Here is a 229,089-nt window from a genome sequence, read left to right as displayed (position 1 = left end):
TCCGGTCGGTGCCTGAACCGGACGGCCCGCCGTGGCACAACGCCGCGCGGATCTTGTGACGGGACGACGACGGGAACGCCGGTGCGTGATTCCGGTTGAGGCGGGGGCATCGGCCCGATCACAGGCCCGTTGGGAGGGGTGGTTTGACTATCCGGGAGGCAGCCAATGGTCTAAGAGAACGGCGCCGATGCGGAGCCCGGCCTTGGGATCGCCGTATTGGTCGTGCTTGAGCGCACCTCATGGCCCCGGGGCCAGCTAACCGGCGACGACACGAGATTCGCCCCAGCCCGGCACGCCTGCCCATCTCCAGCCGAGGGACACAGACAAGTCGATGCTCATCCGGTCGGTCATTTTCGGCGCGCTCGCAGGCTGCCTCCTCGTTACCACCGCCAGCCAGGCCCAGGACACCCGCAATCTGCTGGAGTCCAAGGAGTCGCTCTACAACAACATCTATGTCTATGAGCAGGCGCCCTACCGCAGCATGACCTTCGGTCACAACCGGCGCATCTATACCGAGAGCGTCTACAACACCCGCGACGAGCTCGATCTGCCGGTCGACTATACCCGCTTCATGACCGCGAGCGTGATGTACGCCAAGGACATCCGCTCGGTCCTCGAGATCGGCTTCGGCGGCGGCCGCACCGCTTGGTATCTGCACCGCTCCCTGCCTCAGGTGCAGGTGACGTCGGTCGAGCTCGATCCGACCGTGCTGGAGCTCGCCAAGAAATATTTCGGCATCAAGGAGGAGCCGAACTTCCACGTCGCCAACCGCGACGGCCGGTTGTTCGTGCAGGAATCCAAAGAACGCTACGACATCATCCTGATCGATGCCTATCGCGGGCCGTTCGTGCCGTTCCACCTGCTGACCAAGGAATTCTACCAGCTGGTCAAGGACCATCTCGCCGAAGGCGGCGTGGTGACGCAGAACGTCGAGCCGTCGACCATGCTGTTCGATGCCGCGGTCAAGACCATCCACAGCGTGTTTCCGCAGGTCGACTTCTACGAGGCCGGCGGCAACATCGTCATGGTCGCCTATCCCGGCGACGAGCGGAAGCCCGAGGATCTCGCCGCGACCGCGCAGGAGCGCGACAAGGCGTTCGGCTTCCGCTACAAGCTCGCCGACATGCTGGCGCAGCGCAAGCGCATCGACATCGACGGCGGCCAGGTGATCGACGCCAAGGCCAAGGTGCTGACCGACGATTTCGCGCCGGTCGAGGCGCTGAAGACGATCGAACGCCACAACAGGAAGCTGCCGTGAGCGAGCCGGTCCCCCGCGCAGGCGTGCTGGCGATCTATCTCTGCTCCTTCCTGGTCGGCTGCGTGCTGATGGGCTTCGAGATGCTCGGCAGCCGCTATCTCAATCCCTATTTCGGCAGCGGCATCGGCGCCTGGGCCAGCCTGATCTCGACCGTGCTGTGCGCGCTCGCAATCGGCTATTTCGCCGGCAGCGCCATCGTCGACCGCCAGCCGACGACGCGCACCATCGGCACCATGATCCTGGTTGCCGCGGCCTACATGGCGCTGGTGCCGGCGACGGCCGATGTCGTCATGGCCGACATCCTCGACACCATCGGCGACGGTCCGACGGCCACGCTGATGGCCTCGACCGCGCTGCTGCTGGTGCCGCTGACCTTGCTCGGAACATTCTCGCCGATCGCCGTCAGCCTGTTGACGCGCTCGGCCGACGAGGCGGGCCGTGTCGCCGGGCTCGTTTACGGCGTCTCCACCATCGGCAACGTCGTCGGCACGCTGGTCACGACCTTCGCGCTGATCCCGACCATCGGCTCGCGCGCGATCACCTATTATTTTGCCGTGGCGCTGGCCTGCTGCGCCGGCATCCTGTTCATTCCTGTCGGCAAGAAGACGTCCTGACATTCAATATTGAAGAGCTTGCGGATGACTGAGTTCTGGCCTCGTTGGGCCGCCACCGCGGCAATGGCCGCCCTCCTCGTGGCATTGCCGGCAGCACGGGCCGCGGAGCCCCAGATCGAGCTGTGGGACGGCCAGCGCGCCATGTCCGTCATCGCCGATCTCCTGCGCTTCACGCCGCGCGCGATGGGCGAGCCGGGACATCAGCAGACGATCGACTACATCAAGGCGGCGATGGCCAAGAGCGCCGCCGACGCCGTGATGACGCAGAGCTTCACCGCCAAGGCCGATGACGGCAAGACGATCCCGCTCACCAACATCATCGCCCGCTTCCAGGTGCAGAACCCGCGCCGCGTGATCGTGGCAACGCATTACGACAGCATCATCAAGGCCTATCGCGACGCCAAATCGCCGGACGCGCCGATGCCCGGCGCCAACAATTCGGCCTCCGCCGTCGCGCTGCTGCTGGAGACGGCGCGCGTGCTGTCGCTGTCGCCGAAGCTGGACGTCGGCATCGACATGATCTTCTTCGACGGCGAGGAGGGACCGAGATCGCTCGGCGCCGGCGACCCGACCTGGCGTGCGCTCGGCTCGCCGCATTTCGCCGCGCATCTGAAGGACTATTATCCGACGCGCAAGCCGGAGAAGGCGGTCGATTTCGACATGGTCTGCGACAAGGACCTGAAGCTGCAGCCGGAGCCGTCATCGCTGGCCTCCGCGCTGCCAGAGGTGAAGAAATTCTGGAGCCTCGGCAGCCGCATCGCGCCATCGGCGTTCTCGCCCGAGCCCACGCCCTACCCGATCAGCGACGACCACACGGCCCTGCAGCAGGCCGGCATCCCGAGCTTCCTCGTGATCGACTTCGACTACGAGCCCTATTTCAACACCACGCAGGACACGATCGAGCAGTGCTCGGCGCAGAGCCTCGAGACCGTCGGCCGCACGCTGCTGCGCTATCTCTACGCGCCCTGAGCGGTACGCTGCTGCGAGGCGCAGGCCGCACGGATCGCCGCGGCAAGGCCGTGCGGATCATCGGTGCCGATGCGACGCAGATCGTCGTTCCCGGCGCACAGCTCGACGGCGTCGAGTCCCGACACGGTATAGAAGCGTATCCCCGAGACGATGCCGACACCGAGCCCGTGCCACCAGCGATTGCGCACCACCGCAATCGCCGTGATGGCGTCGAGCGCGACGCGATGACGCCACAGGCCAGGGCCGAAGAACCAGCGCAGCTCGCCATCGCCGACTTCGACCGTCAGCGACGAGAACAGCACCGCGATCACGAGCTCGGTCACGAGCAGCGCGACCGCGACAGCGCCGTGGCCCGCATTCCACAGCAGCACCGCGCCGAGCGCGCCCGATCCGAGGCACGTCGCGATGGCCACGCCACCCCATTGCCTGTGACGGTACCACACGGCCATCTCCCCCAAACCTGACGGAGATGACTATAGCGCGCAGCATGTCACTTTCTCGCGTTTCGCGCGAAAGTCCCGTGGACATCCCGCCCCCGCGCGGCGCGATGCCGAACGGCGCGTTCGTCACGCCATGGCCGGCTCGGGCAGCCGCTGGTCGGCCGGCGCGGCAGATTTGCGCGACAACAGGCCAGGCAGCAGCGCCTCGGCGGCCTCGGCACCGGAAATGACCACGGCCTCCACACCCGCGCCGGCATTGCCGCCACCGGCGATGACGAGATTGGGGACCGGCGCCTTGGCGCCCTTCAGCCGTCCCGCCTGGGCCACGCCATAGATCGCGCCGGCGCTGGCGAGATCGTAGCGGGCATAGGTCACCGGACTGGCGTCGGTCCGGTAGACGATGTGCTGCGACAGACCGGGGATGATGGTCTCGGCGGCCGCGATCATCGCGTCGCCCAGCTGCTGCTTGCGGGCCTCGTAATCCTGCGAGCGCCGCCACGCCTTCCAGTCACCGCCGCCCTGCTGCGGAAACCAGCCCTTTGCGTCGTCGTAGGGAACAATGGTGATGATCGTCATCGTCGAATGGCCGGCGGGCGCAGCCGACGGATCGAGCTTGGACATCACCGCGAGGCCAATCCCCATCGGCGCATCGAGATGGGTCGCCGGCGCGATGTCGGGCACGAAGTCGAGCCCGACATGGACGGAGAAGCAGGAGTTGGCGGGTTCGATCGCGCGGGCGCGCTCACGAAACGATGCCGGCAGATCGGCGGGCTGCAACAGCTCGGTGAAGGTGTGCCCGAGATCGGCATTGGACACCACCGCCTGCGCACGGACCGTGCGGCCATCACCGAGCGCGACGCCGACGGCGCGGCCCTCCTCGACCAGGATGCGCGTGACCTGGGATTTCAAGTGCACCTCGCCACCATCAGCCGTGATCGCAGCGCTGAGCACGTCGGCAAGATGGCCGGAGCCACCGACCGGATAGAAGCCGCCCTTGAAATAGTAGCCGAAGATCGGGACCATCTGGGCGCAGGTCAGCCGCTCGCTGCCGTCGCCGAGATAGCCCGACAGCGCGTTGAGATAGGCGATCGGCTCGGGATCGCTGACATGCGCGGCGACGAGCTCGTCGAACGGGCGGTTCATCCAGCGGAACGCCAGCGGATGCTTTTTCGGAAACGCGAGCATTTCCTCCAGCGATTCCGGCATGCCGGGAATGCCGCTGCGGCCGTGGCCGGTCGCATACATGCTCTCGAAGATCGCGTGGATCGTATCGAACAGCCGGGTCAGCCCGTCCGCGCTGGCGGGAAAGGATTCGCAGAGCAGCCGGACATAGTCGCGCCAGTCCTCGGGCACATCGATGCGCCGGCCGGCGAGACGATAGGAATGGGCGACGCGCTTCCACTGGATCCGGTCGGCGACACCGAGCCGGCGCAGCACGCCGTCGATCGGCCCGCCGGGCCAGACGCCGGAGAAATCATGCGGCCCGGCATCGAAGCGATACAGCACCGGCCTGTTGTCGTGGTGCGCCTTGCGCAGATAGCTGTGGCAGAAGCCGCCGGGCACGACGTGGTGGTCGAACACCTTGACCTTGAGCCCGGATTCGGCGAGCAGCGCGGCGGCAGTGAGGCCGCCGATGCCGGCGCCGATCACGGCGACGTCGCAGTCGAGGTTCGCAGTCGCGGAGAACGCCGGCGCCGGCCAATGGTAGTCCTCGCGCGAGGCCCGCATGCGCTGGATCGCCTGGCGGATGGCAAAGCGCGGACCGAAGATCGAGACCACCACACCGCCGACGACGATCGCGGTCGTGACCCAGGATGCGACGCCGGCCCAGCGGCACAGGCCGAGCACGATGAAAAGGACTCCCCACAGCCCGGTCATCAGCATGTTGATCAGATAGAACTGGGGCGTCGAGGCGGTGTCGGAATAGCTGGCGCGGGAATAATCCGCGGTCCACGGACGGCCGACGACGAGCGAAGCGAAGCTGATGACGCCGAGTGCTGCGGGGCATAGCCACAACGCATTGGCCGCGGTCCAGCTCGGCGCGAGGTCGTTGGCGATCGCCAGCACCACGAACAGCACCAGGCTGCCAAGCTCGAGGATCGCGAGCTCCGATCGGGCGGCGCGCCAGAGATTGGCGGCAAGCGCCAGCGCAAGCGCCGACCACACCGCCCAGGCAGGCTGGTGCCAGGCGAGCAGCGCCCAGAACACGACAAAGGGCAGCAGAGCCAGCTTGACCGTGAGGAATATCTTCATACCAGCCTCCTCCGCGCGCGCAGCGCGACGCAATCTTTCCGTCGTCAAGATTGACCTTAGGGCCGGACCCGGAGTTCCGTCAACGATAATCTTTCCACCGTCAAGATTAGTTTCGTCAACCACGGCGGGATAATGATGGTCGAAGAATGGAGCATATCGTTCCCACGCCACAGCAAGGCGCGATTCAGGCGTGGCGCGGCCTTCGATACCCGCCCGACTGTGGCAACAGAATCACGGAACGGCGGCGCGGGGTAAAGAAAGCCGCAAATTGCGCAGCATTAAGGTAACACCCCGCCGCAAAATGGCGACAATCTCCGGTCATCTGAGGCATGGAGACGCTGAGGATTGCCGTTCGTGTACCCACTCCGCCTGCCAGTACTGGTGTTTGCTGCAATCACCTGCCTGCCCGCCATGCAACCCGGACGCGTGCACGCAGAATGGTGGAGCCGATCTCCGTCCGACTTCGAGGAATGCGCCGACTCCGCCGAGAAGTCGGCCACCAAGGAAGAGAAGACGGCTGCGCTGGCCCAGTGCAACGCGAAATTTGCCGGCAGGCGGAAACCGAACGGCGGCTACGTCTATTACGACTTCATGCAGGACCGCAGTTTCGACATCGCAGGTCCCAATCCGACGCCTGAAGAACAGAAATACATCGATCAGCAGTACACGATGTATCTCGAGCGGCAACGGCACGCCAATGTCAGCTCGACGATGATGACCCGGCCGCAGCCGCAGGAGCTGCAGCAGGCTTCGCTCAAGGACCTGTCCGCACGCGCGGCGCTCGAGCCTGCGAAACCGACGATCCCCGCATTGCCGCAGCGGCCGGCCAAGCCGCCGGCTGTGGCGCCGCAGGCCGGGCCCACCCTGCCGCCCGGCGCGACCACCGAGACGCGCGCCCGCATGAAAGCGGCGCAATGCGCCAAGGACGGCTGGCGACGCGATTCGTTCTCGTGCAACTTCCCGGTCCTCTCGGAGAAGCTCGACGAGCTGAAGCGGATGTTCACTCCAGGCCAGAGCGCTGCGGGCCAGACCGCCGCCGCCCCGCCCGCAGCGAAGACGCCCAAGCGCGCCGAGGCGAAGAACTGAGCCGGCGCGCCGCCGAATTTTCCCCATGATCGCGTTTGCCGTCTCGCGCGCATGACGGTCTTCGTCGCGTTCCTCTCAGCATCGCCACGCCGGCCCGCTTGTAACGATCGGTGCAAGGCCATAGCTTTACGCGCGTGGGGCGCAGGAGGCGGTCATGGGTCTACTCGATATCCTCAACGGCATGCAGAACGGTCCGCACGGGCCCAGTCATCCAAGCACGCAGAAGAACGGCGGCATGTCGCCGATGACCATGGCGATCCTTGCTCTGCTGGCCTGGAAGGCCGTGAAGCATTTCTCGCAAGGTGGTCAGCAGCCGAACGCGGCGCCGGCGCCCGTTCCAGCGCCGCAGCCGACCAGCAATCAAGGCGGTCCCCTCGGCGGAGCACTTGGTGGCGGCCTCGGAGGCGGGCTCGGCAACATCCTGGCCGGTGGCCTCGGCGGGCTGCTCACAGGCGGCGCGGCCGGCAGCGTGCTGTCCGGCGGGCTGGGTGATCTGCTGCATCAGCTCCAGCAGAACGGTCAGGGCGATACCGCCAACTCATGGGTCGGCAAGGGCCAGAACCAGCCGATCTCGCCGGGCGATCTCGCCAACGCGCTCGGTGCCGACCAGATCGATCAGCTCTCGGCGCAGAGCGGCCTGTCGCGTGACGAGCTTCTCAACGGACTGAGCCAGTACCTGCCGAAGGTGATCGATCAGCTGACGCCGGAGGGGCGGCTGCCGACCGAGCATGAACTGGCGGGACGGGTCTGACGATCCGCGATGACGCGACAGGAAGGACGAGACTCATGTTGCACATTCTGATCGTCGGGCTGGTCGCCGGCTTCCTCGCACGGCTGCTATCGCCAGGGCCCAACAATCCCTCCGGCTTCATCCTGACCATCGTGCTCGGCATCATCGGCGCGTTTCTCGCCACCGCCATCGGGCAGGCCATCGGGCACTACAGCCCTGACGAAGGCGCCGGCTACGTGACCGCGACCATCGGCGCGCTCCTGGTGCTGTTCGTGTGGAACAGGCTGGTCGCCAGCGGCACCATCCGCGATTTCAACCGGTAGCGGCCGCCTCGCACGTCATTGCGAGGAGCCGAAGGCGACGACGCAATCCAGACTCTTCGCCAGACTATTTGCCAAACTATTCGTTTGAGCCTGGATTGCTTCCACCTGCGCCCTTCGGGCTTCGGCGGATACGTCGCTTCGCTCGCAATGACGACGATCTCACCCGAGCAGATGCATGCCCGCATCCATGCGGACGAGCTCGCCGGTCATGTGAGCCGACGCGGGGCTTGCCAGGAACGTGACCAGCTGGGCGATGTCCTCCGCCGATGACGCGGCACGCAGCGGCACCCGCGCCACCACGGTATCCCGCACCTGCTTGGCACCGGCCTCGCCGCGTCCCTTGGTGAACCAGGGCGTATCGATATAGCCGGGACAGACCGTGTTGACGCGGATCGCGGGCGCGAGCGCGCGCGAAAGCGACAATGTCATCGTGTTCAACGCGCCCTTGCTCGCAGCATAGGCCACCGAGGAACCGCCGCCGCTGATGCCCGCCACCGACGACACGTTGACCACTGCCGAGGCGCGCAGGGTCTCCTTGGCCGCGGCTTCGAGCAGCGGCCGCGCGGCGCGGATCATCTGGAACGGACCGATCGTGTTGACCGCGAAGATGCGCTGAAAGTCCTCGGCCGACAATCCGTCAAGCTGATCATGCGGCACGTGCTTGGTGGTGCCGGCATTGTTGACCAGCACGTCCAGCCGGCCCCAGGGCGCAGCGGCGGCGACGATTTTCCGGCAATCCTCGTCGCGCGAGACGTCGCCCTGCACGACGACGACCTCAGAGCCTTCCTTAGCGCAGAGATCCGCGGTCTGCTCGGCTTCCGTCTTGCTGTTGGAATAGTTGACGACGATGCGCATGCCGGCCTTGGCCAGCAGCAACGCGGTCGCAGCCCCGAGACCGGACGCCGAACCCGTCACGATCGCGCAAAGACCCTTCGTCGGCATTCCGCTTCTCCCTATGTCTGACGTTGCAGCCTTCTTAGCCAAGTTCGCGAGCGGTGCAAATCGCACCAATCTCCGCGCCGCCAATCTCCGCACCACGGAAATCACCGCCCCCATGCGGCGGACGGACGTGGCGTTGCGACGCCGGCGCTTGTCATGACCTGCGCTTGCGCCCATCATGACGCCCAACTGTCCGCCGGCGCGCCGCATTCGCGATGAGACGGACGAGCATCAGGACGAGGAACGCTGTGGCGGACGCTGATAACATCGTGGTTGCGACCGCGGAGAAGATCTTCGCCGATCTCGCCGACCCGCAGACGATCAATCACGACAATGACGGACGCTGGAAAGCGCCGCTGTGGCAGGCGCTGAGCGAAGCCGGCCTGCCGCTCGCCTGGGTCGCCGAGGAATTCGGCGGGGCCGGTGCCGATCTCGCCGACGGCTTTGCCGTCATCAATGCGGCCGGCCGCTTTGCACTGTCGGTGCCGCTCGCCGAGACGCTGCTCGCCGGCTGGCTGCTGCAGCAGGCCAGCATCGCTTCGCCCGAGGGCGCCATGACGGTCGCACCCGCCAGCCCGAAGGACCGGATCACGCTGAATGCCGACGGCACGCTGTCGGGCCGCGCCCGGGGTATCCCATTCGCCGGGAGCGCGAAGCATATTGCCGTGGTCGCGCACGGCGCGGACTCGGTTGCGATCGCGCTGGTCGAGACGGCGCGGCTGCGCATCGATGCGGGTCTCTCGCTCGCCAATGATCCCAGCGACACCATCACCTTCGACAAGGTCGCGCCATCAGCATGCGAGCCCGCTCCGGCCGGCTTCGATGCGACGACATCGATGCTGATGGGCGGCGTCGTACGCAGCCTGCAGATCGCCGGCGCGCTCGACCAGCTGCTCGAGATCAGCGTCCGCTATGCCGGCGAGCGCGTCGCCTTCGAGAAGCCGATCGGAAAATTCCAGGCCGTGCAGCACAACCTCGCGCGGCTGGCGGGCGAAAGCGCGGCCGCGACCGCGGCCGCGACGTCGGCCGCGGACGCGATCGCTCATGCTGATGCCTTCGACGACGCCATTTTCCTCGAGGCCGCCTCGGCCAAGATCCGCTGCGCCGAAGCCGCCGAGAAGGCCGCTGCGATCGCCCACCAGGTGCACGGCGCGATCGGCTTCACCACCGAGCACATCCTGCACCGCTTCTCCCTGCGTGCGCTCGCCTGGCGCGACGATTTCGGCTCCGACAGCCATTGGGCCGTCGCGCTCGGCCGCCGCATCGCCGCACGCGGCGCCGACGAGCTGTGGCCGCTGGTCGCCTCGCGCTGAGCCGAATGAAGAGGATTGCCGATGACCGCGCTCCGTTTCGATCCGATCCGCCTGCCGAGGGAATGCGAGGAGCTGCGCAAGGAGGTGCGCGCCTTCCTCGCTGAGGAGATCGCAGCCGGCACCTTCAGCCCGTTCAAGCCGCTGCGCGAGGATGCCGACGCGCGCGAGTTCTCACGACGGGTCGGCGCGCGCGGCTGGATCGGCATGACTTGGCCGAAGCAATATGGCGGCCACGAGCGCTCGTTCCTGGAGCGCTACGTGGTGACCGAGGAGATGCGCGTCGCCAACGCACCGGTGCGGCGCTTCTTCGTCGCCGACCGCCAGAGCGGACCGGTCCTGCTGCGCTATGCGCCCGAGCACATCAAGATGGACATCCTGCCGCGCATCTGTCGCGGCGAGCTGTGCTTCGCGATCGGCATGAGCGAGCCGAACTCCGGCTCGGACCTGTTCGCGGCCAAGACGCGCGCCACCAAGACCGACGGCGGCTGGCTGATCAACGGCTCCAAGATCTGGACCACATCGGCGCACATGGCCGACTACATGATCGCGATCTTCCGCACGTCTGCGTCCACGAAGGAAAACCGCCGTCACGGCCTGACGCAGTTCCTGGTGAACATGAAGACGCCGGGCATCAGGGTGAATCCGATCGGACAGATCACCGGGCAGAAGGAGTTCAACGAAGTCGTCTTCACCGACGCCTTCGTGCCGGACGATCATCAGCTCGGCGAGATCGACGGCGCCTGGAAGCAGGCAACGTCCGAGCTCGCCTATGAACGCTCCGGGCCGGAGCGATTCCTGGAAACCTATTACGTGCTGACCGAGCTGGTGCGCGCCGTCGGCCCCGATCCCGACACCCGCAGCGCCGAGGGCATCGGCCGCCTGGTCGCGCAGCTGCATGCGATGCGCCGCATGTCGGTGTCGGTCGCCGGCATGCTGCAGGCGGGCAAGGAGCCGGTGGTGGAGGCCTCGATCGTCAAGGACGTCGGCACGGTGTGGGAGCAGCAATTGCCGCACCGGGTGCGCGACCTCGCGGCGTTCGTCGAGGAGGACGCCGGCAATCGCGAGACGCTGGAGAACCAATTGACGTTCGCGATCCGCACCGCGCCGAAGCTGACCATCCAGGGCGGCACCACCGAGGTGCTGCGCGGCATCATCGCGCGCGGGCTTGGGTTGAGGTGAGTATTGGAAGCTAACGCGGCTTGTTCGGTGCACCCTCTCCCCTTGCGGGAGAGGGTGGATCGCATGAGCGAAGCGAAATGCGAGCCGGGTGAGGGGTTCTATCGGCTGGCTGTGCTCGCGGAGAGAGACCCCTCACCCGCCTCGCTTCGCTCGGCACCCTCTCCTACAAGGGGCCCACAAGGGGAGAGGGTGTCGCGTACGAGCGGAGAGTTTGACGTTCATAGGAGACAGTCATGGCCACCACCTTCCCTGACATCGGCGTCGAGATCCACGGCCATGTCGGCCTGATCGAGATCCGCCGGCCGCCGCTCAACTTCTTCGACATTTCGCTGATCAACCAGATCGCGGACGCGCTCGAAGGTTTCGACCGCGACATCGAGATCCGCGCCTCGGTGCTGGCGGCGCAGGGCAAGGCGTTCTGCGCCGGCGCCAACTTCACCGATCCGGCGCGGCAGGCGCAGGACGCGGCCGAGGCGAAGGGCGATCCCGCCGACAGTCTCGGGGCGATCAATCATCTCTACATGCAGGCGGTGCGGATCTTCCGTTGCAAGAAGCCGGTCGTCGCGGCCGTGCACGGCGCGGCGATCGGCGGCGGGCTGGGCCTCGCCGTGTCAGCCGATTTCCGCGTCACCTGTCCGGAAGCGCGCTTCTCGGCGAATTTCACCAAGCTCGGCTTCCATCCGGGCTTCGGGCTGACGGTCACGCTGCCCGAGCTGATCGGCAAGAACAACGCCGAGCTGATGTTCTATACCAGCCGCCGCGTCACCGGCGAGGAGGCGCTCAAATTCGGCCTCGCCAATGAATGCGTGCCGCAAGACCAGGTACGATCAGCAGCGATGAAGCTCGCCGCCGAGATCGCCGAATGCGCGCCGCTCGGCCTGCTGTCGACGCGCGCGACGATGCGCGCCGGCCTCGCCGACCGCGTGATGGCCGCGACCGAGCACGAACTCGCCGAGCAGACCCGGCTGCGCGCGACCGAGGACTTCAAGGAAGGCGTCAAGGCCACCGAGGAGCGCCGGTTCGCGAACTTCAGGGGGCGGTGAGCCGGTTGGCGCCGTCGCGCAACCTCTTGCGGCAGGCTCGCTGCAAACCTCGCCCCGCTTGCGGGGACGCGACGAGCTTCGCTCGCGCTGAGAGCTCGGATTGCATCGTCAGATGCAATCCGGGTGAGGGGGTACAGGTCTAACGGCAAAGAATCCCCGTGCGTCTGCCCCTCACCCCAACCCTCGCAGCGCGAGCGAAGCTCGTCGCGGCCCCGTAAGAACGGGGAGAGGGAGCGCAGCGTCGGCTGTGGCGACACCAATCATCCAATTCACACGGCCAACTCAAGCCGCCATCGTGATCGTCACACCAGCAATCTCGAATCCATTGCCCGACACCGCATAGCCTCGCGCACGCGCAGCGTCGATGACACGCTCGACATCCGGCGTTCGGAAACTCAATCCACTCATCAGTTCGCGCTCGCCGGGCGTCACGCGAATCGCCGCATTGGGCAGGGTCAGCTGCCAACCACCATGATCGTCGGCCGCGGTCGCCACGTCGAGAATCCGTCCCCAATGCGCGGCGAGCGATGCGGGCTCGGGGCTCTGCAGCACCACCTCCGTCAACGCCGCCGTGACGTCCGTGCGGATCGCCCGTGTCCAATCCGGCCCGGCCGGCGGATAGGGGCCCAGCACATCGTCGCTGCCATCGGTGTGATTGAGCTCGATGAAGGCCGCACGGCAGTCGCGCGGATGCAGCTGCACGCCGTGATAGGGCGGATGATCGATGACATTGGCCGTACGCACGCCCATTGCATTGGCGCGAGCAGCGCGGCCATCGGGATCGTCGCAGGCGAAGATCGCCATGTAGCCGCCGCGGCCGCCGGTCTTGTCCAGGAAACGGCCGGCCGCGGTGCCCTCACGCGTCGGCGACACCACTTCGAGCAGGATCGGCCCGACCGGCAGCAGCGCGTTTTCCAGCCCGTATTTGCCGACATGCGGATCGCGGTAGCAGACCTCGAGGCCCATGATCGCGGCGATGTCCGACACGACGGGCTCGAGCTTGGGCGCGACGAGACAAATCTGGCGCAGGTGGAGATAGGCCATGGTCGCGGCTCGCAACTACCTGCCCTGGAACACCGGCGCGCGCTTCTCGACGAAGGCCTTCGCCGCCTCCTTGTGATCCTCGGTGTCGCTGCAGCGCGAGTGATGCATCGCTTCCGCGTCGAAACAGGCCTCCAGCGTCATCGTCTCGGCGTTGTTGATATTGCGCTTGATGTAGCCGAGCGTCACGCTCGGCCCCTGTGCCAGCGAGAGCGCCAACTCGCGCGCGGCAGCCTCGACCTCGGCATCGGACACGACCCTGGTCAGCATGCCCAAAGCGAGCGCCTCCCGCGCGGTGAGGACCGGCGAGGTCAGATAGAGCTCGCGCGCCTTGGCGCTGCCGAGCAGCTGGGTCAGGAAATAGGTGCCGCCGAAATCGCCCGACAGCCCGACCTTGGCGAAGGCCGTGGTGATCTTGGCCGACTCACCGGCCACCCGCAGGTCGCAGGCGAGCGCGATCGACAGGCCGGCGCCGGCGGCGGCGCCTTCGATCTGCGCCACCACCGGCTTCTGCATCTGATGCAGCAGCCGCGACACTTCCATGCGCTCGCGCAAGGTCGACACCTTGGTCTCGAACGACGGCGCGGTCTTGGCTTCGGCCATCGCCTTGACGTCGCCGCCGACGCAGAACGTGCCGCCGGCGCCCTTCAGCAATACGGCGCGCACCTCCAGGTCATTGGCCGCGCGATGCGCCGCCTCGACCAGCCCCTTGGTCATATCGCTGTTGAGCGCGTTGCGCCGCTCGGGCCGGTTCATCGTGATCGTGAGCAGGCCGGAGTCGAGATGCTGCAGGACGGTGGTGTTGGTGGTCATGGGCCGGCACTCCTTGTTGTTTCCCCGTCATTCCGGGCCGACGCGTCAGCGTCGAACCCGGAATCCCGAACTGATGGACTCACGTCGAGGTTCCGGGTTCAACGCTGCGCGTTGCCCCGGAACGACGGCTGTGCCGCGGAAGAGTCCGCGCTTGCGCACGCACGCGTCCCGGATGACGGCCTTTCGGCCGTCACTTCTTCACCAGCGGGCAGCGCGAGGCTTCCAGCGACTGGAACGCCTCGTTGCCGGGCACGGTGGCGAGCAGCTTGTAGTCGTCCGACTTCCCCTTCGACTCCGACGGCTTCTTGACCTCGAACAGATACATATCGTGCACCATGCGGCCGTCCTCGCGGATGCGGCCGCCATGAGCGAACATGTCGTCGATCGGGGTGGCGCGCATCACCTTCATGACGGCGTCCGGATCGGTGGTGCCCGCGGTCTTCACGGCCTTCAGATAATGCGAGACCGAGGAATAGACACCGGCCTGCGCCGAGGTCGGCACGCGCTTGGTGCGCGCCATGAAGCGCTTGGTGAAGGCGCGGGTGTCGTCGTTGAGGTCCCAGTAGAACGCTTCCGCGACGAGCAGTCCCTGCGCCGTCTCCAGCCCGACGCTGTCGATGTCCGAGACGAAGGCGAGCAGTGGCGACAGCTTCTGGCCACCCTTGGTGAGGCCGAACTCCGCCGCCTGCTTGACGGCATTGATGGTGTCGCCGCCGGCATTGGCAAGCCCGATGACCTTGGCCTTGGAGGCCTGCGCCTGCAGCAGGAAGGAGGAGAAGTCCGACGTGTTGAGCGGGTGGCGGACGCTGCCGAGCACCTTGCCGCCCGACTTCACGACGACGCTCGTGGTGTCCTTTTCGAGATCCTGGCCGAAGGCGTAGTCGGCCGTCAGGAAGAACCAGGTGTCGAGGCCGGACTTCACCGCCGCGAGGCCCGTCACGTTGGCCTGCGCGAAGGTGTCGAACACGTAGTGCACGGTATAGGGCCCGCAGGCTTCGTTGGACAGCCGCACGGAGCCCGGGCCGTTGAAGATGATGATCTTGTTGCGCGCCTTGGCGATCTCGCCGGCAGCGAGCGCGGTGGCGGACGCCGCGACGTCGTAGATCATCTCAACGCCCTGGTTGTCGAGCATGTCGCGGGCGATGTTGGCGGCGAGATCGGCCTTGTTGAGATGGTCGGCCGCGAGCACCTCGATCTTGCGCCCCAGCACCTCGCCGCCGAAATCCTCGACCGCCATCTTCGCCGCGGTCTCGCTGCCGGGACCGGTGATGTCGGCATAGAGGCTCGACATGTCGAGGATGCCGCCGATCTTCAACGGCGGCTTGCTCTGCGCATGCGCCGAGCCTGACGACAGCGTCAGCGCCAGAGCCAGCACGAACAACGACGACGCCGCGCCGCAGATGGTTCTGCTCATCGATATCCTCCCTGCCGGGCACGCCGCTGCATGGCGACGGCCTCGTTGATAGTTCGCATCATGGCGTACGCATCGGCATGCGGCAAGCACCGTACACGGACGATGCGGGCACGTTGTTTTCCGCTCAATGGAATGGCTGAAACGTGCAATGATGCATCATGGCGCAGGTCCCGATATTCCGCGGCACGCGATGGATCCAAGGTGCGATCCATGCGCTGATCACGTTGGCCGCGGCGGTGTCGCCGGGCCGTGCCGCGCCCTGCATGTTCGCCGAGCAGGGCGATGGACACGTCAGCGCGATCATCGATGCGCGCAGCTTCCGGCTCAGCGACGGTCGCGAGATCAGGCTCGCGGGGATCGAAGCGCCGCCACCGGAGCAGCGCGCGGCCTCGATCGACGCGCTCGGCGCGATCCTGCGCGACCGCGACGTCGTGCTGCGCGGCAACGACGACGCGCCCGACCGCTACGGCCGTCAGCGGGCCTTTGCGTGGGTGGCAGGCTCGGACCGCACGGTGCAAGGCGAGCTGCTCGCGCAGGGAGCGGCGCTCCAGGGACTGGACGTGCAGGACGGCGATTGCGCACTCAACCTGCGCGTGTCTGAGACCGAAGCACGCACGTCGCGGCGGGGCATCTGGGCAGCGGGATCCGTCATAAAAAACGCGGAAAGTCCAGACGATATTTTGGCTGCGGCCGGGCTATTTACGGTTGTCGAGGGCAAGGTGTTGTCCGTACGACAGACATCGACAACAACTTATCTCAACTTCGCTCGTAGCTGGACACGGGGCTTCGCGGTGACTATTCCAAAGCGTATGATGGTGGTATTCGAAGGTGCCGGCATCGACATCAAATCACTTGCGAATCGACCGGTTCGCGTGCGCGGATGGATCGAAGCGCACACGGGCCCGAGGATGGAACTGACGCAGCCCGCGCAGATCGAGATTTTGAGCAGTAACTGATCGTAAGGTACGTGAGTAGCGACGTGAACCTGTCTGTTCGAAGGCGCATGACGACAGTGAGCTGCGGTTCGCGGATCGCACCGATCTTGCTGTGCCTGGGGCTGGCGCTGGCCGGCTGCAGTGACATGGGCAAGCTGCAGCAGGCGACGGCACCGATGCCGACGCCGCGGCCGAAGCCGGCGATGGTCCAGACGACGCCCGCAAGTGATCGCGAGCATGAGCGCATTCTCGCAACCTATGGCGGCGCCTACGAGGACCCTCAGCTCGAAGGACTGATCAGCCGGATCGTCGACCGGCTGGTGGCCGTGTCCGACCGTCCCGATCAGGGCTACAAGGTCACGATCCTGAATTCGGGCGCGGTCAACGCCTTCGCGCTGCCGACCGGGCAGCTCTACGTGACCCGCGGCCTGATCGCGCTGGCCAACGACACCTCGGAATTGTCCTCGGTGCTGAGCCACGAGATGGCCCATGTGCTGGCGCGACACGCGGCGATCCGCGAGGACCAGGCGCGTCAGGCAGCGGTGGTGACCCGCGTCGTGTCCGACATGGGCAACGATCCGGACCTGACCGCTCTGGCGCTTGCCAAGACCAAGCTCACGATGGCGAGCTTCTCCCGCACCCAGGAGTTCGAAGCCGACGGTATCGGCGTAGGCATCTCGGCCAAGGCCAAGTTCGATCCTTACGGCGCCTCGCGCTTCCTCACCTCGATGGAGCGCAATGCCGAGCTGAAGGCCGGCAAGGTTGCGCTCGATCCGCGCGCGCAGGACTTCCTGTCATCGCATCCGGCGACGCCCGAGCGGGTGCAGAACGCGGCGGCGATCGCCAAGCAGTATGTCTCTCTCGACGCCAAGGAGCATGATCGCGAGACCTATCTGGCGGCCGTCGACAACATCGTCTACGGCGAGGACCCGAGCGAGGGCTTCGTGCGCGGCCGTCGCTTCCTGCACCCGAAGCTCGGTTTTACCTTCCAGGCGCCGGAGAACTTCACGCTCGACAACACCGCGCAGGCCGTGATCGGCGTGCGCGAGGGCGGCGCCCAGGCGATGCGCTTCGACGTGGTCCGCGTACCGGCCCAGCAGACGCTCGGCGACTACCTCAACTCCGGCTGGATGGAGAACGTCGACAAGTCGGCGACCGAGGAGCTGACGATCAACGGCTTCCCGGCGGCGTCCACGACGGCGAGCGGCGATCCCTGGCAGTTCAAGGTCTATGCGCTGCGCGTCGGCAGCGACGTCTACCGCTTCATCTTCGCATCCCGGCAGAAGTCGACCGAGAGCGAGCGCAACGCGCGGGAGACCGTGAACTCGTTCCGCCGCCTCAGCCTGGAAGAGATCCAGTCGGCGCGCCCGCTGCGCATCAAGGTGATCACGGTGCAGCCCGGCGACACCGTCGAATCCCTGGCGCATCGCATGACCGGCGTCGACCGCCCGATCGAACGCTTCCGCGTCCTGAACGGCCTCGACGCCCGCGCCCAGGTCAAGGTCCGCGACCGCGTCAAGATCGTGGTGGAGTGACGGAGCTGGAGGCGCGCCTACGGAGCGCTCCGCGACGCGACTGATAGGATTGCTCGATAGGAGCGTTTGCCGGCTACAGTGAGGCGCGCCCGATTGCTGTCGTCCCGGGCAAGCACGGCAACGCGACAGCGTCGCCGAGCGCCGACCCCGGGAGCCATACCCACAAGTGCCAATGGGCGCGACGGCTTGGAGCTCCAGCGCGCTCTCTCGCTAGTGCCTGTGGTATGGGTCCCCGCGTTCGCAGGGACGACGACGGAGCTCGGCGGGGCGCGCCCTGCCGATCGGCAGCTCCTGCACGGCGAAGGCGAATGCGCCGGGTCGAAGAAGCCGCGGCACTTCGAAGAACACCCGAACAAAAAAGCCCGACCTTGCGGCCGGGCTTTTCGTAAGCAACTAATTCGAAAACGCGCTAACGATCGATCAGGCCGCTTCGTCGGCCACGGCGGTGTCGTCGCCGTCGACATCATCGGCCTCGGCGTCGGCATCGCCCTCGGCAACCGCATCGGCCTCGGTCTTGGCACCGCGGCGCGGGCTCTTGGCGAGCTGCGTCTCGATCTCCTTGACGGCCTCGGTCTCGGTCGAGTGCTGCACGACGGCGATCTCGCGCGACAGCCGGTCGAGCGCCGCTTCATAGAGCTGGCGTTCGCTGTAGGACTGCTCGGGCTGCGACTCCGACCGATACAGATCGCGCACGACCTCGGCAATCGCGACGATGTCGCCCGAATTGATCTTCGCTTCGTACTCCTGGGCGCGACGCGACCACATCGTGCGCTTGACGCGGGCACGCCCCTTCAGGGTCTCCAGCGCCTTCTTGACCAGCGCGGGATCGGACAACTTGCGCATGCCGACATTGGCGACCTTGGCGGTCGGCACGCGCAGCGTCATCTTGTCCTTGATGAAATTGATGACGAACAGCTCGAGCTTGGCGCCCGCGATCTCCTGCTCCTCGATGGCCAGGATCTGGCCGACGCCGTGAGCCGGATAGACGACGAATTCGTTGGTCTTGAAACCCTGGCGCTGAGTGGGCAGCTTCTTCTCCTCGATGCGCGGCGCAGCAGCGGGCGCGGGTGCAGCAGCCGGCTTGGCGGCAACGGGGGGCTTGGCGACAGGGGCAGCAGCAGCAGGAACGGCCGTCTTGATAACCTTCGACGCCGCTGCCGGCTTGGCGGTGGGCTTCGCAACAGTGGTCTTGGCGGCGGGTGCTTTCGCGGCAGTCTTGGCAGTCTTTTCAGGCATTGCGCTTCTTTTGTTCTTGGTGGACTTGGCAGCCGACGCCTTCGCGGCAGCCCGAACCTCCTTCACAGGAGCCCGAGCACGGCCCTTAGAAACGCTGCGGCTCGCCGCGGCGGCTTTTTTTGTACTCTTGGAAGCACTCTTTTTACGCGTTTTCTGTGACACAGCCTGCGCGCGGAACTGCCACGCCCCTGTTTGATGTTGCGGGAACCTAAAAGGGCGGCCAAGAATATACGCATGGCCGGGTTCGGCTCTGAGATTGTGCTATATATAGCACATTTCCCGCAAAAATCAATGATTTAGAGGGCGCGAGGGCGGTATTGTGACGGATCCGCAAAGTTAGGGTTAAGTGAGGCGCACTGGATTCCGCGCCTCCTGCGCCGGACCCGCCTGCTGCAAAGCCGTCCTAGGTCGTTGTTTTGACGCTCCGATTTCGATCGGCCGCAAGCTGCGCGCGATCCCCTGAGGGCCAGCCCGGCCCCGGCTGGCCGGTCGCGATCAGTCGCCACTTCCAGGCTTGGACGAGAAAAATTTCTCGAATTTTCCCTGCTCGCCATCGTGCTCCTTGGCGTCGCCGGGCGGATCCTTCTTCTGGGTGATGTTGGGCCAGGCCTTGGCATATTCGGCATTGACGCCCAGCCACTTCTCCAACCCCGGCTCGGTGTCCGGCTTGATCGCATCGGCCGGACATTCCGGTTCACACACGCCGCAATCGATGCATTCGTCCGGATGAATGACGAGCATGTTATCGCCCTCGTAGAAGCAGTCTACCGGGCAGACCTCAACGCAATCGGTGTATTTGCATTTGATGCAGTTTTCGGTGACGACGTAAGTCATCCAGGGCTCCGGAACGGATCGACAAATCGGCTGGCTTGCACTAGCGCAGGACGTGATGTGCCGCAAGTGAAGCGGGGCCAAGAACTGAACCGCGTTTTGTGCAGGCGCAACAGGTCACGAGCGGCCGCTCTCCTCGAGGTCGTCGTATAGTCCAGACACCGACGCGGCGTCCCCGCGACGCGCGGCGAAGCCGGTGACCTTCAGCACGCGCACACTGCGATCGAGCGCGATCGTCAGCACGTCGCCGGTCTTCACGCCATGGCCCGGTGAGGTCTCGCGCGCGCCATTGACGCGGACATGCCCCTTCGAGACCAGCGCGGCGGCGCTGGTGCGGGCCTTCACGATCCGCGCATGCCACAGCCATTTGTCGAGGCGCTGCCGTTCTGACGGGGTATCGGACGTAGGCGCTGTCCTTCCAATCAGTCGCTACCGATCAATCCTTGCGGTTGTTGGCCGCGAGCTGCTCCTTGAGCGCCGCAAGCTTGGCGAACGGCGAGTTGGGATCGACCGGCCGGTCGCGATCCCTGCCACCGCCGCTCGACGCATAGGGCCGCAGCGCCGGGCCGCTGTCGCGCTTGTCGCGACCACCACCCTTGCCGAAGTCGCGGCCGCCGCGTCCCTCGCGATCGCCACCGAACTTGCCACCCTTGTTGCGATCGCGGTTCTGCTCGCGCCCCTTGGCGTCTTGATCGCGGCGGGGCCCACGGTCCTCGCGCGCCGGCGCGGCCGCAGTTGCCGCGGCCGCAGCCTCTCCGCCCTCACGCGGGCCCTTGCGGAAGTCCTTGCCGAACTCCTTGACCCGGTCGCGACGGCCTTGGCCGCGATTGCGCTCGCGCGTCTCACCCTCGGCCGGAGCCGCGCCCGTGGCCGCCTGCTCGCCGCCAGCAGCCTGCTGCCCACGCTCGTGCTGCGGGCGATGGTGCCGGTTACGCTGATGGTGCTCATGCCGGGGCCGCCGCTCCTCGGAACGGCCGCCGGGGCGCCAGACCTCGACCAGAACCGGCTCGGCAGCCGCAGCGACAACCGGCTCGGCAGCGACAGCCTCGGCACCGACAGCCTCGGGGGCGGCATCGCCCGCACTTGCGGCGTCGGCCGGTGCCGCCTCAGCGGCCTCCGGCTGCGGCGCATCAGCGGCGACAGGGTCCTCGGTAACCGGCTCTGCAGCGGTCTCAGCGGCCACAGCCTCGGCGGAGACCGCCTCCGCAGCGGCCTCGACCACGGGAGATTCGTCCGCTGGGGTCGGCGTGACGAAGTCCACGGTCGGCAGCGTCGCCAGGGTCGATACCGGCGCGGGCTCATCAGCTTCTTGCGCACCAGTCTCCGGCGCAGCGACCTGCTGCTCGGTCACATCAGCAATCGCGTCTTCCGCCACTGTCGGAACCTGCTCGCCGACCGGCTCACCAGCGGTCCCTGCGACGTCGTCGCCTGGCGCCGCATCGGCCGCCACGGCTTCGGCCGGCCCGGCCTCTGCCGGAGAGGCCTCCACCGGCTTTTCAACCGGCTTGGGCGGCAGCGGCGGCCGCTTGTCCATGCGATAGCCGAGCGCGCGCAGGATCGAGGCGAAGTCCTCGCCAGCCGAGCCGGTGAGCGAGGTCATCGCCTGGGTCACGACGAAGCCGCGGCCATCGAAGGCGCCGGCCGGCTTCTCGCCGGACGCATTCTCGCGCCAGGCCAAAGCAGGTCGAATCAGATCAGCGAGGCGCTCCAGAATGTCGACGCGCACCGCGCGCTCGCCGGCCTGCTTGTAGCCGAGCACGCGATAGGCGTCGCGCGGCAGCGCCTTGTCGACCGGGAAGGAGGTGCGGCCGGAGCTCGCCAGATGCTGCGCGCCGGTCAATGCCGACATGTCGACATTGGCCTGCTTTTCCGCCCACAGCAACGCGGCGAGCGCGCGGGCGGCAGGCTTGAGCAGCGCCGGGACGTAGATGTGATACGCACCGAAGCGGACGCCATATTTGCGCAAGGTGGCGCGCGAGGGCTGGTCGAGATCCTTCATCTCGTTGGCGATTTTGGTGCGCTCGATGACGCCGAGCGCCTCCACCAGCTGGAACGCGATGCCGCGCGCTATGCCGGTGATATCTTCGGCCTTGGAGAGCTCGAACAGCGGGCCGAGCAGCTTTTCGACATGCGTCTTCAGCCACAGATCGAGCCGCGCCTGGACCTTGTCGCGAGCCGCCCCCGTCAGCCGCTCGTCGGCGATGATGCGCAGGCGGGGATGCAGCGCGTCGTCGGCTGCGACCAGCTTGGCCACCGCGTCGCCGGTCCAGCGGATGGTGCCGTCGGCGGTGAGCACGACATGCTCGTCCGGCGCGTTGGACAGTTTCTCGGCACGCGCCTCGATCTCGCCGGCCAGGGCTTTCTGGGCCGCGGCCTGCAGGGCCTTGGCCTCGGAGCCGGCTTCAGCGGCGTCGGGCGCGAAGGTGAATCCATCCAGACGGCCGATCGCGTGCCCTTCAACGATGACTTCGCCGGTCTTGCCGATTTCCGTATTCAAAACACTGTTCTCCCGCAGGCGCCGCATCAATACACTGGTACGGCGATCAACGAAACGCTCCGTAAGCCGTTCATGAAGGGCGTCTGACAATTTATTTTCAAGCTCGCGGGTAATCCCCTGCCAATGATCGGGGTCCCGCAGCCAATCTGGCCGGTTGGCGACGAAGGTCCAGGTGCGAATTTGTGCAATCCGCCCCGACAGCGTGTCGATGTCGCCGTCGACGCGGTCGGCCTGATCGACCTGAGCTGCATACCACGCATCCGGAATCCGCCCTTTCTGCATGAGGAAGCCGAACAGCGTGGTCACGAGCTCGGCATGGGCCGCCGGCGACAGCTTGCGATAGTCCGGGATCTGGCAGGCCTCCCATAGCCGCTCGACGGCCGTGGCACCATGCGCCATGTCGCGCACCTCGGTATCGCGTGCCGCGTGATCGAGCACGCGCAGGTCCTCGGCGATCGGCGCGCGCGTCAGCACCTCATGCCCGGGCGCCAGCGCCAGCGACACCTGCAGCGCGCTGAGGCTCGAGAAATCCAGCCGTGAATTGCGCCATTGCAGCATCTTCACGGAATCGAAGGTATGGTTCTGCAGCGCGTTGACCAGCTCGGGCTCGAATGGCGCACAACGACCGGTGGTGCCGAAGGTGCCGTTGCGCGTGGCACGGCCGGCGCGACCCGCAATCTGCGCAAATTCCGACGGCGTCAGGCGGCGGAATTGATAGCCGTCATATTTGCGGTCGGATGCAAAGGCGACGTGGTCGACGTCGAGATTGAGCCCCATGCCGATTGCGTCGGTGGCGACGAGGTAGTCGACGTCGCCGTTCTGGAACATCGCCACCTGGGCATTGCGGGTGCGCGGCGACAGCGAGCCGAGCACGACGGCGGCGCCGCCGTGCTGGCGGCGGATCAGCTCGGCGATGGCGTAGACCTCGTCGGCGGAGAAGGCGACGATGGCGGTCCGCCGCGGCTGCCGCGTGATCTTGCGGTCGCCGGCGAATTCGAGCTGCGACAGCCGCGGCCGGGTCACCGTGGAGACGCCGGGCAGCAGCCGCTCGATGATCGGGCGCATGGTCGCAGCCCCAAGCAGCAGCGTCTCATCGCGGCCACGACGGTTCAGAATGCGGTCGGTGAAGACATGGCCGCGCTCGAGGTCAGCCGCGATCTGGATCTCGTCGACAGCGAGGAACGAGACGTCGAGATCCCTGGGCATCGCCTCGACGGTGGAGACCCAGTAGCGCGGATTCTTCGGCTTGATCTTCTCTTCGCCGGTGATCAGCGCCACCGTCTCCGGTCCGGTGCGGTCCAGGATCTTGTTGTAGACCTCGCGCGCGAGCAGCCGCAGCGGCAGGCCGATGATTCCGGAAGAATGCGCGAGCATGCGCTCGATCGCCAAATGAGTCTTGCCGGTGTTGGTCGGGCCGAGCACGGCGGTGACGCCGCTTCCAGGAGCGCGGTCGGAGGTGCGCTCGAAAGGCGAAGCAACCGAAGAAGACGAAAAAGCCATTCGTTAAATTTGGGTCTCGAAGCCGGCGTTGCACGCGCGCCGTTCACGCGCGATGGATGCGGAATTGTCGTGTGTCTGGAGAGGCTGCGATGCTTACCCCTGTCTCACATTGTGACGCATATAGTGCTGCTGCTTAAGCTTCGGAACGCCTTGAGAACGAATCGCGCCCGAATCGCTGACTCCATGGTCTTTCCGCTTCGTTCACCGCAACATCTCGCGCCCGGCTATTATGCTAGCACTAGATCAAGTTTTTGCGGGCTCGACAAGCAACGCTTTCGCGATGGAACCAGCAGGCCTTTTGGCGAGGTCCGAGTCGAATCAGAATCAGCGCAGAGTCAAACAGATTCGCGCGGGGGCTGACGGCGTCAACGCAGCGCGCCAGGACACCGCCATTCCGGGACGCGCGCCGCGCGAACCTGGAATCTCGATGTGAGAGACAGCTGTTCAGGACAGCAAACGTCGCATGACACGCCACGACCTCTGGATTCCAAGGTTCAGCCCTGCGGGCTGTCACGGAATGACACCGGCGGAGGCAACAGGCGACTTTATGGAATACGGCTACTGCGTCTTGGCGACGTGAGGCGTGGCCTGCGTGACGAAGGAGGTCGCCTCCAGCATTGCGGTTCCCAACGGCGTCGGGATCACCATCTTGAACGGCACCAGGACGCGCGTGCCGGCGATCGGCACGAGGAAGATTTCCATGTTGCGGGCCTGGGCCAGATATTTGATGACCGGCCGGTCCGGGATGTAGCCCGCGATCGGCGTGAAGTAGACGGCGCAGACCAGCGCCGGACCGCGATAGCCCTTGTCCGCCTTGACGTTCTCCATGCGCTTGTAGTCGAGCTTGAGCTCGTAGCGCATGCGGCCGTCGAACACCGGCGCGGCGCCACGGCAGGATTCCGGCGCGAATAACTCGCCATTGCCGGGGACGCGGACCAACGACGCCGTCATCGGATCGAGCACGCCGCGCTTGTGTGCGTCGGTGACCGGAATGCGGTTGGGATCGACCGGCGGCTCCGGCTCGATGCCGAAATCCTTCACATTCCCGTTCAGGAGATTGATGTGAATCTGCTCCGACTTCTTTCCGGCCGTGGTCGAGGCCTGATAGCTCTGCCCGACCAGCGCCCCGTTGACCACGCGGCCCTGCGCCGCGCCGCTGCCTGAGCCCTGCGAGAAGCTCTTGAGCAGGCCCGCGGTGCCGCCCTGCGCCGAGGCGCCATATTGGTCGTCGCCGATTTCGACCGCCCAAGTGCCCTTGCCGACTGGAATGCCGGCCAGGGAGGCCTCATATTGCGCGTCGAGCCTGGCCTGGGCTTGTGCGGCCCGAGGCGGCACCAGAACCAACAGGCAGAGGACAGAGCCGGCCGCAACCAGGCCGCGGGAAACGAATGAGGGAGCCGAGGTGATGGTCACGTGAGGGATGATCCTACCGATCCGCCTGCCTGCCGCGCATCGGACCAGTCCGGCGCGCCGTCCTTGCTACTTAAGCCAAAAACGCCTTCGAACAACGCGAACCGTCCGACGATGGCGGTTTGTCCAGCGCTTTGCGCCTGAACGGCACCTGGATCAGTCGCCCACGCTCCCGCTCGAACATACCGCCATTCTGGCGTGCGGGGCCGCTCGACCGGACACCCTTCATCGTGCCTGAATACGCCCTTTATATGGTCTAAACTACCGGCTATACCGTTGATTAGACGCTCGCTTTCGGCTCCGCGGCGGTTTTGGGCCGAACCTCGCAGCAGGCCCACCGCGCCGTCTGCGGGAAATCCTGCCTCCGCCGGCCACCAGGACCGCCGTTGGCAGAGGCCTTCAAAACGGTGGCCTTCAAAACCTTGACGAAAAGCCGCATCCCCCCTATACGACCGCATCTCCCAGAGAAGAGCTGGACGAGTTTTGGACCCCCGCGGCCCGCCGACACAGGCGGACGAAGGGTGCGGGGATGAGAGAGGATTTATTGCCATGTCGCGGCGCTGTGAACTGACGGCCAAGGGCCCCCAGGTTGGCCACAAGGTGAGCCACTCCAACATCAAGACCAAGCGGCGCTTCCTGCCGAACCTGTGCAACGTGACCTTCATCTCGGATGTACTCGGCCGCAACGTTCGCCTGCGGGTCTCGACCAACGCGATCAAGAGCGTCGACCACAATGGCGGTCTCGACGCCTATCTGCGCAAGGCCAACGCCGCGACGCTGTCGCCGCGCGCGCTGGAGCTGAAGCGCCAGATCGAGAAGAAGGCGGCGGACGCCGCGCCGGTCGCCAAGGCGAGCTGACACCGCTGAGTTTCAGAGATTGACGCTGGAGCCCGGCGCGTTGCGCAGGGTTGGGGCGGAGTGAGTTGACGGAACGGCCGGATCGCAGGATCCGGCCGTTCTTGTTTGCGATCACACCGGCCCACCGCGCGAGCGGAATCAGGATCCGCTCGCGCAGCAGTTCGCTCGGATGACTGCAAGTCGCGTAGGGTTTACGCGTTCGCACAGCGGTCAGTGACAACTTGCACGGCCGTCTCGGCGAGCCGGCAAAAACAACCCAGACGAACTGTCATGAGAACCGGTCTCCCCAACCTTCCCCGGATGCTCTACACTCGTCCCGGTAGCATTATCGCGGACATTCCTTTGCCATGAAGAATATTGTCATCTGCTGTGACGGCACCGGCAACGAGATCAGCGAGAACATTTCCAACGTCCTCAAGCTCTATCGCTGTCTGCGCAAGACCGACAAGACGACGCCGCAGCAGGCCGTGTGCTACGACCCCGGCGTCGGCACACTGACGCAGCCGGACAGCTGGCACCGCTTCAAGGCGAACTTCAATCTCGTGCTCGGGCTCGCCACCGGCTATGGCCTCGACGACAACGTCATCAAGGCCTACTGCTTCCTCGCCACACACTATCAGGAGGGCGACCGCATCTTCCTGTTCGGCTTCTCGCGCGGCGCCTACACCGTGCGCGTGCTGGCCGGGCTGGTCCACAAGATCGGGCTGATCTCGCCGGATCAGATCAATCTCGCCGGCTCGGGCGTGATCGCCTACAAGAAGTACTCCTCCGACAATCCGAACTCCGGGCGCGGCATCACCACTGAGGCCGAGAGCACCGAGGAAGAGGGACCGATCCCGGAGAGCCACGACGACCAGGCCGCGCAGTTCGCGCGCATCACCTCGGCGCGCTGGCCGACCATCCATTTCGTCGGCGTGTGGGATACGGTGGCGAGCGTGATCGTGCCGCGCACCGACCGGCTCCTGGCGCTGCCGAGCCTCGAGGAGCTCGCCTTCACGATCCAGAATCCGAGCGTGAAGATCTTCCGCCAGGCGGCGGCGATCGACGAGCGACGCAGCATGTTCCGCCTGAAGGCCTGGAACATGCCGCAGACCTTCACGCCCAACCGCTTCAACAAGGCGCAGGCGAGACCGCAGGACGCCAAGCAGGTGTGGTTCGCCGGCGTCCACGGCGATGTCGGAGGCGGCTATCCGGAAGCACAGTCGCCGGCCTCCAAATATCCGCTGCTCTGGATGATCGACGAGGCGGTCGAGGCCGGGCTTGCGGTCAACCCGCGCACGGTGAACCAGCTCGCCTGGGGCGTCCAGCGCAAGAACAGCCCGTTCAAATATGTGCCGCCGAGCGTCCAGGGCCCGTTGCACAATTCGATGACGCCGGTCTGGCGCCTGCTCGAATATCTGCCGAAGAGCGCGAAGTACAAGGAATGGCCGGCGCGGCAGGCGCGTTTCGGATTCTACATCCCGGATTGCGAGCCGCGCTTCATCCCCGACAACGCCTTCATTCATGAGAGCGTGCTGATGCGGATCGCGGAATCGAAGGACTACCGGCCGGTCAATCTGCCGGCGTCCTACGAGCGCGTGCCGCTGCCGGTCAAGCAGAAGACGGAGTAGCCACGCGCGCGGCGCATCGTTCGCGGCCATGCAGGACCGCCATGGCCGAGTCTCATCACGTCTCGCGCGTCGCGCCAGATCGCCGTCCGTCAGATCATCCTGAGATGGATCACGCCGTCGTCGACGTCACCGCGCTCGAACTGCTCGCGCGCGATCCGCTCGAAGGCCTTGCGGTGCTTCTGCAGGTAGTTCAGCGCCTGGTTTTTGGTGCGGAAGCTGGTGGCGAGATGACAGACTTGCCGCGAGGATCCGATCGCGAGCGCAAAGGCGATCGTCTGGCCTCCGCTCTCGGGGTCATCCTTGGCAATGCGAACGTCCGTCGCAACCTCCTTGGCCATACCAGCCTCCTCGGCGGGAACGTCGGATCTGGACGCGGAATAGCGTTCGGCAGAAGCGCGCGGGCACAGGCGCGCCGGCTCGAACTATCGGACGATCTTCTTCCGTCGCTTCGGGACCGGCGCGGCCGCGGCATCGGCGCCGGCCTTTGCATCCTCCGCCTGCTTGGCGAGTCTCAGCGCGCGCAGCCGCTCCATGTTCTTCCGGATCGCAGCCGCGCGCTGGCCCGATTCGGCCAGCGCCTTGGCGCCCTCGTCGGCCGCGACCTGTCGGCGCTGTGCCCGCGCGAGGCTTTCGGCCGAAGGCTCCGATGTTCTCTTCGCTACCATCGACTGATCCTTCCCCAGGAGGTGCAAGCTGTCGTGGAGACGCAGAAAGCCCGCTCAATCCGTGATCGAGCGGGCAAACCAGCCATTTCAGTACATCCGTGAAATGGCCCTAGGCGATCAGGCCAGCGAGAGATTTTCCGCGCTGGTCTTGCCACGCATCTTGTCGGTCTTCAGATCGAAGTTGACCTTCTGGCCTTCGGCCAAGCCGGCGAGACCAGCACGCTCGACGGCGCTGATGTGAACGAACACGTCATTGCCGCCGTCCTGCGGCTGAATGAAGCCAAAGCCCTTCTGGCCATTGAACCACTTAACGGTACCCTGCGGCATATCTTTCTCCAAAGCAATCATCGCGCGACCATCACGCGATCTCATTCAACTAAGACTGAGCGATGACTTTGGGAAATAGCCCACGGGCACATTCAGAAAGGCACAGCGGCTAATCGAACAACCGCAAGGTAGCGATTTTCTGCAAGATTACAAGGCAGAGGCTGAAATTGTTTTCGGCACGCCGTCGCGCTTCGGCCCAACAGGCTGGCAATCTCCGCCCTCAGCCCCTATGTTCATCCAACCATCGCCTTGGTGGTGACCCTGCGCCCCAGAATGCATTGATCACCGCATCCGACGACATTGCGGATGACGCGACTACGCTTTCCGTACGATGACACCGCTGCTCAGGCGGCTTTGCTGGCGTCGCTCGCCGGCCTCACTTGCCGGCCTTGCTTGCAAAGCACTCGCGCTCACGGCGCCGATTGAATTTGCCTGACGGATCTTCATCGCAGGACCAAAATAAGGAGGAAGCTTTTGCAGGTTCTTGTTCGTGACAACGACGTCGAGAAAGCGTTGCGCATCCTGAAACGGAAGATGCAGCGTGAAGGTGTGTTCCGCGAGATGAAGCGCCGCAGATCTTACGAGAAGCCGTCGGAGCGGAAGACGCGCGAGAAATCCGATGCGATCCGGCGCCATCGCAAGCTTGCGCGCAAGCAGGCCATCCGCGAGGGGCTGCTGCCCGCTCCACCCCCCAAGAAGACGCTGCTGGCGCGGCCGCGCGCAGGACTCCCGGCGACGACTCCGGCGCGCGCTGAAAGCAGCGGTCCCGCCCGCGCTTAGTCGGCTCGGCCGAACCGGCCGTTCTGATCAGTTCCCAGACTGTGATCAGGTACCAGACAAGCGTCTGCGCGATCGCTCGATCATAGACGTGCGGCGCTGTTTGACGATCCGTGCGGTGACCGCCGTCCTTTGGAGCGGAACCGCGTAGGCGCTTGTTCGGCGACGCCGCCGTCTGAAGCCTCGAGGTGGTCTACGCCACCTCGTGCCGACGTCCGGGTACCGCGGCGAGCAGCTCGCGGGTGTAGGCATGCTCGGGGTTGGCGAACAGCGCCGCAGTCGGCTTCAGCTCGACGATCTCGCCCTTCTGCATGACGGCAATGCGGTCGCAGATCTGCGCCGCCACGCGCAAGTCATGGGTGATGAACAGCATCGAAAGCCCAAGCCGCGCCTTCAGATCTTCCAGCAGCCGCAGCACCTGCGCCTGCACGGAGACGTCGAGCGCGGACACCGCCTCATCGGCGACGATGATCTCGGGCTCGAGCGCGAGCGCCCGCGCGATGCCGATGCGCTGGCGCTGCCCGCCGGAGAATTCGTGCGGATAGCGGCCGATGGCGCCGACATCGAGCCCAACCAGGCCGAGCAGCTCCTGCGCACGCTCCAGCGCCGCATCGAGGGCAACGCCGCGCGCGACCATCCCGTCGGCGATGATGCGGCCGACCTTGCGGCGCGGATTGAGCGAAGCGAACGGATCCTGGAAGATCATCTGGATGCGATGACGCTGCGCGCGTAGCGCGCGGCCTTCGAGCGCCGTGAGATCGACGTCGCCGATCCGCACGGTGCCGCGATCCGCTTCGATCAGCCGCATCACCAGCCGCGCCACCGACGACTTGCCGGAGCCGGACTCGCCGACCAGGCCGAGTGTCTCGCCCTGATGGATCGCGAAACTGACCGCCTGCGCGGCGCGCGTTTCGCGCTTCGGGCGAAACCAGCCTGTCGGCGTGATGTAGGTCTTGTCGAGGCAGATCACCTCGACCGCCTTCGGCGCCGCCTCGCGCGTTTCACGCGGCGGCGGATCGAACGACGGCACGGCCGCGAGCAGCGCCTTGGTGTAGTCGTGCTGAGGGTTGCCGAGCACGGCCTGTGCCGTGCCCTCCTCCACCACCTTGCCATGACGCAGCACCACGACCTGGTCGGCAATGTCGGTGACGACGCCGAAATCGTGGGTGATGAACATCACCGCCATGCTGTGGCTCTGCTGCAGGTTGCGGATCAGCTTGAGGATCTGTGCCTGCGTGGTGACGTCGAGCGCTGTGGTGGGCTCGTCCGCGACCAGCACCGCCGGCTCGAGTGCGAGCGCCATCGCGATCATCGCGCGCTGGCGCTGGCCGCCCGACAGCTGATGCGGATAGGCGCGGATGATGCGCTCCGGGTCGGGCAGGCCGACCTCGCGCACCAGCGCCAACGCCTTGGCGCGACGCTCCCTAGACGTCAGCAGGTCATGCGCCTCGAACACCTCCATCAGTTGGTCGCCGATCCGCATCAACGGATTGAGCGCCGTCATCGGCTCCTGGAACACCATGGCGATGCGGCGGCCGCGCAGATCGCGCCAGCCGTCTTCGTCCACGGTGAGCAGGTCGCGGCCCTCGAAGCGGATCTCGCCGCCCTCGACCTTCACCGTGTTGGGCAGCAGGCCGAGCAGCGCATGCGCGCACATCGACTTGCCGGAGCCGGACTCGCCGACCACGCAGACGATCTTGCCCGCGGTGAGATCGAACGAGACGCCATCGACCGCATGGGCGCGCTCGCCGCCCTTGGGCAGCGCGATGCGGAGGTTCTTGATTGTCACGACCGGATCGGTCATCGCTCACCTGCCCTCATGCGATAGGCGCGGGTTGAGAGCATCGTTCAATCCCTCGCCTATCAGATTGAGACCGAGCACCGACAGCAGGATCGCGACGCCGGGAAACACCGTGATCCACCAGGCCTGGCGGATGACGGTGCGGCCGGCGCCGACCATGTAGCCCCAGGAGATCAAATTGGGATCGCCGAGGCCGAGAAACGACAGCGAGGATTCCAAGAGGATCGCGGTCGCCACCATCAGCGAGGCCAGCACGATCACCGGCGACAGCGCGTTGGGCAGGATCTCGCGCCAGATGATCCAGGCATTGCTCTGTCCGGTGACGATGGCCGCCTGGACATATTCGCGGGTGCGCAGGCTCAGCACCTCGCCGCGCACGAGACGCGCGACCGGCGGCCAGCTGACGAGCCCGATGGCGGCAACAATGGAATAGATCGACGGCTGCAGGATCGCGACCAGCACGATCGCGAGCGCGAAGCTCGGAATGGTCTGGAAGAACTCGGTGAAGCGCATCAGGGCATCATCGACACGGCCGCCGAAATAGCCGGCGACGGCGCCGAGCGGCACACCGACGACCAGCGCCACGAGCGTCGAGACGAGGCCGACCAGCAGCGAGACGCGCGCGCCGAAGATCAGCCCGGCCAGCACGTCGCGCCCGAGCGCGTCGGTGCCGAGCGGCACCGTGGACAGCGTGAACGGGGCCACGAACGGCCGCTGCACCATGCGCCAGGGCGAATTGGGAAAGTAGAGCGGCCCGGCCACGGCGACCAGGATCGCGAGCACAAGAATGATGAACCCAATGCCGCCGCTCGGGCTCCGCAGCATGGTGCGCCAGAACTGCCTCATGCTGAAAACTCGATGCGCGGATCGACCAGCCGGTACACGAGGTCGGTCACGAGGTTGAAGATCAGCACCATGGCCGAGGACACCACGAACACGCCGAGCAGCAGGTTGTAGTCACGCTGGATCAGCGCGTCATACATCAGCCGGCCGATGCCGGGCCAGGCGAACACGGTCTCGGTCAGCACCGCGCCGCCGACCAGCGTGCCGGCATGGACGCCGGCCAGGGTGACGACCGGCAGCAGCGCATTGCGCAGCACGTGGCGGCGCAGGATGACGCCGTCGCGCAGGCCCTTGGCCCGCGCGGTCTTGACGAAATCGAGCCGCTTCACCTCCAGCATCGAGGCGCGGGTCATGCGGGTGTAGGTCGCCATGAAGAACAGGCCGAGCGTGGCGGCGGGCATCACCAGATGGGCGCCAACGTCGAGCGCGTGGCGCAGGCCGGTGTAGCCGGCGCCGACCGTGTCGTAGCCGAAGCTCGGCAGCCAGTCGGCCCAGACAGAGAACAAGAGGATCGCGATCAGCGCGATCCAGAACAGCGGCGTGGCGTAGAAGATCAGCGCCAGCACCGTGATCGCGGTATCGAGGAAGGTGCCGGCGAAACGCGCGGCCAGCACGCCGAACAGGATGCCGAGACCAAGCGAGATCGCGAAGGCCGTGAGCGTCAGCAGCAGCGTCGCCGGCAGCCGCTCGGCGATCAGCTTGGCGACCGGCGCCTGCTGGCGGAACGAGAAGCCGAGGTCGAGACTGGCGATGCCCTTGACGTAGATGAGCAGCTGCTCCGGCAGGGGTTTGTCCAGACCGAACTTCTCGCGCAGCTGCGCGACGAAGATCTGGTCTGAGGCGCCGGCCTCGCCGGCCATCACCACGGCAGGATCGCCCGGCGCCAGCCGGATCAGGAAGAAGTTCAGCACGATGATGGCGAGCAGGACGATAACGCCCTTCACGACGCGCTGGGCGATGAAGGAGAGCATGGAGAGCCCTTATGGTCAGCTCGGCAGGATGATGGCACGGCGGCGCGCGGCGCTCGTGCCCGCGCGCCGGATGACACCACTACTTGTCGAGCCAGGCGTCACGAAAGCCGTCGTTGACGCCGATGCCGGTGGTGATGAGGTTCTTCACCTTGCACTTGCTGATGGTCGGGAACTGCAGCTCGAGCAGCCAGGCCACCGGCACGTCCTCGGCAAGGATCTTCTGAACCTTGTCATAGGCCTCCTTGCGCTTGGCGTCCGTCGGCGCCGTGGCACCCTCGGCGAACAATCTGTCGACATCGGGGTTGGAATAGCCCTCGACGTTGTTGAACAGCTGGCCCTTGGCGATCGCCGAGGTGATGTAGTTGCGGGAGACGCCGAGCGCGGGATCGCCGTACTGATAGAGATAGGTGAAGGCGATGTCGTAGTCCCATTCCATGATCTTCTGGTTGCCGCCGGGAACGTCGGTCGCGATCGTCTCGATGTTCATGCCGACGTCCTGCAGGTTCTGCTTCACGGCCTCGCCCCAGCGCTGCCAGGTCTCGCCATAGGCGAGCGGCAGCATACGGATTTTCTCGCCGTTGTAGCCGGCCTCCTTCAGGAGCGCCTTGGCTTTCGCCGGATCGTAGGGATATTTCGGCACGTCGTCGCTGTAGAACTTGATGGTCGACACGGACGGACCGGTGGCGACCTTGCCGAGCCCGTTCCAGATCACGTCCTTGGCGAAGTCGCGATCAACGGCATACATGATCGCCTGACGCACCTTCTTGTTGGCCAGGATCGGGTTGCGGAGGTTCAGCCACATCCATGAGATCGGGCTGAAGAACTCCCATCCGGCGCCGGTGACGCAGGCGCCCGGCAGCTTGGAGACGCGCGGCACGTCGAAATTCTCGATCGAGCCGCCCGGCAGCACGTCGACCTTGCCGGTCTCGAAGGCGACCGAGCGCGCGGCGGCGTCCGGAATGATCTGCCAGTAGACTTCATCCAGGTAGGGCTTGCCCTTCTCATGGTAGTTCGGATTTTTCACCATCCGGATGAAGGAGCCCTTCTGCCATTCCTTGAACATGAAAGGGCCGGTCCCGATAGGCGTATTGTTGTTCGGATTGGTCTTGTAGTCGGTGCCCTCATACAGGTGCTTCGGCACCATCGGCATCGAGCCGACCTCGAAGATCCCGATGAACGGACCGAACGGTTCCTTCAGCGTGAACACGACGGTGAGATCGTCCGGCGCCTCGACCTTCTCGACCATGACGAGATTGTTGCGGGCGCGCGCATGCGTCTGCTTCAGCATCTCGATCGAGAACAGCACGTCGGCCGAGGTGAAGGGCTTTCCGTCGTGCCAGGTGACGCCGGGCTTGAGCTTGAAGGTATAGACCTTGGCATCCGGGCTGATGGTCCAGCTTTGCGCCAGGCCCGGCAGCGGCTCGAGCTTCGGGCTGTAGCGCAGCAGGCCTTCGAAGATGTTGCCGGACACCATCTGGGTCGGACCGTTCTGGACGATCGCCAGCATCAGACCGGGCGGCTCGGGCTGGATCACCGCATTGACGACACCGCCGACCTTCGGCTCCTCCGCGTGAACGGCGGTCAGTCCGCAGCCGACGACGATACCCAGCAACACCCGTTTCAACATCATGCGACTTTCCAATGTTCAGACCTGCCGCGATGCATCAAGCGCGCCAACACGCACGATGCCATGCAGCCTCCCGATGTGACGCCTGCTTCAGGCGCATGGGCCGTTGGATCGGCCGCACGCTGCGCTGTGGAACGGGCTCCAATCGGTATGCCGGCGATGCTTTGGAAACGTCGCCAGGACCTGTGCCGACCGCGCATTGCACAGCAGTCGACGCTACTGACACAGGTCAAGCCTCCGAGGCGAAGGCTCACACAGTCCGAATTGTCGTCGCAAGATGAAAGTCGCGACAGCGACAGCCCAAAAAATGACCAAGGTCAATCAATGCCGCAGACGCGCGATCGCCCCGGCAACGATCTGCATGATCACACCGACGATCCAGCCAGCCATGATCAGCGACGTCCAGACGATATGCGGATCCTCGCGCAAGATGATGATGGCGACGGCGAAGAACGCCGTCAGCGTCGCAAGAAAGGTACCGACGGCGCTGAGGAACTCGGCTGCGTCGATCTTCTTCTCCCCGGGTGAGCCCTCGTCATGCGGATGAAAGGGAAGCTGCGGCGTGTCGATGCCGAGGTAGAAGCCCAACGCCCCGGACAGCATCATCACGACCAGGAAGCCTTGCGTGGTCAGCGACGGCACGCTGGAGCCGACATGCGCCCCGACGAAGACGCCGCAGGCGGCACCGGCCAGAGCGAGACCCGATCGCTCCAGGACGTGAGCGAACTTCCTGACGCGAAATCGCATGACTGCCCCCTGAATGTCGGATCCGCGCTCGTGCAGCCGATCTGACGCCTGAGTCCCCTCGTACCGGCAAGACCATCACTCAAGCGTCAAATCCGAAGCTCCACTCGCACGAAAATTTTAGCTAGTTTTCCCTAAGAGCCGGCATTCGCCGAAGTGCAGCCCGGAGGCAGAGCGAATGCTGGCACTGGAATACTAGGCGGCCCTGGTCAGGTCGGCATTGAGATGGCGCAACCTCGGCATCACTTCCTGCTTCAGCAGCCGCAGGGAATTGTGCCAGGCCTCCGGCTTGTGCTTGTAGTCGAAGCCAAAGACACAGAGCGTGCCGAAGCCGCCAACCTCATGCCAGATCTTCTCGATCTTCTCGGTCACCGTGGCCGGCGAACCGATGATCCAGTTGCGCTTCGCGCAATAGTCGACGGTGACGTCGGAGTCCGGCACGTCAGGCGAATGTTTCAGATAGTCCTTAAAGCCGAAATGACCGAGCAAGGGCAGGAAGTATTCGCCCATCATTCGTCCCATCATGTCGCCGGACGAAAGCCGCCAGGCCTCCTCGTCCGTCTCGGCGACGAACACTTCGCGCACGAGCCGCCAATCGCTGCGACTGGGCTTGCGCCCGGTCTTTGCGGCGCCGGCCTCGACGGAATCCCAGTGCGAGGACACGTAGGCCGGGTTGAGATTGAGGCTCATCGGGATATAGCCGCGTTCGCCCGCGAGCTTGAGCGTGTCGGAGTTCTTCGACAGCCCGGCAACGCCGATCGGCGGATGCGGCGCCTGTACCGGCTTGATGTGGGGTTTCAAGAAATCGAACATGGCTTCGGGCTTGTTCACCGTCCAATACTTGCCCTTGTACGTCCATGGCGCATCCTCGGACCACATCTTCAGGATGATCTCCAGCGCCTCGCGGGTCATCTCGCGGTTCTGACCGCTCATGCCGTCGACGTTGAACATCGCCCAGTCGCTCGGCAGACCCGAGGCGGCAATGCCGAAATTGAGACGCCCCTCGGACAGATGGTCGAGCATCGCGACGCGATTGGCAAGTTCAGCGGGATGATGATAGGGCAGCAGGAAGCCGCCGGGCCCCAATCGGATGTTCTTCGTCTCGCGGAAAGCTTGCGCCAGGATAAGGTCGGGTGCCGGGTGCGGCTCCCATGGCGCGGTATGATGCTCCCCGATCCACGCTTCCTGATAGCCGAGCTCATCGAGCCAGCGCAGGACCTGCAGGTCCCAATCGTGGCCCTCCTTCAATCCGCACTCCGGCGGATGCGACGGCATCGTGAAGTATCCGATTTCCATGGCGCTTTCCTCTCGCGTTTGTATTGCGGCGCATCTTTGCGATGCGCTCATCGTCACGCGAGACGAAACACGACCAGACGAGTCGGCAGCGCCGCACGTGGTCTGCGAAGTGTAGCACTTCGTAGGACAGCGACAACCATCGGCTGTGTCGCTGGCGGAATAATGTCGCAGGCGCGATCGCGCAGAATGCGCCTGCATTGCGACGAGATGCTGCTCAACGCCCTCCGAACGTTGTCCTGCCGAACAGCTCCTTCTGCGACGACGGCTGCGAGCGCCAATATTGCGGAGGCGCGGCGACCTGGCCGCCGAGCGCGGCGGCCGCATGCCACCCCCAGCGCGGGTCGTAGAGCATGCCGCGCGCCAACGCGACCATGTCGGCTTTCCCGGAGGCGACGATCTCTTCGGCTTGCTGGGCCTCCGTGATCAGGCCGACCGCAATGGTCGGAATGCCCGTCGCTTCCTTCACCGCCTGCGCGAACGGCACCTGGTAGCCCGGTCCGAGCTGGATCTTCTGCAACGGCGAAACGCCGCCCGAGGACACGTCGATCCAGTCAACGCCGCGGCGCTTGAGTTCCTGGGCAAAGGCGATGGTCTGCGCGAGATCCCAGCCGCCGTCGACCCAATCAGTTGCGGAGACGCGCACGCCCACCGGCTTGTCAGCCGGGAAGACTGCGCGGACTGCGTCGAACACTTCGAGCGGAAAGCGCATGCGGTTCGCGAGCGTGCCGCCATATTCATCCGTGCGATGGTTCGCGAGCGGCGAGAGGAATTGATGCAGCAGATAGCCGTGCGCACCGTGCAGTTCGAGTGCATCGATGCCGAGCCTGTTGGCGCGCTGAGCCGCATCGACGAAGGCGTCGCGGATGCGCGCGAGCCCCGCGGGGTCGAGAGGCCGTGGCGGCACTTCGCCTTCCTTTTGCGGGACGGCTGAGGGCGCGACCGCCTCCCATCCGCCTTGCTCCAGCTGGATCTGCTGACCGCCGTCCCATGGCCGATGGCTCGATCCCTTGCGGCCGGCATGTGCGAGCTGCATCGCGACGGCGGCCTTCGAATGTTTGCGGACCGAGGCCAGGATCGGCTTCAGCGCCGCTTCGGTCGCGTCGTCCCACAGGCCGAGACAACCGGGCGTGATGCGGCCGATTGGTTCCACATGCGTCGCCTCGATACAGAACATCGCGGTACCGGACAGCGCCAGGGTGTTGATGTGGGTGAAATGCCAGTCATTGGCGGCACCATTGTCGGCCGAGTACTGGCACATCGGCGAAACCACGATGCGATTGGCCAGTTCGAGACTGCGCAGCTTGATCGAAGTAAACAGGGCGCTCATGCGAATGTTCCGGGCTGGGGCGGCGTTGATCATGATGATCGGATGTCCGCAAGTGTCGACCATCGATGGGCCGTGGTCAACGCAACCGCGGCAGCGATGCTGCGGCTCAATTGACCAACGTGAACTGCAGCAGCAGGGTGCGCTGGATCAGCGAGAAATTGTCGTCCGACACCAAGGTCAGCACGGTCTCGCCCTCGGGCGTGACGTGGGCATCGATGCCTTCGAGATTGTCGATCTCCTGACCCAGGTCGGCGGCAAAGATCTCGGGACCATCGACCAACGCGTCGGGCGCGATCTCCGCGAGCGCCAGGCGGCGAATCCTGATGCCGACGCCGTTGAACAGAGAGAATTTCCGTTCCAGCACCAGCAGGTCTCCGGATGGCAGCAGCACGGCATCGCTGACGTCGAAATCGTTGCTGCGGCGGATGCTGAACTGCCCTGCAGACGGACCACCGATCAGGAACGCGAGCAGGTTGCCGTTGGCATCCAGGCCGCGCTCGGACATCGCGATCAAGGTGCCGGCGAGCGGCAGGCCCTTCGGCACGAACACCAGCGCTTCGAGCCCCTTGTTGTTGGGCAGCCGCTTGGCGGCCGGCGGCAGCGGCACGATCTCGCTGCGCGCGCCGGTCCCGCCCTTGGCGAAGTCGTAGCGCAGCAGCTGGTTGACGCGTTCGAGGCCGACATAGACGATGTCGCCGTCGCGCGCGATGGATTCGGAATCGTACCAGCCACGGGCGGTGATCGGCCGCCCATCTGGCCCGAGCAGCGGTGCCGCCTCGACATCGGCGAGCCCCACCATCTCGCGGCCGGAATAGGCGATGCGGCCGGTGAACCAGCCGCCCTTGTCGCTGATCGCAAGGAAGCGGTCGCCCCGGGCATCGAGCCGGATGCCCGACAGCCCGCCGAAGCCGGGATAGGACGAGGTCAGAGCGAGCCCGCTGCGATACTCCAGCCGGCCGAACCTGACATGCGAGCGGTCGCGCAGATCGAAGGACGGCAACGGCCGCGCCCTGACCTCGAGCCTGACCGCTGATGTGACGGAATGCTCATCGGTGGCAGCGCGGTTCCGGACGGGCGTCGGCGCCAGTTGGGCGCGAGCGGTCCTGGAGCAGGCGAACGCTGAAACTCCGCCGATGGCCAGCGCAAGAAAGCGCCGGCGGCCGGAGTTCGCATTTGGCACCATCTGTGCGGCCCCTTCCCGCCGGCCGCCCCTGCTCCGCGCGGCGCCCGCGAGACTTCGCTACGAATGCAGCTTGCGTTTCTGCCCCCGCGCAGGCTGCGGCGCCGCTTGGGTCTCCGTGAACAATTCGGCGAGCTTCTCGGTGATGGCGCCGCCGAGCTCCTCGGCGTCGACGATGGTGACCGCACGGCGATAGTAGCGCGTGACGTCGTGACCGATGCCGATCGCGATCAGCTCGACCGGCGAGCGGGTCTCGATCTCCTCGATGATGTGGCGCAGATGGCGCTCGAGATAGTTGCCCGGATTGACCGACAATGTGGAATCGTCGACCGGCGCGCCGTCCGAGATCATCATCAGGATCTTGCGCTGCTCGGGCCGGCCGAGCAGCCGCTTGTGCGCCCAGTCCAGCGCCTCGCCGTCGATGTTCTCCTTCAGCAGACCCTCGCGCATCATCAGGCCGAGATTCTTGCGCGCGCGCCGCCACGGTGCGTCGGCCGCCTTGTAGATGATATGCCTGAGGTCGTTGAGGCGGCCCGGATTGGCCGGCTTGCCGGCTGCGAGCCACGCCTCGCGGGACTGACCGCCCTTCCAGGCGCGCGTCGTGAAGCCGAGGATCTCGACCTTGACCCCGCAGCGCTCCAGCGTTCGCGCGAGAATGTCGGCACAGGTCGCGGCGACCGTGATCGGACGCCCGCGCATCGAGCCGGAATTGTCGAGCAGCAAGGTCACCACGGTGTCGCGGAAGGTCGCATCCTTCTCACGCATGAACGACAGCGGCTGATAGGGATCGATCACGACGCGCGACAGTCGCGCCGGATCGAGAACGCCTTCCTCGAGGTCGAACTCCCAGGCGCGGTTCTGCTGCGCCATCAGCCGGCGCTGCAGCCGGTTGGCAAGCCGCGCCACGATGCCCTGCAGATGCGCAAGTTGCTTGTCGAGATACGAGCGCAGACGCTCGAGCTCGTCGTGATCGCACAGATCCTCGGCCGCGATGATCTCGTCGAACTTGGGCGCGAAGGCATGATATTCGGGTCCGCGCGGCTCATTGGCACCGCCGCGGTTCGGACGCGTCGCTTCGCCCGGGGTCTCATCGTCGCCCAGCTCGCCGTCGTCGAGCGTGTCGGAGGCCGACGCCTGCGCCGCCTCCATCGCGCTCTCGGACATCTCGTCCGACGTGGTCTGCGCCTGGTCGGCGCTCATCTCCTGCGCGGCGTCGGAGTCGGGCGATCCTTCCGCGCCGGACTGTTCGTTGTCGCCGTCGCGGTTGTCGTCCTGGTCCTCGTCCTCTTCCGAATCGGCGTTGCGCTCGTCACCCAGGTCGAGCGCGGACAGGAGGTCATGGACGAGATCGCCGAACCTGGCCTGATCCTCGGTGAAGCGGCTGAGCTCATCGAGCCGCGAGCCGATCCTGTCTTCCAGAATCGGCCGCCACAGATCGACCAGCTTGCGCGCGGCATTCGGCGGCGCCATGCCGGTGAGGCGCTCGCGGACCATCATGGCCAGCGCGTCCGCCAATGGTGCGTCGGCGCGGTCGGTGATCTCGTCGTATTTGCCGCGATGGAAGTGATCATCGAGCATCGCCGTGAGGTTCTTGGCGACGCCCGCCATGCGCTGCGCGCCGATGGCCTCGACGCGCGCCTGCTCCACCGCGTCGAACACGCCGCGGGCCTGCGGATTGCCCGGGGTCAGCTTGCGATGAATCTTGGGGTCATGGCAGGCGAGCTTCAGCGCAATCGAATCGGCATGGCCGCGCACGATGGCGGCGTCGCGCTTGGTCATCTTGCGCGGCGGTTCCGGCAGCCGCGCCTTGCCCGGCGCAAGGCCGGGCCGTTCGGCCGCGAAGGACACTTCGAGCTCAGGCGCCTTCGCGATCGCGCGCAGGCACCCCGTCACCGAGCGCTTGAACGGCTCGGTCGGGGCTTCCTTGGGTCCTTGCCGGAGTTTGCTGTTGGATGTGGTCATCTGATCCCTGCGGCTGTCGTCCCGGCGAACGCCGGGACCCATAACCACCGGCGTTCATTAGTTGGCACTCGTGTTTCCCACGTGACCCGACGGGGCGCGGCGTATCGGGCCGGGCGCCAGTGCGCAATTGCGCACAAGGCCAGGACGACGCCCCGCGGTCTAGGACAGCACCACGTTGACGGCGGATTCCGGCAGCTCTGCGTTGAAGCAGCGCTGATAGAACTCCGCGACCAGCGGACGCTCCAGCTCGTCGCACTTGTTGAGGAAGGTGACGCGGAAGGCAAAGCCGACGTCACCGAAGATCTCCGAATTCTCGGCCCAGGTGATCACCGTGCGCGGGCTCATCACCGTCGACAGATCGCCGTTGGCGAATGCGTTGCGCGTCAGATCCGCCAGCCGCACCATCTTGTTGACGGTGTCGCGGCCCTGCGCGTTCCGATAGTGCTTGGCCTTGGCCAACACGATCTCGACCTCCTCGTCGTGCGCGAGATAGTTGAGCGTCGTGACGATCGACCAGCGGTCCATCTGGCCCTGGTTGATCTGCTGCGTGCCGTGATAGAGGCCGGAGGTGTCGCCGAGGCCGATCGTGTTGGCGGTGGCGAACAGGCGGAACGCCGGGTGCGGCTTGATGACCTTGTTCTGGTCGAGCAGGGTCAGCCGGCCCGAGACCTCGAGCACGCGCTGGATCACGAACATCACGTCGGGACGGCCGGCATCGTATTCGTCGAACACCAGCGCCACATTGTGCTGCAGAGCCCAGGGCAGGATGCCGTCGCGGAACTCGGTCACCTGCTTGCCGTCCCTGACCACGATGGCGTCCTTGCCGACGAGGTCGATACGGCTGATATGGCTGTCGAGGTTGACCCGCACGCAGGGCCAGTTCAGGCGTGCCGCGACCTGCTCGATATGGGTGGATTTGCCGGTACCATGGTACCCAGTGACCATCACGCGCCGGTTCTTGGCGAAGCCGGCCAGGATCGCAAGCGTGGTGGCGCGGTCGAAGCGGTAGTCGGCGTCCACTTCAGGAACATGCGGGTCGCTTGCGGAAAAGGCCGGCACCTCAAGGTCGCTGTCGATCCCGAACACCTGACGAACCGACACCTTCATGTCGGGCACACCGGCGATCTCCTGCGCATTGGTCGTAGCGGCGGTCGTCATTCATCCTCCGAGGTCACGGGCATTCCCGAAACCAGATTTCATGTTTGGCTGCGGTTGAAGGGCTTGAGCGGTAGCCTAGCAGAGAGCACGCGCGGGCAGAAGCCTAAGCCTTAATCAAAGTTCCGTTGTTATATCATCGAGATAGGCATGAGCAGCCGTTTTTGAAAGGCTGCCCTGCGAATCCCGCCACCTTTTCGCCCCACCGGAGCTGCTCAAGCTTCCCGACATGGCACTCCGGGCCGGGGTTCTTACTTATCGACAAGCTCGTTGCTCACCTTTTCAACCGCAGGAACCGCGTGGCCCATCTGCTCGACCCCCTCATTGCCTTCGTCGCGGCGCACGCGGGGCTGGCCTATCTCACCCTGTTTCTGGCCGCGCTGCTGGAGGCGGTCCCGATCATCGGATCGGTGATCCCGGGGACGACCATCATCCTGGCGCTGAGCGCGCTCATTCCGGGCGGCGAGTTGCAGCTGCAATGGGTGCTGGTCGCGGCCATTCTGGGTGCTATGCTCGGGGACGGCGGCGCGTTCTGGATCGGACATCGCAGCCAGCGCGAAATCCTCACGACCTGGCCGTTCTCAAACTATCCGCGTCTGGTGGCGCAGAGCGAAGCGTTCTTCCACCGCTTCGGCACGCTGGCGATCTTCTTCGCCCGCTTCGTAGCCCCGATCCGCGCCGTCGTGCCGATCACGGCGGGCGCGCTCGACATCCCGCCGGTCCGCTTCTACGCCGTGAACATCCCGGCCATCGCGCTGTGGGCCTGCGCCCATGTCCTGCCCGGCGTGTTTGCGGTGCAACTGCTGCACCGCTACGGCAGCATTCCTCATCACAGCCATATCGCCAAGCACACCTGGATCCTGGCGGTGGTCGCCGGCACCGTGCTGGTCTGGCTGATCCTGCGCATGGTGCGGAAGCGGCGCGAGACCCAGCTGGCGGCTGGCGCGGCCGATTAGCCCCCCAACACAGCTATAGCGCGTCCAGCAAAGCGCCACGGCCTGGCGACGGGCCGGTGTAGCGGGCGCGTGGGCGGATCAGGCGGCCATGCTGCAGCTGCTCGCAGGCATGGGCGATCCAGCCGACGCAGCGCGACATCGCGAACAGCGCCAGCTCGCTGCCGGATGGCAGCCGCAGGCTGTGCGCCAGGACGGCGAGCGCATAATCGATGTTCACGAACTCGCCGGTCGCTTCCGCGATCCGTTCGGGCACCTCGCGGGTGAATTTTCGCGGCGCGCCTGCCCGCGTCAGCGCGTCCAGCAGCGAGATCGCGCGCGGGTCGCCGCGCCTGTAGATGCCATGGCCGAACCCGGCGAAGCGCTCGCCGAGGGCCACCCGTTCCCGGATCAGCGGCGCGACGTCGCGGTCGACGAGGGTTTTCACCAGCTGCGACGCCAGCACGCCGGCGCCGCCATGCTGCGGTCCTTTCAGCGCGGCCAGCCCGGCAATGACGGCATCGTAGAGGCTGAGCCCGGTCGAGGCGGCGCAGCGGACGGTGAAGGTCGAGGCATTCAGCTCGTGGTCGGCCAGCAGCACCAGGGTGCGGCGGATCAGGTCGGAGGCATGCTTATGGTCGGGCGCCCAGGCCTGCGCGACCTGCACATGAAGCGGCTCGGCCGACGGTGGCTGGTTCAGCATCGTCGCGACGACGAGGCGGATGATGCGCGCGCCGACCAGTGCGCGGCCATCCACGGCGCGATTGAAGGCGGCGGGATCCGCATTCGCCGCCAGCGCCAGCACGGCGATGGCCCGGTCGATCGGCGCCGCACGGTGCGCCGCCTCGGCGATCAGGCACATCTCGTCCGAGACATGCGAAAGATTGTCGGGCGCGAATGGATCGATGGCAGTCACGTCCCACAACAGGGTTGCGGCATGTTCCAGCGCGTCCCGCTCGGCCAGATCGACGCAATTGACGCCGCGATAGATCGGACCGGCTTCCGTGATCGTCGACACCGCGGAATCGAACACCGGCAGGTCCGCATCGAAGCTGCGGAAGGCGCGTGGCTCCGGAGCAGGCACGCGCCGCTCCTTCAGGGTCCTGATGTCCTCAGCGCGGTAGCGATGGCTGCGCGAATCCGGCGACGGCTCGGAGCGGATCAGGCCGCGGCTGACATAGGCGTAGAGAGTCGCCGGCGAGATCGCGAGCTCAGCCGAGGCTTCACGAGCTGATAGGTAAAGCCCACTGTCTTTTTTCATATTGATCAGCCTAATCAAGATTGATCAAGTTGTCGACCGGGCGGATCCTGTCGGTGTGACACCTCACGCGAAGGAGATCCCGCCATGAATGTCCACCTCGGCAAGACCCCCGTTGGCCTCGATGGCATTGCCGCCGCCGAGACCGTGCTCAGCCACGTCGACGGCCAGCAGGGCGAGCTCATCATCGCCGGCGCCAGGGTGGCTGATCTTGCCGCCGCCAGCGGCTTTGAAGGCGTGACAGCCCGGCTGTGGAGCGCGGCCACGACGCGCAGCATCAGCGAAGCCGAGGTTCGCGCCAGCCTCGGCCTCGCCCGCCAGCGCGCCTTTGCGCGGCTGCCCGAACTGCTCGCTGCGACCTCCGGCCTGACGATCGTCGACGGCTTCCGCGCCGGTATCGCGGCGCTGCGTCCCGAAGCCGGGCTCGACGACGAAGCCGCCATCGTGGGCGCCTGTCCGGTCATTGCCGGAGCATTGGTCCAGCGCGCCCGAGGATCCGAGCCGGTCGCACCCGACCCTGACACCAGCCACGCGGCCGATACGCTGCGCATGGTCCGCGGCGATACGCCTGATCGCGGCGAGGTGGCCGCACTCGACACCTACCTCGTGACGGTCAGCGATCACGGCATGAACGCCTCGACCTTTGCGGCGCGTGTCGTTGCATCGACACAGGCCGATTTGTTTGCGGCGATCACCGCCGGCTATTGCGCGCTGACGGGGCCGCTGCATGGCGGCGCGCCGGAGCCGGTGCTGGAGATGCTGAATGCGATCGGCACGCGCGACAACATCAGGCCGTGGGTGGATGCGGCGCTGGCGCGCGGCGAGCGGCTGATGGGCTTCGGCCATCGCATCTACCGCGTGCGCGATCCGCGCGCCGACGTGCTCAAGAGCGCAATCGAGCGGCTGGCAGGCGGTGGCGCTGACCTGCCGTTCGCGAGCGAGGTGGAAGCCTATATCCGCACAGCGCTGCGGCAGAAGAATCCGGATCGCGTGCTCGACACCAATGTCGAGTTCTTCACCGCCATCCTGCTCGATGCGCTGCGGATTCCACGCCAGGCCTTCACGCCGATCTTCGCGGTGGCGCGCGCCGCCGGCTGGACCGCGCATGCCCGCGAGCAGCAGCGCACCGGCCGCCTGATCCGGCCGAGCTCGGCCTATATCGGGCCGAGACCCTGAGCAGGTGAACGAACGGCCGGTCGCCGTGCGGCAGCCTCACACGCCGCCGCGCGACCGGTCAGCCCTTCACCACGGTCTTCAGATAGTTGTACGCCTTGATGATCTCGATCAGGCGATCCTCGGTGGAGCGGTCGCCGCCATTGGCGTCGGGATGGTGCTGCTTCACCAGCGCCTTGTACTTGGCCTTGACGTCTTCCAGCGTGACGTCGGGACCGAGGCCCATGACCTGCAGCGCCTTGCGCTCGGCGTTGAAGACCTTGCGCGTCTCCGCCTTGGGAGCCGATTCAGGCCCGGGACGCCAGCTGCCGCGGCCGTTGATTTCAGCGAAGACGCTGAACGGATCCGAGGCATCACCAAGATCGCCTTCGGGAGTCCCGGTCCCGCGCTTGGCCGAGGTATTGGCGCCCATCTTCCAGGTCGGGCGATGTCCGGTCAGCGCATCCTTCTGATAGCGCGCGACCGCATCCGCGTTCATGCCCGAGAAGAAATTATAGGACTGGTTGTACTCGCGCACGTGGTCGAGACAAAAGTGCCAATATTCGCGCGCGTTCTCGCGTCCCTTGGGTGCGCGATGCGAGCCCCGGTTCGTACAGTCCGGCCATTGGCACGGCTGGACCTCTTCGCGCACCGGCTGCCGCGCAGCCTGCTTCTTGGGCTTGATGCGGATGGAGTCGAAGAATTTGGATGAATCGATCGCCATGGCGGACTTTGACTACGCAACGCCGAAAGCTTCAAGTCTTGACATTCCGAATACCTCAGGCGGAGCCCGCCGATTGACGAAAAATAATTTGATGCGTATTTCCTGAGACCATGAGAACGCGAGATGCTATCATCGAAAAGTTGAGCGAAGCTTTCTCGCCGGAAAGCCTCGAGGTTCAGGACGAATCACATCTGCACGAAGGCCATATGGGTCATCAGCCGAGCGGCGAGACCCATTTCCGCGTGTATATTGTGTCGCAGGCCTTCGCCGGCAAGAGCCGTGTCGATCGCCATCGCCTGATCAATGCCGCATTATCAGCGGAACTTGCCGGCTCCGTACATGCACTGGCATTGCACGCGAAGGCGCCCGGCGAAGCCTGACGTCAAGCAGCCTGACACCAGTTAGAACGCCGTGCCCGCGCGGCGCGGCCTCGTCTCCTCCGCTTCGCCGCGCGGTACCGGTACTATGCGAAGCGCGGTGATACGATTGCGCTCCCGGCGCAGCACGCGAAAGCGGAAGCCGTGGAACGTGAAGCTCTGCCCGCGCTCGGGGATCGAGCGCGCCTCATGGATGACAAGCCCGGCGACCGTCGTCGCCTCTTCATCAGGCAGTCCCCAATCCATCGCGCGATTGAGATCGCGGATCGGCACCGAGCCATCGACCACGACCGATCCATCCGGCTGCACGCGCACGCCCGCGACCTGCACGTCCTGCTCGTCGGAAATGTCGCCGACGATCTCCTCGAGGATGTCCTCGAGCGTGACGATGCCTTCCACCTCGCCGTACTCGTCGACCACCAGCGCGAAATGGGTCTTGCGGCGGCGGAACGCCTTGAGCTGTTCCGACACCGATCGCATCTCCGGAACGAACCAGGGCGGCAGCGCCAGCGAGGCGACATCGATGTGCGACACATCGCCTTCGGCGGCGCGGATCGCGCGCAACAGATCCTTCGCATGCAGCACGCCGATGATGTTCTCCGGCGTGTCGCGCCACAACGGGATGCGCGTATACTCCGAGGCCAGCACCTCGCGCACGAGCTCCTCCTGCGGCAGGTCCGCATTCACCATCACCATCTCGGTGCGGTGGACCATGACGTCCGACACCTGCAGCTCGCGCAGGTCGAGCAGTCCGCCCAGCATGTCGCGATCCTGCTTCTCGACCTTGCCCTCGTGATGCAGCAGATCCACGGCGCCGCGCAGACGCTCGGTCGGTGACAGCATCGGCTGGTTGGCGCCGACCTTGAAGCCGATCAGCCGCATCAACCCGCGCACGATCGCCTCGATCACGGCGAGCACGGGACCGAGCACGAGCACGGTAGCCCGCATCGGCCGCGCCACGGCCAGCGAGACGCGGTCGGGCGCGTTGATCGCGATCGTCTTCGGCAGCACTTCGGCAAAGATCACGACCAGCGCGGTCATGACGCCGGTGGCGTAGAGCACGCCGACCTCGCCGAACCACGCCGTGAAAACGCCGGTGGCCAGCGCCGAGGCGCCGATATTGGCGATGTTGTTGCCGAGCAGCAGCGCGCCGATCAGCCGTTCGCGCATGGCGACCAGGCGCGACACCACGTCCGCCTCACGGTTGCCCTGCTTGGACAGCCGCAGCATCGAGGCGCGGGAGGCGCCGGTCAGCGCGGTCTCGCTCAGCGCAAAGAACGCCGACGCGGCGAGGAGAATGATGACGACGGAGAGTGTGATCCAGTCCATGACGCCGGTGTCGCTCTGAATGGAAGCCGCCGATGATCCGCTGGCACTGCTCAACACGGCGTAAAGCCCGAAAGATCAGTTGCGGCTTCGCAGCCTGGCCTGCAGGAAGTCACGCACCCGCGCCGGATCGACGTCGTTCGCGATCACGGCGCGGCCGATCGCTTCCATCAGGATGAAGGTGAGCTTGCCGCGCTTGACCTTCTTGTCCTGCGCCATCAAGGCCAAAAGCCGATCAGCGTCGCCGATGCCCTCCTGGGCGAAGCCGGCGATGTCCTGCAGATGGGTCGGCAGACCGACCGCGGCAAGGTGACGCTCGATCCGGATGACGTCGTCGGCACCGAGCATGCCGAGCTCAGCCGAGAACTGCGCCGCCAGCATCATGCCGACCGCAACGCCCTCGCCATGGAACAGCCGGTCGGAGAAGCCGGTCACCGCCTCCAACGCGTGGCCGAAGGTGTGGCCGAGGTTGAGTAGCGCCCGATCGCCGGTCTCGCGCTCGTCGCGGGCGACGACCGCCGCCTTGGCTCGGCAGGAGGTTGCGACCGCATGTTCGCGTGCCGCCCCGCCGTTGACGATGTCGGCGTGGTTGGCTTCCAGCCAGGCGAAGAAGCTGGCATCGCCCAGCAGGCCGTATTTGGCGACCTCGGCATAGCCGGCGCGGAACTGGCGCGGCGACAGTGTATCGAGCACCGCGGTGTCGGCGATCACCAGCACCGGCTGGTGGAAGGCCCCCAACAGGTTCTTGCCCTGCGGCGAGTTGATGCCGGTCTTGCCGCCGACGGAGGAATCGACCTGGGCCAGCAGCGAGGTCGGCACCTGCACGAAATCGACGCCGCGGCGCAGAATGGCCGCAGCAAAGCCGGCGAGGTCGCCAACCACGCCGCCGCCGAGCGCAATGACGAGATCATTGCGTTCGATCCTGGCGGCAATCAGTGCCTCGCTGACCTTCTCCAGGCCCGCATAGGTCTTGGACCCCTCGCCCTCCTCGACCACGATCGTCGAGGACGGAATGCCCGCCTCCGCCAGAATGGCCTCGGTTGGCTTCAGCCAGTGCCTGGCCACGGTCCGGTCGGTTACGATCGCCGTGCGCGCGCCCGGCCGCAGGGCCGCGATCCGCTGGCCGAGCGAGGCCAGCACGCCGCGACCGATGATGATGTCATAGGCGCGCTCACCCAGCGCGACATCGACGATGATCGGATCGGAATGCTTGAGTGGTACCGTCATCGGAGCGCGCCCATCGCCTGCGGGGGATCAGGTTGAACTGGATCGGGTTGCGGCCCGGCCGGCTGCGCTTCGGCCTCCGGGGGCGAGAGGAACGCCTGCAGCGCCTCCATGCAATCCTCGACGACCCGGTCGTGCGGCACGTCGCGCGAGAAGATCGTCAGGTCGGCGAGCTGGTAGACCGGCTCACGCTCATTCAGCAGGCGCGCCACGGTGCCTTCGGGATCGGCCGTCTGCAGCAGCGGACGGTCTGCCCGGCGCCTGACCCGGCGCATGATCACATCGACATCCGCCTTCAACCATACCGAGACCGCCTTCTCGTGGATGCGTCGGCGCGTCTCCTCGCGCATGAAGGCCCCGCCGCCGGTCGCCAGCACCGCTGGGCCATTCTCCAGCAGGCGCGCGATGACCCGGGCCTCGCCATTGCGGAAATAGTCCTCGCCGCGCGATTCGAAGATTTCCGGTATGGTCATGCCGGCCGCGGTCTCGATCTCGGTGTCCGCATCGACGAAGGGCAGCCTGAGCCGCGCCGCGAGCCGGCGCCCCACGGTCGACTTGCCGACTCCCATCATGCCGACCAGCACGATCAGCCGCTTGCCGAGGCCCGCGAGAATCGCGGCCTCCGGAGCGGCAGGGCTGGATGCTGGTTGCGTGGTGTCGGTCATCAATAGGCTTCTAGCCCAGCCCCTGCTGCTTTCAAAGGCATCCTGTTCCGCTCCGACACAACCGGGGCTGCCGGCCTGCCAGACGGACTTGCAAGCCGGTGGCGAACATGTTGGATGAAACTGTTCCCTCCCCTGGTGGCCTGCGCGACCGAGATGCCCAGCCTGTTCCGCTTCCTGACCGTCATCGCCGTCATCGTCGGCGTGGTCTATGGCGCGATCTACGCGCTGGCGAATTTCGTCAATCCGAAGCCGCGCGAGATGACGGTGACGATCCCGCCGGACAAGTTCCACAAGAAATGATCTGCGTCGCTGCGGCGAACTCAAAAGCCACAGGGCATTGATTAAGATTTTTGCGATTGGCTGAGGCAGCCCGGCGCCGCGATATCGGCCAGATTTAGCTCCACCGCTCCAAGCGCCGGCGCGAATTGCTCGTACTGATTCGATCGCCTCGGACGCAGCGGATTTCTCGACATGAAGGTCAAGGCCTCGGACGCCAGGCTGATGGGCCTGTTCCTCGACATGATGGCCGCGGAACAGGGCGCCGGGCGGAATACGCTGGATGCCTATCGCCGCGACCTCACCGATCTCTCGGACTTCCTGAGCCGCAAGGGCGGCAGCGTCGCCACGGCCGACACCCAGGCGCTGCGCGACTATCTCGCCGATCTCGACACCAGGGGCTTCAAATCCTCCAGCGTGGCGCGGCGGCTGTCGGCGATGCGGCACCTGTTCCGGTTCCTGCTCAACGAGCGCATCCGGACCGACGACCCCGCCGCGATCCTGTCGGGTCCGAAGCGCGGCCGGCCGCTGCCCAAGGTGCTGTCGATCGCCGATGTCGACCGCATGCTCACCCGCGCGAAAGAGCTGGCGGAAGTCGCCGACGCCTCGCCATCGCAGCGGCTGCGGGCGCTGCGGCTGTATTGTCTGCTCGAAGTGCTCTACGCGACCGGCCTGCGCGTCTCCGAGCTGGTGGCGCTGCCGCGCACCGCAGCCCGCAACGATGCCCGCATGATCGTGGTGCGCGGCAAGGGCAACAAGGAGCGCCTGGTGCCGCTGAACCAGGCCTCGCGGCAGGCGATGGCGGACTATCTGGCCACGCTCGACACGCTCAAGCCCGAGAAGAAGGCCAGCGCCACGTTCGGCAAATGGCTGTTTCCCTCGTTCGGCGAAAGCGGCCACCTGACCCGCCAGCACTTCGCCCGCGACCTGAAGGAGCTGGCGGTCGCGAGCGGACTGCCAGCCCGGCTGGTCTCGCCGCACGTGCTGCGCCACGCCTTCGCGAGCCACCTGCTGCACAACGGCGCCGACCTGCGCATCGTGCAGACCCTGCTCGGCCATACCGACATCTCGACCACCCAGATCTACACCCATGTGGTCGAGGAGCGGCTGAAGAGCCTCGTGCGCGACCTGCACCCGCTGGCCGAGAAGTAATCCCGCCGCACACCGCGCCGAAACCAAATCCGCCGCCGCGGCGGCCCGGCCGCTTGACTTCCCAGCCGTCTGCCCCGAAAGAGCGCCATCCTGCCCGCATGTCCGGCTCCAGGCCGGGCGGCGGCGCACCGATCGAATCCTAAGCTCCTGAAGGCATTCATCTTCAGGTCCGAAGGCCGCACCGATTTCGTCTTCCAGCGCTTTTCCTTCAGCTACTCCATGCCGGACCCCATGCGCAGCTATCTCGATTTCGAAAAGCCCGTCGCCGAGCTCGATTCCAAGGTCGATGAACTCAGGGCGATGGCCGCCTCCGGCACCGATATCGGCGAGGAGGTCACCCGGATCGAGGAGAAGGCCGGCCAGGCCCTGGCCGAGCTCTACGCCACCCTGACGCCGTGGCAGAAGACCATGGTGGCCCGCCACCCGCAGCGGCCGCACTTCACCGACTTCGTCAGCGCGCTGATCACCGAGTTCACGCCGCTGGCCGGCGACCGCAAGTTCGGCGAGGATGCCGCGCTGCTCGGCGGCTTCGGCCGCTTCCGCGGCGAGCCGATCTGCGTGATGGGCCAGGAGAAGGGCGCCAGCACCGAATCCCGCCTCAAGCACAATTTCGGCATGGCCCGCCCCGAAGGCTACCGCAAGGCGGTCCGGCTGATGGAAATGGCCGAGCGCTTCGGCATTCCCGTGCTGTCGCTGGTCGATTCCGCCGGCGCCTATCCCGGCATCGGCGCCGAGGAGCGCGGCCAGGCCGAGGCGATCGCGCGCTCGACCGATGCGTGCCTGTCCCTCGGTGTGCCCAACGTTGCGATCATCACCGGCGAGGGCATGTCGGGCGGCGCGATCGCGCTGACCACCGCCAACCGCGTCCTGATGCTGGAGCACGCGATCTACAGCGTGATCTCGCCGGAAGCCGCCTCCTCGATTCTCTGGCGCGACGGCACCAAGGCCCAGGAAGCCGCCAACAGCATGAAGATCACGGCGCAGGACATGCTCCGTTTCGGCGTTGTCGACACCATCCTCAAGGAGCCGGTCGGCGGTGCCCACCGCGATCCCGCGGCAATGATCGCGGCCACCGGCGATGCCATCGCCCAGGCCTTCGAGGAGCTGAAAGGCCTCGACGGCGACGCCATCCGCAAGCAGCGCCGGCAGAAGTTCATCGAGATCGGCCGCAAGCTCGGCTGAGCGGCCCCGACGGCCGTTCCGGCCGCCCCCGCCGCTCGCGGTTTTGTGAGTCATTCCAGCGCTTTGCCAACACTATGGCCGCATTTCGGCCCACCCGGCGGGGTCTGTTGTTTAGGAGTTATTGACCACGAGGGCCTGGGCCTGGCGGCGCCATCGTGCCGCGGGTTGCGGCGCTCGGGGCCAAAGGGTACAATTTTAATCAATGGTTTGATGGCATGACGCAGGGTCGACCGGGGACCCGTCCAGCTTCCCGGCCGATCTTGAGGGTGTAGAGTGGGGTACTGCGGCATGCTGGGTTTGCGGGGAGCTTTGCTTTGATCAACCGCGCTTTCGTCCGGGTTCTCCTGACCTCGGCGGCTTTGGCCGCCGGTGCGTTGCTGACCGGTTGCAACAGCGATCAGGTCGCGCTCGCCACCAATGCCAAGGCCAATCAGCCGGTCCCGCCCAAGCTCGTTGCGACCATCGCCGAGAAGGACATGGACACGCAGTCGCCGATCCTGGTGCGCGTGTTCAAGCAGGAGGCCGAGCTCGAGGTCTGGAAGCAGGACCGCTCCGGCAAGTTCGGGCTGCTGAAGACCTACCCGATCTGCCGCTGGTCGGGTGATCTCGGACCCAAGGTCCGTGAGGGCGACCGCCAGGCGCCGGAGGGCTTCTACTCGATCAATCCGAGCCAGATGAACCCGCAATCGGCCTACTATCTCTCCTTCAACACCGGCTACCCCAACGCGTTCGACAAGGCGCTCGGACGCAGCGGCTCGCAGCTCATGGTGCATGGCGACTGCTCCTCGCGCGGCTGCTTCGCGATGACCGACGAGCAGATCGCCGAGATCTACGCGCTCGGGCGTGAGTCGTTCTTCGGCGGCCAGCGCGCCTTCCAGTTCCAGGCCTATCCGTTCCGGATGACGCCGGTGAACATGGCGCGACACCGCAACAATCCGAACATGCCGTTCTGGCGCATGATCAAGGAAGGCTACGACCAGTTCGAGGTCACGCGGCAGGAACCGAAGGTCGACTTCTGCGAGAAGAAATACGTCTTCAACGCCCAGAAGCCGCCCGGCGCGACGCGTGATCCCGTGTTCGACGCCGCCGCCAAGTGCCCGGCCTATGTCGTGCCCGACGAGATCACCTCGGCTGTGCGTGAGAAGCAGCAGGCCGACGAGGCGGAATACGCCAAGCTCGTCGCCAAGGGCACGCCGGTCGCCAAGCTCAACACCGGGATCGACGGCGGCATGAACCCCGTGTTCGCCAACCGCGTCCCCGGCGCCTCGACCGGCCTGTCCGACGCCGGCGAAGCGCCCGGCCTGTCGCTCGCCAATTTCACGCCCGTGCCGGGCACCATCCCGGGTCATGTGAACCCGCCGCGTGCGCCAGGCGCCGACGAGGTCGCTGCTGCGCCCGCCAGCGCGGCTCCGGCTCCGGCGCCGGTGGTGCCGTCGACCCGCGTCGCGGCGGTCAGCGCACCCGAGAAGCCGAGCTTCATGTCGAGCCTCGCCCGCAAGGTCGGGATCGGCGGCAATGCGGCGGCCGACACCACGGCAGCGACGGCGAAGCCCGCCGAGAGCCGGGCCGCGGAGGCCAAGCCTGCTGAGGCCAAGCCTGCGCCGAAGCCGGTCGCTGCCAAGCCGGTGGAGACCAGGCAGGCCGCCGCGCGGCCACCGTACAAGCCGGCGACCAGCGACGCGCCCGCCACCACCGCCTCGGCGCCCGTGCAGACCCAGACCGCGCTGGTCTCCGGCGCCGTCCCGGTGCTGCAGTCGAACTCGTTCGACAGCCGCTTCGCCGGGTTCAAGTAACGAGACGCGCACTGGGCGCACGAGGCGCCCTTGCTCGTTGCCAATCTATCAGGTCGCAAACGCTGCGCTCCGCGCCTTCCAGGCGATAGTAGCTCATGGCTGGGCCCCACCCTCCCCTGGAGGGGGAGGGTCGCCTCACGAGGAGCGCAGCGACGCGTGAGGCGGGGTGGGGTGATGTCTCCACACGCACTATCGCCCGTGACTTCACCCCACCCCGCTCGCCCGCTTTGCGGGCGATCGACCCTCCCCCTCCAGGGGAGGGTGGGCGCCGGACTCGTGGCGCCATCCTGATCAACAAGCTCAAGCTGCATGTGGGCATATGCGTCTGCGTTCTCGCGGCGCCCTTGGCGTCCGAGTGATGCATAGATCTCACCCTCTTAAAGCGAGGGTGCAGGGAAGGCCGGACCTCGACTGAGGCCCGTGGCCCGCCTGCGGAAAAAATGCAGGCGGCAGGAACCACAGGTCAGCCGGACGACCCGGCCCTCCCTGCGCGACGGTTTGAACGGCTGCTTCGCGATCTCCCCGGTGCGCCGGGCTTGTTGGCCACCGTCATCCACGCGACACGCGTGAGCGCATCATCGCAGACTTGACCTCAGCATCGGGAGGCCAGGACCACGCGACTTGACCGTACGGGCCAGTGTTGTTCGTCGGCGCGATCAACTCACGCTGCAAACCGGCCCGCCCATCACATCCCGCACTCCACGCTTCGTGACGATCGCGTAGCGCCCCTCGTCGATGAGGCGGGACAACGCGAGAAGACCATAGATTTCCGAAAAAGCGAAGTTGAATATTTTTGCTGACGGGACTGGACAGCCCAAATCAGCTTGAGGATGCAGGCGAAATCAGTTTTTCCGCGCAGGGCGTTTTCCGTTGGATGAGAGGCTTGGGCGCACCTGTTGCATGCGAGAAGGAAGGACCGGGTCGCCCGACGGGCAGACAAGTGACCATCACCCGCGCGAGCACCCCGCACCTGAAGTCGCCGGTTGACCGCGGGGATATCATGTAATATCGAAAGTTACATGAGGCCCAACAGCCAGCTGTCCGGCATCCTGCACGTCCTGCTCCACATGGCAGAGCATGACGGTCCGGTGACGTCCGAGGCTCTCGCATCGATGATGCAGACCAACCCGGTCGTGATCCGCAGAATCATGGCCGGCCTCCGGGACAGCGGCTATGTGCGCTCCGAGAAAGGCCATGGCGGAGGATGGACGCTCGCCTGCGATCTGAAGACCGTCACCTTGCGCGACATCCATGATTCACTGGGGTGTCCATCATTGTTCGCCATCGGCCATCGCACCGAGAATCCGGACTGCCTCGTCGAGCAGGCCGTCAACGCAGCGCTCGACACCTCCCTGCAGGCTGCAGAGACACTGCTGCTGTCCCGCCTCGGCGCAATCACGCTCGCGGCGCTGAGCGCTGATTTCCACGCCCGCCTCGAACGACGAAAGCGACCTCGCAAAGGAGACGTTTGTCATGACGGCTGAGATTGCTGACGGCGCCCAGCAGTTCATGCGCGCGTTTTCCGATCCCACGTTCGTCGCGCGCTACACGGACGGTCCGCGGCGCTTCGTGCCCGGCCTCGATGGACTGCATCGGATGACGGCGGTCCTGCTCGCCGAGCGGGCGCCCGAACATGCGAGAGTGCTCGTGCTCGGCGCAGGCGGCGGGCTCGAGCTCAACGCATTGGCCGAAGCACACCCGTCCTGGACCTTCGTCGGCGTCGATCCGGCGCCGCAGATGTTGCGACTCGCCGAACGTACGCTCGGCGCGCGGATGAACCGGGTCGAACTGATCGAGGGCACCATCGACGATGCGCCTGCCGGCCCGTTCGACGCGGCGACATGCCTGCTGACGCTGCATTTTCTGGCAGCGCCGGAACGTTTGCGGACAGTGCGCGCCGTGCATGACCGGCTCCGTCCTGGAGCGCCTTTCGTGGTTGCGCATAGCTGCCTGCCCAATGAGCCGGTCGAGAGGTCGCTGTGGCTGGATCGTTACGCCGCCTATGCCGTGGCGTCCGGCACAGATCCGGAGCAGGCCAGGACGATGCGCGCGACCATCGATGCCAGCGTCAACATGCTGAGCCCCGAGGAGGATGAAGCCATCCTGCGCGACGGCGGCTTTCGTAACGCCTGTCCATTCTTCGCCGCGCTGACGTGGCATGGCTGGATCGGTCACGCCTGAGCGGGACGCACGACGTTCGCACAGCTCGCGGCTTCGGTTGCTACGCCACGGGCCAACGCTTCGGCCGCATCGCAGGCATGGGCGCATCACGCCCGCTCATCGTCCGGCAGAACGCGCCGGCCCAGCCGCCTGCAAGCCTGCGTGATGTCGCGCACGGAGCGCGCGGCTGACATCTGCGACAACGGCGCCGTCACCCGAGGCGAGGTGACGCAACCGAGGAGCAGAGCAATGAGCTTTTGGGATGATATCGGAGATGCAGTCAGTTCCGCCGTCGATGACGTGAAGGACGTCGCGAAGGATGTGGCGGGTGCGGTCGGCGGCGCGGCGGGCGCCGTGGTCGACACCGTGGAGCATGTGGCCGGCGATGCGGCGCATGCGGTCGGCAGCGTGGTGCACGGGCTCGGTGAGCTTGGTGGCGAGGCGCTTCACACCGTGGGCGGGATCGTTCACGCCATCGGCGACGGCGCGGCCGCGATCGGCGGCGGCATCGTTCATACGGTCGAGGACGTTGCGTCGACCGCTGTCCATGTTGGCGGCGACCTCTTCCATACCGGGGTCAACGTGGTCGGCCATCTGGCGTCAGGCGTCAGCGACCTCGCGCACGGCAATCTCGACGGCGCCATCAACGACGTGAAGCACATCGGCGGCGACATCGTCGATGGCGGACTCAAGATCGGCGGCGACGTGGCGCATGGCGCGCTCGATGTCGCCGGCGACCTCGCGCACACCGCGGTCGGCCTCGGCGAAGCCGGGCTGGAAGCCGCCGGTGCGGTCGGCCAGGGCGCGCTCGACATGGCCGGCACCGTCGTCGGCACTGCGGCCGATGTCGGCACCGATGCGCTGGATGCCGCGGGCGCCGTGGTCAAGGGTGGCTTCGATGCCGGCGTGGCGGTCGCTGACGGCGCCATCGGCGTCGTCACCGACACCGCCTCCGCAGCCGGGCACCTGATCGGCGGTCCGCTCGGTGAAGCGATCTCCGGCATCGCGCACGGCGCCGACGCGGTCGGCACCGGCATCGTCAACGGCGTCGGCCACGCCGTGGGCGAAGGTGTCGGCGGGCTGATGGAGACCGCCGGCGACATGACCCACACGGTCGGACAACAGCTGGACGCGATCGGCCACGATCTCGGCTCGCTGGTCAACGATCTCGGCCATGGCGATTTCGGCGCCGTGATCAACGACGTGTTCAAGCTGGCGCAGGACGGCCTGCGGGGCGACGGCAGCATCCAGATCGCCAATGCGGGGTCGGACGGCGGCAGCCATGGCGGGTTCTGGGACTCGATCGCGCAGGCGATCCACCAGTCGGGCGAAAACGCCCAGGGCGGCCAGGGCTCCAGCTTCAGCCCACCCGGCCCGCTGCATGGCGAAGGCTCGTCGCACAACCCGATCATCGTCGACAATTTCGGCGACCATGGCCACGCCGGCAACACCGGCATCGTTCCGCCGGCCTTCGAGCACGCCCCGGTCTCGCACGAACCGCCGCACGTCGACTACAGCCACGTCGTTCAGATGGACGACTCGCATCACTTCGCGATGCATGGCTGAGGCCGTCCGTACAACACAACCACCCTGCCGCGCACAGCGCGGCGGGGTGTCGCGTCGGGCTACTGCTGCTGAACGATCGCTGCAGGCGATACCGAGGCCTGCGCCTGGGCGCGCGGCAGATGATCGTTCATCGCCGAGAGCGCGCACAGCGCGAGCGAGCCCCAGACCGCCGCACTGAAATACAGCGACATCCAGGCGATCTCCTCCTTCCAGTGCTCGAACTCGTGGGTCACGGTCCAGCGCGTCGCGACGTCGCGCAAGCCGTCGAGCGGATGCAGCAGCGGCGTGCCGGCGGCATGCTCGAAACGCCAGCGCTTCAGATACATCGGCACGTCGACCACGACCAGGAAGGCGAGATAGCAGGCGATGCCGACGAGGCCCGCGATGAGGAGCCAGCGCACCAGTCCGTCGAACTCCGGCAGCAGCCGGCCGAGCCCGATGCCGACGAACAGGAAGGCCACTGCCCACAACGAATTCTCGATCGCGTTGTACAGGAAATTCCTGGTCAGCACCGCATACCAGGAGCAGATCTCGGCGACGACGATCAGCGGCAGGATGATGCGCGCGGCGTTGACGGCCGTGCCGGCATCGGCGATCGCGCCGAGCTGGCCCAGGATGATGGCCCATTGCGCGGCGAAGCAGACCTCGGCGATGGTCGCGACCGTGCGCCCGAGGAACACGCTCGACAGCCAGCTGTCGACCAGGCAGATGCGCTGCACGTCGGCGCGCGGCAGCACCGAGCGGAAGGCACAGCCGAATACGTAGGCCGCCGACAGCATCAGCATGGAGCTCGTATCGGAAGCCGGGCCCGGCGTACCGCTGCTGCCGCCATTCAGCTGGTGATAGAGAATGAACCAGAACACGATGTTGGCAAGGCTGACGAGCGTCAGCATGGCCCACCACAGGGTCACCGGGTTCGCCAAGGCTTGTTGCTGCGCGCGCATCGGGCACTCCAACTTTCACGTGACTGACATTCGACCGTATTAATTCCGTCACGAAACAGCAACCCGTTGCGGTGCGGAGGGGCACAAAACGCCGTGTGCCGGGCGAAGGCCCCGGGCGGGGGAAAGCCGCGCAGCAACGGAACACCGCAAACGGTCGTTCCGCGCGGCGCCTGCCGAGGGATGCGGCCCGCCGCGAGGAACTTCCGCCCCGTGCGACCGTTCATGACGCAATGCGGGCGCGAGCCGCGTCCTTCGTCGTCACAAGCCGGGAGCCTCGCATGGCCGCTGCCCACCATCTGCAGCGCGCGCCGCTGCTGATCTTCACGGTCATCATCGTCGGCCTCATGGGTCTGGCGCTGCTTACCGGCGGCGGGTGGCTCGCCGCGATCGGGGGCTCGCTCTATTACGTCATCGCGGGCGCGGCGCTGCTCATGACGGCGTGGCTGCTGTGGCAGCGGCGCGCCGCGGCGCTGTGGCTCTATGCGGCGCTGCTGCTGGGCACGATGATCTGGGCGGTCTTCGAGGTCGGACTGGATTTCTGGTCGCTGGCACCGCGTGGCGACGTGCTGGCGCCGCTCGGCGTCTGGCTGCTGCTGCCCTTCATCACGACGCATCTGGCGGGCGACATGCGCTCGGCGCGCTGGGGCCTGGTGGCGGTGCTCGCGGTCGCCATCGTCGTGCTCGGCGCCTCGCTGCGTGGCGATCGCTTCGGCACCGCCGGCAGTCTGCTGCAGGCTGCGGACGCCACCGCGGGCACCGACACGGCGCCGGCGGAGGCGCAAACCGACTGGACCGCCTACGGCGCCAGCAATTTCGGCACGCGGTTTTCGAGCCTCAAGCAGATCACCACGGACAATGTGAAGACCCTGACGCTGGCCTGGGAATTCCAGACCGGCGACCGCAAGGGTCCTGACGATCCCGACGAGTTCACCAACGAGGTGACGCCGCTCAAGATCGGCGACCTGCTCTACACCTGCTCGCCGCACCAGATCGTGTTCGCGCTCGATGCGGCCACCGGCAAGCTGCGCTGGAAGTTCGATCCTCGAATCGAGCACAACAAGAGCTTCCAGCACATGACCTGCCGCGGCGTCGCCTATCACGCGACCAGGCCGGGTGCGGTCGACATGACCGGCGCGGCGGCGCCGGACGAATGCGCCAAGCGCATCTTCCTGCCGACCAATGACGGCCGGCTGTTCGCGCTCGACGCCGACAGCGGCAGACCGTGCGAGCGCTTTGGCGATCACGGCCAGATCGACCTCAAGGCCGGCAACGAGATCACCACGCTCGGCTTCTACGAGGGCACCTCGCCGCCTGTGGTCACCGACAAGGTCGTGATCATGGCCGGCGCCGTGATCGACAACTACTCCAACAAGGTGCCTTCTGGCGCCATCCGCGGCTTCGACGTCTATACGGGCAAATTGCTGTGGGCGTTCGATCCGGGCAATCCGGATCCCAACGAGATGCCATCGGCGACACATCATTTCGCGGCGGGCTCGCCGAACGGCTGGAGCGTCGGCGCCGCCGACGAGGTGCTCGGCCTCGTCTACATCCCGCTCGGCTCGAGCTCGCCGGACATCTGGGGCGGCAACCGCACGGCAGGGGAGGAGCGCTACGATTCCGCGCTGGTGGCGCTCGACATCGCCACGGGCAGACTGCGCTGGTCGTTCCAGAACGTGCATCACGATCTCTGGGACATGGACATGCCGTCGCAGCCGAGCCTGGTCGACATGCCGGGCAAGGATGGCGTGGTGCCGGCGATCTACGTGCCGGCCAAGACCGGCAACATCTTCGTGCTCGACCGCCGCGATGGGCACTTGCTGGTCCCAGCCCCGGAGAAGCCGGTGCCGCAGGGTGCTGCGCCCGGCGACCGGCTGTCGCCGACGCAGCCGTTCTCCGATCTGAGCTTCCGTCCGCGCAAGGAGCTCACGGGCGCGCAGATGTGGGGCGCGACGATGTTCGATCAGCTCGCCTGCCGCATCATGTTCAAGCGGCTGCGCTATGAGGGGCCGTTCACGCCGCCGTCCGAGCAGGGTACCTTGGTCTTTCCCGGCGATTTCGGCATGTTCGAATGGGGCGGCATCGCCATCGATCCCGTGCGCAAGATCGCGATCGCCAATCCGCAATCGATCCCGTTCGTGTCGCGGCTGGTGCCGCGCGGCAAGGACAATCCGGCAGAGCCGAACGCGGAACATCCGCCCGGCACCGAGCTTGGCGTGCAGCCGATGTACGGCACGCCCTACGGCGTCTCGCTCGGCATCTTCCTGTCGCCGCTCGGCATCCCCTGCATGGCGCCGCCCTGGGGCAGCATGGCCGCGATCGACCTCAAGACCAACACGATCATCTGGCAGCACCGCGTCGGCACCATCCGCGACCAGGCGCCGCTGCCGTTGCCGTTCAAGCTCGGCGTGCCGATGCTCGGCGGCCCGATGGTCACCGCCGGCGGCGTCGCCTTCCTCACCGGCACGATGGACGACTACATCCGCGCCTTCGACGTCAATGACGGCCGGCTGCTGTGGCAGGACCGGCTGCCGGCCGGCGGCCAGTCGACGCCGATGACCTATGAGGCCGGCGGCAAGCAGTACGTCGTGACGGTCGATGGCGGCCACGGCTCGTTCGGCACCAAGCTCGGCGACTACGTCCGCGCCTATGCGCTGCCGGGCAACGTCGCGAGCCGGTAGGTCGGTAGCGCTTGTTCCGATACGCGCCGCAATCGCGCATCGCCGTTAGGACTTTCCTCACGATGTTTTCGATTCCGTGAACGCATCCGCCGGCCCCCGCAGACGCATTAATCAGGAGATCGCCCGACCTCGTGCATGACGAGGCTGGGCGCAGCCTCCGCGCGGATGGACGTTTCGGTAACCGCGACGACAGCGGCGATAAACCGGCGGGCACCGCGGCGCGTAGCTCGGCCGAACGATGGGGCCCCTTTTGATGTTGACGATTCTGTCCTGCCTGCCCGCCGATTACGATCTGCGCTACGTCGCCGCTGCGCTGCTGGTGTGCGTGCTCGGCTCCCTGCTGTCGATGCGGCTGCTCGCGCGGGTTCGCCGCAACGCCGGTCTGCGACGCTTCCATCTGTTGTTTCTGGCCGGGCTCGTCGCCGGCGGCACGGTCTGGACCACGCACTTCGCCGCCATTCTCGGCTATGACGCGCCGGGACAACGCTCGTTCGAACCGGGCATGACGTTCACCTCGCTCGGCCTTGCAGTGGTCTTTGCGTGGCTCGGCTTCTTCATCACGACGCGGACGCAACGCGGCCCCCAGATCGAAGCCGGCGGCGCCGTGTTCGGCTTCGGCATCGCCGCCATGCACTACACCGGCATGAACGCGCTCAATCTTCAGGGCGTGCTGACCTGGAACATGCCGATGGTGTGGCTGTCGATCGCCCTTGCCACGGGCTTCGGGGCCACAGCCACCAACCGCATCGCGCGTCCGGTGACGCGCTTCTGCAAATATGGCAGCTCGCTCGCGATGGTGCTCGCGATCCTCAGCCTGCATTTCACCGGCATGTTCGCGCTGACATTGGCGCCGATGGCGGGCACCGGCGCAGCGGTGCAGTCACTCTCGGACAGCGTCATGCTGGTCACCGTCGTCACCGGCATCGGCCTGATCATGGCGATGGCCGCCTCTGCCTATACGATCGACATGCAGGCGACACAGGAAGCGGTCGAAGGCTATCGGCAGCTGGCACTGCAGGATCCGCTCACCGGCCTGCCCAACCGCAACGGTCTCGGCCAGCGGCTGGCACCGCTCACGTCCGGCGACGGCGACGAGACCGCCCACCTGGCCGTGCTGGCAATCGACCTCGACGGCTTCAAGGACATCAACGACGCGCACGGCCGTTCTGCCGGCGATGCGGTGCTGAAGACGATCTCACAACGGATTTCCGCCACGCTGCAGCCCGGCGAATTCCTGGCGCGGATCGGCGGCGACGAGTTCGTGGCTGTCAAGAGCAGGATCTTCGCGCGCGCCGAGGTGGCGAAGTTCGCTGAGCGCATGCGCGCGCTGGTGCTCAGCCCCGTCGATTGGGAGGAGCGCAGCCTCTCGGTCGGCTGCAGCATCGGCATTGCGCTCTATCCCGATCACGGCCTCACCGCCGACGAGCTCTGCACCCGGGCTGATCTGGCGATGTATCGCGCCAAGAGTCTCGGCCAGGGCAAGATCTGCACCTACGAGACATCGATGGACGAGACCAGCCGGCGCCGCGCCGAGCTCGCGATCGACCTCAAGCGCGCCCTGGTGCGCAACGAGTTCGAGCTCCATTACCAGGTGCAGAACGACACGCAGAGTGGCGGCATCATCGGCTTCGAGGCGCTGCTGCGCTGGAACCATCCGGTGAAGGGCCGCGTGCCGCCGAACGATTTCATCCCGTTGGCCGAGCAGACCGGCGTGATCGTCGACATCGGCGACTGGGTGCTGCGCACCGCCTGCGCCACCGCGGCGAGCTGGAGCCGGCCGTTCAAGGTCGCCGTCAACGTCGCGCCGATGCAGCTCAACTACGATCTGGCGCGGCGCGTCTCCGAGGTGCTGCGCGAGACCGGGCTCGCACCCGAGCGACTCGAGATCGAGCTGACCGAGACCGGCATCATCGCCGATCGCCAGCACGCGCTGCAGGTGGTGCTGGCGCTGAAGGCGCTTGGCGTCACCGTGGCGATGGACGATTTCGGCACCGGTTACTCGTCGCTGTCGACCCTGCAGGTGTTTCCCTTCGACAAGATCAAGGTCGACAAGAGCTTCATCCAGTCGGTCGAGACCAGCGTGCACGCCGCCGCCATCGTCAAGGCGACCCTGCTGCTCGGACGCAGCCTGAACATTCCCGTGCTGGCTGAGGGCGTCGAGACCGAGCAGCACCTCGCCTTCCTGCGCAAGGAAGGCTGCACCAGCGTGCAGGGCTATCTGTTCGGCAAGCCGATGCCGCGCGAGGCGATCAGCCGGATGATCCGCGAGCTGTCAGAGGCCAAGGCGCCTGCGCCAAGCGAGCCTGCAAACAAGGCAGCGGCCGCGTGACACGCCGAGCCATCAGAACGTCCGAATGATCTTGAAATCCAGCCCATCGGCGGCGGCGAGATGCATCGCCATGCCGGCGCGGCCGTGGCGGATGGTCACGTCGCCGCGCGCGCCGGAATAGACCAGGTTGCGGCCGGCGGCGGCGAGCGGGCGCAGTGACGGCGAGCCGGCGCGGTCGGCAGCCGCCTTCAGGAAGCGCAGGCCTTCGTAGTTCGACTGTCCGACCGAACCGACCGGCGGCGCGTTAGCGCCAAACATCGCGGTATAGCGGTTCATGAAGTCGTCGTTCGCCTCAGAGCCGATACAGCTGAAATAGCCTGAGGCCGAGTACAGGTTCTCGGTGTTGTCGGCGCCGATGCCGAGCAGCACGGTCTCGTCGACCGCGCCGGCGAGCCGCAACGTCGTCGCGGCCAACCCGGACTCACCGAACGCGCGATTGAAGGTGATGCTGTCGGTGCCGATCAGCGAGATCAGCACGACGTCGGGCTTGGCCGCGCGGATGCGCGCCAGATGTGCCTCGTGGTCATCATTGCCGACGGGCACGAACTCCTCGCCGACAACCTGGCCGCCGGCCGCGGTGATGTAGGTCTTGGTGGACCGGTGCGACTGCCACGGCCAGACATAGTCGCTGCCGATCAGATACCACCGCTTCGCACCCCTGTTGTCCGCCAGCCAGTGAATGGCGGGCCGGGTCTGGCTGTGCGGCGTCTCGCCGATCGCCATCACGCCCGGCGTGCGCTCGCCGCCTTCATAGACGGGCGTGTAGACATAGGGGATGCGGCCGCGCATCAGCGGGCGGAGCGCCAGCCTGACGGCGCTGATATGGGAACCCATCACGACGTCGATGTCGTCGAACTCGAGCGCATCCCTCGCGCGCGCGACGACGTCCTCGACCGGCCCGCCGGAATCATAGAACGACAATTCGATCTCACGGCCGAGAATGCCGCCGTGGCGATTGATCTCGGACACCGCGAGCAGCGCGCTGTTGGTCGCCGCCGGGCCCCAGATGCCGGGAGAGCCGGAGAAGGTCAGGAAATTGCCGATGCGTAGTCTGTTGCGGTCGCCACGCCGCTGCACGCGGTCGGGATCGAAGGGGGCCAGTGCCGGAAAGTCGCCCCGGCGGGACGGGCTCCTGAACAGCACGGATGACGGCAGGCCGAAGCGCCCGGCCGGGACAGATCCTGTCGAGAGCACACCCACTCCTTGGCCCGCACCCGTGGTTGGCCCGACACTGTGGGCCGGCGGTCATACGCCGTCGAAATCAGCACGCGTTCAGCAAATATGCTATTCGAAAATGTTGAATGTTCAAGAATTGGGATGCATATAGATCGGGCAGCAACTGCCGGACATTCATTCAAGTCGGGACCGCAAGCGAAGTTCACCGTGGCCAAATCGCCCCATCCCAACACCCCCCTCACCGAACATCTCGCCTATCTGCTCGCGCAGGCCAACCGGGAGATCAACCGGCAGCTGGAGACGCGCCTGAGCACGGAGGGCGTGCCGGTCGAGCAATGGCGCATCCTCAAGGTTCTCTCGGACGGCGAGGGGCACTCGATGGGCGATCTTGCCGATGCGGTGCTCTTGAACCATCCGACCCTGACCAAGATGACCGACCGCATGGTGTCGGACTCGCTGGTCTACCGCCGGCAGGACGCCAACGATCGGCGCAAGGTGCTGATGTTCATCAGCGACCGCGGCAAGGCGCTGTGCAAGCGGCTGAACTCGCTGGCCGCCAGCCAGGAGGCCCACATCCTGGAGAATTACGGCGACAAGGCCACCGGCGAGCTCAAGCGGCTGCTGGAGAACCTGATCGACGCCGCCAGTTGATCGGCACGCTGCCGTAGGGTGGGCAAAGGCGCGATCGCGGTGCTTCCACACGGGATTCGGCCAACGCGCCGTGCCCACCATCCGCTGCATCGGTCTGGGACGGTGGGCACGGCGCGCGTATACACCGCAATGCGGCGCAGCCGTTTCGCAAGCGCGCCTTTGCCCACCCTAAGCATCCTGTCTGCGGCAAATGTGTCGGCTGCCCCGGCAAGCTCGGGATAGACGCAAGACGAATCCTCCATCATCTTGCTAGCTGACGATCGCGACGAACGGGCCGCACAGAGCCCGCGCGCGATCCCGGTTGGACCCTTCGTCCGGCCGGACGAGGACACGTCACAGGGAGGACAGGCCATGGGCATTCACCTGCTCGATCGCGCCATCGGCAGCGACTATCCGACATTCGCCAGCACGGCCGACATCCGTGCCTTCGAGCAGACGCCGTACAGCGAACGGATCGCCGCGCAGAGTACCTATGAGGCGCTGAAATGCGGCGCGACGGCCAATCCGGACGCGCCGGCAATCCAGTTTCTTCCCAACGCCGATCCGGCCGATACCCCGGTCGTGATCTCCTATCGCGACTTCATCGCCAGGGTGACGCAGGCCGCCAACATGTTTCATGCGCTCGGCGTCGGGCCCGACGACGTCGTCAGCTTCATGCTGCCCTTGGTGCCCGACGCCTTCGTCACGCTGTTCGGCGCCGAGGCTGCCGGCATCGCCAATCCGGTCAATCCGCTGCTGGAGCCGCACCAGATCGCCGAGATTCTGGACGCCGCCAAGACCAAGGTGCTGGTGGCGCTGGGCCCCCTGCCCGGCACCGACATCTGGCAGAAGGTCGAGAAGGTGCGCGGCAGCTGCAAGCACCTCAAGGCGATCGTGCAGGTGCATGGCGGCGGCGACCCGGCCAACGGCATCCACTCTTTCAACGACCTCATCAAACCGCAGCCGAGCGATCACCTGGTCAGCGGCCGGCAGATCAAGGCCAGCGACACCGCCGCCTATTTCCACACCGGCGGCACCACCGGCACGCCGAAGCTGGTGCGCCATAGCCATGGCAACCAAGTCTATCAGGCCTGGGGCGTCAACCTGATCCTGAAAGCGAAGCCCGGCGGCACCCTGCTGTTCGGCATGCCGCTGTTTCACGTCGGGGGATCGCTGACCCAGGCGCTGCAGACGCTGTCCGCGGGCGGCTCGCTCGTGGTGCTGTCGGGGGCCGGCTGGCGCAATCCGAATGCGGTGCGCAACATCTGGAGCCTGGTCGAACGCTTCAAGCCGGAGACGCTGTCGAGCGTGCCGACGGTGCTGGCGGCAACGCTCGCGGTGCCGCAAGGCGCGGCCGACATCTCCAGCCTGCGCTATGCCGCGGGCGGCGGCTCGGCCATTCCGGTCGCCGTCGGACAGGCGATCATGGACAAGCTGAAGCTGCCGGTCGTCGAGGTCTACGGCATGACCGAGACGGCGAGCGTGCACACCATGGCCTATCCGGACCAGCCGATCCGGCTCGGCTCGGTCGGGCTGCCGCTGCCCTATGCAAAGGTGCGCATCGTCAAGCTCGATGCCGACGGGCGCTATGAGCGCGACTGCGCAACTGATGAGATCGGCGTCGTCATCATGGCCGGGCCCGGCGTGTTCTCCGGCTATCTCGACGACGCCCACAACAAGGGCGCCTTCATCGACGGCCATTGGGTCAACTCCGGCGATCTTGGTCGGCTCGATGCCGACGGATTTCTCTGGATCACCGGCCGCGCCAAGGATCTCGTGATCCGCGGCGGCCACAACATCGATCCGGCGCCGATCGAGGAGATCCTGTTCCAGCATCCGTCGGTGGGCTTCGCCGCCGTTGTCGGCCAGCCCGACGCCTATGCCGGCGAGTTGCCGATCGGCTACGTCCAGCTCAAGCCGGGTGCCGCCGTGCAGCCCGGCGAGTTGGAGGACTGGGTGCGTGGGCGCACGCCCGAGCGCGCCGCGGTGCCGGTGCAGATCATTCCGATCGACCCGATGCCGGTGACCGGCGTCGGCAAGGTGTTCAAGCCGCAGCTGCGCTGGGACGCCGCGACGCGGGTGTTCGCGGGCGTGCTGAAGCAACTCACCGATCGCGGCATCGATTGCAGCGTCAAGGTCGGCGCGCACGGCAGCCACGGCAGCATCGCCACGGTGACCTTGCGCAACGTCCCGGCCGAGAGCCGCGAGGCGATCGAGAACGAGGTCCACACCCTGCTGGCCCCGTTCGTGATCCGGCACGAAGTGGTGATGGGGTGAGGCGCGATCCCGATTGAAGCAGCCGTCTCGGCGTTTGATCGAGACGGCTGCCTCTGGCACAATCTCTGCGAGTTTCGTCACCTCTCCGGGGATGCGCTAGATGAATGATGTTGATGTCATCATAGCGATCGACGATGCCCGGCAAGCTGACGTGCGCAACCTCCTTGAAGAGGCCAACGGATATCTGCGGTCATTATACCCCAGTCAAAACAATCATCCGATCGACGCAAACGCACTTTCGGCGCCTGGAGTCATCCTTCTCACCGCCCGCAGCGGCGGAACACTGCTCGGCTCGATCGCCTATCGCCTCGTCGGTCACGGACATGCCGAAATCAAACGACTGTTTGTGAGTGAATGTGCGCGCGCCACGGGTCTCGGACGCAGGCTGCTTATAGCGTTGGAAAGTGAGGCCCGTAGACGTGGAATCGACCGCCTCAGCCTCGAGGCAGGAATCCGTCAGCCAGCGGCCATCCGACTTTATCAAAGCTCCGGCTACGAGCCCTTCGAGCCTTTCGGTGAAAACAAGCCGGACCCGCTCAGCCTGTTCATGACCAAACGTCTATAGCGCTGATCAGCAGCAAACTGACCAGGGATCGATCGCGGTGCTATGGCCTCCGCTGCGGTGGCTTCGGCAGAGCGGGGCCGTTGCTGCCGATCACGTCGCGCAACAGATCCGGCCGGTCGGAGATGATGCCGTCGACACCGCTGTCCATCAGCCGCACCATGTCCTCCGGCTTGTTGACCGTCCACACCACGACGCTCAGCCCGAGCCCATGGGCCTCGCCGATAAGCTCCGGTGTGACGTCCGCGAAATAGGGTGACCACACCTTGCCGCCGGCGGCGTGAATCGTGCGCGGCAGCGAGCCGCCGTGATCGGCGGGATTGAAGCCGGCGGTCCAGCGCGTCGCCTCGGTCAATGACACCGTCGGGGCCTTGCCGCGCTGCAATGTCAGATACACGGTGGGAATGTTTGGCGCGCGCTGCTGCACGAGCTGCAACGTCCGCCAATCGAACGACTGGATCATGACGCGATTGCTGAATTGCTCCGCGTCGATCAGACCGAGCAGCAGGGTCACGAACCGCTCCGGGTCCGGTGCCTCGGCCGGCAGCGCGGGATCGAGCTTGGTCTCGATGTTGAGCCGCACATGATCGTCTCCTGAGCGCCGCACGAGGTCGATGACCTCCTTCAGCGTCGGAATGCGCGGCGGCGCGACGCCGGGGCCGCTCAATGCGCGTTGCTTAGGAAATTGCCTGGCGTAGTCGCTGCCAGGACGGATCTGACCGACGTCGTAGGCTTGCACCTCTGCGAGTGGCAGCTCGATCAAAGGCGGTCCGGGCGGCACGACGTAGTTTCCTGCGGCGTCGCGGGCGAGGTCGGGGTTGAGCCGCCGCTCATGCGAGACGACGAGCACGCCGTCACGTGTGACGCCGACGTCCAGCTCGAGCGTATCGACATGGAGATCCAGCGCGGTAGCGAAGGCCTGCAGCGTATTCTCCGGATGCAAGGCGCGGCCACCGCGATGCGCCTCGATATCGAAAGCCATGGCTGGGCTCCCAAGACGGAGGAATATGATTAGGCCCAGGGCGAGAGAGGGGCGCCGCATGGCGCCAGACTATCATACCCCGCGGCCCATTTCCCTTGTCTCCGCAAATCTTCTGAATTAGGCCTTTCGGCAGCGGCCGGGCGGGACACTGGCCGGTGAGGCCACGGGAGGACAGGTTTGCGCAAGCCCAAGCCGGCTCACGGCGGCGGCTGCCGTCACCGCCCCTCCCCATCGCTCCCTTCCAGCGTGCAACGGATCAAGCGTATGACCGATCTTCCCGTAATCATCGCCGGCGGCGGCATCGGCGGCCTCGCGACGGCGCTGACCTTGCAGCAGATCGGCGTACCCTGCGTCGTCTATGAGAGCGTGCGCGAGATGCGGCCGCTCGGGGTCGGCATTAACCTGCAGCCCAATGCCGTGCGCGAGCTGTACGATCTCGGCATCGGCGCCGACGATCTCGACCAGGTCGGGGTGCCGGCCCGCGAATGGGCGCTGGTCGGGCTGAACGGCAACGACATCTATTCCGAGCCGCGCGGCCTGCTCGCCGGCTACGACTGGCCGCAATACGCCGTGCACCGCGGCAAGCTGCATCTACTGCTGCACAGCCGGCTGGTCGCACGCGCTGGTGCCGCCAGCGTGCGGCTCGGCAGCCGCGTCGCCGGCTACGAGAAGAACGCGGACGGCTCAGTGACGGCCCGCATCGAGCATGCCGATGGATCGCGGTCTGAGACGCGCGGACGGCTGCTGATCGGCGCCGACGGCATCCACTCGGCCGTGCGCGCCCAAATGCATCCTGCGCAGCCGCCGATCCATTGGGGCGGCGCGGTGATGTGGCGCGGCGTGACCTGGGCAAAACCGATGCGCACCGGATCGTCTTTCGTCGGGCTCGGCACCCATCGCCACCGTGTCGTGGTCTATCCGATCTCGCATCCTGATCCCAGGACGGGGCTGGCGTTGATCAACTGGATCGCCGAAGTGACGATGGACAACACCGACGGCTGGAAGCAGACCGGCTGGTTCCGGCAGGTGCCGATCAAGGAGTTCGCCCATCACTTCGCGGGCTGGACCTATGACTGGCTCGACGTGCCCGCGCTGATCGCGGGCGCCGACGGCGCCTATGAGAACCCGATGATCGATCGCGACCCGGTGCCGACCTGGGTCGACGGCCCGGTCGCGCTGATGGGCGACGCCGCGCATGCGATGTATCCGACCGGCTCCAACGGCGCCAGCCAGGCGATCGTCGACGCCCGCGTGCTCGGCACCATGCTGCTGGCCCACGGCGTCACGCCGGCGGCGCTGTCAGCTTATGACGAGAAACTGTGCGGCCCGATCTCGCAAGTCATCCTGCGCAACCGCGGCGCCGGCCCGTTCGGCCTGTTGAACATGGTCGACGAACGCTGCGGCGGCACGTTCACTGATATTGACGAGGTCATCCCGCCCGCCGAGCGCGATGCCTTCATGGCCGGCTACAAGAAGGCGGCCGGCTTCGCCATCGAGCAGCTCAACACCGCGCCACGGACGATTGCGGAGGGCGCGAAGGTGGAGGCGGTGAAGGCCGCCTGATTCAACCCAACATATAGCTGTCGTCCCGGGCAAGTCCGGCAACGCGCAGCGTTGCAGGACGCCGACCCGGGACCCATAGCCACCGGCGGATATGAGCCGGCAAGCTGGAGCCACTGCGTGCGCCACCACGTTGCCCTGTGGTTATGGGTCCCGGCGTTCGCCGGGACGACAGTGGCGTTTGGGGAGACAGCTCGGCCAACAACGTCATTGCGAGCGTAGCGAAGCAATCCAGAGTCTTCGCGGGACTCTGGATTGCTTCGCTACGCTCGCAATGACGATGGAGAGACTGCCGCAGCCCGCGCTTACGCGTAGCGGCCGTGGCAGTGCTTGTACTTCTTGCCGGAGCCGCACGGGCAGTCCTCGTTGCGGCCGATCTTGCCCCAGCTCGAAGGATCGTTGGGGTTGCGCGCCTCGGCCGCGACGGTGGCCGCTCCGGACGACGGCACCAGCGAGACGTTGGCGAAGGCCAGTTCGTCCTCACCGGTGGTCGGGTCGGCGTGATGCGCCTGCATCGGCGGCAAGACCGGCTGCTGCTCCTCGGGCGGCACGATCTCGACCCGGATCAGCTGCGCGGTGACGGCCTCGCGCAGATGCGCGATCATGGCCTCGAACAGCGTGAAGGCCTCCGACTTGTACTCCTGCAGCGGATCGCGCTGGCCATAGCCGCGCAGGCCGATGACCTGGCGCAGGTGGTCCAGCATCACCAGATGCTCGCGCCAGAGGTGGTCGAGCGTCTGCAGCAGGATGGTCTTCTCGACGTAACGCATCACGTCGGGACCCCATTGCCCGACCTTGGCGGCCATGCGCTCGTCGACATGGGTCTCGATGCGCTTGAGCAGCTCCTCCTCGGCGATGCCCTCTTCCTTGGCCCATTCGTCGACCGGCAGCTCGACGTCGAGCACGCGCTTCAGCTCCTCCTTCAGGCCGGCCACGTCCCACTGCTCGGCATAGGCATGCTCGGGCACGTGCTTGGCGACGAGGTCGTCGATGAAGGCATGGCGCATGTCGGTGACGGTCTCGGCGACGCTGTCGTCCTGCATCAGCTCGACACGCTGGTCGAAGATCACCTTGCGCTGGTCGTTCTGGACGTTGTCGAACTTGAGGAGGTTCTTGCGGATGTCGAAGTTGCGCGCCTCGACCTTCTGCTGCGCCTTCTCCAGCGCCTTGTTGATCCAGGGATGGATGATCGCCTCGCCTTCCTTCAGCCCGAGGCGGGTCAGCATGCTGTCGAGCCGGTCGGAGCCGAAGATCCGCATCAGATCGTCTTCCAGCGACAGGAAGAATTTCGAGCGGCCGGGATCGCCCTGACGGCCGGAACGGCCGCGCAGCTGGTTGTCGATGCGGCGGGATTCGTGACGCTCGGAGCCGATGATGTAGAGGCCGCCCGGCTTGACCACGGTCTTGGCCGGCTTGGAGCCCTTGGCCGGCTCGATCTCGACGGTCTCCTCGGCCTTCAGCACGATTTCGCGGAAGCTGGCGATCTCGGCCTTGAGCTGCTCGATCTTGGTGGCCTTCTCGGCCTCGTCGGTGATGCCGGCGGTCTCCTGCTGGAGGCGCATGTCCAGCGAGCCGCCAAGCTTGATGTCGGTACCGCGGCCCGCCATGTTGGTGGCGATCGTGATCGCGCCGGGCACGCCGGCCTCCGCCACGATATACGCCTCCTGCTCGTGGAAGCGCGCGTTCAGCACCGCGAACAGTTTTGCGGGCTTGCCGGCACGGGCCGCCGCATAGAGCTTGTCGAGCGCACGCTCGCTGCCGAAATCGATCTGCTTGTAGCCGTGCTCCTTGAGATAGGCGGCCAGCACTTCCGACTTCTCGATCGACGCCGTGCCGACCAGCACCGGCTGCAGCCGCGCATTGGCGCGCTCGATCTCGGCGAGGATGGCCGCGTATTTCTCCTGCTGCGTCCGGTAGACCTCGTCGTCCTCGTCGAGACGCGCGACCGGCAGGTTGGTCGGGATCTCCAGCACTTCGAGCTTGTAGATGTCGAACAGCTCGTCGGCCTCGGTCGCGGCCGTGCCGGTCATGCCAGCGAGCTTCTTGTACATGCGGAAATAGTTCTGGAAGGTGATCGAGGCCAGCGTCTGGTTCTCGGGCTGCACCGGCTGGTGCTCCTTGGCCTCGAGCGCCTGGTGCAGGCCTTCCGAATAGCGCCGGCCCGGCATCATGCGGCCGGTGAACTCGTCGATGATGACGACCTCGCCGTCGCGGACGATGTAATCCTTGTCGCGCGTGAACAGCGTGTGGGCGCGCAGCGCCTGGTTGATGTGATGCACGACCGAGACGTTCTCGACGTCGTAGAGCGACTCGCCCTTCAACTGGCCGGCGTCGCGCAGCAGGGTCTCGATCTTCTCCATGCCGGCTTCGGTCAAGGTCACCGTGCGCTGCTTCTCGTCGACCTCGTAGTCGGTCTTGTCGAGCCGCGGCACGAAGGTGTCGATCGTGTTGTAGAACTCGGAGCGATCGTCGAGCGGGCCGGAGATGATCAGCGGCGTGCGCGCTTCGTCGATGAGAATGGAGTCCACCTCGTCGACGATCGCGAAATAGTGCCCGCGCTGGACCATGTCCTCCAGCCGGTACTTCATGTTGTCGCGCAGATAGTCGAAGCCGTATTCGTTGTTGGTGCCGTAGGTGATGTCGCAGGCATAGGCGGCCTTGCGCTCGGCATCGTCGAGGCCGTGGACGATCACGCCCGTGGTCAGGCCGAGGAAGCCGTAGATCTGGCTCATCCAGCTGGCGTCGCGGCGGGCGAGGTAATCATTCACCGTCACGACGTGGACGCCCTGGCTCGCCAGCGCGTTGAGGTAGACGGCGAGGGTCGCGACCAGGGTCTTGCCTTCGCCGGTCTTCATCTCGGCGATGTCACCCTCGTGCAGCACCATGCCGCCGATCAGCTGGACGTCGAAATGACGCTGGCCGAGGGTGCGCTTGGAAGCTTCGCGGACGGTCGCAAAGGCCGGGACCAGGAGGTCGTCGAGCGTCTTGCCCTCGGCGAGCTGCGTCCTGAACTCACCGGTGCGCGCCTTCAGCGCCTCGTCCGACAGCTTGGCCAGCTCCGGCTCCAGGGCGTTGATGGCATTGACACGGGCCTGGTAGCCCTTGACGCGACGGTCGTTGGCTGAGCCGAAGAGCTTACGGGCGAGCGCGCCGATCATACTGAAATCCTACTTCTCTGGGTCTGCGTTGCAGCCGTAACTCGTGCTTTGGGTTTGCTGTTCCCGACGTGGTGCACCGCAGCACCCGCGCCTGGCTCGAACTTCGGCGCCGGGCGGCGTCCGTCAGATGAGTGGGAGACAGGCAAACCAGGGTTCAACGGCCAAAAACGCAGCAAAATAAGCGCTATCGCCCTTGAAGCGATCGGGCAGAGATATGGCTGGGGGGGAACGTTGTCAACGGCGCCCGACGCCCGGACCGATGCGTCGAATCTGTCGCCGATTTCACGAAATTGACAGACTTTTCGCGTTGCCAAGGCAGTGCGATTGGGCGAGTGTCCCGGCCGCCCTGAGGCCTCTCCCTTCGAGCCCCGTCTTGTAAACAAGGATTTTCCATGACCACGTCGTTCCCGGTTACGAAAACCGGCCTGCGCTTCGGCTTTGCCACCGCACTCGCCGGCAGTCTCGCGTTGTCCCTGCTCGTCCTGCCCGCGCGCGCAGCCGAGGACGCCAACCCGGTGCTGGCCAAGGTGAACGGTGCCGAGATCCGCAAGAGCGACGTGGCACTGGCCGAGGAGGAGCTCGGACCGAGCCTCGCCCAGATGGACCCGGCGACCAAGGACGAGAACGTGCTGTCGTTCCTGATCGACATGAAGCTCGTCGCCAAGGCGGCCGAGGACAAGAAGGTCGGCGACAGCGAGGACTTCAAGAAGCGCCTCGGCTTCACCCGCAACCGGCTCCTGATGGACAGCCTGCTCGCCAGCGAGGGCAAGGCCGCCACCACGGGCGACGCGATGAAGAAGGTCTATGAGGAGGCCTCCAAGCAGATCGGCGGCGAGCAGGAGGTGCACGCCCGCCACATCCTGGTCGAGACCGAGGACGAGGCCAAGGCCGTCAAGGCGGAGCTCGCCAAGGGCGCCGATTTCGCCGAGCTCGCGAAGAAGAAGTCCAAGGACCCCGGCGCCTCCGATGGCGGCGACCTCGGCTTCTTCACCAAGGAGCAGATGGTGCCGGAATTCGCCAACGTCGCCTTCGGCATGGAACCGGGCAAGATCTCCGATCCCGTGAAGACCCAGTTCGGCTGGCACGTCATCAAGGTTGAGGAGAAGCGCAACCGCAAGCCGCCGGAATTCGACCAGGTCAAGAGCCAGATCGAGACCTACGTGACCCGCAAGGCCCAGGCCGATTACGTCGGCAAGCTGCGCGAGGCCGCCAAGATCGAGCGCCTGGACAAGCCGGCCGCCGACGCCGCCAAGCCAGCAGACGCGAAGCCGGCCGAGCCGGCGAAGAAGTAAGCGGCAGCGCTCGAACGCGACGTCGTCGCGTAAGAGTCATCACAGCCGCGTCACAAAAGGTGTCGTCCCGGCCTCCGCGCCGGGACCCATACCGCGTGATGTGCGAAACAGGCACGCGGTTAGTACCAAGTGCCACGACTAAACCCTGTGGTTATGGATCCCGGCGTTCGCCGGGACGACAGCGGTGGGTGTGGAGACATCCACTCCCACAACGCCGACCGAGGTGATACAGAGCGCTTCCCGCTCATCTCTGCCGGAAGCCCTCGATGTCCTCAGCCGTTTCCCCGCTCGCCCCGACCGAAGTCCCCGACATGCCGGCGCTCGCCGGCGTCAAGCTCGCGACCGCGGCGGCCGGCATCCGCTACAAGAACCGCACCGACGTGCTGCTGGCCCTGCTCGATCCCGGCACCACCGTCGCCGGCGTGTTCACGCTGTCGAAATGCCCGTCGGCGCCGGTCGAATGGTGCCGCGCCAAGCTGAAGGGCGGCAAGGCCCGCGCGCTGGTGGTCAATTCCGGCAACGCCAATGCCTTCACCGGCAAGACCGGCAAGCAGTCGACCGCGTTGACCGCGGCGATCGCCGCCAAGGCGGTCGGCTGCAAGCAGGACGAGATCTACCTGGCCTCGACCGGCGTGATCGGCGAGCCGCTCGACGCCACCAAGTTCGACGGCGTGCTGGAGGGCCTTGCCGGCACCGCCGCCTCCGACGACTGGATGGGGGCGGCGCGCGCCATCATGACCACCGACACCTTTCCGAAGGTGGCGACCGCCACCGTCAAGCTCGGCAAGGCCAAGGTGACGATCAACGGCATGGCCAAGGGCGCCGGCATGATCGCGCCGGACATGGCGACGATGCTGTCCTTCGTCTTCACCGACGCGCCGATCACGGCAGCAGCGCTGCAGGCCCTGCTCAAGGCCGGCGTCGAGGACACATTCAACGCCGTGACGATCGACGGCGACACCTCGACCTCGGACACGCTGCTCGCCTTTGCCACCGGTGCCGCGGCGGCCAAGGGCGCGCCGAAGATCAGCCGCGCCAGCGATCCCAGGGCGAAGGCGTTCGTGAAGGCCTTCAACGCCGTGCTGGCGGATCTCGCCGAGCAGGTCGCGCGCGACGGCGAGGGCGCCCGCAAGCTGGTGGAGATCATCGTCGAGGGCGCCAAGAGCAAGCCGTCCGCCCGCAGGATCGCAATGTCGATCGCCAACTCGCCGCTGGTGAAGACCGCGATCGCCGGCGAGGACGCCAATTGGGGCCGCGTCGTGATGGCGGTCGGCAAGGCCGGCGAGCCGGCCGACCGCGACAAGCTGTCGATCTCCTTCAACGGCATCCGCGTCGCCTCCAAGGGCGCGCGCGATCCGTCCTATGACGAGGCCGAAGTGTCGGAGGCCATGAAGGCGCAGAAGGTGCAGATCAAGGTCGCACTCGGGCTCGGCAAGGGCCGCGACCGCGTGCTGACCTGCGACCTCACCAAGGAATATGTCGCGATCAACGGCGACTACAGGTCCTGATCGTTCCCGCACTCAGGATCGAGATCCCGGGTTCGGCGTCGTTCCGCCGTCCCGGGACAATGGTTGCGCTCAACTTGCGATGCGCGCGTCGGCGACCGCCTTCTTGAATAGTGCGTTCATGGCGTCGGAAATGCCCTGGGTCGGTGAGACCTCGAAATAGAACCCGTCCGATGCGCAGGCCTGCATCTTCTGCGCGATCTCGCTGTTCGGCGACGGACCGAACGGACCCTTGTTGAAGGGATCGATCCAGCTCATGTACCAGCTGTTGGTCGGCAGCTGCAGATAGGTGGTGTAGAGCACGGCAATCTTGATGCCGCGGTTCTTCAACGTGGTGCACAGCGCGGGATCGATCGGCGACTGGCAGCGATTGCCGCTGGCCTTGGGCTTGAGACACGCGGCATTGCTTTCGTCGGCGACGCCGTCGGAGACGAAGAACAGATATTTCAAGGGTGCGCCCGTGGTGCCGTCGCCCGGGGTCGAGATCTCGTTGTTGACGGCCGGGAAGACGGTGGTGAACGGCGTATCCTTGTCGGCCGTGTAGGCGTCGTTGTTGCCGTAGACACCCATCAGGTCGATATTCCCTGCGGCGCTCTTGGCGCTGGAGAGACTCGACGACAGCGAGAACAGCGCCCGCAGGCCGATCGTCTTGGACGCCGCACCGAAATCGTAGATCGCCATGCGGAACTGATTCGGATAGGTCTGAGTCTGCGTCGCCGTATCCATCAGCTTCTGGGTGGCGCTGCGCAGCACGTCGATCCGCGTGGTCACACCGAGCGTCTTGGCGAGATTGTAGTAGTTGTTCGAATCGTTGTAGTCGTGGCAGGCGAAGGCGCACTTGTCCGTGGTCGCATTGACCATCTTGGTCACGTCGTCGGGGGTCGCCGCGACGCCCATCGACGGAGAATTGTCGAGTAGCAGGTAGAAGTCGATATATTTCGGCATCGAAGCCGTCGCCTTCGACGACCCCTGCAGGGTCATGGTCTTGAACCCGACGACGTTCATGAACATCGTCGGCACGGTGGCCGAGAACGAGACCGTGGCCGTCAGCACCGAGCCGCTCTTCTTCACGTCCGGGGTCAGGCTGTTGAGCGTATAGCCGCTCGTACCGGACATGTTGCCGTTGAAGATCTTCTTGGCATCGTCATTGCCGGCGTCGATGACGCCGTCCGCGGTCATCGCGCCCGCCGCGATGAAGGCCGGCGCCGTCCTGGACACGGCGCCGACCGACGCGGCGTCCACCGCCGCCTGCAGCTTGGCGCGCATCTGGTTGGCCCGGCTGTAGTCGACACCGCAGCCGACCGCAGAGATCACCGGGACGCAGACGATGGCGAACGTCACGGCGACGTTGCCGCCGACGTCGCGGCGCAGGCGGGCCAGCAGACCGGCAAACAGACTGGATAAAATTCGCATGAAGTATGCCTAACGAACCATGAGGAGGTTACGGCGTTCGCCCATGAAAATACGCGTGAGCCGATTAAGGTTCGCTTATTTGGATCGTGGAAACACGGCTCGAAACAGCCTAGGTTAAAATTCCCCCAAGAGGCGCGTTTGGCTTTTCCAGACGGACGCGCGCCGCTGACCTCTCGAACCGACCGGATCATGCCTGACCTGAAACTCACTCTCGTGGTCGCCTGCGCGCTCGTCGACACCGACAATCGCGTGCTGCTGGCGCAGCGCCCGCCCGGCAAGTCGCTTGCAGGCCTCTGGGAGTTTCCCGGCGGCAAGCTCGAGCCCGGCGAGCGCCCGGAAGCCAGCCTGATCCGCGAGCTCGACGAGGAGCTCGGCATCACCGTGCGCGAGGCGTGCCTGGCGCCGCTGACTTTCGCGAGCCACGCCTACGAGACGTTCCACCTGCTGATGCCGCTCTACATCTGCCGGCGCTGGGAAGGCCAGGTCAGCGCGCGCGAGGGCCAACAACTCGCCTGGGTACGGCCCAACAAGCTGCGCGACTACCCGATGCCGCCGGCCGACATCCCGCTGCTGCCGCCTCTGATCGATCTGCTGATGTGACAGGCGGTGCGGCGCCCGGCGATGACGACTGTCGTTACTCGTCGCTCCCCGCGCTTGGGCCTCGCTTCACCGCCGCCTCCAGGCTCGCCTTTGCAGAACCAGGCTTCAGCGGCTTCTGCTGGCTCTCATGCGGCGCCCAGCCGGACATCCAGATGATGTCGAAGGTGGCACGGATGCGGCCGTCGGGATCGGCGAAGCGCTGCTGATAGATCTCGGCCATGCGCAGCAAGGTCGCCCGCCGGGTCGGCATGCGGCGGCGCTCGACCAGGCCATTGGTGGCGCCCATGCGCCTGAGATCCTGCATCAGCGCGAATGCATTGCCGTAGCGGACCACGATCCGGTCGACGTCGGCGACAGGCAGCGCAAATCCTGCCCGCTGCAGCAGGCCGCCGACATCGCGCAGATCGGCGAACGGTGCGACGCGCGGCGACACGCCGCCCTCGCATTCGGCTTCCGCCGCAGCGAAGCTTTGCCTGAGTTCGGTCAGCGTATCGCCGCCGATCATCGCTGCCAGCAGGAGACCATCCGGGCGCAGCGCACGGCGAACCTGCGCAAGCAGGCCGGGCAGGTCGTTGACGAACTGAAAGGCCAGCGCCGAAAGCGCGAGATCGAGCGATTGCGGTGCAAGCCGCAGCTCTTCAGCAGCGGCTTCCGGCGCCGCGAGATGCGCAAGCTGACCAACCTGCCCCGCAAGATGCGGCTTCAAGCCCGCCCCCGGCGTCCAGATATCGGCGGCGTCGACGAAGGATCGGTTCACCGCGGCGAGCCGGTCCTTGAGGTCCTCCGCCACCCGCTCCAACAGGAAAGTCTCCGGCGCACGCAAAGCCCGGCGCTGCCTGAGCGCGAGAATTGCACGATCGAACAGGACGGGGGCCGTGGCAGTCTGGGTCATGATGGCTGGGTTACGCCGCTGGCGCGAAATGAGCAATCCGCGCTTGAGCGAGCCTCGGCGCAGCGGTAGCCTCGACGCATGGACGGCATGATCGCTCCTATCGGCGCGGCGCGAATCCGGGCCGCCCTCGGCGCGCTGCGCGGCGGACTTGCCCACGCCGCCAAGCTCGCGCTCGACATCGCGCTGCCGACCTTGTGCATCTCCTGCCGCGAGCCGGTCGACGGCGAAGGCGTCTGCGCCGCCTGCTGGGGCAAATTGTCGTTCATCGAGCGGCCCTATTGCCCGAAGCTCGGCATTCCCTTCGTCTACGATCCCGGCCCGGAGCTGCTGTCCATGGAGGCGATCGCCGCACCGCCCGCCTATGCGCGGGCACGGGCCGCCGTGCGCTATGACGACGCCGCGCGCACGCTGGTGCATGCGCTGAAATATCAAGACCGCACCGATCTGGCGCCGATCATGGGGCGCTGGATGGCGCGGGCCGGGCGCGAGCTGCTCGACGGGGCCGACATGCTGGTCCCGGTGCCGCTGCACTGGCAGCGCGGCTTCAGCCGCCGCTACAACCAGTCCGGCGCACTGGCACGGGTGATCGCCCGGCACAGCGGCACCAGATTGCATGGCAGTGCCTTGCGCCGCGTGCGCGCGACCGAGCAGCAGGTCGGCCTGTCGCGCGCCCAGCGCGCCAGCAATGTGCAGGGTGCATTCCAGGTATCAGCAGACCGTCTGCAGGATGTGCAGGGGCGCTGCATCGTGCTGGTCGACGATGTCCTGACCACGGGCGCAACAGTCGATGCCTGCGCTCGCGCCTTGCTGCGGGCAAAGGCGGCCGAGGTCAGCGTGCTCGTCTTCGCCCGGGTTGTCGATGCGCCCCGCGCTCCCATATAATCCGAGGTTCCGTAACAGCTGAGCACGACATGACCGCTGCGATCGAAATCTATACGCGTCCGGGGTGCGGCTACTGCACCGCTGCCAAATCGCTCCTCACCCGCAAGAAAGTCGCCTTCACCGAGCACGATGCCGGCAAGGATCCGTCAGTCCGGCAGAAAATGTACGACCTGGTCGGACCGGGCTCGACTTTTCCGCAGATCTTCATCGGACAAACCCACATCGGCGGCTGCGACGATCTCTATGCGCTCGATCGCGAGGGCAGGCTCGACGCCATGCTGGCCGGAGACAAGGCAACAACATGAGCACGGACCGCAGCTTCGTCGCCGCAATGGTGCAGATGCGCACCTCCCTGCTGGCTGAGCCGAGCCTCGAGCAGGGCACCCGGCTGATCCGGGAAGCGGTGGCGCAAGGTGCCGAATACGTCCAGACGCCCGAAGTGAGCAACATGATGCAGCTCAACCGGACGGCACTGTTCGAGCAGCTCAAGAGCGAGGACGACGACCCCTCGCTGAAGGCCTACCGGGCCCTGGCCAAGGAGCTGAACATTCATCTCCATATCGGTTCGCTGGCCTTGCGCTTCTCGGAGGACAAGGCCGTCAACCGTTCGTTCCTGATCGGACCCGACGGCAACGTGCTGGCGAGCTACGACAAGATCCACATGTTCGACATCGACCTGCCGGGCGGCGAGAGCTATCGCGAATCCGCCAATTATCAGCCGGGCGAGTCGGCCGTGATTACCGACCTGCCCTGGGGCCGGCTGGGTCTGACCATCTGCTACGATGTCCGCTTTCCAGCGCTGTACCGGGCGCTGGCGGAAAGTGGCGCTTCCTTCATCAGCGTCCCCTCCGCCTTCACCCGCAAGACCGGCGAGGCGCATTGGCACACACTGTTGCGCGCCCGCGCCATCGAGACCGGCTGCTTCGTCTTCGCCGCCGCCCAGTGCGGGCTGCACGAGAACAAGCGCGAGACCTTCGGTCACTCGCTGATCATCGATCCCTGGGGCGAGGTGCTCTCCGAGGGCGGCGTCGAGCCGGGCGTGTTCCTGGCGCGCATCGATCCTTCACGGGTCGAAACCGTGCGCCAGACGATTCCCTCGCTGCAACACGGCCGCCGGTTCGGTATCGCCGACCCCAAGGCCGGTCCGGACCATCTGCACCTCGTACGGGGCTCGGCATGATCCGTTACGCGCTGCGCTGCGAGCGAGGTCACAGCTTCGAAAGCTGGTTCCAGAGCTCCTCGGCCTACGAATCGCAGGTCAAGCGCAAGCTCGTGGAATGCCCGACCTGCGGCTCGGCCAAGGTCGAGAAGGCGATCATGGCACCGCGCATCGTGAGCAAGAAGGGCCGCGAGGTCGCGCCCGTGCCTGCTGCGGCGCCGGCGCCAGCGCCGGAAGTGATTCCGCCGGGATCGACGTCGCTGATGATGGCGCAGGAGCGCGAGCTGCGCGCCAAGCTCAAGGAGCTGCGCGACCACATCGTCAAGAACGCCGACGATGTCGGCGAGCGCTTCCCGACCGAGGCGCGCAAGATGCACTATGGCGAGACCGAGCACCGGCCGATCTACGGCGAGGCGTCACTGCAGGAGGCGCGCGAGCTGGTCGAGGAAGGCATCGAGGTCGCGCCAATTCCCGTGCTGCCGGACGACAGGAATTGAGGCGCGGGGCTCGTCAGTCCGGGCAGCATCGGCGGCGCATTCGGAATTTTGCAGTTGGCTCCGTCATTGCGAGCGCAGCGAAGCAATCCGGGTGCCGAGGAAAGATTCTGGATTGCTTCGCTGCGCTCGCAATGACGGTTGAGATATATCGACCTGAACTGCGACGTTCCCCTGAGTGACGACATGTCCCCCATCTCCTCCTCCTGGCAGCTCTGGGCTCTCTTGTCGGCGCTGTTCGCGGCGCTGACCGCCATCTTCGCCAAGGTCGGCGTCGAGGGCATCAACTCCGATCTCGCCACCCTGATCCGCACCGCGATCGTGCTGGTGACCCTGGCGATGATCCTGTTCGCGACCGGGCAGCTCACGAGCCCTGGCCCGATCTCGGCCCGGACTTGGTTGTTCCTCACCCTGTCGGCGCTCGGCACCGGCGCCTCCTGGCTGTGCTATTTCCGGGCGCTGAAGCTCGGTCCCGCGACGCTGGTCGCTCCGATCGACAAGCTCAGCGTGGTGCTGGTGGCGCTGTTCGGCGTCGTCTTCCTCGGTGAGCGTCCGTCGCCGCAGGGCTGGATCGGCATCGCCATGATCGCGGCCGGCGCCGTGCTGATCGCGATCAAGGGCTGAGCGATCAAGGGCTGACTACACCGCGATCAGCAGAGCAACACCGGCCACGATCAGCATGATGCCGCAGACCTCACGCAGCGAGACCGGCTGCTTGAACGAATAATACGAGACGCCCTGCGCGAACAGAACCTCGATCAGCGCGAGCGTGCGGACGTTGGCGGCTGCGGTGAGCGCAAAGGCGAGAAACCAGAACTGCGAGGCGAACGCGCCGACGAAGCCGGCCATCATCGACGGCCGCCACAGCGACAGGATGCCGCGCAGGATGTCCGGCGCCCGCGCGAGCAGATACACGGTCAGGATCGCCGTCTGCACGAACAGGCCCCAGACCAGCGTATAGGACGCAGCGGTGACGAAGGAAACGCCCTCCACCGTGATGATCGCGCCACGGAAACCGACGGCCGACAACGCGAAGGCGGCGGCTGCGACCAGGCCGGTCACGGTCGGCTTCAACTCCGCAAAGCTCTTCTCGCCACCGGGCCGCAGCGCCGTGATCACGACACCAACGGTGGCGATCAGGATCGCGATCAACTTGGCGACCGAGAGCGGATCACCGAGGAAGATGAAGCCGAAGATCGCGGTCTGGATCGCCTCGGTCTTCAGATAGGCGGTCGTGACCACGAAGGAGCGGTCGGTCATCGCCAGCAGCATCAGCCCGGTCGCGATGATCTGGCTGAGCGCGCCGAGCAGCAGCCAGGGCCAGAACACGGCCGACGGCCACGGCAGGCGATCGCCGGTCGCCAGCAGCACCACCGTCAGGAACACCAGCGAGAACGGGAAGCCGAACAGGAAGCGGATGTTGGTCGCGCCCCAGGTGCCGAGCTTCGCCGTCAACGACCGCTGCATCGCGTTGCGCGCGACCTGGCCGACGGCTGCGACCAGCGTGAAGGGGATCCAGAGCGAGGTGATGGAGAGCATGGGGGTACTGCGCGACAGTGGGGCCGGCACCGTGACCAGCGCGGCGCGCCGGGTCAACAGCACAGGCCGCGGTTCAGCCGCATGTCAGGATTGCAGTAGACGTCAGGGACGGTGCAGCCCTTCTGCGGTTTGTGGTAAGCTCGCGCCACAAAGACGGTGTCGTCCCTGCGAACGCAGGGACCCATAGCCACCGGCTTCAGTTGTTTTTCGACGATCCATCCGCGTGATGGTACGGCTATGTACTACGTCTATATTCTGGCGAGCGGTCGTCACGGCACATTGTATATCGGCGTCACGAACTCGATTCAGAAGCGGCTTCAGCAGCATCGCGATGGCGAAGGCTCGCTCTTCGTGAAGAAATACGGCGTCTTTCGGCTGGTCTATGTCGAAACATATGGTGTCGCGGAAGAGGCGATCATCCGCGAGAAACAGCTGAAGCGCTGGAAACGCGACTGGAAAATCGAGCTGATCGAGCGCGATAATCTCGAATGGCGCGATCTCAGTGACCTGATCTCCTAGCGTGCCTCAAACCCCTCCCTGTGGTTATGGGTCCCTGCGTTCGCAGGGACGACACCATTTGTTAGGCAGCTTAGCGGGCTTGACCGACGACACCAGAGGGTGGAGCTGGCGAGGAGAGCAAAGCTGTCGTCCCGGGCAAGCCCGATGACGCGACGCGTCAGCGGGCGCAGACCCGGGACCCATACCGCGTGATCTGTCATGAGGCAGGCTTTACGTTGGACTTGTCGGGCAAAACACATCTGCCCGTGGTTATGGGTCCCTGCGTTCGCAGGGACGACACCATTTTTGGAGCGACATCCGGGCCGAAGCGAAAAGCGAGGCCTCGCTACACCATCTGCTCGGCGACCATCATGTAGTTCACGTCCATGTCGGGCGACAGGCTCCAGCGATCGGCGAACGGGCTGTAGACGACGCCGCTCTGCTCCGTGATGACGAGACGATTGTCGAGCAGACATTTGGTGAGCTCGTCCGGCGTGACGAACTTGTTCCACTGGTGGGTCCCGCGCGGCAGCCAGCGCAGCACATATTCCGCGCCGACGATGGCCAGCGCAAAGCTCTTCCAGTTCCGGTTCAGGGTCGACACCACCATCAATCCGCCGGGCTTCAGCAGCGCCGCGCAGCGGCCGAGAAAGGCGCTGACGTCAGTGACGTGCTCGACGACCTCCATCGCGAGCACGATATCGAAGCGTTCGCGCAGGTCCATCTCCTCGACCGTGGTACAGCGGTAGTCGATCGACAGATGACCTTTTTCGGCGTGCAGCCTGGCCGCGGCGATGTTGCTCGCCGACGGATCGACGCCGACCACCTGGGCACCCAGCCGCGTGAACGGCTCGCACAGCAGCCCTGCGCCACAGCCGATATCGAGCATCCGCAATCCCGACAGGCAGTTCAGGCTCTTGGCGTTGCGCTCGAACTTCCGGCAAGCGGCGTCGCGGATATAAGCCAGGCGCAGCGGGTTGATTTTGTGCAGGGGCGCCATCTTGCCCTTGGGGTCCCACCAAGTCTCGGACAGCTTCGAGAACTTCGCGATCTCGGCCGGATCGACGGTCGATCCTGGAGAAACAGGGGTGCTGCGGGAATCCTGAGGCATTGTCATCGCTGAATACTCAAATGATCTGACCTGACGCACCGTGATCGGCTAGCGCGCCGTGATAGCGTTGCGAAACGCCAGCGGCTCCGCGATGGTCGCAATGGTTTCCTTGCCTTCGCCCACACCCAAGATGGTGACGTCGCCGTAGTTGAGAAGCCGTCCCATGATGGTCTGGTTGACGTCGACGCTTTCGACCTTGTCGAGGGCCATTTCGAAGGTACGGCGCTTGATGAAACCGGTTTTATGGACGACGCGGCGATTGGTGACGTCGGTCTCGGTGGTCAGCCGGTGGAACCAGGCCCGGACCGTCCAATACAGCGCGACCACGGCGACGACGGCAGCGGTGGCCAGACACAGCATCGTGAGGTTGTCGTTGACGGTCATCCGCGAAAGAACGACGAGCGCGAACGCAACGATCCAGCCGCCGATGGCGGGCAGGTAGAACATCCAGTGCGCATTGGTCGAATAAAGCACCTTCTCGCCGGGTTGCAGGATCTCGTCGATGTAACGCGCCATACTCCGCCTCTACCCCACCCCTTCACCACAAGGAACCGGCTTGCCCCCGGCCGCGCCGCTATGTATACGCGCGTTTCGGCGGGCGCGCCTCCGGTTTTGCGCATGCCGGTCAACTTATCCTCCTGATGGGAATGAGCGCGTCGTCATGGGTCGCCTCGTGCTGAAATTCGGCGGCACATCCGTCGCCAACATCGATCGCATCCGCAATGTCGCCCGCCACGTAAAGCGCGAGGTCGATGCCGGTCACGAGGTCGCCGTGGTCGTCTCCGCGATGTCCGGCAAGACCAACGAGCTCGTCGCCTGGTGCACCGAAGCGTCGCCGATGCATGATGCGCGGGAATATGACGCCGTGGTGGCTTCGGGCGAGCAGGTCACGTCCGGCCTGCTTGCGATCGTGTTGCAGAGCATGGGAATCCAGGCGCGGTCCTGGCAGGGCTGGCAGATACCTATCAAGACCAGCGACGCGCATGCTTCGGCGCGAATCGTCGAGATCGACGGCGCCGAGCTGATCCATCGCTTCCAGGAGCGCAAGGAGGTCGCCGTCATCGCCGGCTTCCAGGGCATCAACCCCGCCACGAATCGAATCACCACGCTCGGCCGCGGCGGCTCCGACACCTCGGCGGTGGCGATCGCGGCCGCCATCAAGGCCGACCGCTGCGATATCTATACCGACGTCGACGGTGTCTACACGACCGATCCGCGCGTCGTGCCGAAGGCCACGCGCCTCGACAAGATCGCGTTCGAGGACATGCTGGAGCTGGCCTCGCAGGGCGCCAAGGTGCTGCAGGTCCGGTCGGTGGAACTGGGCATGGTGCACAACATGCCGATCTTCGTCCGCTCCAGCTTCGACAAGCCCGAGGATATCGACCCGTACGCCAACCAGCCGCCGGGGACGCTGATCTGCAGCGAGGAACAAATCATGGAAAATCACGTCGTGACCGGTATCGCCTTCTCCAAGGACGAGGCCCAGATCTCGGTGCGCCAGATCGAGGACAAACCGGGGATCGCTGCCTCGATCTTCGGACCGCTGGCGGATGCCAACATCAACGTCGACATGATCGTCCAGAACGTCTCCGAGGACGGCAAGACCACCGATCTCACCTTCACCGTGCCGGCCACCGACTACAATCGGGCGCGCGAGACGATCGCCGCTGCCAAGGACAAGATCGGCTACCAGCGCTTGGATACCGCGACCGATGTTGCCAAGGTCTCGGTCATCGGCTCCGGCATGCGCAGCCATGCCGGGGTGGCCGCCCAGGGCTTCGCTGCGCTGGCCGCGCGCAACATCAACATTCGCGCGATCACAACGTCGGAGATCAAGTTCTCTGTCCTGATCGACGCCGCCTATACGGAGCTTGCGGTCCGCACGCTGCATACGCTCTACGGGCTGGACCAGGCCTAGAAAATCCTTCTCCTCGGCCACACATGTCCCATTATGTGACAGCGGAAAGTGGTCCGGAGGCATCGAAAGCCGTTGACGCCGCCATCGGTGGCAGGCGTTTTGCTTGGCAAAACAAGCCTCAATTCGCTATACGCCTCGCAGGATGGCTGCCGCGAACTGTGCTCCAGTGATGGTTGTTCTGATTCGGACCGGCACTCTGTGCGTGCGATAGTGCCGAATCAAGAAAGCTGTTCGATGTCGCGAGGTTAGCGCCAGATCTCGGCTGTCGCCGGGCTGGCCCAGGAAGGGGGATTGTGCCACATGCGAAGCACGTCGGGAGGCCCCCGCGTCCTGCTCAGACGGCTTCGCGAGACCATGGCGGAGCAGGTCTCGGCACAGGAGCGGCTCGACAAGATCGTGGTGCTGATCGCGGCCAACATGGTCGCAGAGGTCTGCTCGGTCTATGTGCTGCGCGTCGACAACACGCTTGAGCTCTACGCCACCGAAGGTCTGAACCGCGACGCCGTGCACATGACCGTGCTGAGCGCGCATGAGGGCCTCGTCGGTCTCGTCGCCAGCGAGGCGACCCCGCTCAACCTGAGCGACGCGCAAAGCCACCCTGCCTTCTCGTATCGCCCTGAAACGGGTGAAGAGATCTACCACTCCTTCCTCGGCGTGCCGATCCTGCGCGCCGGCAACACGCTCGGCGTGCTGGTGGTGCAGAACCGCGCCAAGCGCACCTATGTCGAGGAAGAGGTCGAGGCGCTGCAGACCACGGCGATGGTCCTCGCCGAGATGATCGCCTCCGGCGAGCTCGCGGCGCTGGCCCAGCCAGGCGCCGAGCCGGCCGCGCGGCACTCGATCCACAAGACCGGGACGGTACTGTCCGACGGCATCGCGCTCGGCCACGTCGTGCTCCATGAGCCGCGCGTTGTCATCAACAACTACATCGCCGAGGACCTGCCGAAGGAAATCAAGCGGCTCGACGCCGCGCTGGTCAAGCTGCGCGCCGACCTCGACCGCATGCTGGAGCGCGGCGACGTCGCCGACGGCGGCGAACACCGCGACGTGCTCGAAGCCTACCGCATGTTCGCCAACGACCAGGGCTGGTCGCACAAGCTGCACGAGGCGGTGGCGACGGGCCTCACTGCGGAGGCCGCCGTCGAGCGCGTGCAGTCCGACACCCGCGCCCGCATGCTGCGCTCGACCGACCCCTATTTGCGCGAGCGGCTGCATGACCTCGAGGATCTCGGCTACCGGCTGCTGCGCCAGCTGGTCGGCCAGGACCACGCGCCGAGCCGTGAGCACATGCCCGACAATGCGATCCTGATCGCGCGCGCGATGGGTCCGGCGGCGCTGCTCGACTATGACCGCAAGCGGCTGCGCGGGCTCGTGCTCGAGGAAGGCACGGCCAACTCGCACGTGGCGATCGTGGCGCGCGCGCTCGGCATCCCCGCGGTCGGTGAGGTGCCGAACGCGCCGGGCATCGCCGATCCCGGCGACGCCATCATCGTCGACGGCACCTCGGGCTCGATCTATGTGCGACCGTCGACGGAGATCGAATCCGCCTATGCCGAGCGGGTCCGCTTCCGCGCCCGCCGCCAGGCGCAATATGGCGAGTTGCGCAACAAGGCCTGCGTCACCAAGGACGGCCAGCCGATCGAGCTGATGATCAATGCCGGTCTGGTGATCGACCTGCCGCATATCGAGGACACCGGCAGCGCCGGCATCGGCCTGTTCCGCACCGAGCTGCAGTTCATGGTCTCGGCGAGCCTGCCACGCTCGAGCGACCAGCTCGCGCTGTATCGCACCGTGCTCGACGCCGCCGGCAACAGGCCCGTCACCTTCCGCACGCTCGACATCGGCGGCGACAAGGCCCTGCCCTACATGGAGACCGTGATCGAGGAGAACCCGGCGCTGGGCTGGCGCGCGATCCGGCTCGGCCTCGACCGTCCGGGTCTGCTGCGCGGCCAGATCCGGGCGCTGTTGCGCGCCGGCGGCGGCCGCTCGCTGCGCATCATGTTCCCGATGATCTCGGAAGTCGCCGAGTTCGACACCGCGAAGGCCATCGTCGAGCGCGAGCTGACCTACTTGCGCCAGCACGGCCACACGCTGCCGGCGCGGGTCGACGTCGGCACCATGCTGGAAGTCCCCGCGCTGCTCTATCAGCTCGACGAGCTGCTTTCGAAGGTCGACTTCATCTCGGTCGGATCAAACGACCTGTTCCAGTTCCTGTTCGCGGTCGATCGCGGCAACGCCAAAGTGTCCGAGCGCTTCGATACGTTGTCATCGCCCATCATGCGCGCGCTGCGCGACATCGTGAGCAAGGCCAAGGCGGCCAAGAAATCGGTGTCACTGTGCGGCGAGATGGCCTCGAAGCCGATCGGCGCACTGGCCCTGATCGCGCTCGGCTACCGCTCGCTGTCGCTGTCGGCCACGGCGCATGGCCCGGTGAAGGCCATGATCCTCGAGCTCGACGCCGCAAAGGCAGAGACGAAGATGGCTGAATGGCTGGCCGCGCCGGCCGGCAGTTTCTCGATGCGGCAGAAGCTGACCGAATTCGCCGAGAGCGAAGGCCTCGCGCTGTAGCGGGCCGGCTGCGTCACGCCTCTCCCGTCCCTACCGTTCGCCATTAGATCAGATTGCAAGAATGTCGTCGCTTCCCGAAGCCAAACTGGATGTTCTGCTCGCGCACCACGCCTCGCTGGAGGCGGAGCTGCTCGGCCAGGTCAATTCCGACCGCTACGTGCAGATCACCCGCGAGCTCGCCGAGCTCAATCCGCTGATCGAGGCCGTCAAGGCCTATCGCGCCGGCGTGAAGGAGCTTGCCGACACCGAGGCGCTGATCGCCGACGCAGCCAGCGATGCCGAGATGCGCAGCATGGCGGAGGCCGAGCGCGACACGCTGATCGAGCGCCGCGCGGGGCTGGAGCAGCAGATTCGCGTCGCGCTGCTGCCCAAGGATGCGATGGACGATCGCAACGTCGTGCTCGAAATCCGCGCCGGCACCGGCGGCGACGAGGCCTCTTTGTTCGCGGGCGACCTGTTCCGCATGTACGAGCGCTTCGCCGCCCTGCAGGGCTGGAAGGTCGAGGTGATCTCGGCCTCCGAGGGTACCGTGGGCGGCTACAAGGAGATCATCGCCGAGGTGCAGGGCCGCGGCGCCTTCGCCAAGCTCAAATTCGAATCCGGCGTGCATCGTGTGCAGCGGGTGCCCGATACCGAGACGCAGGGGCGCATCCATACGTCGGCCGCGACCGTCGCCGTGCTGCCCGAGGTCGAGGACGTCGACGTCGACATCAAGGACGACGACCTGCGCATCGAGACGATGCGCGCGCAAGGCGCCGGCGGCCAGCACGTCAACAAGACCGAATCGGCGATCCGCATCACCCACATCCCGACCGGCATCGTCGTGATGATGCAGGACAGCCGCTCACAGCATAAGAACCGCGCCTCGGCCATGAACATCCTGCGCTCGCGCATCTACGACGCCGAGCAGCAGAAGCTGGACGCCGCACGCTCGGCCGAGCGCAAGGAGAAGGTCGGCTCCGGCGACCGCTCGGAGCGCATCCGCACCTACAATTTCCCGCAAGGGCGCGTCACCGACCACCGCATCAATCTCACCCTCTACAAACTGCCGCAGGTGATTGCCGGCGAGGCGCTGGGCGAGCTGATCGACGCGTTGACGACCGAACATCAGGCGGCCCAGCTCGCCGCCCAAGGCGCGGCGGCGTGAGCAAGGCGCACGCAGTGTGCGCTGCGATGCGACACTGCCTCAACGTGGGCAATCTCGTCCCGGCAAACGCCGGGACCCATAACCACAGCCGTTCGTGGTATTCTCAGACGGCAACTCCGACCGCCCTCGTCGCGACGTCGCGGCGTAAGGATCCCCGCTTTCGCGGAGATGACGCGTGGATGGGGCGTTGGCGATGAGCGAGGTCATCGCCGGGGCAACCATCGACTCAGCCCGCCGCGCGCTCGCGGCGCGCTTCGCCGCCGCGGCCCTTGACTCGCCCGAGCTCGATGCACGGCTGCTGGTCGGCCACGCGCTCCAGCTCGATCTGACCGGTCTCGTCACGCATGGCAGCCGCGCGCTCTCTCCTGAAGAAGCGCAGCATCTGGAGACGCTGGCCGAGCGCCGGCTCGCGGGTGAGCCGGTCGCACGCATTCTCGGCCTGAAAGAGTTCTGGGGCCTGCCGCTGCGGCTGTCGGCGGACACGCTGGTGCCGCGCCCCGACACCGAGACCGTGGTCGCGCTGGCGCTGGATCATCTGGCGGTCGGCGGCGACCTGAAGCGGCCCCTGCGGATCGCCGATCTCGGCACCGGCTCCGGCGCAATCCTTCTCGCGCTTCTGTCGGAATTGCCGCGGGCGTTCGGCGTCGGCACCGACGTCAGCATCGCTGCGCTCCGGACGGCGGGAGAGAATGCGCGCGCCCTCGGGCTTGGCGATCGTGCGAGCTTCGTCGCCTGCTCCTATGCGACCGCGCTGTCGGCGTCGTTCGACCTAATCGTGTCCAACCCGCCCTACATCGCGTCGACGGAGATTGATAGTCTCGCGATCGACGTGCGCGTCCATGACCCACTCCGCGCCCTGGACGGTGGCCGTGACGGTCTCGACGCCTACCGCGCACTGATCCCGCAGGCAGCGAGCCTGCTTCGGCCCGGCGGCGCGCTGATCGTGGAGGTGGGGCTCGGCCAAAGCGGTGACGTCGCAATGCTGATGACACAGGCCGGGCTGGCGACCGATTCGTCGGCGATAAGCGCCGATCTTGCCGGAATCCCGAGGGCCGTCCTGGCCCTAAAAAAGGTCCAGTAAAGGCTGGCAGAGACAGAAAAAGGTCTTGGAATATCGTCCGGGAGCGACTACGTTCCGCGTACAGCATCGGTGCAGGCCCCGCTGAGCGGTATTCACGGAAGACCGCCACGGACAGATGCCAGAGAGCCGCGCCGGGCGATTGGTTCCAGAACGCAGATCTGTTGAGCGCGAGAGCCGGATGGCTGCGCTGCCCGCGACTGCAAAGCGAACGAAAGCCTGACTTTGCACTTGAGGTCTTACGCTAAAGCAAACTGGGTCTGTCGTGGCGCGCACGTCGCCGTGGCCGGCTGAATGACGTGGTTCGCCGGCCTTGATGGGCTGGTGGGTGGGGAACGCGTGTTGAACGCGCTTTTGTCGAGAGAATCGGCTGTCGATCACATCGGCATGGGTCGGATTGCAACGTTTGGACCGCGCGCGAGACGCCCGGTCCAGGCGGAGGTATTTCAATACGGTATCGGTATTCCGATGACAATCAGTGCTCCTAACGCAGGGTTGGAATAAAGGCAGGACATGAGAAACGGTCAGAACAACAAGCGGATGCGCAACCGGAATAGCGGCGGCAATAACAATAATAATAATAACCGGCGCGGCCAGAACCCGCTGACCAGGGTGTTCGAGTCCAACGGACCGGACATCAAGATCCGCGGCACCGCCTCTCATGTGGCCGAGAAATATGTCCAACTCGCCCGCGACGCGCGCTCCTCGGGCGACCCCGTTGCCGCCGAGAACTACTACCAGCACGCCGAGCACTATTTTCGCCTGATTGCCGCCGCCCAGGAGCAGTTCCGCCAGAACCAGCCGCAGCCGCGCAACACCGACGATCTCACGGTCGACGACCTCGAGGACGACGGCGAAAGCTTCTCGAATTTCGGCCAGGAGCCTGGCTTCGTCCCCGCCCAGCAGCCGCCTCAGCCTCAGCCTTTCATGCGCGACCGCGAAGGTGGTGGGCAGCGTGAGCGTGGCGACAATCAGCCGTTTCAGCGCGATCAGCAGCCACGTGAGCCCCGCGAGCATCGTGAGCCCCGTGAGCAGCGCGAGCCCCGTGAGCATCGGGAGCCCCGTGAGCAGCGGGAGCCCCGTGAGCAGCGCGAGCCGCGTGAACCACGTGAGCATCGCGAGCGTCCGCAGCCCCAATATCAGCCGCAACCGCAACCGCAGCCTGTGATCGCGGATAGCGGCGTCGATCGTCTGCCGTCCTTCATCACGGGTCCGCAGCCGCAGATCGCCAGTGTGCCAGCTGCGTTCGAGGGCGGTGGCGAACGCTATCCGCGCCGCCGCCGGCGCCCGAATGGTCCACGTTCGGAAGCCGCGGCCGCGCCGGCACCCAGCGAGGACCTCAATCCCGGCGAATAGCTGACCTCATGGTTTGAAGGCGAAGCGGGTGGGCGTCGAGCTCGCCCGCTTTTTCTTCGAGCGAATCAGAGGCCCGCCTCATCCCTCGTGCGGTGCCCGACTGGCCCCCGTGCTGGACGGAGACGGCGCCAGCACCGGTTCCAGCCGCGGGATCAGCCTGATGCGCTCGCGGCGCGCGGGGATCACGCGGTAGACCTGCTTGGTGGCCTCGACGATGTGAACGCCTGCGAACGGCAACGACAGCGCCGCGCCGACCCGCTCCCAAGCCATCGCCGATTTCAGAAACCAGCCGCCGACCGGCGGCATGAACAGCGCCTCGCCCCAGGCGGTCGGCGTGAACCAAGTCTGCCGCAGCAATTGCGTAATCTGCGAGCGCGAATAGGGCCGGCCGTGACCGAACGGTGTATTGTCGGTCCGCGTCCAAACGCCGCGGCGGTTCGGAATCACGATGATCACGCGTCCCGCCGGCGCCAGCACCCGCCAGACTTCCCGCAGCAGTCCGGCCGGATCGTCGGACATCTCGAGGGCATGGACGATCAGGATCCGGTCGACCGCCGAATCCGGCAGCGGCAGCGAGAATTCGTCCACCAGCGAGGCCAGCGTCGGCCGCGCCGTCGGCCATTTCAGCACCCCCTGCGCGGCCGGCATGAAGGCGATGCAGCGCTCCGAATCCTCACGAAACAAGCCGAGATAGGGTGTGGGATAGCCGATCCCGAGCACGCGCTGCCCGGTCGCGCGCGGCCAGCGTGCGCGGATGCCGCGGTTGATCAGCAGCCGCGCGACGATCCCCAGGCGACCCGAATAGAAGTTGCGCAGATCGATCACGTCCATGACGTCAATGTACCATGCGGGCGCGAGCTGCCGCGCGCCGAATATTGCGTTGCGCCTGCAGCGTTAACGCCATATCTCTGGCCGCCGGAGATGCAGGAGACCGCCCGCAGCGCCGCGCCAGGCTCCCGTCTCTCACGACATTCCGACATCGCGAACCGCACGATCGTGCCTCGCCCGGTACAGCCGACGGAGACATCATGGCCGCCGACATCCGCGTCTTCACCTGCCTGTCCGACAATTTCGGTTATCTCGTTCATGACCCCGCGACGGGCGCCACCGCCTCCATCGACGCACCCGAAGCCGGTCCGATCGTCCGACAGCTCGAGGCTGCGGGCTGGAGACTGACCGACATCCTGATCACGCATCATCATCACGACCATGTCGGCGGCGTCGCCGAACTGAAAGAACGATATGGCTGCCGGGTCGTGGCGCCCCATGACAGGACGTCAGCGATTGCCGACGTCGATCTGCGCGTGGCGCATGGCGACGTGGTCAAGATCGGCGAACTGCTCGCGCGCGTGCTCGAAACTCCGGGTCATACGCTCGACCACGTCTCTTACGTGCTCGATGCCGACAAGGCCGTGTTCGCGGCCGATACGCTGTTCTCGATCGGTTGCGGCCGCGTATTCGAGGGCACCTATCCAATGATGTGGGATTCGCTTCTGAAGCTGCGGGCGCTGCCGGACGATTTCCAGCTCTATTGCGGCCACGAATATACCGCTTCGAACGTCAAGTTCGCCCTCACCGTCGATCCGGACAACGAAGCGCTCAAGGCGCGCGCCGACGAGGTGACCCGGCTCCGTGCCGCCAATCTGCCGACCATCCCCTGTCTGCTCGGCGATGAGAAGAAGGCCAACGTGTTCCTGCGCGCCGACGATCCTGCCGTTGCGGTCCGGCTGCGCATGAAGGGCGCCAGCGCCGAGCAGGTGTTCGGCGAATTGCGCGAGCGCAAGAACAAATCGTAAGGCTGAAAACGACGATGACCGCACTCTCGGCCGCAGACATCATCGCGCGTCTCGGTTTGCAGCCGCACCCGGAGGGCGGACATTTTCGCGAGACGTTTCGCGATCCGGCCACCGACGCGAACGGAAGAGCCGCATCGACGCTGATCTATTTCCTGCTCGCCCGCGGCGAGCGGTCGCACTGGCACAAAGTTGACGCGGTCGAGATCTGGCACTTCCATGCCGGAGCGCCTCTGACCTTGCGGATCGCAGGCGAGCAACAGCCGGCGCAAACGACCATGCTGGGCATCGACCTCGCGTCGGGCCAGCAGCCGCAGGCAGTCGTGCCGGCGCATGCCTGGCAGTCGGCCGAGAGCACCGGCGACTGGACCCTGGTCGGCTGCACGGTCGCACCGGGGTTCACATTTGCGGGGTTCGAGCTCGCGCCCCGCGGATGGGAGCCGCCGATTTGAACCAATGCGCGACCGTTAGGTTGATAGGCAGCCGCAGGCGAACTCGACATTCCCCCAACCGGGAATGGATGAACCGAGATCGCGACTGGACCGCTCGCTACAGCTGAAACGCGTCACGCCATAGGCCTACGCGCTCGCGGCGGCCACCTTGGCGCCGGACGCTTCGGCGAAGCGCTGATGTTCCTTGGCCAGGAATCCGGCTATCGCATCGGCAGGCATCGGCTGAGCGAAGTAATAGCCCTGGATGTAGTCGGCGCCCAGACGCCGCAGGCAGTCGAGCTGCTCCTTGGTCTCGACACCCTCGACGACACAGGCGATCTCCATGTCTGCGCACAGGCCGGTCAGCGACTTGATGATCTTGTGGCTGATCGGATTGGCGTTGACGTCGCTCACGAAGCTGCGGTCGACCTTGAGCTTGTCGAGCGGCAACCGATGGACGTGGCTGAGCGACGAATAGCCGGTGCCGAAATCGTCCAGCGAGATGCCGCAACCTAGCGCCTTCAGCGCGGCGATCGATTGCTCGGCGCGGACGAAGTCGAACGTCACGGCGGTTTCCGTGATCTCGAATTCGATGCGGCGGGGTGGCACGCCGCTGGCGTTGATGACCGCGATCAGCGGCAGGATGCCGTCGGGAGAGCAAATGTCGTGCGCGGATAGATTGAACGACATCCGGATGTCCTCCGGCCAGGTCCGCGAGACCGCCAGCGCCTTGACCAGCAAGACGCGGGTGAGGCTGCGGATGACACCGATGCGCTCGGCCGCCGGGATGAAGATGGCCGGCGACACCAGGCCCAGCTTGGGGCTGCGCCAGCGTGCCAGCACCTCGAAACCGGTGGTGCGGGCATTCACGGCGTCCATGATCGGCTGGAACACCAAGTCCATCTCGGACTCGAAATCCGCCGCGTGCAACAGATGCTCGATCACGCTTCGGCTGCGGATCTCCGCCTCGAGCTCGCTCGAGAAGATGATGGCCTGACCGCGCGCGCGGCGCTTGGCGTGGTAGAGCGCATAGTCAGCGCATTCATAGAGCGCTTCCGCGGCAGTGGCGGAGCGCGGGTAGAGCGCGAACCCCGTCGAGCACGACAGACCGGTATGCGCGGTGTCGAGTTCGTAAGGGAGCTTGATGCGCTCGGTAATCTGCCGCCCAAGCGCGAGAAGATCGTCGTCTGACGGGTTGCCGACGACGAGCAGCCCGAACTCGTCGCCGCCGAGCCGCGCAAGATGCACCTGGCCGCCAACGCTCTCGCAGACTTCCCTGATCCGGCGCGCCGCCTCGATCAGCACGCGATCACCAACACTGTGCCCATAGGTGTCGTTGATCGGCTTGAAGCCGTCGAGATCGATGATGCCGACGGCGAGCCTCGTCCCATCCCGCCCGGCCTCGGTGAACGCATGCGTGAGCTCCGAGAAGAAGCGGCGCCGGTTGGGAAGATCGGTCAGCGAATCCAGATTGGCGAGCCGGAAGTTCTCATCCGAAAGCGCCTGGGTCGCGGCCTGCTCGGCCAGCAGAGATTTCCGGCTGGCGACCAGCGCGGCAAAATCGCGATAGTAGATGAACAGCACCGTGACCATGGCCCCGGACACCAGCAGCTGATTGACCGCGATCGCCCGCAAGGCGTGGACACCGGTCGCCAGGAAGAAGATCACATAGGGCACGATGACCACCAGGGTCACGATCAGCGCGGCCGAGCGCAGATGCATCAGACAGAAGATGATGCCGATGACGGTGACCGCCATGTAGAATGCGACCTGCCCCTTGGCGAACGGATCGCCATAGGGAAACAGCGCGAACGACCAGACGACGAACAGCGCTCCGATCGGTCCGGCGATTCGATTCGTGACACGCAGGTTGTGAAGCACCTCGGCGTCACTGTTGGCGGACTCGCCCTGTCGTAACCACCACAGCATGCGAACGCCGGTAATCGTCGACAGCAGCGCCGGCACCGAAATCGTCAGCCAAGTCGGCGCCAGCGGCAGGAACGTGAAGGCGAGCGCCAGGCTGTTGGTGATGAGAATGAAATAAAGCAGCGGCACCTGTTTGGAGAACGCCTGGAACTGCGCGCGCGTCAGCTCGGGACTGTCAGCGGGAACGCGAAACAACTCCCCCGCGCGGGCCATGTAACGTCTCACGTCCGGCATCGCCGCCCCGTTGTCACTACCATTCGGCGAAAAGTCTCGCGCACGACGGGTAAAGGCCGGGTTAGGTGCAGATAGCGCCGAATTCGGATCGGCGGTTGTAAACTACCGGTAAGCGGGCCTTCCGTGCTCCGGATTAAATCGGCATCAAGGATAACCGCCGGAACCAGGGTTGGTACCGGGCGGAGTTTGCCGGGTGCAGGCGCAGTCAGCGGCGACGCAGCCGAAACATGTCCTTGGCCGCGACCAGGCCGCCGCCCGCGATCAGGAGCGCCGCGAGCGCGATGTTGGCGCTCGGACTGGCAAAGCCTGCGAGGATCAGGAACGCCGTCGACAGCAATGGCGTCGCGTACGACGCCGCCCCGAGCACGCGAATGTCGCCGCGCTTCATGCCGATATCCCAGGCATAGAAGGCGGCGCCGACGGGACCGATGCCCAGCCCGATGATGGCAAGCCATTGGGTCGTGCTGTCCGGCCACACCGTCACCTCGACTGCGGCGTGGACCAGGCTGGCGAGCAACGAGGTCGCGAGACAGAAGCCGGCGACCGCATCCGTCGGCACCGCTTTCAGGCGGCGTGACAGCACCGAGTAGATCGCCCACACGAAGGCCGCGACGAACGCTGCAGCGAGCCCCGGCAGTTGGCTCGCGTCGAAGCTTGCGCCGTTGCCGACAAACAGCAGCACGGTGCCGGCAAGCCCGAGCGCGGCCCCGACCACGTGATGGATCGCCAGCCGCTCATTGGGCAGGAAGGCAGAAAACAGCACGATGAGCAGCGGCCAGAGGTAGTTCAACAGTCCGGCTTCCGCAGGCGGCGCAAAGCGCAGCGCCAGGAAGTACAGCGCGTGGTAACCGAACAGACCGCCGACTCCGACGGCCCAGGCCCGCGCCGGCTGCCGTAGGGCTTTCAGCGCCTCTGGCCGGCCGATCCAGGTCAGAAGACCCACCGCGCCACCGATAGCAAAGGTCATGGCCGCAAGCTGGAAGGCCGGGATGGTGCCGGTCGCGACCGTCATCACGGCGAGCAGCGACCACATCAGGATCGCCGTGAGTCCGATCAGGGTCGCGGTGCGCTGGGACATCAGGCAGTGGGCTCCGTCACAGCCGCTTCGTGGCGGCCGTCCACGCCTGTGCTCGTGTCGAGCAGCCTCAAAGACGTGGATGCCCGCGACGAGCGCGGGCATCACGTGTCTTTTGCCGGAGATGGCGTCCGGAGGCAACGCCGCCGGGGTGGATCACACCATGTACTGACCGCCGTTGACCGAGAGGGTCGAGCCGGTGATCGCGCCGGCCTCGTCGGCCGCGAGGAACACGACGGCGCGCGCGATCTCTTCCGGCTCGCCGAGGCGGCCGACCGGAATCAGCGGGAGGATGGACTTCTCGAGGACGTCCTTCGGTACGGCCTGCACCATTTCCGTGTTGATGTAGCCGGGGCAGATCACGTTGACGGTGATGCCGGCCTTGGCAGTCTCGAGCGCCAACGCCTTGGTGAAGCCAATGTCGCCCGCCTTCGCGGCGGAGTAGTTGACCTGACCGAACTGGCCCTTCTGCCCGTTGATCGAGGAGATGTTGACGATGCGACCGAACTTGCGCGCGCGCATGCCCTCGATGACTGGACGCGTCATGTTGAACAGCGAGCCGAGATTGGTGTTGATGACGGCGCTCCATTGTTCGAGCGACATCTTGTGGAACGCGGTGTCGCGGGTGATGCCCGCGTTGTTGACCAGCACGTCGACCGGGCCGAGATCGGCTTCGACCTTCTTGATCCCCTCCGCGCAGGCCTCGAACGAGCTGACGTCCCATTTGTAGACGGGGATGTCGGTCTCGCCCTTGAACTTCTCCGCAGCGGCATCGTTGCCGCCGTAATTCGCTGCGACCTTGTATCCCGCGGCCTTCAGCGCCTTGCTGATCGCCGCTCCGATACCGCGCGTTCCCCCCGTCACCAACGCCACACGTGCCATGTCGAATCCTTCCCTCGATGACTGATCGCACGACAACCTCTGGATGCTGCCGTGCATTCCGTTGTTATTGGATCATGGTCGTCCGCACGACAATCACCTTGCCGCCGAGACGTCCATGTTCGTTCAACTCCATTTTTTTAGTGGTCGATTATGCGACGTGTTTGACGGACATCAAGAACAAAACGCCCGGCGAAATCGCCGGGCGTTGATCTTTAGTTGAGGCCGATACGATTGCGAAGGCTGAACGGTTCGCAATCACTGCCGAGTTTTTAGTCGCGTGCGACGCACAGTGCGATGCCCATGCCGCCGCCGATGCACAGCGTCGCAAGGCCCTTCTTGGCGTCACGCTTCTGCATCTCATGCAGCAGAGTGACAAGCACGCGCGCACCAGATGCGCCGATCGGATGGCCGATCGCGATCGCGCCGCCGTTCACGTTGACCTTGGCGGGATCCCAGCCGAGATCCTTGTTGACGGCACAGGCCTGTGCCGCAAACGCCTCGTTGGCCTCGATGAGGTCGAGGTCGGCAATATTCCAGCCGGCCTTCTTCAGGGCCGTGCGCGAGGCCGGGATCGGTCCGGTACCCATGACCTTGGGATCGACGCCGGCCTGGCCCCAGGAGACGATCCGCGCAAGCGGCATCCTGCCTTCCTTGGCCGCCTGCTTTGCGGTCATCAGCACGACCGCTGCGGCACCGTCGTTGATGCCCGACGCGTTGCCGGCCGTGACCGTGCCGTCCTTCTCGAAGGCGGCACGCAGCTTGGCCATCGCATCGATCGTGGCGCCGTGGCGGGGATATTCGTCGGTGTCAACGACGACGTCGCCCTTGCGGCTCTTGATCGTGACGGGGACGATCTCGTCCTTGAACCTGCCGGCCTTCTGGGCCGCTTCGGCCTTGTTCTGCGACGCAACCGCGAACTCGTCCTGCTGCGCACGCGTGATCTGATATTGCTTCGCAACGTTCTCGGCCGTGTTGCCCATGTGATAGCCGTTGAAGGCATCCCACAGGCCGTCCTTGATCATCGTATCGACCAGGTCGAGCGAGCCCATCTTGACGCCGGCACGCAGATATTGCGCGTGCGCGGCCATGCTCATCGATTCCTGACCGCCGGCGACCACGATGTCGGAGTCGCCGTTGACGAGCGCTTGATAGCCGAGAGCCACGGAGCGCAGACCCGAGCCGCACAACTGGTTGATGCCCCAAGCAGGGCTTTCCACCGGAATGCCAGCCGCGATCGAGGCCTGGCGCGCCGGGTTCTGGCCCTGCGCTGCGGTCAGGATTTGCCCCATGATGACCTCGGAGACGCGGCCCGGCTCGACGCCGGCACGTTCCAACGCAGTCTTGATGGCGATAGCGCCGAGCTCGTGAGCCGGAACACTGGCAAAGGCACCGTTGAAGCTTCCAACCGGGGTGCGAGCGGCGCTGACGATGACGACATCGTCTGACATGGGCATCTCCTGAGGTTCTTGATCTTGGGCGTGAAAGCGAGGGCTTGAGAGCTTGGAGGTATTTGATGCGAAAGCGAATAATTCAGTTCACGGTTGTGCCGGCCGTCCGCAAGCCCCGGATTGGCGAGTGCGCAACCTTCGCCCGTCATCCTGTTAACGTCGTTGCGACATGTCAATTGGCGGCATCAGCAATTGCTGCTGCAGCGCATTCAAAATGAGGCGCTTGGCCGTTTCATGAGCAAGATTTCTGCTGCCGGATTAACCGTTCCGCACAAAACCGTAGCCGAACTCGCTCGAAAGTGATTACGTTATTGCATTGCGTAGGTCTTCGCCCCGCGGCAACGCCGTTGGGTTCCCTGTTCTCGGTTTGCATGTGTGAGCTCCATGGCGAAATCTGACCAACCCACGACAATCAAGAAATACGCGAACCGGCGGCTCTACAATACCGGGACGAGTACATACGTGACCCTCGAAGACTTGGCCTCGATGGTTAAGAACGGCGAGGATTTCCTGGTTTACGACGCCAAGACTGGCGACGACATCACTCGATCCGTGCTGGCGCAGATCATCTTCGAGCAGGAGAACAAGGCCGGCCAGAACCTGCTGCCCACCACCTTCCTCCGCCAGCTGATCCGCTTCTATGGCGACAGCATGCAAATGGTGGTTCCGAAATACCTGGAGCAGTCGATCGACACGCTGACCCGGGAGCAGGAAAAGTTCCGCAAGCAGATGACCGACACCTTCAGCGGGACGCCGTTCGCGCCGCTCGAAGAGCACGTGCGCCGCAACATGGAGCTGTTCCAGCAGACCTTCTCGATGTTCAAGCCGTTCTCGCCGACGCGCCCCGACGACAAGGCGCCGGAGCCGGCCGTACCGGACGACAACATCGACGACCTGCGCCGTCAGATGAAGGACATGCAGGAGCGGCTCGACCGCATGTCCGAGCCCAAGAAGGACGAGCAAGGCTGAGACCCGCGCAGCGCGGGGCGCTTGTGCAGCGCACGAGCCGTCGCGCTTTGCCGTTCTAAGCTGGCGGGCGATCAGCCCGCCGCCGGCAATGCGGTCTCGCCGATTTCGGCCCACGGCCGATCGATCGAAGCCAGGCCGATCAGCCGTCCCTGGATGTAATCGCACCCCCAGTCGCGCAGCAGCGCGACGGATTCCTCGTCCTGGACCCACTCCGCGACCGTCTTGATCTGCAGCCGCCGCGCCAGCTCGACCAGGGTCTGCACAAAGGCGCGATCGTCCGCCGAACGCGCGAGCTTCTGGACGAAAGCGCCGTCGATCTTGACGATATCGACGCCGAGCTTGCGCAGGTTGCGGAACGAGGTGTGCCCGGCGCCGAAATCGTCGATCGCGATCCGGCTGCCCAGATCCTTCAGCCGCGTCACGAAGCCGCGGAGATCATCGATGTCCTGGATCTCCACCGTCTCGGTGATCTCGACGATCAGACGTTCGGCGACGCCGGAATGCGCGCGCATCATGGACTCGATCGAAGCCCACCAATCCGGATCCATCGTGGTCTCCGGGGAGATGTTGAGGCTTAGGGTCACTCCCGGCGCGCTCGCGAGTTCGGCGACGACGAGCTCAAGAATGCGGTGATCGACCAGACGGATCAGACCCAGACGCTCGGCGACCGGCACGATGTCCGGCGCCAGGATGGCGCGACCGTCGTCCTGCTGCATCCGCACCAGGCATTCATAGAAGGCAGGCTCACGCGTCTGCGCATGGACGACCGGCTCGAACGCCGTAACGATGCGCCGCTCGTTGAGCGCGGTGACGATCTCGTCGGTGACCCGGATGTTGACCTTGCGCTGCGCATCACGCTCGACGTTCGGCCGCCACGTCGAGAACGATCCGATACGGCGCCGCTTGGCGGCCTCCAGCGTTTCGTGGGCGCGATTGATCGCCTCCTCGACCGACCGCGCATGGCGCGGGATACTGACCGCGCCGATCGTCGCGGTGACAGCGACCGGGCCGGACTTCGTCGGCACCACATCGTCGCGGACGGCGGCGAGGAAACGCTCCGCGGCGACCGTCATGTCGTCCATCGTGCAGCTCTTCAGGATCAGCCCGAACTTGTTGCCCGAGAACCGGCCGAGGGTGTCGGCGCCGCGCAGCCGGGCGCGGATACGCTGCGCGATCTCCAGGACGACACCATCGGCGACGTCGAAGCCGAACGCGTCGTTGATACGCGCGAGATGGTCGATGCCGATCAGCATGAAGGCGCAGGAGAAGCGGAAGCGCTGCGACTCCTCGATCACCTCCGCGAGCGTCGCCAGCAGATGCGTGCGGTTCAATTCGCCGGTCAGCGGATCGTGGCGCGACAGCTCGAGCAGCTGCTCGTCGCGGGCGTGGCGCTCATTGTTGATCCGCAGGATGCCTTGAGCACGCGACGGGCGCCCGTCCGGACCGGCGAACCAGCATCCGGTCTCCTCGACCCAGATCAGCGGCGCACCGGCGTGGGTCCGCACGCCATATTCGATGCGGTAGGGCGTACCACCATCCCCGTGCAGCGGCGCGGCCTGCCACATCACCTCGGAGCGGACCTTGCGGTCCGGTTCGATCAGCTTGCCGAATTCCGTCCCGTTGCAGAGCTGCGGCAGCGGAACGTCCGGAAACACCGCGCCCACGTGATCGCTCCAGACGATGACGTCGCTCGCGATATCCCATACGAAGGCGGCTTGGCCCAGCGACGCCAGGATCATCGAGGTCTGCGGCAAATCGGATGTCAAGATCGCCTCGTTTCGGGACAAGCCGGTGCGACCCGGCGTCGATTTGGGTACGGCCGACACCTACCCGCGCGAGCGGCGGCCGCGAACTTCGCGAATCAGACTACGCATCTCTGGTTAACGGAGAGCATGCCGATGCGACGGGCGAGCGTCGGAGCCGCGTCAACCATGTTTCGACCAGGGAGGAACAGTCGCGCGCGGGCGGCATCTTCCTTGCGAGATCGAATTGCGAAAGGCCCGGGCGTCCCATAACGTGACAATCGCGCCGGGTGTGGTGGGACGATGTTAACGATCGATCAGGACGACGGCTCGCGCAAGTCGGATGAGACCTCCCGTTCCGTTGTGCTGGTACACACCGGCGGGAGCTATGACCGCCGCGCGCCGCTCGCTCGCGCGGCCCGTCCCGACGCCAGCTTCGTCACGCATCTGATCGCGACCGCGGCCCAGCTGCCGCAGACCCGCACCATCAGGCGTGCCGCGCCCGCCGTTGCCCAGTCAGCCTATGCGGCGCGGCTGCAGCCGGTCGCGAATGTCGGTGGCAAGACCCGGCAGGTGATTTGAAGCGCAGCAAGCGGGTCGCCCTGCCCCTTCAGGGCTTGAGCGGCTCCGACGTCTTTGGCAGCTCCGGCGAGGACGGGCCCGGGACGGGCGCAGAATGCACCTCCGGAACTGCGACGGTCGGCTCAGCGGTTGACGCCGCGGCGGACGGCCGTGGCCCGGAGCGATCGAGCAGCACCGATTCGGCGACCGAAGCCGCCGCCGGCACGGCATCAGCAGGCTCTTCGACAGGAGGGGCGGCGGGAGCGGCAGCAACATCCGGCTCCAGCATCTCCGCCCTGGCCGGCTCCTCGATCGGCTCGGGCGTGGGGTCGGAGGGGGTCTCTCCGGCAGGCGGCGGTGCCAGCGTGGCAGCAGGCGCCGCAACGACGGCGCGGGCGCGGCGCTTGGTGCGAAGCGAAATGCCGCCGAAGAAATCCACCATCGCCAGCAGCGTCAGCAGCAGGAAGGTCGAGTTGCCGAACTTCGGCCACATCACGAATTCGGCCGCGGCGCCGCCGAACACCAGCAGCGAGAGCAGGTGGTCGGTCAGGTATTTGCCGTTCGGCTTCGCGGCCTTGATGACCTCGAGCAGCAGCAGCAGCACGCCGAGCGCCAGCAGCATGTCGCCGAGCGACACCGTCCAGACCTCGCCGGACGGAAGCTGAAGGCGCAGCAGCGTCTCGCTGAAGGCCACCCCGGGCATCAGAAAGACGATCATGTTGTAGATCGCCAGCGGGATCAGCAGCAGCGGGAAACCGACCATGGACATCGGCTAAAGCCTTGGATGGCGCTGGCGATTGCTCGGCGCGAGATCAAATGGTCCGAAGATATTTCAGCGAGAAGGGATCACGCCGAACTCATGCGCAACGGCCCCCGCGAATCAAATCGCACGGGACCGATCTCAACCCCATCAATGGCCGAATTCGGGCCGCCTCGAAAGCGGCCTTTTCAAATCTGCCCTGCGGACGATCAGGCGTCTTTCTTCTTCAGGACCTGGCGGCCCTTGTACATGCCGGTCTTCAGGTCCAGGTGGTGCGGACGACGCAGCTCGCCGGAGTCCTTGTCTTCGACATAGGTCGGCTTCTTGATGGCGTCAGCCGAGCGGCGCATGCCGCGGCGCGACGGCGAGGTTTTTCTTCTGGGGACGGCCATATCGGTATCCTCTAGGGTATTTTGTAAGGCATCGTCCGCAAAGGACGGCTGCAGCCATGCAGCTGGCGAGCCGGGATGCCGATCAAGGCCGCGCTTATAGAGGAAGGGGTGCGGTAAGGCTAGGGCCCTCCGGGGCAATTTTGGCCAAAAATCGTGCCTGCCATCGTCAATATCGCCCTCAATGTCGCTCGCCCCAGCAGGTCTGCAGGCCCGATGCCTGCGCGCGCACCATGTAGGTGGCGGACAGCCGGCGGACGCCGGGGCCCGGATTTCGGGCACTGCGCCGGGCGGGGTTCGGCAGGATCGAGGCCATCAGCGCCGCCTCGCGCGGACCGAGGCCGGCGGCCGAGCGGCCGAACGCGTAATTCGCCCCGGCTTCGACCCCGAACTGCCCGGATGGGCCGAGTTCGGCGATGTTGAGATAGATCTCCAGGATCCGCCGCTTGCTGAGCACCGCGTCGATCCACAGCGCCAGCGGCAGCTCCAGCGCCTTGCGGACGAAGCTGCGGCCCGGCCACAGGAACAGGTTCTTGGCGACCTGCTGGGTAATGGTGGAGCCGCCGCGGGTCACCTCGCCATCCTCGGCATCGTCCATCACCTCGCGCAGCGCGCCCCAGTCGATGCCATGATGGCTGCAGAATTTGGCGTCCTCCGCCGCGACCACCGAGCGTGGCAAATAGGGCGACGTCGCCGAGAGGTCGATCCAGTGCCGCTCGACGGGCCGGCCGATCAGCGACCGCCACATCATGAGCGTCGAGACCGGATGACCCATGGCATAGAACGGCGTCAGCACATACGGCACGAGCAGCACCAGCAGGACGATCAGGAGGATGGTTCTGACGGTACGCAAGGGCAGGCTTCGCTCGGGTTGGACCACCGCAGGGGCCGACAATTCGCCCGGATTATCCGACATCTCCGCGAGCTTTCCTGCTTTTTTCCGTCCTTGCGGCCGAAAGCCGCCGCTTTCCCCGCAATTGACGAAGTCGCCGCCATCAACGATTGTCCGGCGAATTTCGCCCCCTGGAGCTCTTCTTAAATGACTGCGACGGCCCTCACCGACTTCACCCAACGCCTGGACAAGACCGCGGAAGAGACCGAAGCCCTGCTCGGCGAGCTCCTCGGCGATGCGCCGATGGCCGACGAGATCGCCCGGCCGAAGCGGCTGATCGAGTCGATGCGCTATTCGAGCCTCGGCGGCGGCAAGCGGCTGCGCCCCTTCCTGGTGGTCGAGAGCGCCGCCGTGTTCGGCGTGCCCCGCAAGGGCGCGCTGATGGCGGGCGCGGCGCTGGAATGCATCCACTGCTACTCGCTGATCCATGACGACCTGCCGGCGATGGACAATTCCGACCTGCGCCGCGGCCGCCCCACCCTGCACAAGGCCTATGACGACGCCACCGCCATTCTCGCCGGCGATGCGCTGCTCACCATCGCCTTCGACATCATCACCCGCGACGAGATCCATCCCGACGCCGGTGTGCGCCTGGCGCTGACCCGGGCGCTGGCCCGCTGCGCCGGTGTCGGCGGCATGGCCGGCGGCCAGATCCTCGACCTCGCCGGCGAGGGCCGGTTCGGCGACCGCGACCCGGTCGATGTCGCCCGGGTGCAGCAGATGAAGACCGGCGCCCTGCTCCGCTTCGGCTGCATCGCCGGCGCCCTGCTCGGCCAGGCTGCGCCGGCCGAGTACCAGGCGCTGGACGATTACGGCCGCGCGCTCGGCGAGGCTTTCCAGATCGCCGACGACCTGCTCGACGTCGAGGGCGACGCCGCCACGCTCGGCAAGCCGGCCGGCGCCGACGCCGAGCTCGGCAAGACCACCTTCGTCACCCAGCTCGGCATCGAGGGCGCCAAGCAGCGCGTGCGCGACCTCCTGGCCCGAGGCGACGCCGCGCTGTCGATCTTCGGCGCCAAGGGCGACGTGCTGCGCGCTGCCGCCCACTTCGTCGCCGAACGCAAGAGCTGAGGCGAGGCGTTGGCCGCAGTCCATCCCGACGATCCGGACCTTGCCCGCTTCACGCGGCTGCCGGCCCCGCTTCGCGTTGTCTATGCGCGCCCACGCACCTTCGTCGCGCTGGGCATCGCGATCGTCGCCTTCTTTCTGCTGCCGTCGGCGCTGCGGCTGATCACGCGGCTGCTGCTCGGCTGGGACATCTTCACCACGATCTACCTCGTGCTGGTCGCGGTGATGATGCTGCGTTGCGAGCACCAGCACATCCGCCGCAAGGCGATCATGCAGGATGACGGTCGCTTCGTGATCCTGCTGGTCACCGCGCTCGGCGCCTTCGCCAGCATCGCCGCGATCGTGCTCGAGCTCGGCGCCTCCAAACGCGACGCCCCGGCGCTGACGCTGGCGCTGCTCACCGTCTCGCTGTCCTGGGCCGCGGTGCACGCGACCTTCGCCCTGCACTACGCCCATGACTATTATCGGGGCGCCAAGCCGGGCGGGCTGCAGTTTCCGAGCGGCGACAAGGACGAGCACGCCGACTACTGGGACTTCGTCTACTTCTCCTTCATCATCGGCATGACCGCCCAGGTCTCCGACGTCGGCATCACCGACAAGATCATCCGCCGCACCGCGACCGTGCACGGCATCATCTCGTTCATCTACAACACCGCGCTCGTCGCCCTGATGGTCAACATCGCCGCGAGCGCGATCTCGTCCTGATTGAGATCATGATGCGATTCCACCAAACCGCATCATGACCTCATCTGCTTGTTTGAGCATGATCTTTTCGGAAAACCGGTTTCCACTTTTCCGGATCATGCTCTAGTTGCACACCTCGACGCTGGCGTTGTTGCCCGGGCCGCCACCGCCGCGATATTCGAGACGGCAGCCGGGCCTGACCGCGCGGCACAGATAGGCATCGCAGTAGATCTGGCCGGTCGACTTGGCCGGCCGAGCGGCCTGGGTCTGCGGCTTGGCAAAGCTCGGCGCCGCGCCGACGCCAATCCCAAGTCCGCCGACACCGATCCCCGCGCCGACGCCAACGCCCGCGCCAGGATTGGGCAGCGGCAGGCTGGGCTCGGCTCGGGCGCGACGACGCGACGGCACGTCCTCCTCGTCCTGCCCGCGCTTGGCAACCGGCTTCTTCTCCCGCCGCTTCTCGCACTCGTTGTCGTCGTTGACGAACGATCCCTCGGCACAGACGATGCGGCTGCAGCGGTCGCCATCCGACTTGTAGCCTTGCTGGCAGACCAGCGGGCACACCCGCGCCTGCTTGAGCTTGATCGCCTGCAGCGCATCCGCCGACGCGGCCTGGGTGTCGAGCCTGGTGCCGGCATAGCGGTTGAATTGCGACAGCGACCGGCGCGAGGCCGAGCCCCAATCGCCGTCGGCATCCTCGGTCAGGCAGCCGACGCGGCGCAGCTCCAGCTGCACCGACTTGGCGAGGTCGGCCGGCTGTGCCGCCGGGCTGAGCGAGGCCACCTGCGGTCCCTTATCCGGGGCGGCCGCCGGCGCGCTCGGCGAGGTTGCCGCGCGCGGATTGTCGACGGCCGCGACCTGCTGCTCGGCACGCTTCTTCTCGGCCTCGGCCGCCTGCTGCTGCGCCAATTGATTGGCCTTCTCGGCCGCGAGGCGCGCCTGCTCGGCCGCTTTTGCTTCGGCCTCCGCCTTGACGAGCGTGTCCTTGCGCGCGCCCTCGGCGACGAGGCGGGCCCGCTCGGCCTCAGTCACGCGCGCCTTCTCCGCCGCCGCGTTGCGATTGTCCTCGGCGGTCAGCTTTTCGAGCTGCAGCTTGGCGAGGCTCGCGTAGAAACCATCCGGGTATTGAGCCAGGAACGCGTTGAGCGCGCCCTTGTTGCCGACCTGCATCGCGAGCTCGTAATCGCGCCGCATGTCTGCCTGCGGGTTCGCAACCGGTGCGACTGGCATCTGCGTGACGACGCGGGGCACGCCCGGCACCAGCGGCATGTCCTCACCGCCGAGCGAACCATAGACGAACGGCTCCTGGCGGTTGCCGGTCGCCTTTAACACCTCGTCGCGCACGAAGCCGAACGCCTTGCGGACGTCGAGGCCGGGGGTCGCGATGTGACGCGACAGCGCCAGCGTGAACGGGCTGTTCTTGCCGTCGCCGTCCTGCGCGGTCGAGCCGGCCTTGGCAGAATAGGCCACCAGCGTGTTGGGGCTGGTCGGCTCGACCTTGGCGAGGCCGCGGCCGAGGCTGCGGGTCGCCACCGTCCGCTGCATGTTCCGCGTGAACGGATTGTCGCGGCAGGCGTCGAGAATGACCAGCCGCAGCTTCTTGGCGGGCTCGACGGCCACCAGGATGCGGTCGAGCGACAGCGTCTCGTCATAAACATCGGTATCGCGCTCGAGCCGGGCATCGATCGGGATCAAATAGTTTGCCCCTTCGACCTCCATGCCGTGGCCGGCATAATAGACCACGGCGATGTCGGCATCGCGCGCGGCGTCGGCGAAATCGCGCAGCGCCCGCCGGGTCTCCCGGGCGGTGAGGTCGCGGCGGTAATCGACGACGTCGAAGCCCGCATTCTTGAAGGTTGCGGTCATCACCGCGCCGTCATTGGCCGGGTTCGTGAGCGGCGGCACGTTCTGATAGGCGGAGTTGCCGATGACGAGCGCCACCCGCTTCTCGGCGAGCGCCGGATGGCCGGCCAGCAGCAGCGCTGCCGCCAGGATGTAACCGCCCAATCGAACTGACCAAGACATCGTACCTACCCCATAGCCCTGGGAGACCTGCTGGCTCTGCCTATCAGATTGCAAGCCGTTCGGCTTGTGACCGGGATCACGCAGATGTATTCCCGTTCCAGCCGGCTTCAGCCACTATAGTTCTGTCGCTGGCGCGTCGACCGCAGTTCATGGCTTGCCAAGCCCGGTTTTGCATCGAAAATGCGATCGTTGTTTGTCCGGGTTCCCAGGGAGTTGGCCGTGAGCACAGACCGTTCCACCGTCGAGGCCGTCGTGCAGGGCTACTTCGATGCGCTCTACGAGGGCGATGCCGACAAGCTCGGCGCGGTCTTTCACCCCAGCGCCGACCTGCGCTGGGTCGAGAACGGCGACCTCAAGATCCTGACCGTGCCCGACTGGCTGGCCTGGGTGCGCAAGCGCCCCTCCGCGAAGGGCGAAGGCAAGGCGCGCGAGGACGTCATCGTGACCATCGACCGTTCGGACGACAAGACCGCCTTCATCAAGGTGCGCTGCCAGCTGCCGCCGCGCTATTTCACCGATTATCTGGTGGCGATGCGGCTGAGCGACGGGTGGCAGATCGTCTCCAAGTCCTACCGCTACGACCTCAGGGACTGAGACCGGCGCAGCGACGCCCGGCCCGCCCCGATGGAAGCTCATTTTCAGATATTCCTGATCCTGCTGGCGGTGCTGGCAGGAACCGCCCTGATCGCGCGGCGCGCCAACCTCGCGCCGGCGATCCTGCTGATGCTTGCCGGCATCGCGCTCGCCTTCGTGCCGACCATGCCGGCCTTCGCGCTGCCGCCCGAGCTCGTGCTGCTGGTGGTGCTGCCGCCGCTGATCTATTCCTCCAGCGTCGCGATGAGCTGGCGCGAGTTCAAGCGCAATCTGCGGCCGATCGTGCTGCTGGCGGTCGGCTGCGTGCTCTTCACCGCTTTTGCAGTGGCGACGGCGACCCACTATCTTCTCGGCCTCCCCTGGAGCATCGGCTTCCTGCTCGGCGCCATCGTCGCGCCGCCCGACGTGGTGGCGCCGCTCGCGATCGCTCGCCGGCTGCATCTGCCGCGCCGGGTGATGGTGATCCTCGAAGGCGAAGGCCTCGCCAATGACGCCACCGCGCTGATCCTTTATCGCTTCGCGGTCGCCGCGATCACCACCGGCGCGTTTTCCCTTCCCGTCGCCGCAGGCGAGTTCGCAGCGATCGTGGTCGGCGAGATCGCCTTCGGCATCGGCGTCGGCTGGCTGATGCTTCGCGCCCGTCACTATTCGCGCGACCCGCAGGTCGAGATCACATTGTCGGTGCTGACGCCCTATCTGGCGTTCTGGATCCCCGAGCATGTCGGCGGCTCCGGCGTGATCGCGACCGTGGCCTGCGGCCTCTACATGAGCTGGAACGGCCCGCTGTGGATCTCCTCGGCGACCCGTCTGCAGGGCGTCTTCTTCTGGGACCTCATGGTCTATCTGATCGAGGGCATGCTGTTCCTGCTGACCGGCTTCCAGATGCGGCTGATCTACGAGAAGTCGAAGATTTTTCCGCTCGATGAGATCATGATCGCAACCGCTTTGGTGCTCGCCATCGTCGTCATCGCGCGCTTCGCCTGGACCTTTCCGGCGACGATCCTGCCGCGTTTGCTGAGCAGTTCGCTGCGCGCCCGCGATCCGCTGCCGCCGTGGCGGCAGACCTTCATCATCGGCTTCACCGGCGTGCGCGGCACGGTCTCGCTCGCGACAGCGCTGGCGCTGCCGCTGACGCTTTCGACCGGCGCTGCGTTTCCCTATCGCGACCAGATTCTGTTCATCGCCTTCGGCGTGATCTTCTTCACCCTGATCGGCCTCGGCCTGACCCTGCCGGCCGTCGTTCGCTGGCTCGGGCTCGGCAACCAGGGCCGCGCCGAGCATCAGCGCGAGCACGAGCAGGAGATCGCGGCCCGGCGCGAGGCCCTCGACAGCGCCCTGCGCTCGCTGGAGACGATGACCAACGACCGCGAGCTGTCGGACGAGGTGGTGCGCTTGCTGCGGGCACGCCATGAGGTGCGGACCAATCAGCTCCCGGAGGGTCTCAAGCCTGACGACAACGACGCGTCCGCCCTCGGCATCGAACTGACGCGCGAACTGATCACGGTGGAACGAAAATTCATCCACGTAATGCTGCGCGACGGCAAGATCACCGATGAGACCCGCCGCCGCATCGAGCGCGATCTCGACCTGGAGGAAGCAAGCCTCGCCAACCGGTCGTATGGCGAACTGCCGTTGTAGGAGATGAGAGCTGGTGACGGAGTTGTCGGACGCGATGGTGCGGCAAATGCCGTCATTGCGAGCGTAGCGCACAGCGAAGCAATCCCGAATCCTTGCACGGCCCTGGATCGCTTCGCTGCGCTCGCGATGACGGAGAAGGAGCAGCGCGTATCCCTCCACAATCATCGCCCATGATCCTCTCCGCCGTCATCGCCCGCGCAGTGTTCAGCCCGGGGACATGGCTGACAGGTGTTCGGAGACATGGTTGACACGTCAAAATCGGCTCGATTCGTCAAGCAAAGGGGCGAGCGATGCCGTGGCGAGAGGTGTCTGTCATGGACCAACGACGAGAGTTTGTGATGCTTGCCAAGCAGGAGGGAGTGAACCGGCGGAAGCTGTGCCGGCAGTTCGGCATCAGCGCTCAGACCGGCTACAAGTGGATCCAGCGGCATGATGCCGGCGATACAACGCTGGCGGATCGGTCGCGGCGGCCTCATCGCAGTCCGGAGCGCACCGCAGCTGCGACTGAGCAGCAGATTGTCGCATTGCGCGATGCTCACCCAGCCTGGGGAGCGCGCAAGCTCGCGCGTCGTCTCGATCGCGACGGGCAAGCCGTTCCCGCGATATCGACGGTGCACAATATCCTGTGCCGTTACGATCGGGTGACGGAGCCTGCGGGCACGCCTGGGCAGCCCTACAAACGGTTCGAGAAGGATGCGCCCAATCAGCTTTGGCAAATGGACTTCAAGGGGCACAGCGCGCTGGAGAACGGCGTGTCCTGTCATCCGCTGACGGCGTTGGACGACCACTCGCGCTTTTCCTTGTGCCTGGCAGCTTGTGACAACGAACGAGGCTCGACGGTACGAGGACATCTGGAGACGACGTTCCACCGCTACGGACTGCCGGATGCGATGTTCGTCGACAACGGCGGCCCCTGGGGCTTCACCCTTGAAGATCCCTGGACCACGCTGACAGTATGGCTTCTGAAGCTCGGTATCCGAACGATCCACAGCCGCCCCTACCATCCCCAGAGCCGGGGCAAGAACGAACGCTTCCATCGCACCCTGAAGGCCGAGGTCTTTGCCTTCAGGCGCTACCGCGACCTTGACGATGTCCAGCGGGCACTCGACGAATGGCGAGCCGTCTACAATCTCGACCGGCCGCACGAGGCGTTGGACTTCGATGTGCCGGCAAGCCGCTATCGACCCAGCCAGCGCACGATGCCGGATCGCCTTCCAACGGTGGAGTACGACGAGGGCGAGGTCGTCCGTTCCGTTTCTACGACGAAGGCCTACGTCAGCTTCAAGGGACGTCTCTGGAAAGTGCCGCAAGCCTTTCGTGGCGAGCGGCTCGCCATTCGCCCGCTCAGTAGCGACGGGAAGTTCGGAATATTCTTTGCCGCAAATCAGATCGCAGCCATCGATTTGCGCGACCCGAAAAGTGTCAACTATGTCTCCGAACAGGTGTAAGCTATGTGCCCGGTCTGAACAGCAGGCGGGCGATCCAGTATTCCACCGGCGGCGCGGCTCAATCACCGCGGCCGCGGCGTACTGGATCACCCGCCTGCGCGGGTGATGACACCGAGAATGCCGGGCACGCACGCCGCGATCGCTGACATCGGTCATGAGTTCATGATCTCGCGGCACGGTCTGCCCGAGTTATGAGGAGCTCGTCGCCCTCTCCAATCGGAGGGCGCAGGGAAGGCCGGGCCTCGGCTGAGGCCCGTGGCCCGCCTGCGGAAAAAATGCAGGCGGCAGGAACCACAGGTTCAGCCGGAACGACCCAGCCTTCCCTGCGCAATGGTTTTAACGGCTGCTTCGCACTCTCCCCGGGGACCGGGCTTTGTTGCCCCCGTCACTGGCGATCATCGGCCAGCTTGGCATCAGCATCGGGATGTCAGGACCATGCGACTTGACCGTCCGCGCCATGGCGTTCGTCCGTGAAGCCCGTTGGGCTCACTGCGCCACATCGCGTCCACCGCATCCCGCCTCCACGTTCGTGACGACCGCGAAGCGCCCCTCTCAGCGAGGCGGGACGTGCGGAAAGATCGACCTGATTTGCCCGACGGCACAAGCCTGATGAGGTGCGACATGGTAACGCGACGGGCAAAACCGGGATGTCGCGATAGCGATCTGAAATGAGGCGCGGGACGCATCCACACCCTCATGGCCGGCCTTGACGGGTAACTCATTGGCAAGCGGACCTGCCGCTGCCGGACCTCGTGCCCCCGCCTTCACCGCTCGATCATCCAGCGCGTCACCGCCTGGTGGTAGTTCATCGGGCCGGGCACGGTCTTGTAGGTCTTCAGGTAGCGGAAGCCGGCCTTCTGCAGGGCGCGGTTGGGGGCGATGTTGTAGGCGTGCGGTTCGCAGAACAGCTGCTGGAGCTGCAGCCGCTCGAAATACAGATCGATGCTGCGGCGGACGCATTCGGTGCCGATGCCGCGGCCACGCAGCTCCGGCTCGGTGACGTGCAGATGCATGTGGGCGCGGTTGCCGAACACGATGCGGTCGCAGGTGGAGAAGCCGACCGGCCGATCGTCGAGCCGCCAGATCATCAAGAGCGCCGCGCGCTCGGCCAACGGCGTCGCGTAGAGCGTCTTGAACAGATTGCTCCAGACCGGCCGTGTCGGCATCCGCGTCGGATCGATGCCCATGAGATCGAGCTGCTCGACGCTCGACGCATAGAAGTAGTCGATGACCATCCCGGTCTCGTCGAGAGTCATTTCACGGATGTCGAGATCCATCGAGGCGTCCTCTTCAGCAGGCCTCAAGGTGCTGATCATGCGGGCAGCAGTGGGGCGGCGCCGTCCTGATGAGGTCAACCGCAACACCGCCGCGCGACACGGCGGCGGCGCGTTGCGGCCGATCCGCGGGTGAAAATTTCAGACTGAGGCGCGCGGCACAAGCAGCCGACGGTTGCAGGGTCAGCTGTCGCCCTCACGACAGCCAGATTGGACATGAGATCGAGCCGCGGGCTCTTTCTCGAGCTCTCCCCGGCTGCGACAGGGCAATCGCATATGACGATCGGTGTTATGCGCCCGCCTGCTTCCACATCGTCATGGCCGGGCTTGTCCCGGCCATCCACGTCGTTCGGCATCCTGGGAAGGACGTGGATGCCCGGGACAAGCCCGGGCATGACGGAGTAACGAATGGGCAGGCATTCTCGCCGCGATTGCAAGCACCGCGCGATCAGCCCGGGGCGCAGAAGGCGCCACCGGTTCCAATCAACCGCGGAGCCCCATTACTCCGCCGCGGTCACGCTCTCCGCGGCCTTGGCGGCGCTGCCGTAGCGCTGGTCGATGTAGTCGATGACCAGCGCCTTGAAGTCGGTAGCGATGGACGGCCCGCGCAGGGTGCGGAACTTCTTGCCGTCGACGAAGACGGGCGCAGCCGGCGCCTCGCCGGTGCCGGGCAGGGAGATGCCGATATTGGCGTGCTTGGATTCGCCGGGGCCGTTGACGATGCAGCCCATGACCGCGACGTTGAGCGCTTCCACGCCGGGATATTGCGTCTTCCAGGCCGGCATCTCCTCGCGGATGAAATCCTGGATCGAGCGCGCCAGCTCCTGGAACGTGGTCGAGGTGGTGCGGCCGCAGCCCGGGCAGGCCGCAACCAGCGGCACGAAGGTGCGGAAGCCCATGGTCTGCAGCAGCTCCTGCGCGACCTGCACCTCGAGCGTGCGGTCGCCGCCGGGCTCCGGCGTCAGCGAGATGCGGATGGTGTCGCCGATACCCTGCTGCAGCAGGATGCCGAGCGCAGCCGAGGACGCGACGATGCCCTTGGAGCCCATGCCGGCCTCGGTGAGGCCGAGATGGATGGCGTAGTCGGAGCGCGCGGCGAGATCCTCGTAGACCGCGATCAGGTCCTGCACGGCCGAGACCTTGGCCGACAGGATGATGCGGTCCTTCGGCATGCCGAGCTCCTCGGCCCGCGCCGCCGAGAGCAGCGCCGACTGCACCATCGCCTCACGCATCACCGCGCGCGCATCGCGCGGCGTCGCGGAGGCGGCGTTCTCGTCCATCAGCTTGGAGAGCAGCTCCTGGTCGAGCGAGCCCCAATTGGCGCCGATGCGCACCGGCTTGCCGTATTTGTTGGCGAGCTCGATGATGGTCGAGAACTGGGTGTCGCGCTTGTCCTTGAAGCCGACATTGCCGGGATTGATGCGGTATTTCGCCAGCGCTTCGGCGCAGGCCGGATAGTCGGTCAGCAGCTTGTGGCCGATGTAGTGGAAGTCGCCGATCAGCGGCGTGGTTATGCCGCGCTTGTCGAGCTGCTCGCGGATGTGCGGGACGGCCGCGGCGGCCTCCTCGCGATCGACCGTGATGCGCACCATCTCGGACCCGGCGCGCGCCAGCGCTGCGACCTGGGCCACCGTGCCGTCGATATCGGCGGTGTCGGTGTTGGTCATCGACTGCACCACGATCGGCGCCCCGCCGCCGACGGCGACGTTGCCGACCATGACTTGCGTGGTCTGGTGCCGGGGAGCAGGTCCGGCGATATCGTTCTGAGACAGGATCTCGGGCTTGTCGGATGTAGGCTTCATGGGGCCTCGGATATCAGGTTTTGGTGACATTCAGCAATGGATCAGTCGGCCGGGCGGCGGCTGGGTTCGGGCGGTTTACGAGAAAAAGCCCAATGATCACAAGCACCGCGGCAAAGCCAAAAGCCAGCGTCAGGGCGTCATGCAGGATGAAATAGCTCGCCACCACCCCGAATAAAGGGGTGATGAAGGTAAATGCCGACAATTTGCTGGCCGAATAGGCCTTGATCAGCGCGAACCAGATCGTGAACGTGGTCCCGACCACCCAGATCGACTGGTAGGCCATCAGCCCGATCACGAACGGGCTCGGAACCTGGCCGAGCCGCTCGCCGGCGATCAGGGCCGCCAGCGCCATGATCGGCACCGAGACCGCGACCTGGTAGCCCAATGCCCGCTCCGGAGCGATGAAGCGCAGGCGGCTGCCTTTGACGAACACGGTGGTCACGCCCCACAGCAGGCCGCCGCCGACCACCAGGAGATCGCCGAGCAGAACCTTGCCGTCGACATTGGCCTGGGGAATACCGATCGCCAGCGCCACGCCAGTGAAGCTGAGCGCCAGGCCGCCCCATTGCGCAGGCCCCATCCGCTCGCCGAGGAAGCGGAACGAGCCGAGCGCGACGAAGAATGGCGCGGTATACAGGAACACGACGGCGCGCGAGGCCGAGGTCAGCAGCAGGCCCTGATAGATCAGCACGAATTCCAGGCCGAACAGCGCTCCCGCCACCAGCCCGAGCGTCAGCGTGCCGTCGCGCTCGAACATCTTGACGCCGCGGAACTGGGCGAAGATCAGCAGCACCGGGAGCGCACCGAGCGAACGGAAAGTGGCCTGCAGCAGCGGCGAAATTTCCGGCAGCGCCAGCTTCACCGCGATCTGGTTGAAGGCCCAGGACAGGCAGAGCACGAGGATGACGGCGATCGCGCCCGGGCCGAGCGGCCGGGTCGCGGCGGATGGCGATGACGTTGCGGACATTTGCTCCCGGCAGACGTTTATTATCGAGGTGGCCGAACGGTTATCGCCCTCACGCCGCCGCCTGGCAATGCGCACAGGTGCCGGTGATCTCGACCACCGAAAGCTTCGGCGTGAAGCCCGATGCAGCAGCGGCCACCTTCAGGCTCTCCGCGATCGGCGCTGCGGGAACCTCGCCGACCGCACCGCACCGCTCACAAATCAGGAACGCCACCAGCGCGGTCTGCTCGTGGTCGTGCGCGCAGGCGAGGAAGGCGTTGCGGCTTTCGATGCGGTGCACCAGGCCGTTGGCCATCAGGAACTCGAGCGCGCGATAGACCGTGATCGGCGCCGGCCGCGACGCCACCCTGGCGAGTTCCTCGATGATCTCATAAGCCCCGAGCGGCCGGTGGCTCGACAGCAGCGCCTGCAGCACCTGGCGGCGCAACGGCGTGAATTTCTGGCCGCGCTGGGCGCAGACGCGCTCGGCATGGGTGATCGCATCCGCCGCGCAGCGACCATGATCATGGTCTGGCGCCGGGAAGGTGGGCTTGGCAAGGGTCATTACGGACAATCTAGCATTTCAGGTCCGCCGCGCCAAAGCCCGTAGCCGAGCTATGCGTCTCCGTTGGAGCGGGTCCGCACCAGGGCACCATCAAAAATTCATAAGCTTGCTTATTATATTCTAGGCTCATTAGGACCGAAGGTCAGTTCCCTCAGCTCGAATCGAGATCAGCATGGCCGGTGCGCCCGTGGACTTCCTGTTTACGCTCGGCGAGCTGCAGCGCCTGGTGCGCGGCTATGCCGACAAGGAGGCCGCACGCTTCGGCATGACCCGTGCGCAATGGGCCGTGCTGGCAAAGGTCGAGCGCCGCGAGGGAATGAAGCAGTCGGAACTCGCCGAGCTGATGGAGATGCAGCCGATCACGTTGACGCGACTGATCGACAAGCTCGCCGACGCCGGCCTGATCGAGCGCCGCGGCGACGACAGCGACCGCCGCGTCAACCGGCTCTATCTGAAGAAGGCCGCGCGGCCGCTGCTCGCCAAGCTCGCCGTGCTGCGCGCCGAGCTGACCGACACCGCGCTTCAAGGCATCAGCCCGGCCGAGGCCGAGCGGCTGATGACCCACCTCGAAACCATCAAAGAAAACATCAGAAACGCCCTGCAGTCGCTGTGCGACGAGCAGCGAAAGGAGCCGCGCTATGGCTGAGCCAGCCCTGAAAATGGCCCCGGAACAGAAGGCCAGCCCCGACGCTGCCACGGCGGCCGCGAAGCCCGCACGCCCCGGCTTCCTGCGCCGCTACCGCCGCACGCTGCTGCTGGTCGTGCTGCCGGTCATCGCCGCGATCGGCGGCGTCGCCCTCTATCTCAACGGCGGCCGCTACGTGACCACCGACGACGCCTATGTCGGCGCCCAGAAGGTGCTGATCACGCCCGACATCTCCGGCAAGATCGTCAAGATCGTCGTCACGGAAGGCCAGCAGGTGCAGAAGGGCGACGAGCTGTTCGAGATCGATCCGGTGCCCTATCGCCTCGCCGTCGACCAGGCCAAGGCGGCGCTGGAGCAGGCGCGCACCAGCTACGACAACCTGACCGCCAACATCAAGATCTACGGCCAAATGCTCGACCTTGCCAATCAGGGCATCGATCTGAAGCAGAAGGATGTGGAGCGCAAGCAGACGCTGGCCAAGAACAATTTCGGCTCGCAGCTCGACCTCGACAACGCCGCCAACGCCCTGGTCACGGCGAGTGCACAGGCCCAGTTCATCAAGCAGCAGCTTTCAAATGCGCGGACCCAGTTGCTCGGCAATCCCGAGCTGCCGCTGGAGCAGTTCCCGCCTTACGTCCAGGCCAAGGCCAAGCTCGACGACACCCAGCGCGACCTCGACCACACGACGTTGCGCGCGCCGATGCCGGGTGTCGCCACGCAAGTCGACCAGATCCAGCTCGGCCGCTTCGTCACCGCGGGCACGCCGGTGTTCGCGGTGATCGACATCGCCAATCCCTGGGTCGACGCCAATCCGAAGGAGAGCGACTTCACCTATGTCGCTGTCGGCCAGCCGGTCGAGCTCGACGTCGACGCCTTCCCCAACCACCGCTTCAAGGGCACGATCGGCTCGCTGTCGCCGGGCACCGGCGCGCAGTTCGCGATCCTGCCGCCGCAGAATGCCAGCGGCAATTTCGTCAAGGTGGTGCAGCGCGTGCCCGTCAGAATCTATTTCGACAAGACCGACAAATATGTCGCGAAGCTGAAGGCCGGCATGAGCGTCAACGTCGCGATCGACACCGGCCATCAGCGCACGCTCGCCGGCCTGCTCGGATCAGCGCATGCGGCTGACAAGGACGAGTAGCACGCCATGACCGCGTCTGCCGCCTCATCGTCCGCCGTTCCCGGATTTCGGCGCAACATGGTGACGATCTGCGCCATGACGGCGACGATCATGCAGGCGCTCGACACCACCATCGCCAACGTCGCTTTGCCCTACATGCAGGGCACGCTGTCGGCCTCGCAGGACCAGATCAACTGGGTGCTGACGTCCTACATCGTGGCGGCCGCGATCATGACCGCGCCGGTCGGCTGGATCGCCAACCGCTTCGGCCGCAAGCGCACCTTCATCGTCTGCTCCGCCGGCTTCACCATCGCCTCGGTGATGTGCGGGCTCGCCCAGGACATCACCCAGATGGTGCTGTTCCGGCTGCTGCAGGGCGTGTTCGGCGCCGCGCTGGTGCCGCTGTCGCAGGCCGTGATGCTCGATTCCTACGCGCTGCACGAGCGGGCCAAGGCGATGGCGATCTGGGGCATGGGCGTGATGCTCGGCCCGATCATGGGCCCGTCGCTCGGCGCCTGGCTCACCGAGAGCTATTCCTGGCACTGGGTGTTCTTCGTCAATCTGCCATTCGGCGCCGTCACCGTGCTCGGTCTGATCGCCTTCATGGAGGAGACCAAGCCGAACGCTGCGCTCACCTTCGACTGGTTCGGATTCGCGGCGCTCGCGATCGGCATCGGCTCGCTGCAGATCGCGCTCGACCGCGGTGAGGACCAAGGCTGGCTCGAGAGCAACGAGATCATCATCGAGTTCATCGTCGCCGGCTTAGGCTTCTACTACTTCCTGGCGCACTCGCTGACCACGCAGCGGCCGTTCATCCAGTTCGCGCTGTTCAAGGATCGCAACTTTGTCGGCGGATGCGTGTTCATGACCGTGATGGGGCTGGTGCTGTTCTCGACCATGGCACTCTCCTCGCCCTATCTGCAGAACGTGATCGGCTACCCCATCATCACCGCCGGCGTGCTCCTGGCGACGCGCGGCTGCGGCACCTTCGTCGCGATGATGCTGGTCGGGCGAATGCTGCGCTATATCGAGGCGCGCACGCTGATCATCGTCGGCCTGGCGCTGACCGCACTATCGCTGTTCCAGATGACCGCGTGGACCGACCAGACCGGCGTGCCCGAGATCATCGCCATCAGCATCATGCAGGGGTTTGGCTTCGGCCTCGTATTCGTGCCGCTGTCGACGGTGGCGTTCCTCACTTTGCCCGGCGAGTTGCGGACCGATGGAACCTCGATGCTGACCCTGGTGCGTAATGTCGCCAGCTCGATCGGCATCTCCATTGCGATCGCGCAGCTGACCGAGGGAACGCGGCGCAACCACGCCATCCTGGTCGAGCACATCAACCCGTTCAATCACGCGCTACAGATGCCCAATGTCGCGGGCCTGTTGAACCTGTCGACCGACGCCGGCCGCGCAATGGCGGATGCGATGGTGATGGTCCAGGCGCAGATCCTCGCCTTCTCGCACGACTACCAGCTGGTGATGGTTTTCATCCTGGTGTCGATCCCGCTCGCCGTCATGATCGGATCGACCCGGACGGCGCTGCGCGCGCAGGCGGCACCGGCGGATCATGCCGTGATCGAGTAGGTGCGGTCGCGGCGCATTCGCTGCGACGGAACGCCGTGCGGCGATCCGACACGCGACTGCCGGGATAGCGAAAAGGTGACCGGCGCGTGATGCATTTTTAACGCAAATCCGGCGCGCTTGAGGCTATCGTCGGCTCACCCCACTCGGTTCTCTGCGTATGAGTTGCGCGCAGAGACTGCACCTCATGGGCGCCCCACTCATGATGTGCCGGGCGGGGGCGGTGGCTCCTCCAGCGCCGCCCCCAGCCCCCGGGGGTCTTCCCCAGATCCGCGAGCTATGATGACGGCGCCGAGACCGGCAGCGGTTCGATCTTCGCAGCACCTGCAGCGCCCTTCGCCTCCGCCTTCGGCAGGATCACGCCCGTCAGCGTCTGCACCGGGTCATCGCCCGGCTTGAAGCCCGACTGCACCAGGATCTCGTCGATCAAGGGCTTCAGCGCATGCACGCGCAAGAGCTCGCCGGCGAGGCCTTCGCCGAAGCCGACATTGCCGCCGCTGCCGCCATTGCCGTTGCCGCCGAACGCGCCGCCGGTGTGCAGGATGCGGACGTCCTTCAGGTTGGCGATCGGCTTCACCATCTCGCCGAGCGCCGCCGGCATCGTCGCGATGCGCTGCTTGGCGAGTTCGAAATCGATCACGTTGCTGCCGAGCTTGTTCTGGGCCTCGTTCTTCATCAGGATCACGGCCGCTTCCGCCTCGCCGATCTGGCGCACGCCGACCGCCTTGATCTTGTTGGCCTCGGCTTCCGCTTCGGCGAGCGTCTTGGCCGCCGCGCCGCGATCGACCGCCGCACGCTTTTCGGCTTCCGCCGCGACCGTAATGCCGGTGGAGCGCTGCTCGGCTTCCTTGCGCGCCGCCATGACCGCGGTCTGACGTTCGCGGTCGGCGATCTCGATGGCGCGCGCGGTCGTCACCTTTTCCTCCGCGGATACGGCCAGCGCCTCGGCCGCCTTGGCCACCGCCCGGGCCTCCGACGTCTCCTTGCTCTTGGTCGCGATCTGGATGTCGTTGTCCTGGGTCGCGATCTGGATCTCGCGGTCGGCGTCGGTCTTGCGCCGGTTGATCGCCAGACTCGATTCGATCGCGGCGGTCTCGCGCACCTTCAGCGCTTCCGCCTCGCGCTGGGCGATCTTCTGCTGCGCCTCGATGCGGGCGTTCTCCTCGGTCTGCCACGCCGTCTGCGTCGCGCTCGCCACCTCGGCGCGGGTGCTCGCGGTCTTGTTGGCGATGTCGCGCTCCTGGCTGAGCTCGGCCTCCTTCTTGGTACGCTCGATCTCGAGCGTCTGCTGCCTGGCCTGCAGATCCTTCTGCGCGATCGCAACCTCGTTGTCGCGCACGATCGCGTTGCGATCGCGCCGCCGCGTCTCGGTCACCGTCTTCAACAGCGTAAGGCCTTCGGCGTCGAAGAAATTTTCCGCGTTGAAGAAGGAAATATCGGTCTGGTCGAGCTTGGTCAGCGACACCGATTCCAGCTCCAGGCCGTTCGACTGTACGTCGGCCTCGACCGCCGCCTGCACGTGCTTGACGAAATCGGACCGCTTCTCCTGCAGGTCCATGAGCTCCATCGTCGCCGCGACCGAGCGCAGGCCGTCGACGAATTTGGCCTCGACCTGGTCGCGCAGTAATTCGGCGTTGTTGGTGACGGCGCCGAGCGTCTGCGCTGCGAGCGCGATCGAATCGACGTCGGGCTTCACGCGCACGTAGAACTCGGCGTCGATGTCGACGCGCATGCGATCCTTGGTGATCAGCGAATCCTTCTTCGAGCGTTCGACGCGCAGCCGCAAGGTCTTCAGGTTCACGCGGGCGATCGAGTGGAAGATCGGCAGCACCACGGCGCCGCCGTCGAGCACGACCTTCTTGCCGCCGAGGCCGGTGCGCACGAAGGCCTCGTCGCGGGTGGAGCGATGGTAGAGCACGGCAAAGACGGTCCCGAGCACGACCAGCAAGGCGACGCCGACCGTGGCGGGGAGAACGAGATCGATCATGATGAGATCACTTTCTGGACAAACGATCCGGTTGTGACGGAGTGAGCTCGTCGGCTGCGGCGATTGCCACGAAGCGGCCGCCCTTGCGGTCGACGAGAAGAACGGATGCGCCCTCGGGCAGCGGCGGCGAGTCCGGTGCCGCCGAGGCCGTCACGGTGTGCCAGTTGCCATGGATGTCCCTGACGCGGACGCGCCCGGGCAGGCCCTGGTCGAGCGGGCCGACCGCGACCTCGCCGGTGCGGCCGACGAGATCGGAGAGACCGACCGCATAGCTCTCGTCCTGCGGGATCAGCCGCGCTGCATAGCGCGTCGAGCTGCGCAACAGCGGCACGGTTACGATCGCGGCGAGCACGCCCGCGGCCGACGGCGGCAGCGCCGCCGCGATCAGCCGCGCGACATCCTGGATGAGGAAGCCTAGCATCGAGAAGATGCCGAGCGCGAGCAGGATGCAGATCATCAGCGGCACGCCGCCGACATTGATCCAGGACAGCACGTGGCTGATTGAGCCTCCGTTGCCGTCATGGCCGAGATCGACGGTCTGGCCGAGCAGCTCGCTGATCGACAGGCCGATGAGCATCGAGCCGACCTCGACGCCGCCGACCAGGACGATCATCATGGCGGCCACGGCGAAAGGCCGCACCTCCGGTTGCATGAAATGGTCGACGATGTTCATGGGCTGACGCCCCCGGCCCGGTTCAGTTCTGCGACTTCAGCCGCGCCAATCGCTCGGCGATGTCCTTGTCGCGCTGCAGCTTCGACAATTCGTCGATGTCGGGTGACGGCGTGATGCCCTCCGGCACGCCGGTCGCGCGGGCGATGACGCGGGACGCACGCGCCGCCTTGGCGAGGCCGGCATCGCCGCCCTTGCGCGCGGTGGCGACCGGATGCGCCACGGCCGCTTCGCTGCGTTCGAGCTCGGCGAGACGTGTCTGCGCATCCTGCAGGCTCGACAGAACAGCGCGCAAGGTCGTCAGCACCGCATCGATCCGCTCGGCATTCTCGTCGATCGCACGGGACAGCACCTCGAACTGCGCTTCGAGATCCATCTGCCGGGCGATGCCGGCGCGGGCGAGATCGTCGCGGCTCTCAGAAATGGCGATGCGGATCTGCTCGGCCAGCACCGTGGTCTCGCGCTCGATCTCGGCGCGGCGCGCGTTGAGCCGATACTCCTCGGCACGCGCGTGGGACAGGCTGTCGCGCGCCTCGCGCTCGGCCTGCTCGATCTCGCGGATCGCCTGCTTGACCAGCGCGACCCGGTTCTTGTCCTCGGCCTTCTCGATGGCGCCATAGGCGATGCCGGCGATGAGTCGCCCGGCGCGTGACAGGAGCGTGTCGGGGGCCGGCGCGTGTTCGGCGAGCATGACGTGGTCCTTTCCTGGGCTGAGATTGGGATGCGAGCTGGCGCTGACGCCGAAGTGGATTTCGAAGTCGCCTTTATCGGTGCGCACCAGTTGCGCCGGCGTCGCGTGGGTCCAGCCGGCGGCGTAGCCGGTGACCTCGAACGGAATCGTGAAACGGCCGAGCGCGGTGCCGAGGGACAGCGTGCCGGCGTCCCTGACATTCACCAAACGGTCATCGAGCGGCAGCCGCGGGTTCGCTGCGGCGCGGAAGGCCGTGCGATCGCGCAGGCCGAGCGTGACGAGCCGCGACGGCAGCCGGGTCGCTTTCCGGATCGGCTCATAGGCATGGCCATGCAGCGCGACGAGATTGGCGCCGATCCCTTTCGCTGCTGCGATCGCGTCGAGCATGTCCATCATCCGGGCATAGTCGGCGAAGGTCGACTCGATCGCCGCTCGCGCTTCGGGAGCGAGGAGCAGCCGGTACCGGAGAGTCCTATCGTAGTGGGATAAACCCATGGGGAACATGAAAGCACGGATTTCGTGCTTTTGCAATTGCCCGGGGAACCCAGGGGAGCACCACGTTTCCGTGACCACGCCGAACGCCATGCACATGCGGTTATGTCGCGCCGAGCCTGCTGGACGTTTGACGGCCAGCGAACAATCTCTGGTGATCGTTAAGAGGACTGGTCGCGGCGGCGCCAAATGCGCAGCAGTGGCGTGCAACGTCGCTGCGAACTCGCGAGGCACGTGCAGTCGCCTAACGGACGCAGTGGCCGATCAAAGCAGGGCTATCGCATATGAGGATCGGGCTTTGGCCAGATCTCTCACGCCGTCATGGCGGGGCTTGCCCCGGGATGACGAGTAACTACTCAGCGCGATCGCTCGTCGCCACCGTGGAAGAATGGCTCTGCTACTTGATCGGCGCCCGCGGCAGCACGGTGTCGCCGGCTTCCATCCGGTAGACGTGATCGAGCGAGTACCACGGCGCGGTGACGTCGGCGTCCATCGGGTGCGGCTCATCGTGCCGGATGAAATTGCCGAGCAGCGCTTTCGTCACGCCGAACTGCACGTCGCTGTCGATGTGCGGGTCGTTGGGGTCGTAGACCTGTGAGATCAGCACCTTGAAGCCTTGCTTGACGATCAGCGCATGCAGATGCGCGGGGCGGAATGGGTGGCGATGCTGCGCCTTCAGCAGCCGGCCGACCACGCCGTCGGTCGGAATGGGATAGCCGACCATCATCACCGAGCGAAACCAGAAGCGGCCGTCGGCATCGGTTAAGAGCTTGCCGCGCAGGTTCATGTCGGCCTGATCGGGGTCCTGGTTCTCGTAGTAGCCGACCGGCGAGGCGTGCCAGACGTCGACCTCGGCGCCTGCGATCGGCGCACCCTGGGGATCGACCACGCGTCCGTGCACGAACAGCGCCGGGCCCGGCGTTGCCGAGCGCACGATCGAGCCGCCGTTCTCGGTGCGCGGCGAGTTCAGCCGCCAGAACGGGCCGAGCAACGATTGCGCCGTCTCGGTGTTGCCGCCATCGCCATTGTTGAGCAAGCAGACCAGCGGCGAGACGCCGAGCGAGCCGGCCATCAGCACGACCTCGTTGTGGGTGTCGTTGGTGCGCTGGCCGAGCTCGGCGATAACAGCGGCGGCCTCGCGGAATTCGGCCTCGGTCAGCCTGACGTCGCGCACGAAGCCGTGCAGGTGCTTGACGAGAGAGACCATGATCTCGCGCAGCCGCGGATTGGTGGTCTGCTCCATCACCGCCAGCACGGCCGGCGTGACGTCCTGTTCGCGGGAGATGGTCATGGCGATGCTCCAGGCAGCTTCCCCTCATGGTGAGGAGGCGCGAAGCGCCGTCTCGAACCATGAGGCCACTGCGGGGCCTCATCCTTCGAGACGCCCGCCAAGGGGGCGGGCTCCTCAGGATGAGGAGTGATGTCAGTTGATCTTCTCGATCGCCAGCGCGACGCCCTGGCCGACGCCGACGCACATGGTGGCGAGCGCGCGCTTGCCGCCGCGCACTTCCAGCCCGTGCACCGCGGTCAGCGCCAGGCGGGCGCCGCTCATGCCGAGGGGATGGCCGAGCGCGATGGCGCCGCCATGCGGATTGACGAAATCGGCATCGTCGGCGACGCCGAGCTGGCGCAGGCAGGCGATGCCCTGGGAGGCGAACGCTTCGTTCAGCTCGATCAGGTCGAAATCGGTGATCTTGAGGCCGAGCCGCTCCATCAGCTTGCGCGTCGCCGGCACCGGGCCGATGCCCATGATGCGCGGCGGCACGGCGGCGGAGGCGAGGCCGAGCACGCGCGCGCGCGGCGTCAGGCCGTGCTTCTTCACCGCGGCTTCAGAAGCCAGGATCATCGCAGCGGCGCCGTCGTTCACGCCAGAGGCGTTACCGGCGGTGACGGTGCCGGGATTGCGCACGATCGGCTTCAGCTTGGCGAGAGCTTCCAGTGTGGTCTCGGGGCGCGGATGCTCGTCCTTGTCGACGGTCACAGGTCCGGCCTTGCCGCCGGGCACGGACACCGGCGTGATCTCGACGGCGAAATAGCCCGAGGCGATCGCCTTGCCGGCGCGCTCCTGGGAGCGGATCGCGAACGCGTCCTGATCGGCGCGCGACACCTGGAATTCCTCGGCAACGTTCTCGCCCGTCTCCGGCATCGAATCGACGCCGTACTGCTGCTTCATCAGCGGGTTGATGAAGCGCCAGCCGATCGTAGTGTCGAAGATCTCGGCCGAGCGCGAGAACGCCTCGGTCGCCTTGCCCTGCACGAACGGCGCACGGGTCATCGATTCGACGCCGCCGGCGATCGCGAGATCGACCTCACCGGCGCGGATCGCGCGGCCCGCGGCGCCGACCGCGTCGAGGCCGGAGGCGCAGAGCCGGTTCAAAGTCTGGCCGGGAATGGAATCGGGAAGACCTGCGAGCAGGATCGCCATGCGGGCGACGTTGCGGTTGTCCTCGCCGGCCTGGTTGGCGCAGCCGAAGAACACCTCGTCGACCGCGGCCCAGTCGAGGTTCGGATGTTTGGCTTTCAGCGCCTTGAGCGGGGTCGCCGCGAGATCATCGGCGCGCACCTTGGCGAGCGAGCCGCCGAAGCGGCCGATCGGGGTCCGCACCGCATCACAAATATAGACGTCTCGCATCGCTCTCTCCCGGGATCTCAATGTTTCTGGTCGATGTTGACGGCGGTTTTAGGAGTGCGCCGGGGGCAGGTCAAATGACGGGCGCGCGGGGTGGTATGCGTGGAGAATGGCGTAAACGTGCCGTTTCGACGGGGTTGGTGCGCCCCCTCCCCCGCTTGCGGGGGAGGGCTGGGGTGGGGGCCAGCCCCAAGCGAGAATCTTCGTGCGGAGTGACTTCCCCCACCCGCATAGCATCTTCGATGCGACCTCCCCGCGCGCGCGGGGGAGGTGCAAAAGCCGCCACCGTCCCAGATTTGCTGCAGACCCCGCCTCAAATCTCGCCGTCATTCCGGGGCGGCGCGCGACAGCGCGGCGAGCCCGGAATCCATTGGGCTTCACGACCCGCCGCACGATGGATTCCGGGCTCGTGCTGCGCAGGCCTCGGAATGACGAAGGGAGAGACCTGCGATGATCTCGGGCGGACCCCATCCGGGAGGTTTTGCCAACGTGGAAAACCGGGACATCGCCTGCAAAGCGGTAGGACCGTCCGGGCAAATTGGCTAGTTTCCGCGCCATGACGATCCAGCAGCCTATCCCCGCTTCGGTTCCGCCCGATGCCGCGCCCGCCGAGGCGCCGGCCAAGCTCACGCCGATGATGGAGCAATATCTCGAGATCAAGGCGGCCCATCCGGGACTGATGCTGTTCTACCGGATGGGCGATTTCTACGAGCTGTTCTTCGAGGACGCGGAAGTGGCCTCGAAGGCGCTCGGCATCGTCTTGACCAAGCGCGGCAAGCATCTGGGCCAGGACATTCCGATGTGCGGCGTGCCGGTCGAGCGCTCCGAGGACTATCTGCACCGGCTGATCGCGCAGGGCATACGCGTCGCCGTCTGCGAGCAGATGGAGGATCCGGCCGCGGCCCGCGCGCGCGGCAACAAGAGCGTGGTCAAGCGCGGCGTGGTGCGCGTGGTGACGCCGGGCACGCTGACGGAAGACAACCTGCTCGATGCGCGCGCCAACAATTATCTGTTGTCGATCGCGCGCAGCCGCGGCTCGTCCGGCGGCGACCGGCTGGGGCTCGCCTGGATCGACATCTCGACTTCCGACTTCATCGTCACTGAATGCGCGTTCGCCGAGCTCACCGCGACGCTGGCGCGCATCAATCCGAACGAGGTGATCATCTCGGACGCGCTCTATTCGGACGCGGCGTTCGAGCCGGTGCTGCGCGAGCTCGCCGCGGTCACACCGCTGACGCGCGATGTGTTCGACGGCGCGACCGCCGAGCGAAGGCTGTGCGACTATTTCGCGGTCGCCACCATGGACGGGCTCGCCGTGCTGTCGCGGCTGGAAGCGACGGCCGCCGCCGCCTGCGTCACCTATGTCGAGCGCACGCAAGTCGGCCAGCGCCCGCCGCTGGCCCCTCCCGCGCGCGAGGCGACCGGCAGCACGATGGCGATCGATCCGGCGACCCGCGCCAATCTCGAACTGACGCGCACGCTCGCCGGCGAGCGACGAGGCTCGCTGCTCGACGCGATCGACTGCACCGTGACCTCGGCCGGCTCGCGGCTGCTGGCGCAGCGGCTCGCCGCGCCGTTGACGGAAGCGGCGCAGATCGGGCGCCGCCTGGATGCGGTCGCCACCTTCGTCGCCGATGGCGCCGCGCGGGAGGACATCCGCTCGATCCTGCGCGGCGCGCCCGACATGACCCGGGCGATGGCGCGGCTCTCGGTCGGCCGTGGTGGCCCACGTGATCTCGCGGCCTTGCGCGACGGCATCCTCGCCGCCGACCAGGCGATGGCGCGGTTGTCCGCGCTCGACCAGCCGCCGCAGGAAGTCGCATCCGTGATGACGGCGCTGGCGAGGCCTGCGCGTGCGCTGGCGGACGAATTCGCCCGCGCGCTCGACGAGCAGCTGCCGCTGATCAAGCGCGACGGCGGCTTCGTCCGCGCCGGCTACGATGCGACGCTCGACGAGACGCGCAATCTGCGCGACGCCTCCCGCCTCGTCGTCGCCTCGATGCAGGCGCGCTACGCCGACCAGACCGGCGTGAAGGCGCTCAAGATCCGGCACAACAACGTGCTCGGCTATTTCGTCGAGGTCACCGCGCAGCACGGCGACAAGCTGATGTCGGCGCCGCTCAACGCGACATTCATTCATCGCCAGACGCTCGCCGGCCAGGTGCGCTTCACGACATCAGAGCTCGGCGAGATCGAGGCCAAGATCGCCAATGCCGGCGAGCGCGCGCTCAACCTGGAGCTCGAGATCTTCGATCGCCTGTGCGGACAGGCGCTTGCGATCGGCGACGATCTGCGTGCCGCAGCCCACGGCTTTGCGATGCTCGATGTCGCAACCGCACTGGCCAAGCTCGCGGTGGACGACAACTACGTCAGGCCGGAGGTCGACGGCTCGCTCGGCTTTGCCATCGAGGGCGGCTGCCATCCCGTGGTCGAGCAGGCGCTCAGGCGCGAAGGCCAGCCGTTCATCGCCAATTCCTGCGATCTGTCGCCGACGCCGGGACACAAGAGCGGCCAGCTGTGGCTGCTCACCGGTCCGAACATGGCCGGCAAATCGACCTTCCTGCGCCAGAACGCGCTGATCGCGTTGCTGGCACAGATCGGCAGCTTCGTGCCGGCGAGCCGCGCCCGCATCGGCATCGTCGACCGGCTGTTCTCGCGCGTCGGCGCCGCTGATGATCTCGCGCGCGGACGCTCGACCTTCATGGTCGAGATGGTCGAGACCGCGGCGATCCTCAACCAGGCCGGCGAGCGCGCGCTCGTCATCCTCGACGAGATCGGACGCGGCACCGCGACCTTCGACGGTCTGTCGATCGCGTGGGCCGCGATCGAGCATCTGCATGAGAGCAACCGCTGCCGCACTTTGTTCGCGACGCATTACCACGAGCTGACGGCGCTCGCAGCCAAGCTGCCGCGGCTGTTCAACGCCACGGTGCGGGTCAAGGAATGGCAGGGCGACGTCGTGTTCCTGCACGAGGTGCTGCCGGGCTCCGCCGATCGCTCTTACGGCATCCAGGTCGCGAAGCTTGCCGGCCTGCCGCCGGCCGTGATCAGCCGCGCCAAATCGGTGCTGGCCAAGCTGGAAGCGCAGGACCGCGGCCAGAGCGCGCGCGTTCTGGTCGACGATCTGCCGCTGTTCGCGGTGCCCTCGCGCGCGGCGATCGAGCCCACGATGTCAAAGGAAGCGAAAGAGCTGATCGCCGCGGTGAAGGCGCTGCATCCGGACGAGATGACCCCGCGCGAGGCCATGGACGCGCTGTATGCGCTGAAGACGAAGTTGGGCAAGAGTTAGTTTGTGTCTCCGTCATTCCGGGGCGCGCGTCAGCGCGAGCCCGGAATCCATCTCACGACAGCGCATGCGGCCAAATGGATTCCGGGCTCGCCGCCTTCGGCGTCGCCCCGGAATGACACTGAGTGTGGTGCGGCGGAGTCGCTCAAAATGCGCCTGTCATTGCGAGGCGCACTTGCGCCGACGGCGTCCGCCGAAGCCCATTGGGCGTAGGCGGAAGCAATCCAGAGTCCTGGCCCCGCCCCTGGATTGCGTCGCTTCGCTCGCAATGACGGCTGAGACCTACAGAATTCGTAGGGTGGGCAAAGACGCGAAGCGTCGTGCCCACCATTTGCGTCGCGCGATGGGAGTCGGTGGGCACGCTTCGCTTTGCCCACCCTACGCAATCTGCTGCTTTGCGACTTTCCGCCGCCCCATCCACCACAGACCGAGATTCCAGCCGACACAGGTCGCGAGTGCGCCGCTGAGGCCGAAGGCGGCGCCGAGGTGCAGGCTGCCGAGATGCAGCACGACGACGGCAAGCGAGAAGCCGATCAGGCCGTAGGCGCCATTGGCCAGCACGGCCGCGGTTGCCGGGCCGCCGATGCGCGGCTGCAGGATCAGCATCATCGAGGTGAACACGATCGGAAACAGCGCCAGCATCCCGGAGACGCCGGGGCCGGCCCAACCGGACACCGAGGTCACGGTGGCCACGAGCGCCGCCACCAGCGAGGCGCGCAGCGGCACGTCGTACCAGCGCCTGGTGATCAGCGGCATCTTCGCGTGGCGATAGCGCTGCAGCAGCGGCAGGCAGATCGCGAAGGTCACGACGTTGGCGACGATGCCCATCGCGAGCGTCCACTGCACGCTCTTGATCAATGACGCCAGGCCTAGCCACACCGCAACCGCCGTGGCGCTCGCCACCAGCACGCTGTGGCGCTGCGCCAGCACGGCATAAGCGAGGCTGAGAAAGATGGTCGCGGCGTTGATCGGCAGGCTGGTCAACGCGCCCTCCGCGATGAAGGCCGCGTCATGATCGAGCGCCAGGAACACGTAGGTCGGCCCCGCCGAGATCGGCAGGGTCGCGACCAGCGCACCGATCACGGGACCCGTGCGCTCGGCGATCATCGAGGCCGACACCACGAACGAGGCGGCAATCGCCATGCGCAGGGCCAGCAGCAGCAGGAAGGCGGGATCGAGGGACATCAGCTCATGCGGCGCGGGCGGTGTGCTCCCTCCCCCGCCTGCGGGGGAGGGTCGGGGTGGGGGCGCGGCTCGGGTGGTGTTGACGTACGCGCCGAGTGGAGAGAATTCTCCCACCCGCCTCGCACCTCCGATGCGAGGCGACCTCCCCCGCACGCGGGGGAGGCGCGGACTGAGCAAGCCTCAACAGCTTGTCATCGTCAGCGGCAGGGCGAAAGCAACTATACCCGCTTCATGCTTACCGCGGTCTTCGGGCCGTTCTTGATGGTCTGATAGACCACGCAATAGCGCTCGGTGAGCTTCAGCAGCAGGTCGAGCTTGTCCTGTGGCGCATCGGTATCCACCTCGAAGCGCAGGCGGATCTCCTCGAAGCCGACAGAGGCCTCCTTGTCGACGCCGAGCGTGCCGCGGAAATCGAGATCGCCCTCGGCGTAGACATGCCCGCTCTTCAGCGGCACCTCGACCGCGGTTGCGACCGACTTCAAGGTGACGCCGGCGCAGGCGACCAGCGCTTCCAGCAACATGTCGCCGGAGCAGAGCTCGAGGCCGGAGCCGCCGGTGGCCGGATGCAGGCCGGCGACCGCAAGCGCGCGGCCGGTTTCGAGCTTGCAGGTCAGGCCATCGCCGCCGACCTCGCCCTTGGCCTTCAACGTGATCACGGCAGCGGAAGGATCAGCCTTGTAGCGCTCCTTGATCGGCGCCTGCATGGCGCGCAGCTCTGCAGCATCCATTTGTCGTTCTCTCCCGGATTCATTTGCCGGAGAGATGTACCGGGCGACAGCGCCGCTGTCACCACCACAGGCCGCCGCTGGCGTCACGCCTGCCCTGCGCATCAGGCATCGTCCGGTCGAGCGAGCGGTCCAACGCGGTCAGCACGTGGCGCTTGAACTGGTCGAACAGCGGCGCATTGCGGTCGCGCGGCCGCGACAGGTTGACCGTGATCTCCTCGAACAGGCGGCCGGGATGCGGCCGCATCACCAGCACGCGGTCGGCCAGCACCACCGCTTCCTCGACGTCGTGCGTGACCAGAACGAGCGTCGGGCGCGTGTCGGCCCACAGATCCAGCAGATGGTCCTGCAGGTCCTTGCGGGTGAAGGCATCGAGCGCCGAGAACGGCTCGTCGAGCAGCAGCACCTCGGGCTGCGCCACCAAAGCGCGGGCGATCGCGATCCGCTGCGCCTGCCCGCCGGACAATTCGCGCGGCCAGACCTTGGCCTTCTCAGTGAGGCCGACCCGGGCGAGCGCGCGCGCGACACGGTCGCGGCGCTCCGCGGCCGAAAGCTCGGCGAGGCCGAAGCCGATATTGTCGGCGACCGACAGCCACGGCAGCAGCCGCGGCTCCTGGAAGATGATGCCGACTTTGGGATGCGGCGCAATGATCGCCCCGCCGTCGAGCGTGACAGTGCCGGCGCTGGCGCGATCGAGCCCGGCGACGGCGCGCAGCAGCGTCGACTTGCCGCAGCCGGAGCCACCGATGATGGCGATGATCTCGCCGAGCTGGATCTCGGCCGAGAACCGCTCCAGCGCGTGAACGCCGTTGGGATAGACCTTGGTGACGGATGCGAGCTGCAGCATCAGGCGGCTCCGCTCTGGCGTGCAAAGCTGTCCTGCCAGCGGAGCAGCGGCGCGGTGGCGGTCTCGAGCAGCCAGTCGGTGGCCTTGCCGATGATGGCGAAGATCACGATCGCGGCGACGATCTGCGCCGGCTTGCCGAGCTGCTGGCCGTCGATCAGGAGATAGCCGAGCCCCTCGGAGGCGCCCATGAACTCGGCGGCGACGACGAACATCCAGCCCAGGCCAAGGCCGACGCGCAGCGAAACGACATAGGCCGGCAGCACGGCCGGCAACAGGATGCGACGGATCATGGCCGGCCCCGACAGGCGGAAGATGCGGCCGACCTCGACGATCTTGCGGTCGACCGACAGGATCGCGCCGGTCAGCCCGAGATAGACCGGAAAGAACACGCCGACCGCGATCAGCGCCACCTTCGAGGTCTCGAAGATGCCGAGCCAGAGGATGAACAGCGGCACCCAGGCGATCGACGGGATCGCGCGCAATGCCTGGATGGTCGGATCGACCAGCCGGCGCGCGACGCCCCAATAGCCGCAGATGCCGCCGAGCAAGGTGCCGGCGACGACGCCGAGGCCGAAGCCGACCCCGACCCGGGTCAGGGTGGTGGCGATGTGGCGGGTGAGCTCGCCGGAGCGGGCGAGCTCGGCGATGGTGGTGAAGACCTTCGACGGCGGCGGCACCAGGCGGCCGTTCGACCAGCCGGCCCAGACGGCAAGCTCCCAGGCCAGCGCCAGCGACAACGGCAGCAGCAGCCCGAGCAGCGGCCGCGCCAGGCGCGTGAGCCGTGGCGCGCGGGCGGTCTGGGGTGTGGCGGCAGCCGGCGCCTGCAATTCGACGGTCATGGTCATAGTGAGAACAGTGTCTCGCGCGGGATTGCAAGGCGTGGCGATGCTGCGGTTGGTGCGAGGGTGGCCAAGAGCGACGCCAAGACACCGGTGTCGTCCCGGCCTCCGCGCCGCGACCCATACTCCGCGGGCGGTCGTTGCGAGACGAGTTGCCGCTCCAGCGTGCTCAACAACAGGCTTCGCGGAGTATGGGTCCCGGATCGGCGCCCGCCAACGCTGGCGCGTTGGCAGGCTTGTCCGGGACGACACCGTTGTTTTGTCTAGAGCAGTGGTCGTGTCTGCTACATGCAGTTCTTCGTGCGTTCTAATTCGTCGGCAGCGGCACCTGGTCGTCGATCAGCGCATCCAACGTCGCCTTGACGTCGACCTTGGCGTCGACGACGCCGGCCTGCTGCAGCGCCAGGCCGGCGGCGAGGATCGACTCGCGCTGGGCTGCGCCGATGCGGCTGTGGGTCAGCTCGGTGCGCTCCTTGAGCTGCTTGTCGACGACGGTCTCCGGCAGCTTGGTGACGGTGATGAAGGTCTTCTTCAGATCGTCGTAATTGGCCAGCGCATCCTTGCGGGCGACTTCATACGTCGCCAGCACGCGGCGGACGATGTCGGGATTGTCCTTCAGGAACTGCTCGCGCACGTTGAGGATGCCCCAGGTGTTGGCGTCGGCCTTGCGGTAGAACAGCCTGGCACCCTCCTCGACCTCCGCCTGCGCCATCATCGGATCGAGCCCGGCCCAGGCATCGACGTCGCCGCGGATCAAGGCGGCCTTGCCGTCGGCATGCTGCAGCAGCACCGGCGTAATGTCCTTGTCGGTGAGGCCGGCTGACAGCAGCGCCCGCACCAGGAAGATGTGCGGATCGGTGCCGCGGGTCACGGCGACGCGCTTGCCCTTGAGGTCGGCGACGGAGGCGATCTTGGAATCCTTGGCCGTGACCAGCGCGGTCCATTCGGGCCGTGAATAGACGTAGATCGACTTGATCGGATTGCCATTGATCCTGGCGACCAGCGCCGCGGAGCCCGCGGTCGAGCCGAAATCCAGCGAGCCGGCATTGAGGAATTCGAGCGCCTTGTTGGAGCCGGCCGACTGCACCCAGACGATGCTGATGCCGTCCTTGGCGAACTCCTTCTCCAGCAGCCCCTTCTGCTTCAGCACCAGCGACACCGGATTATAGGTCGCCCAGTCGATGCGGAGCTCCTTCACCGGCTCCGCCGCCCGTGCAGTGCCCCATCCCAGTAGGAACACGGCAGCAAGCCCCGCAAATCCGCGCCTCGACAATCCACGCATCGTCAACCCTCCAGGCCATATAAACATCATCGTTGTTTCAATGAGTTATGGCAGGGGTCACCGAGAATTGCTTTGTCTTTCGATCGCCCGGGCCAGAACGATCATCATCCATCGACGGCCAATGACAGCATGGATTGATTGTTGCATTGGAAGTTTGGTGACAGCACAGGCCTTGTTCGATATCCGATTGCATCCATGGACAACGTCGCCACAGATTCCAGACTCGAGAGCCTGCCCGATTTCGACAGCGCCGGTATCGCGGCTGCGGTCGATGCGCTGGCAGCGCAGCATTCCGGTCGCGAGGACATGTTCCGCGCCGCCGTCGTCCAGTTCCTCAAGGCCGAGCTGGTCAAGGCACGCACGGCGGCCCAGGCCCAGCTGCTGAATGACCGTCACGGCCGGCGCTGCGCCGAGCGGCTCTGCTTCGTGCAGGACGAGATCATCCGCATCCTCTACGCCGCGGCAACCGGGCACCTCTACCGCTCGCAGGTGCCGAGCGGCGCCGAGCGCATGGCGGTGGTCGCGACCGGCGGCTATGGCCGCGGCCTGATGGCGCCGGAATCGGACATCGATCTGCTGTTCATCCTGCCCTACAAGCAGACCGCCTGGGGCGAGCAGGTCGCCGAAGCCATCCTGTATTCGCTGTGGGACATGGGCCTGAAGGTCGGCCATGCCACCCGCTCGGTCGACGAGTCGATCCGCCAGGCGCGCGGCGACATGACGATCCGCACCGCCATCCTGGAGACGCGCTATCTGGCCGGCGACCGGCCGCTCTACGACGAGCTGGTGGCGCGGTTCGACATCGAGGTCGTCCAGGGCACGGCGGCCGAGTTCGTCGCCGCCAAGCTCGCCGAGCGCGAGGAGCGGCATCGCCGCGGCGGGCAGTCGCGCTACCTGGTCGAGCCCAACGTGAAGGACGGCAAGGGCGGCCTGCGCGACCTGCACACGCTGTTCTGGATCGCGAAATACGTCTATCGCGTGCGTGAGACCGCGGAGCTGGTCGAGCGCGGCGTGTTCGACGCGCACGAATACCGCACCTTCCGCCGCTGCGCCGACTTCCTGTGGTCGGTGCGCTGCAACCTCCACTTCGTCAGCGGCCGGCCCGAGGAGCGGCTGTCGTTCGACCTGCAGCGCGAGATCGCCGTGCGGCTCGGCTACACCAGCCATCCCGGCCTGCAGGACGTCGAGCGCTTCATGAAGCACTACTTCCTGGTCGCCAAGGAGGTCGGCAACCTCACCGCCATCCTGTGCGCCAAGCTCGAGGATCAGCAGGCCAAGCCGGCGCCGGTGCTGAGCCGGGTGATCTCGCGGCTGAAGACCGGCACGACCTGGCGGCGGGTGCCGGAAAGCGACGATTTCATCGTCGACAACAACCGCATCAACCTCGCCGCACCCGACGTCTTCAAGCACGATCCGGTCAATTTGATCCGCATCTTCCGGCTGGCGCAGAAGAACAACCTCGCCTTCCACCCCGATGCGATGCGCGCGGTGACGCGCTCGCTGAACCTGATCGACACCGAGCTGCGCGACGATCCCGAAGCCAACCGGCTGTTCATGGAGATCCTGACCTCCAACGACGCCGAGGTCGTGCTGCGGCGGATGAACGAGACCGGGGTGCTCGGCCACTTCATCCGCGCCTTCGGCCGCATCGTCTCGATGATGCAGTTCAACATGTATCATCACTACACGGTCGACGAGCATCTGATCCGCTGCATCGGCTTCCTGCAGGAGATCGAACGCGGCGGCGTCGACGAATTCGTGCTGGCAAGCGACCTCATGCGGAAGATCCGCCCGGAGCACCGCGCCGTCATCTACATCACCGTGCTGCTGCACGACGTCGCCAAGGGCCGCCCCGAGGATCATTCGATCGCGGGCGCCAAGGTGGCGCGGCGGCTGTGCCCGCGGCTCGGCTTCAACAATGCCGATACCGAGCTGATCGCCTGGCTGATCGAGGAGCATCTGACAATGTCGACGGTCGCGCAATCGCGCGATCTGTCCGACCGCAAGACGATCGAGAACTTCGCCGCCGTGGTGCAGTCGGTCGAGCAGATGAAGCTGCTCACGATCCTGACCACCGCCGACATCCGCGGCGTCGGCCCGGGCGTCTGGAACGGCTGGAAGGCGCAGCTGCTGCGCACGCTGTATTATGAGACCGAGCCGGTGCTGACCGGCGGCTTCTCCGAGGTCAACCGCGCCAAGCGCATTACGGCGGCGCAGGCGGAGTTCCGCAACGCCTTCACCGACTGGCCCGCAGACGAGCTCAACACCTATATCGGCAGGCACTATCCGGCCTACTGGCTCAAGGTCGAGCTGCCGCGCAAGATCCGTCATGCCCGCTTCGTGCGCGCCAGCGAGGATGCCGGGCACAAGCTCGCGATCAATGTCGGCTTCGATCCGGCGCGCGGCGTCACCGAGCTGACGATCTTTGCGATGGACCATCCGTGGCTGCTATCGATCATCGCCGGTGCCTGCGCCTCGGCGGGCGCCAACATCGTCGACGCCCAGATCTACACGACGACCGACGGCCGCGCGCTCGACACCATCGCGATCTCCCGCGAATATGAGCGTGACGAGGACGAGGCGCGCCGGGCGACGCGGATCGGCGAAACCATCGAGCAGGTGCTGGAAGGCAAGCTGCGGCTGCCCGACGCGGTGGCGCGCCGCGCCACCCGCGGCAAGCAGCACAAGGCGTTCTCGGTCGAGCCGGAAGTCACCATCAACAATCAATGGTCCGAGCTCTACACGGTCATCGAGGTGTCCGGCCTCGACCGCCCCGGCCTGCTCTACGAGCTGACGACGGCGATCTCGAAGCTGAACCTCAACATCGCCTCGGCCCATGTCGCAACCTTCGGCGAACGCGCCCGCGACGTGTTCTACGTGACCGATCTACTGGGCGCGCAGATCAGCGCACCGACCCGGCAGGCGGCCATCAAGAGCGCACTGCTGCATCTGCTGGCGAGCGACGAGACGGCGACACTGCCGGCGGCGTGAGCGGGCGTACTGGCGGGTTCAGGTCGAACCGCCCGATGAAGAAACGATCAACGCGGGGCCCGGCCGGTGCCGCCCCGGACAGGCTGGGGGGAGCCGACCATGGACTTGATTGCCAACATCGTCGTGGCGCTGATAGGTGCGCTTCACGTCTACATTCTCGTGCTCGAGATGTTTCTCTGGACCAGGCCGGCCGGCCTGAAGGCCTTCAACAATACGCCGCAGCGCGCCGCCGAAACTGCGGTGCTCGCCGCCAACCAGGGGCTCTATAACGGCTTCCTCGCGGCCGGCCTGTTCTGGGGGCTGGCACACCCGACGGCGGCCTTCGGCTTTCAGATCAAGGTGTTTTTCCTGCTCTGCGTGCTGGTCGCGGGGCTCTATGGCGCGGCCACGGCGAGCCGCAAGATCCTGTTCATCCAGAGCGTGCCTGCGACGATCGGCCTGGTGCTGCTCTGGCTCGCCGGCTGACGTCGTCCGCCACGTCACCTGCGTCCGTCCTTCGAGACACCGCCTGCGCACGCGGCCGCAGGATCAGGGCTAATTCGCGGCGAGCCCTGCGTTCCTCATCGTAAGGAGCGCCGCTTGCGAAGCGTCTCCGGACGATGCTCCCCGTCGCCGGGAGAACCGTGCCGCCCGGAATAGTCGCACGCCCTCAAAAAGGCAGAGGTGATAGCCGCGCGTTTCGACTGCCTGCCTGCAAAACCGCCGCGACCGGCGGTCCCATCGCCTTGCATTGGTCCAGTCGTTCCTCCACAATCCCTGCAGCGATGGCGGCTCTCACGAGCAAGACCATCCGCGCAACAACAAATCAGGAGGAACACGGACCCATGAGACAGGGAGCATTCCATCTCGCGGCGGCTGCGGCGCTGACCCTCGCGCTGTCGGCCACGGCGGCCTCGGCCCAGAAGAAATACGATCCCGGCGCATCCGATACCGAGATCAAGATCGGCCAGACGGTGCCATTCTCGGGTCCCGCGTCCGCCTACGCGTCGATCGGCAAGACGCAGGCCGCCTATTTCAACATGGTCAACGAGCAGGGCGGCGTCAACGGACGCAAGATCAAGCTGGTCCAGTACGACGACGCCTATTCGCCGCCCAAGGCCGTCGAGCAGGTCCGCAAGCTGGTCGAGGACGATGAGGTGCTGCTGACGTTCCAGATCATCGGCACCCCATCGAATGCCGCCGTCCAAAAATATCTCAATGCCAAGAAGGTGCCACAGCTGTTCGCCGCCACCGGCGCGACCAAGTTCACCGACCCGAAGAACTTCCCCTGGACCATGGGATACAATCCCAACTACTTCACCGAGGGTCGCATCTACGGCCAGTACATTCTGAAGGAGCATCCCAATGCCAAGATCGGCGTGCTCTATCAGAACGATGATCTCGGCAAGGACTATCTGAACGGGATCAAGGCCGGCCTCGGTGACAAGGCATCGACCATGATCGTCGCCGACGCCTCCTACGAGGTGTCCGATCCGACCATCGACTCGCAGATTCTCAAGATCAAGGCGGCGGGCGCCGACCTGCTGTTCTCCGCAGCGACGCCGAAGCAGGCCGCTCAGGCGATCAAGAAGCTGCATGAGCTCGACTGGCACCCCGTCCACATCGTCGATATCAACGCCACCTCGGTCGGCGCGGTGATGCAGCCGGCGGGCCTGGATGCCGCCAAAGGCGTGATCTCGGTCAACTACGGCAAGGACCCGCTCGATCCGACCTGGAAGGACGATCCGGGCATGAAGCGCTATCTGGATTTCATGGCCAAGTACTATCCGGACGGCGACAAGAACTCCAATTTCAACGTCTATGGCTACGGGAACGCACAGCTCCTGGTGACGGTGCTGCAGATGTGCGGCGACAATCTGACGCGCGAGAACGTCATGAAGCAGGCCGCGTCGCTCAAGGATGTCGTCGGCGACCTGTCGCTACCCGGCATGAAGATCAACACCTCGCCGACCGACTATCGCGTCAACAAGCAGCTGCAGATGATGAAGTTCAACGGCGAGCGCTGGGAGCTGTTCGGCCCGATCCTCGAGGACAAGGGCGCAGCGGGCTAGAGCGTGGCCGTCATTCTCGGAATGGTCCGCAGGACCAGACCGCAGATGCGCCACAGCGCACCATAGGTCGACCGCTGACGCGGTCGCCCCGGCATGACCGGGTCAACAACAACGATGCGGGGCTGCGCGATGGCGCGGCCCCGTTTGCATTGCGGAACCTTGGCGCTAATCGCCCGTCTCTCTTTGCTTGACGACGCGGTCGATCAAACCCCACTGCAAGGCCTCGTCCGAAGTCATGAAGTGATCGCGATCGAGCGTGCGCTCGACCTCCTCATAGGTGCGCCCGCAATGTTCCGCGTAAAGCCTGATCATGCGGCGCTTGGTCTGCTCCATCTCCCTGGCATGGATCAGGATGTCGGACGCCTGGCCCTGAACGCCACCGAGCGGCTGATGAACGTGAAGGCTCGCGTTGGGCAGCGCCGTACGCTCGCCCGGCTCCCCCGCCATGAGAAGGAACGACCCCATTGAACGCGCCGTTCCCATGCACAGCGTGTGCACCGGCGCTTTGACGTATTGCATCGTATCATACATGGCGAGGCCGCTCGTGATCACGCCGCCGGGCGAATTGATGTAGAGATGGATCGGCCGCTTTGGGTTCTCGGCCTCGAGAAAGAGCAACTGCGCGCAGACCAGGGCGGACAGCGTGTCGTTGACCTCGCCGTTCAGGAACACGATCCGCTCGCGCAGCAGCCGCGAATAGATATCGAAGGATCGCTCTCCCCGACTTGATTGCTCGATGACCATAGGGACGAGTTGCATCGCTTCGCGCATGCACGAACTCCCGGTTTCAGTGAGTTGTTGATGAATGAGAGCGTCAAGCAGCGCGCATCAGGCTGCGCCGGTTGCTGTTCGCCGCCGGCGGCGAACGCTGCGTCAGCTTGGTGGCGACCAGCCCGTGAATGATTCTGAGCCTGGTGCCGCCTGCAGCATTGGGACTGAGCTGAAACGTCACGATGCTCTCCAGGAATGGCGGCTCGTCGTCGCGCATTCGGTAGCGAACTTCTTCACCGGGCGTCGCAGAGATCGGCGCGGCATCGGCCAATTCTCTCCTCGGCAGCCAGTTCTCGCGCAGGGCGGGAATGCTGATCGCCCGCCAGACCTTCTCCGGCGGGGCGTCGAGATCGTAGTCGAGCACCAGATCTTTGGTCTGCTGGTCGGCCTTGGTATCGGTCATTGGTCCATGTCCTTCAGCAAGGCTTTCAAAGCATCGACCCGTGACGGCCAATAGGCGCGATACTTCGCCAGCCAGCGGGCGATCAGCGCCAAGCCATCCGGATCGACCTCGTAGTTGACAAAACGCCCCTGCCGTTCTTCCCGCACCAGCCCCGCATTGCGAAGCACCGCGAGGTGCTGGGACATCGCCGGTTGGCTGATCGTCATACCCTCGCGAAGAGCGCTGGCGTTCATTCGGCCGGATGCCAGCTTCTCGAAGATCTGGCATCGCGTCGGATCGGCCAGGGCTTTGAAGATGTCACTCTCGATCATGCCAACACATAAGCATAAACTTATGTGTCGTGCAAGCCGGCAGCCCCGATTCCGGCGAGCGCTTGGGGCCGTTCGGCTCGATCATCGAGGACACGGGGGCGGCGGGGTAGCCGAACGACTTCCTCATTTACAAATGTCATGCCCTGCACAGGCGGGGCATCCGGCACACCGCGACATCTCGATCGACAGCGACCGTCTCTGGAATACTGGGTCAGCCGCCTTCGCGGGTGACGACACCTGAGATGTAGAGACGCCTCAACGCCTCACGCGCAGCGACCTCAGCCCGGCACCTCGCCGAAATTCTTGCCCATCGGTAGCACCGCGTGACGGATCAGCCGCGAGTCCTCCACCGCGGCCTGGCGATGCTTGACCGCCTCGCGATAGACGGGATCGCGGATCATCTCGACGAAGGCCTGCACGGACGGGTATTCGGCGATGAAGCAGTGGTCCCAATATTCGTCCTGCGGACCGATCAGCATCAACTCGAAGCGGCCCTGCCAGACGATGCGGCCGCCGAGCCGCTCGAACACCGAGCCGCTCTCGCGGCCATAGGCGGCATAGGCCTCCGCGCCGCTCACCTTGCGCCCGTCCGGATAGTCCGCCTCTTTGCGCAGGCGCACCAGGTTCAGCATGTGGATCGGACCGGGGCGGTCGTTCTCCCGGAATTGCGCGAACACCTCCTTGGTCGGGTCGATATGGCCCATCTGTTCCCTCGTCGTTGACGTTTGCTTAACCATAACCGTGCGTTTTCGACGCGAAAGTCCTAATCGCGCGTTAAGCTCTTTCTAACTGCCCCTTAAACTCCGGCCATTACCATGGTTGGACGGCAGGTCGCGGGCTTGAGTTGCGTATGGCGCGGGGACGGAAACAGAGCGGCGGACGCAAGGAGCCGCGATTCGGCCTTGCGGCCGCGATGGCCGATCTGCGTCTCGATCCGAAGGACCGCATTCCCGCCGGCGAGGACGCCCCGAAGAAATCCGCAGCCAAGCGCAAACCGGTCGAGCCCGACGACGACGATGACGTGCCGGCGCGCGAGCCCAAGGCCGCACCGAAGGCCGCCCCGCCCAAGCCGAAGCCGAGCCGCGGCAAGTCGCGCTGGGGCCTGTCCATCGGACGCATGTTCTACTGGGCGCTCGTCAGCGGCCTGTGGGGCGTGATCGCGCTCGTCGGCGTCGTGATCTGGGCCGGCGCGCACCTGCCGCCGATCCAGTCGCTGGAGATCCCCAAGCGACCGCCCACCATCGAAATCGTGGGCATCGACGGCACCATGCTGGCGCAGCGCGGCGAGATGGCGGGCGCCAACGTCGCGTTGAAGGACCTGCCGCCCTATCTGCCCAAGGCCTTCATCGCCATCGAGGACCGCCGCTTCTACCAGCATTTCGGCATCGACCCGATCGGCATCGCGCGCGCCGTCGTCGCCAACATCCTGCATCGCGGCGTCTCGCAGGGCGGCTCGACCCTGACGCAGCAGCTCGCCAAGAACCTGTTCCTGACCCAGGAGCGCACGCTGGCGCGCAAGCTCCAGGAGGCCGAGCTCGCGCTCTGGCTCGAGCGCAAATATTCCAAGCGCGACATTCTCGAGCTCTATCTCAACCGCGTCTATTTCGGCTCGGGCGCCTACGGCGTCGAGGCGGCGGCGCAGCGCTATTTCGGCAAATCGGCGCGGCAGGTCACGGTCGGCGAGGCCGCGATGCTCGCGGGCCTCGTGAAATCCCCGTCGCGGCTGGCGCCGAACCGCAACCCGGAAGGCGCCGCCAAGCGCGCGCAGACCGTGCTTGCGGCGATGGCCGACGCGAAGTTCATCACCGACGCCCAGGCCCAGGCCCAGATCGCCCATCCGAGCGTCGCGGTGAAGCCGGCCGGGGCCGGCACCGTGAACTACGTGGCCGACTGGATCGGCGAAGTGCTCGACGATCTCGTCGGCCAGATCGAGGAATCGATCGTGGTCGAGACGACGATCGATCCGAAGCTGCAGAGCGTGGCCGAAGCCGCCATCATCGACGAGCTCGCGGCCAAGAGCGTCAAGTTCAACGTCAGCCAGGGGGCGCTGGTGGCGATGACGCCGGACGGCGCCGTGCGCGCCTTGGTCGGCGGTCGCAACTATGCGGACAGTCAGTTCAACCGCGCCGTGACCGCAAAACGCCAGCCAGGCTCTGCGTTCAAGCCGTTCGTCTATCTCACCGCGATCGAGCAGGGCCTGACGCCCGACACGGTGCGCCAGGACGCGCCGCTCGACCTGAAGGGCTGGAAGCCCGAGAACTACACCCGCGAATATTTCGGCCCGGTGACGCTGACCCAGGCGCTGGCGATGTCGTTGAACACGGTCGCGGTGCGCGTCGGGCTCGAAGTCGGCCCGAAGAACGTGGTGCGGACCGCGCACCGGCTCGGCATCTCCTCGAAGCTCGATCCGAATCCCTCGATCGCACTCGGCACCTCGGAAGTGTCGGTGATCGAGCTGGTCGGCGCCTATGCGCCGTTCGCCAATGGCGGCCTCAGCGTCGCGCCGCATGTGGTGACGCGGATCAGGACGCTCGACGGCAAGCTGCTGTACATGCGTCAGGCCGAGCGGCCCGCGCAGGTGATCGAGCCGCGCAACGCGGCGATGATGAACCAGATGATGCAGGAGACGCTGATCTCGGGCACAGCGAAGAAGGCCGAGATCCCGGGCTGGGTCGCCGCCGGCAAGACCGGCACCAGCCAAGATTTCCGCGATGCCTGGTTCATCGGCTACACCGCCCGTCTCGTCACCGGCGTGTGGCTCGGCAATGACGACAATTCGCCGACCAGGAAGACGACCGGCGGCGGCCTGCCGGTCGATGTCTGGACCCGCTTCATGCGATCGGCCCATCAGGGCGTGCCGGTCGCCGCGCTCCCGAACACGCAGGGCTCGGGTCTGGTGCCCACGCTGGCGCAGATCACGTCACAGATCACCGCGCCGATGGCACCTGCATCCAATCCTGCCGGCGGCACGCGCGCTGCGGCGTCGACACGGACCGCGGCGCGGCCGGAACCCGCCGCGGGCCTGGACGGCTGGCTGGTGGATCGATTGTTCGGAGGTCAGCGCTGAGGCGAGGCCCGGCGGCGCATGTCGTGAGATACGGCTGCGCGACCGATCAGCCGGCGGCGGCAGCCGTGGGACGGCGGGGCAACTCGTTCTGTGGGGAGCCTGAGGCCTGCGCCAACGCACGCCCGACCTGCCTGAGCATCAGGCTTGCCCGGTGCGCGCTGTAATCGAGCAGCCAGCGACTGAATGCGCTGGCGGCCATCGGGCGCGCGAACAGAAAGCCCTGCATGGCATCGCAGCCGAGCTCGGCCAGCAGCCGCCGCTGCGGCTCGGTCTCGACGCCCTCGGCGACCACGGCGACGTCGAGGCTCTGCCCGACCCTGACGACCGCCGTCACGATCGCCCGCGTCCCGGTCTCGTTCTCGAAATCGCGCATGAAGCTGCGGTCGATCTTGAGCTCGTCGATCGGCAGCTGTGCCAGCCGGCTGAGGCTGGAATAGCCGGTGCCGAAATCGTCGAGCGACAGGCCGACGCCCATGTTGCGCAGCTCGTTCATGGTCGCAATCACTGTGGCGCGCTCGTTGAGAATCACGCCTTCGGTGATCTCCAGCATCAGCATCTTGGCCGGCAGATCGTTGGCCGCCAGGATCTGCGCCACCATCGCCGCCAGATTGATGTTCTGGAAGTTGATCGGCGACAGGTTCACCGAGATGCAGGGAATGTCGAGGCCGGCGCGGCGCCATGACGCCATCTGCTTGCAGGCCAGCTTGATCGACCACACGCCGATCTGCTCGATCAGGCCGCACTCCTCCGCGAGCGGAATGAATTTCGACGGCGAGACTTCGCCCAGCACCGGGTCGTGCCAGCGCGCCAGCGCCTCCACGCCGTGGATCGCACCGTCCCGGGTGCGGATCTGCGGCTGATAATGCAGGGTCAGGGCCTCGCTGGCGATCGCCTCGCGCAGCGCGGTCGAATGCATCAGCCGTTCTTCGGCAAGCTTGTCGATGTCGGCGCTGAAGAAGCGATAGGTGGCGCGGCCGCCCCGCTTGGCCTTGTACATCGCCGCGTCGGCCTGCTTGATCAGGGTCTCGATGTCCTTGGCGTTGTCCGGATAGAGGCTGAGCCCCATGCTCGCGGACATCGGCACCTGCCGTTTGCCGATCGTCAGGGGCATGGCGAGAGCGGCCGTGATCCGCGCCGCGGCCAGCGACGCCTCGAGGGGATCGCGGTTCTGCAGCACGATCACGAACTCGTCGCCGCCGAGCCGGCCCAGCATGTCACCGGCCCTGATCTGCGCCCGCAGGCGGTTGGCAAAACCGACCAGGAACTCGTCGCCGGCCGCATGGCCCAGCGTGTCGTTGACGTCCTTGAAGTTGTCGGCGTCGAGGAAGGCCACGGCGACGTGCCCGCCTTCCGGACAGGCCTTGATGGCCTCGGCGATCAGCGACGGAATGCGGGCGCGATTGGGCAGGCCCGTCAGCATGTCGTGATAGGCGACCTCCGACATCGTCGACCTGACTTCCTGGCGCTCGATGGCCAGGGAGCCGAGCTGGACACAGGCGGCGACGATCTGCTCATGCCACGGGCTGGGGCCGCGGCATTCACGAAAGTAGAAGGCGAAGGTGCCGATGACGCGGCCGTCCTTGCCCTTGATCGGCGAGGACCAGCAGGCGCGCAGCCCTGCCGACAGCGGACCGGCCTTGTAGGGCTGCCAGCGCGGATCGTTGTCGATGTCCTGCGCCAGCACCGGCTCGCACAGATAGGCGGCGGTGCCACAGGAGCCGACGTCCGGTCCGATCGCAACGCCGTCCAGGCTGGCGGAATAGGTCGTTGGCAGGCTCGGTCCGCCGAGCGGGTGGATCAGCCCGTCCGAATCGACGTGCAGGACCGAGCAGACAACATCGGGGGCGAGCTCCTCGACCCGACGGCACAGCTGATCCGCGATCGTCGTGATCGAAACGTCCGAAGCCAGCGACGACATGATCAGCTGCTGCAGCGAGCGCAGCTGCTTGACCTCCCGGATGTCGGTGAGCAGGCCGAAGATATTCTTGACCTTGCCCCGCGCGTTCCGGTGCGCCTTGACATAGGCCGTCGTCCAGAGCTCGTGGCCGTCCTTGCCGTAGAGCAGCACGTCCTGCTCGCTGCCCTGTTCGTCCTTGAGGCCTTGCTTCAACTGGTCGACGGCGGCCCGATCGGTCCAGGGGCCGATCAGGAGCTCATCAGCGCTACGGCCGAGCGCCTCCTCGGGCGTGTAGCCGTACAGGCTGGCGAAAGCCGCATTGGTGTAGAGGATCTTGAGGTCGCGATCGGTGACGATGACCGCCCGATTGGTGCGGTCCGCCACCGACGTCAGCAGCGCATTGCGCTCGCGCAGCTCGACCTCGGCGGTCACGTCGCGGATCAGGACCAGCGAACGGCCGGAATCGTCGCCGGAGGGAAGATCGGAAAACGACAGACGGACCCGAGCCCGGGAGCCGTCTTCATGGCGGAGCGTCAATTCCCGGATGATCGTCTCGGCCGGCGCGCGCTGGCCGGCGTCGACATCGCCCGCGTGCTCGTCATTCAGCGCCGGCGCGGCAAGCTCGGACGGCAGACCCAGGCCGGCCAGGTCGGCACCGATCATGGCGGCCGGGTCTCGCCGCAACAGGCGGGCCGCCGCGGCATTGACGTGGTGGACACGGCGATGCGCGTCGAGGATCAGGATGGCTTCGCTGGCACGGTCGAACACGGCCGAGAGCAGTTGAGCCGATTCGGCCGTTGGGAACTCGCTTGCACGCATCGTTGGCTGTTCGCTTCGGGGCGCGCTGCACGTTCCCGTGGAAACGATCCGCGCCTTGGTTGCAGCGAACATCCCGGCTACTTGCTGGGACGTCACCTTGGGGCTGTTTGCGGTAAATCTGGCGAGTCCGGCGTTACGGCCGCGTTAAAGCGCCGCCGCATTCGGCGAGATCTTCCGGTTGCACGTTGGAAGGCTTAAGAATTCGATAGTCGGGCTGGCGCGGACCGATTGCATGAGGAGAGTCGGAACCACACGCAAAAATGGCCCGAACCAGAAGGCCGGGCCATTTGCGATCAATCGTCGACGGCTCAATCGTCGATACCTCAATCATCGATGCCGTAGCGGTGCAGATCGTTGCCGCAGGTGTCGAGCCACTTCTTGGCGCGCTCGACCGAGGAGCTGATCTTCCCGCACACCTTCCAGAACCGCGGCGAGTGGTTCATCTCGATCAGATGCGCAACCTCATGGGCTGCGAGATAGTCGAGCACGAAGGACGGCGCCAGAATCAGCCGCCAGGAGAACGACAGCGAGCCGGCCGAGGTGCAGGACCCCCAGCGGCTCGACTGGTCACGGATCGACAGCCGCTTCACCTTGACGCCGAGCTGCTCGGCATAGCCGTCGGCGGCCTTCTGCAGATCGCGACGCGCCTCGCGCTTGAGGAAGTCGAGCACGCGGCGCTCGGTGTGCTCGAGCCCGCCGGCCACGCAGAGGATCTTCTCGCCGCTGTCGCGCGTCTCGGTCCACACCGTGCCGCGCTCGCCGGCGCGATGCACGATCTTGTGCGGCACGCCACGCAGCGGCACGATCGTGCCGGGCAGGAACGGCGCCGCTTTCGGCAGACGGCCGAGACGGGCGGCGATCCACGCGCCGTGACGTTGCGCGAAGTCCTTGGCCTCGATGATCGTGCCGCGCGGAGGCATCGTCAGGATCGCTTCGCGATCCGACGGATGAATTCTCAGGGTATAACGTCGCGCACGACGGTGACGCCGCAATCTAATCGAGTAGATTTGCGAGCCGTGCTTGACGAGAAGACGCGAAGGTTCGGCGGGCCGCCGATAGAGTAGCGCGCGAGTGGCCATTTCTGTCAGTCCGGGGGGTAAGAGCTCGCCCGGATTCTGCCATATCCACCGCCAGGGAAAGCGCTCGGCGCAAAAACAAATCATTTGCCCAACATACAGGGGTTCGGACGGTTCCGTACCCTAGAAGTTGTAGCTACTGCGTCGCTCATAAAATGAATATGGATTCAAAAGCGTCGCTCATGGAGCGACGCCACATTCACTCCTTGAGTCACTCCGGAAATCCGGTTTCCAGTGCCTCTTCAACGAGTTACCGCGCAGCCGGATTCGGAGGCGCAGTAAGCCGTCTCCTCATCTATTCGGCCGCAATGGTGATCAACGACTTTGGATCCGCAGCCGAGAGCATGAAATCGCAAATGCGTGGCACGATCTCCGACTTGAATCGCGATCCATTGAACACACCGTAGTGGCCGACACCCGGTTGCACGTAGTGAACCCGGCGATGATCCGGGATCGACGAGCAGAGTCCATGTGTTGCTTCGGTCTGTCCGAGACCGGAAATGTCGTCCTTCTCACCTTCGACCGTCATCAAGGCGACGCGCGTGATCTTCGACGGCTCCACAGGCGTGCCGCGATGGGTCATTTCACCCTTCGGCAGCGCGTGCTTGATGAACACCGTCTCGACCGTCTGCAAATAGTATTCCGCAGCCAGGTCCATGACGGCGAGATACTCGTCATAGAAATCGCGATGCTTGTCGACCTGGTCGCCATCGCCCTTCACCAGATTGGCGAACAGCGCCTTGTGGGCGTCGACATGGCGGTCGAGGTTCATGCTGATGAAGCCGTTCAGCTGCAGGAAGCCCGGATAGACGTCGCGCATGACGCCCGGATGCGGGAACGGCACCTTGGTGATGACGTGGTTGCGGAACCAGTCGATGCCGCGCTCCTGGGCGAGATTGTTCACGCCGGTCGGATTGCGGCGCGTATCGATCGGGCCGCCCATCAGGGTCATCGAGATCGGTGCGAACGGATCGCGCTCGGCCTCCATCACCGACACCGCCGCCAGCACCGGCACCGCCGGCTGGCACACCGCCATCACGTGCATGTTGGTGCCGAGGAACTGCAGCATCTCGATGACGTAGTCGATGTAGTCGTCGAGATCGAAGCGGCCTTCGGCCAGCGGCACCATCCGGGCGTCGGCCCAATCGGTGATATAGACCTCGTGGGTCGGCAGGAACGCCTCGACCGTGCCGCGCAGCAGCGTCGCGTAGTGGCCGGACATCGGCGCCACGATCAACAGCCGCGGCTGGGGGCTGCGCAGCGGGCGGGTCAGCTTGCGATCGAAATAGAGCAGTCGGCAGAACGGTTTTTCCCAGATCGCGTGGACCTCGACCGGGGTCCTGATGCCGTTGACCTCGGTCTCGTCGAGCCCCCATTCGGGCTTGCCGTAGCGGCGCGTGGTGCGCTCGAACAGCTCGCAGGCCGCCGCGATCGACTTGCCCATTTCGGTGTGCGCCCAGGGATTGAGCGGGTTCTGAAACAGGATCTTGGTGGCATCCGTGACGGCGCGCGCCGGATTGAGCGAGGCATGCGCCATCTCGTACATCCAGTACATCGGCGTCGTCAGGACCGGACTGCCTTCCGACGCCAGGGGCGGTGCACCGCCAAACTCACCAATCGGCATTCTCGTTCAACCCTCTCTGCAACGCAGCATACTGCCGAATGCGTAATTAAGCGTCAATGCGGTGTTGTACGAGTCAAGGCCGTAAAGCTGCGGAATCAGCCCGAAAATTCACGGGAAAAACGGATTATTCGCCGGACGACAGCAATGAGCCGGCGCGGCGCGCGCTGCGTAAGAGGGCAATGAATGCCGCAAACGACGCCAGCAGCAGGGCGACATTGAGCCCAAGCGCGGTCAGCATCAGGTCCGACCGGAAGACGTGATCGCTCAGCAGCGCGCGCATGCCCTCGAACACGTAAGTCGGCGGCAGCGACCAGGCGACCAGCTGCAGCCAATGCGGCAGCACCTGAACGGGATAGTACACGCAGGCCAGCGGCATCAGCGCGAACATCAGGGTCCAGACGATGCTCTCGGCGCCGAGCCCGTTGCGCAGCACCAGGCCAGACACGAAGATGCCGACCGCCCAGGAGGTGAAGATCAGGTTGCAGAAGAAGGCGATCAGCGGCAGGCCGAGGCTGTAGAAGTTGAAATCGAAGAACCAGACCGCGATCAGCGTCATCGGAATGATGCCGATCGCGAGCCGGATCACGCTCATCGTCATCAGCGCCAGCAGGAATTCCAGCGGCGTGAGCGGGCTCATCATCAGGTTGCCGATGTTGCGCGCCCACATCTCCTCGAGGAAGGAGATCGAGAAGCCGAGCTGGCCGCGGAACAGGATGTCCCACAGGATGACCGCGCCGATGAGCGTGCCCCCGGCACGGGCAAAGAAGCCGGCATTGCTGGTGATGTAGGTCTGCAGGAAGCCCCAGGTGATGATCTGCAGGGTCGGCCAGTACATCAGCTCGAGGAGCCGCGGCCAGGACGACAGCAACAGATACCAATAGCGCAGGACCATCGCGCCGATCCGGTGCGGGGCGATGCGCAAGGACAGATCGTTCATTCCACGGCCTCCCGGTCCCTGCCGCGGGCGACGTCCAGGAACACCTCCTCCAGCGTCGTGCGGTTGTAGCGCGCCATGATCTGCGCCGGGCTGTCATCGTCCTCGATGCGGCCGCGCTTCATGATGATGACACGGTCGCACAGCCGTTCGACCTCGAGCATGTTGTGCGAGGCGAGCAGGATGGTGGCGCCGCGGCGCTCGCGGTAGCGCTCGAGATGGCCGCGCACCCAGTCGGCGGTGTCGGGATCGAGCGAGGCCGTCGGCTCGTCCAGCAGCAACAGCTCGGGATCATTGATCAGCGCCTTGGCCAGCGCCACGCGCGTCTTCTGCCCGGCAGAGAGCTTGCCGTTGGCGCGATCGAGGAAGTCGGTCAGGTCGAGCTGCGAAGCGAGCTCGGCGATCCGCTCCTTGAGATGATCCACCGCATAGAGCTGGCCGAAGATGGTGAGGTTCTGCCGCACCGTGAGCCGCATCGGCATGTCGACATAGGGGCTCTCGAAATTCATCCGCCCCAGCACGGCGGCGCTCTCATCCGGCATCCTGCGGCCGAGCACCTCGACCGTGCCGGACGTCGGCTGCACCAGCCCCATGATCATCGCGATCGTGGTGGTCTTGCCGGCACCGTTGCCGCCGAGCAGCCCGGTGATGCTGCCGCGACGGATCGTGAAGGAGATGCCGTCGACCGCGGGCACAGCCTTGTAGATCTTGGTCAGGCGCGCGACGGCGATCGCAGGCGAAGCGGCCTTTCGATCCGGCGATGGGGTCAGAACTGCGTCATCTTGCGTCATCGGGCTGGTTCATTGAGGCATTGCGTCGCAAATCGCAACAGGTCACGACCGGTGCAGCCAGATTTGTCGCGGCGTGTTCGCGGCATTAAGTTCCGAGCCATGACCGACACATTGATCACCGACACGCCCGATACGGACTATCGCCATCCGCGCCAGCGTGTCCGGCTCGACACCATCCTGCGGCTGCGCTGGCTGGCGGCGCTGGGCCAGCTGAGCGCCATCTTCATCGTCGTGCAGGGACTGGAGTTCGACCTGCCGGTCGTGCCCTGCCTCGCCGTCATCAGCGTGTCGGCGCTGCTCAATCTCGGCCTGCAGATCGCCTTCAACCCGATGCAGCTCTTGGAGCCGGCCCACGCCGGCGGCCTGCTCGCGCTCAACATCATCGAGCTGACGGTGCTGCTCTATCTCACCGGCGGGCTGGAGAACCCGTTCTCCTACATGTTCCTGGCGCCGGTGCTGATCTCCGCGACCGCCCTGCCCTTGCGCTTCACCGTTACGCTCGGACTGCTCGCCGTGGCCTGTGCCACCGCGCTGTTCTTCATGCATCTGCCGCTGCCGTGGGAGGGCGAGGAGCCGCTGGTCTTTCCGCCGATCTATCTGTTCGGGGTCTGGCTCTCGATCGCGCTCGCGATCGGCGTGACCAGCCTCTACGCGTTTCAGGTCACCGAGGAGGCGCGCAAGCTCTCCGACGCGCTGGCGGCCACCGAGCTGGTGCTGGCGCGCGAGCAGCATCTCACCCAGCTCGACGGGCTCGCGGCCGCAGCCGCGCATGAGCTCGGCACGCCGCTCGCGACCATCGTCCTGATCTCGCGCGAGCTTGAGAAGGCGCTGCAGGACAACAGCCAGGTGACATCGGACATCAAGACCCTGCGCGAGCAGGCGCAGCGCTGTCGCGACATTCTCGGCAAGATCACGCAGCTGTCCTCGACCGGATCGATGTTCGACCGCATGAAGCTGTCGACGCTGATCGAGGAGACCGTCGCGCCGCACCGCGATTTCGGCGTCGACATCAAGGTGCGGGTCGCGGTCACCGCGGCCAAGGAGCCGGTCGGCACCCGCAATCCCGCGATCCTCTATGGCGTCGGCAACATCCTGGAGAATGCGGTCGACTTCGCGCGCAATGCCGTCGAGGTGAACGCCTGGTGGAACAACGAGACGGTCGAGATCGTGGTCTCCGACGACGGCCCGGGCTTTGCGCCCGACATCCTCAAGCGGATCGGCGAGCCCTATCTGTCACGGCGACGCAGCGCCGAGGATGCCCAAGGAGGGAACCAGGGCGGCGGCCTGGGGCTTGGCGTCTTCATCGCCCGCACCTTGCTGGAGCGGACCGGCGCCAAGGTCTCGTTTACCAACCGTGCCTTTCCCGACCATGGCGCCGTCGTTCAGATCGCCTGGCCGCGGCGGCGTTTTGAAGCAAGTGAGGACAGCGACGAGGCTGAGCCGGAATAATCGACGAGCGATCGCTGGTATACGGAACCGCGTCAGGCCTGCGCGGCGTCACGCCGCAGACTGCGGCAACCCGCGATCTTGGCAGCGGCCGGTTGGCAGACCATATGATGTGAGGATCGATCGTCTCGCAACCATCGAGCCTTCTTCTCCTGAGGATATGACCGTGGGCGCCATCGCCGAACTGACGAACCATCCGGACCGCTCTCTTCTGATCGTCGAGGACGACAAGCCGTTCCTGGAGCGGCTGTCACGCGCCATGGAAACGCGCGGCTTTACCGTCACCTCCTGCGAAAGCGTGGCCGAGGGCATCTCGCAGATCGGCAAGGCTGCACCAGCCTTCGCCGTGGTCGACCTCCGGCTCGGCGACGGTAACGGCCTGGACGTGGTGTCGGCGCTGAAGCGCAAGCGCCCCGAGGCCCGCGCCATCGTACTGACCGGGTACGGCAACATCGCTACCGCCGTCACGGCGGTGAAGATGGGCGCCGTCGACTATCTTGCGAAGCCCGCGGACGCCGACGACGTGGTCGCAGCACTGCTGGCGACCACCAGCGAGAAGTCCGAGCTGCCGCAGAACCCGATGTCGGCCGACCGCGTGCGCTGGGAGCACATCCAGCGCATCTATGAGATGTGCAACCGCAACGTCTCGGAGACCGCGCGCAGGCTCAACATGCATCGGCGGACCCTGCAGCGCATCCTCGCCAAGCGCGCGCCAAAATAGCACGGCCGGGTCGAGCGCAGCTCAGTGCGACTTCACGAACGCCTGCAGTGCGTGGAATACCGTGCGTCGCTGGTTGCGACTGCACCAGTTGCGCATCCAGCTGTCCATCTCGGTGAGGTCGAGCTTGATCTGCATGCCCTCATCGCCGCGCGCGGCGTTGACAGCCGAGACGTAGCCCATCATCCATTGCTGATATTTGGAGATCGCGTTGACATAGGGCCCATCGGGATTGCCGATCGCCTTGTAGGTGCCGGGCGGCTGCTCCTCGGCCGCAGCGATGAACCGCTCGCAGGAATCAGCGCCCACACCCAGGACGTAGAACGCCATCTCTTCCGCGCGGACTCCGGTCGCGAAGAGCAGTGTCACCGCCAAGACCACCCATCGCATCTGTCGTCCCTGTCTGCACCCCTGAGCTGGATACCGTTCAAGCCTTAAGACGTTGCGGCATGTTGCGCCCCATGCGGGGCAATTGTCAGGCAAAGCCAGGAAAATAGGCCGGGACAGGAGACGGTCCGGCAGCTGTCGCGCGAAAGCAACAGTCCGGGATCGCGCGCCGGCCCATCCAGGCCTGCGGCGGGGCGTGGGACGAGCCATCCGCCCACGCTTCGAGACGGGCCGGAGCCGGTCACACGCAGCGCATGGCGCGACATGCGCCACGACGCCCCATATCGCGGTCAGCCCTCGCCGCTCAGACGAGAGAAGTCGGCCAGAACCGCGGCGATCAGCTCCCGGTGCCTGGTATCCTGTTCCGAGAGGCTTGCGGCGTAGATATTGAGGAGGTAGCGGGCCTTTGCCGCCGCTTCCGGCCACGAGTCAGCCGCGTTCGCGAGCAGGTGCGCCTCGAGAACGGCCTGCCGCTCGCGCAGCTCCCGCGCATGACTTTCGGCTTCTGCCAGCGCACGGCGAAGGTCCACGGCCTTCTTCTCGCTCATGCCGCGGTGACTGTCGAGATCGAGCGGCTCGTCAGTCATCCGATGCACTCGCGTCGACGCGCTGCGCATCGGCAAGATCGACCGAGCTGACGGACACCATCTCCAAAGCAGCGCCGCGCGAACCCGCGACGGGCACAATGATCATTGTCGCAACCCGGCGGTAGGCGGCAAAGGACAATCCCTCGATCATCTCGTCGTCAGTGACCACCTCATAGGTACCTTCGGGCAAGAGGTGTTCAATGCTCCTGATGCGGAACGGATGTTTGAAGGTCACGAATTCGCGCTGCGAGCGGATGCTCATCCGCGCCTACCTTTCACACGAACTCCGCCGACGTTACCTCGAAGCCCCGCCAAGCATGCGCCTTGCGGCCGGCAATAGCCACCGCTTTCTCATCAGCTACGACGTGAAGAACGGCCGTGCTGCATCCGACGGGGTCGCCGTGCTTTGGTGCTCGCTATTGCATGAGCCCGGGTGTACGGTTGCTGATCACCGCAATTCCAATGGCATTCACCGGTGACTGAGGGTCATGAGCGCTCCCGCCGCAACAGATGCGAGGAGCCTCTTAATGGCGCAGCCTCTAATGGCGCAGTTTCGTTTGAGCGAGTGGATCGTTCCACCCGTCATTGTTCCGCTCCTGCTGATCGTCCTCGTGCTCGCAACTGCCGCACTTCATTCGTAGGCCAGGCCACCGCGAAACCCTGTCGGCAGACGGGGACGACGGCCACCCGGCCGATGCGCCTCGAGGGCAGCGAGGACAGATGCGCCGCACATCGGCGTGGATGTCTTCGTCCGACGAATTGAACCAGCTTGAAACACAGCCAAGGAGATCGACATGGCCAAAGGTCAGCAAAAAGGCAATCGCGAAACCAAGAAGCCCAAAAAAGAGAAGCCCAAGAGCATCGCCGCAGCGCCGAGCCAAAAGGCCGGAGGATGGCAGCCGGATTTCTCCACCGACAAGAAGAAGCGGTAGGGCGTACGCCACGTCCTCACAATTCTCGATGATCCTCGCCGCACGCAACGAGACGGCGACGCTGTCGCATGGGCAATCGACGTCGATCCGGCGCGCGGGGTGCGCCGACATTTGCGCGCAGCGAGCGGCTTCCGCATCGTTGGTCGCGCCGAACTCTGGCTTGAAAACCGCCGCTCCGCACGTGAACCGAAAGCCGTCGCCGCAAACCGGCGATCCCGGCAGCAATCGCCGGTTCGGCCACGATCACGAGAGCGGTCACGCAGTGACCCGGCAGGCACTGTTTTGGCCCTATCGATCGTACGCAGCACGCAGCTGTTTGCCATGGGCAGCCCGCATATCCGCATGACCGACGACATCATCGTCTTCCGCAAAGCGGCGTGTCCGACAACGCGACGACTTGGAACGCGACGACTTGGCCAGACACATCGTAACCGACGACAACGAGCAGCGGCACGCCGCTCCGGCATGCGCGTGACCCCGTGAGGACAATTCATGACCATCGAACACGCGCAGGTGCGGGCAGTGCGCAAGCCCTGGGGCACCAGCGATCTCCAGCCGTGGAGCGACATCAGCGGCGCCGTCGACGCCGTGGGAGAGCTGTGGTTCGAACGCGCCGACGAGCTCGGCCCTGTACCTGCTCTGTTGATCAAGTTGTTGTTCACCAGCGCGCCGCTGTCGATCCAGGTCCACCCGGACGACACCTTCGCGCGCGCGATGGGCTTGCCAAACGGCAAGAGCGAAGCATGGTACATCCTCTCGGCGAAACCGGGTGCACAGATCGGAATTGGTTTGACGCACCGGGTCACGCCGCAGCAATTGCGAACATCGATCACGGACGGCTCGATCGTCGAACTGGTCCAATGGCGTCCGGTTGCGAGGGGCGACGTCGTCTTCATTCCGGCCGGGACCATCCATGCTCTCAGCGCCGGGATCGTGCTTGCCGAAATCCAGCAGCGCAGCGATACGACGTTCCGTCTGTTCGACTATGACAGAGCGCGTGACCTGGATATCGACAGCGGCATAGCCGTTGCCAATGCGTGGCCGCTGCGACCTCAAGGCAATCCGACCCGCCTCACGGATGAAAGGGTGGCGCTGATCGCCAGCCGGCATTTCGTACTCGAACGCATCGACCTGCCGCCGGCCTCGAGTTGGGCGTTGTTGGCGGAGGCGGAGACCTGGATTCTCGTTCTCGACGGTCACGCAGCGATCGGGCTCTCCATGGTATCAATCGGGCAGGCCCTCTTCGTCGCCGGCGGCCGCAACAGCATCGAGGTCGGAGCCGATGGGCTGACAGTCCTGGTTGCGTATCCGGCGGCCCGCCCGGTTGCGGCACTGCTGCAGCGGCTCGGGGGCCGCTCCGTTGAAATCATCGAACCAGCGGTGCCCAATGCCGCGACATCCGCGGCTCTTTCGGAGGCACGGACATGACGCCTTCCCGCAGGATTGCGCTGATCGGCAATTCGTTGCCCCGCCGCTGCGGCATCGCGACGTTCACGACCGACCTGCACCGCGCGATCTCGAACTCGATACAACATCCGCAGGCCAGCATCGTGGCGATGACCGACCGCGATCAGGCCCATGACTATCCCGCCTCGGTCGTCCTGCAGATCGAGGACGACAATCTCCAGGACTATGCGCGCGCCGCTGCCGTCCTCAACGCTGGTCGCTTCGACGTAGTCTGCCTGCAGCACGAATTCGGGATCTTCGGCGGCGACGCCGGCGCCTACATCCTGGAACTATTGACCCGTCTGACCATGCCGGTCGTCACGACACTGCACACGGTGCTGGCGAAACCCAGCGCGATCCAGCGCGTGGTGACCGAGCGTGTCGTGGAGGCGTCTGCGAGAGTCGTCGTGATGGCCGAGAAGGGTCGCGAGCTGCTCCATGGCGTCTATCGCGTGCCGCCGGAGAAGATCGAGGTCATTGCCCATGGCATTCCTGACTTTCCCTTGGCCGCATCGGACGGGGCGAAGGCAAGGCTGGGGTTCAGCGGCCGCTCGGTTATTCTGACATTCGGCCTGTTGTCACCCAGCAAAGGCATCGAGGTCATGATCGATGCGGTCCCGTCGATCCTGAAGCGACAGCCGGACGCGGTCTATGTCGTGCTCGGCGCGACGCATCCGAATTTGGTCCGCAATGAAGGCGAAGCCTATCGCGAGCGGCTGATGGCACGCGTGCGCGAGCTCGGCGTCGAGAACCACGTCGTGTTCCTCGACCAATTCGTCGATCAGGCCACGCTGCTCGAGTTCATTTCGATGTGCGACGTCTACGTCACGCCCTATCTTAACGAAGCGCAGATGACGTCGGGGACACTCGCCTACAGCTTCGGCCTCGGCAAACCGGTCGTCTCGACCCCGTATTGGCACGCGCGCGAGCTGCTGGCCGAGGGACGCGGCGTTCTCGTTCCCTTTGGCGATGCGGCGAGGATCGGCACTGAAATCGCTGATTTGCTGACCGACGACCGGCGTCGACAGGCGATGTGCGAGCGCGCCTATGCCGCAAGCCGGTCGATGACGTGGCAACGCACCGCCGAGCGCTACACCACCGTGTTCGAGCATGTGCGGCAGGGTCACCGGCTCAAGCTGATCGCGCAGACCGCGCCCGATGTGATCGCGCCGCTCTGTCCGGCCCCGCCGCCTCCCGACATGCGATTGGAGCATTTCCTGTCGATGTGCGACGACACCGGCCTGTTTCAGCACGCCGTCCATTCGGTACCCGATCGCGCGCACGGCTATTGCGTGGACGACAATGCCCGCGCCTTGCTGTTGGCCTGCGCTCTCAACGGACCGGGCGAGAAGTCCATGCCGGACGGGCTGATTGCGCGCTTTGCCGCCTTCGTGCAGCACGCCTGGAATCCCGACGCGGGGCGGTTTCGCAACTTCATGGGCTTCGATCGGACCTGGCTCGAATCCAGCGGTTCGGAGGACAGTCATGGCCGGACCTTGTGGGCACTGGGCGAGTGCGCGCGCAGCGACGCCAGCCCTTCGCGGCGCCGCTGGGCGCGCGCCCTGTTCGCGCAGGCATTGCCGGCCGCGGCAGGCTTTCGTTCCCCCCGCGCTTCGGCCTTCACGCTGCTCGGGCTCGACGGCTATTGCACGGCGGTCCCCGATGATCATCGCGCGCTGGATATCCGCCGGGCGCTTGCCGAGCAGCTGCTGTCGGGCCTGGTGGCGGTCGAAACGCCGGACTGGCAGTGGTTCGAGGACGGCCTCGCCTACGACAATGCGCGCCTGCCCCAGGCCTTGCTCGTCACGGGCTTGGCGATGCAGACATCCGTCCACATCGACGCGGGGCTGAGATCCCTGCGCTGGCTGATGACACAGCAGACCGCGCCGGCGGGCCATTTCCGTCCCGTCGGCACCGACGGCTTCGGTGAGCTGCGGAAACCGCCCCACGGCTTCGACCAACAGCCGCTGGAGGCTGCTGCGACCATTGCGGCCTGCCTGACCGCCTACCGCGCAGACAAAGATGCCGGATGGAAGACAGCAGCAACGGTCGCGTTCTCGTGGTTTCTCGGCAGCAACGATCTGTCGGTCGCGCTCGCCGATTCCGAGACCGGCTGTTGCCGCGATGGACTGCACGTCGATCGCGCCAACGAGAATTGCGGCGGCGAGTCGGTCGTGTCGTATCTGCTGGCGCTGGCCGAGATCCGTCAGCTGGCACGCGCCGACGTCAACCCGACCAATCCCGTGACTCTTCGCGCCATCGGCGCCTGACCCAGCATTCGCCGCGCCAAACAAGGGGCACCTCGTTGCACGTCACCTTTCTCAATCGGCAGGCGCTCCATCTGCGCCCGGATCCCGCCCGCGTGATCGTACGCCCGTTCAGGCCGGCGACCGAACCGCGCGATCTCAACCCGACCGACAAGACGCGCGCCAATCACATCGTCGAGCGTGTTCTCCGGCTGGATCCGGCGGCGGCAGCAAGGCAGCTGGCGGACGTGCTGGAGAATTTCCAGGGCCGGCACCGCAACCTGCTGGAAGCATTCGAGCTCCGTGCCGATGAAATGGAAGACGCCCTCGCGGCGCACTGCACATTCTCCGGCGTGCAGCGCCAGCTCATCGGCGCCTATTTCATGCATGAGTATTCCTTCGAAGCATCTGCACTGTTCAATCCCAGCATCGTCCCGCATCCTGATCAGTCGGGGACGCCGGCCGGCGGCCTGCGCTTCATCCTCAGCCTCCGCGCCGTCGGCGAAGGACATATCTCGTCGCTGACGTTTCGTGCCGGCACCGCCGCGGCCGACGGCAGCATCGCCATCGAGCCGACCGCCCGGCTCGCATCGACGCCGCGGCTCGGGAATCGTGTCCCCGGCCCGATCGGTGACGACGTCGAGGTCGTCTTCGATCCGGTCCAGGACATCAGCGAGCGCGTGATCTTTCCGGTGACGGAGTCGCAGTCGCACGGCATCGAGGACGCCCGCTTCGTCGCATTCCGAGACGGCGCGCGGACCACCTACTACGCGACCTATACCGCCTACAAGGGCACGGCGATCCGATCGGAGCTGATCGAGACCAGCGACTTCCTGTCGTTTCGAATGTCGCCGCTGCAGGGCACAGCCACGCGCAACAAGGGCATGGCGCTGTTTCCGCACCGGATCGACGGCAGGTTCGCCATGATTGCACGCCAAGACAACGAGAACCTGCATCTCGTCTACTCGGAGGACCTTTACAGATGGGACGGTGGGCAGGCGATCATGAAGCCGCAATTCCCCTGGGAGTTCGTCCAGATCGGCAATTGCGGGTCTCCGATCGAACTGGACGAAGGCTGGCTGCTACTCACGCACGGCGTCGGCCCGGTCCGCAAATATTCGATCGGCGCCGTTCTGCTCGACAAGCAGGATCCGTCCAAGGTGCTGGCGAGGTCGAGCGAGCCGCTGTTGCAGCCGGAACCGGCCGAGCGCGAGGGATACGTTCCGAACGTGGTCTACACTTGCGGGGCGATGCGGCACAACGAACAGCTCATCCTGCCCTACGCGGTGTCCGACAGCTTTTCGAACTTTGCGACGCTGAAGATTTCAGCGCTGCTGCAAGCCCTGTCTTGACCCTCGAACCACCCGCGCCCGTTCAAAACAAAGCCCGAAGGACAGAAAATGGCTCGCGAGACGATCTATTTCGTTCAGGCGTTCAGCGCCGGCCGGGGAGGACGCCCGAAGGCCGACGCTCCGATCGCCTGCAAGACAGAAGCAAGCGCGCTCCGCACAGCGGAACGGCTGGCGCCGAGCAAAGCGGGCGTCATGGCCTTCTCGTCCTCGGGTGATCCCGACATGGGCGACTACGACGACGAGCCGACCATCTTCTTCCGCCACGGCGAGCTGCCATCGGCTTTCGACTGAGATCAGCAGTTCTGTCGTGCCGGCGGCTGCCGCAACACAACGCCGCGTGGACGGCGGCCAGCCTGTGAACGGCGCCATTCGGCCTGGGCCGGCGCCTTGGCGGCCGACGAGACCGCTGCACTTATTCAGGGGGCTTGGAGCGAACGGGCTTGCAATCCTTTGTGGCGTAGCCAAGTTGAGTTTGGTGCAGTTCGACCGTTTCGACACCATTACCCTGAGCGACCACTCGATACGGACGATAACACCGGCGCGGCCTGCTGCAGTGCGCGTCACGGGTTGGATCAATACGAGCCATCATCATCCGACACGTAGCGATGGTCCCGCAGGGGTGGCGTGCATCTCGACAACCTGATCGGTCCCAGCACATGATTGAGTTTCCAAACTTCAGCCGTTCCTATGACCGAACGCGGCGTGCCGTGCGATTCTGGGGATACGACAGCGCGATGGAAGCATCGTTCTTCATCGACGAAGGTGCGCTGAGGCGCATTCAACCCGATGCCCGCCCGGATGAATCCGGCTTTCTGACCGCGTTCGATACCAACCGTGATCGCATCTGCGCCGCCGCTGCCAGGCTCTATGTCCGCGGCAGCCGAGGCTCGTACGATCTCGTCGCAGCCAATTTTTGACATCGACGCCCGCTGATTGACTGACTGGCGAGGCCTGATGGAAGCCTTCGCGGGTGGCGATGCCGAGCGGCGCGCGCCCACGCTGCATCTCTCACGCCGGAAGCCGTGACGTCGCGAAGCGTCTGCCTCTCACCTGCGCAGGGGAAGCCCCGTCTGGTAGAGTGCACCGAAGATCATCAATCAGTCGGCGTGACCCTGCGGGTCGATCAGCCGGTTCATCCGTTGCGCCGCGGCGAGCGCGAAGCGCACGGTCATCAGCTTGCGCGTCGGCGCCGGTAATTTGTGCTCGGGCGCCTCGCAATGCAGATGCGCGCCATAGGCATCCGCCACGATCAGGCCGGTGCTCTCCGGGAACAGCTCGCACGGCAGATCCTGCGTGAAGGCGAAGAACAGCCGGTCGCAATGCGCCCGGTAGTCCTCCCATTTGTGGTCGGCGCGGAGGTCCTCCAGCGACGACTTGATCTCCACGATCCAGATCTCGCCGCGCTCGTTCAGCGCAACCAGATCCGCGCGCCGTCCCGACGGCAGCGGCAGCTCGCTGACCGTGGCGAAGCCGAGCGAGCGCAGGAGGCGCGAGGTTCCGCGTGCGATCGCGAGCGCCGTCTCAGACTGGCGGCGGTCGACGGGAACGAGGCTGATCCTGGCGGCTGACGATTCCATGCCCGCAGCATAGCCGATTCCGGAGCCATCCCAAGCCCCCCGGCCCCCGATCGCGGAACCGGAACCCGGGCGGCGCTCTCCGCTTATCAAGCGGCCGTCGGCCAAGGCGGCGCAACGGAGCGCCGTGCATGATCGATGATCTCTGGTACAAGAATGCCGTGTTCTACTGCCTGTCGGTCGGCACCTACATGGACGCCGACGGCGACGGCATCGGCGACTTCAAGGGACTGACCCGCCGGCTCGATTATCTGCATGGCCTCGGCATCACCGCGATCTGGCTGATGCCGTTCCAGCCATCGCCGCAGCGTGACGACGGCTACGATGTCGCCGACTATTACGGCGTCGATCCGCGCTACGGCACGCTCGGTGATTTCGTCCAGTTCACCCACGGCTGCGAGCAGCGCGGCATCCGCGTTATCATCGACCTCGTCGTCAACCACACCTCCGATCAGCATCCCTGGTTCCAGGAGGCGCGGCGCTCCAAGAGCTCGCGCTATCGCGACTGGTATGTGTGGTCGGACAAGAAGCCGGCGAATGCCAATACCGGCATGGTGTTTCCCGGGGTGCAGAAGTCGACCTGGAGCCGCGACAAGGAGGCCGGCGCCTGGTACTTCCACCGCTTCTACGATTTCCAGCCCGATCTCAACACTTCGAACCCCGAGGTGCAGGCCGAGCTCCTTAAGATCATGGGCTTCTGGATCCAGCTCGGCGTCTCCGGCTTCCGCATGGACGCGGTGCCGTTCGTGATCGCGACCAAGGGCGCGAACGTGAAGAAGCCCGTCGAGCAATACGACATGCTCAGGACCTTCCGCGAATTCCTGCAATGGCGGCAGGGCGAGGCGATCATCCTGGCGGAAGCCAACGTGCTGCCGGAAACCGACATGGCGTATTTCGGCGCCGACGGCGACCTCATGCACATGATGTTCAACTTCCACGTCAACCAGCATCTGTTCTACGCACTCGCCGCGTCCGACACGCGGCCGCTGGCGAAAGCGCTGGTCGCGACCAAGCCACGCCCGGCCTCGGCGCAATGGGGGCTGTTCCTGCGCAATCATGACGAGCTCGATCTCGGGCGGCTGACCAAGGCGCAGCGCCAGACGGTGTTTGATGCCTTCGGCCCGGACAAGAGCATGCAGCTCTACGATCGCGGCATCCGGCGGCGGCTGGCGCCGATGCTGGGCGGCGACCGCCGCCGCATCGAGCTCGCCTACAGCCTGATGTTCACATTGCCCGGCACGCCCGTGATCCGCTACGGCGACGAGCTCGCGATGGGCGACGACCTCGCTTTGCCCGAACGAAATTGCGCGCGCACCGCGATGCAGTGGTCGACCGAGCCGCAGGGAGGCTTCACCAAATGCGAGACGTCGGTCTCGCCCGTGATCGATCACGGTCCCTATGGTTACGACCATGTCAATGCCGCCAAGCAGCGGCGCGATCCGAACTCGATGCTGAACTGGACCGAGCGCATCATCCGCATGCGCAAGGAGGTGCCGGAAATCGGCTGGGGCGATTTCACGGTGATCGCGACCAGGGATCCGGCCGTGCTGATCATGCGCTACGACTGGCGCAACAACTCCGTGCTGCTCGTGCACAATCTCGATGAGAAGCCGCGCGAGATCGCGTTCGATGCGGGCCTGCCCGACGATGCCGGAAAGCTGCTGATCAACCTCCTGGCCGAGGATCATAGCCAAGCCGACGATCGCGGCTGTCACACCCTGGTGCTAGAGCCCTATGGCTATCGCTGGTACCGCGTCGGCGGCCTCGATTACCTGCTCCGGCGCAGCGATATCGAGACGGGGAGCCCGGCGAAAAAGATGCGGAAGGCGCGGCGGTGATAACCCAGCAAGTCCCAGCCGCCTATGAGTTGCGTCCAGCTGCTCCTGAGTTGGTCATACTGCCTCCTCAATATCAGCTGTCGTCCCGGCCAAGCCTGCCGTCGCGCAGCGACGGCGGGCGCAGAGCCGGGATCCATAGCCACAGGCGGCCCTATGGCGAAGACTCGGAGTTGCCATCCTGCCTCAAACGCTGCCCGGGGAGTATGGGTCCCGGGTCGGCGCGCGCCGGCGCAATGCGCCGACGTGCTTGCCCGGGACGACACTGAATGTGGGACACGACGTCGACTTGCACTCAGTTGCCAATTCGCTAAATCGCCTTCCCGATCACCACGCCCTCATTGCCGCGGAGATCAAGCGTGCCGTCGATCCTTTCGCCGTCACGGTCGAGCCAGGTCGACAGCAGGATCTCGCCGTCGAGGCCGCGGCCTTCGGTCGCGATCGCGACCGGCTCGTCGCCGAGATTGAGCGCGACCGTGATGACCTCGCCGTCGTCTTCGCGGCGATAGAGCAGGAGATCGCCCTGCGCCGCGACCGGCCGATAGCGGCCGGTGACCAGCGCCCGATGCGTCTTCCGCATCCGGATCAGCGCGCGGTAGAGATTGAGGATCGAGCGCCGGTCGGCGCTGAGATTGACCACGTTCTCATGGGTGAAATCATCGGCCACCGGCAGCCACGGCACGGCCTGGGTGAAGCCGGCCTGCGGCAGCGCGCTCCATTGCATCGGGGTGCGGCAGCCGTCGCGGCCGACGCCGATGCCGGGCACGTTCCTCTCGAACGGATCGCGCACCTCGCCCGGTGCGATCTCGACCTGGTGCATGCCGATCTCGTCGCCGTAATAGAGCGTCGGCGTGCCGCGCAAAGTCAGCAGCAGCATCGCTGCGACACGCGGCTGGTCGGGCCCGACGCGGCTCGCCACCCGCGGCCGGTCGTGATTGCCGAGCACCCAGTTCGGCCAGGCGCCGGGCGGCAGCGCCGCCTCGTAGTCGGCGATGATCGCCTCGATCTCGCGCGCGTGCCAGGGTGCCGACAGCAGCGCGAAATTGAACGGCAGATGCGCGCCGGTCAGGTCCTTGCCGTAATAGGTCATGAGGCGCTCGACCGGCAGATAGATCTCTCCGATCAGGACGCGATCGTCGAACTCGTCGATCACCGCGCGCATCTCGGCCACGACCTCGTGCACTTCTGGCCGATCGGCGGAGTAGCGCGAGAGGATCTGCTCGTGCGGCGGCCGGCCGCCGTGATAGTCTGGATTCGCCGGGTTGTCGCGAAACTGCGCGTCCTTGATCAGGTGCCAGATCACGTCGACGCGAAAGCCGTCGACGCCCTTGCGCAGCCAGAACCGCATCACGTTGTAGATCGCGGCACGCACCTGCGGATTGCGCCAGTTCAGGTCGGGCTGCTGCGCCAGGAAGGCGTGATAGTAGTACTGCGCGGTCTTGGAATCGAACGCCCAGGCGCCGCCGCCGAATTCCGACAGCCAGTTGTTCGGCGGCCCGCCATCGGGAGCCGGATCGCGCCAGATGTACCAGTCGCGGTGCGGATCGTCGCGCGCGTGTCGCGCCTGCAGAAACCACGGATGCTGATCGGAGGTGTGGTTCGGCACGAGGTCGAGGATCACCTTGAGGCCGCCGTCATGCGCAGCCTTCACCAGCGCGTCGAAATCCTCCATCGTGCCGTACAAGGGATCGATGCCGGTGTAGTCGGCGATGTCGTAGCCGAAATCGGCCATCGGCGAGGTGAAGATCGGCGACAGCCAGATCGCGTCGACGCCGAGCGTCAGCAGATGCGGCAGGCGATGGATGATGCCGGTGAGATCACCGACGCCGTCGCAATCGCTGTCCTGGAACGAGCGCGGATAGATCTGGTAGAAAATGCCCTCGCGCCACCAGGCGCCACGTTCCGCCATCTCGACCACTTTCCTGCTCCTCGACGTGCGGCTCCAACGCCGGAACCGGCGGCAGGTTCACAAACGGCGCGCCATGGCGATCCGCACCCGCGTTTCAGGCCGCCGCACCGCCGTGTTTTTCGCTTGGCGCGTTGCGAAAAATCGGCATGCTGGCGCCATGACCCAATCGAGCGACAGCGAACCCGAAAAGACCAAGGCCAAGGCCGGCGCGATGATCGTGCCGGTCACGCCATTCGAGCAGAACTGCACCGTGCTGTGGTGCGAGGCGACCCGCAAGGCGGTCGTGATCGATCCCGGCGGCGACGTGCCCAACATCCGCGAGGCGATCGCCAAGGCCGGTGTCACCGTCGAGAAGATCTGGTTGACGCATGGTCATATCGATCATGTCGGCGGCGCGGCCGAGCTGCGCGACGCGCTGAAGGTGCCGATCGAAGGCCCACATGTCGCTGACAAGTTCCTGCTCGACAATGTCGTGGCCAGCGGCGCGCGCTTCGGCATCACAGGCGTGCGCGACTTTGCGCCGGATCGCTGGCTCGAGGAGGGCGACCGGGTCGAGATCGGCGAGCTCGCCTTCGACATTTTCCATTGCCCCGGACATTCGCCGGGCAGCGTCGTGTTCTTCAACAAGGAGATGCGCTTCGCCCATGTCGGCGACGTCCTGTTCAACGGCTCGGTCGGCCGCACCGACCTGCCCGGCGGCAGCCACGAGACGCTGATCAGGTCGATCACGCAGAAGCTGCTGCCGCTCGGCGACGACGTCGGCTTCATCTGCGGCCACGGCGCCGGATCGAGCTTCGGCCAGGAGCGGATGACGAACCCGTTCCTGACAGGAGAATTCTGACCCGCCCGTCCAGCGCCAATTCTGATTGGCTGCGGGTTCGCGCGTCTACTTCAGGCCGGCCGCCTGCAGGGCGCGATCGATCACGGCGGCGACATCGATGGTCCGGCGCCGCGGCCTGCCGGCCGCGCCATTGCCGCTGATCGAGGCTTCAATCGTCCTCGCATCCAACGGCTTCGGCTCCGCGGGCCTGGAGACGGCCACAAGCTTGGACTCCGGCTTCTGGTCCGGCCTGGGCTTTGCCGCTTTCCGCGGCTCGGATGCCGGCTCCTGATGCTCGACCTTGGGCTGCGGGACCACGGCGGATGCCGGTGCAGAAAGCAACATGCCGGTCGGCGATACTCTGGGCTCGACCGCTTTGATGTGGGCTGGCTTGACGTCGACCGGCTCCGCAGCGGGCGACGGCACGTCCGCCGCGCGCCGCAAGATCTTGGTCAAGGCCGGTACAGCCGAGATCGGCGACACCTGCGGGATCAGCTTTGTGCTCGGCGACGTCGTGGCCGCCTTGAGCGGACGAATCCAGTCGGTGACGCCGAAGAATTTCGCGATGTGATAGGACGACGAGATGCCGGCCTCGAGCAGGAACGGCCCCGCCTTGCCATAGCGCTTGTCGTTGGCCGCGATCCCGATCGGCGTGCCATGCGCCATGTTGGTGATGGTGTAGGACTCGACGATCGGTTCGCCGTCGTCATTCCACCACTGCTGACGCGGATAGCCGTCCACGACGGTTTTGGCCATCGGTGCCAGCGGCAGATGATGCAGGTCCAGCCACTGCTTGACGATCTCGCCGGCATTGTCCGGGTGCACCGTGTAGTCGGCGGTGCCGTGCCACACCGACAGCTTCGGCCATTTGCCGCGATGGTGCGAGGCGCGGCGGACGAGATCGCCGAGCTCGCCGGCGGGGCGCGCCGGCGGCATCCGCATCTGCAGGATCGCATCGCGCATGTTGCGGGCGGTGCCGAACGGCAGGCCGGCAATGATCGCGCCGGCCGCGAACAATTCGGGATGCGCCGACAGCACCGCCATGGTCATCGCGCCGCCGGCCGACAGGCCGGTGACGTAGATGCGGCGTGGATCAATGGCGCAATCCGCCACCATGCGCGCGATCATCTCGCGGATCGAGGCGACCTCGCCCTGGTCGCGGGTGATATCCTCGGACTGAAACCAGTTGAAGCAGCGCTGCGGATTGTTCACGCGCTGCTGCTCCGGCAACAGCAGCGCGAAGCCGAAATGCTTGGCGAGCGTCGACCAGCCCGCGCCGAGATCATACTCGGCGGCGCCCTGCCCGCAGCCATGCAGCACGACCACGAGCGGCGCCAACGGCTGGCGCTGCGCCGGCACATAGGCGAACATCTTCAGCCGGCCGGGATTGCTGCCGAAGCTCTCGATTTCGATCAGCGGACACTCGGGCGCGGGACGCGACTGGCGATGGAAATCGGCAAATCCGGTGATACCGTTCAGCTCCCGCAGCCGTCGCAAATACTCAACATTTTCGGCGAGGGACAACGGCAGCTCCTTCGGCATTCACATATTCACGTCAGCGGGTAGACAATCCACCATCACCCAGATGGTTGCTGCAGTGCAAAAGAAAAAGCCCGCAGCGTCGCGGAGGTCAGCAATTTGATTGCGAATTTCGTTCTTGCTGCGATCTAAATGCCACGCGTGACGCGCTGCATGACATTAAAGCGATCGAAAAGTGATAGGGACGCACTGATATCGCCGACAGCTTGAACATGAGAGGTCGCGCAACCGGTAGAGGTGAGGGCCGCAATTCTACTGATCATCCTCCTCGGCGAATCGCGAATCGGCCATCGTCACGCGAAGTCTGCGCATCGATCCCCGATCAGTAAACAACAAATGGCAGGCATGCACCGATCAGCGATCGCACCAAGGCGATTGCCTCGAAAGGATGCGCCAACTAGCCTGATCGCCAAGCACGATCAACAAACAACCAAATTCCGTCGGGAGAAACACATGGCGCGGCTCAAATTCGGCGCTTTCCTCGCTCCGCATCATCCGATCGGCGAGCACCCGATGCTGCAATTCCGCCGCGACCTCGATCTCGTCGCGCAGCTCGACGAGCTCGGCTATGACGAGTTCTGGTGCGGCGAGCATCATTCCTCGGGCTGGGAGATGATCGCTTCGCCCGAGATGTTTCTCGCCGCCGCCGGCGAGCGCACCAGGCGCATCAGGCTCGGCACCGGCGTCATCTCACTGCCCTACCATCATCCCTACAACGTCGCGCAGCGGATGGTGCAGCTCGATCACATGACCGGCGGCCGCGCCATCTTCGGCTCGGGCCCCGGCGCGCTCGCCTCCGATGCGCACACGCTGGGCATCGATCCGATGACGCAGCGCGACCGCCAGGACGAGGCGATCAGCATCATCCGTCGGCTGTTCAACGGCGAGCGCGTCACGGCGAAGAGCGACTGGTTCACGATGAACGACGCGGCCTTGCAGATCCTGCCGCTGCAGGAGGAAATGCCGTTCGTCGTGGCGTCGCAGATTTCGCCGTCCGGCATGACGCTCGCCGGCAAATACGGCATCGGCATCATCTCGCTCGGCTCGATGTCGACGCAGGGGCTGATGGCGCTGCCGCAGCAATGGGAGTTCGCCGAGGACGCCGCGAAGAAGCACGGCACCAATGTGAGCCGGGCGAACTGGCGCGTGTTGCTGTCCTGGCACATCGCCGAGACGCGCGAGCAGGCGCGCCGTGAGGCCGGCCCCGGCCTGATGCGCTGGCACAACGAGTATATCGTCGGCACCTTGATGCGTCCGGGCCTGCAGGCGTTCTCGTCGCCCGACGAGGCTGTCGACAAGACCGCCTTCGTCGACGGCGCGGCGGCGACGATCGGCACGCCCGATGATCTGGTGAAGACGATCAAGAACCTGATGCAGGTATCCGGCGGCGTCGGCCACATCATCGGCTTCGTGCACGACTGGGCCAATCCGGAAAATACGCGGCGCAGCTGGGACATGGTCGCACGCTACGTGGTGCCGGAGATCAACGGCTACATCGACGGCCTGCGCCGCTCGCAAACGTTCGTGATCGAGAACCGCGACATCTTCGAGCGCGCCGGACAAGCCGTGATGGCCAAGATCATGGACAATGACAAGGCCGCCGCCGCGCTGGCGCGGACCGGGCCCGGCCGGGTCGCGATCCCGGCGGTGAATGCGCCCGACCTCCAGGAGGCGGCGAAGCGGAAAGCATAGGACGTCGGGTGGGCGCGCTGCTCCGTTCTCGCGTCGGCGATTATCGGCAGCGCGGTGGCCGAGGAGCCGCTGCGACACAGCGCAAGCGGCTAGGAGCACGCGCCGGACTTCGCACGTCCTGACGACGTGCGGGACACGCGGGGTCGTGCCTTGGAGAGATCATCGAGGATCACGCATTCGGGGCCCGGCCCGCCCGCGCAGGACGCGTCGCAGCTCACGATGAGGGCGGCGATGCTGCGCTCGAGCGCCTTCAACTCGGCGAGCTTGGCACGCACGGTCTGAAGATGCTCCTGCGCGAGATCGCGCGCATCGGCACATGAGCTCTTAGGATCTCGACCGAGCGCGACGAGCTCGCGCACCTGGCCGATCGAGAAGCCGAACTCCCGACAGCGCCGGATGAATGTCAGGCTCCTGACGTCGGCCTCGCCATAGATGCGCTGGTTGCCGGCCTGGCGACCGGCGGACGGCAGCAGCCCGATCTCTTCGTAGTATCGGATCGTGGGCGCGCTGGTGCCGGTCTGCCGCGCGAGCGCTCCGATCTTCAAGGGTTTCATCGAGGCTGATCCGTGCGATTTTTCCGCTTGAAGCTCAAGCTACTTGAGCATGTACGGTCGCGGCAACTCACATCAGGGAGATGCCGATGTCGATCGTTGAAATCCTACCCGTCGCCTGCACGCTGAGCTCCGGAGAGACGAGGGATCGTCTCACTTCGATCGCCAAGCTCAACAAGGACGCGCTGCTCGACCATCGGCGCGAGGATCTGGTGCTGAGGCTGACCTACGCACCCGAGGCGCGATCACGGGTGCGGGAGATGGTGCGCGGCGAGCAGACATGCTGCGCATTCCTCCGGTTCGATCTCGTGGACTCCGCGCGCGACATCCGTTTGACGATCACGGCTCCGGAGGACGCGCGCGGTGCCGCGGACGAATTGTTCGCGGCATTCTTAGTAAATGCGCCGGCATCGCCGGCTTCGGGGCCTTCCTGCGCATGTTCGACAGCAAAGCCGGCGAAGGAGCCGCCCGGCGCACGGGCCGCCGGCGCCACCGCCATGACCTTGTCGACGAGCGCGGTCGCGTGCGGAGCGTGCTGCGTTCTGCCGTTCGCGCTGCCGGCGAGCGTTCTTGCCGGCACCGGCTCGGTGCTGGCGACGCTCGTCCACATGCAATGGTGGATCACGGTGCTCGCCGTGCTGTCCGTGACGGGCGCGTGGGGCTGGCTGGCCTGGCAGATGCGCCGGACTGGACGCAAGCCGACGACAATGACACTGGTGATGATGACGGCCTCGACCGTGCTCATGACGGCTTCGCTGATGTGGCCGCTGATCGAAAAGCCGCTCATCCGCGCGCTTCGCGCGTGATGGCAGCCCAGCGACCTGCTGCCTTGAACGGCAGCGGATCCTGTGGAAGCGTCGATCGCCATGAGGACTGGACTCATCTACGTCTGCGCCGCGATCGCGGAGATCGCGGGCTGCTTCGCCTTCTGGGGTTGGCTGCGGCTGGGGAAACCCGTCTGGTGGCTGCTTCCTGGACTGCTGTCGCTCATCGCTTTCGCATCTCTGCTGACGCTGGTCGAAAGCGACGCGGCGGGTCGCGCCTACGCCACCTATGGCGGGATCTACATCGCGGCGTCGCTCGTGTGGCTATGGGCGATCGAGGGCGCGCGCCCGGACCGATGGGATCTCACCGGCGCCTGTTTCTGCCTGATAGGAGCAGCTATCATCCTGTGGGGCCCAAGGGCCTAGCGAACGGAGATCACGGGGCCAATCGCACGCGCAGATGCCTGGCGTCTCTTGATACGGTAATCCGTGGGGCGGGTGAGCGGAGCATCACCGTCGCATGCTCGGGGTCGAGCAAGATGTCACCTCGTGAGGCCGTCGTCAGAAGCCGGATGGCCGGGACAAGCCGGCCATGACGACGTGGCAACAGACGGGTGCAAAGCTCCGAGCGCCATAGGCGACAGCCTGATTCCGCAGGGAGCGGTAGCCGTCGGGCAACACGGGCGTTGCCGTTACCTCACCGCCGCGACCAGCCTCTCGCAATCGGCAATCGTCGCGATCTGCCGCAGTGTCTCGCGCAGGGCCGCCAGGTCGACGGGCTTCTGGAACTGCGGATGGACGACGAGCCCAAGAACGGTCGCGAGGCGCACATGCTCGTCGCGTGTGCCGTCCTCTGCGCCGCTGATGAAGATCACCGGGGTGCGTGATTTCATCTCGTTGAGCAGCAGCAGGATGTCTGCCCCGCAGCGCTCACCGAGCGACAGATCCAGGGTGATGCAGTCGAAGGTCCGCGCGCGCAGCACCTCGGCCGCGGCCTCGACAGAGGTCACGCAGGTCGCCTCATATCCGCACTGAGCGGCGATCTTGCGAAGGATCGAGAGATGAACTTCCGCATCTTCGATCACCAGCAACTGATTGCTCATGCTCTTGCCTCGTTGCCTCTTGGCCAGACGTCCGGTGCGGCCGTTCCTAGACGGCGCCGATGGCCGGGGGGTAAAGATTTGGGTCGGTGGATTTACGGGTCGTTCATTTGGTCCCGGCGACAATGACCGTCGACGGTTCGGACGTCGGCGTGGTGAATTTCAACTTGTCAGATGCTGCCATCGTCAACCAATCTCGGAATGCCGAGATGGTCGGCGACGTCTCGCTGTTCCGGAGCATCGATCACCTGGCTGCGTGGGCAGAGCCTGGCGACGTGAGGAACCGTGAATACTTTGCTTACACTTGTCCGGACAAGGACTTGATCTTAACGTCGAGACTGATCGGGTGATCATCACGAAGGTCGACAAGAACGGAGCGTTCTTCGGGCATGTGAGACGATTACTCGAAGTGACCGCCAAGCATGTGTTGAAGGGACATGCCCAGGATGCTGTGATCGAATCAAACTAGATCGCCTGTCGATTAGAGAGCTTGCGGATTTGATCGGCTTCACGCGATAGGCCCTGTCGACGGAGCAGGTTCATCAGGTGTCGTCCCGGGCAAGCCTCCGTCAGCGCGCAGCGCTGCGCGGAGGCACCGACCCGGGACCATAATCCCGGGGCGGCGCTTCGAGGCACGATCGCAACGACGAGTCCTCGTCCCATAGCCGCCTGTGGCTATGGATCCCGGCTCTGCGCCGGGCCATCGCTATCGCGACGTCAGGCTTGGCCGGGATGACAGCGGATATTTGAGACAGCCTGACGCTTGACGACGGGGATCTGGCTGGGGGCCAGAGGCCATGCTGCTCCCCTGACATCTGTGTCCCGACGGCAACGGGCAGAGCCCCGGGTTGATGGTCAGCAACATCGAGGGTCGCCTGCTGACGCCGGTCGACCACTCGCCAGCATTTGGTCGCAGTCTGATCTGCGCTCCTTGAGGCGCCGGCGGCCGCGTGGCGGACATCAGCGATCGGGCGTCAAGAGAATTTTCTTAATCTTAGCCTGCTATGCTCGCGGCAAATCGAGCACGGCCTGCAAGGGACAGCTCGCGCGTATGATGCGTCAGGCAGCCCGCCGTCTCGACCCGGCGGGCTTTTCCGTGGGAAAGGTCGCCGATGTCACTCTCCTCAGCCAAGAACTACGCGCTGCGCGCCGAACGGTCGCAGGATCCCAAGGAGGCCGCCGACCTCCTGGCAAAAGCGATCCTGGAGCTGGCGGCCTCGATCGAGGCAACCGACGCCAAGGTGAAGAAGATCAACAAGTCGAGCTGATGGTCTTTGCGTCCGCGCCAAGACGCGTGACGGGCTTCTGGCGGCGGGGCCTCTCCGTCTCGAAAGATGATCCGCCGATCCTGCTTCGATCGATGGCCGGATATCGCGGGGTCGCTCACCAGCGACAACGGAAGTCGATGACGCCCGTCAGACCCGACGGGCAAATCACTCCCGGCAAAGCACCTTCGAGCAAGTGAGATTTCACCGCGCCGGCCCAACCGATCACGCGTCAACTGCCATTAGAACAGCGCACGAAAAAGCTCGTTTCACGAACCGCCTCAATGACATCACCCATGTCCAGTCCTTCCGGCAGAAATAATCTTCTTTCGTTTTATCGGAATTCATGATTGTCTGTCGCCGTCCCGTCTCGATACGAGGGGCGCTTCGCGGTCGTCACGAACGTTGAGGCGGGATGCGGTGGGCGTGTCGATGTTGCAGCGTGGGGCGATCCTGCGCCGACGAACAGCAGCGATGCGCACGGTCAAGTCGCGTGGTCCTGACACCCCGATGCTGGTGTTACGCTTGCGGCGACGCTCACGCGTCGCGCGGGCAACGGTGGCCAGAAAGCCCGGCGCACCGGGGAGAACGCGAAGCAGCCGTCAAAACCATCGCGCGGGGAATGCCGGGTGTTCTCGGCTGAACCTGTGGTTCCTGCCGCCTGCATTTTTTTCGCAGGCGGGCCATGGGTGCGGCCAGCGCCCGGCATTCCCCGTGCCCTCTGTCTGGAAGAGGGCGGGAATATTCCATCCCTCGGACGCATCAGCGCGCCGCGAGATCGCGAACGCTTGCGCTGCAACGAGGCTGTGATGACAATCACCCGCAATGAGTATTGCATGACAGCTGCAACCGCTTTTGAATGCAGGGCCGGCGCCTTGCCGCGCCCCGGCGCCCCCGAGAACGGAGCTCCCGCATGTCGATGCAAAATGTGGCCTCTCCCGCATTCAGCCTGACGCCGCCGCGGCGCAACACGCTGACGCATATCCCCGGCGACGAGGGCTGGCCGATCATCGGCAAGACGTTCGAGGTGCTGGCCGACCCCAAGGGGCACGTCGAACGCAACGCCCGGAAATATGGCCCCGTCTATCGCAGCCACATGTTCGGCGACGTCAATGTCGTGCTGCTCGGACCCGAGGCCAACGAGCTCGTGCTGTTCGACCAGGCCAAGCTGTTCTCCTCGGCGCATGGCTGGGGCCATATTCTCAACCTGTTGTTTCCGCGTGGCCTGATGCTGCTCGATTTCGACGAGCACCGGATGCACCGCAAGGCGCTCTCGGTCGCCTTCAAGGCCGGGCCGATGAAGTCCTATCTCGCCGGCCTCGACCGCGGCATCGCCGCGCGCGTCGCGCAGTGGAAGCAAGCTCCCGGCGAGATGCTGTTCTATCCTGCGATCAAGCAGCTGACGCTGGATCTCGCTGCGACCTCTTTTCTCGGCACCGAGATCGGGCCGGAGGTCGATGCCATCAACCGCGCCTTCGTCGACATGGTCGCGGCGGCGGTGGCGCCGATCCGCCGGCCGCTGCCCGGAACCCAGATGGCGCGCGGCGTCAAGGGCCGCCAGCGTATCGTCACCTATTTCTCCGAGCAGATCCCGCTGCGCCGCGCCAGGAGCGACGGCGACGATTTGTTCTCGCAGCTGTGTCGCGCCACCGACGACCAGGGCGCACTGCTGTCGACGCAAGACATCGTCGACCACATGAGCTTCCTGATGATGGCGGCGCACGACACGCTGACCTCGTCGCTGACCTCGTTCGTCGCCCAGCTCGCCGCGCATCCGGAGTGGCAGCAGAAGCTGCGCGACGAAGTCGCAAGCCTCGGCCTCGCCGAGAGTGATCCGATGAGCTCGGAGCATCTGGAGAAGATGAAGTTGACCGAGATGGCGTTCCAGGAGACCTTGCGGCTGATGCCGCCGGTGCCGTCGCTGCCACGCCGGCCGGTCAGGGACTTCACCTTCATGGGCTATGCGATCCCGGCCGGCACCGGAATCGGCATCAACCCGATGTACACGCACCACATGGCGGAGATCTGGCCCGAGCCCGAGCGGTTCGACCCGATGCGCTTCACCGACGAGGCCCAGCGTGGCCGCCACCGCTTCGCCTGGGTTCCGTTCGGCGGCGGCGCCCATATGTGCCTCGGCCTGCACTTCGCCTACATGCAGGTGAAATGCTTTGCACGGCACTTCCTTGCCAACATCGAGGTCTCGTTCCCGCCGAACTATCAGCCGAGCTGGCAGGTGTGGCCGATCCCGAAGCCGCGCGACGGATTGAAGGTGATTGTGAAGGCAGTGTGATCACGGTGCATCCTCGGGCCGGACGTATCCGTATGAGGCCGACAGCCCATCGCCACGAGGAGCACCGCCAATTAGTTGCTCGTCATGCCCGGGCTCGTCCCGGGCATCCACGTCGATCCAAGGGCGCCGGACGACGTGGATGGCCGGGACAAGCCCGGCCATGACGACGCGGAGAGAGCGGGTCAAACACACAACTTCAGATCGAGCGGCAGACGAAATACCAAAACCCCGGCCTCTACTCCACCGCATCCCCCAGCAGCTTGCGCATCGCGGCATAGCCCTGCTGCTGCTGGCTCCAGTTGCGGCCGCCGGTGATGGCGCCGTCGACGACGAGATCATGGCCGTTGATGAAGCCGGATTCGTCGCTGGCGAGAAACACGGCGGCATGGGCGATATCATCGGGCAGGCCGGCACGCGGGATCGGCTGCGCCGTCGCATAGGCGTTGCGGATCGTCTCCGGCGTCTTCTCGGCGGCCTCCGTCGACAGCCCCAGCGCCTTGCCGAAGATGCCGGTCGCGATCAGTCCCGGCGAGATCGAGTTGACGCGGACGCCGGACTCGCCGAGCTCCATCGCCACGCATTTGGTGAGATGGATCACCGCGGCCTTCGCCGTGCTGTAGACCAGCGAGGTCGAATAGCCCGCGAGGCGCCCGGCGATCGAGCCATTGTTGATGATGCTGCCGGCGCCCTGCGTCTTCATGTGAGGCGCGGCGTACTTCATCCCCAGCATCACGCTGCGCACCAGCACCGCCATGGCCTGATCGAAACGATCAGCATCGAGGCCCTCGATGCCCCCGGTCTGCGCCGGTCCGCCGGCATTGTTGAACAGGCAATCCAGCCGGCCGAAGCGCTCGACCGCGAGATCGATCAGCGCGCGCATCTGCTCGTCGACGGTGACGTCCGTCTGGCGGAATACGCAGACGTCGCCGAGACGGCGCGCCAGCGCCTCACCCTCGTGGCTGCGGCGGCCGGCGATGATCACCTTCGCGCCCTCGGCGACGAAGATTTCCGCTGTCCGCAGACCGATGCCGCTGGTCGCTCCCGTGATCACGGCAACCTTGCCGTCAAGTCGTCCCATTCCCTGATCCTCTTATTGGTCGATTGTAAAGTGCGCTCGGACGCGCCAGTTTCGCCTCGGAACCATCATCCCGCGCGCCGAATTGCAACACAAGCAAGACGGCTTCCATCAACCGGACAAATTACCGCCACCCCGGCCTTAATTTGGTTGCGCGGTTGGGGCTCATGGACGGCCATGACGCGACTCATCGATGACATCAAGCAAATCTGGCACGGCGAGCTGCAGCCCTCATTGGCCTGGAGCGGCACATTCGCAACGCTGTGCCTGGTCGTCGCGACCGCGATCCGATTCGGCATGGCGCATCTGCGCCCCGACGTGTTCTTCACACCCTACATCCCCGCGGTTTTCTTCGCCACCGCGATAGGAGGATCAGCCGTCGGCATCGCCACGGCGATGATAGGCGCGACGCTCGGGCTGGTGCTCGATTTCGGCGGCGGTCCGGTCGATGCGGCAAAGGTGGCGCTGATGGCCTTGTATCTCACCGTGTCGGCCCTTGTGATCTGGGGCGCTGGCCACTACCGCAGCCTCGCGGTCAAGCAGCGCGAGATCGCCAGGCGCCTGACCGAGGAGGAGCAGTATCGCAAGCTGCTGGTCGACGAGCTGCATCACCGGCTGAAGAACAAGACCTCGACGATCCACGCGGTGCTGCATCAGGTGCTGCACGACCAGCCGCAGGTCTGGAGCAGTATCGACAAGCGTATCCGCGCGCTCGCGACCGCCGACGATCTGATCGCGCGGGTCGACGGACAGGGGTGCGATCTGAAGGACCTCCTGATGTCGGAGCTCGGGCCCTATGGCCACGTCCGCTTCGAGCTCAACGGCGGCGCGCTGTTCGTTCCGGCCAAGCTCGCCGTCAGTTTCGCCCTGATCTTCCACGAGCTCGCGACCAATGCCGGCAAATACGGCGCCTTCGCCTCGCCGCGCGGCTTCCTGCAGGTCTCATGGACGATGCAGGAGGATCGCCTCAAGCTGACCTGGGACGAGACCGAGGGCCCGCCGGTCGATCACATCGGCAAGCCCGGTTTCGGCACCAAGCTGCTGAATGCCGCCTTGTCGGCGTTCGACGGCAAGATCGAGACCACGTTCCTGAAGACGGGTATCCACTGCACCATGCAGTGCCGGGTGCCGCCGAACTGAACGGCCGGCCGGGCGGCCGATTTGGCATACGACTTTCGCAGTAGGCCATCGGACGCGTATCTGGCCGCATTGAGGATCCGTTAATGATGCCGCGCCTCAAAGTCCCGCCATTTCCAATACTTGGCTTACGGGTTCCGTGTTTCTACGTAGCGCTTAACTAAAATGAAGCGGGAACTTCGCACAATCGGCGCATGTACAGTAGCGACCGATTCAACTTTTCTGACGATGCATCAGAGGGCCTTGGCACGGCCGAGGCCGAGCTGCGCTTCCTGCGCGGCGTCCTCCGGCAGCTTCCGGCGGGCGTTACGGTTCAGGACGAGCACGGTCGTTTTCTCCTGGTCAATGACGCGGCATCGATTCAGCTCGGCGCTGCAGCCAACAGCGCCGACCGCGTGTCGGCGCCGCATCTCGACAGCAGGCGCGCGGCGTGTCGCGAGCTGCTCGCGCAAGGCCGGACCGTGATTGCCGAGGAAAAAGTGGCCGGCGAGCGCGGCGCGCAGACATTGCTGACCGCCCATCGGCCGGCCCGGATCGGCGAGCAGCGCGTCCTCATTTCCAGCTCGGCCGACATCAGCGAGCAGAAGGACTTCGAGGACCAGTTGTTCCGCGCGGCCTATTATGATGAATTGACCGGCCTGCCGATGCGCCGTGTGGTCGAGCATCGCGCCGACAATCTGGTCCGGCGCGGCCGGATCGAGGGACGCTTCGCGCTCGCCTTCCTCGATCTCGACAACTTCAAATACATCAACGACTATTACGGCCACGCCACCGGCGACGCGATGCTGGTCGAACTCGCCAAGCGCATCAGCCGGGATCTGCGCGAATCGGATCTGTTGTCGCGCATCAGCGGCGATGAGTTCCTGCTGCTGTTGCATCCGATCGAGCGGGCCGAGGAGGTCGCCGAATTCCTGCAGGGTCTGCTGCACCGCCTGAACGCGCCATTCTTCATCGATGGCGCGGAGGTGTTCGCCTCCGCCTCCGTCGGGGTCAGCCTCTATCCCGAGCACGGCGCGAGCTACGACGTGCTGCGCCAGAACGCCGATCTCGCGATGTACCGCGTCAAGAACAGCGGCAAGGGAGCGCTGGCGTTCTTCTCGAGCGCGATGGAGCACGAGGCGCTCGCGCGCATGAAGGTCGAGCAGTCGCTGCGGCTCGCCATTCTCGAGAAGCGCTTCTGCTGCGCGTTTCAGGCCAAGGTCGACATCCGCACCGAGGAGATCAAGGGCATCGAGGCGCTGGTGCGCCTGCGCGACAATGAGGGTGTGATCCAGGCTCCCGGATCCTTCATCAATCTCGCCGTCGAGCTCGGCCTGATCGACGAGCTCGCGCATCTGGTGCTGGACGAGATCGTCAAATCGATCGATCTGATCAATGACACCTTCGGACACGAGGCGACGATCAGCATCAACGTCGCGGCCAAGCAGGCTTCGAATCCGGATTTCATGCAGCCCTTCGCCCAGGCGATCGAGGCGACTGGATTCCCGAAGCGGTTCATGATCGAGGTCACCGAGGACGCGTTCGTGACCCGCAGCCATTTCCAGGACGAGATCGTGCCGCTGTTGCGCAGGATCGGCGTCGGCATCTCGATCGATGATTTCGGCATCGGCTATTCGTCGCTGTCGGCGCTCGCCGATATCACCGCCGACGAGATCAAGATCGACCGCTCGTTCATCACCGACATCCATAAGCGGCCGCGCAGCCAGGGCATCCTGCGCGCGATCGAGTCGCTGAGCGAAGCGCTCGGCATGACCGTCATCGCGGAAGGCATCGAGTCGTTCGAGGAGCTCGCCTATCTGCAGGCGGCAACCAAGATTCGCTACGCGCAGGGCTACTACTTCTCGCGTCCGATCTTTCTCGAGGAGCTGAAGCCGGCGATCCCGATTGCAAGCGAAGCGCGCATGAGCCTGGCCAGTCGCCCTGTGCAGGAAAACCGGCAGGCTTACGCGCGCAGCAGCCGCTATCGGCGCTGAAATCAAGTCAGAACAGGGGAAGCACGCTAGTCAGCACAAAGGATGAGCGATCCTCGACTGCCGCCGAAAGCGCCTTGACCCGGCCCGAGCCTGCACACTATCAGTTGCAGACAACAGCCGCAGGTAGCTGGGAGGAACGCCCGTGCGAACGTCACATATTTTCAAAGGCATTGTTTCATCTCTGACTGCAGCCCTGCTGGCGACCGCCGCGCAGGCCGATGATCTGAAAATCGCTCTCATCTACGGCAAGACCGGCCCTCTTGAGGCCTATGCCAAGCAGACCGAAGCCGGCCTGCGCCTGGGCTTCGAATACGCCACCAAGGGCACCAACACGATCGACGGTCGCAAGATCGTCATCATCACCAAGGACGACCAGGGCAAGCCCGATTTGTCGAAGGCCGCGCTTTCGGAGGCCTATCAGGACGACGGCGCCGACATCGCGATCGGCACGACGTCGTCGGCCGCGGCGCTCGCCGACCTGCCGGTCGCCGAGGAGAACAAGAAGATCCTGATCGTCGAGCCGGCGGTGGCCGACCAGATCACCGGCGAGAAGTGGAACCGCTACATCTTCCGCACCGGCCGCAATTCGTCGCAGGACGCCATCTCCAACGCGGTCGCGATCGGCAAGCCCGGCGTAACCGTCGCTACGCTCGCCCAGGACTACGCGTTCGGCCGCGACGGCATCGCCGCTTTCAAGGAGGCGCTGGCCAAGACCGGCGCCACGCTGGCGGCGGAGGAGTATGTGCCGACCACGACGACCGACTTCACGGCCGTGGCCCAGCGGCTGTTCGATGCGCTGAAGGACAAGCCGGGCCGCAAGATCATCTGGATTCTGTGGGCAGGTGCCGGCGATCCGCCAGGCAAGCTGCAGGACATGGACCCCAAGCGTTACGGCATCGAGCTGTCGACCGGCGGCAACATCCTGGCGGCGCTGGCCGCCTACAAGCGGCTGCCGGGCATGGAAGGCGCCACCTATTACTACTATGACATTCCCAAGAACCCGGTGAATGACTGGCTGGTGTCCGAGCACCAGAAGCGCTTCAATGCGCCGCCTGACCTGTTCACCGCCGGCGGCTTCTCGGCCGCGATGGCCGTCGTCGCCGCCGTGACCAAGGCCAAGTCGACCGACAGCGAGAAGCTGATCGCGGCGATGGAGGGCATGGAGTTCGACACCCCGAAGGGCAAGATGATCTTCCGGAAGGAAGATCACCAGGCGCTGCAAAGCATGTATCACTTCCGCGTCAAGGTCGACCCGAACCTCGCCTGGGCCGTCAACGAGCCGGTGCGCGAGATCAAGATCGACGAGATGAGCATCCCGATCCGCAACAAGCGCTAGACGCTGACATCCGTGCCCGGCCCCCGCGCCGGGCACGTTCGCATCGGCAATCATTCAGCTGGCGACATGACCCTCACTCTCGAAACCCGCGATCTCACCATCCGATTCGGCGGCCATGTCGCGGTCAACGGCGTCAGCTGCAGCTTCCGGCCGGGTGAGCTCACTGCGATCGTCGGTCCCAACGGCGCCGGCAAGACCACCTATTTCAACCTGATCTCCGGCCAGTTGCCCGCCTCTTCCGGCTCGATCCAGTTCGACGGCAAGGACATCACCCATCTCTCCGCGCCGCTGCGCACCCGCGCCGGTCTCGGACGCGCCTTTCAGCTCACCAATCTATTCCCCAATCTCAGCGTCGAGGAGAATGTCCGCTTGGCCGTCCAGGCGCAGAGCGGCGTGCATTACGACCTTCTCCGGCCATGGATGGCGCGGCGCGACCTGATTGCCCGCGCCGATGCGATCCTCGACAAGGTCGCGCTCGGCGGCCGCCGCAGCATCACCGCAACCACGCTGTCGCATGGCGACCAGCGCAAGCTCGAGGTCGCGCTGATGATGGCTCTGGAGCCCAAGGTTTACATGTTCGACGAGCCGACCGCCGGCATGAGCATCGACGAGGTGCCGGTCGTGCTCGACCTCATCGCCCAGCTGAAGCAGGACAAGAGCAAGATCATCCTGCTGGTCGAGCACAAGATGGACGTCGTCCGCTCGCTCGCCGACCGCATCATCGTGCTGCATAACGGGCAGCTCGTCGCCGACGGTAACCCGGCCGAGGTCATCGCCTCGCCGATCGTGCAGGAAGCCTATCTCGGCGTCGCGCCGCGGAGTGCTGCATGAGCGCGCTTCTGAAGCTGTCGGGCGTCCAGACCTATATCGGCCGCTATCACATCCTGCAGGGCGTCGCCTTCGACGTGCCGGAAGGGCAGACCACGATGCTGCTCGGCCGCAACGGCGCCGGCAAGACCACGACGTTGCGAACGATCATGGGGCTGTGGCAGGCCAAGAGCGGAACGATCTCGCTCGCCGACGAGCCGATCGAGAAGCTCGCGACGCCCGACATCGCGCAGCGCGGCGTCGGCTATGTGCCCGAGAGCATGGCGGTGTTCTCCGATCTCACCGTCAAGGAGAACCTGGTGCTGGCGGCGCGCAACGGCCCGCTCGACGATGCCCAGCTCACCTGGATCTTCGGCTTCTTCCCGGCCCTGAAGAAATTCTGGCTGTCGCGCGCCGGCAGCCTATCCGGCGGCCAGAAGCAGATGCTGTCGATTGCCCGTGCGATCGTCGAGCCGCGCAAGCTGCTCCTGATCGACGAGCCGACCAAGGGCCTCGCGCCGGCGATCGTGGTGTCCCTGATCGAATGCCTCAAGGAGATCAAGCGCCGTGGTGCCACCATCCTGCTGGTCGAGCAGAATTTTCATGCCGCGCGCGAGCTCGGCGACCAGGTGCTGGTGATGGACAACGGTACCATCGTCCATCGCGGCGACATGGCGGCGCTCGCTGCGGACGTGCCGCTGCAGGAGCGCCTGCTCGGCCTCAGCCTGGAGGCGCACCAATGAGCGATCTCGCGGCAACCGACGCGCTGCCGAAACCGAAGCGCGACATCGCACCCTTGCTGCTGCCGGTCGTGCTGGCGCTGCTGATGATCCCGCTGGTCGGCTCGGCGAGCTCATGGATCACGCTGACGGTCGCGAGCCTGGCGATGGGCATGATGATCTTCATCATGGCCTCCGGACTTACGCTCGTGTTCGGGCTGATGGACGTGCTCAATTTCGGCCACGGCGCCTTCATCGCGGTCGGCGCCTATGTCGCGACCTTGGTGCTGCTGCCGCTGGCGAGCTGGGCGCAGGCCGACTCGCTGCTGACCAACCTCGCCGTCCTCGTTCCGGCAGCGCTGCTGTCGATGGGCGTGACCGGCGCGCTCGGCCTCGTCGTGGAGCGCGTGCTGGTGCTGCCGGTGTATGGCCAGCATCTGAAGCAGATCCTGATGACGACCGGCGGCCTCATCGTCGCCGAGCAGACACTCTATGCGCTGTTCGGCCCGCAGATCATTCCCATGTCGCTGCCCACGGCGCTGCGCGGCTCATTCATCATCGGCGACGTCGCGATCTCGAAATACCGGCTGCTGGCGATGCTGGTCGGCTTCTCAATCTTCGTCGCCATCGAGCTGGTGCTGAACCGCACCAAGATCGGGCTCCTGATCCGTGCCGGAGTGGAGAATCGCGAGATGGTCGAGGCGCTCGGCTATCGCATCCGCCGCCTGTTCCTCGGCGTGTTCATGACGGGCTCGGCGCTGGCCGGGCTCGGCGGCGTGATGTGGGGACTCTATCGCGAGCAGGTCCATGCCTCGATCGGCGACGAGCTCACCGTGCTCGTGTTCATCGTCGTCATCATCGGCGGGCTCGGCTCCATCACCGGCTGCTTCATCGGCGCGGTCATGGTCGCCATGGTCGCCAACTATGGCGGCTTCCTGGTGCCGAAACTCGCCCTTGTCTCCAACATCCTGCTGATGGTCGCCGTACTGATGTGGCGACCGCGCGGCCTCTATGCGGTGACCAGCCGATGATGATCCTGTCCGGCGATCCGCCCCGCAGCCGCGCGCTGTCCGTCCTGCTCGTCGTCATCATCCTGGCGCTGCTGGCGACACCCTTCATCTTCCCCGGCGCCAAGGCGCTCAACGTCGCCGCCAAGATCTGCATCTTCGCGGCGCTGGTCGCGTCCTACGACCTGCTGCTCGGCTACACCGGCTCGGTGTCGTTCGCGCACACCATGTTCTACGGCATCGGCTCCTACGCGATCGCGATCGCGCTCTACGGCCTCGGCCCCAGCTGGAGCTCCGTGGCGGTGGCCGTCGCGGCCGGCCTGCCGCTCGCCCTGCTGCTGGCGCTCGCGATCGGCCTGTTCTCGCTGCGCGTCGAGGCGATCTTCTTCGCGATGATCACGCTCGCCATCGCCTCCGCCTTCCTGGTGCTGGCGTCGCAATTGTCGTGGCTGACGGGCGGCGAGGATGGCCGCAGCTTCCAGCTGCCGGAGCTGCTGCGCCCGGGCACCGTGTTCATCAGCAAGGAATGGTTCGGCTTCCCCGTCAACGGCCGTATCCTGACTTATTACATCGTGCTGTCCGCCTGCGCGTTGATGGTCCTGATGCTGCTCCGCGTCGTGAATTCGCCGTTCGGCAGGGTCCTGCAGGCGATCCGCGAGAACCGCTTCCGCGCCGAGGCGCTCGGCTATCGCACCGTCTTTCACCTCACCTATGCCAACTGCGTCGCGGCCATGATCGCGGCCGGCGCGGGCATGTTGAACGCGCTCTGGCTGCGCTATGCCGGCCCCGATACGTCGCTCAGCTTCTCGATCATGCTCGATATCCTCCTGATGGTGGTGATCGGCGGCATGGGCACGATCTATGGCGCCGTCATCGGCGCGGCGATCTTCATCCTGGCGCAGAACTATCTCCAGGCCCTGATGGGTATCGCCTCGACCGCCGCGGCCGATGCCGGGCTGCCGCTGCTGCCTGGCCTCTTGCACCCCGACCGCTGGCTGCTGTGGCTGGGTCTCCTGTTCATCGCCAGCGTCTATTTCTTCCCGACCGGCGTCGTCGGCCGCCTCCGCAACAAACCGGGTGCAACAGGCTGAGTTGCAACTCTCCTTAGGTACCTGCGCGGGCCCGCCTTCAGGGCAGCGGCGGTTGCGGTATTCCCGTGCAGCTACTCCCGTTGTCCGCGAAGTTTCCGCGCGCGCTTAAGCCACGGCTAACCGCGTTTCCTAACCGCTCCGGCACCAGTGCCTTGTTATCAAGCTTGCTTGCAACAAGTCATTTCCTCCCGGGTCGATCAGGGCATGCAAGGCGCAGCAGACACGTCAGGGGCCGGCGTAACAGAGCCGGAACGAGGTGGCACGTCCCTCTGGCGCGGTCCCGTACCGTGGCTGATCGCATGCGGCACGCTGCTGATCGCGGCCATCGTGGTCGGCACGATCGTGATGGCCAACGGATTCAGAGACCGCGCGATCGGCAACAATGAGCGCGAGCTCGAGAATACGGTGCTGCTGCTGAGCCGCCATTTCGCGCAGCAGTTCGAGGACGCCGAGACTGCCGTGGCCGACGTGATTCGCCGCATGAACCTTGCCGACATCGCAACAACCGAAGCGTTTCGCACCAGGATGAGCAGCAGTGCCGTTCGCGAAATGCTGCAATCGCAGGTGAGCGGCCTTTCGTATCTGGGTGACCTCACCATCGTCGACGCGGCCGGTCGCTTCATCAATTGGTCCGGCGCCGGCCCGACGCCCGCGGCAAACGTTGGCGAGCGCAGTTACTTCAAGACGCTCAAGGCAGATCCGCCGGCCGACGATGTCGTGATCGAGTCTGTCCTCAGCCTCATCACCGGTCGACAAGCGACCATTGTCGCACACCGGCTCACCGGCGCGAATGGGGTTTTTCTCGGAGTGCTGACGCGGCGCGTCGATCCCCAAAGTTACGAGACGTTCCTGCAGTCCCTGGCGCTCGGCAGCAGCGCTGCGATCACGCTGTTCCACAACGACGGAACGTTGCTCGCCCGCTATCCTCACATCGACGGCATGGTGGGCCGCAAGATCACCGACGTAAAGCTGCTGAAGACGATAGTGAGCCAGGGAGGGCGCCACACCGGGCCGGTCAGCAGTCCCTTCGACCATGTCGAGCGAATCGGCACCGGCGCCACGATCGGGCGTCTTCCCCTCGCCGTGATCGCGACCAAGACTGTCGATGACGCGCTGGCGGACTGGCGCTCGCAGGTGGGATCGCTCGTCGGCGCGGCGACCCTGGCTACGGTCATCGTCGCGCTATTGTTCAGCCTGATGATCCGGCAGATCGTGCGGCAGAACCGGGCGGCGAGACGGCAGCTCGAGAACGAGAAGCAGCGGGTCGAGACTGCGCTCGACAACATGACGCAGGGTCTCATCTCGTTCGATGCCGGCGCACGCATCGTGATGTTCAACCAGCGCTTCATCGACCTGCTTGGCCTGTCGGCCGACATCATCAAGCCCGGCTGCCATCTGCGTGACGTGATCGCGCATGGCAGGGAGCGCGGATCGTTCAACGGTGACGTTGCGAGTTTCTGTGCCGATATCCTGGACGAGATCGAGACCGGCAAGACCTTGCAGAAGGTGGTCGAGACCGCCAACGGCCGGTCCTTCAACGTGATCGACAAGCCGCTGGCCTCGGGCGGCTGGGTCACCACGATCGAGGACGTCAGCGAGCACCGCAAGCTCGAGCAGGAGCGCGATCGGAGCTACGCGTTCCTGCGCGAGATCATCGATCACATCCCGTCACATATCATGGTCAAGGACGTCCGCGACCGCCGCTACGTGCTGGTCAACCAGTCCAGCGAGCAGCGATTCGGTCGGCCGCGCGAGGAGATCGTCGGCAAGACGGCGTTCGACCTGCTGCCGAAGTCGACGGCCGAAAAGGTGACAGCTGACGATGACCGCGCGCTGGAGCAACCCGGCGGGCTGTTTCTCGGCGAGCATCCCTGGCAGACGCCTGCCCTGGGGCTGCGCTACATCACCTCGCGCCGCATCGCCGTCGCCGATGAGGCGAGCACGCCGCGCTACCTGATCAACGTCATCGAGGACACCACCGAGCGGCGGCTGGCCGACGAGAAGATCGCCCATCTCGCCCATTTCGATGCGCTGACCGATCTGCCCAATCGCGTGCTGTTCCGCGAGCAGATCGAGCAGGAGCTGGAGCGTGCACGTCACGGCAAGTTCTGCGCGCTGCTGTACATCGACGTCGACGAGTTCAAGGGCATCAACGATTCGCTCGGACACCATGTCGGCGATGAGCTCCTGAAGACCATTGCCGGCCGGATCAGGAGTTGCCTGACGCCGGAAGACCTGGTGGCACGGCTCGGTGGCGACGAGTTCGCGGTGCTGCTCACCATGGTCGCGGATCGCGACGAGGTCATCGTGGCCGTGAAGGAGATCCTCGATGCGATCCGGAAGCCTTACCGCTGCCTCGGTCACCAATTGTCGACCGATGCCAGCGTCGGCATCGCGCTGGCACCGCAGGACGGCATCGATCGCGAGCAGCTGACCAAGAATGCCGACCTCGCCATGTACGCCGCCAAGGCCGGCGGCCGCCGTACCTTCCGGTTCTTCGAACCGGCGATGGACGAGAGCGCACGCGCCAGGCTGCAGCTGCAGCAGGATCTGCGACGCGCGATCGCGGAAGGGCAGTTCGAGCTGCATTACCAGCCGCTGCTCGGGTTCAGCGACAACAGCATGACCGGCTGCGAGGCGCTGTTGCGCTGGCGTCATCCGGAGCGCGGCATGGTGCCGCCGCTCGACTTCATTCCGCTCGCCGAGGATACCGGGCTCATCAACGAGATCGGCGACTGGGTGTTGCGGACGGCCTGCGCCGAGGCGGTGAGCTGGCCCGGCGGCATCCGCGTCGCCGTGAACGTCTCGCCGGTCCAGCTGAAATCGCCGACGATGGCGCTGCGCATCGCGAGCGCGCTGTCGGCCTCCGGGCTCGCGCCCGGCCGGCTGGAGGTCGAGATCACCGAAGCGGTGCTGATCAGCGACGACGACGTCGCGCTCGATATCCTGCATCAATTGCATGCCATGGGCGTGCGCATCGCGCTGGACGATTTCGGCACGGGCTATTCGTCGCTCAGCTATCTCAAGCGCTTCCCGTTCGACAAGATCAAGATCGACCGCTGCTTCGTCAACGATCTCGGCGCCGGCAGCTCGGCGGCGATCGTGCAGGCGGTGGTGAGCATCGCCGCCGCCAGCAACATGACGACCACGGCCGAGGGCGTCGAAACCGGAGCCCAACAGACGGCGCTGCGTCAGCTCGGCTGCACCGAGATGCAGGGCTATCTGTTCAGCGCACCGAAGCCGGCCTCCGAGCTGCGCAAGCTGTTCGCGCCGGACGCCACGTCGCCAAAGGATTTGCAGGCCGCCGGCTGAATGGGCGGCCCGCCGGCCGCCTCGACGGCATGACCACGGGGTGCGGATGCGGCGGGGCGCCGCGCATATTTTGCGGATGCAGCTGCTACCGGCCGTGAAGCCAACTGCCTATATGGGAGCGGCAACAACGGAGTTGAGCGCCATGCAGCCGGTCTCCATGCTTCTGAACATCCTCTGGATTCTGTGCGGCGGCGCCTACATGGCGTTCGGCTGGCTGATCGCTGCGGTCGTGATGGCCATCACCGTCATCGGCCTGCCCTGGGCACGTGCGGCCTTCAACATCGCGGCCTATACGCTGCTGCCGTTCGGCTCGCGCGCGGTCCGTCGCGACGAGTTGACCGGCATGGACGATGTCGGCACCGGCCTGCTCGGGTTCATCGGCAACATCGTCTGGTTCCTGCTGGCCGGCTGGTGGCTCGCGCTCGGGCACCTCATCACCGCCGTCGTGCTGGCGGTGACGATCATCGGCATCCCCTTCGCCTGGGCGCATCTGAAGCTCGCCGGGCTCGCGCTGTGGCCGATCGGCAAGACCATCGTGCCGGCCTGACGTGCCGCCGGCCCAAAGGGCGCCCCGTCGGCCGGCGTGGTTTCCCTCACCGGAACCGGAATCTGTCGTCCGAGCCCGAACGGCGGGCGCCGGCTCGGTTCGGAGACGCCAATTTGGCGGCGGGGAGTCATCCAAGGACGTTGCCGACGTCCAGGCAATCGGCTAAACGGATCGTCACACGCACCCGTAGCTCAGCTGGATAGAGCGTTGCCCTCCGAAGGCAAAGGTCACACGTTCGAATCGTGTCGGGTGCGCCAGATTCTCGTTATCTGGCAATGTTATTTGCGCGCTGCGGACCGAAAATCCACTTCTGACTCATCGAGCGAGTCAGCAATTTGGCGAAAATCTCCCGACAGAAACACGGCCGCTACGATCAATTCGTCGACATTGCCCTCGCGGCCGACCGGCGTGCGCTTTTCGAGCCACGCTGATAACTCGGGATTGCCCACCAGCGCCTTGTCAGGCTGGCCGCGGCAGCGCCGAGCTTGTTGCGGTCGCGCCCATTCAGCACCACTCTCGCCCCATGCGCGGCTAGGCCGTGGCCGATCGCAAGGCCGATCCCTTGCGACGATCCGTTCACTAGTACGCGTCGGCAAGTGAGGTTGAACAACTCGAAGGCCATGGCAGCTCTCTCACAGCTCAGGCGCGACTTCCGCGCCTAGCGGGCGAGCAGCTTCTTGACGCCGGCCAGACCGACACGCAGCAACGGATCGGAATGAATGTAGAAGTACCGCACACCCTGCTCGAGCAGGGAGGGCAATTCATCCGAGGTCACGAGCGTGCCGGCAACCCTTCCGGCCTCGCGAATCTTCGTCACGGCATAGGCAACCCGCTCCATCACGGCTTGCGGCCGAGGTTGCCCAAACGGCGGCGCCGGCGGATAGCCCATGTTCTGCGAGAGGTCGCCGGGCCCGATGAAGAAGACATCGATTCCCTCGACCGCGAGCAGCGCGTCGATGTCATCGATCGCCTTCGGCGTCTCGATCATGGCGATGACGAGCCGCTTCTCAGAGTCGGCCGGGCATGCATATCGCACCGCGTCGACGATGGCGCGCGCCTGCTCTGGGGTATCGACCATCGGCACCATCAGGCCGTCGGCCCCGGCATTGAGGTAGCGGATCAGGACCGGCCGCTCGTGGGAATGCGGGCGAACGATCGCAGCGCCGCCGGCACCGCGGATGGCCTGCGCCGTCACGCGCACGTCCTCAAAGCTCCAGGTGCCGTGCTCGCAATCGACGAAGATGGCGTCCGCACCGAGCTCGACCAGGCGGACAGCCAGTCCCGATGAGGCGTGATGCGGCGTGAACATGGTGACCGCCTCGCCCTTGTCAAGACGCTCGCGCAACTTGGCTCCATTCATGGGAGATCCTCTTCTCTAGCTCTTCGGCTTGTCAGCAAGGCCCGCGGGTGCGCCGACCCAGCGGGCCGTTTCGATATCCGCTGACGTATCGCGCATGAAGGTCGGGCAGATGTGCAACTCGGGAATCATCGCGCCTTGTTGCAGGCTCGCGCAAAGCAGCACCGCGCGCGCGACGTCGAGCGGATCGAGCATCATGGCGCGTTCGCTGTCCAAAGGCGGTCTTGCGCGATCATTCATGATGGGCGTGTCGGTCTCACCCGGTAGGATCGTCGTCGCGCGGATGCCCTGGTTGCGGAACGTATTGTGGAGAAAGGTCATGAAATTCTTCACCCCGGCCTTGGCCGCGCCGTAGGCGGCGCCGCCGAGCAGGTTCGGATTGACGACCGCGAGCGAAGACACCGTGATGATCGTGCCTTCCTTCTTGGCGATCATGTCCTCGAGCACGGCCTGGGTCAGATTGAACACGGCGGTGAGATTGACGTTCACCGTAGAGTTCCACTCGGCCTCACTGATGAACCGGGCGTTCAGCACCTTGCTGGCGCTGCCGGCATTGTTGACGAGGATGTCGATCGATCCGAAATGGCCCTTGACCCAGGCGACCGCCTCCACGATCGCCTGCCGCGAGGCCACGTCGAGCGCGCGAGCGGCGGCCTTGCCGCCCGCCGTTTCGATCACGGACACGACCTCCTGGAGCGGCGCGATACGACGCCCGGTCAGGACGACCATTGCGCCTTCCCGGGCGAGCAGGATCGCGGTCTCACGCCCGATTCCCGTGCCTGCCCCCGTGACGAGCGCGATTTTTCCGTCGAGCAGACCCATGGTTCTCCTATTCGGCGGCGGTCGCCGCCTGGCTCGAGCGTTGATGCCCGTAAAGCTGCCGTGCAGCCTGGGGGGTAATCAGGCCCTCGGCAAGATCGAGCTCGATCGATGCAGCGGAGCGTTCGGACGTCTTGCCCCACCCGCCACCACCGGGCGTCTCGACTTCCAGGCGATCTCCGCTCTTCAGGACCACCTTGCCCTTGGGAAATTGCGGTTCGCCGTTCTTGTGCACCTTGCCCGCGCTGCCGGACTGACCACCGACGACACCGAAGCAGGGATGGCGCACCCGCTCGGAGGCGAGATAGATGTTCATCGGATTGCGGCCGATGTTGCGCAACACCACCCGCTGCCCGAGACCGCCGCGGGACTTGCCGGCTCCGCCGGAATCCGGGATCAACTCCTTGCACTCGGTGAGCACCGGCACGGCAATCTCGAACATCTCGATCGCAGTGACCTTGCAGTTGGACGGGAAGCTCAGCGTATCGAGCCCGTCGAACTCCGCCCGCGCGCCCTGCCCGCCGTGGAAATTCTGCACCGAGCCGTATTGCGAGCCGTCGTCGCGCCGACCGACGCAATTGGCGGCCCAGATCGGCGCGCCTCCGCTGTCCCCCATGACCTTGTCCGGCACCACGCGTTCCAGCGCCTTGAAGATCAGCGAAGGAATGACGTGACCGATCAGGTTGCGCGAATTGCCCGCAGTCCATTGCTCAGGATTGAGAATGGAGCCGAGCGGCGCCTCGTCGGTGATCGGGGTGATGCAACCCTCGTTGTTGGGCGTGTCGGGATCGAGCAGGCACTTCAGCGCATAGACCGAATGGGCGTAGCGATAGTTGGTCCGGCAGTTGATCGAATGCAGCACCTGGTCGGACGTACCGGCGTAGTCGACATGGATGGAATCGTCACGAACGATGACGGAGGCCTTGAGCTTCACGTCGGTGTCGTAGCCGTCGAGCAGGACCTCCGCCGTATAGGTCCCGTTCGGCCATTGCCGGATTGCCTTGCGGGTCTGCGCCTCGGATCGAGCATGGATCGCGTTTGCGAGCTCGTCGATGCCGTCGAGATCGTACTCGTCGAGGAATTTCAGCAGTTCGCGGCCCATGACATTGTTGGACGCGACCATCGATTCGAGATCCCCCATCACCTCCGTCGGGAGGCGAACGGAGGCCGCAATGATGTCGAGCACATCCTTGTTGGGAACGCCCGCCTTGTGCAGCTTCACGATCGGAAAGCGAATGCCCTCCTCGAAGATGTCGCTGGCTTCCGAATGCAAGGGAGCGCCGCCGATATCGGGCAGATGGGCGATCGAGCCCGCATAGGCCACGACCTTGCCCTTCTTGAAGATCGGCGTGATCATCGTCACGTCGGGCAGATGCCCGGTGCCGATCTCCGGATCGTTGGTCGCGAGCACATCGCCTTCTTCCAGGGTCTCGGGCGGAAACTTTGGCAGGAAGTATTTTTGCGCGGCGACCGGCAGCGAGGTGATGAAGACCGGAATGGACCAGGTGCACTGGGCGAGTGCGCGGCCGCGGCTGTCGAGCAGGACGGTCACATAGTCGTGGTTCTCGCGCACGATCGGCGAGAATGCGGTCCGGCTGAGTACGATGTCAGCCTGATCGGCGATGAAGATCAACCTGTTCCACATCACCTGTAGGTTGATCGGATCGTTGAAATCAGCTGTGTTCACAGACATCGACGCGTCCTTAAGCGATATCGATCACGAGGTTGCCGTTGATATCAACGTGAGCCCTGCCGCTCGGTCCGACGACCGCGGTCGACTCGCGCTGTTCGACGATGGCGGGTCCCTGAATTTGTTCACCGACCGGCAGCCTGTAGTGATCATAGACCGGCGCTTCGGTGTAACCGCCGAGCTCGTTGAAGTAGACGGATCGCGTGCCCTTCCTGGCGTCCGCAGCTTGCCTGGCGTGAGACCGCGTGACCTGATCCTTTTCGCCGCTCGAACGCAGGCGCCAGGTGATGACCTCGACCGAGGATCCCGCCACCGTTCGGCCGAACAGCTCCCGATAGAGCTTGTAGAAGTTGTCGACGAGCTGACCGAGAAACTGCTTCGGCGGCAGGCTCCGATCCGGCAAGGTCACCGTGATCTCGTGCCCCTGGCCGACATGGCGCATATCGACCGTATAGGTGTTGGTGATCGTTTCGGCCGGGACACCAGCAGCGCCGATGACCTCGGCGCCCTGTTCCGCCAGGTCGCCAAGCAGGCGTTCCATCGCCGCGAAATCCCAATCGCCGACCTGCATCGGAAAACTCGCCGAGAGATCGACCGCGACCGGCGCGATCAGCAGGCCGATCGCCGAGGTCACACCGGCGCCTGTCGGGCAGATCACGCGCTTGATGCCGAGCTTGCGCGCGATGCCATAGGCATGCACCGGGCCCGCACCGCCGAAGGCCACCATCGGGAGGCTGCGCGGATCGACGCCGAGATCGGTCGCATGCACCGCCGCCGCCTTGCTCATGGATTCGTTGACGAGATCGTGGATACCCCAGGCGCAACGCGGCACGCTGACGTCGAGCGCAGCCGCCAGCTTCGCCATCACCGCTTGTGCCGCATCCTTGGAGACCTTGAACGAACCGCCGACGAAGGATTCGGTGCCCATATAGCCAAGCAGAATATCGGCATCGGTCACGGTCGGCTCGGTGCCGCCGCGCTGGTAGGCGGCCGGCCCGGGCAGCGCACCGGCCGAACGCGGTCCGACGTCGAGGAGGCCAAGCGGATTTTTCGCGGCGATCGAGCCGCCGCCAGCCCCGATCTCGATCATGCGAATCGACTGGATCTTCAGGGGGAAGCCGGAGCCTTTGCGGAAGCGGTGATAGTGCGCAACCTCGAGATCCGTTCCGACCGTCGGCTCGCCGTTCGGGATCAGGCACAATTTCGCGGTAGTCCCGCCCATGTCGAAGGACAGGACGCTGCCCTCGCCCGCGATACGGCCGAATTCCGCGGCCGCGACGGCGCCGGCGGCGGGACCCGATTCAATCAGCCGAACCGGCAGCTCCGCGGCGCGGCGGCTCGGCACGAGGCCGCCCGACGAGGTCATCCACAGGACCTGGCGATTGATGCCCTTGGCGCTGAATTCACGTTCGAGATGCGCGACGTGGCCTGACATCTGGGGGCGCGTATAGGCGTTGACCACGGTGGTCGAGGCGCGATCGAACTCGCGAACTTCCGGACAGACGTCGGAAGACAGCGACACGAAGATGTCGGGATTTTCCTCTCGAAGCAGCGCCGCGATCCGCTGCTCGTGGGCCGGATATTTGTAGGCGTGGAGCAGGCAGACGGCGACGGATTTGATGCCTTCATGGCGCAACCGGCCAGCGATTTCGCGAACCGTCTCCTCGTTCAACGGCATTACGACGTCGCCACCGGCGGACATTCGCTCCAGCGCGCCAAAGCTGTTGGCGCGGGTGACCAGCGGATCCGGATACTTCAAATTCAGGTCGTAGAGATCGTAGCGCCCCTCATTGCGGATGCGCAGCATGTCCTGGAAGCCAGCCGTCGCGATGAAGCCGGTCTTGACGCCCTTCCGCTCCAGCACAGCATTGGTGACCACGGTCGTCGCGCCGAGCACCTGGAGCTTGTCGAGATCGACGACTTCGCGAAACTGCTCGAGCAGTTCGGACACGCCGCGCACCACGGCTTCGGCGGGATTGTCCGGCGTGCTCAGCACCTTGTGGAGGTGCAATTCACCGACGTCATCGAGTAGCGCGAAATCGGTGAAGGTCCCCCCGGTATCGAATGCGAGCTTGGCCATCTTTTTCCTCGAGGCGATCGCCGTGCAGGATGCCGAAGGATTTTCGAGCTGCTGCTCTGCCGTGCGATCAAGGCTGGGATCGAGAGCGCCGGGTTCGGCGATGTCTTCGACGGTAGGAAATGCACCCGACGCGGGCCACCACAACTCCGGTCTGCCGCCATAGATTTTGCTTATGGGCGTTGCGTGACCGGCGCTGAGCGGGCCCGCGTCGCGATGGCCCGGCGATGAGGCGCAGCAAGCGGATTCTAGACCGTGCGGATGCCTTGCGGATGGCTGCGCATCAGCTTCTCCACCACCGTGAGAAGCACGGATCGTGTCGCCAGCGCAGGCTCCGAGAGAGGCAGGTGATCCGACTCACACAGCGAGACGGTCGCCTCGATGGCGGGACGAACAAGCCGCCGGACCTCGACACCTTCGAAGCTGGATGCGCTTGCGGCCACTGAAGCAGGCAGGATGGTCGCCCCGAGCCCTTCCGTGACCGCCGCTCCGAGTGCCGACACGGATTCGATTTCCGAGACCACGTTTGGCGTCACCCGCGCCCGCGCCAGCGATTCATCAATCAGGCGCCGCAGGAAATGACCCTGGCTCGGCAGCAGCAGCTTGACGTCGGCAAGGGCCGAAAGCGGGAGGGGCTCGTCGGCCAGCTTCTTCACCGCCTTCTCCGACCGGGAGACCAGATACAACTCCTCCCGAAACAACGGCTGGAGCTTGACGCCCTTGATCGGACCGGAGCCGTAGATGACGGCCATATCCATCCTGCCGGTCATGATGAGCTCGCTCAGGACGTAACCGAAACTGTCGTTGATATGGACGATGATCTGCGGATGTAGCGTAGACATCTCCTTCAGGATCGGCAGCGACAACGTGCTCGATGCCGAATAGGTCGCAAGCCCGATCGACACGCGCCCAGCCAGCGCCTTGGTCGATTGATCGATATCGATCTGCGCCTGCTCGATCTGCTTCAGGAGCAGTTGGGCATGGCGATAGAGGATGAGCCCCGCTTCGGTCGGGACAATGCCGTGATTACTACGCAGAAGCAGCTTGTGCTTGAAATGGCTCTCGAGTGCAGCGATCTGCTGCGACAGCGCGGGCTGCGCCGTCCGCAACAGACCGGCAGCCCGCGAAACGCTGCCGGCGTCGACGACTTTGACAAAGCTCTTCAGCTTCCTGAAATCGACGCTCATTGGGGCCGGATGTGGGTCCTGGAAAGACGGTCTGGAGCAGCACTATCCGTTATCTAGCTCATTGATTTCAATGATATTCTTGTCGGGAAAAGGGTTTTCGCGGCATTCCCGCGCTGCGCGCTCAGGAAAGCGCCTTGCAGGCCTTCTCGATACGGTCGCAGGCCTCGCTGATCGCCTCCATCGAGGTTGCAATGGACAGGCGGAAATAAGGTGATAGCCCGTACGCTGCGCCCTGCACGGCCGCCACGCCGACGTCATCCAGAAGATAGAGCACGAAATCGAGATCGTTCTCGATCACCTTGCCGTCCGGCGTGGTCTTGCCGATGACCCCGGCACAGCCGGGGTAGAGGTAGAACGCACCATCCGGCACCAGACACGACAGGCCAGCGATTGCATTCAGCCGCGCGCAGGCATAATCGCGGCGTTCCTTGTAGAGCTTGACGCTGTCACGCACGAACGACTGATCGCTCGTGAGCGCATGGGCCGCTGCGGCCTGACTGATCGACGACGGACACGACGAGATCTGCGACTGCAGCTTGTTGATCGCGGCGATCAGTGGCGCGGGACCCGCCGCATAGCCGATCCGCCATCCGGTCATGGCGTAGGTCTTCGACACGCCGTTGGCGAGCAGGATTCGGTCCTTCAGGGCGGGCACGGCAGCCGCCAGCGTGGTTGCCGGCTCGTCGCGGTACCAGATCTGGTCATAGATGTCGTCGGAGAGGATCAGCACATTCGAATGGCGCAGCAGGACCTCGCCGAGCGCCTGAAGGTCTGATCGCGAATAAGCCGCGCCCGTCGGATTCGAGGGCGCATTGAGGATCAGCCAGCGTGTTCTTGGCGTGATGGCGGCCTCAAGCGCATCTGCCGTCAGCTTGAAGCCCTGGTTCTCCGAGCAACGGACGATGACCGGCGTGCCGTCATTGGCAATGACCATATCGGGGTAGGAGACCCAATAGGGCGCGGGGATGATGACCTCAGCCGCCTCCTCCACGCTCGCCATCAGCGCAAGAAACAGGATCTGCTTGGCGCCGCCACCGACGCAGATCTCGTTGTCGGCATATTCGAGCCCCAGACGACGCGCGTAGTCGGCGATGATCGCCTTGCGCAGCGCTACGGTGCCGTTGACCGCGGTGTATTTCGTCTCGCCGCGATCGATCGCTGCATGCGCGGCTGTCTTGACGTGATCGGGCGTGTCGAAATCCGGCTCCCCGATGGCCATGTCGATGATGTCGCGTCCCGCCGCCTTGAGCTCGCGAATCCGCGCGGAAGCCGCCGTCGTCGGAGAAATCTTGATGCGCGAGACACGCGCAGCTGGCACGAAGATCGTCACTTGGTCGTCCTTCAGGTTTGGTATCTGTGTGCACTCGTGTGCGGCGAACGCTGGGCCCCCTAGTGCTCGACCTCGGTTTCGCCGCGCATGCGGCCGGTGAGAAACAGTTCGCCGAGCTCATCATGGGTGATATCCGCGGGCCGGCCGTCCCAGATCACCTTGCCGAGGCGCAGGATCACGGCGCGCTGCGCAACCTCCATGGCCTTCTTGGTATTCTGTTCGACGAGCAATATGGTCTGGCCGGTCGCGTTGATGCGGAGCAGCTCGTCGAACACGATGCCGATCGCGCTCGGCGAAAGTCCGACTGACGGCTCGTCGACCAGCAGAATCCTTGGCCGCTGAAGCACGGCCATGGCCACTTCCAGCAATTGCTGCTCGCCGCCCGACATGTTTCCAGCGAGCGTGTTGCGGCGCGTCTTCAGGATCGGGAAGAGGTCGTAGACGTAGTCCCGCTCCGCCTTCACCCGGCCGTCACGCAGCGTATAGGCCGCCATCTGCAGATTCTCGTCGACCGTCATGAGCGGAAAATTGCAGCGCCCCTGCGGCACCCATGAAATGCCTTCCGCCAGGATCGCGCGCGACTTGAGAGCCGTGATGTCCCTGCCCTGCCAGTTGACGCTGCCGCCTTTGATCGTGGTCATGCCGTAAAGCGTCTTCAGCAACGTCGACTTGCCCGCCCCGTTCGGGCCCATCAGGGCGACGAACTGCCCCTGCGGAACGTCGAGATCGACCCCGTTGAGGATGTCGAGCGAGCCGTAGCCGGCGCGCAGTCCCTTGATCGAGAGAGAGGGTTCAGCCACCGAGATAGGCCTCCCGTACCGCTTGGTTCTGGACGATGTCGTCCGGCGCGCCTTCCGCCAGCTTGCGCCCCTGGTCGAGCACGACCACGCGCTGACAGAGGCTCGTCACCACGTCGATGTTGTGCTCGATGATGAGGAAGCTGACACCGAAAGACGTGTTGGCAAGACGGATGCTCTCGACCACCCGCTCGATCAGCTTGGGATTGATGCCGGCCATCGGCTCGTCGAGCAGAATGAGTTTCGGCTCCGGCATCAGCATCGAAGCGAACTGGATCAGCTTCTGCTGGCCGCCCGACAGCTTGCCCGCCGGCTGCGACCGCACGTCCCAGAGACCGGCGATCTTGATCAGCTCGCGCGCCCGCTCCCGCAACGCCGCGACGCGGTTGCGGGCCGCGGATCCAATGCCGAAGGTCGACCAGACACTGGGGAAAGTGAACATCTGACCGGCGATGACGAGGTTTTCCTCGACGTCCAGCGCGCCGAACACCACCGTCTTCTGGAATGACCGCAGCATCCGACCTTCGCGAGCGATATCGTTCAGCGACCAGCCCGTGATGTCCTGGCCATCGAGCTTGACCGCCCCGGCATTGGGCTTGGCAAGCCCGGTCACACAATCGAAGAAGGTGGACTTGCCCGAGCCGTTTGGGCCGATCAGACCGCAAATTTCGCCGCGGTCGACGTGAAGATCGACGCAGTCGACGGCGCGGACGGCACCATAGGACTTGCAGAGGCCGGAGATGTCGAGGATCGGGAGCCCGGTCATCGGCGCGTCTCCAGCAAGGACCAGAAGCGGCCGATCAGCGGCGCAAACCCGCTCGGAAACCAGAACACGAGCCCGAGCAGGAAGAGACCGTAGGCGATCATGCGCAGCTCCGGCGCGACGCGAAGCGCTTCCGTGAGGCCCACGAACACCAGGCTGCCGAAGATGACGCCCGAGACGGTTCCCGCGCCGCCGCCGAGCACGATGATCAGCATCGTGGTCGAGTAATACATCTGGAACGTGAGCGGACTGACGACGGTCAGGTAGTGCGCATAGAGGCTGCCGCCGAGACCGGCGAAGGCGGCGCTGATCATGAACACCACCAGCTTGTAGTGCCAAGTCGGGATACCGACGGATTCCGCCAGCGTCTCGTTCTCGCGGATCGCGATCATGTTCTGCCCGGCCGGCGAGCGGACGATGAGGTAGGCCACGAGCGTGGCGATTGCGGCGATGCTAAGGACCAGATAGTAGAAGCCGATCGTGCCCGAGACGGTAAACGAAGCCGGTCCCAGTGCAAAGTAAGGCTTGGGAATGGCGGCCAGCCCCATGTCGCCGCGCGTCAGACCGATCCAGTTCTTGGCGATGGCCTGGCCGATGATGACGAAGCCGAGCGTGCACATGACGAACGACGTGGCGCGCAACCTCAGCGCAGGAATTCCGAGCGGCAGCGCAATGGCGCCGGCCATGAGTCCCGCTGCCAGGAAGTTCACATAGAAGGGTGTACCGAAATGCACCGCCAGCAGCGCGGACGTGTAAGCGCCGATGCCGAAGAACGCTGCCTGGGCCAACGACAACAGCCCGGTGTAACCGAGCAGCAGGTTGAGCCCGTGTGCCGGCAACAGAAAGATCAGCGCGATGATGATCGCGTGCAAAGGATAGTTGCCCAGAAATAGCGGCGCAACGCAGGCCAGCGCCGCGAGCGCGATACCGAAGGGAACACGGAGGTCCCGGCCCGGCGTCACGGCCGAGAGTTCAGCGGGCGTCATGTCTTAGCTCCCGGGCGATCTCGCTCATCTGTCATCACCACCGGATCTAGAAGCGCGCCTGCGCGGAAAACAGCCCGTGTGGGCGCCACATCAGCACCAGCATCAAGGTTGCGAACCCGACCGTGTCGCGGAATTGCAGGCCGACATACGTGGCGACGAGGCTCTCGGCGATGCCGAGGATCATCGCGGCGACGAACGTGCCGCGCACATTGCCGAGCCCGCCCATGATGATGATCGGCAGCGTCTTGAAGGTGATCAGCTCGCCCATGCCGCCGTAGACGCTCACATTCACCGGCGCCGTCAAAACACCCGAGAGCGCCGCCAGACAGGCTCCGAGAATGAACGTCCATAGCGCGATCTGGCGAACATCGATGCCCACCACTGCGCAGCACTCGATGTTCTGCGAGACCGCACGCATGGCCTTGCCCATCCGGCTGTAGGTCACCATCAGCTCGAGCCCGACGAATACGACGAGGCCGACGATGATGATCAGGACACGCTGTTCGGCCAAGGTGAGGCCAAGAATGCTCACTGGCTCGATATAGCCGCCGGAGAAAAACTTGTAGCTGCCGCCGAAAACCAGGATGGTCGTGTTTTGCAGGATCAGCGAGACACCGAGCGTCGCGAGCACGCCGGCCTCGGCGGATGCTCCCACGATCCGTTGCATCACGAGGTTGCCGACGACCACGGCGATGACCGCCGTCGCAACCACGCCGATCACGACCGCGACCGGATAAGGCAGATCGAAATACTCAATCGCGAACCAGGCCCCGAAGGTCCCGAGCATGTAGTATTCGCCGTGAGCGAAATTGATTGCCCGCAGGACACCGAAGATCATCGTCATGCCGACGGCAACGATCGCGTAGACCGATCCGGAGATGATGCCGTTAACGACCTGCTCGATGATCGTGTAGAACATGGGGCTGCCGTTCCGCGGGCTTACTTGGGATAGTCGATCTCGGCCGCATAGGCGCCCTTGATCACGGGCTTGCCGCCCTCGATCTCGAGAAGGATCATCGGCAGCCGCGCCTGGTTGTGATCGTCGAAGGTGACCTCGCCGACGGCGCTAGCATAGTGGATGCCGGAGAGCGCGGCCCGGACTTTCTCGCGATCGATGCTCTTGGCCTGCTCGATCGCCTTGGCCAGCAAATGCACCGTCTCCCAGTGCACGTAAGCGTGGTTATTGGGAGCTTCCCGGTATTCGGCGGTGAACTTGTCCACGAACGCCTTGCTGCGCTCGGACTGGTAGCCCGGAAGCCAGGCTGCCGCCTCGATCGCGCCTTCCAGCGCCTTCGGTGCCGCCTTGATCGTCTTCTCGGTGTTGAACTCGGCATTGCCGATCAGAGGTATCTTGCCGGCGATGCCGGCCTCCATCATCTGGCGTGCGACGATGGGCGCGCTATCGGCGTTGCCGTACATGATGATCGCCTGGGCGCCGGAGTCACGGATCTTGGAGAGCACGCTGCGGAAATCCACCTCGCCCTCCTTGTAGTAGTCCTCCGTCAGGATCTCGCTCTTGAAGCGCGGCAGGTACTTCTTGGTGAACTGAATGGCGGCGCGGCCGTAGTCGCTATCAACCGAGAGCACGGCGTATTTCGTGTATCCCTTCTTCTCGGCGGCGTATTGCAGCACGATGAGGGCGCGGTTCTCGTCGGTCGGATAGTTGCGGAACGTCCATTTGAAACCGCCGGCGCCCGCCTTGTAGGTGATCATCGGGTTCGACGAGGCCGCGTTGAGAAGCAGGACGCCGGCATCCTCAACGACCGGCTGCATGGCCAGCGTGACCGAGCTCGAGACGTCGCCGATGATGAAATCGACCTGATCCTGATCGATCAGACGACGCGTGGCGGAGACGCCTTCGACCGGCGTACCTTGGCTATCCCCGGGCAGGACATTGATCTTGCGTCCGCCAACGCCTCCGGCGTCATTGATCTCCTTCGCCGCCATCTGCGCCCCGCGCAGCGAAAACGACCCGTACCGGGCGTTCGGGCCGCTCATGGGCGCGACGAGGCCCAGCCTCACCGTGCCGTCTTCGCTTCGCGCCGCGAAAGCCCCGGAGGAAGCGGACTGGAATCCGATGAGGACGGTTCCGATGCAAAATCCTCGTCGGCTCAACTCGATCGACATTGGCCCGCTCCATAGCTGCTACAAAATGATGCGCCCGCGAACTCTGACTCTTCGGTGATCTTGCCCTTGAATTTTTTGCTGCGGCCGACGGGTAAAAAGTAGATATACGCATGATGACAGGGGAAGCACGACTGTCCTCTGCCGCCATAGCGAATTCTTATGGCGACGGAATGAGGAGCCAGCGCCCAGGGCAGTGCTCGAAACTGTCCAACGACAAGAAGCTACGGCTTGAACCCCGCTCAGGCTGAGGCTCGGAGGCCTGCGCCGCAACTATTCCGAACGCACCGAGGTCTGTGACGCAGGTCTGACCGAGCTTTGACTAACGTGCCTGCGCGACCGTGCTGATCGGCTGCCCTGCGCCTTCCCAGGCCATGACATACGACGCGCCTAGCGTAGCACCTAGGCCGCCAGACGGCACTTCTCGTCGGCCTCGCCCTGGTCACCGCTAGAAGCCCTCCTCAAAAAGCGAGCCAAGGAGGCTTTCCGTGAATCCCGGTCCAATGCGTAGGCGGCCTGCTTGAACTCAATACCGTCAAGGAGCCCGTGAACGTAGCCCGAGATCGTGTCCGCAGCCGTGATCAGCGCTGTGTCGAGCGTATGGATGTACTTGCTCGTCACCGAACCTTTGGCATGACCAACCAGGGCTGCGATGGTTACCTCGGTAATGCCGAGATCATTGGCGATACTCGCGAAGCTATGACGGAGGACGTGGGGAGTAATATCGGATAGCGGCGAGTTCTCGAATATGTGCTTCCAATGGTTCGGGAAGCTGCCGAACGCGCTGTCCTCGCCCTGCCTCGGAAAGACGTATGTGCCGACATCGTTGGTACGCCTTCGCTCGAAATATTCGACGACAGGCAGTCCAATCGGGCGGATGGAACCACCTTCCTTGCTGTCCTTCAATCGCAAGCAGCTCGAGTCCGCGTCGACCTCCGTCCATCTCAGGCTGATCATCTCGCTTCGACGGCATCCCGTCAGTGCAAGCTGTCGAATAATATCGACGACCGTGGCGTATTTCTCCTGCTCTGCTGCGTCACGGAGCATCCGACCCAGTATCCGATATTCAGCCTCCGACAGTCGACGTGTTCGTACATTGTCCTTTGGCTTGCGGAGACCATGGGCCGGATTATTTTCAATAATGCCGCCTTCGACGGCGTAGGTGAGAATGCCGCCGAGGAGACCCACCGTGCGCGTGGCCGTTCCGGCGCCGCCGCGGACGATTGCCTTTCCGCGTAGCTTCTTGGTCTTGACCGAAACCCGCGTCCTTCCGGACATGATGTCCTTGAGGATCCTATTGATGTCGGTCTTTGTCAGGTCCTTGACCCGCCGGGTACCTAAGAGCGGAACGATGTGACGCTCGATGCGTCCTTTAACGGTGACAATTGTCGAGCCCTTCTTCGGTCGCCCGCCCTTTCCCAGGATGAGACCGGCCTGCAAATCGGCGAGATAGCGGGTACACAGTTCCTTCACAGTTATCGCCTTGTGGCCCAGTTGGCGCTCTTCGACGGGGTCATCGCCGCCAGCGACTCGACCGAGTTGCACCTTCGCCTCTCGGCGCGCGGTCTCTGCCACCCAAGCTCCGTGAAGCCCGACTGTGTAGCGACGTGAGCGACCTCTCGTTCGATACTGGATAACATAACTGCGCTTGCCGGAACTGAAGACCCGTAGCCCAAAGCCAGGCAACTCGTCGTCCCATATTATGTAGTCCTTCTCTTGGACTTCCGCCGCCTCGACAACCCTCTTTGTGATCTTGACCATGACGTTCCTTCGGTCCGGGCACCATCTCTCGCGTAAGCAGGACGTAAGCAGGCGGGAGAAAGTCAGTGCGAGCTTTTGGATAGGAACGTCGCTTGTGTTGTCCACAATATCCAGCTGTGTCAGCAAGATAGCGTAGAATAGCGTGCCCTATCGCATTTTTCGGACGGGCACGCTATCTTGCTCCGAAGGCAAAGGTCACACGTTCGAATCGTGTCGGGTGCGCCAGCTTCATTCCCCTGCCATCATCCGCGAATGCAACCGGCCCGCGACGTTTGCGGCTCGCGCGCGACGATGCGCCGCTGGCGGATGACCTTGGCCGATGCACCCATGACGGACCTCGCAGCTGGATCGCGGTGCCGCCGCAGATGTTGCGCGGATGCGGTGGACGTGTGGGGCGGCCGCCATGCATGATCCTCTCCCAGAGGACATTCGCTGCCAGCCCCTGGCGGTGGCACCGCCGCGCCGCCATCCGGCCGACCGTTAATTATTTTAAGCATATAATAATCGGCAGTCAGTCGGCTTGTCGAGGTTCCAGCCACGTCGCCGATTGCGCCGGGGCACATGAATCATCGCCGCGAATGCCCTGCGGCAGCAGCTGCCGGACGACGCTGCCTAACTTCGGCGCAAACGGGCCGAGGTCTCCCAGGACTCCCCGATCGAGCGCCGAATGCGGGTCACTCGGCCGCCTTGCCGAGCTTGCCGAATGAGCGTGTCGGCGCCGGAAATCCGCAGGACGTGCCGTCGGTGATCTTGACTTGATCCTCCCAGGGCAGCCGGTAGCTGCCGGCCACCATGTCGTGCATGAAGGTGTAGGGACAGTCCATCGCGCCGCCCTTCACCGCGACATAGCCGCGATGCCAGAGCTGATAGATGTTGTTCTCGACGCCCCAGTTGATGCGCGCCTCGCGCACCAGGTCGGGCCGCACCTCGGCGGTGATGATCTCGTCGGGGCGCCCCGTCGTGCCATGGGCGAGAATGCTGCCGTCGAAATTCACGATCATGCCCTCGCCCATGGAATCGAACGAGCCGTCGGAGCCGCACATGCAGACATTCGCGGTCACCATCAGGTTCTGGAACGCGTTGGCCTGGTTGGTGAAGCGCCAGCTGTCGCGGATCGGCGCGGTGTAGCCGGCCGTGCGGATCATGATCTCGGCGCCCTTATAGGCGCACTCCCGCGCCATCTCCGGGAACATGCCGTCATGGCAGATGATCAGCGCGATCCTGGCGCCGCGCGGCCCCTCGATCACGGGGATGCCGATGTCGCCGGGCTCCCAAGGCTCGACCGGGATCCACGGATGCAGCTTGCGATAGTACAGCTTGATGTCGCCATTGTTGTCGATGATCAGGCCGGAATTGTAGGGATTGCCGTCGGGATTGTGCTCCATGATGGAGAAGCAGCCCCAGATCCTGTTGTCGATGCAGGCCTGCTTGAACGCCGCGACCTCCGGACCGTCGAGCCTGCACATGATCTCGGGATTGGTGTCCATCGACAGGCCGTGCAGCGCGTATTCCGGGAACACCACGAGATCCATGGTGCCGAGATTGCGCCGGGCCTTGCCGACCATCCAGACGATCTTCTCGGTCTGCCGCGCGAGGTCTTCCTTGGTCACCACGACCGGAAGCTGCAGCTGCACCAGCCCGATGACGACGCCGTTGGGGGATTTGTTGAGACCGCCGAGTCCATTCATGCCGGACCTCCCTGATTGTCGCCGCTGCTCGGGACCTTGCCCAAGACAACCACGATTTCGTGAGAGCCGCGCGCCGATATTTCAGCCCGCCCGCTGCCGTTTGCTGAGGCAGCTTCGGTTGGCTGGTTCAGCGTCAGATCGCAGCCGGCTGTTGCAGGCGTCGCTGGAACCGCACCAGCGCGCGGCCGAACACCGCCTCGTTGTTGGTGGCGCGCGCCAGCACCAGCGCGCCCTGGATGCCAAGCACCACCTCCTCGGCGCTGTCGCCCGCCTGCGCCGCCGACCAGCCGCTGCGCAGCAGCGCATCGCGCAGGCCTTCGATCCAGCGTGTGAAGTAGCTGGCAATGGCAGCCGCGAAACGGTCGCGCGTCTCGTCCAGGGCGAAGGCCCCGACGAGACAGACGCGCCGGCCGGAACGGAAGTAGTCGTCGACGCCGCGCCACATCCGCGCGATCGACTGTTGCGGCGGATCATCGCGCAACGGCGCAAAGATCTCGCGCTCGAACCAGGCGTCGACATGCGCCAGTACGGCACGCGCCATCTCCTCCTTCCCGCCTGGGAAGAAGTGATACAGGCTGCCTTTGCCCAAGCCTGTCTTCTCGGTGATGCGGCTGAGCGAGGTGCCCTCGAAGCCGAACTCGCGAAACACCTCGGCGATCGGCGGGATGACGTCGGCGCGCTCGTTGAGCGTCCGCATAGCGCTCCCCGCCTACAGCCCCAGTTCGGTCAGCCCGGGATGATCATCCGGCCGGCGGCCCAGCGGCCAGTGAAATTTGCGCTCGCTCTCCTTGATCGGCAGGTCGTTGATGCAGGCGTAGCGGCGCTGCATCAGCCCTTGCGCGTCGAACTCCCAGTTCTCGTTGCCGTAGGACCGAAACCAATTGCCGCTGTCGTCATGCCACTCATAGGCAAAGCGCACCGCGATCCGATTGTCGCTGTGGGCCCAGATCTCCTTGATCAGACGGTAGTCGAGCTCCTTGGCCCATTTGCGGGTGAGGAAGGCGACGATCTCGGCACGGCCGTTGATGAATTCGGCGCGATTCCGCCAGCGGCTGTCGGGTGTGTAGACCAGCGACACGCGTTGGGGATCGCGGCTGTTCCAGCCGTCTTCAGCTACGCGCACCTTCTTGGTGGCAGTCTCCAACGTGAAGGGTGGGGCCAGCACGGTCATCGCAACGTCTCCTTTTGTACCACATCGCATAGTCTGTACCGATTGGTACACAAAGGTCAAGACATACCTTATGCCTGACGGGCCCTCATCCGACGCGCGGCGCGGCGCATTCACCGGCGGCGACTCAGCTGCTGGCACGGTGTGCATCTACCAATCTGTGGCCTGCGACGGTCAGCACGCTTGTGTGCTCAACGGAAATTCGATGATCTGCTAAGGAACCGGCCGCGCTGCGGGGGCGCCGCGCAGGCCGGTCGTACGGTTGGGGATGTCTGGACATGTCGATGCTCACGCCGCATGGCGAGTGCCTGCTATGGCTGCCTGAATTGATCTGGGTGAACGCCATCTCGGACGTCCTCATCTCCTTCGCATTCTTCACCATCGCGTTCGTCCTCGCCTTCATCGTCTATCGTCGCCGCGACTTTCAGTTCAGCTCCATTTTCTGGGCTTTCGCCCTGTGGGTCTCCGTCTGCGGGATGACGCGGCTGATCGAGGTGCTCACGATCTGGGTCCCTGCGTACACGCTCGAGGCTGCCACGAAAGGCTTCCTGGCCTTCATGTCGGTCGGCATCGCCGCGGCTCTGCTGCTGATGCTGCCGCGGGTGCTGACGATGCCGTCCCGCGCCCAGTTGCGGACGGCCTATGCGCAGCTCGAGGAGGAGACGCGGCAGCGGCGCACCGCGGAAGCGATGGTCAGGCGCTTCCAGGAGATCGAGGCCACCGAGGCGCAGGTGCGCCAGGCGCAGAAGATGGAAGCCATCGGCCAACTGACCGGCGGCGTTGCCCACGACTTCAACAACATCCTGACCGTGATCACCGGCACCATCGAGATCCTCGCCGACGCGGTGAAGGACCGTCCGCAGCTCGTGCAGATCACCAGCCTGATCAACTCGGCGGCCGCCCGCGGCGCCGATCTCACGCGCCACCTGCTGGCCTTCGCCCGCCGCCAGCCGCTGCAGCCGCGCAGCGTCGACATCAACGGCATGGTGGTCGACACCGCCCGCCTGCTGCGCCGAACGCTCGGCGAGCAGATCGAGATCGAATCGATGCTGGCGCACGATTCCGCGCCGGCCATGATCGACCCGAGCCAGCTGTCGACCGCGATCCTGAACCTGGCGCTCAATGCGCGCGACGCGATGCCGAACGGCGGCAAGCTGACGCTGGAGACCAAGAACGTCCACCTCGACGAGGCCTATGCGCACATGAATCCGGAGGTGATCCCCGGCAACTACGTCATGATCGCCGTCAGCGACACCGGCGAAGGCATTCCGGCCAACCTGCTCGACAAGGTGTTCGAGCCGTTCTTCACCACCAAGGACGTCGGCAAGGGCGTCGGCCTCGGGCTGAGCATGGTCTACGGCTTCGTCAAGCAATCCAACGGTCACATCAAGATCTACAGCGAGCCGGGGCACGGCACCTCGGTCAAGCTCTATCTGCCGCAGGCCAATGCCGACGCGGACGCGGCACTCTCGAACAGCAACGCTGCAGGAATAGAGCGCGGCGACGAATCGATCCTGATCGTCGAGGACGATTCGCTGGTGCGCGAATATGTCATCGCCCAGATCAAGCGGCTCGGCTACACCACGCTGGCGGCGAGCAAGGCCGACGAGGCGCTCGCCATCATCGACAGCCCCGCGCGCATCGATCTCCTGTTCACCGACATCATCATGCCCGGCGCCATGAACGGCCGTCAGCTCGCGATCGAGGCCTTGAAGCGACGCCCGCACCTCAGGGTGCTGTACACGTCGGGCTATACGGAGAACGCGATCGTGCATCACGGCCGGCTCGACGCAGGCGTGCTGCTGCTCACCAAGCCGTATCAGAGCGCCGATCTCGCCCGCATGATCCGGACGGCCCTGAATTCTTGAACCGCATACACGTGATCCGCCTTGCGCGTCGGCGCGTTTCCCTCGCAGCGATCGCACCGATGCAAGACTGGGGCACGTGAATGCGTAACATGCTCGGACGTTGGCTTGCGGCCGTACAGGACTATGCGTCAGTTGACGATCCGCAGTCCGACATCGCCGCCAAGGTGGCCATCGTCATCGTCTTCAATCAGCCATTCTATCCGCTCTATCTGCACGCGATCGCGGGCACGGCAGCTTGGCCGGCCTGGCTGACGCTGCTCACGACACCGTTCTTCGCAGCCGTCCCGGCGCTGGCGCGCCGCAGTTCGTTCGCCGGCCGCGCCTTGATGGTCCTGACCGGCACCGCCAACACGGTGTTCTCCGTCAAGCTGTTCGGTACGCCGAGCGGCGTCGAGCTGTTCCTCATTCCGTGCGCCCTGCTCGCTGCCCTGCTGTTCCGCCCCGACGAGCGCATGCGGTCGCTGCCGCTGCTGGCGTTGCCGTTCATGTCTTATCTGCTGATCGATTCTCGTCTCGGGACCCCCGTGATGAGAGTCACCGACTCCGACCACGCCTCGCTGGTCGCGATCAACGCGACCAGCGTCGGCGCCCTGGCAGCCTTGATCGGGATACTCGCTGCAGCACGCATGAGGACGAAGTGACCTGCGGCACACCGCGATGGCGCGACTGCCAACCGGATCACCTCCACCCCGTTCAGAACTTGATCTCGCTCACGACTTGGACGCCCAGATCGGCTCCGGCGCAGCGCCGCTACGGCAGCGGCGCCACATCTGGTCATAAAGGTCCTGCAGAGATCGGGCATAGGCGGCCGCGTCGAACAGCGGGGTGACCGGCCGGTTGCGCCGGAGCCTGGCCTTGGCGGCCTGCAGCAGGTCCGGCTCGGTGGCGAGCGTCAGCGCCACCGCGACATAGTCGGCCTCATCGGCGGCAATGAGCTCGGGAAGTCCCACGGCGTGCAGCAGGCTGCCGGCAACCCGGGAGGCAAACGTATCTCCGGCGCAGGTGACGATCGGCACGCCGGCCCAGAGCGCGTCGCTCGCCGTGGTGTGGGCGCCATAGGGCGCCGTGTCGAGCACGAGATCGGCGAGCTGGAGCCGCCGAAGATGCTCGCTCTGCGTCATCTCGGGCGCGAACACCAGACGAGCCGGCGCCACGCCTCGGCGCAGCGCCTCGCCGCGCAGATTGCCCTCGGCCTGATCGGACGCCAGCAGCCACAACACGCTGTCCGGCGTCGCGTCGAGCAGGCGGCACCACAGGTCGAACACCATGGGCGTCAGCTTGTAGGCCTGATTGAAGCAGCAGAACACGAAGCCGGCTTCCGGCAGGCCCACCTCGGCACGGGCCGGCGGCGGGCCGAGCGCCGTCCGGCCATGCGGCTGGTACGAATGCGGCATGTAGGCGAAGCTCTCGGAATAGTCGGCCGCGGCCGCCGGCGGCGTCACGAACGGATCGGTGATGATGTAGTCGCAGATATCGCCGCCGAGCGTTCCGGGATAGCCGAGGAAGTTCACCTGAACCGGCGCCGGATGCAGCATCAGGATCCCGGTCCGGGCGCCGCGCGTATAGCCTTTGAGATCGACCAGAACATCGATCTGCGCAGCATGCACCGCGGTGGCCGCGGCGCTATCGCCCAACGCGGCGACGTCGTGGAAGGCGTGGAAGGCGTCGTTGAGCCGCCGACGCATCGCCCCCTGATCATCGGCGCCGAACGAGAAGGCGTGCAGCTCACATCGCTCCCGGTCATGCGCCTCGAGCGCCTCGATCAGCAGATGGGCGGTCGCGTGGTCGTGGAAGTCGTTTGAAAGGTATCCGACACGAAGCTTGTCGCGGATCGTCAAGTCGAAGCGAAAATCCAACCGCGTCCGCTCCGCGCTGCTCGCCGCGATGCGGTCGCGGGTCCACAGCTCCGAGCAGATCCGATGCTGGCCGGCGCTCATGCCGGGCACCGAGAGCAGCAGGAACGGCGGAATCTGTCCGGATTGCGCCTGCGCCAGCGAAAGACGGGCATCGGTCGACGACTGGGCGAAATCGTCCCAGGCACACATGTTGCGGTCGCGCCCGAGCGATCTCATCGTGTCCTTCATCGCCGGTGCCGGCGCACATCAGCCTGAGCAAGTCCCGCGCCAACATGACCGCCATCCGCGCTCTCGAGAACGCTGGAGCAACTCACGCCACTGTCGTCCCGGGCAAGTCCGGACAACGCGGCAGCGTTGCCGGGGCGCAGACCCGGGATCCATAACCACCGTCTGCGTTGTTGAGGATGCTGGAGCGGCGTTCTTCGCAACAACAACCTCCTGGGGCTATGGGTCCCGGGTCGGCGCCTCGGCGTCGCGATGCGACGCCATGGCTTGCCCGGGACGACAGCTGGTATGGAGACGCGCTGTAGCAACTCACTCCATTGTCGTCCGGCCGAGTCCGAGTAACGCCGTCGCCCAAGCGCAAGTTGGGTCGCCCGTCGGGTCAGCTCATGCGCCGTTACGACCCGGTCTACAGTCGCAAACAGCAAAAAGTCGGATGCGCCGAAACGCTGATTTCGAGCGCCGGTTCAACGCGATGACCTCTGTCCAGATCGCCACGAAAAAATATTCCGCTTTCGTTTTTTCGTAATTTGATGTCTGATGCCCTCATACCGCCTCGGGCAGAGGGCGTATCGCGGTCGTCACGACACGCGAGGCGGGGAGTGATGGCCGCGACGAATCGCAGCGTTTCCTTCGGGGGATGCCGACGAACGGTTCGTGGCGGACGGTGAAGTCGTGTGGTCCTGACACCCCGACGCTGGTGTCCCCGCGCAACGCGCAAGCGTTGTCGCGCACACGATGGCCAGAAAGCCCGGCGCACCGAGGAGAGCACGTATAAGCCGTAGCGCATCGCGCAGGGAGGGCCGGGATTCCGGCTGAACCTGTGGTTCCTGCCCCGTGCACTTCTTCACGCACGGGGGCCACGGGCGCCGGTCGGTGCCCGGTCTTCCCTGCCCCTCTCGTTTGCGGAGGGTTCGATATCAGCACACCCCGGGCGTGGAACGCGCTGCGGGAATGAACGATGTTGGCCCGTGACTAGGCCGCAGCCATCTGCCACGTCGACGACGTGTAGGAGGGCGTATGATAGTTCCTGTTCGCCGGGGCTTGCGACGGCGCATGACGGGCGATGAAATAAGCCTCGAGCTCGGCGACAGCCCGGCTTTCCCATTCCGCGGCCTGGGCCAGCAGCGAGTCGCGCTGATGCGGCCGGAACGCCGCGGTCTGGCGATACAGGCAGGCGATGGTGCGATAGCGCCGCACGTTTTCCAGAACCGCTTCCCCATTGATCATGATCGCTCTCCCCTCGTCCGTCTCCCTCAGGACGAGCCAAGGGTGCACCACCACGATTTTCCAAATCGTTATCGGCGCAGGCGCCCGAGAGGCATGGTTGGAGAAGCGTTGCCGCCCTGCAGGCGCGAAAACGGCCGGCAGACGCGGCTGTTTGCGACCGCAACGGTCCGCGCCGTTAAAGCTCCGGAAACCATGCCGAGGGCCGTAGTCGCAGCCGTGTCTATCATGTCACGCTCCGGTCGCGCCCACCGCGGCACGGAAGCGCCACAAGGTCAGCGCCAGGAACAGTCCTGCGATGCCGGCCACGGCCACGAATTGCGGCCACACCACATCGAGCCCGGCGCCGCGATACAGAATGGCCTGCGCGAACGACACGAAATGCGTCGATGGCGAGGCCTTCATGATCGTCGAGAGCCACACCGGCTGGCTCTCGACCGGAGTCGCGCCGCCGGACAGCAGATTCATCGGCACGGCGACGAGGATATAGAGCAGGCCGAGTTGCGGCATCGAGCGTGCGATGGTGCCGAGAAACAGCCCGACCGCGGTGGCGAAAAACAGATAGAGCACCACACCACCCATGAACAGCGGGATCGAGCCCGTGATCGGCACGCGCAGGATTCCCTGCACGACGACATAGAGGGCGATCACGACCGCCACGGCGATCACGAGCGCATTGGCCCAGATCTTCGACATCGCGATCTCGAACGGCGACACCGGCATCACCAGCAGATGATCCATGGTGCCGTGCTCGCGCTCCCGCACCAGCGCCGCGCCGGCCAGGATGATGGCGAGCATCGTGACACTGTTGATGATGCCCATCACGCTCTCGAACCAGGCGGTCGTCACGTTCGGATTGAAGGCGATCCGCGTCACGAGATTGACCGGCGCGGGCACGGAGGTCTCCGACCGCGCCAGATACCAGGCGACTTCGGTGTTGATGATCTGCAGTGCGTAGCCGGACCCCAGACCCGCTTGGATCATCGCGGTGGCGTCGACATTGACCTGCAGCGCCGGCCTGCGCCCCGCCAGCACGTCGCGCTGGAAGTTCGGCGGAATGTCGAGCACGAAGGTGAAGCGGCCGCTGTTCATCAGCGGCCCGACCTGGCTCTCGCCGATGTCAACAGGCGCCTGGAAATAGGGGAGCATGAAGGCGCTGATGATCCGGCGCGACAGTTCGGATTGGTCCTCGTCGACGACGGCGAGCGAGGCGTGGTGCAGCTCCTGCGAATTGCTCTGGGCCTGGCTGATCACCGCGACCGTAAACGAATAGATCACGAGCCCGATCAGCACGAGGTCGCCGAACAGGCTGCGCAACTCCTTGGTGCCGAGCCAGAAGATGGTGGAGAGCGAGCGCAACATGGCTCATCTCTCCTGCTTGGGCAGCAGCACGAGGCTGAGCCCGATCAGGACCGGAATGAAGACGAGCAGCGCCAGGATGTCCGGACCGACATCCGCAAAGCCCAGACCCTTGGTGAAGGTGCCGACGCTGATCGGGCGGTAATAGGTCATCGGAAATCCCATGCCGAGCATGCGCGCCACCCCGGACAGCGACGACACCGGCACCATCATCCCCGAGAACTGCGTCGCCGGCAGCACCGTGAGGATCGCGGTGCCGAACAGCGCCGCGATCTGGGTGCTGCAGAAGGTCGAGATCAGCATGCCATAGGCCGTCGTGGTGAAGACGTAGACGACGGTGCCCACGAGCAGCGGCAGGAACGCGCCCTTGAGAGGGACACCGAACAGCAGGATCGCCATCGCAAACATGACCGCGAAATTCACCAGCGCGACGCCGACGTAAGGCAGCTGCTTGCCGAGCAGGAATTCGAGCCGTGTCACCGGTGTGACATAGAGATTGGTGATCGAGCCGAGCTCCTTCTCCCGGACCACGGCGAGCGCCATCAGGATCGCTGGAAACAGCGCCAGCAGCATGGCGATCGTGCTCGGCACCATCGCATAGATGCTGTCGAACGCCTGATTGTACTTGAAGCGGATCTCGACATTGACCGCGGACGCCGCCGCCGGCCGGGTCGTCTTGACCGCGGGATCGCCGAGATAGAGCTGGTGCGTGCCTTCGAGATAGCCGCGGATGGTCTCGGCGCGGAACGGCATGGCGCCATCGATCCAGGCCGACACGAAGGCGGGACGGCCGCGCTTGATGTCGACGCCGAAATTGGGCGGGATCTCGATCGAGGCCTTGATGTCGCCGGTCTTCATGCGCCGCTCCAGATCGGCGTAGTCGGCGAGCGGCGGCTTCTCGAGGAAATAGCGCGAGCCTCTGAGCTCGGCGAGATAGGCACGGCTCTCCGGCGTCTGATCGCGATCGAGCGCGGCGAAGGTCAGATTGTTGACGTCGGTGGAGATGCCGACACCGAACACGATCATCAGGAAGGCCGTGCCGAACAGCGCGAACAACAGCCTGATCGGATCGCGGATGAGTTCGAGACCTTCGCGGATGGTGTAGGCAAACATCCGGCGCGGACTGAACCGCGCTCGCCTGCCGCCTGCTGCAACCGCGTCCGATGCGCGGGCCGGATTGGCCTGCGTCAGCGTCGGCGGCGGAGCGTCGACACCGACCTCCTGCTCCAGGAAGGCGATGAAGGCCTGCTCCAGCGTCTGCGCGCCCTTGGCCCGGATCAGCCCGTCCGGCGTGTCGGTCGCCAGCACGCGACCCTCATGCATCAGCGACAGCCGGTCGCAGCGCGCGGCCTCGTTCATGAAATGCGTCGAGACGAAGATCGTCATGTCGTCATCGCGCGACAATTCGATCAGCAAACGCCAGAACTGATTACGTGCCACCGGATCGACGCCCGAGGTCGGCTCATCCAGAATCAGCAGGTCGGGCTTGTGGACGATCGCCACCGCAAGCGACAGCCGCTGGCGGATACCGAGCGGCAGATCGGCTGCGAGGCCGTCGATATGATCCGTCAGATCGCAGCGATCGACCAGCTCCGCGATGCGCTTCTCCGCGAACTCGGGAGGCAGATGGAACAGGCGCGCGTGCAGCACCAGGTTCTGCCGCACCGTGAGCTCACCATAGAGCGAGAAGGCCTGCGACATGTAGCCGACGCGGCTGCGCGACTCGTAGTTGCCGGCCTCCATGGAACGGCCGAAGATCAGCGCCTCGCCTTCGCTTGGCGGCAGAAGGCCGGTGAGCATCTTCATGGTCGTGGTCTTGCCGCAGCCGTTGGAGCCGACGAAGCCGAAGATCTCGCCCTTGCGGATCGAGAAATTGACACGGTCGACAGCGGTGAAATCACCGAAGCGGCAGGTCAAATCGCGCGCGACGATGACAGTCTCGTGGCTGCCGTCGAGCTCGGTTTTGACCGGCATCTCCGCACGACGCGAATCGGGCGCCTGCGGCAGCAGGGCAACGAAGGCGCCCTCGATGTCGGCCGCCCCGGTCTGCTGCCTCAGCTCCGCAGGCGAACCGGCCGCGAGGATGCGGCCGTCGTTCATCGCGATCAGCCAGTCGAACCGCTCGGCCTCCTCCATGTAGGCGGTGGCGACGATGACGCTCATGCCGGCCGCGCTGCGTGCGCGCAGGCGGTCGATCAGGTCCCAGAACTGGCGGCGCGACAACGGATCGACGCCGGTGGTCGGCTCGTCCAGAATGAGCAGGTCTGGATCGTGGATCAGCGAGCAGCACAGCCCGAGTTTCTGCTTCATGCCGCCGGACAGCTTCTTCGCCGGTCGGTCGGCGAAGTCGGCGAGCGCCGTCGCCTCCATCAGCTCGGCGATGCGCCAGTCGCGCTCGGCACGGGACTGGCCGAACAGTCTTGCAAAGAATGTGATGTTCTCGCGGACGCTGAGGTCGGGATAGAGATTCTTCCCCAGTCCTTGCGGCATGTAGGCGATGCGCGGGCAGACCTGGGTGCGGGCGTCGCGGTCCGCCATGTCGGCACCGAGCACGGTCGCCTGCCCGTCCTGGATCGCACGCGCGCCGGCCAGGATCGACAGCAACGACGACTTGCCGACGCCGTCGGGACCGATCAGGCCGACCACGCAGCCGGAGGGGATCTCGATCGAGACGTCGTCGAGAGCGGTGACACCGCGATAGTGCTGGGACAGATGCCTCACGACCGCGACCGGAGGCGCGGCGATGCTCATGGCGCGGCTTGCAGGCGTGCGGGCCAGGCCACGTCGGAATTCCACCTGACATAGGCGACCCCGGGCAACCCGCTTCTCACGGCATCGACATGCGCAGCCAATTTGTCCTGATCGACGCGAACGCGGATGCGGAACATCAGCTTGTCGCGCTCGCTCTGCGTCTCGACCGTCTTCGGCGTGAACTGTGCCTGACTCGCGACGAAAGCGACTTTCGCCGGGATCGGACGATCCGGATAGGCATCAAGCACGATCCGCGCGTCAGTCCCGACCTTGACCTTGCCGACCTGCTCGGTCGGCAGGAACACGTCCATGTAGACGTAGCCGACGTCGAGCATGGTGAAGACCTTGCCGCCGGCGCCCAGCACCTCGCCGACATTGGCGAGACGATACTGGATGCGGCCCGCCTTCGGCGCGATCAGCGAATTGTCGGCGATCTGCACGGTGTAGAGCGCGACGTCGTGACGGACGGCTTCGAGCGCGTGTTGCGCCTCCGATATCTTGGACTGCGCGCCGGCGTATCCGGCGATCGCCGCGTCCAGCGCCTGCTGGCGCTGGTCGGCGAGCTCTCGCGTGGTCCAGCCGTTCTGCAGCAGGCCGCGCGTGCGCTCCATCTCCTGCTCGGCGAGCGTCTTCTGGGCCTGCAGCTGCGCCAGGTTGGCGCGCGCCTGATCGACCACATGCTGCGCCTGTTCGGTCTGCGCCTCCGCCTTGGAGAGCGACTGTTGGAGTTCCCTGATGTCCATGCGCGCGACGATCTGCCCGGCCTCGACGAGGTCGCCGATATCGGCACGCAGCTCGGCGACGCGCCCGGCATATTTGGTCGCGATGTCGATCTCGTCGGCCTCAATGCGGCCATTGCTGACGCTGATGCCGAGCGGCAGCGGCGGATGCAGGCGCTGCCACCAGACATAACCGCCGCCTCCGGCCGCACCGATGGCGAGGACGAGCAGCAGCAATGGCCACACGCGGCGTTTCGGCCGGACTGCATGGGCCGCGACCACAGGCAGTGCCGCGCCATGCGTCGGCGCGATCGGATCGGCCTGTGGCTTCACCACCGGCACCCGATCGGCAACGGCCTCGCTTTCCTGTTGAACCATCGAACGACGCCTCTGTTTCCCAAAGCAGGCGCGTCGTTTGCCACAGGCGGACAGATTTCCGTTGACGCAGCTCAACTGGCCGCCGCGTTCCATGGATCAGGCGGGATGCCGGTGATCACGTTTGGTTTACGGTGCGGAATCGGACGTTGCGATGGCATGGATCAGCAGCAGGCTGCCGAAAATGATGAACAAGGCAAATGCCCGAAATTCGCGCATCGACATCTCCAACGGCGCGAGCAGCCAATCGACCGGCAGACCTGCAACGATCCCGAGAAGGATGATGGTTGCCGAGATGAAGATGCCATCGAGAATTTTCAGTGCGATCATCTTGGATGTCATGGGCGGCACCGGTCAGCACATCCGCCCGGACGGCTCGCGGCCAATGCCGCGATCGCCTCGCACCTCACGCGGTGTCAGCCCGTACTGACGGCGGAACGAGCGATTGAAGTGCGAGAGATCGCCGAAGCCGACGTCGTAGGCGATGCTCGCGATCGCCAGCTGACCGTGGGCGGGATCGCACAGCATGCGATGCGCGTTCGCAAGCCGCACGCCGGACAGGAAGGCGGAAAAGGTGGTGCCGTCGACCTCGAACAAGCGCTGCACGTAGCGCGGCGTCACGTTCAGCTTGCCCGCGAGCATCGCCACCGAGATATCACTGCGCCGGCTGTTGGCGATGAGGAAGGACTTGGCAAGCTTCAGGCGAGCCGCACGCAACCCTCTGGCCCGCATCGTCTCCGCCATGTCGGCCGAAGGTCCGATCGACAGCGCCAGCAGATCCTGCACGTGGCGCACGGAGAGATTGAGCAGCTGCGCATCGATCGCGCCGCCACTGCTCATCAGCCAGCTCGCATAGTGGTCGAGCAGCTGCAGCGCGCCATGGTTGGCGGGGATCGGCCGCATGACGGCGTCCGCGACACTGACATCAGCAGCCTCGATCATCACGCGCGGCACGAGCAGGGTGAACGACCGGCCGTTGCTCACACGATGAAACGCGCCCGCATCGGCGCCGTTCAGGATGATGGCCTCGCCTTCGCGCAGCTCGTGGCTCTGTCGGCCCTGCTCGACAAATGCGCTGCCCTCGCGATTGATCGCGAGGATCAGATTGTCGGTCCCGTCGGCGAGATGGCGGCCCGACCGCGAGATCCGCGCCGGCGTGGCCCAGGCATCGAGCAACTGCAGGCCAGGCAGCGTCAGCGCGCGATTGCGCGCCTTGAACGCCACGTCGGGGGCAGGCTCGAAATCGACGCGCAGCATCACCTGTCCATAATGCTCACGCCAGAACGCCGCGCGCTCCGGCTCCGGAATGTGGTCGGTCGAAAACTCGACGATGCGAGGGTTGAGGTCTGACATGCAATCACCCGAGACCTTTGGACTGAAACGCGATGCCGGGATCGATACCGCCATCACCCGGCAACCGGCGTCCTCCGATCAGGGGACGAAGCCCTGCGCACGACCTTCGAATGTGAACTGGATCACGTCCGGTCGTAGCAACCCTGACGATGGTCGTCGCGCACCAAGACGCCGAGGGTTCCGCAATGATGGCGTTCGCCGCGTCACAACTGATGAGGACGAGGATGAAACTATCTGGACGATGTTTTTGCGGAGCGGTCGAAATCGAGGTGTCCGGGACACCGGAGGCGATGGGCTATTGTCACTGCCGGTCGTGCCGGTCGTGGTCCGGCGGCCCCGTGAACGCCTTCAGTCTGTGGAAGCCGGACGCGGTGAGGATCATTTCTGGAACCGAGCACGTCGCCATGTTTCAGAAGACGCCGCTGAGCCAGCGGCAATATTGCGCCAAGTGCGGCGGTCACCTCATGACCACGCACCCGCCGCTCGGATTGATCGACGTGTTCGCAGCGACCGTTCCGGAATTGGACTTCCAGCCGGGAGTCCACGTGAACTACGCGGAGACCGTGCTGCCGATGCGCGACGGCCTGCCGAAGCTGAAGGATTTTCCGAGCGAATTCGGCGGCTCCGGCGAGACCGTCACGGAATAGCTCACGGCTGCGTCGAGGCCCTGGAACATCATCGCCTCCAGGGCTTCAGCCCCGTTTGCGTCCACCCGCGCTCAGTCGAGCAGATGCCGGTGATCGGCGATGATCCGGCGCGCGGCGCGCGCCCGCGAGTCCTGAAGGGCCACCAGCACGGCCCGCACCAGCCGCCTCAGACCAGCGAACAGCCGACGTCTCGCGAACGACCGGCGCGGAAGCAGCGAGGCAGCGCTCTCCATAGATGGTCTCCCAGAGCTGTGAGACCATCACCATGAGGCATCTCGCGCCCGATGACCTGGACGAATTCGCCGATCCCTGGGCCGCGAGCGACCAAGCTGCGGTGAACCTCGGACGCTCCGTGACGACCCATGATGGGGATGATTGTCCGCGTGTCGGGGTTAACGGTTCAGACCCGCGCGTCCGGCCCGGGCCATCGCAGCGAGGTCACCGTGCAGATCGAGCCGTACTCACAGGCGCTGGACGCAATCTACCAAGGCTTTGCGGAACCGGAAGGCGTCTCCGCGGCGCTGGAATCGATCAGGGCGCTGGTAGGTGCCGAAGGCGCGACCCTCGAGGTGATCGACAAGGCCGCGCGCCGGCCCGTGACCTTTCACGGCAGCGGGGTCACAACGGCCGAGGGCGGCGACTATCTCGCGCATTTCGCCGCGCTCAATCCCCGCCTGTCTGCGGCGCTGGGACAGCCGGGAGGCGGGCTGTCCTGGGACTATCAAGTCATGGACGAGCGCGCCATGAACCGCGATCCGTTCTATGCGGAGTTTCTGCCGCGCGCCGGGCTTCGCTATTTTCTGTCGGCCGCGCTGGAGCAGACCCCGCAGCGGCTCGTCGCCTTCACCTTGCAGCGGACGCCGCGGCAGGGCCATGTCGGCAGAGCCGAGATCGCACTGATGCAACGCCTGACGCCGCATCTGCAGCGCGCCTATGGCATGCGCAGCCGTCTCGTCGAAGTCCACGGCCAGGACGCAGCGACCAGCGCGCTCGATCTGCTGAAGGATGGCGTCGCGCTGCTCGGACCCAAAGGCGAGATCGTCTATCTCAACGACAGCCTGCAGGCGATCTCGGCCGAAAGTGGGCTGTTCCGGATCCATCCGCGCGGATTTCAATTCGGCTCTTCGGATCTGCGCAGCCGCTATGCGGCGGCCTTCAGCGCGGCGATGCGCGCCGGCGGACCGGCAGATGCGGATATCGCGACCGACTTCCTGGCGCCTCGCCCCGACGGGCTGCCGCCCTGCACGATCTCGCTGCGCGCGTTGCGCCATCAAGGACTGCGATCAACCGCTCCCGGTGCTAGCGTGATGATGCTGGTGCACGATCCGCTACGGCACAACACAGCGACGCGCCTGCTCCAGGACCTCCACGGCCTGACCAGCGCCGAGGCCCATCTGGCCTGCGCCCTGAGCACCGGCATGACGGCGGTCGAATACGCCGGACATCGCGGCGTCAAGGTCACCACTGTTTATACGCATCTGAAGCGCACGCGAGAAAAGACCGGATGGCGCAGCGTCGCCGAGCTGACGCGGCGCGTCCGCGAGGTCTCGATCGGGCTGCGGACGAATTGAGACCTGGCTCAGGTCGCCGGGACGGCCGCAACCTGCTGCGCCAGCGCGTTTCGCAGGCGCGCGACGACATCGGCATAGTCGCGGCGGTCATCCTGCCGGAACAGCCGTACGCTCGGATACCAGGGGCTATCGTCGCGGCCGAGCAGCCAGCGATAGTCCGGGGTGTAGGGCAGCATGATCCAGGTCGGCTTGCCGAGCGCGGCGGCGAGATGCGCCACGCTGGTATCGACCGTAATCACGAGATCGAGGCCGTCGATCAACGCGGCGGTGTCGACGAAGTCGCGGATATCAGCGGTAACATCGAGAATGTCATTGCGTGTTGCGAGCAGCGCCTGGTCCGCGGCCCGCGCGTCCTTCTGCAGGCTGATGAACCGCGCATCGACATCGAACAGCGGCGCGAGCGTGGCGAACGGCATCGACCGATTGTGGTCGTTGAGATGCGCGGGGTTGCCGGACCAGACCAGGCCGACCCGCAGGCGGTCGTGCGGCCCGAGCCGCTGCTCCCACGTGGCACGGCGCTCGGCGGACGGACGCGGCAGATAGCCCGGTGCGGCCGGGATCGTGTCGAGGCGGGTCGCGAAGGCAAGCGGCAGGCTCGACAGCGGACAATGATAGTCGATCGCGGGCGTCGCATCGCTGCCGCGGGCGAGGCACTGCGCGACGCCGTCGATGCCTGCCAACAGGGGCTGCAGCACGGCGTCGACTTCGAGCATGACGCGCGCACCCTCCGCCGCGACCATCGTCGCGTAGCGCGCAAACTGGATGGTATCGCCCAGCCCCTCGTCGCTGTGGAGCAGGATGGCCTTGCCGGCCAGCGGCGCATCAGCAAGCCACAGCGGAACGTCGAAGCTGCGCTCCACGAAGCCGACCGCGCGGCATTTGCGTCCCCATTCGCGCGCCGCCCAACCGCGCGCGAAGTCTCCCGTCATGAGCCGGAACAGCGCCGCATTCCAATGCGCGTCGGCGAGATCCGGCTTCAGCGCGACGGCGCGATCGAAGCTTGCAAACGCCTCCTCGAAGCGATGCAATTCGGCCAGCGACGTGCCGCGATGGTTGTGGAATTCCGCGGTCTGCGGCCGGATCGCGATCGCCCTGTCGAACACGGCAACGGCCTCGCCGTGACGGCCGAGATTCTGCAGAATGCAGCCATAGCTGTTGGCGATGTCGGGATCATGAGGCGCCAGCACATGGGCCCGCTGCCCGCTGGCCTGCGCCTCGTCATAGCGGCGCAACCGGCGCAACGAAATGCCCTTCAGGCACAGTACGCCGCCCTGATCCGGCTTGACCGCGAGGGACCGATCGAAGCGCGCGATGGCCTCGTCGTAACGTCCAGCGTCGAAATGAACGGCACCGGCCTTGTTGGCGGCCTCCACGAGATCGGGCTTCAACGTCAGCGCCTGCTCGAACGCCAGTGCCGCCTCATCGCGGCGGCCTTGCGCTTCGAGCACCTCGCCAAGACGAAACCAGGCAGCGACGCGATCGGGCGCAAGCTGCAGCAGGCGATCACAGGCGAGCGCCGCTTCGGCGTGGCGGCCCGTCCGCTGCAGCAGTTCGCCGAGAGCGTCCCAGCTCTCGGTGGCATCCGGCTGCAGCTGCAACGCTCGGTCATACGCCTTGATGGCATCGTCGAGACGGCCTGCGAGCGTCAGCGCCTGCGCAAGACCGACGAAGGAATGCGGAGCAGAGATATTCAGCCTGATGGCGCGCGCGAACCATTCGATCGCATCGTCGAAGCGTTTGAGCGCGAGGCAGACCCGACCCATTGCATACAGCGCGTCGATGGAGGTCGCGTCCAACGTCAAGGCACGCCGGCAGGCATCTTCGGCCTCGGCCAGCTGCCCGACGCGCAGCAGCCGCAACGCGGCGCCACACAGCGCATCGGCCGTGTCATCGTGTCCCGACGATACGGGTTTGACCGGAGATTTACCGGCGGTCCTGCGGGCCTTGTGCTTCATCGTCGGGTCTCTGCGCTCGTGCTGCAAGCGGTAGATGATTCCCGGATGCGCGGGAAGATTGTGCTGCCGCCGTCAACTCCGCTGCGATATCGACGTTCAGGCGATCGGCGCGGGCGCGAGCGGCACCGCCTCGAGGCCGCCGAACCGGCGCTCGCGGCCGCGGAACGAGGCCAGCGCCTGGGCGAGATCCTCGGCATCGAAATCGGGCCACATCCGCTGCGTGAAATGCAGCTCGGCATAGGCGCCTTCCCACAGCAGGAAGTCGGACAGGCGCTGCTCGCCGGAGGTCCGGATGATCAGGTCGACGTCGCGCAGGCCCGCTTCGCCCGTCACCAGGCCGGAGAACGTCTCGCGCGTCAGCCCTTCGATGTCACGTGCCTTCGCCGCGGCGCTCAGGATCGCGTCGCGCGCCGAATAGTCGACCGCGATGCGCAGATGCAGAGTGCGCCCGTCGCGGGTCGCCGCTTCGGCCCGGCCGATGGCGTCGGCGATGCCGCCTGGCAGGCGGTCACGGCGACCGATCACAGTGAGACGCACGCCGTTGCGGGCAAGAGCTTCGACTTCGCTGGCGAGATAGACCCGCAGCAGCGCCATCAGGCCGGTGACCTCGGCGCGGGGCCGGCGCCAATTGTCGCTGGAGAATGCATAGAGCGTGAGCGTGCCGACACCCTGATCGGGCGCGGCCTCGACGATGCGGCGGATCGCCTCGACGCCGGCCTCGTGCCCGCGCAGCCGCGACAGGCCTTTGCGGGTCGCCCAGCGGCCGTTGCCATCCATGATGACGCCGACGTGGAGACCGTCGACCAGAGCAGGCGATTCAGGTTGCAGACGACTTTGCATTGCAAAGCTCCAGGTCAAAAAAATCCAATGGGGGTCAGGCGCGGCCGGGAATGAGGCCAACCGACGACGATGGCGCAGGCTCCTTGCCGGCGGCCGCGGCAGCATCGCGGACTAGGCGCTCGAGCACTGCGAGATAGTCGAGGAAGCGGCGACGCCCGGCCTTGGTCAGCCGGCAGGTGGTGTGGGGGCGATTGCCCTCATAACCCTTGGTGACCTCGACCAGTCCGGCCTCCTGCAGCACCTGCAGGTGCCGCGACAGGTTGCCGTCGGTCAATCCGCACAGCTGCTTGAGGTCCGCGAAGGCAAGGCCCTTCGGATGCGCCATCAGCGACGTGAGCAGGCCTAATCGCGCCTTCTCGTGGATGACGCGGTCGAGGCCGTCATAGGAAAACGGCGCGCTGCCGTCAGTCTTCGACATCGGAGTCTCCGGTGGCAAAATACAGAATGCCCGCCATCAGCCCCTGGCCGATCGCGAAGGGCAGGCCCATGGTCCAAGGCGACAGCGAATGCGTCGCACTGCCGAGCAGCAGCACCGCGAACCCGGCCAGGAAGTAGAACGCGCCAGCCAGCGCGACCGTGCGCGGCAGCGAGCGCACCGAGGCGAAGACGCCGAGCGACGTGAGGATCTGCCACAGGCCGGGCAGCATCCACAGCGCCTCGGGCGCAAACTTCCACAGCAGCACCGCGAGCAGCACGCCGGCGATGCCGGCCGGCAGGAACTGCTCGACGGCCTGGTGGATCATCGCATCCGCCAGCCCGGAATGGTGGCGGCGGGAGCGCGCCCGCATCTCGGTCCCGATCATCGTCAGGGACACACCGGCCGCCGCCGCCCAGCCAAGCAGGAAAATCAGCGCATCCGCGTTCGGATCGCGCAGGAGCAGCTGCTGCAGCAACGCGGTGACGAGCGCGACCGCCGCGGTCGCGGCCATCGTCGCCGGCCCGTAGCCGCGGAACGCAGTGCCTGCCGCGAGCTGGCTGCGGATCGCGATGATGTCCGCCAGCGCCTTGTCGAGGTCGCGCATGTCTCACCTGAAGCCGGGTCCGGCACGATCAACTTTGTAATGCAAAGTATATACGATCGCAAAGTCGACGCAAGTCCCCCCCCGACATGCGCCGGGCCCGCCTGCGGTCGGTCGTACCGTCGGGTGTCCGGAGAGCTCAGTAATAGGAGTAGCGGTGCACCCGACGCGGGGGCGGCATATCGACATAGACCGACGGGCCGCGACGGGCCGGGTCGAACGCCACGCGCGGGTTGACGCCGCAACTGGCATTGCGCCCCGAGGCACTGGCCCGGCATTGGTCGAAGGTCCGATAGGAGCAGTCCCCGGGAAAGCCGACGCCTCTGCCCTGAACGCACCAGGGATAGTCGTAGCCGCCGGCTGAGGCTGGCGTGCTGCCGCCTGCGCCAAGAAGTGCAACGCCGACGAGGCCGGCCGCCACCATCATCACCTTGCCCATGGATCTGTTCCTCCTCTGGCGAGCAGGTTGCACCACACGCGCATGGTCAAAAAACGACAAATTGACGGAGCGCATCACCAACCAAGGCGACGACGTGTCGCATGCGCGGCACGTCGTCTCCACTCGGTTCAACTGCGATCCATTCGTCGGTCAAATCTCGCAGCGGCCGGCCGGCAACCGCGTCGCAGAGCGCGCGCCTTCACTCCACCTTCAGGCCGGCAAAATCGACGACCTTCTTCCACTTCTCGGTCTCGGCCACCACCTGCGCCCCGAACTGGTCCGGCGACTGGATCAGCGGCTCGCCTCCAAGCTCGACCAGCCGGTTCTTGATGTCGGGTTCGGACAGGATCGCATTGACCTGCTTGTTGAGCTTCTCGATGATGTCCTTCGGCGTGTTCTTCGGTGCCCCCATGCCGAACAGCGCGCTCGCCTCGTAGCCGGGCACGGTCTCGGCGACCGCCTGGATATCGGGCAATTGCGGCGAACGCTCCTGGGTCGTGACGCCGAGCGCCCGCAGCGAGCCGGCGCGGATGTGCTGGATGATCGAGGGCATGTTGTCGAAGATGACCTGGACCTGGCCGCCGAGCATGTCGGTGATCGCCGGAGCCGCGCCGCGATAGGGCACATGCTGCATCTTGGTCCCGGTCATGGCCATGAACATCTCGCCCGACAGATGCACCGAGGTGCCGTTGCCGGACGAGGCCATGTTCACCTTGCCGGGATTCTCCTTCAGATAGGCGATGAACTCGGCCACGTTCTTGGCCTCGATGTCCTTGTTGACGGTCATCACGTTCGGCACGCGGTTGAACGAGGCGACCGGCGCGATGTCCCGAACGAAGTTGAACCTCAGGTTGGCGTAGAGGCTGGCATTGATGTAGTTCGCCGGATTGACCAGCAGCACGGTGTAGCCGTCCGCCGGCGCGTTCACGACGGCATCGGTGCCGATATTGTTGCCGGCTCCCGGCTTGTTCTCGACCACGAATTGCTGGCCGAAGGTCTCGGACAGCCGCTGGCCGATCAGCCGCGCGAGGATGTCGGTCGCTCCGCCCGGGGGATAGCCCACCACGAAACGGACCGGGCGAGTCGGGTAGTCCGCTGCGAACGCACTGCGAACGCCGGCGATGGACGGGACGGCGGAAGCGATCAGACCAAGCGCGGTACGACGTGAAATCATGCGTTTCCTCGGATATTATCGTTGAGCGGTCATTCGCGAGCCGCTGGCCGGGATTATAACAGAACGCCGCGAGCGCGGCGAGGTCGACATCCTATCAGGAGAGGGAAGAGCCCCATGCCGGTCAAGGTCGACGCGCTCGATCATCTGGTCATCAATGTCACCGACGTGGACCTCACCACGGCATGGTACCGGAAGGCGCTGGGCATGAAGGTCCAGGTTTTCGATCCCGGACAAGGCAAGGCCAAGCGCACGTCTCTCCTGTTCGGAACCCAGAAGATCAACGTGCGACCGAAAGACGCGGATAAGGTCGACTGGTTCACGGCCGACCACGAGACGGCTGGCAGCGACGATCTCTGCTTCCTGACCACCAGCACGCCGGACGAGGTCGTGGCGCACCTGACGGCGCTCGGTATCGCCATCGAGGAAGGACCGGTCGCCAAGCAGGGCGCGCGTGGCACCCTGCGCTCGGTCTATTGCCGCGACCCCGACGGCAGCCTGATCGAGATCTCGTCGTACCGGGACTGAACCGCGACGGCGTTCGCGTGCGGCTCGGTCCGATCCAGGGCCATGGCACTGGCAGGCTATTTCGTTGCGGCCTCACCGTTCTGCGCC

The 229,089-nt window shown here is 65.5% G+C and carries 203 protein-coding genes and 1 tRNA gene (1 of these 204 cut by a window edge); 92 read left to right on the top strand and 112 right to left on the bottom strand.

The features are described 5' to 3' along the window. Positions 1-331 precede the first annotated feature (331 nt). Genes LQG66_RS24740 through LQG66_RS24730 form a run of 3 tightly spaced genes read left to right on the top strand, consistent with a single transcriptional unit; the run spans position 332 to position 2,841 of the window. Positions 332-1,258, top strand: a complete 927-nt coding sequence (locus tag LQG66_RS24740) for a spermidine synthase (protein WP_231318270.1) — start codon at positions 332-334, stop codon at positions 1,256-1,258. Next, positions 1,255-1,872 (top strand): fused MFS/spermidine synthase, encoded by a 618-nt coding sequence (locus tag LQG66_RS24735; protein ID WP_231318269.1) that lies wholly within the window; start codon positions 1,255-1,257, stop codon positions 1,870-1,872. Before LQG66_RS24740 ends, LQG66_RS24735 begins: the two co-directional genes overlap by 4 nt. Positions 1,873-1,896: 24 nt before the next feature. Then, positions 1,897-2,841: a M28 family peptidase gene (locus tag LQG66_RS24730; RefSeq protein WP_231318268.1), complete on the top strand. Its 945-nt coding sequence runs from the start codon at positions 1,897-1,899 to the stop codon at positions 2,839-2,841. Here the strand turns inward: LQG66_RS24730 and LQG66_RS24725 are convergent. Together LQG66_RS24725 and LQG66_RS24720 are read right to left on the bottom strand one after the other, a co-directional pair. Continuing rightward, positions 2,829-3,290: a hypothetical protein gene (locus LQG66_RS24725; protein ID WP_231318267.1), complete on the bottom strand. Its 462-nt coding sequence runs from the start codon at positions 3,288-3,290 to the stop codon at positions 2,829-2,831. The genes LQG66_RS24730 and LQG66_RS24725 overlap by 13 nt on opposite strands. Positions 3,291-3,407: 117 nt before the next feature. Next, the gene (locus LQG66_RS24720; protein WP_231318266.1) at positions 3,408-5,534 is read right to left on the bottom strand and encodes a phytoene desaturase family protein; all 2,127 of its coding nucleotides are present in this window, start codon (positions 5,532-5,534) and stop codon (positions 3,408-3,410) included. Between the two features lie 411 nt (positions 5,535-5,945). On the opposite strand from LQG66_RS24720, the gene LQG66_RS24715 reads away from it, so the two are divergent. The 3 genes from LQG66_RS24715 (at position 5,946) to LQG66_RS24705 (ending at position 7,673) form a co-directional block, all read left to right on the top strand. Then, positions 5,946-6,620, top strand: a complete 675-nt coding sequence (locus LQG66_RS24715; protein WP_425601356.1) for a hypothetical protein — start codon at positions 5,946-5,948, stop codon at positions 6,618-6,620. A gap of 154 nt (positions 6,621-6,774) precedes the next feature. Next, positions 6,775-7,371 carry a YidB family protein gene (locus tag LQG66_RS24710; RefSeq protein WP_231318264.1) on the top strand — a complete coding sequence of 199 codons (597 nt, stop codon included), beginning with the start codon at positions 6,775-6,777 and terminating at the stop codon, positions 7,369-7,371. 35 nt (positions 7,372-7,406) lie between these two features. Then, a complete protein-coding gene (locus LQG66_RS24705; protein ID WP_231318263.1) occupies positions 7,407-7,673 on the top strand; it encodes a GlsB/YeaQ/YmgE family stress response membrane protein in 267 nt (88 codons plus the stop codon). A 159-nt stretch (positions 7,674-7,832) separates the two neighbouring features. Here LQG66_RS24705 and LQG66_RS24700 read toward each other — a convergent pair whose 3' ends face one another. Further along, positions 7,833-8,615 (bottom strand): SDR family NAD(P)-dependent oxidoreductase, encoded by a 783-nt coding sequence (locus LQG66_RS24700; protein ID WP_231318262.1) that lies wholly within the window; start codon positions 8,613-8,615, stop codon positions 7,833-7,835. A 245-nt stretch (positions 8,616-8,860) separates the two neighbouring features. On the opposite strand from LQG66_RS24700, the gene LQG66_RS24695 reads away from it, so the two are divergent. The 3 genes from LQG66_RS24695 (at position 8,861) to LQG66_RS24685 (ending at position 12,147) form a co-directional block, all read left to right on the top strand. Further along, on the top strand, positions 8,861-9,925 hold the full coding sequence (locus LQG66_RS24695) for an acyl-CoA dehydrogenase family protein (RefSeq protein WP_231318261.1): 1,065 nt from the start codon (positions 8,861-8,863) through the stop codon (positions 9,923-9,925). A gap of 21 nt (positions 9,926-9,946) precedes the next feature. Then, positions 9,947-11,104 (top strand): acyl-CoA dehydrogenase family protein, encoded by a 1,158-nt coding sequence (locus LQG66_RS24690; RefSeq protein ID WP_231318260.1) that lies wholly within the window; start codon positions 9,947-9,949, stop codon positions 11,102-11,104. A gap of 233 nt (positions 11,105-11,337) precedes the next feature. Further along, positions 11,338-12,147, top strand: a complete 810-nt coding sequence (locus tag LQG66_RS24685) for an enoyl-CoA hydratase/isomerase family protein (protein WP_231318259.1) — start codon at positions 11,338-11,340, stop codon at positions 12,145-12,147. 282 nt (positions 12,148-12,429) lie between these two features. Here LQG66_RS24685 and LQG66_RS24680 read toward each other — a convergent pair whose 3' ends face one another. The 3 genes from LQG66_RS24680 to LQG66_RS24670 all read right to left on the bottom strand — a co-directional run bounded on the left by LQG66_RS24680 (position 12,430) and on the right by LQG66_RS24670 (position 15,415). Beyond that, the gene (locus LQG66_RS24680; protein WP_231318258.1) at positions 12,430-13,191 is read right to left on the bottom strand and encodes a VOC family protein; all 762 of its coding nucleotides are present in this window, start codon (positions 13,189-13,191) and stop codon (positions 12,430-12,432) included. 15 nt (positions 13,192-13,206) lie between these two features. After that, positions 13,207-14,001: an enoyl-CoA hydratase gene (locus tag LQG66_RS24675; RefSeq protein WP_231318257.1), complete on the bottom strand. Its 795-nt coding sequence runs from the start codon at positions 13,999-14,001 to the stop codon at positions 13,207-13,209. A 190-nt stretch (positions 14,002-14,191) separates the two neighbouring features. Continuing rightward, positions 14,192-15,415: an ABC transporter substrate-binding protein gene (locus LQG66_RS24670; RefSeq protein WP_231318256.1), complete on the bottom strand. Its 1,224-nt coding sequence runs from the start codon at positions 15,413-15,415 to the stop codon at positions 14,192-14,194. A gap of 263 nt (positions 15,416-15,678) precedes the next feature. On the opposite strand from LQG66_RS24670, the gene LQG66_RS24665 reads away from it, so the two are divergent. Continuing rightward, positions 15,679-16,371 (top strand): thermonuclease family protein, encoded by a 693-nt coding sequence (locus LQG66_RS24665; RefSeq protein WP_231327923.1) that lies wholly within the window; start codon positions 15,679-15,681, stop codon positions 16,369-16,371. Positions 16,372-16,418: 47 nt separating this feature from the next. Next, positions 16,419-17,885: a M48 family metalloprotease gene (locus LQG66_RS24660; protein WP_231318255.1), complete on the top strand. Its 1,467-nt coding sequence runs from the start codon at positions 16,419-16,421 to the stop codon at positions 17,883-17,885. A 420-nt stretch (positions 17,886-18,305) separates the two neighbouring features. Here LQG66_RS24660 and LQG66_RS24655 read toward each other — a convergent pair whose 3' ends face one another. The 5 genes from LQG66_RS24655 to LQG66_RS24635 all read right to left on the bottom strand — a co-directional run bounded on the left by LQG66_RS24655 (position 18,306) and on the right by LQG66_RS24635 (position 25,323). Continuing rightward, positions 18,306-19,121, bottom strand: a complete 816-nt coding sequence (locus LQG66_RS24655; protein WP_231318254.1) for a CarD family transcriptional regulator — start codon at positions 19,119-19,121, stop codon at positions 18,306-18,308. 495 nt (positions 19,122-19,616) lie between these two features. Then, complete coding sequence (fdxA, locus tag LQG66_RS24650; protein ID WP_231318253.1) at positions 19,617-19,955, bottom strand: ferredoxin FdxA; 339 nt, start codon at positions 19,953-19,955, stop codon at positions 19,617-19,619. A 114-nt stretch (positions 19,956-20,069) separates the two neighbouring features. Further along, complete coding sequence (locus tag LQG66_RS24645) at positions 20,070-20,375, bottom strand: RNA-binding S4 domain-containing protein (RefSeq protein ID WP_256460637.1); 306 nt, start codon at positions 20,373-20,375, stop codon at positions 20,070-20,072. A gap of 13 nt (positions 20,376-20,388) precedes the next feature. After that, a complete protein-coding gene (locus tag LQG66_RS24640) occupies positions 20,389-23,949 on the bottom strand; it encodes a helicase-related protein (RefSeq protein WP_231318252.1) in 3,561 nt (1,186 codons plus the stop codon). Positions 23,950-24,507: 558 nt separating this feature from the next. Further along, a complete protein-coding gene (locus LQG66_RS24635) occupies positions 24,508-25,323 on the bottom strand; it encodes a DUF3108 domain-containing protein (protein ID WP_231327921.1) in 816 nt (271 codons plus the stop codon). A 585-nt stretch (positions 25,324-25,908) separates the two neighbouring features. Between LQG66_RS24635 and rpmB the strand changes: the two genes are divergently transcribed. Both rpmB and LQG66_RS24625 read left to right on the top strand, forming a co-directional pair. Then, a complete protein-coding gene (rpmB, locus tag LQG66_RS24630; RefSeq protein WP_231318251.1) occupies positions 25,909-26,217 on the top strand; it encodes a 50S ribosomal protein L28 in 309 nt (102 codons plus the stop codon). Between the two features lie 347 nt (positions 26,218-26,564). Beyond that, the gene (locus tag LQG66_RS24625) at positions 26,565-27,827 is read left to right on the top strand and encodes a DUF2235 domain-containing protein (RefSeq protein ID WP_231318250.1); all 1,263 of its coding nucleotides are present in this window, start codon (positions 26,565-26,567) and stop codon (positions 27,825-27,827) included. Between the two features lie 89 nt (positions 27,828-27,916). Here the strand turns inward: LQG66_RS24625 and LQG66_RS24620 are convergent, their stop codons facing one another. From LQG66_RS24620 to LQG66_RS24610, 3 genes are all read right to left on the bottom strand, one after another. Beyond that, positions 27,917-28,165, bottom strand: coding sequence for a hypothetical protein (locus LQG66_RS24620; protein ID WP_231318249.1), 249 nt, complete (start codon positions 28,163-28,165; stop codon positions 27,917-27,919). A gap of 84 nt (positions 28,166-28,249) precedes the next feature. After that, a complete protein-coding gene (locus LQG66_RS24615) occupies positions 28,250-28,492 on the bottom strand; it encodes a transcriptional regulator (protein ID WP_231318248.1) in 243 nt (80 codons plus the stop codon). A gap of 117 nt (positions 28,493-28,609) precedes the next feature. Further along, complete coding sequence (locus LQG66_RS24610) at positions 28,610-28,819, bottom strand: cold-shock protein (RefSeq protein ID WP_231327920.1); 210 nt, start codon at positions 28,817-28,819, stop codon at positions 28,610-28,612. A gap of 474 nt (positions 28,820-29,293) precedes the next feature. Between LQG66_RS24610 and rpsU the strand changes: the two genes are divergently transcribed. Then, entirely contained in the window at positions 29,294-29,599 is a 306-nt protein-coding gene (gene rpsU / locus LQG66_RS24605; protein ID WP_231318247.1) for a 30S ribosomal protein S21, read from the top strand. A gap of 190 nt (positions 29,600-29,789) precedes the next feature. Here rpsU and LQG66_RS24600 read toward each other — a convergent pair whose 3' ends face one another. The 10 genes from LQG66_RS24600 to cobS form a co-directional block, all read right to left on the bottom strand. After that, positions 29,790-31,400 carry an ABC transporter ATP-binding protein gene (locus LQG66_RS24600; protein ID WP_231318246.1) on the bottom strand — a complete coding sequence of 537 codons (1,611 nt, stop codon included), beginning with the start codon at positions 31,398-31,400 and terminating at the stop codon, positions 29,790-29,792. A gap of 3 nt (positions 31,401-31,403) precedes the next feature. After that, complete coding sequence (locus LQG66_RS24595) at positions 31,404-32,243, bottom strand: ABC transporter permease (protein WP_231318245.1); 840 nt, start codon at positions 32,241-32,243, stop codon at positions 31,404-31,406. Further along, the gene (locus LQG66_RS24590) at positions 32,240-33,211 is read right to left on the bottom strand and encodes an ABC transporter permease (RefSeq protein WP_231318244.1); all 972 of its coding nucleotides are present in this window, start codon (positions 33,209-33,211) and stop codon (positions 32,240-32,242) included. The genes LQG66_RS24595 and LQG66_RS24590 overlap by 4 nt, the downstream gene beginning before the upstream one ends. Before the next feature lie 79 nt (positions 33,212-33,290). After that, positions 33,291-34,838: an ABC transporter substrate-binding protein gene (locus tag LQG66_RS24585; protein ID WP_231327919.1), complete on the bottom strand. Its 1,548-nt coding sequence runs from the start codon at positions 34,836-34,838 to the stop codon at positions 33,291-33,293. A gap of 321 nt (positions 34,839-35,159) precedes the next feature. Beyond that, positions 35,160-35,585: a hypothetical protein gene (locus LQG66_RS24580; protein WP_231318243.1), complete on the bottom strand. Its 426-nt coding sequence runs from the start codon at positions 35,583-35,585 to the stop codon at positions 35,160-35,162. 192 nt (positions 35,586-35,777) lie between these two features. Beyond that, positions 35,778-36,878 carry an LLM class flavin-dependent oxidoreductase gene (locus LQG66_RS24575; protein WP_231318242.1) on the bottom strand — a complete coding sequence of 367 codons (1,101 nt, stop codon included), beginning with the start codon at positions 36,876-36,878 and terminating at the stop codon, positions 35,778-35,780. A 214-nt stretch (positions 36,879-37,092) separates the two neighbouring features. Next, a complete protein-coding gene (locus tag LQG66_RS24570) occupies positions 37,093-38,205 on the bottom strand; it encodes an NADH:flavin oxidoreductase/NADH oxidase (RefSeq protein WP_231318241.1) in 1,113 nt (370 codons plus the stop codon). A 106-nt stretch (positions 38,206-38,311) separates the two neighbouring features. After that, entirely contained in the window at positions 38,312-39,388 is a 1,077-nt protein-coding gene (locus LQG66_RS24565) for an esterase-like activity of phytase family protein (RefSeq protein ID WP_231318240.1), read from the bottom strand. Positions 39,389-39,445: 57 nt separating this feature from the next. Beyond that, complete coding sequence (cobT, locus tag LQG66_RS24560; RefSeq protein ID WP_231318239.1) at positions 39,446-41,347, bottom strand: cobaltochelatase subunit CobT; 1,902 nt, start codon at positions 41,345-41,347, stop codon at positions 39,446-39,448. A gap of 159 nt (positions 41,348-41,506) precedes the next feature. Then, positions 41,507-42,505: a cobaltochelatase subunit CobS gene (gene cobS, locus LQG66_RS24555; protein ID WP_231318238.1), complete on the bottom strand. Its 999-nt coding sequence runs from the start codon at positions 42,503-42,505 to the stop codon at positions 41,507-41,509. Positions 42,506-42,801: 296 nt separating this feature from the next. On the opposite strand from cobS, the gene LQG66_RS24550 reads away from it, so the two are divergent. Beyond that, positions 42,802-43,458, top strand: a complete 657-nt coding sequence (locus LQG66_RS24550; protein ID WP_231318237.1) for a DedA family protein — start codon at positions 42,802-42,804, stop codon at positions 43,456-43,458. A gap of 13 nt (positions 43,459-43,471) precedes the next feature. Here the strand turns inward: LQG66_RS24550 and LQG66_RS24545 are convergent, their stop codons facing one another. Continuing rightward, positions 43,472-44,695 carry a citrate synthase family protein gene (locus LQG66_RS24545; RefSeq protein WP_231318236.1) on the bottom strand — a complete coding sequence of 408 codons (1,224 nt, stop codon included), beginning with the start codon at positions 44,693-44,695 and terminating at the stop codon, positions 43,472-43,474. A gap of 84 nt (positions 44,696-44,779) precedes the next feature. Here LQG66_RS24545 and LQG66_RS24540 point away from each other — a divergent pair, with 84 nt between their 5' ends. Further along, entirely contained in the window at positions 44,780-45,868 is a 1,089-nt protein-coding gene (locus LQG66_RS24540; RefSeq protein WP_231318235.1) for a citrate synthase/methylcitrate synthase, read from the top strand. Between the two features lie 58 nt (positions 45,869-45,926). Here the strand turns inward: LQG66_RS24540 and LQG66_RS24535 are convergent, their stop codons facing one another. Further along, positions 45,927-46,568, bottom strand: coding sequence for a J domain-containing protein (locus tag LQG66_RS24535; protein ID WP_231318234.1), 642 nt, complete (start codon positions 46,566-46,568; stop codon positions 45,927-45,929). Positions 46,569-46,678: 110 nt separating this feature from the next. Between LQG66_RS24535 and LQG66_RS24530 the strand changes: the two genes are divergently transcribed. Next, positions 46,679-46,948 (top strand): BolA family protein, encoded by a 270-nt coding sequence (locus LQG66_RS24530; protein WP_231318233.1) that lies wholly within the window; start codon positions 46,679-46,681, stop codon positions 46,946-46,948. A 21-nt stretch (positions 46,949-46,969) separates the two neighbouring features. Here the strand turns inward: LQG66_RS24530 and LQG66_RS24525 are convergent, their stop codons facing one another. The 3 genes from LQG66_RS24525 to LQG66_RS24515 all read right to left on the bottom strand — a co-directional run bounded on the left by LQG66_RS24525 (position 46,970) and on the right by LQG66_RS24515 (position 50,160). After that, a complete protein-coding gene (locus tag LQG66_RS24525; protein ID WP_231318232.1) occupies positions 46,970-48,274 on the bottom strand; it encodes an HlyC/CorC family transporter in 1,305 nt (434 codons plus the stop codon). Between the two features lie 75 nt (positions 48,275-48,349). Then, positions 48,350-49,498: a 3-dehydroquinate synthase gene (gene aroB, locus LQG66_RS24520; protein ID WP_231318231.1), complete on the bottom strand. Its 1,149-nt coding sequence runs from the start codon at positions 49,496-49,498 to the stop codon at positions 48,350-48,352. Continuing rightward, entirely contained in the window at positions 49,495-50,160 is a 666-nt protein-coding gene (locus LQG66_RS24515; protein WP_231318230.1) for a shikimate kinase, read from the bottom strand. Before LQG66_RS24515 ends, aroB begins: the two co-directional genes overlap by 4 nt. 153 nt (positions 50,161-50,313) lie before the next feature. On the opposite strand from LQG66_RS24515, the gene LQG66_RS24510 reads away from it, so the two are divergent. The 7 genes from LQG66_RS24510 to LQG66_RS24480 all read left to right on the top strand — a co-directional run bounded on the left by LQG66_RS24510 (position 50,314) and on the right by LQG66_RS24480 (position 58,289). After that, positions 50,314-50,460: a histidine kinase gene (locus LQG66_RS24510; protein WP_231327918.1), complete on the top strand. Its 147-nt coding sequence runs from the start codon at positions 50,314-50,316 to the stop codon at positions 50,458-50,460. 171 nt (positions 50,461-50,631) lie between these two features. After that, positions 50,632-51,588 carry a site-specific tyrosine recombinase XerD gene (gene xerD, locus LQG66_RS24505; RefSeq protein ID WP_231318229.1) on the top strand — a complete coding sequence of 319 codons (957 nt, stop codon included), beginning with the start codon at positions 50,632-50,634 and terminating at the stop codon, positions 51,586-51,588. Between the two features lie 219 nt (positions 51,589-51,807). Further along, positions 51,808-52,770 (top strand): acetyl-CoA carboxylase carboxyltransferase subunit alpha, encoded by a 963-nt coding sequence (locus LQG66_RS24500; RefSeq protein ID WP_231318228.1) that lies wholly within the window; start codon positions 51,808-51,810, stop codon positions 52,768-52,770. A 314-nt stretch (positions 52,771-53,084) separates the two neighbouring features. Beyond that, positions 53,085-54,563 carry a L,D-transpeptidase family protein gene (locus LQG66_RS24495; protein WP_231318227.1) on the top strand — a complete coding sequence of 493 codons (1,479 nt, stop codon included), beginning with the start codon at positions 53,085-53,087 and terminating at the stop codon, positions 54,561-54,563. 1,019 nt (positions 54,564-55,582) lie between these two features. Then, positions 55,583-56,047 carry an Rrf2 family transcriptional regulator gene (locus LQG66_RS24490; protein ID WP_231318226.1) on the top strand — a complete coding sequence of 155 codons (465 nt, stop codon included), beginning with the start codon at positions 55,583-55,585 and terminating at the stop codon, positions 56,045-56,047. Then, positions 56,037-56,744 (top strand): class I SAM-dependent methyltransferase, encoded by a 708-nt coding sequence (locus tag LQG66_RS24485; protein WP_231318225.1) that lies wholly within the window; start codon positions 56,037-56,039, stop codon positions 56,742-56,744. The genes LQG66_RS24490 and LQG66_RS24485 overlap by 11 nt, the downstream gene beginning before the upstream one ends. Positions 56,745-56,972: 228 nt before the next feature. Continuing rightward, positions 56,973-58,289, top strand: a complete 1,317-nt coding sequence (locus tag LQG66_RS24480) for a hypothetical protein (protein ID WP_231318224.1) — start codon at positions 56,973-56,975, stop codon at positions 58,287-58,289. 59 nt (positions 58,290-58,348) lie between these two features. On the opposite strand, the gene LQG66_RS24475 is transcribed toward LQG66_RS24480, so the two are convergent. Then, the gene (locus LQG66_RS24475; RefSeq protein WP_231318223.1) at positions 58,349-59,233 is read right to left on the bottom strand and encodes a hypothetical protein; all 885 of its coding nucleotides are present in this window, start codon (positions 59,231-59,233) and stop codon (positions 58,349-58,351) included. A gap of 278 nt (positions 59,234-59,511) precedes the next feature. Between LQG66_RS24475 and LQG66_RS24470 the strand changes: the two genes are divergently transcribed. Continuing rightward, complete coding sequence (locus LQG66_RS24470; RefSeq protein WP_231318222.1) at positions 59,512-61,911, top strand: membrane-bound PQQ-dependent dehydrogenase, glucose/quinate/shikimate family; 2,400 nt, start codon at positions 59,512-59,514, stop codon at positions 61,909-61,911. Positions 61,912-62,164: 253 nt separating this feature from the next. After that, positions 62,165-64,240: a putative bifunctional diguanylate cyclase/phosphodiesterase gene (locus LQG66_RS24465; RefSeq protein ID WP_231318221.1), complete on the top strand. Its 2,076-nt coding sequence runs from the start codon at positions 62,165-62,167 to the stop codon at positions 64,238-64,240. Positions 64,241-64,252: 12 nt separating this feature from the next. On the opposite strand, the gene LQG66_RS24460 is transcribed toward LQG66_RS24465, so the two are convergent. Continuing rightward, positions 64,253-65,434, bottom strand: coding sequence for a substrate-binding domain-containing protein (locus LQG66_RS24460; protein ID WP_231318220.1), 1,182 nt, complete (start codon positions 65,432-65,434; stop codon positions 64,253-64,255). Between the two features lie 189 nt (positions 65,435-65,623). Here LQG66_RS24460 and LQG66_RS24455 point away from each other — a divergent pair, with 189 nt between their 5' ends. From LQG66_RS24455 to LQG66_RS24445, 3 genes are all read left to right on the top strand, one after another. Beyond that, positions 65,624-66,067 carry a MarR family winged helix-turn-helix transcriptional regulator gene (locus LQG66_RS24455; RefSeq protein ID WP_231318219.1) on the top strand — a complete coding sequence of 148 codons (444 nt, stop codon included), beginning with the start codon at positions 65,624-65,626 and terminating at the stop codon, positions 66,065-66,067. 351 nt (positions 66,068-66,418) lie between these two features. After that, positions 66,419-68,323: an acyl-CoA synthetase gene (locus tag LQG66_RS24450; protein ID WP_231318218.1), complete on the top strand. Its 1,905-nt coding sequence runs from the start codon at positions 66,419-66,421 to the stop codon at positions 68,321-68,323. Between the two features lie 100 nt (positions 68,324-68,423). Then, positions 68,424-68,888 carry a GNAT family N-acetyltransferase gene (locus LQG66_RS24445; RefSeq protein ID WP_231318217.1) on the top strand — a complete coding sequence of 155 codons (465 nt, stop codon included), beginning with the start codon at positions 68,424-68,426 and terminating at the stop codon, positions 68,886-68,888. Positions 68,889-68,928: 40 nt separating this feature from the next. Here LQG66_RS24445 and LQG66_RS24440 read toward each other — a convergent pair whose 3' ends face one another. Then, a complete protein-coding gene (locus LQG66_RS24440; RefSeq protein ID WP_231318216.1) occupies positions 68,929-69,867 on the bottom strand; it encodes a glycerophosphodiester phosphodiesterase in 939 nt (312 codons plus the stop codon). A gap of 264 nt (positions 69,868-70,131) precedes the next feature. Between LQG66_RS24440 and LQG66_RS24435 the strand changes: the two genes are divergently transcribed. After that, the gene (locus LQG66_RS24435; RefSeq protein ID WP_231318215.1) at positions 70,132-71,430 is read left to right on the top strand and encodes a flavin-dependent oxidoreductase; all 1,299 of its coding nucleotides are present in this window, start codon (positions 70,132-70,134) and stop codon (positions 71,428-71,430) included. Between the two features lie 302 nt (positions 71,431-71,732). On the opposite strand, the gene secA is transcribed toward LQG66_RS24435, so the two are convergent. Next, on the bottom strand, positions 71,733-74,585 hold the full coding sequence (gene secA / locus LQG66_RS24430; RefSeq protein ID WP_231318214.1) for a preprotein translocase subunit SecA: 2,853 nt from the start codon (positions 74,583-74,585) through the stop codon (positions 71,733-71,735). Positions 74,586-74,977: 392 nt separating this feature from the next. On the opposite strand from secA, the gene LQG66_RS24425 reads away from it, so the two are divergent. Next, the gene (locus LQG66_RS24425; protein ID WP_231318213.1) at positions 74,978-75,877 is read left to right on the top strand and encodes a peptidylprolyl isomerase; all 900 of its coding nucleotides are present in this window, start codon (positions 74,978-74,980) and stop codon (positions 75,875-75,877) included. A gap of 266 nt (positions 75,878-76,143) precedes the next feature. Further along, positions 76,144-77,385, top strand: coding sequence for a bifunctional glutamate N-acetyltransferase/amino-acid acetyltransferase ArgJ (gene argJ / locus LQG66_RS24420; RefSeq protein ID WP_231318212.1), 1,242 nt, complete (start codon positions 76,144-76,146; stop codon positions 77,383-77,385). A 69-nt stretch (positions 77,386-77,454) separates the two neighbouring features. Here argJ and LQG66_RS24415 read toward each other — a convergent pair whose 3' ends face one another. Further along, a complete protein-coding gene (locus LQG66_RS24415) occupies positions 77,455-78,795 on the bottom strand; it encodes a TadE/TadG family type IV pilus assembly protein (protein ID WP_231318211.1) in 1,341 nt (446 codons plus the stop codon). A 189-nt stretch (positions 78,796-78,984) separates the two neighbouring features. Between LQG66_RS24415 and LQG66_RS24410 the strand changes: the two genes are divergently transcribed. After that, positions 78,985-79,395, top strand: coding sequence for a (deoxy)nucleoside triphosphate pyrophosphohydrolase (locus LQG66_RS24410; protein ID WP_231318210.1), 411 nt, complete (start codon positions 78,985-78,987; stop codon positions 79,393-79,395). A 34-nt stretch (positions 79,396-79,429) separates the two neighbouring features. Here LQG66_RS24410 and LQG66_RS24405 read toward each other — a convergent pair whose 3' ends face one another. Next, entirely contained in the window at positions 79,430-80,287 is an 858-nt protein-coding gene (locus LQG66_RS24405) for a methyltransferase domain-containing protein (RefSeq protein WP_231318209.1), read from the bottom strand. Between the two features lie 78 nt (positions 80,288-80,365). Here LQG66_RS24405 and LQG66_RS24400 point away from each other — a divergent pair, with 78 nt between their 5' ends. The 5 genes from LQG66_RS24400 (at position 80,366) to LQG66_RS24380 (ending at position 83,446) form a co-directional block, all read left to right on the top strand. Then, positions 80,366-81,169 carry a ComF family protein gene (locus LQG66_RS24400; protein ID WP_231318208.1) on the top strand — a complete coding sequence of 268 codons (804 nt, stop codon included), beginning with the start codon at positions 80,366-80,368 and terminating at the stop codon, positions 81,167-81,169. 29 nt (positions 81,170-81,198) lie between these two features. Next, positions 81,199-81,474, top strand: a complete 276-nt coding sequence (grxC, locus tag LQG66_RS24395; protein WP_231318207.1) for a glutaredoxin 3 — start codon at positions 81,199-81,201, stop codon at positions 81,472-81,474. Further along, positions 81,471-82,349: a carbon-nitrogen hydrolase family protein gene (locus LQG66_RS24390; RefSeq protein WP_231318206.1), complete on the top strand. Its 879-nt coding sequence runs from the start codon at positions 81,471-81,473 to the stop codon at positions 82,347-82,349. Before grxC ends, LQG66_RS24390 begins: the two co-directional genes overlap by 4 nt. Next, a complete protein-coding gene (locus LQG66_RS24385; protein ID WP_231318205.1) occupies positions 82,346-82,825 on the top strand; it encodes a DUF1178 family protein in 480 nt (159 codons plus the stop codon). Before LQG66_RS24390 ends, LQG66_RS24385 begins: the two co-directional genes overlap by 4 nt. 183 nt (positions 82,826-83,008) lie before the next feature. Next, entirely contained in the window at positions 83,009-83,446 is a 438-nt protein-coding gene (locus LQG66_RS24380; protein WP_231318204.1) for an EamA family transporter, read from the top strand. A gap of 15 nt (positions 83,447-83,461) precedes the next feature. Here the strand turns inward: LQG66_RS24380 and LQG66_RS24375 are convergent, their stop codons facing one another. Beyond that, positions 83,462-84,361, bottom strand: a complete 900-nt coding sequence (locus tag LQG66_RS24375) for an EamA family transporter (RefSeq protein ID WP_231318203.1) — start codon at positions 84,359-84,361, stop codon at positions 83,462-83,464. Between the two features lie 237 nt (positions 84,362-84,598). Between LQG66_RS24375 and LQG66_RS24370 the strand changes: the two genes are divergently transcribed. Continuing rightward, positions 84,599-84,880 carry a GIY-YIG nuclease family protein gene (locus LQG66_RS24370; RefSeq protein ID WP_231318202.1) on the top strand — a complete coding sequence of 94 codons (282 nt, stop codon included), beginning with the start codon at positions 84,599-84,601 and terminating at the stop codon, positions 84,878-84,880. Between the two features lie 325 nt (positions 84,881-85,205). Here LQG66_RS24370 and ubiG read toward each other — a convergent pair whose 3' ends face one another. Both ubiG and LQG66_RS24360 read right to left on the bottom strand, forming a co-directional pair. Next, complete coding sequence (gene ubiG, locus LQG66_RS24365; RefSeq protein ID WP_425601355.1) at positions 85,206-85,970, bottom strand: bifunctional 2-polyprenyl-6-hydroxyphenol methylase/3-demethylubiquinol 3-O-methyltransferase UbiG; 765 nt, start codon at positions 85,968-85,970, stop codon at positions 85,206-85,208. A gap of 48 nt (positions 85,971-86,018) precedes the next feature. Next, complete coding sequence (locus LQG66_RS24360; RefSeq protein ID WP_231318200.1) at positions 86,019-86,486, bottom strand: PH domain-containing protein; 468 nt, start codon at positions 86,484-86,486, stop codon at positions 86,019-86,021. Positions 86,487-86,631: 145 nt separating this feature from the next. On the opposite strand from LQG66_RS24360, the gene LQG66_RS24355 reads away from it, so the two are divergent. The 5 genes from LQG66_RS24355 to LQG66_RS24335 all read left to right on the top strand — a co-directional run bounded on the left by LQG66_RS24355 (position 86,632) and on the right by LQG66_RS24335 (position 94,037). Further along, a complete protein-coding gene (locus LQG66_RS24355) occupies positions 86,632-87,888 on the top strand; it encodes an aspartate kinase (protein ID WP_231318199.1) in 1,257 nt (418 codons plus the stop codon). A gap of 300 nt (positions 87,889-88,188) precedes the next feature. Further along, positions 88,189-90,456: a phosphoenolpyruvate--protein phosphotransferase gene (ptsP, locus tag LQG66_RS24350; RefSeq protein WP_231318198.1), complete on the top strand. Its 2,268-nt coding sequence runs from the start codon at positions 88,189-88,191 to the stop codon at positions 90,454-90,456. A gap of 61 nt (positions 90,457-90,517) precedes the next feature. Further along, a complete protein-coding gene (prfA, locus tag LQG66_RS24345; RefSeq protein ID WP_231318197.1) occupies positions 90,518-91,603 on the top strand; it encodes a peptide chain release factor 1 in 1,086 nt (361 codons plus the stop codon). 193 nt (positions 91,604-91,796) lie between these two features. Beyond that, complete coding sequence (gene prmC / locus LQG66_RS24340) at positions 91,797-92,684, top strand: peptide chain release factor N(5)-glutamine methyltransferase (RefSeq protein WP_231327917.1); 888 nt, start codon at positions 91,797-91,799, stop codon at positions 92,682-92,684. Positions 92,685-93,194: 510 nt separating this feature from the next. Next, complete coding sequence (locus tag LQG66_RS24335; protein ID WP_231318196.1) at positions 93,195-94,037, top strand: DUF4167 domain-containing protein; 843 nt, start codon at positions 93,195-93,197, stop codon at positions 94,035-94,037. Positions 94,038-94,115: 78 nt separating this feature from the next. On the opposite strand, the gene LQG66_RS24330 is transcribed toward LQG66_RS24335, so the two are convergent. Continuing rightward, positions 94,116-94,868, bottom strand: a complete 753-nt coding sequence (locus LQG66_RS24330; RefSeq protein ID WP_231318195.1) for a class I SAM-dependent methyltransferase — start codon at positions 94,866-94,868, stop codon at positions 94,116-94,118. Positions 94,869-95,065: 197 nt separating this feature from the next. Here LQG66_RS24330 and gloB point away from each other — a divergent pair, with 197 nt between their 5' ends. Further along, entirely contained in the window at positions 95,066-95,833 is a 768-nt protein-coding gene (gene gloB / locus LQG66_RS24325; RefSeq protein ID WP_231318194.1) for a hydroxyacylglutathione hydrolase, read from the top strand. Positions 95,834-95,847: 14 nt separating this feature from the next. Then, on the top strand, positions 95,848-96,282 hold the full coding sequence (locus tag LQG66_RS24320) for a cupin domain-containing protein (RefSeq protein ID WP_231318193.1): 435 nt from the start codon (positions 95,848-95,850) through the stop codon (positions 96,280-96,282). A 126-nt stretch (positions 96,283-96,408) separates the two neighbouring features. Here the strand turns inward: LQG66_RS24320 and LQG66_RS24315 are convergent, their stop codons facing one another. From LQG66_RS24315 to LQG66_RS24300, 4 genes are all read right to left on the bottom strand, one after another. Then, the gene (locus LQG66_RS24315; protein WP_231318192.1) at positions 96,409-98,421 is read right to left on the bottom strand and encodes a putative bifunctional diguanylate cyclase/phosphodiesterase; all 2,013 of its coding nucleotides are present in this window, start codon (positions 98,419-98,421) and stop codon (positions 96,409-96,411) included. 205 nt (positions 98,422-98,626) lie between these two features. Then, complete coding sequence (gene yddG, locus LQG66_RS24310; protein WP_231318191.1) at positions 98,627-99,499, bottom strand: aromatic amino acid exporter YddG; 873 nt, start codon at positions 99,497-99,499, stop codon at positions 98,627-98,629. Positions 99,500-99,652: 153 nt separating this feature from the next. Continuing rightward, a complete protein-coding gene (phbB, locus tag LQG66_RS24305) occupies positions 99,653-100,378 on the bottom strand; it encodes a beta-ketoacyl-ACP reductase (protein WP_231318190.1) in 726 nt (241 codons plus the stop codon). Positions 100,379-100,647: 269 nt separating this feature from the next. Continuing rightward, the gene (locus LQG66_RS24300; RefSeq protein WP_231318189.1) at positions 100,648-101,826 is read right to left on the bottom strand and encodes an acetyl-CoA C-acetyltransferase; all 1,179 of its coding nucleotides are present in this window, start codon (positions 101,824-101,826) and stop codon (positions 100,648-100,650) included. Positions 101,827-102,210: 384 nt separating this feature from the next. Between LQG66_RS24300 and phaR the strand changes: the two genes are divergently transcribed. Further along, positions 102,211-102,795 (top strand): polyhydroxyalkanoate synthesis repressor PhaR, encoded by a 585-nt coding sequence (gene phaR / locus LQG66_RS24295; protein ID WP_231318188.1) that lies wholly within the window; start codon positions 102,211-102,213, stop codon positions 102,793-102,795. Positions 102,796-102,866: 71 nt separating this feature from the next. On the opposite strand, the gene LQG66_RS24290 is transcribed toward phaR, so the two are convergent. Then, positions 102,867-104,534, bottom strand: coding sequence for a bifunctional diguanylate cyclase/phosphodiesterase (locus LQG66_RS24290; protein ID WP_231327916.1), 1,668 nt, complete (start codon positions 104,532-104,534; stop codon positions 102,867-102,869). Between the two features lie 306 nt (positions 104,535-104,840). On the opposite strand from LQG66_RS24290, the gene LQG66_RS24285 reads away from it, so the two are divergent. Further along, the gene (locus LQG66_RS24285; RefSeq protein ID WP_231318187.1) at positions 104,841-105,119 is read left to right on the top strand and encodes a hypothetical protein; all 279 of its coding nucleotides are present in this window, start codon (positions 104,841-104,843) and stop codon (positions 105,117-105,119) included. Between the two features lie 28 nt (positions 105,120-105,147). On the opposite strand, the gene LQG66_RS24280 is transcribed toward LQG66_RS24285, so the two are convergent. The 3 genes from LQG66_RS24280 to LQG66_RS24270 form a co-directional block, all read right to left on the bottom strand. After that, positions 105,148-105,867: a hypothetical protein gene (locus LQG66_RS24280; RefSeq protein ID WP_231318186.1), complete on the bottom strand. Its 720-nt coding sequence runs from the start codon at positions 105,865-105,867 to the stop codon at positions 105,148-105,150. 200 nt (positions 105,868-106,067) lie between these two features. Next, on the bottom strand, positions 106,068-106,250 hold the full coding sequence (gene rpmF / locus LQG66_RS24275; RefSeq protein WP_006610266.1) for a 50S ribosomal protein L32: 183 nt from the start codon (positions 106,248-106,250) through the stop codon (positions 106,068-106,070). A gap of 178 nt (positions 106,251-106,428) precedes the next feature. Then, positions 106,429-107,100, bottom strand: coding sequence for a biosynthetic peptidoglycan transglycosylase (locus LQG66_RS24270; protein WP_231327915.1), 672 nt, complete (start codon positions 107,098-107,100; stop codon positions 106,429-106,431). A gap of 186 nt (positions 107,101-107,286) precedes the next feature. Here LQG66_RS24270 and LQG66_RS24265 point away from each other — a divergent pair, with 186 nt between their 5' ends. Continuing rightward, positions 107,287-108,210, top strand: coding sequence for a polyprenyl synthetase family protein (locus LQG66_RS24265; protein WP_231318185.1), 924 nt, complete (start codon positions 107,287-107,289; stop codon positions 108,208-108,210). A gap of 9 nt (positions 108,211-108,219) precedes the next feature. Beyond that, positions 108,220-108,912, top strand: coding sequence for a DUF1345 domain-containing protein (locus LQG66_RS24260; protein WP_231318184.1), 693 nt, complete (start codon positions 108,220-108,222; stop codon positions 108,910-108,912). Between the two features lie 102 nt (positions 108,913-109,014). Here LQG66_RS24260 and LQG66_RS24255 read toward each other — a convergent pair whose 3' ends face one another. Beyond that, a complete protein-coding gene (locus tag LQG66_RS24255; RefSeq protein ID WP_231318183.1) occupies positions 109,015-110,916 on the bottom strand; it encodes a caspase family protein in 1,902 nt (633 codons plus the stop codon). 219 nt (positions 110,917-111,135) lie between these two features. Here LQG66_RS24255 and LQG66_RS24250 point away from each other — a divergent pair, with 219 nt between their 5' ends. The 3 genes from LQG66_RS24250 (at position 111,136) to LQG66_RS24240 (ending at position 114,596) form a co-directional block, all read left to right on the top strand. Next, positions 111,136-111,510 (top strand): nuclear transport factor 2 family protein, encoded by a 375-nt coding sequence (locus LQG66_RS24250; protein WP_231318182.1) that lies wholly within the window; start codon positions 111,136-111,138, stop codon positions 111,508-111,510. Positions 111,511-111,540: 30 nt separating this feature from the next. Beyond that, a complete protein-coding gene (locus LQG66_RS24245; RefSeq protein ID WP_231318181.1) occupies positions 111,541-113,148 on the top strand; it encodes a Na+/H+ antiporter in 1,608 nt (535 codons plus the stop codon). Positions 113,149-113,438: 290 nt separating this feature from the next. Then, complete coding sequence (locus LQG66_RS24240; protein WP_256460584.1) at positions 113,439-114,596, top strand: IS481 family transposase; 1,158 nt, start codon at positions 113,439-113,441, stop codon at positions 114,594-114,596. Positions 114,597-115,360: 764 nt separating this feature from the next. On the opposite strand, the gene LQG66_RS24235 is transcribed toward LQG66_RS24240, so the two are convergent. The 4 genes from LQG66_RS24235 to LQG66_RS24220 form a co-directional block, all read right to left on the bottom strand. Next, positions 115,361-115,873, bottom strand: coding sequence for a GNAT family N-acetyltransferase (locus tag LQG66_RS24235; protein ID WP_231318180.1), 513 nt, complete (start codon positions 115,871-115,873; stop codon positions 115,361-115,363). A gap of 497 nt (positions 115,874-116,370) precedes the next feature. Further along, positions 116,371-117,672, bottom strand: a complete 1,302-nt coding sequence (ispG, locus tag LQG66_RS24230; protein WP_231318179.1) for a flavodoxin-dependent (E)-4-hydroxy-3-methylbut-2-enyl-diphosphate synthase — start codon at positions 117,670-117,672, stop codon at positions 116,371-116,373. 13 nt (positions 117,673-117,685) lie between these two features. Continuing rightward, positions 117,686-118,639 carry a DMT family transporter gene (locus LQG66_RS24225; protein WP_231318178.1) on the bottom strand — a complete coding sequence of 318 codons (954 nt, stop codon included), beginning with the start codon at positions 118,637-118,639 and terminating at the stop codon, positions 117,686-117,688. A 49-nt stretch (positions 118,640-118,688) separates the two neighbouring features. After that, complete coding sequence (locus LQG66_RS24220) at positions 118,689-119,180, bottom strand: Fur family transcriptional regulator (protein WP_231318177.1); 492 nt, start codon at positions 119,178-119,180, stop codon at positions 118,689-118,691. 172 nt (positions 119,181-119,352) lie between these two features. Between LQG66_RS24220 and LQG66_RS24215 the strand changes: the two genes are divergently transcribed. The 3 genes from LQG66_RS24215 to LQG66_RS24205 are packed head-to-tail and all read left to right on the top strand — an operon-like array spanning position 119,353 to position 122,533. Continuing rightward, complete coding sequence (locus LQG66_RS24215) at positions 119,353-119,826, top strand: MarR family winged helix-turn-helix transcriptional regulator (protein WP_231318176.1); 474 nt, start codon at positions 119,353-119,355, stop codon at positions 119,824-119,826. Next, positions 119,819-120,967 (top strand): HlyD family secretion protein, encoded by a 1,149-nt coding sequence (locus LQG66_RS24210; protein ID WP_231318175.1) that lies wholly within the window; start codon positions 119,819-119,821, stop codon positions 120,965-120,967. The genes LQG66_RS24215 and LQG66_RS24210 overlap by 8 nt, the downstream gene beginning before the upstream one ends. A 6-nt stretch (positions 120,968-120,973) precedes the next feature. Next, complete coding sequence (locus tag LQG66_RS24205; RefSeq protein ID WP_231318174.1) at positions 120,974-122,533, top strand: DHA2 family efflux MFS transporter permease subunit; 1,560 nt, start codon at positions 120,974-120,976, stop codon at positions 122,531-122,533. 274 nt (positions 122,534-122,807) lie between these two features. Here LQG66_RS24205 and LQG66_RS24200 read toward each other — a convergent pair whose 3' ends face one another. The 5 genes from LQG66_RS24200 to pcaF all read right to left on the bottom strand — a co-directional run bounded on the left by LQG66_RS24200 (position 122,808) and on the right by pcaF (position 129,002). Further along, on the bottom strand, positions 122,808-124,517 hold the full coding sequence (locus tag LQG66_RS24200) for a flotillin family protein (protein ID WP_231318173.1): 1,710 nt from the start codon (positions 124,515-124,517) through the stop codon (positions 122,808-122,810). 7 nt (positions 124,518-124,524) lie between these two features. Continuing rightward, positions 124,525-125,190 (bottom strand): OB-fold-containig protein, encoded by a 666-nt coding sequence (locus LQG66_RS24195; protein WP_231318172.1) that lies wholly within the window; start codon positions 125,188-125,190, stop codon positions 124,525-124,527. A gap of 22 nt (positions 125,191-125,212) precedes the next feature. Continuing rightward, a complete protein-coding gene (locus LQG66_RS24190) occupies positions 125,213-126,382 on the bottom strand; it encodes a PspA/IM30 family protein (RefSeq protein WP_231318171.1) in 1,170 nt (389 codons plus the stop codon). A 385-nt stretch (positions 126,383-126,767) separates the two neighbouring features. Beyond that, positions 126,768-127,661: a dioxygenase family protein gene (locus LQG66_RS24185; RefSeq protein ID WP_231318170.1), complete on the bottom strand. Its 894-nt coding sequence runs from the start codon at positions 127,659-127,661 to the stop codon at positions 126,768-126,770. Between the two features lie 132 nt (positions 127,662-127,793). Continuing rightward, a complete protein-coding gene (gene pcaF / locus LQG66_RS24180; protein WP_231318169.1) occupies positions 127,794-129,002 on the bottom strand; it encodes a 3-oxoadipyl-CoA thiolase in 1,209 nt (402 codons plus the stop codon). Positions 129,003-129,555: 553 nt separating this feature from the next. Here pcaF and mutS point away from each other — a divergent pair. Beyond that, a complete protein-coding gene (gene mutS / locus LQG66_RS24175) occupies positions 129,556-132,288 on the top strand; it encodes a DNA mismatch repair protein MutS (RefSeq protein WP_231327914.1) in 2,733 nt (910 codons plus the stop codon). A gap of 375 nt (positions 132,289-132,663) precedes the next feature. Here mutS and LQG66_RS24170 read toward each other — a convergent pair whose 3' ends face one another. The 5 genes from LQG66_RS24170 to LQG66_RS24150 form a co-directional block, all read right to left on the bottom strand. After that, complete coding sequence (locus tag LQG66_RS24170) at positions 132,664-133,470, bottom strand: hypothetical protein (protein WP_231318168.1); 807 nt, start codon at positions 133,468-133,470, stop codon at positions 132,664-132,666. 218 nt (positions 133,471-133,688) lie between these two features. Beyond that, positions 133,689-134,198, bottom strand: coding sequence for an OsmC family protein (locus LQG66_RS24165; RefSeq protein ID WP_231318167.1), 510 nt, complete (start codon positions 134,196-134,198; stop codon positions 133,689-133,691). Between the two features lie 58 nt (positions 134,199-134,256). Continuing rightward, the gene (locus LQG66_RS24160; RefSeq protein WP_231318166.1) at positions 134,257-135,042 is read right to left on the bottom strand and encodes an ABC transporter ATP-binding protein; all 786 of its coding nucleotides are present in this window, start codon (positions 135,040-135,042) and stop codon (positions 134,257-134,259) included. Next, a complete protein-coding gene (locus LQG66_RS24155; RefSeq protein WP_231318165.1) occupies positions 135,042-135,887 on the bottom strand; it encodes an ABC transporter permease in 846 nt (281 codons plus the stop codon). The genes LQG66_RS24160 and LQG66_RS24155 overlap by 1 nt, the downstream gene beginning before the upstream one ends. A gap of 301 nt (positions 135,888-136,188) precedes the next feature. After that, positions 136,189-137,163, bottom strand: coding sequence for an aliphatic sulfonate ABC transporter substrate-binding protein (locus LQG66_RS24150; RefSeq protein ID WP_231318164.1), 975 nt, complete (start codon positions 137,161-137,163; stop codon positions 136,189-136,191). 195 nt (positions 137,164-137,358) lie between these two features. Between LQG66_RS24150 and LQG66_RS24145 the strand changes: the two genes are divergently transcribed. The 3 genes from LQG66_RS24145 to LQG66_RS24135 all read left to right on the top strand — a co-directional run bounded on the left by LQG66_RS24145 (position 137,359) and on the right by LQG66_RS24135 (position 142,205). Further along, the gene (locus LQG66_RS24145; protein WP_231318163.1) at positions 137,359-140,154 is read left to right on the top strand and encodes a [protein-PII] uridylyltransferase; all 2,796 of its coding nucleotides are present in this window, start codon (positions 137,359-137,361) and stop codon (positions 140,152-140,154) included. 99 nt (positions 140,155-140,253) lie between these two features. Next, positions 140,254-140,619: a DUF1304 domain-containing protein gene (locus LQG66_RS24140; RefSeq protein ID WP_231318162.1), complete on the top strand. Its 366-nt coding sequence runs from the start codon at positions 140,254-140,256 to the stop codon at positions 140,617-140,619. Positions 140,620-140,978: 359 nt separating this feature from the next. After that, the gene (locus LQG66_RS24135; RefSeq protein ID WP_231318161.1) at positions 140,979-142,205 is read left to right on the top strand and encodes an ABC transporter substrate-binding protein; all 1,227 of its coding nucleotides are present in this window, start codon (positions 140,979-140,981) and stop codon (positions 142,203-142,205) included. A 165-nt stretch (positions 142,206-142,370) separates the two neighbouring features. Here the strand turns inward: LQG66_RS24135 and LQG66_RS24130 are convergent, their stop codons facing one another. The 4 genes from LQG66_RS24130 to LQG66_RS24115 form a co-directional block, all read right to left on the bottom strand. Beyond that, positions 142,371-142,976, bottom strand: a complete 606-nt coding sequence (locus LQG66_RS24130) for an ATP-dependent Clp protease proteolytic subunit (protein WP_231318160.1) — start codon at positions 142,974-142,976, stop codon at positions 142,371-142,373. Positions 142,977-143,019: 43 nt separating this feature from the next. Continuing rightward, positions 143,020-143,379 carry an SRPBCC family protein gene (locus LQG66_RS24125; protein WP_231318159.1) on the bottom strand — a complete coding sequence of 120 codons (360 nt, stop codon included), beginning with the start codon at positions 143,377-143,379 and terminating at the stop codon, positions 143,020-143,022. Continuing rightward, on the bottom strand, positions 143,376-143,690 hold the full coding sequence (locus LQG66_RS24120) for an ArsR/SmtB family transcription factor (protein WP_231318158.1): 315 nt from the start codon (positions 143,688-143,690) through the stop codon (positions 143,376-143,378). The genes LQG66_RS24125 and LQG66_RS24120 overlap by 4 nt, the downstream gene beginning before the upstream one ends. A gap of 278 nt (positions 143,691-143,968) precedes the next feature. Further along, positions 143,969-144,394, bottom strand: coding sequence for a DUF1330 domain-containing protein (locus LQG66_RS24115; protein ID WP_231318157.1), 426 nt, complete (start codon positions 144,392-144,394; stop codon positions 143,969-143,971). A gap of 146 nt (positions 144,395-144,540) precedes the next feature. Here LQG66_RS24115 and LQG66_RS24110 point away from each other — a divergent pair, with 146 nt between their 5' ends. Further along, on the top strand, positions 144,541-146,757 hold the full coding sequence (locus LQG66_RS24110; protein ID WP_231318156.1) for a transglycosylase domain-containing protein: 2,217 nt from the start codon (positions 144,541-144,543) through the stop codon (positions 146,755-146,757). A 46-nt stretch (positions 146,758-146,803) separates the two neighbouring features. Here the strand turns inward: LQG66_RS24110 and LQG66_RS24105 are convergent, their stop codons facing one another. The 5 genes from LQG66_RS24105 to LQG66_RS24085 all read right to left on the bottom strand — a co-directional run bounded on the left by LQG66_RS24105 (position 146,804) and on the right by LQG66_RS24085 (position 153,898). Beyond that, positions 146,804-149,473, bottom strand: a complete 2,670-nt coding sequence (locus tag LQG66_RS24105) for an EAL domain-containing protein (RefSeq protein ID WP_231318155.1) — start codon at positions 149,471-149,473, stop codon at positions 146,804-146,806. Positions 149,474-149,796: 323 nt separating this feature from the next. Continuing rightward, positions 149,797-150,636 carry a M48 family metallopeptidase gene (locus LQG66_RS24100; RefSeq protein ID WP_231318154.1) on the bottom strand — a complete coding sequence of 280 codons (840 nt, stop codon included), beginning with the start codon at positions 150,634-150,636 and terminating at the stop codon, positions 149,797-149,799. Positions 150,637-150,844: 208 nt separating this feature from the next. Next, positions 150,845-152,173 (bottom strand): polyhydroxyalkanoate depolymerase, encoded by a 1,329-nt coding sequence (locus tag LQG66_RS24095; RefSeq protein WP_231318153.1) that lies wholly within the window; start codon positions 152,171-152,173, stop codon positions 150,845-150,847. Between the two features lie 124 nt (positions 152,174-152,297). Further along, positions 152,298-153,110, bottom strand: coding sequence for an ABC transporter permease (locus tag LQG66_RS24090; RefSeq protein ID WP_231318152.1), 813 nt, complete (start codon positions 153,108-153,110; stop codon positions 152,298-152,300). Next, positions 153,107-153,898, bottom strand: a complete 792-nt coding sequence (locus LQG66_RS24085) for an ABC transporter ATP-binding protein (protein WP_231318151.1) — start codon at positions 153,896-153,898, stop codon at positions 153,107-153,109. The genes LQG66_RS24090 and LQG66_RS24085 overlap by 4 nt, the downstream gene beginning before the upstream one ends. A 99-nt stretch (positions 153,899-153,997) precedes the next feature. Here LQG66_RS24085 and LQG66_RS24080 point away from each other — a divergent pair, with 99 nt between their 5' ends. Both LQG66_RS24080 and LQG66_RS24075 read left to right on the top strand, forming a co-directional pair. After that, positions 153,998-155,347, top strand: a complete 1,350-nt coding sequence (locus LQG66_RS24080; protein WP_231318150.1) for an ActS/PrrB/RegB family redox-sensitive histidine kinase — start codon at positions 153,998-154,000, stop codon at positions 155,345-155,347. Positions 155,348-155,510: 163 nt separating this feature from the next. Beyond that, positions 155,511-156,065 (top strand): ActR/PrrA/RegA family redox response regulator transcription factor, encoded by a 555-nt coding sequence (locus LQG66_RS24075; RefSeq protein WP_305879301.1) that lies wholly within the window; start codon positions 155,511-155,513, stop codon positions 156,063-156,065. Positions 156,066-156,086: 21 nt separating this feature from the next. Here LQG66_RS24075 and LQG66_RS24070 read toward each other — a convergent pair whose 3' ends face one another. The 3 genes from LQG66_RS24070 to LQG66_RS24060 form a co-directional block, all read right to left on the bottom strand. Further along, positions 156,087-156,452 (bottom strand): hypothetical protein, encoded by a 366-nt coding sequence (locus LQG66_RS24070; RefSeq protein ID WP_231318148.1) that lies wholly within the window; start codon positions 156,450-156,452, stop codon positions 156,087-156,089. Between the two features lie 287 nt (positions 156,453-156,739). Continuing rightward, positions 156,740-157,036 carry a hypothetical protein gene (locus LQG66_RS24065; protein WP_231318147.1) on the bottom strand — a complete coding sequence of 99 codons (297 nt, stop codon included), beginning with the start codon at positions 157,034-157,036 and terminating at the stop codon, positions 156,740-156,742. After that, positions 157,029-157,298 carry a hypothetical protein gene (locus tag LQG66_RS24060; RefSeq protein ID WP_231318146.1) on the bottom strand — a complete coding sequence of 90 codons (270 nt, stop codon included), beginning with the start codon at positions 157,296-157,298 and terminating at the stop codon, positions 157,029-157,031. The genes LQG66_RS24065 and LQG66_RS24060 overlap by 8 nt, the downstream gene beginning before the upstream one ends. Before the next feature lie 532 nt (positions 157,299-157,830). Between LQG66_RS24060 and LQG66_RS24055 the strand changes: the two genes are divergently transcribed. From LQG66_RS24055 to LQG66_RS24030, 6 genes are all read left to right on the top strand, one after another. Then, the gene (locus LQG66_RS24055) at positions 157,831-157,968 is read left to right on the top strand and encodes a hypothetical protein (RefSeq protein ID WP_231318145.1); all 138 of its coding nucleotides are present in this window, start codon (positions 157,831-157,833) and stop codon (positions 157,966-157,968) included. A 654-nt stretch (positions 157,969-158,622) separates the two neighbouring features. After that, entirely contained in the window at positions 158,623-159,396 is a 774-nt protein-coding gene (locus tag LQG66_RS24050) for a class I mannose-6-phosphate isomerase (protein ID WP_231318144.1), read from the top strand. After that, complete coding sequence (locus LQG66_RS24045) at positions 159,393-161,684, top strand: glycosyltransferase family 4 protein (protein WP_231318143.1); 2,292 nt, start codon at positions 159,393-159,395, stop codon at positions 161,682-161,684. The genes LQG66_RS24050 and LQG66_RS24045 overlap by 4 nt, the downstream gene beginning before the upstream one ends. A 35-nt stretch (positions 161,685-161,719) precedes the next feature. After that, complete coding sequence (locus LQG66_RS24040) at positions 161,720-163,012, top strand: glycoside hydrolase family 130 protein (protein WP_231318142.1); 1,293 nt, start codon at positions 161,720-161,722, stop codon at positions 163,010-163,012. Between the two features lie 48 nt (positions 163,013-163,060). Then, the gene (locus tag LQG66_RS24035) at positions 163,061-163,303 is read left to right on the top strand and encodes a hypothetical protein (protein ID WP_231318141.1); all 243 of its coding nucleotides are present in this window, start codon (positions 163,061-163,063) and stop codon (positions 163,301-163,303) included. A 365-nt stretch (positions 163,304-163,668) separates the two neighbouring features. Then, complete coding sequence (locus LQG66_RS24030) at positions 163,669-163,929, top strand: DUF1488 family protein (RefSeq protein WP_231327913.1); 261 nt, start codon at positions 163,669-163,671, stop codon at positions 163,927-163,929. 180 nt (positions 163,930-164,109) lie between these two features. Here the strand turns inward: LQG66_RS24030 and LQG66_RS24025 are convergent, their stop codons facing one another. Continuing rightward, on the bottom strand, positions 164,110-164,589 hold the full coding sequence (locus tag LQG66_RS24025; protein WP_231318140.1) for an MmcB family DNA repair protein: 480 nt from the start codon (positions 164,587-164,589) through the stop codon (positions 164,110-164,112). A 128-nt stretch (positions 164,590-164,717) separates the two neighbouring features. Between LQG66_RS24025 and LQG66_RS24020 the strand changes: the two genes are divergently transcribed. Further along, positions 164,718-166,424, top strand: coding sequence for an alpha-amylase family protein (locus tag LQG66_RS24020; RefSeq protein ID WP_231318139.1), 1,707 nt, complete (start codon positions 164,718-164,720; stop codon positions 166,422-166,424). A gap of 307 nt (positions 166,425-166,731) precedes the next feature. Here LQG66_RS24020 and LQG66_RS24015 read toward each other — a convergent pair whose 3' ends face one another. Further along, positions 166,732-168,330 carry an alpha-amylase family glycosyl hydrolase gene (locus tag LQG66_RS24015; protein ID WP_231318138.1) on the bottom strand — a complete coding sequence of 533 codons (1,599 nt, stop codon included), beginning with the start codon at positions 168,328-168,330 and terminating at the stop codon, positions 166,732-166,734. Positions 168,331-168,487: 157 nt separating this feature from the next. Here LQG66_RS24015 and LQG66_RS24010 point away from each other — a divergent pair, with 157 nt between their 5' ends. Next, the gene (locus LQG66_RS24010) at positions 168,488-169,171 is read left to right on the top strand and encodes an MBL fold metallo-hydrolase (protein WP_231318137.1); all 684 of its coding nucleotides are present in this window, start codon (positions 168,488-168,490) and stop codon (positions 169,169-169,171) included. 45 nt (positions 169,172-169,216) lie between these two features. On the opposite strand, the gene LQG66_RS24005 is transcribed toward LQG66_RS24010, so the two are convergent. Further along, positions 169,217-170,692, bottom strand: coding sequence for an extracellular catalytic domain type 1 short-chain-length polyhydroxyalkanoate depolymerase (locus LQG66_RS24005; protein WP_231318136.1), 1,476 nt, complete (start codon positions 170,690-170,692; stop codon positions 169,217-169,219). Positions 170,693-171,142: 450 nt separating this feature from the next. On the opposite strand from LQG66_RS24005, the gene LQG66_RS24000 reads away from it, so the two are divergent. Beyond that, positions 171,143-172,381 (top strand): LLM class flavin-dependent oxidoreductase, encoded by a 1,239-nt coding sequence (locus tag LQG66_RS24000; protein WP_231327912.1) that lies wholly within the window; start codon positions 171,143-171,145, stop codon positions 172,379-172,381. A gap of 89 nt (positions 172,382-172,470) precedes the next feature. Here the strand turns inward: LQG66_RS24000 and LQG66_RS23995 are convergent, their stop codons facing one another. Then, a complete protein-coding gene (locus LQG66_RS23995; protein ID WP_231318135.1) occupies positions 172,471-172,935 on the bottom strand; it encodes a MerR family transcriptional regulator in 465 nt (154 codons plus the stop codon). Positions 172,936-173,021: 86 nt separating this feature from the next. On the opposite strand from LQG66_RS23995, the gene LQG66_RS23990 reads away from it, so the two are divergent. Together LQG66_RS23990 and LQG66_RS23985 are read left to right on the top strand one after the other, a co-directional pair. Continuing rightward, positions 173,022-173,738: a hypothetical protein gene (locus LQG66_RS23990; RefSeq protein ID WP_231318134.1), complete on the top strand. Its 717-nt coding sequence runs from the start codon at positions 173,022-173,024 to the stop codon at positions 173,736-173,738. A 60-nt stretch (positions 173,739-173,798) separates the two neighbouring features. Next, positions 173,799-174,122: a YnfA family protein gene (locus LQG66_RS23985; RefSeq protein ID WP_231318133.1), complete on the top strand. Its 324-nt coding sequence runs from the start codon at positions 173,799-173,801 to the stop codon at positions 174,120-174,122. A gap of 266 nt (positions 174,123-174,388) precedes the next feature. Here the strand turns inward: LQG66_RS23985 and LQG66_RS23980 are convergent, their stop codons facing one another. After that, positions 174,389-174,799 (bottom strand): response regulator, encoded by a 411-nt coding sequence (locus LQG66_RS23980; protein ID WP_231318132.1) that lies wholly within the window; start codon positions 174,797-174,799, stop codon positions 174,389-174,391. A gap of 122 nt (positions 174,800-174,921) precedes the next feature. Between LQG66_RS23980 and LQG66_RS23975 the strand changes: the two genes are divergently transcribed. The 3 genes from LQG66_RS23975 to LQG66_RS23965 all read left to right on the top strand — a co-directional run bounded on the left by LQG66_RS23975 (position 174,922) and on the right by LQG66_RS23965 (position 178,351). After that, positions 174,922-175,146: a hypothetical protein gene (locus LQG66_RS23975; protein ID WP_231318131.1), complete on the top strand. Its 225-nt coding sequence runs from the start codon at positions 174,922-174,924 to the stop codon at positions 175,144-175,146. Between the two features lie 762 nt (positions 175,147-175,908). Beyond that, a complete protein-coding gene (locus LQG66_RS23970) occupies positions 175,909-176,064 on the top strand; it encodes a hypothetical protein (RefSeq protein ID WP_231318130.1) in 156 nt (51 codons plus the stop codon). A 910-nt stretch (positions 176,065-176,974) separates the two neighbouring features. Next, the gene (locus tag LQG66_RS23965; protein WP_231318129.1) at positions 176,975-178,351 is read left to right on the top strand and encodes a cytochrome P450; all 1,377 of its coding nucleotides are present in this window, start codon (positions 176,975-176,977) and stop codon (positions 178,349-178,351) included. A 235-nt stretch (positions 178,352-178,586) separates the two neighbouring features. Here LQG66_RS23965 and LQG66_RS23960 read toward each other — a convergent pair whose 3' ends face one another. Continuing rightward, positions 178,587-179,429, bottom strand: a complete 843-nt coding sequence (locus LQG66_RS23960; RefSeq protein WP_231318128.1) for an SDR family NAD(P)-dependent oxidoreductase — start codon at positions 179,427-179,429, stop codon at positions 178,587-178,589. Between the two features lie 174 nt (positions 179,430-179,603). On the opposite strand from LQG66_RS23960, the gene LQG66_RS23955 reads away from it, so the two are divergent. From LQG66_RS23955 to LQG66_RS23910, 10 genes are all read left to right on the top strand, one after another. Then, positions 179,604-180,566, top strand: a complete 963-nt coding sequence (locus LQG66_RS23955; protein WP_231318127.1) for a sensor histidine kinase — start codon at positions 179,604-179,606, stop codon at positions 180,564-180,566. A gap of 191 nt (positions 180,567-180,757) precedes the next feature. Then, a complete protein-coding gene (locus LQG66_RS23950; protein WP_231318126.1) occupies positions 180,758-182,536 on the top strand; it encodes a putative bifunctional diguanylate cyclase/phosphodiesterase in 1,779 nt (592 codons plus the stop codon). A gap of 142 nt (positions 182,537-182,678) precedes the next feature. Beyond that, positions 182,679-183,872 (top strand): substrate-binding domain-containing protein, encoded by a 1,194-nt coding sequence (locus LQG66_RS23945; protein WP_231318125.1) that lies wholly within the window; start codon positions 182,679-182,681, stop codon positions 183,870-183,872. Between the two features lie 66 nt (positions 183,873-183,938). Next, positions 183,939-184,703: an ABC transporter ATP-binding protein gene (locus LQG66_RS23940; protein ID WP_231318124.1), complete on the top strand. Its 765-nt coding sequence runs from the start codon at positions 183,939-183,941 to the stop codon at positions 184,701-184,703. Then, on the top strand, positions 184,700-185,422 hold the full coding sequence (locus LQG66_RS23935; RefSeq protein ID WP_231318123.1) for an ABC transporter ATP-binding protein: 723 nt from the start codon (positions 184,700-184,702) through the stop codon (positions 185,420-185,422). The genes LQG66_RS23940 and LQG66_RS23935 overlap by 4 nt, the downstream gene beginning before the upstream one ends. Next, positions 185,419-186,429 carry a branched-chain amino acid ABC transporter permease gene (locus tag LQG66_RS23930; RefSeq protein WP_231318122.1) on the top strand — a complete coding sequence of 337 codons (1,011 nt, stop codon included), beginning with the start codon at positions 185,419-185,421 and terminating at the stop codon, positions 186,427-186,429. The genes LQG66_RS23935 and LQG66_RS23930 overlap by 4 nt, the downstream gene beginning before the upstream one ends. Continuing rightward, positions 186,426-187,496, top strand: a complete 1,071-nt coding sequence (locus LQG66_RS23925) for a branched-chain amino acid ABC transporter permease (RefSeq protein WP_231318121.1) — start codon at positions 186,426-186,428, stop codon at positions 187,494-187,496. Before LQG66_RS23930 ends, LQG66_RS23925 begins: the two co-directional genes overlap by 4 nt. A 204-nt stretch (positions 187,497-187,700) precedes the next feature. Beyond that, positions 187,701-190,808 (top strand): bifunctional diguanylate cyclase/phosphodiesterase, encoded by a 3,108-nt coding sequence (locus LQG66_RS23920; RefSeq protein WP_231318120.1) that lies wholly within the window; start codon positions 187,701-187,703, stop codon positions 190,806-190,808. Positions 190,809-190,950: 142 nt separating this feature from the next. Then, positions 190,951-191,355 (top strand): YccF domain-containing protein, encoded by a 405-nt coding sequence (locus LQG66_RS23915; protein ID WP_231318119.1) that lies wholly within the window; start codon positions 190,951-190,953, stop codon positions 191,353-191,355. Between the two features lie 180 nt (positions 191,356-191,535). Beyond that, positions 191,536-191,612 (top strand) — tRNA-Arg (locus tag LQG66_RS23910). A gap of 21 nt (positions 191,613-191,633) precedes the next feature. On the opposite strand, the gene LQG66_RS23905 is transcribed toward LQG66_RS23910, so the two are convergent. The 17 genes from LQG66_RS23905 to LQG66_RS23825 all read right to left on the bottom strand — a co-directional run bounded on the left by LQG66_RS23905 (position 191,634) and on the right by LQG66_RS23825 (position 209,105). Next, a complete protein-coding gene (locus tag LQG66_RS23905; RefSeq protein ID WP_231328086.1) occupies positions 191,634-191,804 on the bottom strand; it encodes a hypothetical protein in 171 nt (56 codons plus the stop codon). Beyond that, positions 191,729-191,977, bottom strand: a complete 249-nt coding sequence (locus LQG66_RS37450; protein ID WP_425601240.1) for an SDR family NAD(P)-dependent oxidoreductase — start codon at positions 191,975-191,977, stop codon at positions 191,729-191,731. Before LQG66_RS37450 ends, LQG66_RS23905 begins: the two co-directional genes overlap by 76 nt. A 36-nt stretch (positions 191,978-192,013) precedes the next feature. Beyond that, on the bottom strand, positions 192,014-192,715 hold the full coding sequence (locus LQG66_RS23895; protein ID WP_231318118.1) for an HpcH/HpaI aldolase family protein: 702 nt from the start codon (positions 192,713-192,715) through the stop codon (positions 192,014-192,016). Positions 192,716-192,730: 15 nt separating this feature from the next. Further along, the gene (locus LQG66_RS23890; protein WP_231318117.1) at positions 192,731-193,534 is read right to left on the bottom strand and encodes an SDR family oxidoreductase; all 804 of its coding nucleotides are present in this window, start codon (positions 193,532-193,534) and stop codon (positions 192,731-192,733) included. 7 nt (positions 193,535-193,541) lie between these two features. Then, positions 193,542-195,224, bottom strand: a complete 1,683-nt coding sequence (locus tag LQG66_RS23885) for a hydantoinase B/oxoprolinase family protein (RefSeq protein ID WP_231318116.1) — start codon at positions 195,222-195,224, stop codon at positions 193,542-193,544. Positions 195,225-195,234: 10 nt separating this feature from the next. Beyond that, complete coding sequence (locus tag LQG66_RS23880; protein WP_231318115.1) at positions 195,235-197,301, bottom strand: hydantoinase/oxoprolinase family protein; 2,067 nt, start codon at positions 197,299-197,301, stop codon at positions 195,235-195,237. Between the two features lie 245 nt (positions 197,302-197,546). Then, positions 197,547-198,485 (bottom strand): nitrogen assimilation transcriptional regulator NAC, encoded by a 939-nt coding sequence (nac, locus tag LQG66_RS23875; RefSeq protein ID WP_231318114.1) that lies wholly within the window; start codon positions 198,483-198,485, stop codon positions 197,547-197,549. Between the two features lie 121 nt (positions 198,486-198,606). Beyond that, on the bottom strand, positions 198,607-199,815 hold the full coding sequence (locus LQG66_RS23870) for an aspartate transaminase (protein WP_231318113.1): 1,209 nt from the start codon (positions 199,813-199,815) through the stop codon (positions 198,607-198,609). A gap of 59 nt (positions 199,816-199,874) precedes the next feature. After that, complete coding sequence (locus LQG66_RS23865) at positions 199,875-200,615, bottom strand: branched-chain amino acid ABC transporter ATP-binding protein (RefSeq protein ID WP_231318112.1); 741 nt, start codon at positions 200,613-200,615, stop codon at positions 199,875-199,877. Continuing rightward, positions 200,608-201,378 (bottom strand): ABC transporter ATP-binding protein, encoded by a 771-nt coding sequence (locus tag LQG66_RS23860; protein ID WP_231318111.1) that lies wholly within the window; start codon positions 201,376-201,378, stop codon positions 200,608-200,610. The genes LQG66_RS23865 and LQG66_RS23860 overlap by 8 nt, the downstream gene beginning before the upstream one ends. Then, positions 201,375-202,361: a branched-chain amino acid ABC transporter permease gene (locus LQG66_RS23855; RefSeq protein WP_231318110.1), complete on the bottom strand. Its 987-nt coding sequence runs from the start codon at positions 202,359-202,361 to the stop codon at positions 201,375-201,377. The genes LQG66_RS23860 and LQG66_RS23855 overlap by 4 nt, the downstream gene beginning before the upstream one ends. A gap of 46 nt (positions 202,362-202,407) precedes the next feature. Then, positions 202,408-203,280 carry a branched-chain amino acid ABC transporter permease gene (locus LQG66_RS23850; RefSeq protein ID WP_231318109.1) on the bottom strand — a complete coding sequence of 291 codons (873 nt, stop codon included), beginning with the start codon at positions 203,278-203,280 and terminating at the stop codon, positions 202,408-202,410. Between the two features lie 20 nt (positions 203,281-203,300). Further along, entirely contained in the window at positions 203,301-204,488 is a 1,188-nt protein-coding gene (locus LQG66_RS23845) for an ABC transporter substrate-binding protein (RefSeq protein WP_231318108.1), read from the bottom strand. Between the two features lie 399 nt (positions 204,489-204,887). Next, a complete protein-coding gene (locus tag LQG66_RS23840) occupies positions 204,888-206,246 on the bottom strand; it encodes a tyrosine-type recombinase/integrase (RefSeq protein ID WP_231318107.1) in 1,359 nt (452 codons plus the stop codon). Between the two features lie 674 nt (positions 206,247-206,920). Beyond that, positions 206,921-207,934 (bottom strand): formamidase, encoded by a 1,014-nt coding sequence (locus tag LQG66_RS23835; RefSeq protein ID WP_231318106.1) that lies wholly within the window; start codon positions 207,932-207,934, stop codon positions 206,921-206,923. Between the two features lie 133 nt (positions 207,935-208,067). Next, positions 208,068-208,631: a TetR/AcrR family transcriptional regulator gene (locus LQG66_RS23830; protein ID WP_231318105.1), complete on the bottom strand. Its 564-nt coding sequence runs from the start codon at positions 208,629-208,631 to the stop codon at positions 208,068-208,070. 12 nt (positions 208,632-208,643) lie between these two features. Next, the gene (locus LQG66_RS23825; RefSeq protein WP_231318104.1) at positions 208,644-209,105 is read right to left on the bottom strand and encodes a nuclear transport factor 2 family protein; all 462 of its coding nucleotides are present in this window, start codon (positions 209,103-209,105) and stop codon (positions 208,644-208,646) included. Between the two features lie 275 nt (positions 209,106-209,380). On the opposite strand from LQG66_RS23825, the gene LQG66_RS23820 reads away from it, so the two are divergent. Next, a complete protein-coding gene (locus tag LQG66_RS23820) occupies positions 209,381-210,970 on the top strand; it encodes an ATP-binding protein (protein ID WP_231318103.1) in 1,590 nt (529 codons plus the stop codon). Between the two features lie 80 nt (positions 210,971-211,050). After that, on the top strand, positions 211,051-211,611 hold the full coding sequence (locus LQG66_RS23815; RefSeq protein ID WP_231318102.1) for a hypothetical protein: 561 nt from the start codon (positions 211,051-211,053) through the stop codon (positions 211,609-211,611). 69 nt (positions 211,612-211,680) lie between these two features. Here LQG66_RS23815 and LQG66_RS23810 read toward each other — a convergent pair whose 3' ends face one another. The 7 genes from LQG66_RS23810 to LQG66_RS23780 form a co-directional block, all read right to left on the bottom strand. Further along, complete coding sequence (locus tag LQG66_RS23810; RefSeq protein WP_231318101.1) at positions 211,681-213,042, bottom strand: O-linked N-acetylglucosamine transferase, SPINDLY family protein; 1,362 nt, start codon at positions 213,040-213,042, stop codon at positions 211,681-211,683. A 981-nt stretch (positions 213,043-214,023) separates the two neighbouring features. Beyond that, entirely contained in the window at positions 214,024-214,278 is a 255-nt protein-coding gene (locus LQG66_RS23805) for a hypothetical protein (RefSeq protein ID WP_231318100.1), read from the bottom strand. A gap of 228 nt (positions 214,279-214,506) precedes the next feature. Next, positions 214,507-215,637: an ABC transporter permease gene (locus LQG66_RS23800; protein WP_231318099.1), complete on the bottom strand. Its 1,131-nt coding sequence runs from the start codon at positions 215,635-215,637 to the stop codon at positions 214,507-214,509. A 3-nt stretch (positions 215,638-215,640) separates the two neighbouring features. After that, on the bottom strand, positions 215,641-218,385 hold the full coding sequence (gene rbbA / locus LQG66_RS23795) for a ribosome-associated ATPase/putative transporter RbbA (protein ID WP_231318098.1): 2,745 nt from the start codon (positions 218,383-218,385) through the stop codon (positions 215,641-215,643). Then, positions 218,382-219,482: an HlyD family secretion protein gene (locus tag LQG66_RS23790; protein ID WP_231318097.1), complete on the bottom strand. Its 1,101-nt coding sequence runs from the start codon at positions 219,480-219,482 to the stop codon at positions 218,382-218,384. The genes rbbA and LQG66_RS23790 overlap by 4 nt, the downstream gene beginning before the upstream one ends. Before the next feature lie 126 nt (positions 219,483-219,608). Next, positions 219,609-219,821, bottom strand: a complete 213-nt coding sequence (locus LQG66_RS23785; RefSeq protein ID WP_231318096.1) for a hypothetical protein — start codon at positions 219,819-219,821, stop codon at positions 219,609-219,611. A gap of 12 nt (positions 219,822-219,833) precedes the next feature. Then, positions 219,834-220,832 (bottom strand): helix-turn-helix transcriptional regulator, encoded by a 999-nt coding sequence (locus tag LQG66_RS23780; protein WP_231318095.1) that lies wholly within the window; start codon positions 220,830-220,832, stop codon positions 219,834-219,836. Positions 220,833-221,056: 224 nt separating this feature from the next. Between LQG66_RS23780 and LQG66_RS23775 the strand changes: the two genes are divergently transcribed. Next, complete coding sequence (locus tag LQG66_RS23775; RefSeq protein WP_231318094.1) at positions 221,057-221,479, top strand: GFA family protein; 423 nt, start codon at positions 221,057-221,059, stop codon at positions 221,477-221,479. Positions 221,480-221,550: 71 nt separating this feature from the next. Here LQG66_RS23775 and LQG66_RS23770 read toward each other — a convergent pair whose 3' ends face one another. Then, positions 221,551-221,712 carry a hypothetical protein gene (locus LQG66_RS23770; protein WP_231318093.1) on the bottom strand — a complete coding sequence of 54 codons (162 nt, stop codon included), beginning with the start codon at positions 221,710-221,712 and terminating at the stop codon, positions 221,551-221,553. 129 nt (positions 221,713-221,841) lie between these two features. Between LQG66_RS23770 and LQG66_RS23765 the strand changes: the two genes are divergently transcribed. Then, a complete protein-coding gene (locus tag LQG66_RS23765) occupies positions 221,842-223,050 on the top strand; it encodes a helix-turn-helix transcriptional regulator (RefSeq protein WP_231318092.1) in 1,209 nt (402 codons plus the stop codon). Positions 223,051-223,058: 8 nt separating this feature from the next. Here the strand turns inward: LQG66_RS23765 and LQG66_RS23760 are convergent, their stop codons facing one another. From LQG66_RS23760 to LQG66_RS23735, 6 genes are all read right to left on the bottom strand, one after another. After that, positions 223,059-225,005 (bottom strand): tetratricopeptide repeat protein, encoded by a 1,947-nt coding sequence (locus LQG66_RS23760; protein ID WP_231318091.1) that lies wholly within the window; start codon positions 225,003-225,005, stop codon positions 223,059-223,061. A gap of 96 nt (positions 225,006-225,101) precedes the next feature. Then, positions 225,102-225,845: a di-trans,poly-cis-decaprenylcistransferase gene (locus tag LQG66_RS23755; RefSeq protein ID WP_231318090.1), complete on the bottom strand. Its 744-nt coding sequence runs from the start codon at positions 225,843-225,845 to the stop codon at positions 225,102-225,104. Between the two features lie 34 nt (positions 225,846-225,879). Continuing rightward, positions 225,880-226,263 (bottom strand): winged helix-turn-helix domain-containing protein, encoded by a 384-nt coding sequence (locus LQG66_RS23750; protein WP_231318089.1) that lies wholly within the window; start codon positions 226,261-226,263, stop codon positions 225,880-225,882. Further along, positions 226,250-226,867 carry a hypothetical protein gene (locus LQG66_RS23745; protein WP_231318088.1) on the bottom strand — a complete coding sequence of 206 codons (618 nt, stop codon included), beginning with the start codon at positions 226,865-226,867 and terminating at the stop codon, positions 226,250-226,252. Before LQG66_RS23745 ends, LQG66_RS23750 begins: the two co-directional genes overlap by 14 nt. A 136-nt stretch (positions 226,868-227,003) precedes the next feature. Continuing rightward, the gene (locus LQG66_RS23740) at positions 227,004-227,303 is read right to left on the bottom strand and encodes a DUF3551 domain-containing protein (RefSeq protein WP_231318087.1); all 300 of its coding nucleotides are present in this window, start codon (positions 227,301-227,303) and stop codon (positions 227,004-227,006) included. A 199-nt stretch (positions 227,304-227,502) separates the two neighbouring features. Then, positions 227,503-228,477 carry a Bug family tripartite tricarboxylate transporter substrate binding protein gene (locus LQG66_RS23735; RefSeq protein ID WP_231318086.1) on the bottom strand — a complete coding sequence of 325 codons (975 nt, stop codon included), beginning with the start codon at positions 228,475-228,477 and terminating at the stop codon, positions 227,503-227,505. 114 nt (positions 228,478-228,591) lie between these two features. On the opposite strand from LQG66_RS23735, the gene LQG66_RS23730 reads away from it, so the two are divergent. Then, positions 228,592-229,002, top strand: coding sequence for a VOC family protein (locus LQG66_RS23730; protein WP_231318085.1), 411 nt, complete (start codon positions 228,592-228,594; stop codon positions 229,000-229,002). 56 nt (positions 229,003-229,058) lie between these two features. Here LQG66_RS23730 and LQG66_RS23725 read toward each other — a convergent pair whose 3' ends face one another. Further along, on the bottom strand, positions 229,059-229,089 hold the end of the coding sequence (locus LQG66_RS23725; RefSeq protein ID WP_231318084.1) for a DUF2330 domain-containing protein. The gene runs 1,304 nt beyond the window's last position; only the last 31 of its 1,335 coding nucleotides appear in the window; the start codon falls outside the window, past its right edge — the gene reads right to left on this strand; the stop codon is at positions 229,059-229,061.

Source organism: Bradyrhizobium ontarionense (assembly GCF_021088345.1).
Lineage (GTDB): Bacteria > Pseudomonadota > Alphaproteobacteria > Rhizobiales > Xanthobacteraceae > Bradyrhizobium > Bradyrhizobium ontarionense.
This window is presented reverse-complemented; position numbering and strand designations above follow the sequence as displayed.

Bases quoted from the DNA above. Each gene is read 5' to 3' on its own strand.
- gloB (WP_231318194.1), top strand. From the start codon at position 95,066: ATGGCCGCCGACATCCGCGTCTTCACCTGCCTGTCCGACAATTTCGGT.
- LQG66_RS24170 (WP_231318168.1), bottom strand. From the start codon at position 133,470: ATGTCCCTCGATCCCGCCTTCCTGCTGCTGCTGGCCCTGCGCATGGCG.
- LQG66_RS24265 (WP_231318185.1), top strand. From the start codon at position 107,287: ATGACTGCGACGGCCCTCACCGACTTCACCCAACGCCTGGACAAGACC.
- LQG66_RS24110 (WP_231318156.1), top strand. From the start codon at position 144,541: ATGGCGCGGGGACGGAAACAGAGCGGCGGACGCAAGGAGCCGCGATTC.
- xerD (WP_231318229.1), top strand. From the start codon at position 50,632: ATGAAGGTCAAGGCCTCGGACGCCAGGCTGATGGGCCTGTTCCTCGAC.
- LQG66_RS23830 (WP_231318105.1), bottom strand. From the start codon at position 208,631: ATGCGGACGCTCAACGAGCGCGCCGACGTCATCCCGCCGATCGCCGAG.
- LQG66_RS23930 (WP_231318122.1), top strand. From the start codon at position 185,419: ATGAGCGATCTCGCGGCAACCGACGCGCTGCCGAAACCGAAGCGCGAC.
- LQG66_RS24210 (WP_231318175.1), top strand. From the start codon at position 119,819: ATGGCTGAGCCAGCCCTGAAAATGGCCCCGGAACAGAAGGCCAGCCCC.
- LQG66_RS24130 (WP_231318160.1), bottom strand. From the start codon at position 142,976: ATGCGCGAAGCGATGCAACTCGTCCCTATGGTCATCGAGCAATCAAGT.
- LQG66_RS23880 (WP_231318115.1), bottom strand. From the start codon at position 197,301: ATGGCCAAGCTCGCATTCGATACCGGGGGGACCTTCACCGATTTCGCG.
- LQG66_RS24140 (WP_231318162.1), top strand. From the start codon at position 140,254: ATGGACTTGATTGCCAACATCGTCGTGGCGCTGATAGGTGCGCTTCAC.
- LQG66_RS24315 (WP_231318192.1), bottom strand. From the start codon at position 98,421: ATGCCGGACGTGAGACGTTACATGGCCCGCGCGGGGGAGTTGTTTCGC.
- LQG66_RS24120 (WP_231318158.1), bottom strand. From the start codon at position 143,690: ATGATCGAGAGTGACATCTTCAAAGCCCTGGCCGATCCGACGCGATGC.
- LQG66_RS24670 (WP_231318256.1), bottom strand. From the start codon at position 15,415: ATGAGCAGAACCATCTGCGGCGCGGCGTCGTCGTTGTTCGTGCTGGCT.
- LQG66_RS24195 (WP_231318172.1), bottom strand. From the start codon at position 125,190: ATGAACATCGTCGACCATTTCATGCAACCGGAGGTGCGGCCTTTCGCC.
- grxC (WP_231318207.1), top strand. From the start codon at position 81,199: ATGACCGCTGCGATCGAAATCTATACGCGTCCGGGGTGCGGCTACTGC.
- LQG66_RS24415 (WP_231318211.1), bottom strand. From the start codon at position 78,795: ATGCGAATTTTATCCAGTCTGTTTGCCGGTCTGCTGGCCCGCCTGCGC.
- mutS (WP_231327914.1), top strand. From the start codon at position 129,556: ATGACGATCCAGCAGCCTATCCCCGCTTCGGTTCCGCCCGATGCCGCG.
- LQG66_RS24255 (WP_231318183.1), bottom strand. From the start codon at position 110,916: ATGTCTTGGTCAGTTCGATTGGGCGGTTACATCCTGGCGGCAGCGCTG.
- LQG66_RS24370 (WP_231318202.1), top strand. From the start codon at position 84,599: ATGTACTACGTCTATATTCTGGCGAGCGGTCGTCACGGCACATTGTAT.
- LQG66_RS24640 (WP_231318252.1), bottom strand. From the start codon at position 23,949: ATGGCTTTTTCGTCTTCTTCGGTTGCTTCGCCTTTCGAGCGCACCTCC.
- LQG66_RS23990 (WP_231318134.1), top strand. From the start codon at position 173,022: ATGTCGATCGTTGAAATCCTACCCGTCGCCTGCACGCTGAGCTCCGGA.
- LQG66_RS24530 (WP_231318233.1), top strand. From the start codon at position 46,679: ATGAGAACGCGAGATGCTATCATCGAAAAGTTGAGCGAAGCTTTCTCG.
- LQG66_RS24585 (WP_231327919.1), bottom strand. From the start codon at position 34,838: ATGTTGAAACGGGTGTTGCTGGGTATCGTCGTCGGCTGCGGACTGACC.
- LQG66_RS24615 (WP_231318248.1), bottom strand. From the start codon at position 28,492: ATGGTAGCGAAGAGAACATCGGAGCCTTCGGCCGAAAGCCTCGCGCGG.
- LQG66_RS24675 (WP_231318257.1), bottom strand. From the start codon at position 14,001: ATGACCACCAACACCACCGTCCTGCAGCATCTCGACTCCGGCCTGCTC.
- LQG66_RS24590 (WP_231318244.1), bottom strand. From the start codon at position 33,211: ATGCTCTCCTTCATCGCCCAGCGCGTCGTGAAGGGCGTTATCGTCCTG.
- LQG66_RS24725 (WP_231318267.1), bottom strand. From the start codon at position 3,290: ATGGCCGTGTGGTACCGTCACAGGCAATGGGGTGGCGTGGCCATCGCG.
- LQG66_RS23745 (WP_231318088.1), bottom strand. From the start codon at position 226,867: ATGCGCGACCTCGACAAGGCGCTGGCGGACATCATCGCGATCCGCAGC.
- LQG66_RS23770 (WP_231318093.1), bottom strand. From the start codon at position 221,712: ATGGAGAGCGCTGCCTCGCTGCTTCCGCGCCGGTCGTTCGCGAGACGT.
- LQG66_RS24435 (WP_231318215.1), top strand. From the start codon at position 70,132: ATGACCGATCTTCCCGTAATCATCGCCGGCGGCGGCATCGGCGGCCTC.
- LQG66_RS24085 (WP_231318151.1), bottom strand. From the start codon at position 153,898: ATGACGCAAGATGACGCAGTTCTGACCCCATCGCCGGATCGAAAGGCC.
- LQG66_RS24690 (WP_231318260.1), top strand. From the start codon at position 9,947: ATGACCGCGCTCCGTTTCGATCCGATCCGCCTGCCGAGGGAATGCGAG.
- LQG66_RS24405 (WP_231318209.1), bottom strand. From the start codon at position 80,287: ATGACCCAGACTGCCACGGCCCCCGTCCTGTTCGATCGTGCAATTCTC.
- ubiG (WP_425601355.1), bottom strand. From the start codon at position 85,970: ATGCCTCAGGATTCCCGCAGCACCCCTGTTTCTCCAGGATCGACCGTC.
- prmC (WP_231327917.1), top strand. From the start codon at position 91,797: ATGAGCGAGGTCATCGCCGGGGCAACCATCGACTCAGCCCGCCGCGCG.
- secA (WP_231318214.1), bottom strand. From the start codon at position 74,585: ATGATCGGCGCGCTCGCCCGTAAGCTCTTCGGCTCAGCCAACGACCGT.
- LQG66_RS24010 (WP_231318137.1), top strand. From the start codon at position 168,488: ATGACCCAATCGAGCGACAGCGAACCCGAAAAGACCAAGGCCAAGGCC.
- LQG66_RS23885 (WP_231318116.1), bottom strand. From the start codon at position 195,224: ATGTCTGTGAACACAGCTGATTTCAACGATCCGATCAACCTACAGGTG.
- LQG66_RS23810 (WP_231318101.1), bottom strand. From the start codon at position 213,042: ATGAGATCGCTCGGGCGCGACCGCAACATGTGTGCCTGGGACGATTTC.
- LQG66_RS24320 (WP_231318193.1), top strand. From the start codon at position 95,848: ATGACCGCACTCTCGGCCGCAGACATCATCGCGCGTCTCGGTTTGCAG.
- LQG66_RS23815 (WP_231318102.1), top strand. From the start codon at position 211,051: ATGCGTAACATGCTCGGACGTTGGCTTGCGGCCGTACAGGACTATGCG.
- LQG66_RS24480 (WP_231318224.1), top strand. From the start codon at position 56,973: ATGAGCTTTTGGGATGATATCGGAGATGCAGTCAGTTCCGCCGTCGAT.
- LQG66_RS24020 (WP_231318139.1), top strand. From the start codon at position 164,718: ATGATCGATGATCTCTGGTACAAGAATGCCGTGTTCTACTGCCTGTCG.
- LQG66_RS23845 (WP_231318108.1), bottom strand. From the start codon at position 204,488: ATGTCGATCGAGTTGAGCCGACGAGGATTTTGCATCGGAACCGTCCTC.
- LQG66_RS24335 (WP_231318196.1), top strand. From the start codon at position 93,195: ATGAGAAACGGTCAGAACAACAAGCGGATGCGCAACCGGAATAGCGGC.
- LQG66_RS24300 (WP_231318189.1), bottom strand. From the start codon at position 101,826: ATGTCAGACGATGTCGTCATCGTCAGCGCCGCTCGCACCCCGGTTGGA.
- LQG66_RS24710 (WP_231318264.1), top strand. From the start codon at position 6,775: ATGGGTCTACTCGATATCCTCAACGGCATGCAGAACGGTCCGCACGGG.
- ispG (WP_231318179.1), bottom strand. From the start codon at position 117,672: ATGAAGCCTACATCCGACAAGCCCGAGATCCTGTCTCAGAACGATATC.
- LQG66_RS23790 (WP_231318097.1), bottom strand. From the start codon at position 219,482: ATGGTTCAACAGGAAAGCGAGGCCGTTGCCGATCGGGTGCCGGTGGTG.
- LQG66_RS24030 (WP_231327913.1), top strand. From the start codon at position 163,669: ATGATTGAGTTTCCAAACTTCAGCCGTTCCTATGACCGAACGCGGCGT.
- cobS (WP_231318238.1), bottom strand. From the start codon at position 42,505: ATGACGACCGCCGCTACGACCAATGCGCAGGAGATCGCCGGTGTGCCC.
- LQG66_RS24685 (WP_231318259.1), top strand. From the start codon at position 11,338: ATGGCCACCACCTTCCCTGACATCGGCGTCGAGATCCACGGCCATGTC.
- LQG66_RS24600 (WP_231318246.1), bottom strand. From the start codon at position 31,400: ATGACCGATCCGGTCGTGACAATCAAGAACCTCCGCATCGCGCTGCCC.
- LQG66_RS23765 (WP_231318092.1), top strand. From the start codon at position 221,842: ATGATGGGGATGATTGTCCGCGTGTCGGGGTTAACGGTTCAGACCCGC.
- LQG66_RS24705 (WP_231318263.1), top strand. From the start codon at position 7,407: ATGTTGCACATTCTGATCGTCGGGCTGGTCGCCGGCTTCCTCGCACGG.
- LQG66_RS23780 (WP_231318095.1), bottom strand. From the start codon at position 220,832: ATGTCAGACCTCAACCCTCGCATCGTCGAGTTTTCGACCGACCACATT.
- LQG66_RS23850 (WP_231318109.1), bottom strand. From the start codon at position 203,280: ATGTTCTACACGATCATCGAGCAGGTCGTTAACGGCATCATCTCCGGA.
- LQG66_RS24280 (WP_231318186.1), bottom strand. From the start codon at position 105,867: ATGTCCATGGTCGGTTTCCCGCTGCTGCTGATCCCGCTGGCGATCTAC.
- LQG66_RS23760 (WP_231318091.1), bottom strand. From the start codon at position 225,005: ATGAAGCACAAGGCCCGCAGGACCGCCGGTAAATCTCCGGTCAAACCC.
- LQG66_RS24060 (WP_231318146.1), bottom strand. From the start codon at position 157,298: ATGAGCATCCGCTCGCAGCGCGAATTCGTGACCTTCAAACATCCGTTC.
- LQG66_RS24465 (WP_231318221.1), top strand. From the start codon at position 62,165: ATGTTGACGATTCTGTCCTGCCTGCCCGCCGATTACGATCTGCGCTAC.
- LQG66_RS23940 (WP_231318124.1), top strand. From the start codon at position 183,939: ATGACCCTCACTCTCGAAACCCGCGATCTCACCATCCGATTCGGCGGC.
- LQG66_RS23825 (WP_231318104.1), bottom strand. From the start codon at position 209,105: ATGACCGTGCTGGCCCCACCCTTCACGTTGGAGACTGCCACCAAGAAG.
- LQG66_RS24090 (WP_231318152.1), bottom strand. From the start codon at position 153,110: ATGAACGATCTGTCCTTGCGCATCGCCCCGCACCGGATCGGCGCGATG.
- LQG66_RS23785 (WP_231318096.1), bottom strand. From the start codon at position 219,821: ATGACATCCAAGATGATCGCACTGAAAATTCTCGATGGCATCTTCATC.
- LQG66_RS23740 (WP_231318087.1), bottom strand. From the start codon at position 227,303: ATGGGCAAGGTGATGATGGTGGCGGCCGGCCTCGTCGGCGTTGCACTT.
- LQG66_RS37450 (WP_425601240.1), bottom strand. From the start codon at position 191,977: ATGGCCTTCGAGTTGTTCAACCTCACTTGCCGACGCGTACTAGTGAAC.
- LQG66_RS24225 (WP_231318178.1), bottom strand. From the start codon at position 118,639: ATGTCCGCAACGTCATCGCCATCCGCCGCGACCCGGCCGCTCGGCCCG.
- LQG66_RS24660 (WP_231318255.1), top strand. From the start codon at position 16,419: ATGACGACAGTGAGCTGCGGTTCGCGGATCGCACCGATCTTGCTGTGC.
- LQG66_RS24215 (WP_231318176.1), top strand. From the start codon at position 119,353: ATGGCCGGTGCGCCCGTGGACTTCCTGTTTACGCTCGGCGAGCTGCAG.
- LQG66_RS24135 (WP_231318161.1), top strand. From the start codon at position 140,979: ATGAGACAGGGAGCATTCCATCTCGCGGCGGCTGCGGCGCTGACCCTC.
- LQG66_RS24100 (WP_231318154.1), bottom strand. From the start codon at position 150,636: ATGATTTGTTTTTGCGCCGAGCGCTTTCCCTGGCGGTGGATATGGCAG.
- LQG66_RS24525 (WP_231318232.1), bottom strand. From the start codon at position 48,274: ATGGACTGGATCACACTCTCCGTCGTCATCATTCTCCTCGCCGCGTCG.
- LQG66_RS23890 (WP_231318117.1), bottom strand. From the start codon at position 193,534: ATGGGTCTGCTCGACGGAAAAATCGCGCTCGTCACGGGGGCAGGCACG.
- LQG66_RS24220 (WP_231318177.1), bottom strand. From the start codon at position 119,180: ATGACCCTTGCCAAGCCCACCTTCCCGGCGCCAGACCATGATCATGGT.
- LQG66_RS24510 (WP_231327918.1), top strand. From the start codon at position 50,314: ATGCCCAGCCTGTTCCGCTTCCTGACCGTCATCGCCGTCATCGTCGGC.
- LQG66_RS24000 (WP_231327912.1), top strand. From the start codon at position 171,143: ATGGCGCGGCTCAAATTCGGCGCTTTCCTCGCTCCGCATCATCCGATC.
- LQG66_RS24145 (WP_231318163.1), top strand. From the start codon at position 137,359: ATGGACAACGTCGCCACAGATTCCAGACTCGAGAGCCTGCCCGATTTC.
- LQG66_RS24385 (WP_231318205.1), top strand. From the start codon at position 82,346: ATGATCCGTTACGCGCTGCGCTGCGAGCGAGGTCACAGCTTCGAAAGC.
- phbB (WP_231318190.1), bottom strand. From the start codon at position 100,378: ATGGCACGTGTGGCGTTGGTGACGGGGGGAACGCGCGGTATCGGAGCG.
- LQG66_RS24595 (WP_231318245.1), bottom strand. From the start codon at position 32,243: ATGAGGCAGTTCTGGCGCACCATGCTGCGGAGCCCGAGCGGCGGCATT.
- LQG66_RS24190 (WP_231318171.1), bottom strand. From the start codon at position 126,382: ATGTTCCCCATGGGTTTATCCCACTACGATAGGACTCTCCGGTACCGG.
- LQG66_RS24400 (WP_231318208.1), top strand. From the start codon at position 80,366: ATGGACGGCATGATCGCTCCTATCGGCGCGGCGCGAATCCGGGCCGCC.
- rbbA (WP_231318098.1), bottom strand. From the start codon at position 218,385: ATGAGCATCGCCGCGCCTCCGGTCGCGGTCGTGAGGCATCTGTCCCAG.
- LQG66_RS23955 (WP_231318127.1), top strand. From the start codon at position 179,604: ATGACGCGACTCATCGATGACATCAAGCAAATCTGGCACGGCGAGCTG.
- LQG66_RS24185 (WP_231318170.1), bottom strand. From the start codon at position 127,661: ATGACCATCTCCCGCGAACAGGACGTCACGCCGGCCGTGCTGGCGGTG.
- LQG66_RS24035 (WP_231318141.1), top strand. From the start codon at position 163,061: ATGGCTCGCGAGACGATCTATTTCGTTCAGGCGTTCAGCGCCGGCCGG.
- LQG66_RS24160 (WP_231318166.1), bottom strand. From the start codon at position 135,042: ATGCTGCAGCTCGCATCCGTCACCAAGGTCTATCCCAACGGCGTTCAC.
- LQG66_RS24165 (WP_231318167.1), bottom strand. From the start codon at position 134,198: ATGGATGCTGCAGAGCTGCGCGCCATGCAGGCGCCGATCAAGGAGCGC.
- LQG66_RS24125 (WP_231318159.1), bottom strand. From the start codon at position 143,379: ATGACCGATACCAAGGCCGACCAGCAGACCAAAGATCTGGTGCTCGAC.
- LQG66_RS24390 (WP_231318206.1), top strand. From the start codon at position 81,471: ATGAGCACGGACCGCAGCTTCGTCGCCGCAATGGTGCAGATGCGCACC.
- cobT (WP_231318239.1), bottom strand. From the start codon at position 41,347: ATGACCACATCCAACAGCAAACTCCGGCAAGGACCCAAGGAAGCCCCG.
- LQG66_RS24620 (WP_231318249.1), bottom strand. From the start codon at position 28,165: ATGGCCAAGGAGGTTGCGACGGACGTTCGCATTGCCAAGGATGACCCC.
- rpmB (WP_231318251.1), top strand. From the start codon at position 25,909: ATGTCGCGGCGCTGTGAACTGACGGCCAAGGGCCCCCAGGTTGGCCAC.
- LQG66_RS23755 (WP_231318090.1), bottom strand. From the start codon at position 225,845: ATGCAAAGTCGTCTGCAACCTGAATCGCCTGCTCTGGTCGACGGTCTC.
- LQG66_RS23840 (WP_231318107.1), bottom strand. From the start codon at position 206,246: ATGGTCAAGATCACAAAGAGGGTTGTCGAGGCGGCGGAAGTCCAAGAG.
- LQG66_RS24730 (WP_231318268.1), top strand. From the start codon at position 1,897: ATGACTGAGTTCTGGCCTCGTTGGGCCGCCACCGCGGCAATGGCCGCC.
- fdxA (WP_231318253.1), bottom strand. From the start codon at position 19,955: ATGACTTACGTCGTCACCGAAAACTGCATCAAATGCAAATACACCGAT.
- LQG66_RS24680 (WP_231318258.1), bottom strand. From the start codon at position 13,191: ATGGCCTATCTCCACCTGCGCCAGATTTGTCTCGTCGCGCCCAAGCTC.
- LQG66_RS23855 (WP_231318110.1), bottom strand. From the start codon at position 202,361: ATGACGCCCGCTGAACTCTCGGCCGTGACGCCGGGCCGGGACCTCCGT.
- LQG66_RS23970 (WP_231318130.1), top strand. From the start codon at position 175,909: ATGTCACTCTCCTCAGCCAAGAACTACGCGCTGCGCGCCGAACGGTCG.
- LQG66_RS24570 (WP_231318241.1), bottom strand. From the start codon at position 38,205: ATGAGCGCCCTGTTTACTTCGATCAAGCTGCGCAGTCTCGAACTGGCC.
- LQG66_RS24490 (WP_231318226.1), top strand. From the start codon at position 55,583: ATGAGGCCCAACAGCCAGCTGTCCGGCATCCTGCACGTCCTGCTCCAC.
- LQG66_RS24485 (WP_231318225.1), top strand. From the start codon at position 56,037: ATGACGGCTGAGATTGCTGACGGCGCCCAGCAGTTCATGCGCGCGTTT.
- LQG66_RS24045 (WP_231318143.1), top strand. From the start codon at position 159,393: ATGACGCCTTCCCGCAGGATTGCGCTGATCGGCAATTCGTTGCCCCGC.
- LQG66_RS23950 (WP_231318126.1), top strand. From the start codon at position 180,758: ATGTACAGTAGCGACCGATTCAACTTTTCTGACGATGCATCAGAGGGC.
- LQG66_RS24545 (WP_231318236.1), bottom strand. From the start codon at position 44,695: ATGAAAAAAGACAGTGGGCTTTACCTATCAGCTCGTGAAGCCTCGGCT.
- ptsP (WP_231318198.1), top strand. From the start codon at position 88,189: ATGCGAAGCACGTCGGGAGGCCCCCGCGTCCTGCTCAGACGGCTTCGC.
- LQG66_RS24065 (WP_231318147.1), bottom strand. From the start codon at position 157,036: ATGACTGACGAGCCGCTCGATCTCGACAGTCACCGCGGCATGAGCGAG.
- LQG66_RS24720 (WP_231318266.1), bottom strand. From the start codon at position 5,534: ATGAAGATATTCCTCACGGTCAAGCTGGCTCTGCTGCCCTTTGTCGTG.
- LQG66_RS24150 (WP_231318164.1), bottom strand. From the start codon at position 137,163: ATGCGTGGATTGTCGAGGCGCGGATTTGCGGGGCTTGCTGCCGTGTTC.
- LQG66_RS24580 (WP_231318243.1), bottom strand. From the start codon at position 35,585: ATGCGATTTCGCGTCAGGAAGTTCGCTCACGTCCTGGAGCGATCGGGT.
- LQG66_RS23805 (WP_231318100.1), bottom strand. From the start codon at position 214,278: ATGATCAATGGGGAAGCGGTTCTGGAAAACGTGCGGCGCTATCGCACC.
- LQG66_RS24285 (WP_231318187.1), top strand. From the start codon at position 104,841: ATGTTAACGATCGATCAGGACGACGGCTCGCGCAAGTCGGATGAGACC.
- LQG66_RS24715 (WP_425601356.1), top strand. From the start codon at position 5,946: ATGCAACCCGGACGCGTGCACGCAGAATGGTGGAGCCGATCTCCGTCC.
- LQG66_RS24025 (WP_231318140.1), bottom strand. From the start codon at position 164,589: ATGGAATCGTCAGCCGCCAGGATCAGCCTCGTTCCCGTCGACCGCCGC.
- LQG66_RS23980 (WP_231318132.1), bottom strand. From the start codon at position 174,799: ATGAGCAATCAGTTGCTGGTGATCGAAGATGCGGAAGTTCATCTCTCG.
- LQG66_RS24355 (WP_231318199.1), top strand. From the start codon at position 86,632: ATGGGTCGCCTCGTGCTGAAATTCGGCGGCACATCCGTCGCCAACATC.
- aroB (WP_231318231.1), bottom strand. From the start codon at position 49,498: ATGACGGTACCACTCAAGCATTCCGATCCGATCATCGTCGATGTCGCG.
- prfA (WP_231318197.1), top strand. From the start codon at position 90,518: ATGTCGTCGCTTCCCGAAGCCAAACTGGATGTTCTGCTCGCGCACCAC.
- LQG66_RS24535 (WP_231318234.1), bottom strand. From the start codon at position 46,568: ATGGCGATCGATTCATCCAAATTCTTCGACTCCATCCGCATCAAGCCC.
- LQG66_RS24425 (WP_231318213.1), top strand. From the start codon at position 74,978: ATGACCACGTCGTTCCCGGTTACGAAAACCGGCCTGCGCTTCGGCTTT.
- LQG66_RS24070 (WP_231318148.1), bottom strand. From the start codon at position 156,452: ATGCGATGGGTGGTCTTGGCGGTGACACTGCTCTTCGCGACCGGAGTC.
- LQG66_RS23835 (WP_231318106.1), bottom strand. From the start codon at position 207,934: ATGAATGGACTCGGCGGTCTCAACAAATCCCCCAACGGCGTCGTCATC.
- LQG66_RS23730 (WP_231318085.1), top strand. From the start codon at position 228,592: ATGCCGGTCAAGGTCGACGCGCTCGATCATCTGGTCATCAATGTCACC.
- LQG66_RS24740 (WP_231318270.1), top strand. From the start codon at position 332: ATGCTCATCCGGTCGGTCATTTTCGGCGCGCTCGCAGGCTGCCTCCTC.
- LQG66_RS23915 (WP_231318119.1), top strand. From the start codon at position 190,951: ATGCAGCCGGTCTCCATGCTTCTGAACATCCTCTGGATTCTGTGCGGC.
- pcaF (WP_231318169.1), bottom strand. From the start codon at position 129,002: ATGCGAGACGTCTATATTTGTGATGCGGTGCGGACCCCGATCGGCCGC.
- LQG66_RS24470 (WP_231318222.1), top strand. From the start codon at position 59,512: ATGGCCGCTGCCCACCATCTGCAGCGCGCGCCGCTGCTGATCTTCACG.
- LQG66_RS24200 (WP_231318173.1), bottom strand. From the start codon at position 124,517: ATGATCGATCTCGTTCTCCCCGCCACGGTCGGCGTCGCCTTGCTGGTC.
- LQG66_RS24240 (WP_256460584.1), top strand. From the start codon at position 113,439: ATGCCGTGGCGAGAGGTGTCTGTCATGGACCAACGACGAGAGTTTGTG.
- LQG66_RS23800 (WP_231318099.1), bottom strand. From the start codon at position 215,637: ATGTTGCGCTCGCTCTCCACCATCTTCTGGCTCGGCACCAAGGAGTTG.
- LQG66_RS24105 (WP_231318155.1), bottom strand. From the start codon at position 149,473: ATGCGTGCAAGCGAGTTCCCAACGGCCGAATCGGCTCAACTGCTCTCG.
- argJ (WP_231318212.1), top strand. From the start codon at position 76,144: ATGTCCTCAGCCGTTTCCCCGCTCGCCCCGACCGAAGTCCCCGACATG.
- LQG66_RS24625 (WP_231318250.1), top strand. From the start codon at position 26,565: ATGAAGAATATTGTCATCTGCTGTGACGGCACCGGCAACGAGATCAGC.
- LQG66_RS24005 (WP_231318136.1), bottom strand. From the start codon at position 170,692: ATGCCGAAGGAGCTGCCGTTGTCCCTCGCCGAAAATGTTGAGTATTTG.
- phaR (WP_231318188.1), top strand. From the start codon at position 102,211: ATGGCGAAATCTGACCAACCCACGACAATCAAGAAATACGCGAACCGG.
- LQG66_RS24700 (WP_231318262.1), bottom strand. From the start codon at position 8,615: ATGCCGACGAAGGGTCTTTGCGCGATCGTGACGGGTTCGGCGTCCGGT.
- nac (WP_231318114.1), bottom strand. From the start codon at position 198,485: ATGAGCGTCGATTTCAGGAAGCTGAAGAGCTTTGTCAAAGTCGTCGAC.
- LQG66_RS23735 (WP_231318086.1), bottom strand. From the start codon at position 228,477: ATGATTTCACGTCGTACCGCGCTTGGTCTGATCGCTTCCGCCGTCCCG.
- LQG66_RS23860 (WP_231318111.1), bottom strand. From the start codon at position 201,378: ATGACCGGGCTCCCGATCCTCGACATCTCCGGCCTCTGCAAGTCCTAT.
- LQG66_RS24380 (WP_231318204.1), top strand. From the start codon at position 83,009: ATGTCCCCCATCTCCTCCTCCTGGCAGCTCTGGGCTCTCTTGTCGGCG.
- LQG66_RS24515 (WP_231318230.1), bottom strand. From the start codon at position 50,160: ATGACCGACACCACGCAACCAGCATCCAGCCCTGCCGCTCCGGAGGCC.
- LQG66_RS24450 (WP_231318218.1), top strand. From the start codon at position 66,419: ATGGGCATTCACCTGCTCGATCGCGCCATCGGCAGCGACTATCCGACA.
- LQG66_RS24655 (WP_231318254.1), bottom strand. From the start codon at position 19,121: ATGCCTGAAAAGACTGCCAAGACTGCCGCGAAAGCACCCGCCGCCAAG.
- LQG66_RS24290 (WP_231327916.1), bottom strand. From the start codon at position 104,534: ATGATCCTGGCGTCGCTGGGCCAAGCCGCCTTCGTATGGGATATCGCG.
- LQG66_RS23920 (WP_231318120.1), top strand. From the start codon at position 187,701: ATGCAAGGCGCAGCAGACACGTCAGGGGCCGGCGTAACAGAGCCGGAA.
- LQG66_RS24235 (WP_231318180.1), bottom strand. From the start codon at position 115,873: ATGGATCTCGACATCCGTGAAATGACTCTCGACGAGACCGGGATGGTC.
- LQG66_RS24015 (WP_231318138.1), bottom strand. From the start codon at position 168,330: ATGGCGGAACGTGGCGCCTGGTGGCGCGAGGGCATTTTCTACCAGATC.
- LQG66_RS24540 (WP_231318235.1), top strand. From the start codon at position 44,780: ATGAATGTCCACCTCGGCAAGACCCCCGTTGGCCTCGATGGCATTGCC.
- LQG66_RS24245 (WP_231318181.1), top strand. From the start codon at position 111,541: ATGGAAGCTCATTTTCAGATATTCCTGATCCTGCTGGCGGTGCTGGCA.
- LQG66_RS23935 (WP_231318123.1), top strand. From the start codon at position 184,700: ATGAGCGCGCTTCTGAAGCTGTCGGGCGTCCAGACCTATATCGGCCGC.
- LQG66_RS24565 (WP_231318240.1), bottom strand. From the start codon at position 39,388: ATGGTGCCAAATGCGAACTCCGGCCGCCGGCGCTTTCTTGCGCTGGCC.
- yddG (WP_231318191.1), bottom strand. From the start codon at position 99,499: ATGTCCCAGCGCACCGCGACCCTGATCGGACTCACGGCGATCCTGATG.
- LQG66_RS24410 (WP_231318210.1), top strand. From the start codon at position 78,985: ATGCCTGACCTGAAACTCACTCTCGTGGTCGCCTGCGCGCTCGTCGAC.
- LQG66_RS24115 (WP_231318157.1), bottom strand. From the start codon at position 144,394: ATGGGCCATATCGACCCGACCAAGGAGGTGTTCGCGCAATTCCGGGAG.
- LQG66_RS23925 (WP_231318121.1), top strand. From the start codon at position 186,426: ATGATGATCCTGTCCGGCGATCCGCCCCGCAGCCGCGCGCTGTCCGTC.
- LQG66_RS23820 (WP_231318103.1), top strand. From the start codon at position 209,381: ATGTCGATGCTCACGCCGCATGGCGAGTGCCTGCTATGGCTGCCTGAA.
- LQG66_RS23965 (WP_231318129.1), top strand. From the start codon at position 176,975: ATGTCGATGCAAAATGTGGCCTCTCCCGCATTCAGCCTGACGCCGCCG.
- LQG66_RS24610 (WP_231327920.1), bottom strand. From the start codon at position 28,819: ATGCCGCAGGGTACCGTTAAGTGGTTCAATGGCCAGAAGGGCTTTGGC.
- LQG66_RS24155 (WP_231318165.1), bottom strand. From the start codon at position 135,887: ATGACCATGACCGTCGAATTGCAGGCGCCGGCTGCCGCCACACCCCAG.
- LQG66_RS24360 (WP_231318200.1), bottom strand. From the start codon at position 86,486: ATGGCGCGTTACATCGACGAGATCCTGCAACCCGGCGAGAAGGTGCTT.
- rpmF (WP_006610266.1), bottom strand. From the start codon at position 106,250: ATGGCCGTCCCCAGAAGAAAAACCTCGCCGTCGCGCCGCGGCATGCGC.
- LQG66_RS24445 (WP_231318217.1), top strand. From the start codon at position 68,424: ATGAATGATGTTGATGTCATCATAGCGATCGACGATGCCCGGCAAGCT.
- LQG66_RS24080 (WP_231318150.1), top strand. From the start codon at position 153,998: ATGACCGACACATTGATCACCGACACGCCCGATACGGACTATCGCCAT.
- LQG66_RS23775 (WP_231318094.1), top strand. From the start codon at position 221,057: ATGAAACTATCTGGACGATGTTTTTGCGGAGCGGTCGAAATCGAGGTG.
- LQG66_RS24440 (WP_231318216.1), bottom strand. From the start codon at position 69,867: ATGGCTTTCGATATCGAGGCGCATCGCGGTGGCCGCGCCTTGCATCCG.
- LQG66_RS23975 (WP_231318131.1), top strand. From the start codon at position 174,922: ATGACCGTCGACGGTTCGGACGTCGGCGTGGTGAATTTCAACTTGTCA.
- LQG66_RS24665 (WP_231327923.1), top strand. From the start codon at position 15,679: ATGTTCGCCGAGCAGGGCGATGGACACGTCAGCGCGATCATCGATGCG.
- LQG66_RS23985 (WP_231318133.1), top strand. From the start codon at position 173,799: ATGAGGACTGGACTCATCTACGTCTGCGCCGCGATCGCGGAGATCGCG.
- LQG66_RS24500 (WP_231318228.1), top strand. From the start codon at position 51,808: ATGCCGGACCCCATGCGCAGCTATCTCGATTTCGAAAAGCCCGTCGCC.
- LQG66_RS24330 (WP_231318195.1), bottom strand. From the start codon at position 94,868: ATGGACGTGATCGATCTGCGCAACTTCTATTCGGGTCGCCTGGGGATC.
- LQG66_RS24055 (WP_231318145.1), top strand. From the start codon at position 157,831: ATGGCCAAAGGTCAGCAAAAAGGCAATCGCGAAACCAAGAAGCCCAAA.
- LQG66_RS23750 (WP_231318089.1), bottom strand. From the start codon at position 226,263: ATGTCGAAGACTGACGGCAGCGCGCCGTTTTCCTATGACGGCCTCGAC.
- LQG66_RS24375 (WP_231318203.1), bottom strand. From the start codon at position 84,361: ATGCTCTCCATCACCTCGCTCTGGATCCCCTTCACGCTGGTCGCAGCC.
- LQG66_RS23995 (WP_231318135.1), bottom strand. From the start codon at position 172,935: ATGAAACCCTTGAAGATCGGAGCGCTCGCGCGGCAGACCGGCACCAGC.
- LQG66_RS24575 (WP_231318242.1), bottom strand. From the start codon at position 36,878: ATGGAAATCGGATACTTCACGATGCCGTCGCATCCGCCGGAGTGCGGA.
- LQG66_RS23895 (WP_231318118.1), bottom strand. From the start codon at position 192,715: ATGAATGGAGCCAAGTTGCGCGAGCGTCTTGACAAGGGCGAGGCGGTC.
- LQG66_RS24205 (WP_231318174.1), top strand. From the start codon at position 120,974: ATGACCGCGTCTGCCGCCTCATCGTCCGCCGTTCCCGGATTTCGGCGC.
- LQG66_RS24475 (WP_231318223.1), bottom strand. From the start codon at position 59,233: ATGCGCGCGCAGCAACAAGCCTTGGCGAACCCGGTGACCCTGTGGTGG.
- LQG66_RS23960 (WP_231318128.1), bottom strand. From the start codon at position 179,429: ATGGGACGACTTGACGGCAAGGTTGCCGTGATCACGGGAGCGACCAGC.
- LQG66_RS24095 (WP_231318153.1), bottom strand. From the start codon at position 152,173: ATGCCGATTGGTGAGTTTGGCGGTGCACCGCCCCTGGCGTCGGAAGGC.